The following is a 230,686-nucleotide window of genomic DNA, read 5'->3' on the forward strand; positions in this document are numbered from 1 at the left end:
ATGCCAAAGACTGTCGGGAACCCCCCAAAGAACGGTCAGGGGGGACCATGACCACCGAGCCGCACTGAGACGCCTGAGCGGGGGCCCTGCCCAGCGGAGACCGCCGCCCTCCGGGCGGAAACCCTCCTCGCCACCCCGCTTTCCAGCCTCGCCGGCGTTTGAGGCGCGGGGTCTGGGGCGGCGCCCCAGAGGGCCCCGAGCGCAGCGAAGGGAACCCACCGCGCATCAGATCGCTACCCGCCTGCCACTCGGCTCAGCGGCTGCGGACCGGCCGTGGCTGGACATAAGCCGCCCACGGCCCCGGCATGCTCCTCATCTCAAGCGGCTGCGGCTTGTTGGTGGCTTCTTGTAGCCAGAAGACGAAGAGATCAGCCTGGATTGCAGTCAGGGCGACCCGACAGCCCACACCCACCCACCAAACCGCCGCAATCCGGACAGGGTTGGGGTGGGATTGGGGTCTCTGGAGGTCCGATGGCCTCCAACCTGCATGAAATGACGCATCCGACCGCCTCAGGCCACACCATCCGACTACCTGCGGCCGCCAGCCGGTCCGCACCGGGGTTTCGGTCGTGGGCGGCTTATGTCCAGCCACAGACGGGCCGCAGCCGCCAAGCCGAGAGGCAGGCGGGTAGCGATCGTGGGCGGCTTATGTCCAGCCACGGCCGGGCCGCAGCCGCTAAGCCGAGAAGCAGGCGGGTAGCGATCTGGGGCGCCTGACCGCTGGCTTGGTCAATCTGGATGCCGTGTGGTGCAGGTCCGGGAGGGTTTCCGCCCGGAGGGCGGCGGTCTCCGCTGGGCAGGGCGCCCGCTCAGGCGTTTTGGTGCGGCTCGGTGGTCATGTTTCCCCCTGACCGTTTCTTTGGGGGGTTCCCGGCAGGCTTATTGGCGTTCCGGGGCGGGCCGGGCTGTCAAGGGTGGCCGGAGGCCATCGCGAAGCGACGCGACCGGAGGGAGCGCCCTTGACAGGGCGGACCGAACCGGAAGGACAGTGAGACTGGCGGGAAGTCCCCAGTACGGTTCCATCCCGTCCCGAGTGGATCCCGCACAGCCCTACCCCGACCCGCCCGCCCGCCCCGTGCCCCCTAGAACGCCCCGTTGAGGCGGTACCAGTCGCCGTCGACCTGGCGGTGGTCCTTCACGTAGCCGTTGCCCTGGCCCTCGTAGCTCAGGAGCCAGCCCCAGTGGCCCGGGCTCGACCAGCCGTCGGCCGTGTACTTGTCGTTGGTGATCGTCGCGAGGTCGTTGACGCCGTCGCCCGAGTAGTCGCCGACCGCGATGAAGGTCCCCATCACGCCCCAGCCGCTGCGGCCCGTCAGGATCCGGTCGGCCAGGCCGCCCGAGGCGGTGCCCGGGTAGAGCCAGAGCTTGCCGGTCGAGGCCTCGCGGGCGAGCAGGTCGGGGCGTCCGTCGCCGTTCATGTCGCCCGAGCCGATGAGGGCGTCCATGACGCCCCAGCCGCTGCGGCCGATCAGGATCCGGTCGGCCAGGCCGCCCGAGGCGGTGCCCGGGTAGAGCCAGAGCTTGCCGGTGGAGGTCTCGCGGGCGACCAGGTCGCTGCGGCCGTCGCGCGTGAGGTCGCCGAACGCGGTGATCAGCGACATCCCGTTCCAGCCGCTGGCGCCGATGAGCCGGCGGTCGTCGAACCCGCCGTCGCCCCGTCCGGGGTAGGCCCACAGCTTGCCGGTGGACGCCTCGCGCGCGAGGAGGTCCTCCTTGCCGTCCCCGGTGAAGTCGCCGTGCCGGGTCAGGGTGCTCATGGCGTTCCAGCCGGTGCCGACCTGCTTGCCGGTGCCGTCGCCGGGCAGGAACCAGAGCCGGCCGACCTCGTCGCGTACGAGGACGTCGGCGCGCCGGTCGTTGTTGAGGTCGCCGAAGCCGGCCTTGGCGGGCGAGACCTCGGAGTACCAGTTCGGGTAGGCGTTCAGGCCGCACTCGCGGTCGGTGAGCACGAACTTGATCGAGCTCTTGTCGCTCTCGGCGGGGCCGGACGAGCCGCCGCCGGGGCCGTTGGGCTGGTCCGCCCAGTAGGAGCCGTAACCGTAGTTCGGCTCCGAGTAGAGGCACGCGATCCTGTCGGTGCGATTGCTCGTGGCCCGGATCTTGTTGTCGAACGCGCCCAGAGTCGGCTGGTCCGTCTTGACCTTGAGCATGGGCCCGGTGGCGTTGTCGTTCGTCCAGGCGCAGAAGTAGCCGGTGGGGCAGTCTTCGTACTTGGCCGGTGCGGCCTGGGCGGGAGTCGCCGTGGTGGCGGCCAGACCGAGGCCGCTCATCGCGAGGCCGAGCCCTGCGGTCAGCCCGCGCAGAAGTGCAGTGCGCATCAAGCGCTTCCCCCCTGAGTGTGATGTGCGAGGCACATTAGCGGCGGGCCCGCGGGCGGAAGGAAGTGGGGCCCGGCCGGTCCGCCCCCTCCCCAAGTGACGCGGCATCAGATACACCGGTCCCATGGCGATAGAAGAGACAGCAGGGCGGGAAGGCAGCACCCGCGCCGACGCGTACGCCGAGCTCGCGGCCGTGGGGCCGTACGGGGTCAGGCCCGGCCACGCGCTGATCACCATGGTCGAGCCGCACCCGGGCCACGAGTACGCGTACAACCGCTGGTACGAGGACGACCACTACTACGCCGGGGCGATGGCCATGCCCTGGATGTACGCCGGGCGCCGCTGGGTGGCGACCCGGGAACTCCAGGAGCTGCGCTACCCCGAGAAGTCGGCGGTCGCGCAGCCGGTCGGCGCCGGGTGCTACCTCTCCACGTACTGGGTGACCGAGGGCCGCTACGACGAGCACATGAAGTGGACCGTCGGGATCAACAAGCGGCTGGGCCGCGACGGCCGCGTCTACCAGGGCCGTACGCACGTCTTCACGGCCTTCCAGGACCACGTGGCGACGGTCTACCGCGACGGCGCCGCCGGCCCCCGGGACTTCCACGCCCTCGACCACCCGTACGCCGGGCTCGTGCTCCAAGTCGTCGACGCCGACGGGCCCGAGCAGCGGGCGGAGCTGCTGGACTGGCTGCGCTCGCGGGCCCTGCCGAAGCGGCTGGCGGGCTCCGCGGCGGCGATGGTGACGGCGTTCCGGCCGACGCCGCTGCCGGGAGACCGGATGACCTACGTGAAGCAGGTCGAGGGGGTCGACACCCGGCTGACCCTGCTCTGGTTCCTGGAGGCCGACCCGCGCACCTGCTGGGACCGCTTCGAGGGGCTGGACGCGGAGGTCGCCGGGGCGGGGCTGGGGCGGGTGGAGCTGGTGGCCCCGTTCATCCCGACGGTGCCGGGGACGGACCGGTACGTGGACCAGCTGCGGAGGTAGCGGCGGGAGGTGACCTGCCTCCGGCCGCCCGGGCATGGCCGAGCCCCCTCGGCCAGGACGGCGGGCCGGACGAGAGGGCTCCAGTCAGTACTGCGGGTGCTGCGGGTGCTGCGGGTGCTGCGGATAGTGCGGGTACTGCGGGTGCTGCGTGGTGCGATGGCTGGGATGTTCGCCTCGACGTTCAGACGAGACGTCCCAGCCGGCCCTCGGTGACGTCGGTGACGAAGGAGGTCCAGGAGCCCGGCGCGAAGGTGAGGGACGGGCCGTCCTGCGCCTTCGAGTCGCGCACCGCGATGGCCTCCATGACGGGGGACTTGACCTCGACGCAGGCACCGTTCGCGGAGTAGGAGGACTTGGTCCAGATTTCCGTGGCGCCCTGACGAATAGCCATGTTTCTCTCCGGTTCAGCGAGTAGTTCCGGTGACGTGCCAGCCACTTCCCCGGCCGACGTGATCGACGCTACCCGCCGCACTCGGCAGGTGAAGGAGGCGTTCACCCGACCGAGTGGCATATTCCATTCAGGTCTTCTGTGGCCGGGGATCGACGGTGTACCGTACGGCCCTCCTCGCCCGCCTGGCCGGATTCCTCCGGTTTTACTGCTCCTTGCCCGCGTAGTGATCGATGATCCCCGAGATGAACTGCCGGGTCTGGTCGACGTTGAGGGCCTGAGCGCGCAGGTGCTCGTACATCACGCTGTACTTCTGGACGTCGTTGGCCTTCTCCAGGTACAGATCGCTCGTCACGCCCTCGATGTAGACCACCGTCGAGTCCGAGGCGTCCGGGAACTCCAGGATCGCGTACTGGCCGTTCACGCCGGGGTGCGCCCCCATCGCGAACGGCATCACCTGCACCGTGACGTGCGGCTGTTCCGACTGCTCTATCAGGTACTCCAGCTGCCGGATCATCAGTTGGGCGTCACCCACGTGCCGGCGCAGCGCCGCCTCGTCGATGACCGCCCACAGGCGCAGCGGCCCGAGTTCCGGGTTGTTGTTGTCGGTCTCCGAGAGCCGCTTCTGGCGGTGCATGCGGACCTGGACGCGCTTGTCCACATCGGCCGGGGCGGTTTCGGGCCACGCGCCGCGGACCAGGGCCTGGGCGTACTCCGGGGTCTGGAGCAGGCCTGGGATCACCAGGGGCTCGTACGTGCGCAGGCTGGCGGCGTCCGTCTCCAGGCCGATGTAGACGCTGTACGGGATGTCGCCGAAGGCGTGCCACCAGCCCTGCTGGCGGGAGTCCTTGGCCATCTGCATGAGGGAGTCGACCAGCCGGCGGTCCTCGACCTCGTACACGTCGCACAGGTCGCGGACGTCGCGCTGGCTGATGGAACGGCGGCCGTTCTCAAGTCGGCTGATCTTCGACTGGGAGACGAGGAGCCGCTCGGCGACCTGCTCGGCCGTCATGCCCTTGTCTTCGCGGAGCTTGCGCAGCTCCATGCCCAGTCGGCGGCGTCGGACGGTGGGATTGACATTGGACGCCACTTGAACGGCACCTCCGCCTTCTTGTCGTTCTCTCTGCGTGTCTGATGTTCAGCAGACTGCCACCGAAGGGCCAGGTGGCGCCGGAGAACGGCCGGGAAAAGCGGACGCGCGGGGTGGCGCGGCCGGCGAACCGGCCTCGTCACCCCGCGCGCTGGCGGTTCCGCGACCGGATCTTGGGGGACCTCGGTGCGGTACTGGCGGTACTGGCGGTACTGGCGGTGCGGTCGTGCATGGCGCCTGCCGACGGGTCAAGGGGTGTGGCAGGCGGTCGGGCGAGTGGTGCCGGCACTGCTGTTCGGGTGCTGCCGGCGGACCGGGGTGTTCCCCGGCGTGCGGATCAGTGCGCGGCCGCGCGGGCCATCGCACCCGTGCGGCGGGGTTGCAGCGGAACGCCGCTCGCCGTCGCCCGGGCGGCCGGCGGGGCCGCCGGTGCGCGGTCGCGGCGTGGCTGCGCCGCCACACCGTTCTGGACGTCCATGACGGCGTGCGCCACGAGACCGCCCATCGGGTCGTGCCGGATCAGGTCCCGCAGCCGGGACCTGGACGAGCGCCCCTCGTTGCCGGGGTACAGGTGCTTGCCGAGTCCGACCGCGTGGGCCAGTGCGGCGAGCGCCGCGGTCCGCGGGTCCGGCGGTACGCCGGTGCGGATCGCACTGTCGAGCCGGGCACGGATCTCCCGGCTGATCGCCGTGTCGGTCGCCTGGTAGCGAGTCGTCGGCAACACCCCGCACATCTGTCCCGCGACGGCATGCACCATGCCGCAGCGCTCAAGGTGAGCGAGGTAAATCTGGCGGAGCCCCAGCCGGGGTCCGCCGATCCAGTGGACGGCCCGAACCGGGCTGCCGCGTCTGCGCAGCAGTTCCAGTGCGGAGTCCAGAGTCGGATCTCCTGTCGGCCGTGGCATCACCACGGCGATACGATCCCCGTCAGGGGCTATCCGTCCTGCCAGAGCCAGCTCTACTAGCTGTGCCCCGGCCAGGCCGAGGTCGAGCGACTGCGGCTGCGCCGTGGTTCCCGTGGTCGGGTCCAAAGCGAGCAGCAGAAGCTCCTCCGGAATTGTTCTGCGGCTCCTGCCCATCCATGCCTCCCCGCGTGGATGAGTGACAGGGTGACGCCTCTCACATTCATCTGTCGAGAGCGCCTGGCCGCTTTGTGGGGGAACCTGCAGCTATGTCGTTCTCGTCTAGCGGGTGAGCGATGCCCCCTAGACGGGACACTGTTAGACGGTTCGGACAGCAGCCGGACGTCGATCGAGGAGGAACTGGTGGCGGGCGAGTCCCCCGACAAGTCGGTAGATGAAGGTGCGGTGGGGGAGGGGCGCGACCCGAGGGTGTCGGTGTTCCGGCCGCGGGATCCCGAACCGGAGCCGGAGGCCGTTGACCCGTTGCGGGAAGCGGTGGCGGCGTGGGTCGCCTCGGAGGCGGGGTCCGACTCCGACGCCGAGCCCGACTCCGACGCCGAATCAGGGGAAGCCGCCGGGGCCGTGTCCGGTTCCGGGTCGCCCGGTCGGGTGGAGTCGAAGCCGTCTGCCGATGACGCGGAGGAGCGCACGGCGGTGTTCCGCGCCGTGAAGCGGGATTCCGCTCCGGCGAAGCCGGCCGCGACCGAGGAGCCTGCGGAGAGCGAGCGCACGGCCGTGTTCCGCGCGCCGAAGCCGGCCGAGGCCAAGCCGGAGTCGAAGCCGGAGCCCAAGCCGGAGCCGAAGGAGGAGCCTTCCGCTTCTGCTTCCGCCAAGCCCGCGTCCGACGCCGGGAAGCGGGATTCCGCTTCGGTGAAGCCGGCGTCCGCCGATCAGCGGACGACCGCGTTCGGTGTCGTGAAGCCCCCCGCTACCGGGGAGCCTGCGGAGAGCGAGCGCACGGCCGTGTTCCGCGCGCCGAAGCCTGTCGAGTCCAAGCCGGAGTCCAAGCCGGAGCCCTCCGCTTCTGCTCCGGCCAAGCCCGCGTCCGACGCCGAGAAGAAGGATTCCGCTTCGGCGAAGCCGGCCGCCGCTGACCAGCGGACGACCGCGTTCGGTGTCGTGAAGCCGGCCGGCACCGGGGAGCCTTCGGACAGCGAGCGCACGGCCGTGTTCCGCGCGCCGAAGCCCGCTGACGCCAAGCCCGAGGCCAAGCCCGAGTCTTCCGCTTCTGCTCCGGCCAAGCCCGCTCCCGACGCCGGGAAGCGGGATTCCGATTCCGCCAAGCCGGCCGCCGGTGACGAGCCCGCGGACAGCGAGCGGACCGCGGTGTTCCGGGCCGTCAAGCCCGCGGACGCGGCCAAGGCGGCCGAAGCGGCCAAGGCGGCCGAAGCGGCCAAGGCGGCCAAGGCGCCCGCGCCCGCCAAGCCCGCGCCCGCCAAGCCCGCGCCCGCGAAGCCCGCGGCGGCCGGCGGCAGCACCTTCGTGCCGCTGCGCGGCGACGGCACCGCCGCGCCGAAGGCCCCCGCCGAGCCCCGCCCGCCGCAGGCGTCGGCGCCCCGGGTGTCCCTGGAGCCCGGTGAGCGGACCACGCAGCAGCCGCTGCCGCCGAAGCCGCCGCTCGACATGCTCGCGGACCTGACGAACAACCCGCCCCCGCCGCCGAGCCCCCTGCGGACCGCCGTCCGGCGTTTCAAGATCTACGCCCCGGTCGTCGTCCTCCTCGCCGTGATCCTCGCCGTAGTACAGCTGGTGCGCCCGCTGCCCGACCCGAAGCTCACGATGACCGCGAAGAAGACGTACACCTTCGACGGCGGCGCCCCGGCGATGCCGTGGCCGAAGGAGGGCCAGGCCTACATGGCGGCGGCCGGTCTCGGCACCGTCGGCAGCTTCGGCGAGCAGAAGCCCGTCGCGATCGGCAGTGTCGCCAAGGCGATGACCGCGTACGTGATCCTCAAGGGCCACCCCCTCAAGAAGGGGGAAAAGGGCGCGATGATCGACGTGGACAAGGCCGCGGTCGAAGACGGCAAGAAGGAGTCCGAGGGCGAGTCGACGGTCAACACGCTCAAGGAGGGCGGGCAGATCTCGGAGTACGACGCCCTCGCCGCGATCATGATCCCGTCCGCCAACAACGTCGCGCGGCTCCTCGCGCGCTGGGACGCGGGCGGGGACCAGGAGGCGTTCGTCAAGAAGATGAACGACGCCGCCAAGGAACTCGGCATGACCAACACCACGTACACGGACCCCTCGGGTCTGGACGCGACTACGGTCAGCACCGCCGAGGACCAGGTCAAGCTCGGTCTGAAGATCGTCGAGATGCCGGAGCTGATCGCGATCACCCGGCTGCCCAACTGGACCGACGCCTCCGGCAAGTCCTGGCGGAACTACAACGACCTGATTCCGTTCAACGGCTCGCTCGGCATCAAGACCGGCTCCACCACGAAGGCGGGCGGCAACCTGCTCTTCGCCGCGGAGAAGAAGGTTGGCAAGACGAACCAGCTGGTCGTCGGCGCGGTCCTCGGCCAGCACGGCGTGCCGATCCTCGGCACCGCCATCGACGCCAGCCGGCAGATCATGCTGGCCACGCAGAAGATGCTGGTGAACGCGCCCGTCGTGAAGAAGGGCGATGTCGTCGGGTACGTGGACAACGGCCTCGGCGGCCACACCCCGGTGATCGCGACCGCCGACGTGGAGGCGGTCGGCTGGCCGGCGCTCACCGTCAAGGTCAAGCTGGGCGACGACGGCGCGAAGCTCCCGCAGACCGCCAGGGCAGGCACCGAGGTCGGCGTGCTGACCGTCGGTGAGGGCGCGAGCCAGGTGAAGGTGCCGGTGGCGCTGAAGAGCGACCTGGTCGCACCGGGCGTCGGCAGCAAGCTGACCCGCGTCGGCTAAACCCGCGTCCGCTGGATCCCGCGTCGGCCGGCGCCCCGGGCAACCCCGGGGCGCCGGTGCGCGTCCAGGGGCTTGAACAGGGACTCGTTCGTTCTCGTAAGTCGTCAGGTGTTGGGGAGTGTGCGTCGGCAGTGACCACCGCTGAGCAGCAGAGGCAGGGGCGCGGCCCGGGGGAGGCCCCGTCGGCCGGGTCCGACGTGCCCGAGGACGGCGCCGGCATACGGGGCCGCGCGCGCGGCGCGCTCGGCTGGGCCCACCGGCATCCGGTGGCCGTCGCCTCCGCCGTCGCCGCGGTCCTGCACGTCGCCTGGTTCTTCAGCTTCGCCAACAGCGGCGGTGACCTGGCCGCGCAGGACGCCTGGGCCGAGTTCGTCGGCCGCCACCCCGACTCGGCGTACAACCTCGCCTGGTACGGGGGCATGCACCCGGTCTCGTACAGCGTGGTCTCGCCGTACGTGATGTACATGATCGGCGTCCGCACCACGATGATGATCGCGGGGACGCTCTCGGCGGGGCTGTTCGCGCTGATCCTGACGCGCTGCCGCGGGGTCGTGCGGCATCCGCTGTGGCCGGCCCTCGCCGGGGTGTACGGGCTGCTGTGCAACGCCCTGTCGGGCCGGGTCACCTTCGGGCTCGGGGTGGTGTTCGCGCTCGGCGCGGTCGCCGCCGTCTTCTGCTGGCCCCGCAAGTGGGCCGAGCGCCGCTGGGCGAAGGCCGCCGTGGCGGCCCCGCTGGCCGCCCTCGCCACCGCCGCCAGTCCGGTCGCCGGGCTGTTCCTCGGGGTGATCGCGGCCGCGCTGTTCCTGAGCGGGCGGCGCCCGGGCGCGTACGCGCTGGGGCTGGCGCCGGCGGCGGTGGTCGGGCTGTCGGCCTGGCTGTTCCCGTTCTCCGGCACGCAGCCGATGAAGCTGGGCTCGGCCGCGCCGCCGTTCGTGTTCGCGGTGGCGTTGCTGTTCCTGGTGCCGAAGGGGTGGAAGACGGTCCGGATCGCCTCGGGCGTGTACGCCTTCGGGGTGCTGCTGACCTGGCTGATCGATTCCCAGGTCGGCTCGAACGTCACCCGGATGATCATGCTGTTCGGGGCGGCCGTGGCCCTCGCGGCCCTCCCGTACGCGCGGCCGCGCTCGCGGCAGTGGTACGGGCTGCTGCTCGCCTTCGCCGGGCTGAACGTCTGGATCACCTCCAACAGCGTCACGGACATCGTCCGCACCACGCCGGTGGCGGCCTGGAACCGGGAGCTCGCCCCGCTCGTCGACCAGCTCCAGAAGGCGGGCGCCGACCGGGGCCGCGTCGAGGTGGTCCCGGCCAGCAGCCACCGCGAATCCTCGGCCTTCCCCTCGTACGTGAACCTCGCGCGCGGCTGGAACCGGCAGGCGGACCTGGAGCGGAACCCGCTCTTCTACGACGACACCCTCAGCGCGACGACGTACCGGGCCTGGCTGGACCGCTGGGCCGTGCACTACGTGGTGCTGCCCGCCGACAAACCCGACTCGGGCGGCGAGGAGGAGGCGAAGCTGGTGGCCGCGGGGCTCCCGTACCTCCAGCAGGTGTGGGGCGACAAGAACTGGCGGCTGTTCAAGGTCCACGAGCCGACGGACCTGGTCTCCGGGCCCGCGACGGTGGTGCGGGCGAGCGCGGACCAGCTGGTCATCGACGTGAAGCGGGCCGGGCGGGTGCTGGTGCGGGTCCCGCATTCGCCGTGGCTGGGGCTGGTGGACGGGGCGGGCAAGCCGGTGGCGCCGCCGCAGGCCAAGCAGCCGAACACGGCCGGGTGCCTGTTCAAGGCGGTTCCGGACGTGGACGGCGACGTGTGGACGGAGCTGCTGGCACCGGCGCCAGGGGAGTACCGGGTGGCGGCGAAGTACCAGCTCCCGCGGGGGACGCCCTGCCCGGAGGAACTGCTCACGCAGACGGTGGGCCCCTCGGGGCGCCCTTGATCCGGAATTCTTTACGTCCGGTCCGGGTGCATTGGTCCGCATATCTGCATACGATCCCAGTAGTCCGATTGGGTGCTTCCCGAGGGAGTTGACGGCGGGATGAGCAAAGAGCAGAAGCAGGATTTCCGGACGGCTGTCGCGAAGGGGCTGGAGTCGAACCAGGCGCGGCGCGCCCAGGGCCACGGCTTCGAGGGTCCGGTGCGGAGCAAGGTCAAGGGCGGTGCGCACACGAAGGCTGAGCTCAAGCGCTCGGGAACCCCGCAGGGTGACCGCATCGGCGAACGCACCAGGGGCCTGAGCTGACCCTCCCGCCCTCCCGGCCCGGCCCGGCAGCGACCGGCCCCCGATCCCCCCGCGCGCTCCGGCGGCCCGCCGCCCGGTCCCCCGGCGCGGCCCGTCCCTCGGCCCACGCCGGGCCCGGCCCCCGGCGCGGCCCGCCCCCGGCCCACGCCATCCCCGGGCCCCCGGCGCGGCCCACGCCTGGCGGCGGGCGGCGGGCGCGAGCCGCACGCCGAGGCCGCCGACCGGCTCCCGCCGGGTCAGGCGCCCGAGCCCGTCGCCCGGTAGCGACCGGCCCCGATCCCCGCGGGCGCGCCGGCGGGGACGGCCCCGGGCCACCGGAGCGGGAGGCCCCTCGGCCCGCGCCAGGCCCCGGGTAGCGGGCGTGAGCCGCACGCCGAGGCCGCCGACCGGCTCCCGCCGGGGCCGGGCGCCCGAGCCCGTACGACGAACGGGGCCCCGGCGGCGGCCCCCGGCGGCGGCCCGGCCTACGCCGCCAGCGCCCGCAGCACCGGCAGGAGCTCGGCCTCCTCGCGGTCCAGGTGCGCCAGCAGCTCCCGGCTCAGCGCCTCCAACTCCTCCCGGACGGCGGCCTGGTCACCGCCGCCACGGATGAGCCCGGCGATCCGCGTCTGCGTCCGCTCGATGTCCCGGTGCTCCTCCTCCAGCCTCCGGAAGAACCCGGCGAGCTGCGGGTGCCGCTCCGCCAGCCAGGGAAACAGCCCGGTGTCCTCCCCGGTGTGGTGGGCCTCCAGGGTCTGGCAGAAGGCCAGGCAGTGCTGGCGCAGCTGCATCCCGACCGGCGCGCTCTCCCCGGCGGGCAGCCGCAGCAGCTCGGCGATCTGTGCCCGCAGCCACCCGTGGACCCGCGTCAGCATGCCCGCGATCCCGTCCTCGGCGCCCTCGGCGCCCTCGGCGCCCTCGGCCTCATGGGTGCGCTGGAGCTCCACGACGGGTATCACGCGCCGGGTCTTCCTCTGGTATTCCCCGTACCCGGGCTCCTCCCGCACGATGTGCGCGAACAGCTCCTCCCACCGCGCCCCCTCGGCGGGCACCGCCACGGCCTCGTAAACCTCGGTCCCGGTCTCCACCCGTACGAGGGGCCGCGCGAGCAGGTTGCGGTACCAGTCCGGATGCCGGTCGGAGCCGCCGGCGGACCCGACGACGTACATCCCCTGCCCGCCCGGCCCGCGCGGACGCCCCAGCGGGGTGGTGTGCTCTCGCCCGGAGCGCGCCCCGGTGGTGGTGAGCAGGATGAGCCCGGCCCCTTCGAAGGGCCCGCCGACCCGGCCGGCGTTGGCCCGGAATTCCTCTATGACGGCTTGGTTGAACGACATGACGTGGTGACGGTCCTCTCGCGGTGTTTGCGCATGCATGACGGCAGCAGAACAACCGCGGAACTCACCCGTAGTCGGTGGCGACAACGCCCATGACCCGGTCCTTCACGTACAGGTACTCGCCCGGCGACCGCCCGGCCCACATCTCAGTGGACGGCCCCACGTGGTACCCGGCTATAAAACCACACCGCCTCAGGGCACTTGGCGCTGCGCGAGCACCTCCCCGGCGAGCGCGCGACAGCGGGTGACCTCTTCGTCGAACTCGGCGTTGTCCATGTCCAGGCCCGCGGCCGGGCCGGGCAGGCCCGCGAGCTCCCGCAGCGCCGGTTCGAAGTCCGGGTCCAGGCCCTTGTGGCACGTGCCGCAGAGCGTGACCAGGTTCTCCTCGGCTGTCGGCCCGGCCATCCGCCAGGGCACGAGGTGGTGGAGGTGCAGCTCGATGTCCGTGTGATCGCTCGCCCTGCGACCGCAGACCACACACCGAAAACCGTCCCGCTTGAGGACCTGCATGCGCAGCTTCCGGGTGGGCGCCCGGCGCTCGACGGCGTCGTCGGGAAGGTGCTGCGTGACGAGGTATCCGAATCCGCCGGACTCGGCCGAGCCGTCGTGCACGCACTCCTTGGGGGCGATCACGCTGGACAGCCGGTCTTCGGCGACCTGCCTGCCGACCAAGGCGTTCCGGCGGTCCAGGCCTTGCGGATGAATTCGGGGTCGACGAGGCACGCGGCGCGGATCTCCCAGCGCGGGTTCCGCTCGGAGAAGCCCACCCAGTGCGTCTGCGCTGACCAGGCCACCTCGCCGGTTGGCCCCGAGGGTCAGCGCGTAGTAGTCGCCCGCAGGGTCGTAGGCCTTCATGCTCCGAAGCGTCTGCAACAGCCGTTCCCCGGCCGCTTCCTGCGTGTCTCCCATGGCGCGACTGTCCCACCGCGGTCTGACGGCCAGAGACGTCAAAAGACCCCCAGCCAAGATCGGCTGAGGGTCTTCCACCACGTGCCCCCGGCAGGATTCGAACCTGCGACACCCGCTTTAGGAGAGCGGTGCTCTATCCCCTGAGCTACGAAGGCGAGGCATGGAGGCCTGGCGGTGAGGCCGGGCCACCGCGGTCAGTGTAGCGGGTGGTGCATGATCCGTAGGGGAGAGGTGATCGACAGCCGCGACATCCTGATCGCGCAGGTCGATCAGCGGGGTCGTCCACGGGCTGGCCTGATGAACCTTTCGGACGCATCGTCGAGAAAGCGCTGGCCATCTAGAAGGGGACGTATCCGTGACGTACAACCTCCTTACCGTCGACCCCGTCGGCCCCGAGATCGTGGCCCTCGCACTTGCGGGATGCCTCGGTATCGCGGTGGGTGACGTGGACGTGGCGGGTACTGACGGCGACCCCGACCTCCGCAACTGGGATGCGCCCGTCTCGTGCGAATACCGGGCTGTTCAAGGTGATGTGGCCTGGTCGCTGGACGTCTACGCCCAGGAACGCGTCGCTGATCAGCCGCCCGAGTCCGACCTCGCCGCAGGGTTCGCGAAGGCCGCCATGACGACAGTCCTGTTTCCCGCTGAGGAAGCACCGCCCAGTGCCTACTGGGCGGTGACGCCGGAAGGCGTTCTCACCCGGGCCCGGCTCGAACTCTCCGACGACGAGCCTCCCCTTTACGCGATCACCGCCGTCGAGGCGCCGGTGCCGCAGCTGCCCGGGGCGACCGTGACGAGATTCGCCGAGATCGTACGGGAACAGCGGCCGGACACGCCGGTCGCCTGGGCCTTCGCGGAATCGGTGGAGAAGGTGCGGCAGGCCGCCTCGGGCCTCGCGAGGCTTTCCCTCGACGACGGCACCGGCAGCCCCGTCTGGACCGCGAAGGGCAACCTGGTGGCGTGGGAGAGGGTCATCACGCAAATGGAATCCGGGTGGGCGCCGTCGGGCTGGTATCCGGCCGGCCTTTACCGGGAGCGGCTGGAATCGCGTGACGAGCTGGCCGGAATCGGTGCTCACCTGCCGCGTGATGTCACTGAGCTGCTCGACGAGGCCCTGGAGCAGCTGGACAGGCGGTTTGCCGCTGCGACGGAGGATGACCTGTCAGGGAGTCTCCGCAGAGAGCTGACCGGCGGCTCCGCAGAGCAGACGCCGCTCGGCTGGTGGTGGCACCGCCGCCCGAATCCCGCACCGTGGGAACAGGCCTGCCCGCTCCCGGGGTCCGTAGTGAAGAGTAAGGAAATCAACAGGTGACACCGTCGAACGACCGTTTTCGTGAGCTGCGTGAGCTCCTGTCCTCTTATGAAGAGACTGGTTATGTCTTCGATGACACAGAGAAGCGTAGGGGAGTTGCGCTCAGCGCCTACCTCAGGCAAGCCGCACGCGATCCCGCACGCGCCGCCGAGGCAGCGGCCGAAATCGACGACCTCATCGAGACAGGCCTGTTCAGCGATGAGATCGCGGATGACGTCGACCTCTTGCCCCACATCAACCCGCCCCGCGGGGAGACGGTGGAGAACTGCCTCGCCGTCATTGGCGGGCACCTGCGTCAGTTCCTCGCAGAGCCGGCGAATCCCTCCCAGTCGCCTCCTCACACCGCATGGGAATGGAGGGAACGCTTTCCCGGACTCCAGCACCTGCTGGCGGCGTATTTCCATCAGGACTCCTCGCTGGAGTACTCCTCTTATGGGGAGGCTCTCGACGACTACGTCTCAGGTGCCTCGGAAAGTGACCTTCGGCAGTTGGCGGATGAGATTCGCGAATTCCTGATCCTCAACGAATCGGATCAACTCCTCAAGAAGTCGGCGGTGACGCTGGGGCTTGCCATTCTTCCGCCACGAGGCGTGCGCCTGCGTCAGTGGCTGACGGACGTGCGGGGGATCGCGCTCCAGGGAACCGCGCCCCGGAGCGGGAGTGGTTGGGGGGTGCAGGCAACCCGAGGGGGGTTTGGGCCCTCCTGATGGAGGCGGGGGGAGGCGACTACAGGGGGCGGAATGACGGCAGGGGTGCGGTTCGAGCTGCTGGGGCCGATGCGGGCCTATCGGGGGGACGAGCGGCTCGGGACGGGGACGCCGCAGCAGCAGGCCATGCTGGCGGTGCTGTTGCTGCGGTCCGGGCACGGGGCCGGGCTCGGGGAGCTCATCGACGCGCTGTGGGGTGAGGAGCCGCCGCACGCGGCCGTGACCACCCTGCGGACGTACGCCTGGCGGTGGCGGAAGGTGCTGGCGGAGCCCGGGGTGCTCGTCTCCGTCGGGGACGGGTACCGGCTCGTGCTGGAGAAGCCGTGCCTCGACGTGCAGGAGGCCGAGGAGCTGGCCGCCCGGGCCGCCGTCGAGCGGGGCGCGGGGCGGCGCGAGGCAGCCGCGAAGCTGCTGCGGGAGGCGCTCGGGCTGTGGCAGGGGGAGCCGCTGGCCGCGCTGCCGGGGCCGTACGCGGAGCGCCAGCGGTCCCGTCTGGAGGAGCTGCGGCTGCGCCTGCTGGAGGACCGCCTGGAGCTGGACATCGAGGCGGGCGGCGAGGCCGCGGCCGTGCCCGACCTGCGGCTGCTGACCTCCGAACACCCGCTGCGGGAGCGGCCCGTGGCGCTCCTGATGCGGGCCCTGTGCCGGACGGGCCGTCAGGCCGACGCCCTGAACCTGTTCCGTACCGCCCGCCAGGGGCTGATCAGCGAGATCGGCCTGGAGCCCGGACCGGAGCTGCTGTCGCTGCACCAGCGCATCCTGAGCGGCGACCAGGAACTCGCCGGGGCCGAGGACGGCGGGCGCCGGGGCGGCCCCGTCGCCCTGTCCGGCGGGCCCGCGCCGGACACTGCCGCCGCCGTGGCGGACGGCGGGGGAGGGGGCGGGGGCGGGCCGGAGCCCGAGCCGGAGGCGCCGCCCGTGCCCGCGCAGACGCCCAGCGCGCCCGGTGACTTCACCGGCCGGGCCGCCCTCGTACGACGCCTTGCCGAGGCCCTGACCCCGGCCGGCGACAGCGGGCCGGCCCTCGCGCTGATCTCCGGCATGGGCGGAGTCGGCAAGACGGCCCTCGCCCTCCACACCGCCGACCGGGTACGGGACCTCTTCCCCGACGGCCAGCTGTACGCCGACCTGCGCGGCACCGACGCCCACGACCCCTGCGACCCCGGTCACGTCCTGGTCGGTTTCCTCGCCGCGCTCGGGGTCACCGCGGATGCCCTGCCCGCCGACGTCGAGGGGCGGGCGGCGCTGTTCCGGTCGATGACCGCCGGCCGCCGGATGCTCGTCGTGCTCGACAACGCGCGCGACGCCGCCCAGGTGCGCCCGCTGCTGCCCGGCCCCGGCCGGTGCGCCGTCCTCGTCACCAGCAGACCCAGGCTGGCGGGGCTGCCCGCCCGGCACCAGGCCGACCTGGACGTCTTCGAGCTCCCCGAGGCGCTGGAGCTGTTCGGCCGGGTGATCGGCCGCGACCGGCTGGACGCCGAACCCGAAACCGCCCGCGAGCTCGTCGCCACCTGCGGGTTCCTGCCCCTGGCCGTCCGGATCGTGGCCGCCCGGCTCGCCGCCCGCCCCAGCTGGACGGTCGCCCTGCTCACCGCCCGGCTGGCCGACGAGCGCCGCCGACTCAACGAGCTGCGCGTCGGCGATCTGGCCATCGCCCCCGTCTTCGAGCTCGGCTACCGCCAGCTCTCCGCCGAACAGGCGCGCGCCTTCCGGGTGCTGGCCTGCCTCGACGGCCCCGGCATCGGCCTGACCTCCGCCGCGGCGGCCCTGGGGGCCGATGAGTTCCACGTGGAGGAGGTACTGGAATCCCTGGTGGACGTGGCGATGCTGGAGTCCCCGACGCCCGGCCGGTACCGCTTCCACGACCTGCTGCGCACCTTCGGCCGCCAATGCGCGGGAGCGGGAGCGGGAGCCGGAGCAGGTGCCGGAGCCCGAGCCGGTGCCGGTGCCGGTGCCGGTGCCGACGCCGGCGTCGGCGTCGACCGGGCCGAGCTGGCGGGCGCCCTCGACGGGCTCCTCGACCACCTCCTCGCCACCGCCTGCGCCGCGTTCCGGCACGCCGTACCCGGCGACCCCGTCGCGGCGGCGCTCGGCCCGCTGCGCGCGCGACCGCTGTCCTTCGCCGGGCTGGAGCCCGCCCGGATCTGGGCGCTGACCGAATCGGAGACCGCCCTCGCGCTGGCCGCGCAGATCGCGGCCTGCGCCCGGCCCGGACACCCCGCCTGGCGCGGGCGGCTGCGCGCCGCCATCGACCTGCTGATCGCCCTGAGCCCCTTCCACCAGGACACCCGCTACGGCCAGCTCGCCCCCACCGGCCTGCTCCTCGCCGAGGCCGCCGCCCGGCACGGCGACCGCAAGGCCGAGGGGCGGGCCCGCTTCCTGTGCGGGACGATCGCGCTCAAGGACACCCGGCTCGCGGAGGCCGAGACCGAGGCGCGGCTCGCCGTACTGGCCTGCCGCGAGGCCGGCGACACCGTGGTGCTGCGCCAGGCCCTCAACGACCTCGGCCTGGTCGCACAGTTCCTGCGCCGCTTCGACGAGGCCATCGCGTGCTTCGACGAGGCCATCGCGCTCGCCCGGGAACTCGACCACCGCTCCGGCGAGTACGCCACCACCGTCAACGCGGCCCTCGCCCGGGTCCGCAGCGGCCGCGCCCACGAGGCCGTCCCGGCCTGCGAGGCCGTACTGCCGGGGCTGCGGGAGATGGACGACCGGCACGGCATCTGTTACGCCCTGTACGTCCTCGGGCTCGCGCTGCACGCCACGGGCCGGTACGAGGAGGCGATCGCGCGGTACGGGGACTGCCTGGCCGTCGCCGGGCCCGCCGGGATCCGCCAGCGGGTGGCGCACGCCCGCTACCGGATGGCCGACACGCTGCGCGCGGTGGGCCGGCACGCGGAGGCCCAGGAACAGGCGGAGGCGGCGCTGTCGCTGTGCCGCGACCTCGGCTCCGACCGGGACAGCGGGCACGCGCTGGTGGTGCTCGGCCGGACGCTGGCCGAGCGCGGCCGCGCCGAGGAGGCCCGGAGCCGGCTGCTCAGCGCGTCGGCGCTGTTCGCCAAGCTCGGCCTGCCGGACGTGGCGGACGTCGAGGAACTCCTGGCGGCGCTGCCCGCCTGAGCCGCCGCCCCGCGCTGCCCCGCGCTGCCCCGCGCCGCGGCCCGGCGCCCAGGAGCCCCGGTGCTCAGGAGCCGGTGCTGTTCCAGTTCCCCTCCACGAGGCCCTGCGGGGGTGCCAGGTCGCCGAGCTGGGTGCCGACGTACGGCGCGGGCGGCGGTGCCACGTCGGCGCTCGCCGCGGCGGCCCCGCCCAGTACGAGACCCAGGGCCAGGCCGCCCGTCACGAGGGCGGCGGCGGCCCGCCGGACGCGGGAGGGGGGCGCGGCGGTGGGCTTCTGCGTACCGGTCATGTGGATCAGTCCTTCGTCGGAAGAGCGTGGTCGGGACCAGTATCCGAAGCGCGGGTCAATCCCGGATCGACGCCGGATCAACGTCTCGGAGTCCAGGTCACGGGCGGTGGTCCAGCAGCTGGGTGCGCACCAGCCGCCCGTACAGCTCGTCCGAGGCGAGCAGCTCCCGGTGCGTCCCGGTCGCGCGCGCCCGCCCGTCCTCCAGGACCACGATCCGGCGGGCGCCGGTGACGGTGGACAGCCGGTGCGCGATCACCACGACCGTCGTCTCCCGGGCGATGTCCGCGACCGCGTCGCGCAGCGCCCGCTCGTTCTCGGCGTCCAGCTGCGAGGTCGCCTCGTCGAGCAGCAGCAGCCTGGGCCGGCGCAGCAGGGCGCGCGCGATGGCCACGCGCTGGCGCTGACCGCCCGACAGGGCCGTGCCGCGGTGCCCGAGCTCGGTGTCCAGGCCGGCGGGCAGCCGCTCCACGAGCCCGTCCAGCCGGGTCAGCGCGAGGACCGCCCGCAGCTCCTCGGGCGAGGCCCGGGGCGCGGACCGCAGCAGGTTGTCCCGCAGGGTGCCGGACAGCACCGGGGCGTCCTGCTCCACGTACCCGATGGTGGCGCGCAGGCCGGTCAGCGGCCAGTCCCGTACGTCGCGGCCGTCGAGCAGGATCCGGCCCGAAGTGGGCTCGTAGAACCGCTCCAGCAGCGCGAACACGGTGCTCTTGCCGGCGCCGGAGGGGCCGACGAGCGCGGTGAGCCCGCCCGCCGGGACGTCGAGCGACAGGCCGTCGAGGACGGTGGTGTCCCGCCCCGGGTACCCGAAACGGACGTCGCGCAGCTCCAGCGCGAGCGGCGCGGCCGGCACTGCGGCGGGGGCCGCGGCAGGCTCGGCAGAAGGCTCCGCGTCCGCGTCTGCGTCCGCTAGCGGCTCGATGGCCAGGCACTCGATCTCGTGGATGCGCAGGGCCGCGGCCGAGCCCCGCTGCACCAGCCCCGCGCTCCCGGCGAGCTGGGTGAGCAGCGGGCCGATGAACAGGACGTAGAAGAGGAAGGCGACCAGCGCCGACATGGTCATCTGCCCGGTCGCCACCCGGGTCCCGCCGAAGCCCAGCACCGTGAGGAACGCCAGCCGTACGGAGAGCCCGGAGGCGACCTCGACGGCGGCCTCCCAGCCGACGGCCCGCACCCCGCTGCGCCAGGCCCGGTGGGCGGCCTCGCGGGCGGCCTCGGTCTCCCGCCGCTCCAGGCCGTTCGCCTTGACGGTACGGAAGGCGCCGAGCGCGCGTTCCAGCGCGGCCCCGAGCTCACCGGTGACCTGCTGGGAGCGGCGGGCCGCCCGGCCGATCCGGGGCAGGGTGAGCGAACCGATCCCGCAGACGGTGCCGATCACGCCGACGGTGGCGCCCGCCAGCACCGGGTCCAGCAGGAACATCGCGGTGAGGCCCCCGAGCACCATCAGCGTGGAGGTGGCGCAGACCGCGAGGGCCTGCCCGGCCGCCGCCCGCAGCTGGCCGGTGTCGGAGGTCAGCCGGGCGACCAGGTCTCCGGGGCGCTGGCGGTCCATGTCGGCCACCGGCAGCCGCAGCACGCGGGCGGCGAGCCGCTCGCGGGTGGTGCGGACCACGCCCTCGGCGGTGCGCTCCAGCAGGTACGACCCGGCCGCCGTGATCAGTACGGAGGCCAGCACCAGGGCGCCGAGCCCGATCGCGGAGGCGGTGGGCGAGCCGCCCGCGACCAGCCGGTCGATGAGGGCCTTGGCGGCCATCGGCTCGGCGAGCCCGGCGAGCCCGCCGGCCAGCCCGAGCCCGGCCCCCGCCACGAGCCGCCCCCGGTGGGGCCGCAGATGCCGCGTCAGCAGCAGCCGCAGCCCGGAGGGCGCGGCGGGTGTGGGTTCGGGCTTGGGTACGAGGGCGGGCGCGGGTGTCGCGCGCCCTGCCTGCGGTGTGCCGAGCAGGGCCTCGGCGGCGCCGGTCACGCGGCGTTCGCCGCCCGGTCCCGGGGCGCGTCGAGCCGTGCGGCCAGCGCCGCGATCCCCGGGTCCGCGCCGAGCCCGGGCACCGCGCCCTCGGCGAGCTGCGCCCGGCGCGCGTGGTCCAGGAGGGCTTCGGCGGTCAGCTCCGGCAGCCGTGTCCGGAACCGCTCCAGCAGCAGCTCGGCGGCCGCGTGCAGGGCGTCGTCGTCCAGCGGGCGGGCCGGCAGCGGCAGGCCGTCCAGCAGCAGCCGCTGCAACGAGGCGAACAGCTGCTGCGTGCCCGCCTCCCGGATCGTGAGCGAGAGGTGCGAGGAGAGCCCCTCGCCGCCCACCGCCTCGTGGGCGAAGCCCCTCGGGATGTACAGCACCTCCCCGGGGCGCAGGGTGTCCGAGAGCAGGGCAGGGCCGGCGTCGGCGACCTCGCCGGGACTCCAGTCGGGGCCGGCGGGGCCGCCGCGCACCGTCCAGTGCTTGCTGCCGGTGCCCTGGAGCAGCAGTACGTCGGCGTCGTCGCGGTGCAGGTCCAGGCCCTGTGCCCCCGGCGGGGTGACGAAGAAGAACGCCTCGACGCGGCGGCCGAGTTCGCCCTCCAGGCGGCGGGTCAGCGCCCGCGTGGCCGGGTGCCAGTGCTCGACGTTGCGCAGCACCAGCGTGGCGCCCTCGGCGAGCAGCTCCCGTACCCGGTGCGGATCGGCGTAGCCGGGGGTGGTGACGCCGGCGACGGTGCGGGACCGGGTGTAGCGGGAGGAGTGCACCGGGTTGCCGGCCCGGGCGAGTTCGAGGTGCGGCACGCGCAGCAGGCCGCCCGCGACGGCGGCGTCGATCTCCTCCAGGGAGAGCGGGGCGGCGGGTCCGGCGGCGGTGCCGGTGCCGCTTCCGGTGCCGGGCCGGAAGACGGCGGGCGCGGACCGCCAGTGGCCGTCGAGGAAGGCGTCCGTGTCGCCCACCCAGCGGGTGAGTTCGTCCCGGTGCATGGGGTCTCTTCTCTGTGTCGAGTACGTCGGTCAGGTGGCCGGGGCCGGGCAGGTCAGGCCAGCAGCAGCGCGCGGTCCCAGCGCGTGGCCGGCTCGGCGTCGCGGGCGAAGGTGTCCAGGGCGAGCGCCGCCCCGGCCGCGCCGGTCAGGAAGCCGCCCGGATGTTCCTCTGGCGGACGTTCGCCGGGCGCGGCGGCGAAGCCGAACGGCGCTTCCTCGTCGAGGAGTTCCAGCAGCCGGGCCGCCAGCTGCGGGACCCGCTCGGCGAGTTCGGGGTCGCCGCTGTCGCGGGCGGTGCGCCAGGTGATCTGGAGCAGCCCCGCCAGCCCGTGGCAGAGCCCGGCCTCGGCCGTCCCGCCGGCCCGGGCCGGTCCGTCCAGATCGGCGCGGGCCAGCGCGGCCCGCAGCGCCTCGACGCCGGCCTCCTGCCACTGCGGCACCTCCAGGGCCAGGCCCGCCAGCTGGAGGGCCCGGGCGACGCCGGGGGTGCCGTAGCACCAGGAGGGGCGGCCGGGTTCGGGCTGCGCGGGCCCCAGCGACAGCTGGCCGGGCCACCAGGGGCCCGCGGCGTCCGCGCACCGCCGCGCGAGGAGCCACTGTGCGAGGTCGGTGACGGCGGCCCGCTGCCCCGGCACCCGCACCCCCTCCCGCCAGGCGATGGCCAGCAGCGCCAGCGGGCCGGGCATGCCGTGGGCCATGCCCAGGTTCGCGTGCCCGCGCGCCGGGGCCACCGGCTGGTACGAGGCGCCGTCCAGCGCCACCCACCAGCCGGGCAGTCCGCGATCGTGGGTACGGACCGGCCGGCTGAGCCCGACCAGCGCCCGCAGCACCCGCACGAGGGCGGCCTCGGCCGGACGCCCGAGCTCCAGCAGATGCGCACCGAGCCCGCTCTGCCCACTGATCACGTCGTACGCGGTGAAGGTCGTAAAGCCGGACCCGGAGCCCGGGGCGGAGCTCGCGTCGGGGTGTTCGGTGAGGCGGCGTTCTTCGCGGGCGGCGCGGGTGGAGGCGAGTTCCGCTACCTGTTCCCGCAGGTGGGAGCGGGCCGCGCTGTGCGCGGCCGGGCCGTCGGCCGTCCGGTGCAGGGCGAACGACAGCGCGGCCAGCGGCCCGTACAGCCCCTGCGGCCCGGGGGCCGGGGTCTTCCCGGCGAGCGCGGTGAGCGCGGCGGCCCGCCGCACCCACCGCAGCGCGGCGTCCCGGTGCGCCGGATCGCCCCCCACTGCAGCGCCGAGTTCCGCGTGGAGCAGGGCGATGCCCGGGGCGCCGTCGCTGAGGCTGGCCGCGCGGAACGGGGAGACCTCCGGCGTCGGGTGGTCCGCGGCGGCAGGGTCCGCGAGGCGCCGGGCGACGACCGTCACGGCGGCGGCGGCCCGCGCGCGCAGCGCCTCGTGCTCCCGCGCGCTCACGCTTCGGCCCTCGTACGGTCCAGGCGGCTGCGCAGCGCCACGGCGGCCAGGGCGAAGGAGCGCTCCTCCGCGGGGCGGTCGATGCCCGTGAGGCGGTTGTGGTGCATGTGCAGCAGCGCATCCAACGGCCCCGGACCGGCGCCGAGTTCCCGCAGCAGCGTCCCGTACGCGGCCAGCGCCGGCGCGCGCCGCTCCCAGCAGGCGAGCAGCTCCGGGCCGCCGGGCAGCGTGCGCAGGTGCCGCCAGCCGCCGGCCGGGTCGACCAGCTCCCGGGCCAGGTCCTTGGCGGCGCGGGCCGGCTCGGCGGCCCCCGGCGGCGCCGCGCGGTCGATCAGGTGCCGGACGCCCTCCGTGGTGCCGGCGACCCGGCAGGCCAGGTCGACGTACCCGAGGGCCGTCAGCACGGTGCGGTCCAGCGCCAGTTCGCGGCGCTCCAGCAGCGCGGCCTGCTCCAGGCAGGCGACGCTGTCGGCGTGGAAGGCGCGTTCGGCGGCGGTCGCCGCGGCGGCGCCCCCGTAGCGTTCGAGTTCGGGCTCGTAGGTGTCCAGGACCAGCCGGCCCCCGAGCCCGTCTTCGGCGAGCCGGTCCGACCAGGCGGCGAGGCGGGGCAGCAGGTCCCCGGTGAGTGCGGCCGGGTCGCCGTGGAAGCGCAGCCGCAGGTGGGAGTCGGGGTCGCGGTAGCGCAGGTAGAACCAGCGGTCGACCGCGCCGGGCAGCCCCTCCAGCAGGCTCGGCAGCCGGTGGGCGAGGAGCTCGTCCTGGCGCTCGGCCGAGCCGTACACCTTGGCGTACAGCCACCGCGAGCCGGGACCGTACGCGGTACGGACGCGCCGGGGCGCGGGCACGACGGCCACCGGCCGGACGGCGGAACCCCGTACCGGCGCGGCCGTCGGCCGCGCCCGCCGGACCAGCGGGAACGCGATCTCGTTGACCCGGCCCGCCCCCTGAGGGCCCTCGGCCAGCCAGCCCGTCCCGTACCCGCAGCTCGTCGGCAGCTCCTGGAGGACGCCGCCGGGCCGCCGCAGCCACTCGTCGCGCAGCAGCCCCCGGTGGAAGGGCCGGCGCAGGTCGAGGGCGATGCGGTTGTCGCCGCTGACGCTCTCCACCCGGTCGGGCACCCGCCAGCGGGAGCGCCAGGCGTCGAAGAGCCGCTCCCACGCGCCCGGGTCGGTGGCCCGGTCCTGGAGCGCCGGGTCCGTCGGGCGCCAGCGGGCCGGGGAGAGCACGGTACGGCCGCGCCGGACCCTCGGCAGGTACGGCAGGGTGTCGGCGGTGCCCCAGCGCCAGCGCGGCCAGGCCGGGAGCCCGTTCTCGGTCACCTCGTGCAGGAAGCGGGCGGCGTTCGGCGCGTGCCAGACCGTCGCGAGCATGCTGGGGACGACGGGGACGACCTCGCGGCCCAGCCGGGGCGCGACCACCGCGAGCCGGTGCACGTCGGCGACGACGGCCAGATCGGACACGCCGAGGTCGGTGCCGTCGCTGCCGTCGGCGCCCTCGGCCCCGCCGGAGCGGTCGGCGAACGCGCCCAGGGTGATGGTGTGTTCCAGGCGCCGCGGCACCAGCGCCACGTTGGCGGTCGCGCCGCGCGGCGGCGGGAACCTCAGCTGTGCGGTGACGGCGCCCGGCGCGGCCCCCGGCACCTGCCGGACCAGCTCGGTGACCCGGGCGTCATCGGCGCCGAGCACGAACCCGAACCGCCCGGCGTGCGCCCCCGCGGTGCGCGCCCCACCGGTGACGACCAGCCGGAAGTCCCCGTCGGCGAGCGCCTCGGGGGTGGCGGCGAGCAGCTGCGCGAGGATCTCGAACGACGGCGGCAGGGGCGGCGGGGGCGTTGAGCGCGCGTCCGCGGCGCTCCCGGCGCCCCCGGCCAGCCGCTCCAGCAGTACGTCGTCCAGCACGATCTCCCGCTCCCCGTTGAGGGAGGCCTCCTGCGCGAGCTCGGTCAGCAGCCGGTCCTGCTCCTGCGGCCCGCGCGGGTCCGCCGGTGTGCCGCGCAGGGTCCGCGCGGTGGCGGGCAGCCGGTACCCGGCGGGACCGCCGAGGCCGCCGTCCGGATCGAGGAGTTCCTTGAGCGGTACGGAGCGCCCGGCGCCATAGCGTTCGAGGAAGTCCTCGTGGTACTGGCGCAGATGGGCCGGGCCCGGCCGGGCGGAGGCCAGCCGCCACAGCGCCTCGGCGGCCGCTTCCACCTCGGCGCGCACGGCCTCCGGCAGCCGGATGTCCACGTCGAGCCCCAGATCCACCTGGAGCAGCTGGTCGCAGGGGTGCAGGGCGGTCATCCGGCGGCGCGCGGAGTCCCGGGCGTCGAGCCCGGAACCCAGCGGGGCCGCCGCGTACGCGATCAACTCGCGCTGGATCGCGGTCATTTCGGCGACGGTCCGGGTCACCCCCTCGGGCAGCTCCTCCGCCTCCGCGCCCCGCGCCAGCAGGGCCAGTACGTGGCCGAGCGGATCGGCACCGTCCAGCGGCGGCCGCAGCTCCGTCAGGAGCACCTCGGAGCCGATGAGGTCGACGAGGAGCCGCTCCACGGTCGCGGCGGCCACCCCGGGGTAGGCGGCGACGAGCTCGGGGACCAGGTCGGCGAACCGGACGGGGGTGGCGGCGCGCCGGATCAGGCGCAGCACCACCTCGCTCGCCCGCACCGAGACCTCCTGGGCGGCCGGCCGGGTGCCCGCTCCGGGCGCGGGCAGGTACGGGACGACCAGCCGGTCGCCCCGTACGAAGCACAGGTCGTTGGCGGTGACGCGCAGCGGCCGCAGGACTGCGGGCTCGCGCTCCAGGCGGGCCACCACCTCGGTCAGCCAGCCCATGTCGGGCCGGACGGCCTTGCGGTGCCGCTCGCCCCAGCCGGCCTTGGGCGCCTCGTCGAAGCCGATGGCGGCGACCCCGGCCATGGTGCCGAAGGGCGTGGCCCGGCCGGACATCCGCAGCCGGTAGCGGGCCAGCGCCCGTACCGCGCGGCGCAGTTGTTTGACGCGGACCGGCTCCCCGGCGAGCACCGCGTCGAGGGTGCGGCTCAGTGACGGGCTCGCCAGCGAGACCGCCTCCCGGAGCCGGGCGTCGGCCGCGGCGCGGCGGAGCCGGGCCCGCAGGTCCGCCTCCGTGACGCCACCGGCGCCCTGCCCGTCGGGCCCGTCGAGCACGTCGTCCTCGTCGGGCGCGGTGCCGGGCGGCTCCGGCGGCCGGGGCGCGGCCCGGAACAGCAGGGTGTCCGAGCAGCGGAACGCCGACGGAACGGGGGTGTCACCGCCCGAGTGGGGAGCGGGTGCCGCCACGGGGAGCCTCCAGGAAAGAGCGGGGGAACAAGAGAGGCGGCCCGGGGGAGGGCCGCCTCTACTAGTGCTTCTGCGTGACCGACCCTCAGATGGTGGTCTTGCAGAAGAACGGCCAGGAGCCGGTCGCGGCCTGGGCGTCGGCCTGCTCGTCCTCGACGGGGGCGGCGATCTCGATGATGTCCAGCTCGAACAGGTCGTTGACGTTGGTCATGACGTCTCCTTGATTGCGGTGCGCCCCCGTCTCCGGCGGCGTCCTCCGGGCTTGTCCCCGGCGGCATGTGAAGACCGTACGAAGCCCGGAGCAACGTGTGTTCGACGCGGGATCGACGCCCGATCAACGCCCCCGGAGCCCCCCGCCAGGGCCTCCCGTCAGGCCGTCAGCGGAACGTCGTACGCCGAGACCGGCGCGGGCAGTTCGGTCGAGCCGGTCAGGTAGCGGTCGACGGCGGCGGCCGCCGACCGGCCCTCGGCGATGGCCCACACCACCAGCGACTGCCCCCGCCCCGCGTCCCCCGCGACGAAGACCCCGGAGGCCCGCGGACCGCCGAGGGCGGCGAAGGCCGCGTCGCGGGCGAAGGTGCCGCGGGCGTCCCAGGTCAGGCCGAGCCCGTCGGGCAGGCCCCCGGTCCGCTCCGGGCCGTGGAACCCGAGCGCCAGCAGCACCAGCTCGGCCGGCAGGACGCGCTCGCTGTCGCCGACCGGCCGCCGGGCCACCGGTTCCACGGCGGTCAGGCGCAGGCCCCGGACGCGGCCCCCGGCGTCGCCCTCGAAGCGCAGGGTGGCGCTGGCGAAGAGCCGGGGGTCGCTGCCGGCCCGGCCGCGCGCCTCCTCGTGGGCGTGGGAGATCCGGTAGACCTTCGGGTACACCGGCCAGGGCTGGTGATCCGGCCGGGTCTCGCCGGGCAGCGGGTTGATGTCCAGCTGGACCACCGAGAGCGCGCCCTGCCGCAGCGCGGTGCCCAGGCAGTCGGAGCCGGTGTCCCCGCCGCCGACGATGATCACGTGCCGGCCCTCGGCGCTGACCGGGGACACCGGGTAGTCGCCCTCGCGGACCCGGTTGGCGCAGGTCAGGTACTCCATCGCCTGGTGGATGCCGGACAGCTCGCGGCCGGGGACGGGCAGCTCCCGGCCCTCCAGGGCGCCGACCGCGACGACGACGGCGTCGAACCGCCGCCGCAGGTGCGCCGCGTCGAGGGACACGGCTCCCGCGCCGCCCGCTCCTTCCGCTCCGCCCGCCGAGCCGCCTCCCGAGCCGCCTCCCGGGCCGCCGACGTGCACCCCCGTACGGAAGACCGTCCCCTCCTCCCGCATCTGGCCGAGCCGCAGCTCCACCTGCTCCTTCTCCAGCTTGAACTCCGGTATCCCGTAGCGCAGCAGCCCGCCGAGCCGGTCGGAGCGCTCGTACACGGCGACGGTGTGCCCGGCGCGCGTCAGCTGCTGGGCCGCGGCGAGTCCGGCCGGGCCGGAGCCGATCACGGCCACGGTCTTGCCGCTGAGCCGCTCCGGGGGGCGCGGCGCGAGGTAGCCGCGGCGCAGACCCTCGTCGGCGATGGCCTGCTCGACGTTCTTGATCGTCACCGGGTCGTCGTTGATCGCCAGCACGCAGGCGTCCTCGCAGGGGGCCGGGCAGAGCCGGCCGGTCACCTCGGGGAAGTTGTTGGTGGCGTGCAGCCGGTCGTACGCGGCGCGCCAGTTCCCGCGGGCCGCGTACGCGTTCCACTCGGGGATCAGGTTCCCCAGCGGGCAGCCGCTGTGGCAGAAGGGCAGACCGCAGTCCATGCACCGGTTGGCCTGCTCGGAGACCAGCGGCAGCAGCGCCTGACCCGCGTACACCTCGCGCCAGTCCCCCAGCCGCGCCTCGACGGGGCGGGCGGGCACCGGACGCCGCGGGATCTTCATGAACCCGAACGGATCGGTCATGCGCCGCCTCCCTCTTCGCGCCGCCACCTCAGGCTACGCCGACACCCCCGCCATCTCCCGTCGTCCCGGCGCGGGGCGTCCACAGGGCATGATCCGGAACGTGACGCGCGACCAGGGCCAGGGCCGTTTCACCGCCGCCGCGGGTCATGCCGCTGCCCGCGCCCTGCGCGCCACCGCCGAGACCCTGCGGGGCCCCGTCACGGTGTACGTGGCGCACCTGCCCTCCGTCCGCGTTCCCGGGATCCCGGGAGGGGCTCCGCGTCACGGCCGGGTGACCCGGATCTGGTAGCTCCCGTTGCGCAGCTCGCCGACGACCGAGACGCTGATGCCCGCCTTCTCGTCGGTGAAGGTCTCGCCCGGCCTGAACGGGGCGTCCGACAGTTCCGCGTGCACGTTGGGCCGCCGCGTACAGCCGCCGCTGGTGTTCGCGCTGTCCGACACGATCACCGGGCCGCGCCCGGTGTCCACGTCCGAGTCCACCTTGTAGATGAGTACGCCCGGCTCGCACACGGCCTCGTCGTTCCCGGCCTGGGTCCGCACCTCCACCGCGTACCCGGCGCTCTCCGACAGCGGTATGAAGGCCAGCTTCATGCCGCCCCCCACCGCCAGCGGCGACAGGGTGTGGTCGCTGACGCCCGACTTCGCGGCGCAGCTGATCTGCGTGCTGTCCAGCCAGCCCAGCTTCCACTTGTGCCAGCCCAGCAGGTCGTTGTTGGCGCCCCAGTCCTCGCTCATGATGTCCCAGTGCCCGACCGCGCCGCCGCCCTCGGCGGTGTACAGGTCCGGCAGTCCGAAGACGTGCCCGTTCTCGTGGGGGAGCACCCGGAAGCCGGTCTCCCGGTAGGAGCCCGAGCCGTCGTCCTGCCGGCTGTAGATGAAGGACGTGTTGGCGAGCGGCACCCCGTCGGCGACGGGCGCCTCGGCGTTCCCGGAGAAGGTCACCGACAGCACGGTGTCCAGTGCGGAGGGCCCGGCGTTCGGCGTGACGAGGATGTTGACCAGGTCGTACCGGCTGAAGTCCACCTCGGGGTCGGCGGCCTTCACGATGTGCTCGACGAGCTGCCGGTAGCCCGGCTCGTAGGCGGACCCGCGCTCGATCCCGTACGCCGCGAACGGCATCGGCATCCGCAGCCAGTCCCGTATGGGGGCCTCGGCCCGGTAGGTCAGCCGCCCGTAGGAGCTGGTCCTGAACCAGTCGGAGGTCTGGGGGAAGAACTCGGCCAGCCGGTCGGCCGCCGTGCCCTCGCCCTTGGCGTCCGGGAAGTCGATCATCAGGTTCAGCGCGCGGACCTCGCCGGTGGACCGGGAGTACCCGGGCGGGGTCGGCAGGCCCTCGGACATCTGGACGCCCATCGTGCCGGCGATCCGGCAGGGCGCGAGCGCCGATTCGGCGGTCGCCGCCACTGGTCCCGCGGCGGAGTGGCTCCGGGTGGATATTCCGGTGCTCGCGGTCGCGGTGACGCCGAGGACGAGCACGGTGAGGCCGATGCACGCGCGGGTGCGGCGTGGTCTGCGTATCCGGCGGCGGGTCTGCGGCATGGAGAGCGCCTTCGGGGTCCGCGGCAGCCGGCCGGGCCCGGTCTGCACTCCGTGGGCTCACCCTCCGTCGGCTGCGACGCGCCCGCCTGTCGAGTGGGGCCGAACGGGAAACGAGCTGTGAGCCGGCTCACACGGGAGGGTGAAATAACCGGGGAGGGAATCCCCGTTTGCATCAGAGTCCCGCGAACCGGGGACCGGCTCCCCGTTTGGGGCCGACCGCCCGGACGCGGACCGTACGCACATCAGCGCCAGAGCCCGACCCAGAGCCAGGAGGCCCGCGGAATGAAGAGCCCCACCACCACACCGGCGGCTCCTGCCCTCGCCGTTCCCAAGCCGCGCGCCGACGCCGTCCGCAACCGCGAGCGGATCCTGGTCGCGGCCCGCGAGATGCTCGTGGAGTCCGGTGTCGAGGCCCCGCTCGACGAGATCGCCCGCCGGGCCGGGGTCGGCAACGCCACCCTCTACCGGCACTTCCCCGACCGGGCGGCCCTCGTCCACCACGTCGTGCTCTTCGTGACGGACCGGGTCAGCGCCCACGCCGAGCGCGCCCTGGCCGAGGAGCCCGACGCCTTCGCCGCGCTGCGCCGCTTCACGCACGCCGCCGCGGACGAGCGGATCGGCGCCCTGTGCCCCATGCTCGCCGACGACTTCGACCGCGAGCACCCCGAACTCCTCGCGTCCCGCGACGCCTTGGAAGAGGCGGTCCAGGCGCTGCTGGCCGCCGGCCAGGACAGCGGGCTGGTCCGCGCCGACATCGGCGTCGGTGACCTGATGATGGCGCTGTCCCAGCTCAGCCGCCCGCTGCCCGGCACGGCGTGCCTGCAGGTGGACCGCTTCGTACACCGTCACCTCGGGCTGTTCCTCGACGGGTTGCGGGCCCCGGCCCGCTCGGAACTGCCCGGCGAGGCGGTCACGCTCGACGTCCTGAGACGGAAAACCATGTGACGCCCCGGGTCGCGCCCGCTAGCGTCGAAAACCTTCCCTAAACCTGATTTTTCAGTCATTCCGCACAGTGAGTGGGTATTCCCATGCCAAAAACAGCCGCGACCTCGCCGCTGGCTGCCGACCCCAGCCGCTGGAAGGCACTCGTCTTCATAGCCCTGGCCCAGCTGATGGTCGTGCTCGACGCGACCATCGTGAACATCGCCCTGCCCTCCGCCCAGAGTGATCTGGGCATCTCGGACGGCAACCGCCAGTGGGTCATCACCGCGTACGCGCTGGCCTTCGGCGGACTGCTCCTCTTCGGCGGCCGCATCGCCGACAAGTGGGGCCGCAAGAACGCCTTCATCGTCGGCCTCATCGGCTTCGCCCTGGCCTCCGCGCTCGGCGGCGCAGCCAACGGCGAGGCGATGATGCTCGGTGCCCGTGGCCTCCAGGGCGCCTTCGGTGCGCTGCTCGCCCCGGCCGCGCTCTCCCTGCTGGCCGTCATGTTCACCGACGCCACGGAGCGCGCCAAGGCCTTCGGCATCTACGGCGCGATCGCCGGTGGCGGTGGCGCGGTCGGCCTGATCCTCGGCGGTTTCCTCACCGAGTACCTGAACTGGCGCTGGACCTTCTTCGTCAACATCCCGTTCGCGATCGTCGCGGCCGTGGGTGCCTGGCTGGTCATCCGTGAGCCCGCCCACGGCCGCAACCGCGCGCCGCTGGACATCCCCGGCGTGGTCCTGTCCACGCTCGGCCTCGTCGCGCTGGTCTACGGCTTCACCCGCGCCGAGTCGGCCGGCTGGTCCGACGCGGTCACGGTGGGCATGTTCGTCGCCTCCGCCGTGCTGCTCGCGGCGTTCGTGTTCGTCGAGTCCCGCGTGAAGTCCCCGCTGCTGCCGCTGCGCGTCCTGCTGGAGCGCAACCGCGGCGGGGTCTACCTCTCGCTGGGTCTGGCCGTCATCGCGATGTTCGGCCTGTTCCTCTTCCTGACGTACTACCTCCAGGTCGTGAAGGGCTTCTCGCCCGTCAAGACCGGCTTCGCCTTCCTGCCGATGATCGCGGGCATGATCACGGGCTCCACCCAGATCGGCGCCCGGCTGATGACCCGGGTCGCGCCGCGGCTGCTGATGGGCCCGGGCTTCCTGCTCGCCGCCGTCGGCATGCTGCTGCTGACCCAGCTGGAGGTCGGATCCTCCTACCCGGCGCTGATCCTGCCGGCGCAGCTGCTGCTCGGCCTCGGCATGGGTACGGCCTTCATGCCGGCCATGTCCCTGGCCACGCACGGGGTGAACCCGGCCGACGCCGGTGTGGCCTCCGCGATGGTCAACACCTCGCAGCAGGTGGGCGGCGCGATCGGCACCGCCCTGCTGAACACGATCGCCGCCTCGGCGACGACCGCGTACCTGACCGACCACGCGGCCGAGGCCGCGGCGGGCGGCCCGGCAGCGAAGCTGGTCCAGGCGCAGGCCATGGTGGAGGGCTACTCCTCCGCCATCTGGTGGGCCGTCGGCATCCTGGCCGCCAGCTCGGCCATCGCCCTCACCCTGATCAACACGGGGCGTCCGGGCACGGGCGGCCCGGTGGCCTCCGGTGACGGCGAGGGCGCCGAGGCCGAGGCCGCGGTCAAGATCCCGGTGATCGCCCACTGACGGCGCCGCCGCGCGTGCGGGAATGACTGACGACCCCGCTTCGTTCAAATTTGAACGAAGCGGGGTCGGTCTTTTCCGTGACGCCGCCCCACCGCCGGAGGAGCCCCCGTGTCCGCCACCACCCGCATACCGGTCCTGTACCTGAGCCACGGCGCGCCCCCGCTGGCCGACGACCCGCTCTGGCCGGGCGAACTCGCCGCCTGGTCGGCGGACCTGCCGCGACCCCGGGCGATCCTGATGGTCTCCGCGCACTGGGAAGAGGCCCCGCTCGCCCTCGGCGCCACCGAGCGCGTCCCGCTCCTCCACGACTTCCGGGGCTTCCCCGAGCACTACTACCGGGTGCGCTACGACGCCCCGGGCGCCCCCGCGCTGGCCGCGTCGGTACGGGGACTGCTGCGGGCCCCCGGCACCCCGGTCCAGGACGTCCCGGACCGCGGCCTCGACCACGGGGCCTACGTCCCCCTGGTGGAGATGTACCCGCGGGCGGACGTCCCGGTGCTGCAGATCTCCCTGCCCACGCTGGACCCGGCCCGCCTGATGGCCATCGGCCGCAAGCTGGCCCCGCTGCGCGACGAGGGCGTCCTGATCGTCGGGAGCGGCTTCTTCACCCACAACCTGGCGGCGCTGCGCCACCGGGGCCCGGGCGTCCCCGCGTGGTCGGCGGAGTTCGACGCGTGGGGCCGCGAGGCGCTGGCCGCCTCGGACGTGGACGCCCTGCTGGACTTCGAGCGCAAGTCCCCGGCCGGCCGCCTGGCCCACCCCCGTACGGAACACTTCGCCCCGCTCTTCGTCACCCTCGGCGCGGCCGGCCCCGACCTCGCCGCCCCCCGTACCCCGGTGGACGGCTTCTGGCTGGGCCTGTCCAAGCGCTCCCTCCAGTTCGGCTGACCGCGCCTAGCCCTCCGCGGCTGCCCGGCCCCGGTGATGTCCTCGCCGATGACGAACCCCTTCGCGGGTCCCTCGGGCACGGTGACGGCGGCCCCGTACGCGGCCCGGACCTCGTCGCCGTAGATCGCCTTCTCCCGGTCCGGCCTGCTGAGGACGGTGACGGTGCCGCCGTCGTCGTAGTCGTCGATGAGCACGTAGACCGGAATCCCGGCGCGGGCGTACGCGCGGCGCTTGCGGGTCCGGTCGCGAGTGATGCTGTCGCTGCCGGGCGAGACGACCTCGACGACGAGCCGCACGGCCTCGGCCCTGATGCCGATCCCGTCCTCGGTGCCTTGCTCCGGTCCGTCGCCGGAGGTGACGACGACGTCGGGATGCCACGCCCGCCGCCCGTGGATCACGTAAACGCACTGGAGTGCGTGGGGCCTGCTCCCGGCCATGGCGCTGTCCAGGGCCTTCCGCAGTCGGTTGGCGATCCCCGTGTGCCGCAAGCGGCTCGTGGGTGAGACCTCGACGCATCCTTCGACGATCTCGGCGCGGAAGCCTTCGGGGAGTGCCGAAACGGCACCCCGCCAGGCCAGCCATAGGGCGTGGTCGGGAGTGGGGCGATCACGTCGTGTCATGCGGCGACGCTAGGAGTGCGCCCACCTATGCCCTCGGGGTATGCCGCCGGCTCACCCGGACGGGTGGTGCGGGGTCGGGCGAAAAGGGATGGATGCTGGTTTTCCGGGTACTCGATCGTCAGTCCAGGCAACCGGAGGGCGGCCGGGGTCGTCTTCCGGGGCGGAGTGCAGGCAGGGGCGGTGGGCCGCGCGTGTGATCGCGGTCTCAACGTTGTGGAAGTTGTAAAAGTCCACGAGGTGCGCCGCGCCCCCCGGGAAACCCGGCCTGACCTGCACCTCTTCGAGATTTCCGGGCTACGGTCCCCGTTACGGTCGGGGGTCGGCGGGGCAGGATACTGCAAGATCTCGAAAACGAGGGACCGGCGCGGGAATTCTGTCCCGATTCCAGTCGTTGTTTCCTTCGGAAGCGGGCACTCGGGAGAGTGTCCGAAGACACCAGCAGCAGACACCAGCCGCACGCACCGCGACCGAACACTTCGCAAGGGAGCACGCATGGCAACCCGCGCCGTCGCCCGTCGTCAGTCCAGCAGCAGCGCCCGCGCTGTGGGCGGGGAGATCGCCGACCGCGACCTGGTCGGCATGTACCTGGACGAGATCGCGCGCACCCCGCTGCTCGACGCCGCCAAGGAAGTAGAGCTCTCCCAGATCATCGAGGCGGGCGTGTACGCCCGGCAGATCCTCGACGGCGAGGCGGAGCGCGAGGGCGAGGCGCCCGCGCGCGAGGAGCTCGAAGCGCTCGCCGCCGAGGGGGAGCGGGCCAAGGAAGTCTTCATCCGCTCCAACCTGCGCCTGGTCGTCGCGGTCGCCCGCCGCTACCCGCGCAGCGGTCTGCCCCTGCTCGACCTGATCCAGGAGGGCAACGCGGGCCTGGTGCGGGCCGTCGAGAAGTTCGACTACGCCAAGGGCTTCAAGTTCTCCACGTACGCGACGTGGTGGATCCGCCAGGCCATCACCCGCTCCATCGCCGACCAGTCCCGGACGATCCGCCTCCCCGTCCACCTGGTCGAGGAGCTCGGCCGGATCCGCCGGGTGCAGCGCGAGTTCAACCGCGAGCACGGACGCGACCCGGAGCACGCGGAGATCGCCGCCGAGCTGGACACCACGGCGAAGCGCGTGGGCGACGTCCTGGACTGGGCGCGCGACCCGGTCAGCCTGAACATGTCCGTCGACGACGACGGCGACACGCAGTTCGGTGACCTCCTGGAGGACACCTCGGCGATCTCGCCGGAGCAGTCCGTCCTCTCGCTGCTGCGCAGCGAGGAGCTGGAGGACCTGCTGGGCAAGCTCGACCAGCGCACGGCCTCGATCATCAAGATGCGCTACGGCATCGACGACGGCCGCGAGCGGACCCTCACGGAGGTCGGCAAGCAGCACGGCCTGACCCGCGAGCGGATCCGCCAGATCGAGAAGCACGCCCTGCTGGAGCTGAAGAAGATGGCCCGCGACACCGGCTTCGACGCCGTGGCCTGACGCGCCCCCCCCCGTACGAGCCCCCGGTGCCTATCCCCCCCAGGCGCCGGGGGCTCTCTCCCTACCCAGGACCCGGCTCGGGATCGGGCCCCGGCCCCGCACCCGGGCCCGCCGCCGCCGTGAGGCGGGCGGCCAGCGCGGCGGCCGCGGCGACGAGGAAGTCCGGCCCGCGCACGGTGAACGGCAGGCCCGTCAGCGCCACCCGCGCGACCAGCCACTCCGGCGAGTCCCCGCTGGGGAACCGCACCCGGCAGCCGCCCTCCTCCGCCACCGCCGCCCCCCGCAGCCACGCCGGCAGCTCCTGCGCCGTCACCCCGGCGAACGCCAGGTCCACCTCGTACGCCTGTCCGCCCCGCAGGGCCCGCGCCACCATCGCCGCCGCGTCCATCGGCGGCTCCCGCGGCGTGAACCTCGCCCCCGTCGCGAACGCCTCGGCGACCCGGTCGACCCGGAAGGTCCGCCAGTCCTCCCGCTCCAGGTCGTAGGCCACCAGGTACCAGCGGCTGCGCGCGCTCACCAGCCGGTACGGCTCCACCAGCCGCCGCGAGGGCGCCCCGTCCCGCGCCCGGTACGCGAACCGCAGCCGCTCCGGCCCCGCCACCGCCGAGGCCATCGTCGTCAGCGTCCGCGGGTCCACGCTCGGCCCGTCGCCCCGGGTCAGCGCGACCGTCGCCGACTGCAGCGCGCCCACCCGGTGCCGCAGCCGCCCCGGAAGCACCTGCTCCAGCTTCGCGAGCGCCCGTACGGACGCCTCCTCCACGCCCTCGATCGCGTGCCCGGCGCCCGCCCGCAGGCCCACCGCGATCGCCACGGCCTCCTCGTCGTCCAGCACCAGCGGCGGCATCGCCGCCCCCGCGACCAGCCGGTATCCGCCGTCCGCGCCCAGCGTGGCCTCCACCGGGTACCCGAGCTCCCGCAGCCGGTCGATGTCCCGCCGGATCGTCCGCGCGCTCACCCGCAGCCGCGCCGCCAGCTCGCTCCCCGGCCATTCGCGCGGGGTCTGGAGCAAGGACAGCAGAGTCAGCAGCCGGGCCGGAGTGTCGGTCATGGACCCAGATTGGCAGGGAAGTAGGACATCATCTGACCTACATGCCGTCTAGGTTTCTCCTCATGACCACCGAGACGTCCAAGACATCGCCCGTAAGAGAGACCGGGCCCGTACCGGAAGAGCGGACCGAGGCACCCCCCTTCACCGACGGAGCGACACCGAACGCGGCGGCGAGTTCGCCCGCCGACCGCCGCCGCTGGCTGGCCCTCGCCATCGTGATGACCGCGGCCTTCATGGACCTGGTCGACGTCACGATCGTCAACATCGCGATACCCAGCATGCGCCAGGACCTCGGCGCCTCCACCAGCGCGATCCAGTGGATCACCGCCGGATACGCCCTCGCGTTCGCCGCCGGCCTGATCACCGGCGGCCGTCTCGGTGACATCTACGGCCGCAAGCGCCTCTTCCTCATCGGCATCGCCGGCTTCACCGCCGCCTCGCTGCTCTGCGGCGTCGCCGCGAACCCGGCCATGCTCGTCACCTCCCGCATCCTCCAGGGCGGCATGGCGGCCCTGATGGTCCCGCAGGTGCTGGCGATCGTCCACGTCACCTTCCCGCCCCACGAGCGCGGCAAGGTGTTCGGCATGTTCGGCGCGATCGTCGGCCTCGGCGCCGTCTCCGGCCCGATGCTCGGCGCGCTGCTCACCGAGTGGAACATCCTCGGCCTCGAATGGCGCCCGATCTTCCTGATCAACCTGCCCGTCGGCATCGCCGGCGTCCTCCTGGGCCGCAAGTTCATCACCGAGTCCAAGGCCCCCGACGCCCTGCGCCTCGACCTGGTGGGCGTGGTCCTCGCGACCCTCGCCCTGGTCATGCTGATCTTCCCGCTCACACAGGGCCGTGAGAACGACTGGCCGGCCTGGGGCTTCGCCCTGATGATCGCCTCGCCGTTCGTCTTCGCCGCCTTCATCGCGTACGAGAAGTACAAGATCCGCAAGGACGGCTCCCCGCTGGTCGAGCTCTCGCTCTTCAAGGTCAAGAGCTTCGCGGGCGGCATCGCCGTCCAGCTGACCTTCGGCATCGCGACCGGCATCTTCTTCCTGGTCTGGACGCTGTACATGCAGATGGGCCTCGGCTGGAGCGCCCTGCGCGCCGGCACCACCGGCATCCCGTTCTCCGTCGCCGTCTCGGCGGCCGCGGGCATGTCCGTCCAGAAGCTCGTGCCCCGCTTCGGCCGCAAGGTCCTCCAGGCCGGCGCGCTGACCATGGCCGCGGGCCTGCTCCTCTACATCTGGGAGTCCGACCACTACGGCATGGAGATCGCCTCCTGGCAGATGGCGCTCCCGCTGATCGTCATGGGCGTCGGCATGGGCCTGATCGTGGCCCCGCTCACCGACACGGTGCTGTCCGAAGTGCCGCCCCGGCACGCCGGTTCGGCCTCCGGCCTGATCAACACCACCGGTCAGATGGGCAACGCGCTCGGCCTCGGTCTGACCTCGGTGGTCTACTTCGGCTGGATCGACGACGGCGTGCCGTTCGGCCCGCAGTACGTCGACGCCTTCCGCGGCGCGCTGTGGTGGGTCGTGGCCGTCATGCTGGTGATCTTCGCGGTGATGTTCGCGCTGCCGCGCAAGGCGGTCCCGATGGACCAGCGCTCGGGCGGCCCCCAGGCCGCCGCGTAGCTCCCGGACCGTACGAACGGGCACGTCACGAACGGGCACGTCACGAACGGGCACGTCCGCCGCTTCCGGCGGGCGTGCCCGTTCGGCTCGTCCGCGCCCGGCCGGGGCTACCGCACGCGGGCACGCAGTTCCATCGCGCCGCGCGCGGCGGCCTCGCTGCCGTACACCTCGCACATGTGCCGGCCGTCGGGGGTCGCGGTGTGCTCGACCTCCCACAGGCTGAGCTCGCTGCCGTCCAGCAGCAGGAAGGCGTGCTCGTACAGGCTGAATCCGGTGTCGCGCCCGCCCGCCAGACCGGGCCGGCCGCCGAACGCCTGGGTGATCTGGTGCGCGTACGCCGTCCGCAGCCGCCGCGCCAGCTCCTCGCCCGGCCGGTCCGCGTTCTCCGCGCGCCGCAGCACCCGCCGGGCGTGGTCGGCGGAATCGTCCACCGCGTAGTCCCGTTGCCGCTCGGCCGGTCCCGGGGCCGTGAACAGGGCGCTCAGCGCGGCCGCGTCCTGCGCCGCGGAGGCTTCCTCGGCCGCCATCGACGCCAAGTCGTCCGGCACCTCGGCCGCCGACGCGGACACCGGCTCGCCGAACAGCCGCGCCACCGCCAGGTGGGCCTCCGCCTTCCCGGTGAACACCTCGTGCCGTACGGCACGGTCGCCTTCCAGCCGGTACACCAGCTCCCACAGGGACACGGCTCCGCCGTCCGCCAGCAGGTACGTGTGCCGGTGGGTCTCCCGCCACAGCCCCGCCGCCGGGCTGTGGTGCGTCGTGTACAGCGAGGAACTGTGGGCGAGCGCCGTCCCGAGGCGCTCGACCAACCGGTCCGGCAGGTCATAGGAGTTGAGGGCGCGGCCCAGGAGTCGATCGAGGTGCGCCCCGGTTGTCTCGTACGGATCGCTCAAGGTGGGTCTCCAGGCCGTCGCAGCTCGTGACTTAGCGGAAGCACAACGTAGCCCCTGGTGCGGACATCACGTCCGGGGTTCGGTAAAACGTCCGGGACTCATCAGGGGTTCCCGCCACACCTTCAGGTCAACTTGCGTACGGACAGGCAGGGTTGGTGCCGTTCTGCCCGCAAGCGCGGGAGTATGGGCCGCATGGCAACGAATACGGTGGGCGTTCCCCGCCAACAGAGACGGCCCGCCGGGCGAACCGGGGGCGAACCCGGGGCGGCCCCGCGGGTGCTGGCCTGGCTGCTGCTGCTCACCGGGGCGGCGGGGGTGCTGGCCTCCTGGGTGATCACCCTCGACAAGTTCCTCCTGCTGGAAGACCCGAACTTCAAGCCGGCGTGCAGCCTGAACCCCGTGGTCTCCTGCGGCAGCGTCATGAAGAGCGACCAGGCGGCGGTCTTCGGGTTCCCCAACCCGATGCTCGGGCTGGCCGCGTTCGGCGCGGTGGTGTGCGTCGGCGCCGGTCTGCTGGCCGGTGCCCGCTACCGCGGCTGGTTCTGGCTCGGCCTGAACGCGGGCACGGCCTTCGGCGTCGGCTTCTGCACCTGGCTGATGGTCCAGTCGCTCTACGAGATCAACGCGCTCTGCCTGTGGTGCTGTCTGACCTGGGCGGCGACGCTGCTGATGTTCTGGGCGGTGACCGCGCACAACGTCCGGACGGGCCACCTTCCCGCGCCCGGACCGGTGCGGGGCTTCTTCGCCGAGTTCGGCTGGGCGCCGCCCGCACTGCACCTCGGGGTGATCGGGATGCTGATCCTCACCCGGTGGTGGGAGTTCTGGACCTCCTGACCCGGGCGCGGCCGAGGGCCCCGGCAGCTGGAGGCTGCCGGGGCCCTCGTCACGTCGCTCCACGGGCGACAGGGGGCCCGTGCCGCAGGGGGAGCGGGGGTCAGCTGCCCACGGAGGCGTTGCCCGACAGGACCGGGATGTTGTCCAGGATGTGCGAGAGCGGCTCGTCGCCCTTGGCCTGGGTGGAGTTCTCGGTGCACTGCTGGTTCTGCGGGTTCGACAGGACGTTGATGTCCTGGACGCCGATGTTGAGGGCCGACAGGACCGACTGGACGTTGAGCTTCGCCGGCAGGCCGATGCAGGGCTTGTTCAGGGTGCCCTGGACGAGGCCGAGCTGCGGGCTCATGTCGCCGTTGGTCCGCTGGTTGCCGTAGATCTGCTGGGAACCGTTGCCGTTGACGGTGTTGACCCCGTGGTCGTTGCCGATGGCCATGGCCGGGGCCGCAACGGCAGCGCCCGCGCCGACCGCAACGGCGGTAACCGCGGCAGCGGTCATGATCTTCTTGAACATCATTGGTCCTTTTGTCGCACGAGTGCCCGCTAGTGGAGCGCCCTGATCAACTGGCCCTTCACGGGGTTGGTTCCGCTGCTTCACTCAAACGGCCCGTTCGCGGCGCGCTTTTCCCCGGGGCGGGTGAGGCCGTCCCGGACGCCTGCGCGAAGCCCGCACGCAGCCCTCAGTGAGCGGCGGCCCCGCGCGCTCCGGTTGCGCTCCGTGGAACGTGTTCGCACGGTGAGCAAGGAGGCGGAATCTATCCGTCCGCTTCCTTGCGCGTCCCGGCGACCACCAGAAGGAAGTTCCATGCAGCGCACGAAGTCGTTCCGTACCCGCGTCCTCGTCCCCTCGGCCCTCGCCGTCGCCGTACTGTCCGGCGCGGCGGCTCCCGCGAGCGCGGTGGACGGCGAGGGTGCCGCCGCGGCCGCAGACCGCGTGGCCTCGGCCCAGCAGCAGGTCAACGAGCGGGCGGCGGCCGCCGGTCCGATCGACGACCTCCTCGCGGGGGTCTCCAGGACCCTGGCGGACCTCCTCAAGTCCCTGCAGAGCCTGCTGCCCGGCATGACGCTCCCGGAGATCAAGCTCCCGACCCTGCCGAACCTGCCGACGATCCCGGACGTCCCGCCCGTCAACCTCCCCACGGTCCCGGACCTCCCTGACGTTCCGGACCTCCCCGGGGTCCCGGACGTGCCCGGTGTCCCGGATCTCCCCGGTGTCCCGGACGTCCCGATCCCGGACCTGCCCCTCCCGGACGTCTCCGTCCCCGATGTCCAGACGCCCAAGCTCCCGGTCGACCTCCCGGTCGATCTCCCGGTGGCCGATCCGGCGCTCGCGCCGGTGGGCACGGCGCCCGGCACTCCCTCAATTCCGGGCATCCCCGACGTACCGGCCGTTCCTGACCGGCCGTAACCGCGCACATGGTTACGACTATTGAGCTGATCAGGTCTGATCGCGCCTGAGGCCGTGTCGGTCTGACAAGGTGGACCGTTTCTCTCGGTGTGAGCCCCGGACGGGGCAGAACATCGAACAGAAGGTGCACTTCCCATGAACTCTGCCAAGAAGGCCGCTCTGGTCCTGGCCACCGCTGGTCTCGCCGCGGGCGCTGCCGCCGGCTCTGCCATCGCCGACGCCGGCGCCGAGGGCGCGGCCGTGGGTTCCCCCGGTGTCCTGTCGGGCAACCTGGTCCAGGTCCCGGTTCACGTCCCGGTCAACGTCTGTGGCAACACCGTGAACGTCATCGCGCTGCTGAACCCCACGTTCGGCAACGTCTGCGTCAACAACTGACGCCGTTCCTACGCGACTGTGGGCGCCCCGGCCTCGCCGGTGGCGCCCACAGTCATGTGTACGGGAGGGTGCGGCGGATCGTTCAGTGCGCGCCGCCGTTGAGCTTCACTCCGCCGAGCAGCGGGGACGCCTGGGTGGCGCCGTTGGCGAGGCCGAGCACCTCGCCCGGCACGTCGTTGCGGACCTTGTTGACCTGCTGCACGGTGCCCACGACCTTGCCGACGCTGTCGCCCTGTTCGGCGACGGCGTTGCCCACGGTCTGCGGGAGCGCCTCGGAGACCGGGTTGACGGCGTTCAGCACCTCCGTCGCCCCGCTCGTCATGCTCATGGGGGGCATCTGGGCCGGGGCGGTGGCCGCGAAGGCGGGGGCGGCGGCGCCGAGGGCGGCGACGGAGCCGGCGACGACAGCGGCGACCTTCGTGAGCTTCATTATCGAAATCCTCTTCTTTCGTGGACAGAGGCATCAGCGGCGACCGTCGCGCCGCTTTCGACCTGGGTAACGATTCCCCGCCGCTGCGGAAACGCGCGAGCGAACACGACGACGGCCGGAGAATCCGACAAAGGATTCTCCGGCCGATATTTTTTCTGATTACCGGTATTGCCGTCAGGCGCTGTGGGAGCGCCGGTACAAAATGGCGCCGCCCAGGATCAGGGCCGAGGCGAGGGCCGCCGCCGCGCCGGGCCGGCCCGCGCCGGTCGCGGCGAGCTCCTGCGCGACCGCGGGGGCCGGGGCGGGAGCGAGGACGGGGGCGGGAACGGGCGCGGGCGCGGGCGCGGGGAAGGCCGGGGCCTGCGGCGGGGCGACGGGAGCGGTGGCCGGAGCCGGGGCCGCCGGGGGCAGGTGGACCGGCGTGTCACCGGCGGGGGCGGCCGGCGGCTGGTCCGCGGGCGGCCGGACGGCCTCCGGAGCCGGGGCCGGCGCGGGGTGCCCGACGGGCTGGCTGCCGTGCGGCGGACGCGGTGCGGGCGGCTCCTGCGCCACGGGCGGCGCCGGCGCGGGGAGCGTCACGGGCGGCGCCTCCCCGGCGGGGGCCGGGGCGGGCAGCGGTGCGGGCGCCTCCTCGGCCGGGGTGGGGAAGGGCTCCGGCGCCGGCAGCGGCGCCGGGGCCTGCGCGACCGGTGCGGGCGCGGGCGTCTCGGGACCCGGTGCGGGCTTCGGGTGCGGCCGCGGGGCGGGGCGCTCGGGGGCGGGCCGGGGCGCGGCCCGCGGCGGCGCGGGGGGCGCCGGGTGCGGGTGCCCGGCCTCGTGGCGCGGGTGGTCGTCGCACTCCTGCGCCGAGTCGCCGTGGCCGCTCCCGGTGTGCCGCTCCTCGTGGTGCGGGGCCGCGTGCCGGGGCGCTTCGTGGTGCGGGGCTTCGTGGCGCGGGGCTGCGTGCCGGGGCGCCGGGTGGTGCTGTTCCCCGTACCCGCGCTCCTCGCGGGGGCCGCCGTCCTCCTGCGCGCGGCGGTCCGGCAGCGCGTGCCGTCCCCGGCGCTCCTCGTCGAGGTAGCGCTCGAAGGCCTCGGCCCGCTCGGGGCTGAGGTAGTGCTCGTAGGCGTCGCGGCTGACGTGCGAGCCGGTGGTGGTGGCGCAGGTGTTCCCCATCGCGGGGTTCAGTGCGGCGCCGCCGTCCACGCTGTTGCCGCAGACGTTCGGTGCGAAGGTGATGGGTACCGAGACGCTGTTGCCGGACAGCACGCCCGGCGAATGCGCGGCCTCGGCCGTCGCCCCGGGGTGCGCGTACGCCGCGCCGGTCGCGATCGACAGCAGGCTGGAGGCGGCCGCCGCCGTGAGCATCCCCTTGCCCAGTACCTGTCGGCTCAGTACCTGTCGCATGGGTCCTTCCCTGTCTACCGGCACTCCCGCCGGTGGTGAATCGAAGGTGGCCCCGGAGTGCACCGCCGTGCACTCCGAGGCCACCCCGAGGAGGTTCGCCCTTGCGGGCTCAGGCGCTGCGTCAGGCGTTGACGCAGGTGTTGCCGAACGCCGGGTTCAGAGCCGCGATGACGTTCACGGTGTTGCCGCAGACGTTGACCGGGACGTGGACCGGGACCTGGACCAGGTTGCCGGACAGGACACCGGGGGAGCCCACGGCCGCGCCCTCGGCGCCGGCGTCGGCCAGGGCGGGGGAGGCGGCACCGGCTGCCATCAGAACGCCGGCGGCCAGCACCACTGCCTTCTTGTACGTCATTTGTTTTCGATCCTTCCCGCAGAGGCGTATCCACTGCAGAATTGACAACGAGTGGTTCGGGAAAAAGAAACCGCATATTTCCGGCGGCTGCTCCGCAATTCACCCCGATGCTCCGGGTGTCCGAAATTCGGGGGCGAATGTGCGTAGCTCATTCAAAGGCCGCGCGCGGGGGCAGGGTCGGGGGCCCGGCCCCCGCACGCGGCGAGGCCGCCGCGACCGAAAGGGTGCGGCGGCCTCGGGCGGGCACCTGCGATCAGCTGCCGGCGGAGACGTTGCCGGAGAGGATCGGGATGTTGTCCAGGATGTGAGAGAGGGCCTCGTCGCCCTTGGCCTGGGTGGAGTTCTCGGTGCACTGCTGGTTCTGCGGGCTGGACAGGACGGGGATGTCCTGGACGCCGACGTTGACCAGGGCCAGCAGCGACTGGACGTTGGCCTTGGCGGGCAGGGCGATGCAGGGCTTGTTGAAGGAGCCCTGGATGAGCGCCATCTGCGGGCTCATGTTGCCGTAGGTGGCCTGGTTGCCGTAGATCTGCGAAGCGCCGTTGCCGTTCACGGTGTTGATGCCGTTGTCGTTGCCGATGGCCATCGCCTGCGGGGCCATGGCGGCACCGATTCCCACGACCGAGGCGGCAACCGCGGCCGAGGCCATCATCTTCTTGATCATTGTCGTCCCTTTTTTGCAGGATTGCCCGGTGGTGGAGAGCACCCGGATCAACGCCGCGGCCCCGGTCCGGGTTGCGTGTTTTCACTCGGATGCCGACGTTTCGGACGGCTCGGTTGACGAACGGGCTCACGGCCGCGCCCTGAGGTGGTGGGTGCCGGACCCCGGATCCACCAGGCCATCGCCGATTTCCTTTCGGTTCGGACAATGACCCCCCGCATAACGACCCGCCCACTGTGAGGGTGCGTGTCATCGCCCAAAAGGCCGTACGGGCGAGTCCGACGTGATTTCCTGCCCTGGTTCTGCCAAAGTTCACTCCTGTTTTCTCCCCTTGATCGGAAATGGAGACAGGGTCATGGCTTCCTCCGGCAGAATCCTCGCCGCGCTCGGTCTGCTGTCCTGCCTCGCCCTTTCCGTGAACGTCCCGGCCGCGGCGGCGGCGCCCGTGCCGGTGCCGGTGCCGGTGCCCGCGCCCAAGGAAGCCGTCCGCATTCCTTTCACCCAGCGTTACCAGGCCGTGCAGCACGGCGGGCTGGTGCGGGCCTCCAACTCGTCCATCAGCTGCCGCCGGGAGGTGGCCCCGCGGGCCGAGCCGTGCGCCGACGTCAAGAAGGGGGCGGCGGGGGTCAACAGCGACTTCGAGATGTTCTACAGCGAGGTCGACGACAACCCCGACACCTACAACTCCACCCGGGCCGAGCTCAAGGTCCCGCAGGGCGCGAAGGTCTCGTACGCCCGGCTGTACTGGGGCGGCAACCTGCGGGTGGGCGAGCAGAAGCCGCCGCGGGACAACGGCCGGGTGCTGGTCGCCGAGCCGGGCGGTGCGTACAAGGAAGTGCTGGCCGACACGGTCGTCGGGCACAAGAGCGACGCGGGCAGCGACGCCTACCAGGCCTCGGCCGACGTGACGCCGCTGGTCCGCACGGGCGGCGCCGGGATGTGGACGGTGGCCCAGCTGAACATCGCCATGGGCCACTCCGAGGCGGGTGCCTGGGGCGGCTGGACGCTGGTCGTCGCGTACGAGCACCCGCGGGAGCCGCTGCGCCGGGTCTCGCTGTGGGACGGCTTCGAGGGGCTGGCCGCCGGGGCCGGTCAGGCGGTCGAGACGGTCGAGGTCGCCGGCCTCCGGACGCGCCCCGGATCGAGGGGCAAGGCCGGGGTGGTCGGGTACGACGGGGACCGGGGCACCCTCGGGGACTCACTCTCGGTGACCATCGACGGTAGTCGCCGGGTGAGCCTGAGCGACGGAAAGAATCCTTTCAATGACGTCATGAATTCCACCATCACGGAATTCGGACATAACGCCTTCGTGCGACAGCCTGATCATATGAATAATCTTGGATATGACGCGGACGTGTTCGATCTGACTCCCGCTCTGTCCGACGGTGCCCGCAGCCTGAGTTTCAGGTTCACGGGCGAAAGCCAGGGTCATTTTCTCGGTGTGCTCTTCGTTCAGACAGACGCGCGCCGCTGAACGTAGGAGACCACTCCACGTGCCGACTAACCGTTCGAACGCTCCACTCACCGTCCTCCACCTCGTCCAGCCGGTGGAGGGTGGCGTCGCCCGTGTCGTCGTCGACCTTGTCCGCGCCCAGGCCGCCGCCGGACTGCGGGCCGTCGTCGGCTGCCCGCCCGGCGGACGGCTCGCCGACGCCGCCCGGGAGGCCGGGGCCGAGGTGCTCACCTGGCGGGCCGGACGCGCCCCCGGGCCCGGACTGGCCACCGAGGTGCCCGGCGCCCGCCGGCTGGTCCGCCGCGTGCGGCCCGACGTCCTGCACGCCCACAGCGCCAAGGCGGGCCTCGCCGGCCGGCTCGCCGTCCGCGGCCGCGTCCCCACCGTCTTCCAGCCGCACGCCTGGTCCTTCGACGCCGTCGGCGGCGCCACCGCGGCCCTCGCGCTGCGCTGGGAGCGGTACGCCGTCCGCTGGGCCGACCGGGTGCTGTGCGTCAGCGAGGCCGAACGCCGCGCCGGCGCGAGCGAGGGGATCCACGCCCGCTGGGCGGTGATCCGCAACGGCGTTGACCTCGGCCACTTCCGCCCCGGCGCCCCCGACCGCGACCACGACCGGGCACTGGCCCGCGCCGAACTCCCGCTGCCCGCCGCCTTCCGGGGCGACGGGCCGCTCGCCGTCTGCGTCGGCCGGCTCTGCCACCAGAAGGGCCAGGACGTCCTGCTCCAGGCCTGGCCGGAGCTGCTGGCCGCGGTCCCGGGCGCCCGCCTCGCCCTCGTCGGCGACGGCCCCGACACCGAGCGGCTGCGCCGCACCGCACCGCCCGGCGTGCTCTTCGCGGGAGCCGCCGCCGACATCCGACCGTGGCTTCGGGCCGCCGATCTCGTTGTACTGCCGTCGCGGTGGGAGGGCATGGCGCTCGCCCCGCTCGAAGCCATGGCCTGCGGTCGCCCGGTCCTGGTCTCCGACGTCAGCGGCGCCCGGGAGAGCCTGCCGCCCGGCCAGGCACGGCTGTGTCTGGTGCCACCACAGGACCCGACGGCGCTGGCCAAGGGCCTGACCCGGCTGCTCACCGAGCCGGGCCTGCTCGCCGAACTCGGCGAGCAGGCAAGGCAGCACGCCCGGACCGACTTCGACGTGCGGCGGACCACGGACGCGGTCACCGGCCTGTACCACGAACTGCTGGGCAGGCCCCGGCCCTTGAACCAGGAGCGCATCAGCCGATGACGATGGACAGCGCACCCGCCCGGCACACGGGCCAGGGCGGTACGGGGCCGGCCGGCGGCAGCGCCGGCATCAGCACCGCCCTCCGCCGCTCCGTGACCGCGATCCACCCCCCGCGCCGGCCCCGGGCCGACCCGGCCCGGCCCGCCCTGCGGTCGCAGCCGATCCGCCGCCGCGGCGGCCCCGCCCCGCTGCTGGCCGCCGACGCGCTGGCCGTCGTCCTCACCACGGCGGCCCTGCCCGGGCTCGGCCTGTCGGCCGAGGCGGCCGCGCCCGTCGCCGTACTGCTCACCGCCCTGCACGCGCGGGCCGGGCTGTACCGGCCGCGGCTCGCGCCCTCCGCGCTCCTGGAACTGCCCGCGCTGGCCGGGCGGTCCGCCGTGCTGTGGTGCGGGGCCGCAGCCGTCGTGGCCGCCGTCCGGCCCGGCCGGCCGCTCGGCTGGAGCGTCCTGCTCACCGCGGTCTGCCTCCAGCTCGTCCTCGCCTGCGCGGGACGCGGGTTCGTCAACGCCGCCCGCCGCCGCGCCGCCCTGCGGGGGCCCTCCTCCGTGCTCGTCGTCGGCCCCGGGGAGGGCGCGAGCGCCGTCGCCGCCGCCCTGCACGGGCGCCCCGAGTACGGGCTGCGGCCCGTCGGGATCGCCGACACCGGCCCCGCGGCCGACGGCGGGAACAGCCAGCTGCCGGTCCTCGTCACCCACGAGGACATCCGCCGCGCGGTCATCCAGAACGCGGTCCGGGAGGCGGTGTTCACCCGCCCGCCCGAGGCCGACGAGCGCACCGCCGCGCTGGTCCGGCTCTTCCACGACCACGGCTGCCGGCTCTGGCTCGCCGACCCGGCCGGCACCGCCAAGGTGACCGGCATGCGGGTGGCCCAGCCCGCCGACCAGCTGTGGGGGTACGCCGTACAGCCGCTGCTGCCGCGCTCCTCCCGGCCCGTCGAACGCTGGGCCAAGCGGGCCATCGACGGGGCGCTCGCCGCCCTCGCGCTGATCGCCGCGGCCCCCGTGATGGGCCTGTGCGCGCTGGCCGTACGGCTCTCCGACGGCCCCGGGGTGATCTTCCGGCAGGAGCGGGTCGGCCTGTACGGGCGGCCCTTCACCCTGCTGAAGTTCCGCACCCTGCGCGCCGACGCGCACGAGTCCGCCACCCGCTGGACGGTCGCCGGGGACCACCGGATGAGCCCGGTCGGCTCCTTCCTGCGCAAGTCCTCGCTGGACGAGCTGCCGCAGCTGTGGAACGTCGTGTGCGGGGACATGAGCCTGGTCGGGCCCCGCCCCGAACGGCCCTTCTTCGTCGCCAAGTTCGCCGCGGTCCACCCCGGCTACGAGGCCCGGCACCGGATGCCCGTCGGCATCACCGGGCTCGCCCAGATCAACGGGCTGCGCGGGGACACCTCGATCGAGGACCGGGCCCGCTTCGACAACCACTACATCGACACCTGGTCGCTCTGGCAGGACCTGTGGATCCTGGCCCGCACCGCGGCCTCGTTCTTCCGCTTCCGGCTCGGGGGGAGCTGACCATGAGCCTCGCACTGTCCGGGAACCCGGGGCGGCCCGCGCTCGCCGGGGCGCTGCGCCGGCACTGGCCGCTGCTGCCGCTGGCCGCCGCCGTGCTGCTCCTCCTCGCCCCGCTGCCGGCCGGTGACGCCACCGCCTCGGGGAAGGTCGGCCCGGCCGACGCCGCCTCGCTGCTGCTGGTGTTCGTCTGCGCCGTCCAGGCGCTGCGGGGCCGGGTGCGGACGCTGAGTCCGCCGGCCGCGCTGGTGCTGGGGCTGCCCGCCGTGGGGCTGGCGGTGGCGACGGCGGGCGCGGGGGATCCGTACGCGGCGCTGCCCGGGTTCGTGCGCTACCTCCAGGTGTTCGTGCTGGTCCCGGCGGCGGTGGTGCTGCTGGTCCGGGACGCGCGGGAGTTCCGTATCACCGCCGGGTGCCTCGTGGTCCTCGCGCTGTTCCAGGGCGCGGTGGGGGTGGTGCAGTACGCGACGCACACCGGCGCCTCGTACCAGGGCGAGGACGTCCGGGCCGTGGGGACCTTCGGGCCCGGTGACGTGATGGGCATGGCCACGGTCGTGGCGTACGGGCTGGTCGTGGCGACCGCGGTGGCGCTGGCGCCGGGCCTGCCGGCCCGGGTCCGGCGGATCGCCGGGGGCTGTGCGCTGGTGCTGGTGGTGCCGCTGGTGCTGTCGTTTAGCCGCGGCGCGTGGATCGCCACCCTCGGAGCGGCGGTGCTGGTGATGGCGCTGGCCGGGATCCGGCGGGCCCTGAAGGTGCTGGTGGCGCTGACCGCGGCGGGCGTGGTGCTGGTGGGCGGCTTCGGGATCGGCTCCGACATGGTGGCGGAGCGGCTGACCTCGATCACGCAGGTCTCCAGCGCCCCCGACCAGTCGGTGACCGACCGCTACACGATGTGGGCCGCCGCCGAGTCGATGTGGCGCGAGCGGCCGGCCGCCGGGGTGGGCCTCAAGGGCTTCCCCGCGCACCGCGACGGGCACTCCTCGCTGGCACTGTCCTCCGGCAGCGACACCGCCGGCGCGGGCCAGGCGTACCTGCGCCAGCCGCTGCTCTCCCCGCACAACATGTACCTGCTGGTCCTCAGCGAGCAGGGCCTGATCGGGCTGGCCGCGCTCGCGGGCGGCTGGGCGGCGCTGCTGGTGGCGGGGGTGCGGCGGTACGCGTCCGGCGGCTCCGCGCGCCGGATCCGGGACTGCGGGCTGATCGCGATCGGCCTGCTCGTGTGGCAGCTGACCGACTTCCTCTACGCGGACATCGGCGGCCCCTCCACCGTCCTGACCGGAGTGGTCATCGGTCTCGCCGCGTGGTGGGCGCTGCCCTCGCCGGACGACACGGGCCCCGCAGGTCCGGTCGCCGGCCCGGTCGCGGGCCCGGCCGCGCGGCGCGCCGCCGCGGGTGCGGACGGCCTGTGACGGATACGACGCCTTGGCGGCGGCCCGTGGGCGCGGCGACCGAAGTCGCCGCGGCCGCGGGCCGTTCGCCGCGCCCGCCGGAGCCCGGCCCCGCCCGGCCCCCGGCCCCTGCGGGCACCGCCGCCGCCCCGGTCCCGCCGGGCACCGCGACCGCCACTGCCACCGCCACGGCGCGGCCGGCCGCGCCGCCGGTCCGGCGCGGCGGCGGCTCCGGCCCCGGGAGCGGGGGAGGAAGCGGGACACCGGGCGGGAACGCGCCCGCGCCGCTCGGGCGGTTCCTCGCCAAGGCCGCCGCGGTCACCGCCGGACTCACCGCCGCCGGGGCGCTGTTCGGTCTGGTCCGGGACCAGACCATCGCCCACCTCTTCGGCGCCGGGCACGACAGCGACTCGTTCCTGATCGCCTGGACCGTGCCCGAGATGGCCTCGACGCTGCTGATCGAGGACGCCATGGCGCTGCTGATGGTGCCCGCCTTCAGCCACGCCCTGGCCCGGCGGGCCGCCGGCCGCGCCGGGCTCACCCGCAAAGAGGCCCGCACGCAGGACCCCGTACGCCTGCTCGTCGGCGCGACGCTGCCCCGGCTCGTGGTGCTCCTGGCGGCGGTGGCCTGCGTACTGGTCGTGGCCGCGCCGCTCGTCGTCGGGGTGCTCGCGCCCGGGCTGCCGGACCCGCGGCTGGCGGTCGAGTGCACCCGGATGACCGCGCTGACCGTACTGTCCTTCGGCATCGCCGGATACTTCAGCGCCGCGCTGCGGGCCCACCGGTCCTTCCTGCCGCCCGCCGCGATCTACGTCTCCTACAACATCGGCATCATCGCCGTCATGGTCGCCCTGCACACCGTGTGGGGGGTCCGGGCCGCCGCCGCCGGGGTCGCCGTCGGCGGGCTGCTGATGGTCCTCGTCCAACTGCCCGCGTTCATCCGCAACGTGGGCTTCGGACTGCGGCGGTCCAGAAACCGGGACACCGGCCCCGTGGACGCGCCGCGCGGCCGGCTCGACCGCGACCGGCCCACCCTGATCGCCTTCGGGCTGATCGCGCCCGTCATCTTCTTCGCCGTCTTCCGCCAGTCACAGGTCCTCGTCGAACGGTTCCTCGCCGCCTCGCTGCCGTCCGGGGCGATCTCGCACCTCAACTACGCGCAGAAGGTCGCGCAGATGCCGATGGTGCTGTCCCTGATGATCTGCACCGTCACCTTCCCGGTGGTGGCGCAGGCCATGGCCGGCGGAGAACGCGAGAAGGCCCGGCGGCGCGTCGAGCAGGACCTCGCCCTCGCCTCCCTCGCCGTGCTCATGGGCACCGCGCTCGTCGTCGGCTACGCCCCCCAGATCATCCAGGTGCTCTTCGAGCGGGGCGCGTTCACCCACCAGGACACCCTCGCCACCGCCTCCGTCATGCGGGTCTACAGCCTCGGGCTCCTCGGCCACTGCCTCGTCGGGGCGCTGTCCCGGCCCTTCTTCTCGACCGCCCGGCCCACCTGGTTCCCGGCGCTCGCGATGGGCGCCGGACTCCTCGTCAACGTCCTCGCCGGAGCCTTCGCCGTCCGCTGGTGGGGCACCTACGGCATCGCCGCCGCCAACGCCGCCGGCATCTCCGCCACCGCCGTCCTGCTGCTCACCGGACTCGGCTCCCGGATCGTCTCCATCGAGGTGCGCCGGGTCGCCCTCAGCATCGGCCGGCTCGCGGTCTCCGCCCTCGCCGCCTGCGTCACCGGCTGGATCGCCGGGCCGATGATCCCCGATCCGCTGCTCAGCGCCGGGCTCGGCTGCCTGCTGGTCCCGGCCATGTTCGGCGCCACCGGGACGGCCATACGGGCCATCGAGGTCATCGCCCTGCCCCGCCAGATCGCCCAGCTCACCTCCCAGCTCACCCAGAGGTTCCGCAATGTCCGCTGACACCGACACGGCGCCCGCCGCCGTGGGGGCACCCACCCGCAGGGCCGCGTCCCCGTGGGTCCTGATGTACCACTCGGTCGCCGAGTTCACCGATCCCGCCGAGGACCCGTACGGCATCACCGTCACCCCGGGCGTGCTGGAGGCGCAGCTGCTGTGGCTGCGCTCCCGGGGCCTGCGCGGGGTCTCCGTCGCCGAGCTGCTGCGGGCCCGCGCGGCCGGGCGCGGGGCCGGGCTCGTCGGGCTCACCTTCGACGACGGCTACACCGACTACCTGACCCGGGCGCTTCCGCTGCTGCGCCGCCACGGCTGCACCTCCACCCTGTTCGTCCTGCCCGGGCGGCTCGGCGTGGACAACGTGTGGGACCCGCTGGGGCCGCGCAAGTCCCTGCTCACCGCCGAGGGCATCCGCGAAGTCGCCGCCGCCGGACAGGAGATCGGCTCGCACGGGCTGCTCCACCAGGACCTCACCGCCACCCCCGACGACGTCCTCCAGCAGGAGCTGCGCGGCAGCCGGGAGCTGCTGCGCGAGCTGACCGGGACCCTCCCGGAGGGGTTCTGCTACCCGTACGGCCACCTCGACGCCCGGGTCGTCGCCGCGACGCGCGCCGCCGGGTACGGGTACGCCTGCGCGATCGACCCCGGGCGGCTCGCGGGCCCGCACGCCCTGCCGCGCACGCACGTCAGCCAGGCCGACGGGGGCGCCCGGCTGCGGATCAAGCGGGTGCGGCACCAGGTGCGGGAGCTGCGGCGCGGGGTGGGCGCCGCGTGAGTTCCCTGGAGAAGGTGCGGGTGCTGCACGTCATCACCGGGCTGGGCGTCGGCGGCGCCGAGCAGCAACTGCGGCTGCTGCTGCGGCACCTGCCGATGCGGTGCGACGTCCTGACGCTGACGAACCCCGGGCCGGTGGCCGAGGGGCTGCGGGCCGACGGGGTGCGCGTGGTGCACCTGGGGATGCGGGGGAACCGCGACCTGGGGGCGCTGCCGAAGCTGGTGAGGTTCATCCGGCGCGGCCGGTACGACCTCGTCCACACGCACCTGTACCGGGCCTGCCTGTACGGGCGCCTCGCGGCGCGGCTGGCGGGCGTGCGGGCGACGGTGGCCACCGAACACTCCCTGGGCGAGGCCGAGATCGAAGGGCGGCGCCTGTCCGCCGGGGTCCGGGCCCTGTACCTGGCGAGCGAGCGGATGGGCGCGGCGACGGTCGCGGTGTCGGACACGGTGGCGGCCCGCCTGGAGGGCTGGGGGGTTCCGGCGGCGCGGGTGCACGTCGTGCCGAACGGGATCGAGGCCGTCCGGTTCCGCTTCGACGAGGGGGTGCGGCGGGCCACCCGGGCCCGCACCGGGCTGCCGGAACGGGCCTTCGTGGTCGGCGGGGTGGGCCGGCTGGTACCGGGCAAGCGGTTCGACGTCCTCGTACGGGCGGTCGCGGCGCTGCCGGGCGCGCACCTGCTGATCGCGGGGGACGGGCCCGAGCGGGCCGCGCTGCGGCGGCTGGCCGCCGAGCTCGGGGCGCAGGGCCGGATCCACCTGCTGGGGGAGCGGGATCCGCTGGGCGACAGCGCGGACGGCCGCACGCCCGGGATCCCGGCGCTGCTCGCCGCGATGGACGTGTTCGTCTCCCCGTCGCGGGAGGAGGCGTTCGGCCTGGCCGTGGTGGAAGCCCTGGCCGCCGGACTGCCCGTCCTGCACGTCACCTGCCCCGCGATCGACGACCTGCCCGCGGACCAGGCGCCGGGCGCCCGCCGGATCGGCACGGGCACCGAGGAACTGACCGCCGCCCTGCGCGGCCACATGGAAGCGGGCGCCCGCCGGCTCCCCCCGCCCCCGGTCGTCCGCCACTACGACATCGCCCGCAGCGCCGAACGCCTCCTGTCCATCTACACCCTGGCCCTCACCCCACCCACCCCCACCGAGACCGCACCCGCACCCGCCGAGACCGCACCCGCACCCGCCGATGCCGCACCCGCACCCGCCGAGGCCGTACCTGCCGCGCCCGCCGGGGCTGCGCCTGGCGTGCCTGCGCCTGCCGAGGCGGCGCCTGCCGGGGCCGCACCTGACAAGGCCGCGCCTGCCGGGGCCGCGCCCGGGGTGCCTGCGCCTGCCGGAGCAGAGCCCGGCACGGCCGCGGCTGAAGAGGCCGCGGTTGCCGGGGGTGTCGTCGTGCCCGGTCCGGCGGGGCGCTCCGGGGCTGACGGGGCGGACGCCGACGGGCGGCCCGGCGGCGAACACCTGCCGGCCGCGCCCCGGACGACCGGCTGATCCGTCCCGCAGGGCACCGCACCCCGCGGGGCCCGAAGAACTCCCCCTCCCCACCCCACCCCAGGAAGCGAGCACGCTCATGGCCGACACCGCCGACCAGAAGAAGACCGACCACCGCCGCCGGGCCAGGTTCCTGCGGAACCCCGCCTGGTGGCCGCTGCCCGCCGCCGCCCTGCTCGGGCTCGCCGCGGGCGGGGCGTACGGGGTGCTCAAGGCACCCGAGTACGCCGCCACCAGCTACGTCGTCGCCGTCCCGGACGACACCACCGAGCCCGCCACCGCCCTCGGCTTCTCCCAGGCCTACGCCCGCATCGCGACCAGCAGCTCCACCCTCGCGTACGCCCAGCCCCGCGCGGGCATCAGCGCCCGCAGGCTCCGGACCCAGGTCCGCGCCGAGACCTCCCCCGAGTCCCCGATGATCGCCATCACGGGGACCTCCAAGAGCCCGGCCCAGGCCGCCGACATCGCCAACGCGGTCGCCGACGCGCTCTCGCTCAGCAGCAACCAGGCCGCCAAGAGCACCGGCGTACAGCTGCTGCTCTTCAGCCAGGCCGTCGCCCCCACCGAGCCGGCCTCGCCGTCCGCCCCCGTCAGCGGCGCCGTCGGGCTGTGCGCCGGTGGGCTGCTCGGCGGGCTGTGGCTGCTGGCACGGCCCCGCCGCCGCCCGGAAGCCGCCGCCGCACCGGCCGCCGCCCCCGCCGAGGAGTACGCCTCGCTGCCCGCGCAGGGTGAGCACTCCGAGACCAAGGAGAAGGAGTCCGCGCGATGACGACGGGCTCCGCCGGGGCCCTGTCGGTGACGCTGTGCCGCGACCCCCGGCAGTTCGCCGCGCTGGAAGAGCCGTGGAACCGGCTCGTCCGCGGCTGCCCCACCGCAACCCCCTTCCAGAGCCACGCCTGGCTGCACTCCTGGTGGCTGTCCTACGGCCGCGACGGCCGGCTCCGGATCCTGCTCGTGCGGCGCGGCGAGGAACTGGTCGGCGCCGCCGCGCTGATGCTCGTACACCGGCCGCTGCCGCGCCTGGTGCCGATCGGCGGCCCCATCACCGACTACTTCGACGTCCTGGTGGCCGCCGGGCACGCGGACCAGGTCGTCCCCGCGCTCGCCCGCGGCCTGCACCGGGCCGCGCGGAGCGCCCTCGTCGACCTGCGCGAGGTACGCCCCGGCGCGGCCGCCGAGGCCCTGTTCGAGGCCTGGCCCGGGGTGCGGACCAAGCTGGCCGACTCCACCTGCATGGAGCTGCCCACGCTGCCGTTCGACGAGCTGGTCAAACGGATGCCCGGCTCCGGCGCCCAGCGCGTCCGGGCCAAGCTGCGCAAGAACGACGCCGCCGGGATCGAGGAGCGCGAGGCCACCGAGCAGGAGGTGCCGCGCGCGGTACGGACCCTGCTGCGGCTCCACGAGCAGCAGTGGCGCGGCCGCGGGGTGACCCCCGAGCACCTCAGGCCGCGCTTCGCCGAGCACCTGACCCGGGCCACCCGGCGGATGGTGCGGGCGGGCGAGGCCCGGCTGACCGAGTTCCTGCTCGACGGGAAGGTGGTGGCGGCCAACGTCACCCTGCTGTCGGCCGCGCTGAGCGGCGGCTACCTGTACGGGGCCCACCCGGACCTGCGGAACCGGAAGGTGGACGTGGCCACGCTGCTGCTGCGCCACGAGGCCGGCAAGGCCCTCGCGGAGCACCGCCCGGTGGTGAGCTTCCTGCGCGGCGACGAGCCGTACAAGAACCACTGGCGGCCCGAGACGGTCGTCAACCAGCGGTTCCTGCTGGCCACGAGCGCGCTCGCGCCCCTGCTGCGGCTGCACGAGTCGCAGGTGACGGGGCGCGAGCGGGCGGTGGACGCACTGCGCGAAACGCTGCCGGCGGCCCGGGACTGGCGGGCCAGGCTGAACGAACTGCGCGTGCGATGACGCGGCTCGTATCAGAAGGGCCAGAAGCCGGAGTCCTTGCCCCAGTCGAACTTCACGCAGAGCGACTGCGAGCCGATCAGCTTGGAGAGCCACTCGCCGAAGTTGAGCGGCATGCACCACTGCTTGCTGTTGACCGGCGGGGGCAGGGGTGTGGTCGGCGCGGGATCCGGCTTCGGTGCGACCGGACTCGGCTTCGGAATCGGCTTCGTACTCGGGCTGGCACTCGGAGCCGGGCTCTGGGGCGAGGGCACGGGGACGGGGACGGCGGGCGAGGGCACGGGGACGGGCGTCTCGACCGGGGCGGGGCTGACCGGCGCCGGAACCTCGGGGCTCGGGACGGCCGGGCTCGGGACGGCCGGACCGGGCTCGACGGGGGCGGGGCTGACCGGTGCCGGGGCTTCGGGGCTCGGGACGGCCGGGCTCGGCGCGGCCGGGCTCGGGCTGACCGGGGCCGGGACCGCCGGGCTCGGGACCATCGGCGACGGGGCCGGGACCTCGGGCTTCGGGATCTGCGGCGTGGGGACCTGCGGCGTCGGCACCACGGGCGTCGGGACGACTGGCGTGGGGACCTGCGGCGTCGGCACCACGGGCGTCGGGACGACCGGTGTGGGCACGACCGGCGTGGGGACGACCGGCGTCGGGATCACCGGCGTGGGGATCACCGGCGTCGGGGTCACCGGGCCGGGCCGGTCCGGGGCCAGGGCGTCGCGGAACACCTTCGAGGACTGCGGGTTCGTCTTGCACTGCCACACGCCGTGCGGGCAGTAGTCGGTGATGGTGTGGTAGATCGGCCTGTGCTGCTCGATCCACTTCAGCATGCGCCGTACGTACTCCGGATTGTCCCCTCGCCTGAACAGCCCCCACTCCGGGTACGAGATGCCTTTGCCGTGCGCCTTCGCGAAATCGACGTGCTGCTGGAGCCCGTACGGCTGGGACACCTGGTCGTCGAAGCTCCGGCCCGGATCCTGGTCGTACGAGTCCATGCCGACGATGTCGACGACGTCGTCACCCGGATAGCACTCGGTCCAGCCGATCGCGTCCTTCCCCCGGTTGGGGGCGAAGTCGAACCTGAACTCCTGCCCGGGCACGGAGCGCATCGCCTTCACGACGCGCCTCCAGTACGCCTTCCAGTTCTCCGGGTCCGGCGCGCAGCGGTGGGTGTAGGTGGTGCCGTTCATCTCCCAGCCCAGCACGATCACCGTGTCCGGGACGCCGAGCTCGACGAGCCGCTCGGCGAGCTTCCTGAAGTGGTGGTCGTACGCGCCCTCCGCGCCCGCCCTGATCAGCCGGGCCACCTGGCGGTCGGGCACCCGTTCCTCGTTGCGTTCCTGCAGGGGCACGTTCAGGACGAACATCCGGTCGTCCTTGGCCTGGCGCCACTCGGCCCAGTCCTCCAGGAAGCCGACGTTGCCCTCGATGCCGGCCCAGCGGTCTCCGGGCAGATAGGTGTGCCCGACGCGGATCTCCTTGCCGCCCAGCCAGCGCGACAGGGAAGGGATCCGGGCGATCCCGGACGGCCCGTAGTCGAGGTAGGCGCCCATGGCGATGTCGGAGCCCTGGCCCCCCTTGTGCGCCTCCGGCGCGGCGAGGGCGGCGCCGGTGGCGAGCAGTCCGGCCGTGACCGTACCGATGCAGGTGCTCACGAGTCGGCGACCTGGTCTGGGCATGGCGTCTCCCGAGATTTCCCGAATCGGTGTGCTTCTCGAAGACGTTAGGCATCACATCTGACGAACGGCCTGTTCGGTGACCGCTGCATAGGCCATTCGCAGTTGCGCACCCTTCCCGCTTGGTCCGACTAGGTGAAAGACACCGCTCCCATGCACGCCTTCGGCAACCTCGTGCCCGCTGTTCTGCTCAGACTCGACCGCAATCCGTTCCACCACGGAACCCTTGGCGCCGTCAGATCCCTTGGCCGCAAGGGCGTGGAGGTCCATGCCGTCGTCGAGGCCGGGGGAGGACCCATGGCGCGCTCCCGGTATCTGCGCGCCGTGCACCGGGGTCCTGACGGGGGGTCGGGCGGGCTGGATCCCGATGCGCCCGAGGCGTTGCTCGAATGTCTGGCAGGTGTCTCGGAGCGGATCGGCCGGCCGGCGGTCCTCGTCGCGATGGACGACCTGAGCGCGATCGCGGTCGCCAGGATCGCGCCGAGGCTGGGCGAGCGGTTCCGGATTCCCCATCAGCCGGACGGCCTGCCCGCGCGGGTGGCCGACAAGGCGGAGCTGTCGCGGCTGTGCGCGCGGTGGGACATCCCGCACCCGGAGACGGTGATCCCGGCGAGCGGCGCGGAGGCGGCGGAGGCCGCGTGGGGGCTGGGGCTGCCGACGGTCGCCAAGTGGAGCCGGCCCTGGCTGCTGCCGGCGGGCTCGGGCCTGCGCAGCACCACCCTCGTCCACAGTGCGGCCGAGGCGCGGCGGTTGTACGAGCGCTCGGAGGAGGCGGGGTGCAGGCTGCTGCTCCAGCGTTTCCTGCCCGCGGGGCCGGACACGGACTGGTTCTTCCACGGTGCGTTCACGCGCGGCGGGCACCCGCTGCTGGCCGGGTCGGGGCGCAAGGAGCTGTCCTGGCCGGTGCGGACGGGCCTGACGGCGGTGGGCCGCTGGCTGCCGGACCCGGCGGTGGAGGAGGCGGGGCTGCGGATCGCCGAACGGCTCGGCTACCAGGGGATCCTGGACCTGGACTTCCGCCGGGACGAGCGGGGGTGCTTCCGGCTGGTGGACTTCAACCCGCGCCCGGGGGCGCAGTTCCGGCTGTTCACGGACGCGGCGGGGCTGGACGTCGTACAGGCGATGTACCTGGATCTGACGGGGCAGCGGGTGCCGGAGCCGGTGCCCTGGCCGGGGCGGGTGTTCGTCGCGGAGAACTACGCGCTGCTGGCGGCGGTGCGGGGGCGTCAACTGCCGTTCCGGCGGGAGCCGTCGGCGCGCCTCGCCGCGTCGCGCCGAGCCCCGGCGGCCCGCGCCGACGCGGGGCCGGGGCCGGGCCCGGGGCCGGGGGCCGCGCCGGGAGTTCCGGCGGGGCGGCGTCCGGGCCCGGACGAGTCGACGGCGGCTGCGGCTCCGGTTCCGGTTCCGGCGCCTCTGGCCATGGCTCCGGTCGGGGCCGACGGCCCGGCCGGGCCGGTGCGGGTGGTGCCGCAGCGGGAGCGGGGGCGGGTCGAGGCCGCGTGGTTCGCCACCGACGACCCGAGGCCGTTCCTGGCGATGCTGGCCGCGTTCCTGGGGCGCGGCGCGGACAAGGGCGCGCGGGTGCTGCGGCGGGTTCCGGCGCACGGCCGGCGCACGGCGCGCGCCGTGGTGCGCGCCCCGCGCCAGCGCGCCAGCGACCTGACCCCGCCGGCCCCGCCGCCGCCGCCCCCGGCCGCGGCGGCCGAACCGGACGAGCTGCTCACCCGGTGACCGGCAGCGACCCGGCGGAGCCGGTCCCCGCCGCGCAGGCCCGTGCGCTTGGGGGTGGTCGAGGCATCTGACCGGGGGCGACGGGCGATGGGCGACGGACTACGGACGACTGGCGACGGGCGGGGAAGCGGGAAGCGCGAAGGGATCCCGGCGGAGTGAGAGGGGCCCCCGTGGTCCCGTACCGCCGGGGTCGGGCACGGCACAGGACTCATACGACTGGAGGGACAGCGGTGACGCGGATGGACGATCTCGTGGTGGTCGGCGCGGGCCCGTACGGGCTGTCGATCGCCGCCCACGCGGCGGCCGCAGGGCTTCACGTACGGCTGCTCGGGAGACCCATGGCCTCCTGGCGGGACCACATGCCCGAGGGGATGTACCTCAAGTCCGAGCCCTGGTCGTCCAACCTGTCCGCGCCCGACGGGCGCCACACCCTCGCCTCCTACTGCGCCACCCTCGGAATCACCGCGGAACACGGCACTCCGCTGCCGATCGGCACGTTCAGCGCGTACGGGCTCTGGTTCGCCCGGCAGGCCGCGCCCGAGGTCGAGGAGGTCACCGTGACCGAGGTCACCCCGCAGGGGGACGGATTCCGGATCCGTACCGCCGAGGGGCCGCCGCTGCTCGCCCGTACGGTGGCCCTCGCCGTCGGGGTGATGCCGTTCGTCCACCACCCCGAGGCGCTCGGCGCGCTCCCGCCCGGCCATTACTCGCACAGCAGCGGCCACCGGGACCTGGCCCGGTTCGCCGGCCGGGACGTCGCCGTGCTCGGGGCCGGGCAGGCCGCGCTGGAGACCGCCGCCCTGCTCGCGGAGAACGGGGCGCGGCCCGCCCTGGTCGCCCGCCGGGCCCGGCTGAACTGGAACACCGTCCCGCAGCCCCTGGAGCGGCCGGTGCTGCGCGCCCTGCGCGAGCCGCACAGCGGGCTCGGCACCGGCTGGCGCAGCTGGGTCTGGTCGGAGCTGCCCTGGGCGGTGCGCAGGCTCCCCGCGGCCACCCGCGAGCGGATCGCGGCCTCCGCCCTGGGCCCCGCCGGGGCGTGGTGGCTGCGGGACCGGTTCGAGCGGCGGGTGCCGGCGCTGTTGGGGCATCGGCTGCACCGGGCGGTGGCGGTGGGCGAGCGGACGCGGCTGGAGCTGGAGTCGCCGGCCGGGGAGTCCGTCGTACTGGACACGGACCACGTGATCGCCGCGACGGGTTTCAGCCCGGCCCTCGCGCGCCTCGGCCTCCTCGACGCGGGGCTGCGGTCCGCGCTGCGGACGGTGGGCGGCGCCGGGACGCCCGAGCTCGACGCGGGATTCGAGTCCTCGTGGCCCGGGCTGTTCTTCGCGGGGCTGCTGACGGCTCCCTCATTCGGCCCTTCCATGCGATTCGTACACGGCGCGGGCTTCACGGCGGGGAGACTGGTGAAGGGAGTCCTGGGCCGCCTCGGCGCCCGGGGCCCGCTGCCGGGCTCCAGCGGTGGCGCCCGGTCCGACCGGGCGCCCGCCGGGCACCCGAGGCAGCCGATGACGTAGCCGCGGCAGCGGTAGAGGTTCCGGCGGTGAGAGGGGTCCGTGATGGGTGCGGAGAGAGCACAGGGCCACGGCTGGGTACGCATTCCCGCCAGCCGTACGGAACAACAGCCCGCCCGGGCCAGGTCCGCGGCGCACCCGCCGCCCGGCGCCGGGGCCTTCCACCCCGGCGACCAGCCCACGATCTATCTCTCCCTCGTCAAGCGCTGGCGGGAGGCCGGCCGCACCCTTCCGGGGCATCCTGACGAGGAGTGGGAGCGGCTGATCTCCCAGCCGTGCTGGCCCGGCCGTTAGGTGGTGTGTGTCTCGTGGCAGCGGCGGAGCGCGACAGACCGGACACGGGCCGGCAGGGGCCGGTATCCGGGCACGGCCCGCTGGCCGGGCAGGGTCCCCCGGCCTCCCCGGGGCCGCTGACCGGGCCCGGGGAGCGGCTCGCGCTGAACGGCATGGGCAGCTTCGAGTGGGACCTGGGCACCGGGACCCTGCTGCTCGACACGGCCGGACTGGCGGTGTTCGACCTGGAGCCGGAGGAGTTCGACAACACCCCGGACGGCCTGGGCCTGCGGATCCCGCCCGCCGACGGCGAGCGGCTCTCCCGGCACGTGCTGGAGGTCCTCGACGGCGACGAGGACTCGTACGGCTCGTACTTCACGGTCCACCGGCGCGACGGCCGCGACCAGTGGACGCACACCCAGGGCCGGGTGCTGCGGGACCCCGACGGGACCGCCCGGCGGATCGTGGGCATCGTCCGGGACGCGACGGCGGAGCTGGAGCACGCCACCCTGCTGCGGAAGCTGGAGAACGCGCGGGCCCAGCAGGCCACGATCGTGCAGCGCACCACGGAGGCCCTGTCCCGGGCGGTGACGGTGGACGACGTCACGGCCGCCCTGACGGGCGCGGGCGCGCTGGAGCGGCTCGGCGCGGACGGGCTGGCCCTGGGTCTGGTCGAGAACGGCACCATCAAGATGATCGCGCTGAGCGGGGAGTCCCTGGAGATCCTCGGCGAGCGCAGGTTCACCCGGCTGGACGGCACGCTGCCGCTCTCGCAGGCGGTCATCACCCGCAAGGCCCGCTTCGTCACCTCGCGGGCCGAACTGGTCGCCGAGTTCCCGCTGCTCACGGACTACCTGGAGCGGATCCGCTTCGACGCGGCCGCCTACCTCCCGCTGATCGCGCAGGCCAAGGCCATCGGCGGGCTGGTGCTCTTCTACCGGCGGCGCAGCGAGTTCAGCCCCGAGGAACGCAACCTGTGCCTGGGCCTCGCCGGCATCGTCGCCCAGTCGCTCCAGCGGGCGCTCCTCTTCGACCAGGAGCGGGAGTTCGCCACCGGCCTGCAGGCGGCCATGCTGCCGCGCCGGATCCCCGAGATCACCGGCGGGGAGATCGCGGTGCGCTACCACTCCGCGTGGAGCGGGCGGGAGGTCGGCGGGGACTGGTACGACGTGATCGCGCTGCCCCGCGACCGCGTCGGCATCGTGGTCGGCGACGTCCAGGGCCACGACACGCACGCGGCGGCCATCATGGGCCAGCTGCGGATCGCGCTGCGGGCGTACGCGGGGGAGGGCCATCCGCCGTCCACCGTGCTGGCCCGGGCCTCCCGCTTCCTCGCCGAGCTGGACACCGAACGCTTCGCGACCTGCATGTACGCGCAGGTGGACCTGGAGACCGGCGGGGTACGGGCGGTCCGCGCGGGCCACATGGGCCCGTTGATCCGGCACACGGACGGCCGCACCGGGTGGCCCAACGTGCGCGGCGGGCTGCCGCTCGGGCTGGCCTCCGTCTTCGAGCAGGAGGAGTTCCCCGAGACCCGGCTCGACCTGGTCCCCGGCGAGACGCTGGTGCTGTGCACGGACGGGCTCGTGGAGGAACCGGGCACCGCCATCACCCAGGGCATGGAAGCCCTCGCCCACGCGGTGCGCAGCGGCCCCCAGGAGGCCGGGGCGCTCGCCGACCACCTCTCCGACCGGCTCTGGGAGCGCTGGGGCTCCGGGGACGACGTGGCGCTGCTGGTGCTGCGCCGGGCCCCCGACCCGGGCACCCACCGGGCGCCGCGGATCCACCAGTACGTCCACCAGGCGGACCCGGAGGGGCTGTCGGAGGCCCGGTACGCGCTGCGCCAGGCCCTGCGCGACTGGGGCATGCCGGACCTCGCCGACGACGTGGAGCTTGCGGCCGGGGAACTGCTGGTCAACGCCCTGCTGCACACCGACGGCGGGGCCGTGCTGACGATGGAGGTGCTGCCGGAGCCGGTGCGGCGCATCCGGCTGTGGGTCAAGGACCGCTCCAGCGTGTGGCCGCGCCGGCGCACCCCGGGGGAGTCGGCCACCACGGGGCGCGGGCTGCTGCTGGTGGACGCGCTGGCCACGCACTGGGGCGTGGAGTCCCGGGGCGACGGCAAGGCGGTGTGGTGCGAGTTCGACGCCGCGGGGAGCGTCCGCGGCATCGGGTGACCGGCCGGTCACGCCGAGTTGTGGGCGGCGGGGGTCGGGGTGATGATGCGGCCATGAGACGCGAGATCGAGATCGAGGACGGGCACGGAAGGGCCGTGTCGTGCGCCGGCTGAACAGGGGCGCCGTGGCCGGGATCCTGGGGCTGCTCCTGCTGGGCGGGTCCGTGTTCGGGCTGCCGACGGTCGTGGACTGGACGACGGGCCGCCCGCACGCGGACCCCGGCTGCCAGACGGTCGCGTTCATGTCGATGACCGGCGTGGCGCCCGCCTGCCGGTAGCGGCGGCTACCGGACGGCCCGTGCCACGGCCTGCGGCTGCGACCAGCAGCTGCGGCTAGCGGTGGTCGAACAGCTCGACGGTCCGCTCGTCCTGGGCGACGGTGTCGATGGCCCTCGGCATCAGGCCGCTCCCCATGCGGACCACCTCCAGCCGGGCCTCGGCCCGCGCCTCGCCGGCGTGGATGCCCTTGGTGAAGCGCATCGAGGCGGTGCTCTGCCACTCGTGCTCCCGGCCGTCGCAGATCACCTCGCCCTTGGAGGTGGTGCCGAGGCGGGTGCCGTCCTGGGCGAGGGCGGTCGCGATCTGCACCCCCACGGGTGACGGGTCCTCGCACACGTAGGTGCCGGAAAGGGTGACCGTGTCGTCGTCACCGATGTGGGCGTCCTGCCGGACGGAAATGCGGTTCTCGAAAACGGTCGCGTCGGCGGGGGCGGTGAATACCGTCGTGGCCGCCAGGGCGGACAGTGCGGCGAATGCCATGCGGGGGCCGGTCGTGCCCATCGTTCCTCCGGTGGAAGCGGTGAATGCGGTGAATGCGGGTGGCGGGAATCCGCCGGAACGCATTGTGCTGGCAGTTGGGCGGCAACTCGCTCCGCGCGGTCGTGTCGTTGTGCGCAATTGCCCGCTCGGGCGCGTGAGACTGGCCGGAATACATCCCGAAGGTCCCCGAAGGGATCCCGCATGCGCCAGTACGTCTCCGCACCCGTCCTCGCCGTCGCCGCCCTCCTCCCGGCCCTGCTGTTGGGGGCCACCGCCTGCCAGAGCGCCCCCGACGGGGCGGCCCTCGCCCCTGCGGCGATCCCCGCCGTCCCGGTGGACGACGGGGTTCCGGGCGGCGGCGCGGAGCGCGACCCCGCCCGGGCCCCGGGGGCGGCGGGGGCGCGGGACGCCGCGAAGGATGCCCGTGTGGGTGACTCCGTACGGGTGGACGGCCGCCAGATGGGCCGTCATCTGGAGGCGGTTCTCAACGCGTACGTGGATCCCGCGATCAGCGTCGCGAAGGGCCTCGCCGCGCCCGCCGGGAAGCGCTGGGTGGCCGCCTCGATGTCGTTCGTCAACGTGGGCGGCGCCTCGTACGGGGCCCTCGGTCGCATGTGGGCGCTCGACGGCGCGGGCAAGCGCCATCCGGTGGTGCCCGCCGGTGAACTGACGACCGGCAAAACGCTCGTCTTCGATTCCCTGGAGGTCGGTGAGCGGGCCGAGGGATGGGTCGTGTTCGAAATCCCGGAAAACGCCCGCATCGTACGGCTCCAGTACCAGGACGCGAACATCAGGACGAATTCCGGATCGGGATACTGGGCGGTGTAGCCCGCCCGGGTGAAAGGCCGTGAAAGGGCCGGGCGGGAGAGCACTAGGGTGCGGCGCATGACTTCAACCCAAGCCGAAATCGACCGGTCCCAGCTCGGCACCCTTTCGGTGCTCGCGTGGATCGGCGACCCCTCCGACGGCCACGACATCCCGTACCTCCTCGCCTACACCCTCGGCGACGGCCCCAAGGGCCCGGAGGCCGGCGAGGCGGCCGCCCGGGGGCTGCTGGAGGAGATCGGCCTGCCCATCGGCGACGTGGTCATGGACGGCACCCTCAAGGCGTCCACCTTCCCGGTGCAGATCCTGCTCGCGGACAACCAGATCGCGCTGACCCTGCCCGGGCTGAACGCGACCTGCACCGCCCCGGACGAGTGGGTCGCGGCGGCGGTCGAGAGCGGACAGGCGTACTTCCTGTTCGCCACGCGCGCCTGGCCCGAGGCCGTGCCGGGCCGCCCGGTGACCGCGGAGCTCCTGCAGAAGTTCGCCGGTGACGAGGAGGTGCTCACCAGCAGCGCGCACTGCGTGCTCTCGGTGCAGCGCCTCCAGAAGTAGCCCCCCCGGGCGGGCTGCCGGCCGCCCGGGCGCCGGCCGCCGGGCCCCCAGCCCGCCCGGCGGCCGGTCCCGCCCGCCCTACGGCGCGGGGTGCTCGACGGGGCAGCCGGCGGGCTCCTGCGCCGCGGGCCGCTCGAAGGTGAAGCGCAGCGAGCGCACGCGGTTGTCGAAGCTGGAGCCCGCCAGATCCGGCAGCCCCACCGCCCGCAGGCCGACCGGCCGGGTCAGCAGCTCCCGGAACAGCGCCTTCATCTCCACCCGGGCCAGGTGCGCGCCCAGACAGAAGTGCGGTCCGCCGCCGCCGAACCCCAGGTGCGGGTTGGGCGAGCGGGTGATGTCGAAGGCGTCCGGGTCGGGGAAGACGGCCTCGTCTCGGTTGGCGGAGGCGTAGTACAGCACCACCTTGTCACCGGGGTGGAACAGGCGCCCACCCAGCATGTGTTCGGCCACGACCGTCCGGCGGAACTGGATGATCGGCGTCGAGTGCCGGATCATCTCCTCCACCGCGCCGTCGGCGTACGCCTCGAAGTCCCCGAGCAGCAGGTCCCGTTGCGCGGGGTGGTCGGTCAGCAGGGACAGCCCGTGGGTGATCGCGTTCCGGGTGGTCTCCACGCCCGCCACCATCAGCAGCGAGAAGAACGCCCCCAACTGGCGGGCGTTCAGGGCCTGCCCGTCCACATCGGCGGTGACCAGAGCCGAGATCAGGTCGTCTGCCGGGTTCTCGCGCCGCTCCCGCCCGATGCCCGCGACCATCCGCTGCATCCTCGCCAGCGCCCGCAGCCCCCGCCCGGGCATCCGCAGCCGGGAGGCGAGGCCCCGCTCCACACCGATGTTCTCGGAGGCGTGGTTGACCCGGTCGGCGATCTCCGCCCGGTGGCGCTCGGGGATGCCCATCATGTTGCAGATGACCTCCAGGGGCAGCCGGGAGGCCACGGCCGACACGAACTCGTCGGGTTCCCCCTCCAGTACGTCGTCCACGATCCGGGAGGCCACCGCGAGGATGTCCTCCTCGGCGGCCGCCAGCAGCCGGGGCGTGAACGCCCGCTGCACGATCTTGCGCAGCCGCGCGTGCTCGGGGCCGTCCAGGTTGACCATGGAGTCCCCGAACAGCGTCCGTACCCACCGGGCCGGCTCGGGCGTGGTCACCCCGGGCGCGCTCGCGAACACCTTGGGCAGCCGGCTCGCCTCCTGCACGTCGGCGTGGCGCACGAGCGCCCAGTGCCCGCGGCCCGACCCCTCGGGCACGTACAGGGGGGAGTCGAGGGCCCGCAGGGCGGCGAAGGCCGCGAGCCGGGCCCCGGGGGGCTGCTGCCAGAACGCCGGGTCCGCGAGCTGCCGGGCCGTGCCCGCGTCCGAGTACCGCTGTGCCGGGACCGCCATCGTGCCTTCTTCCGTTCGCCGGGTCAGGGCCCCCGTCCCTCACGCACCCAAACGCGTCCGGCCTGCCAAGGTCACGCCCACGGCGACGGTGGCGGCCGCCACCAGCCCGGCCCACAGCACGGCCTGCGGGCCGGTCCAGGCACAGGCGAGGGTGGCCAGCGCCGAGCAGGGCAGCACCAGCTGCTGGGCGAGTCCCCGCTTGAAGTGGCGGGAGTGCAGGAGCCAGACGAAGACGAGGAAGAGCGCGACCGGGATCATCACGGACAGGTTGGCGGCCACCAGCGAGAGGTGGGTCTTGCCGACGGCGTGCTCGATGGCCACCTCGATGCCCGCGCCGATGGCCGCGGCCGACGAGAGGATCACGAAGTGCCCGTACCCCCACGGGATCGCCTCGCGGTTGCCCCGCAGCCGGTCGTGCACGGGCACCGCGAAATAGATCCACCAGGCGGCGAAGACGATCAGCAGCCCGCCCCCCGCGATGGGCAGCAGCTCGCCCAGCGCCTCGTGCTCGTCGAGGGCGGACTGTACGGCGACCGTGCTCGCGGCGATGCTCTCGCCGAGGACGATGATGGTGAACAGGCCGTACCGCTCGGCGATGTGGTGCGGATGCCACTGGGTCTGGTAGCCGAGCTCCGCGACGACCGGGACCAGCAGCTCCGCCATCACCAGCACCAGGAACAGCCACCTGCGGCTGGACTCGGGGGCCGCGAGCAGGGCCACCCAGCCCAGCTGGCAGATCACCAGCCCGATCGCGTACGTGAGCGCGCAGCGGCGGGCCGCACCCCGCTCCCCGGCCGCCGCGCGCAGCCACTGCGCGGTGAGCGCGAGGCGCATCACCACGTAGCCGAGGACGGCGACGGTCCAGTCGTTGTCGTTGAAGGCGCGCGGGATACCGGCCGAGTAGACGAGGACGCCGGAGATCTGCACCAGGGTCGCGATCCGGTACGGGACGTCGTCGACGTCGTAGGCGGAGGCGAACCAGGTGAAGTTCATCCAGGCCCACCAGACGCCGAAGAAGACGAACAGGTAGCCGGTGATGCCGGCGGCCACATGGTCCTCGGCGAGGGCGTGGACCAGCTGCCGGCCGGCCTGCGCCACCGCGACGACGAAACAGAGGTCGAAGAACAGTTCCAGGGGAGTCGCGGCCCGGTGGCCTTCCCTCCGGCTGCGGGCGGTCATCGGTACGTAGGTCATACCGCACAGGACAGCAGCCGCACGGCGGTCGGCAGCCGAGGCGCGCGGGCTCCCCGGGAGCCGTGTGGCCCGGGTGCCGGACAGCGCCCGCGCGGACGCCGGGGCCCCCGGCTGAGCGGAGCGGCGGGAGGGGGCGGCCGTACCCTGGGGGTATGAGCACCGCCCCCACCCCCGCTTCCGGCCCGCAGGACCCCAGGGACTCCCAGGACCCCAAGGGCCCGAAGGCCGCGCAGGACCCGAAGCCCGGGGCCACGCCCCAGTCGAGGCCCAAGCCCAGGCTGGTCTTCGACGACCCGTTGGACCAGCAGTCCTCGGACGACACCGACCGCGGGTGGGGCGAGCGGTCCCCCGCCGGCGGGAGCGCCGCCGACCTGGCCCGCTTCCTCGACGAGAAGCCGCCGCACCACCTCTGAGTCAGAAGAGTCAGAACGCCCCGTCGCGGCCCTGCCCCTGGCCCTGGCCGTAACCGTGACCGTTCGCCGGGCCCCCGTGGACGCGCTGGGCGACCAGCGTGTCCCGGATCTCCTTGAGGACCTCCAGCTCGGTGATCTCCATGGTCTCCTGGACGCCTTCCCTGGCCTTGCGGCGCTGTTCCTGCCGGGCGAGGTACTTCGCCATGGGCAGCACCATCAGGAAGTAGACGACCGCCGCGGTGATCACGAAGGTAAGGGTCGCGTTCAGCACCGAACCCCACAGGATGTTCACGCCGGTCGGCTCCCCCTTCGCGGTGACGCCGCAAGGACCCTTCAGGCACGAGGAGTAGCCGTCCAGGCTCTTCGTGCCGACCGCGCCCACCAGCGGGCCGATGATTCCCTTGACCACGGAGTTCACGATGTTCGTGAACGCGGCGCCGATGACCACGGCCACCGCGAGGTCGATCACGTTGCCGCGCATCAGGAAGGCCTTGAAGCCCGCCAGAACGCTGTCCTTCTGCTTGCTCACAACTGAGCCTCTTTTCGTATCTGCCGAACACGGAGCCAATGGTTCCGAAAGCTACGGCAGGCAGGGCCCGGCGTGTCCAATCGAGCGCCCTCCCGAGGGGATGCGACTGGGCGTCAGTTCGACCCGGTGAGCGACGGCTCAGCACAGCGTCACCGCCAGCCGGGCCGCCGCGCCGGCCCCCACGAGGGCCCGGGCGGTCTCCCGGGGCACGGACAGCACCACCAGCGCCCCGCCGTCCCCCATGTCCCGCTCCGGAGCCGGCACTTCGGCCACCCGCGCCGCCACCGCCACCACCCGGGGCGGTCCGGCGCGCTCGGCCGCCACCACATCGACGCGGTCACCGGGCCGCAGCAGCCGCACCGTCGCCCCGTCGGCGATCCGCACCGGGGCCGACACCAGACGCACCGCGGCGGGCGGCGGCGGTTTCCCACCCGGCGGCGCCGCACCCCGGGAGGCCTGCGCCCGCGCCCCGCCGGCGGCCAGCGCGGCCGCCGCCGCGACGGCCAGAGCGGCCGACACGACCCGCCGCCGGCGCCTCAGGGCCCGCCGCAAGCGGTCTCCGCCCCGGCCCGCGCGGCCCACCCGAAGCGGTGGGAAGAGCGGAACGGCGCGCGCGGGAGGGCACGTGGAACCAGGGAAGGCAGGGAAGGCCGGGGAAGCAGGAGAACCCGGGAGAGCCGCGGGAGCCGCGGGAGCGGGGGAAGGGAAGGAAGCGGGCAGAGAAGAGGTCCTGGACATGAGGGCACCGCCAAGCCGGGTGGGTGGATGGGTTCCGGTGTCCGGACCCGCGTCCGGACACCCCTCACGATCCGCCGCCCCGCCGGATCCCGCTCCGGCCTGTGGACGATCCCCAGCCTGTGGACAACCCGCTCACCCGTGCGAGTTACCGGTGCGCCGCCCTACGGCAGCTCGAAGCCCAGGTCCCATCCGTCGAGCGCGTGGCCGCACGGGCAGGACCGGGACCCGGTCTCCGGCAGCGCCGACACCGCGTCGAAGAGCACCTCGCGCAGCCGGCCGATGTTCTCGCCGAACACCTTCAGGACCTCGGCGTGGGAGACGCCCTCGCCCACCTCGGCGCCCGCGTCCAGGTCGGTCACCAGCGCCATGGAGGTGTAGCAGAGCCCCAGCTCGCGGGTGAGGACCGCCTCCGGGTGACCCGTCATGCCGACCACCGACCAGCCCGCCGCCGCGTGCCACCGCGACTCGGCGCGCGTGGAGAACCGCGGCCCCTCGATGACGACCATGGTCCCGCCGTCCACCGGCTCCCACTCCCGCCCGCGCGCCGCGGCCAGCGCGACCTCGCGCCCCACGGGGCAGTACGGGTCGGCGAAGCCGGCGTGCACCACGTTCGGAACGCTGCCGTCGGGCAGCGGCTCGCCGTCGAAGTAGGTCTGCGCCCGGGACTTCGTACGGTCGACGAGCTGGTCGGGGACCAGCAGGGTGCCCGGGCCGTAATCGCTCCGCAGGCCGCCCACCGCGCACGGGCCCAGCACCTGGCGGACGCCGACGGAGCGCAGCGCCCACAGGTTCGCCCGGTAGTTGATCTTGTGCGGCGGCACGGTGTGGCCGCGCCCGTGCCGGGGCAGGAAGGCCACCGTCCGGCCGGCCAGCTCGCCCAGGTACAGGGAGTCGCTCGGAGGGCCGTAGGGGGTGTCCACCGTGACCTCGGTGACGTCCTCCAGGAAGGAGTAGAAGCCCGATCCGCCGATGACACCGATCTCTGCGTTCGCCATGGCGCCACCCTAACGGGGCACGCGCGAAGCCCCGCCGCCCGGTCGGGGCGGCGGGGCTTCGGCTAGAGACAGTCGGGTCAGGCGGCCGAGGTGGAGCTGGAGCTGCCACCGGATCCGGACGAGCCGGCCGTCGAGGACGCGGACGACGAAGCGGCGGCCGGGGCCGCGGTCGACGTCGAGGACGGCTTCGAGGCGGGCGTGCTGCTCGAAGAGGCGCCACGGCTGTCGTTCCGGTAGAAACCGGAGCCCTTGAAGACGATGCCGACCGCGGAGAACACCTTCTTCAGGCGTCCGTCGCAGTTCGGGCACACGGTCAGCGCGTCATCGGTGAACTTCTGCACGGCCTCAAGGCCCTCACCGCACTCGGTGCACTGGTACTGGTAGGTCGGCACGAATTTCCTCCTGGCACTCTGTCTCTATGAGTGCTAACGACGTTCCATGGTGACGTATTCCGGGCGTTCAGTCCACCGTCACCGGCACTCGGTGACCGAGAGCACGCTCGTCGGCCGCCTCCGGAGCGGTCGCCGCGACCTGCGCCGGGGACGCGTTCACGATCCGGCCCGGGGTCTGCGGCGCCAGCTTGGCGCGCAGTGCCAGCAGGGTCACGAGCGCGAGCGCGGTCGCCGCCATCGGCACCAGGAAGCCGTACGAGGCCCCGTGGGCGTCGGTCAGGCGGCCCGCCACGATCACCGCGACGGCCTGCCCGAAGGCGACCGAACCGGTGAGCCAGGTGAAGGCCTCGGTACGGGCGTTCGCCGGGATCAGGGACTCGACCATCGTGTAGCCGGTGATCAGGGCCGGGGCGATGCACAGGCCGACGATCAGGCCGAGCCCGCCCAGCATCGGCATCGAGCCGGCGGTCCACAGCAGGGACGCGGCGGCGGTGAGGCCGACGTAGCCCAGCAGCAGGCGGCGGCGCGGGCCGATCTTCCAGGCGATCGCGCCGCAGGCTATTCCCGCGATCATGTTGCCGGCGGCGAAGACGCCGTACAGCAGGCCGTTCGCGCCGGGGCTTCCGGCCTCGGCCGTGAAGGCGGCCAGCGAGACCTGCATGCCGCCGAAGACGGCGCCGATCCCGAGGAACGCGACGATCAGGACGCGCAGGCCGGGGAAGGACAGCGCCGAGGCGTGCGGCGCACCGCTCGCGGTCTCGGCGTGCGGCTTGGGCTGGCTGGCGCGCCGGGCGGCGAACACCAGGCCGCCGACCAGCGTCAGCGCGGCCTCGGTGACCAGGCCGGCGGCCGGGTGGATGCCGGTGCACAGGGCGGTGGCCAGCACGGGGCCGACGACGAAGGTGAACTCGTCGGTGACGGACTCGAACGCGGCGGCCGTCGGCAGTAGCGGTGAGCCTTCCAGCTTGGCGGCCCAGCGGGCCCGGACCATCGGCCCGACCTGGGGGACCGAGGCGCCGGCCGGGACGGCGGCCAGCGCCAGGGCCCAGACGGGGGCGCCGGCGAGTGCCAGCGCGGCGAGGCCGCTCACGGCGGCGGAGTGCAGCAGGACGCCCGGGACCAGCACGGCGCTCTGGCCGAAGCGGTCGGTGAGCATGCCCGTCACGGGGGCGCACAGCGCCATGGAGATGCCGGTGACGGCGGCGACGATGCCGGCGCTGCCGTAGGAGCCGGTGGTGTGCTGGACGAGCAGCAGGATGCTGATGGTCAGCATTCCGAAGGGGAGCCGGGCGGCGAAGCCGGGGAGCAGGAAGCCGGCGGCACCGGGGGTGCGCAGCAGCTGTCCGTAGCCGGGGCGGGCGGAGTTCTCGGTCGTGACCGCGGATGTCACGGCCTTGCCTTTCCGCTGCCTGGTAGAACTCCCCGTCTGCGGACGGTGTTCCGCCTTGTGAGCGGCCGCACCCGTACGTATGGGAGCCCCGAGAGCTGTCCTCTTGCGCAGAACCGAGTGATACCTGGGCACCCACTGTGGGAGGGAGCCACGGCCGCTTTGCGGTCGCGCCAGCTCTGCGTCAGGCAGAGTTGGTTCGATCTGTTGTGCCTTTATCGTACAGGGGAGGCGGCTGTCACACCCTGTGATTCCGACGACAATCCGTGTCTTCACCTGCGATTAACTGGAACTTCGCATTCCGCGACTTGCGAAACGAGGGCAAACCGCCCTGCACGCCAACGAAACTGCCAATTAGAACGTTGCTCTAATCAAAAATTGGCGCGATCTTGTCTGTTCGCAGGCCTGAACCGGTCAGTGCGCGGTCTCGCTGCCCGTCCCCAGCCAGCCGGCCAGCTTGCCGCCCCGGGCCACCGCCCGCAGCCGCGCCTCCGCCGCGTCCCGCACCGGATCCGTGGCCACCACCAGCAGCTCGTCCCCGCGCCGCAGCACGGTCGAGGGCGCCGGTACGAAGCTCTTCGCGTCCCGGACCACCAGCGTGACCGACGCCCCGGCCGGCAGCCGCAGCTCGCTCACCTCGACGCCGTGCATCCGCGAGGCCGGCGGGATGGCGAAGGACAGCAGGTGCCCGCGCAGCTTCTCCAGCGGCGCCGACTCGATCCCGAGGTCGGCGGCGGCCTCGTCGTTGTCGCGCAGGTTCAGCTTCCGCGCCAGCCACGGCAGGGTCGGCCCCTGCACCAGGGTGTAGACCACGACGAGCACGAAGACGATGTTGAAGACCCGCTCGCTGCCCTCGATCCCGGACACCATCGGGATCGTCGCCAGGATGATGGGCACCGCGCCGCGCAGGCCGGCCCACGACATCAGGGCCTGCTCCTGCCAGGGCAGCCGGAAGGGCAGCAGGCTGATGAAGACCGACAGCGGCCGCGCCACCATCGTCAGGGCCAGGCCGATCACCACCGCGGGCCAGAAGTCGTTCAGCAGTTCGTGCGGGGTGACCAGCAGGCCGAGCAGGACGAACATGCCGATCTGGGCGATCCAGCCGAGTCCGTCCGCGAACCCCCGCGTCGCCGGCCAGTGCGGCAGCTTGGCGTTCCCGAGCACCATCGCCGCCAGGTACACGGCGAGGAAGCCGGAGCCGTGCGCCATCGCGGTCACCGCGTACGCCGTGACCGCGATCGCCATCACCGCGATCGGGTACAGGCCGGAGGCGGGCAGGGCGACGTGCCGCAGCCCGTACGACCCCAGGAAGCCCACGGTGAGGCCGATCGCGACGCCGATCGCCAGCTCCAGCGCGATCTTGCCGATCAGGACGTACCACTCGTCCACCGGGCCGACGGTGGCGAAGGCGACCACCAGGATGACCACGGGGGCGTCGTTGAACCCGGACTCCGCCTCCAGTACGCCCGTCACCCGCGCGGGCAGCGGCACCTTGCGCAGGACCGAGAACACCGCCGCCGCGTCGGTCGAGGAGACGACCGCGCCGATCAGCAGGGCCTGCCGCCAGTCGAGCCCGACCAGGTAGTGGGCTCCCGCCGCGGTCACGCCCACGCTGACGGCGACGCCGACCAGCGACAGCGCGATCGCGGCCGGCAGGGCCGGCTTGATCTCTTTCCACTTGGTGCCCAGACCGCCCTCGGCGAGGATCACGACGAGCGCCGCGTACCCCATGACCTGGGTGAGCTCGGCATTGTCGAACACGACGTTGCCGATGCCGTCCTGGCCTATCGCGACACCTATGCCGAGGTAAATGAGCAGGCTGGGGAGGCCGCTGCGCGAGGAGACGCGCACCGCCGCGACGGCGACGAGCAGTACGAGCGAGCAGACCAGCAGGAGCTCATTGAGCGTGTGGACGGTCAGCGGGCGGCCCTCCTCAACGCGCCTGGCGGATCGGTCCTCCCGGCGACAAGTTCGGCAAGTACTTCGTTACCTTACCTAATATTTGACGCGCTCTTTACGCGATAACCACATTGTGAAACCCCTGATCCGCCCTGTCTCCAGCAGCTCCACCCCTGCCGGATCATCGGACCCGGTCCTGCGCCTATGGTTGCTCCCAGCACTCCCAGGACCACCCTGCCCCTCTAAGGACAGCGATGCCCGCCAACGAAACCGCCCCTTCCGTCAAGAAGAAGGGACGACGCGCCCGTCTGATCGTGCTCGTGCTGGTCCTGGCGCTCTTCGCGGGCCTCGGCTACGGCGCGTACTGGAGCGTGGACACCGTGCGCGCCTCGTACCCCCAGACGACCGGGTCCCTGAAGGTGCCCGGCCTGACAGGAACCGTCGAGGTCAAGCGCGACGCCAGCGGAATCCCGCAGCTCTACGCCGACAACGACGACGACCTCTTCCGCGCCCAGGGCTTCGTCCACGCCCAGGACCGCTTCTGGGAGATGGACGTACGCCGCCACATGACCTCCGGGCGCCTCTCCGAGATGTTCGGCTCCGGCCAGGTGGAGACCGACGCCTTCCTGCGCACGCTGGGCTGGCGCCAGGTCGCGCAGGCCGAGTACGACACCAAGCTCTCGCCCGAGACGAAGAAGTACCTCCAGTCCTACGCCGACGGGGTCAACGCGTACCTGAAGGGGAAGTCCGGCAAGGACCTCTCCGTCGAGCACGCGGCGCTCGGGATCAGCGGCGACTACAAGCCCGAGCAGTGGTCCCCGGTGGACTCGGTCGCCTGGCTCAAGGCGATGGCGTGGGACCTGCGCGGCAACATGCAGGACGAGATAGACCGCGCGCTGATGTCGGGCAAGCTCACACCGGCGCAGATCGACGAGCTCTACCCGCCGTACCCCTTCGACCGGAACAAGCCGATCGTCGAGGGCGGCAAGACCGACGGCGGCAAGTACACCCCGCAGGGCTCCGCCACGGGCTCCGGTTCGGGTTCCGGATCCGGTACGGGCAACGGCTCGGGCAAGGGCTCCGGCACCGGTAACGACTCCGGCAGTGGCTCCGGCTCCGGTACGGCCTCCGGTTCCGGTACGGCCACCGGCCTCGCCGGCAACGCCTCCGCCCAGGGCGCGACCGTCGGCCTGCGCAGCCAGATGAGCGCGCTCGCCAACACCCTGGACAAGATCCCCGCGATCCTCGGCCCCAACGGCAGCGGCATCGGCTCGAACTCCTGGGTCGTCTCCGGCAAGTACACGACCACCGGAAAGCCGCTCCTCGCGAACGACCCGCACCTCTCCCCGCAGCTGCCCTCCGTCTGGTACCAGATGGGCCTGCACTGCCGGGCGGTCTCCGAGAAGTGCCAGTACGACGTGGCCGGCTTCACCTTCTCCGGCATGCCCGGCGTGGTCATCGGCCACAACGCCGACATCGCCTGGGGCATGACCAACCTCGGCGCCGACGTCACCGACCTCTACCTGGAGCAGGTCAAGCCCGAGGGCTACGTCTACGACAACAAGGTCCTCCCCTTCACCGTCCGCGACGAGGTCATCAAGATCGCCGGCGGCGGCGAGAAGAAGATCACGGTCCGCAGCACCAACAACGGCCCGCTGGTCTCCGACCGCAGCGAGGAACTCGGTACGGTCGGCGACCGGGCGCCCGTCGCCAGCTCCGCACCCGACCGCGGCGAGGGCTACGCCGTCGCCCTGCGCTGGACCGCCCTGGACCCCGGCAAGTCGATGGACGCGGTCTTCAAGATCGACCGGGCCAAGGACTTCAACAGCTTCCGGGCCGCCGCGCGCGACTTCGAGGTGCCGTCCCAGAACCTGATCTACGCCGACAGCAAGGGCGCCACCGGCAACATCGGCTACCAGGCGCCCGGCCGCATCCCCGTCCGCGGCGCCGGCGACGGCCGGATGCCCGCCCCCGGCTGGGACTCCAAGTACGCCTGGAAGGGCGGCAAGGACGGCAACGCGGGTTACATCCCGCAGGACGAGATGCCGTACGACCTCAACCCGGCCCGCGGCTACATCGTCACCGCCAACCAGGCGGTCACCGAGAGCGGCACCGGCGCCGGCAAGTACCCGTACACGCTGACCACCGACTGGGGCTACGGCGCCCGCAGCCAGCGGATCAACGACCTCATCGAGGCGAAGATCAAGGACAGCGGCAAGATCTCGACCGACGACATGCGCACCATGCAGATGGACAACAGCAGCGAGATCGCCGCGCTGCTGACCCCGATGCTGGCCAAGATCCAGGTCAAGGACCCGGACGTGCGCTCCGCGCAGAAGCTGCTGGACGGCTGGAACTACACCCAGGAGCCCGACTCGGCGGCGGCCGCGTACTTCAACGCGGTCTGGCGCAACATCCTCAAGCTGTCCTTCGGCGACAAGATGCCGAAGGAACTGCGGGTCGAGGAGAGCTGCACCAACGTCAAGGAGTCAGGCTCCGGCCCGGTCGACGACCTCGCCAAGACGGTCCGCGAATGCGGTACCCGCGGTTCCGACTCGGCGCAGCCCGACGGCGGCGACCGCTGGTTCGAGGTGGTCCGCCGCCTGGTCAAGGACGAGAACTCGCCGTGGTGGCAGTCGCCCGCCCCGAACATCCACCAGAAGCCGACCGCCACCCGTGACGAGCTGTTCGCCCGGGCCATGGAGGACGCCCGCTGGGAGCTCACCGCCAAGCTCGGCAAGGACCAGTCCACCTGGACCTGGGGCCGCCTGCACCAGCTGACGCTGAAGAACCAGACCCTCGGCACCAAGGGCCCCGGCTTCATGCAGTGGCTCCTCAACCGCGGCCCGTGGAACCTGGGCGGCGGCGAGGCCACCGTCAACGCGACCGGCTGGAACGCCGCCAGCGGGTACGAGGTCACCTGGGTGCCCTCGATGCGGATGGTCGTGAACCTCAACGACCTGGACAAGTCCCGCTGGATCAACCTGACCGGCGCCTCGGGGCACGCCTACCACTCCCACTACACCGACCAGACGACGATGTGGGCCAAGGGCGAGCTGCTGGAGTGGCCCTTCGGCAAGGAAGCCGTGAACAAGGCGACGGTCGACACCCTGACCCTGAAGCCCTAGCGCTCAGAAACGGACCACCCCCGACGGGGTGGCCACCGCCTTGACGGGGTGGTCGTGCGGTTCCTCCGGGACCCGCGCGACCACCTCTTCGTCGTAGAGGAGCACCACCAGCGCCGGATGCGCCCCGGCCCGCTCCAGCCGCTCCAGCACCCGGTCGTACGAGCCGCCGCCGCGGCCGAGCCGCATCCCGCGCGCGTCCACCGCGAGCCCCGGCAGCAGCACGGCGTCGGCGCCCGTCACCGCGTCCGGCCCGAGCCGCGGCCCGGCCGGCTCCAGCAGCCGCATCTTCCCCGGGTGGGCGGCCTCGGCCAGGCTGCCCGGCCCCTCGTACGCCGCCCAGTCGAGGTCGTTGTCGGGCAGCAGCACCGGCAGCAGCACCCGCTTCCCGGCCGCGCGCAGGGCGTCGAGCAGCTCGCGCGTACCGGGTTCGGTGCCGACGGAGACGTACGCGGCGACCGTGCCCGCCCCGGCCAGCTCCGGCAGGGCGAGGGCGGACCGGGAGAGCGCGCGGGCCGCCGTGCGGCAGTCCTCGGCGCTCAAGGCGCGACGGGCGGCGAGCAGTTCCCGGCGCAGGAGCGCCTTCTCGGTCGGGTTTGGCGGGGTAGCTACCACAACGGCCTCAAATCTCCTGTGGAGTGGGTGTGTAAGTGGATCTATTCATCCGCATCTCACCTGGGCTTACGCAACGACCCACTATCGTGCTGCCATGACTCAGTCGCACCCCGTGATCAAAAAGGCCGTCATCCCGGCCGCGGGCCTCGGCACTCGCTTCCTCCCGGCGACCAAGGCGACGCCCAAGGAGATGCTGCCCGTCGTCGACAAGCCGGCGATCCAGTACGTGGTCGAGGAAGCCGTGTCCGCCGGGCTGGACGACGTACTCATGATCACAGGGCGTAACAAGCGGCCGCTTGAGGACCACTTCGACCGGAACTACGAGCTGGAATCGGCGCTCATCGCCAAGGGCGACGACGACCGGCTCAAGAAGGTCCAGGAATCCAGCGACCTGGCAACCATGCACTACGTCCGCCAGGGAGACCCGCGCGGCCTCGGTCACGCCGTGCTCTGCGCCGAGCCGCACGTCGGCCGCGAGCCCTTCGCCGTCCTCCTCGGCGACGACCTCATCGACCCGCGCGATCCGCTGCTGCGCGACATGGTCGACCTCCAGGCCCGCACCGGCGGCACCGTCGTCGCGCTGATGGAGGTGGACCCCTCCAGCATCCACCTCTACGGCTGCGCCGCCGTCGAGCCCACCGACGACCCGGCCGTCGTCCGCGTGACGGGTCTGGTCGAGAAGCCCGACGCCGCCGACGCCCCCAGCAACTACGCGGTGATCGGACGGTACGTCCTCAACCCGGCGATCTTCGGCATACTGCGGGAGACCGAGCCGGGCCGCGGTGGGGAGATCCAGCTCACCGACGCCCTGCAGAAGCTGGCCGCCGACGAGAGCGTGGGCGGCCCGGTGCACGGAGTGGTCTTCCGCGGCCGCCGCTACGACACCGGTGACCGCGGGGACTATCTGCGGGCCATCGTCCGACTCGCGTGCGAACGTGAGGACCTGGGCCCGGAGTTCCGCACCTGGCTTCGCCGTTACGTCACGGAGGAGATGTAGCACCTTGAGCAGTTCCGCACCGCAGGAGACCGGCCGGCAGCGTCTGTGGTCGGTGGACGAGCACCTCGCGGACGTCCTCGCCGCGATCCGGCCGCTGGAGCCCATCGAGCTCCAGCTGCTCGACGCCCAGGGCTGTGTCCTGGTCGAGGACGTCACCGTGCCCGTCGCCCTTCCGCCCTTCGACAACAGCTCGATGGACGGGTACGCCGTCCGCGTGGCCGACGTCCAGGGCGCGAGCGAGGAGTTCCCGGCGGTGCTGACGGTCATCGGGGACGTCGCGGCCGGCAGCGGCGAGCTGCCCACCGTCGGACCCGGCCAGAGTGCCCGGATCATGACCGGCGCCCCGCTGCCGCCCGGCGCGGAAGCCGTCGTACCGGTGGAGTGGACCGACGGCGGCACCGGGGGCGGCGCCGCCTCCGGGATGACCCCGGCCAGCGCCGCGCCCGAGGGCGCCGCCGGAGAGGTACGGGTGCACCGCGCGGCCGAGGCCCGGGCGCACGTCCGTGCGCGCGGGAGCGACGTACAGGCCGGGGACCTCGCCCTGGCGGCGGGCACGGTGCTCGGGCCGCCGCAGATCGCGCTGCTGGCCGCCATCGGGCGGGGCACCGTACGGGTGCGGCCGCGGCCGCGGGTGGTCGTGCTGTCCACCGGCAGCGAGCTGGTCCAGCCGGGCGAACCGCTGGCGGCCGGGACGATCTACGACTCCAACAGCTTCGCGCTCGCCGCGGCCGCCCGGGACGCCGGGGCCATCGCCTACCGGGTCGGCGCGGTCTCGGACGACGCGGACACGCTGCGCGCCACCATCGAGGACCAGCTGATCCGGGCGGACCTGCTGGTCACCACGGGCGGGGTCAGCGTCGGGGCGTACGACGTGGTCAAGGAGGCCCTGACCTCCGTCGGCGGGTCGGGCGGCTCAGGTGCTTCCGGTGGCTCCGGCGGCTCCGGCGGCTCCGGCGAGGAGGACGTCCAGGGCGGCGGGGTGGACTTCCGCAAGCTCGCCATGCAGCCCGGCAAGCCGCAGGGCTTCGGCTCCATCGGCCCCGACCACACGCCGCTGCTGGCGCTCCCCGGCAACCCGGTGTCCTCGTACGTCTCCTTCGAGCTGTTCGTGCGTCCCGCGATCCGGGCGCTGATGGGCCTGACCGACGTGAACCGGCCCAGCGTGCGCGCGGAGCTGAAGGCGGACAAGGCGCTGGGCTCCCCGGCGGGTCGGCGCCAGTTCCTGCGCGGGAAGTACGACGCGGGCAGCGGCACGGTCAGCCCGGTCGGCGGATCGGGCTCGCACCTGATCGCCGCGCTGGCGCACGCCGATTCGCTCATGGTCGTACCGGAGGACGTCACTTCGGTGGAACCGGGCGCCGAGCTGGAAGTCATCCTGCTCGGCTGAGACCCCGTCGGTGCGGGTAGCGTGTTGCACCACACAGGCCCTTGCGGGGCCCGGAGCGGGAGCGGCACCACTTATGAGCACGCACAGCAGGCTGACGCACATCGACGAGGCCGGGGCGGCCCGGATGGTCGACGTCTCGGCGAAGGACGTCACCACCCGTACGGCGCGGGCCAGCGGGCGCGTCCTCGTCTCCCCCCGGGTGATCGAGCTGCTGCGGGGCGAGGGCGTACCGAAGGGCGATGCCCTCGCCACCGCGCGGATCGCCGGGATCATGGGGGCGAAGAAGACCCCCGACCTGATCCCGCTCTGCCACCCGCTGGCGGTCTCCGGCGTGAAGGTGGACCTCTCGGTCGCCGACGACGCCGTGGAGATCCTGGCCACCGTCAAGACGACCGACCGCACGGGCGTCGAGATGGAGGCGCTGACGGCCGTCGCCGTCGCCGGACTGACGGTGATCGACATGGTCAAGGCCGTCGACAAGGGCGCCGTCATCACGGACGTCCGGGTGGAGGAGAAGACCGGCGGCAAGTCCGGCGACTGGAGCCGCGCGTGAACCCCCCGCGCGGCGGCGAGGCACACAGCCACAGCCACAGTCACGGCCACGCTCCCGCCCCTGTGACCGACGCCGCCGCCGGCCCGTCGCCGCGCGGGCTGGTGGTCACCGCCTCCAACCGGGCCTCGCAGGGCGTGTATGCCGACAAGGGCGGACCGCTGCTCGCCGCGGCCCTGGAGGAGCTCGGCTTCGCGGTGGACGGCCCGCGGGTCGTCCCCGACGGGGACCCCGTCGAGCAGGCGCTGCGCGAGGGCGTGGCCGCCGGGTACGACGTCATCCTCACCACCGGGGGCACCGGCATCTCGCCGACCGACCGGACCCCGGACGCCACCGCGCGGGTGCTGGACTACGAGGTCCCGGGCATCCCGCAGGCCATCCGGGCCGAGGGCCTGGCGAAGGTGCCGGCGGCGGCGCTCTCCCGGGGCCTCGCCGGAGTGGCCGGGCGCACCCTGATCGTGAACCTCCCGGGTTCGACGGGCGGCGTCCGCGACGGCCTCGCCGTCCTGGCCCGGATCCTGCCGCACGCCGTGGACCAGCTCCGGGGCGGAGACCATCCCAGACCGGCCGGAGCCACCGGGAGCGAGAGCTGAACGGTCCCTCCTGGCCGGTGGTGCTGGTGGACGGCGATGTCACGCTCCGGCCGATAAGACTGCGGGACCAGCGCGCCTGGCGCGAGGTCAACCGCCGCAACCGCGAATGGCTGCGGCCGTGGGAGGCCACGATCCCGCCGCCCGCGCCGTGGGGGCCGGTGGTCCAGCGGCCCACGTACCGTCAGATGGTGCGCCATCTGCGGGCGGAGGCGAACGCGGGCCGCATGCTGCCGTTCGTCATCGAGTACGAGGGCCGGCTGGTCGGGCAGCTGACGGTCGCCGGGATCACCTGGGGCTCTATGTGCGCGGGTCACGTCGGGTACTGGGTGGACCGCGAGGTCGCGGGGCGGGGCGTGATGCCGACGGCGGTCGCGATGGCCGTGGACCACTGCTTCGCGAAGGTCGGCCTGCACCGGATCGAGGTGTGCATCCGCCCGGAGAACGGGCCGAGCCGCCGGGTCGTGGAGAAGCTCGGCTTCCGCGAGGAGGGGATGCGCCCGCGCTACCTCCACATCGACGGCGCGTGGCGCGACCACCTCGTCTTCGCCCTCACGGCGGAGGAGGTCCCGGAGGGGCTGCTGCGCCGCTGGCGGCGGGCCAATCCGGGGCTGAATCGCTAATGCGTTCGAATTAGAACCGGAATCGTCCATAACCTGATCCGAAGAATCACAAAAAAAGTCCGTGATATCAGCCTGATCGTGCGACACACCGGCTCAATTGGCGGATCCGCTCGGCCGCGCCCCTCTACGGTGTGAGGGTGAGCAGCAGCGGCCTCATCTACGCAGTCATTGTCGGGGCCTGGGCCGCCTACTTGGTGCCCATGTGGCTCCGGAGGCAGGACGAGCTGAACGAAGCCCGTCCGACGGAACGCTTCTCCACCGCCATTCGGCTGCTTTCCGGCCGGGCGGGAATGGAGCGCCGTTACGCCAAGGGGCTGCGGGAGCGCGGTGACCAGGAGGCGGAGGCCCGGCCCGAAGCGGACCCGGACGCGACGACGGAAACGGTGAATTCCGTGGACGCCGACGCCCGGGTCCTCGGCGTGCCCCCGACCAGGGCGGAACCCCGCTCGGCCGCGGCCGAGCGGGTGGAACGGGCGGAGCGGGCCCGGCGCGAACAGCGCCTCCAGGTGCTGGCGCGACGCCGGCGCACCACGGCGCTCCTCTTCCTCGTCTTCACCCTCGGAGCCGTCGTCGCGGCCGTCGGCGGGCTCGGCTTCCTGTGGGCCCCGGCGGTGCCTGCGGTCCTGCTGAGCGCGTACATCGTCCACCTGCGGGTCCAGGAGCGGCGGCGCTACGAGTTCACGATGGACCGGCGCCGTGCCGAGGCGGCCGCCCGGCAGCTGCGGGAGAGCCGCGGCCCGCGCCGGCGCCACCCCGAGGACGCCCCCGCCGAGGGCGCCGAACCGGACCCCGCGCCACCGGTCTCCCCCCAGGAGGCCGGGCGGCGCGCGCTGGTCGAGCAGACCGACCACGCCGAGTGGGTGGACCAGCAGCGGGAACGCGAACGCGGCCCGGCCCGCGGTGACAGCTGGGAGCCGGTCCCGGTCCCGCTGCCCACGTACGTGACGGCCCCGGTCGCCCCCCGCGCCACCGGCCCGGCCGCCCCGGACGGGTGGAGCTCCGCCCGCTCCAGCACGGCGGAGCCCACGGAGCCCCGGCTGCGCGCCCAGCCCCACGTCCCGGCCCCCGCGAAGCCGGACTCCGCGGTGGACGCCAAGCAGTCCCCGCCGCGCCCGCGCGGCCGCGACCGGGGCCGTACGCCCCTGTTCGACCAGTACGAGGGCGAGGACCGCCCGCGCGCCGCGAACGAGTGATCGGTGACCTGCGCGGACGCTCCCCGATACCGGTTTTGGAGCACCAGCGCGGGGATGCTAATGTTTCACACGTCGCAAGGGCCTGTGGCGCAGTCTGGTAGCGCACCTCGTTCGCATCGAGGGGGTCTGGGGTTCAAATCCCCACAGGTCCACAAACGACAGTTCGCGAGTAGCTCTCGGGAACGTCATGAGATCCCGTCCGGTCGTAAGACCGGGCGGGATCTCGGCATTTGCGGAGGCGTTCGCGGCGGTCGGCCGGCCGGCCCGCCCGGAACGGGTCCGGCCCGCGCCCTGGGGGGGGGCAGGGGCGGGCCGGGGGTGGGGCGGGGTCAGGCGCGGAGGGCGGCCATCCAGGCCTCGATCTCGTCCGCCTGGCGGGGGAGGGACGCCGAGAGGTTCTCGTTGCCGTCCTCGGTGACGAGGATGTCGTCCTCGATGCGGACGCCGATGCCGCGGTACTCCTCGGGCACCGTCAGGTCGTCCTCCTGGAAGTACAGACCCGGCTCGACGGTCAGGCACATGCCCGCCTCCAGCGTGCCGTTGACGTACAGCTCGGTGCGGGCCGCCGCGCAGTCGTGGACGTCCATGCCGAGCATGTGGCCGGTGCCGTGCATGGTCCAGCGGCGGTGCAGGCCGAGCTCCCAGACCTTCTCCAGGTCCATGTCGCCGAACAGGCCCCAGGAGACCAGCTTCTCGGCCAGCACGCGCTGTGCGGCGATGTGGAAGTCCCGGTACTCGGCGCCCGGCTTCACGGCCGCGATACCGGCCGACTGGGCCTCGTACACGGCGTCGTAGATCTTGCGCTGGAGCGGGGTGAAGCGGCCGTCGATCGGCACCGTGCGGGTGACGTCGGCGGTGTAGAGGTTGCGGGTCTCCACGCCGGCGTCGAGCAGGAGCAGCTCCCCGGAGCGGACCGCGCCGTCGTTGCGGACCCAGTGGATGGTGGTGGCGTGCGGGCCGGCGGCGGCGATCGTGCTGTAGCCGACCGCGTTGCCCTCGACGCGGGCGCGCAGGAAGAACGTGCCCTCGATGTAGCGCTCGCTGGTCGCCTCGGCCTTGTCGAGGACCTTGACGACGTCCTCGAAGCCGCGGGCGGTGGACTCGCAGGCGTAGCGCAGCTCGGCGATCTCGAACTCGTCCTTGACGCGGCGCATCTCGGAGAGGAAGACGCGGAACTCCTCGTCGCTCTCCGCGGTCACCTTGTCGTTCAGGGCGGCCTCGATGCCGGCGTCGTAGCCGCGCAGCACGCGGACCCGGCCGGTGGCCTCCTTGAGGGCGGCGGCCAGCTCGCGGACGTCCGCGCAGGGCAGGCCGAGGAGCCGCTCGTTCTCGGTGAGGCTGTTGCGCCGGCCGTCCCACAGCTCGCCCTGGCCGGAGAGCCAGAACTCGCCGTTCTCGCGGTCGGACCGGGGCAGCAGGTACGCGGTGGCCAGGTGGCCGCCGTCCGCCGCGGGCTCCAGCACCAGGACGCCGTCCTGGGTCTGGTCACCCGTCAGGTACGCGTAGTCCGAGGACGGGCGGAAGGGGTAGTCCGTGTCGTTGGCCCGGATCTTCAGGTTGCCGGCGGGGATCACCAGGCGCTCGCCGGGGAAGCGGGCCGAGAGCTCGGAGCGGCGCCGGGCGGTGTGCGGGGCCTGCGCGATGGGCTCCAGGTCGTGGCGCTCGGTGTCGGCCCAGCCCTGCTTCATGTTCTCGGCCAGCGCGTCGCTCACGCCGCCCGTCAGACCGTTCTTCCGCTGCTCTATGGCCTCGGTTGCGTCGGTCTGTTCGTCCTCGGTGGTCTCCGGGGTCTGGAGTTCCTGGCCGGGGTCCTGGATCTCGGACGTCGCCTGGGTCACGACTGCCTCCTGAATCGAAATCGGTCACGACTGCCTCTGAACCGCGTGAGGCCGTTCGCCATCGTAGGGGCGGCCGGGGCGCCGGTTGATCTCTGCCCGTGAGATGGGCCGCCGCCGGTGGCCGGTGCTGCCGCGCGCGTTGTCCTGAACCGGGCGGGTGGGCGCGCCGCGGCGCCGCTCGAAGTGCCGCCCGCCTTATCGCGGCGGCGCGCGTTCCGTGTTCCCCGGTGTCCGGCGGGGCGCCCGCGCGCGCCGGGCGGGAGGAACGGTCGCGAACGCGAGCCTTGATCCCGTAAATAGACGTATGGGGGGCGGATGTAAGAATTCGTGAGGGGAAATCGGATACTGATCAAATCATTCCGATACGGGTTGGCCGTAAAAGTGCTTGACTGTCGCGGGGGTTCACGTATGTGACCTCGCCCCCGGGGGGTTCCGAGTGCCCGGGGGACCGCGATTGCCCTGTTCGGCCGCCCTTCGGGCCCGCATTCAGACTATTGACGCGGGTTGGCAACACCCCTAGGATCGAGCCGCTGTTGGGCAGCGGGGGCGCGGGCATCGGCACAGTCGGCAGAGGATCAATGGATTCCCGGCGTGTGGTGGGACTGGGTTTTCCGGCTCTGGTCGCCGGTATTTCCGGATAGCCATTTCGCACTGACGGGGGCATTGTGTCCGAGGGTACGTCTGAGCCGAAGTCGGGGCTCGGGACCTATTTTCGACTGCTCCGGGAACCGGGCGCCGCGGCGCTGGGATTCTGGGGGATGATCGGCCGATTCCCGATTGCCATGCGTTCCGTCGGCTGCCTCCTGCTGATCTCCGCTTCCACCGGATCCATGGCCGAGGCGGGAACCGTCGCGGCGGCCATGCTGATCGCCCAGGGCGTGGCCAGCCCGGTGCTCGGGCGCCTCGCCGACCGGCTCGGCCAGCGGCGGGTGCTCCTGACGGCCTGCCTGGCGCATGCGGTGGGCATGACGGCGCTGCTGGTGTCGATCGTGCTGGAGGCGCCGCTGTGGCTGATGACCGTCGCGGCGGTGGCCGCCGGGTGCACCTCGGTCTCCTTCACCTCGTTCATGCGGGCGCGGTGGGCGGCCATGGTGGACCAGGGGCTGCTGCGGGCGGCGTACGCCATGGAGTCCATGCTGGACGACACGATCTTCCTGGTCGGTCCGCTCCTGGTCACGGTGGCGGCATCCGCGGTGCACCCCGCCGCGGGCCTGGTCGCCTGCCTGGTCCTGACCACCGTCGGCTCGATCGCCGTCGCGCTGCACCGCAGGTCCGAGCCGGCTTCCGCGCCGGCGCCGGGCCGCGGCGCGGAGCGGGCGCTCGGGGTGCCCGGGGTCTGGATCCTGATGTTCGCCTACGCCGGGATGGGCTTCCAGTTCGGCGCGGTCGACGTCACGATGATCGCGTTCGCCCGGGAGGCCTCCGCGCCCGGGCTCGCGGGCGTGTTCATCTCGCTGATCGCGGTCGGCAGCCTGATCGCCGGCCTGGTCTACGGGTCGACGGACTGGCGCCTCTCACAAGCGCGGCTGCTCCCGGTCACCACCGGGCTGCTGACGCTCGGGGTGGTTCCGCTGGCCTTCGTGCGGTCCCCGCTGCTCATGTGCTTCCTCGCCGTCGTCGCGGGGATCGCGATCTCCCCGGCGCTGATCGCGGGCAGCACGCTGCTGGAGTCACTGGCTCCGAAGACCGCGCTGTCCGAGGCGTTCTCGTGGCTCACCAGCTGCGGCGCCCTCGGCATCGCCTCGGGTACGGCCGTGGGCGGCCAGCTGGCCGACCTGGGCAGTTCCGCGTGGGCGGCGTGGGCGGGGGTCGGCGGCGGGGCCGTCGCCCTGGTACTGAGCCTCGCGGGCCAGTCGGCCCTGCGCAGGAGCAGGCCGGTCTCCGAACCGGTCACCAAAAAAATGGCGGTACGAGAACAATGAACGATGAGGACAGAGTTGTGAATACAGCACATCCTGTGTCCGGGCGAGAGAGCCTCGGGGGCCTACCGGTTCCCCGCATCTCGTTCGACGAGTTCATGGCCTTCGGGCGGGAGGCCCTCATCCGGGCCGACGTCCCGGTGGTGATCACCCTCCCGCAGGGCGCCCAGGGCCTCGGCCGGGAAGGCGTGGCCAAGCGCCTCGGCGACCTGATGGTCACCCTGTTCACCGAACCCAGCAACAAGCAGAACTCCGAGCGGTGGACCACCAAGGAGATCAGGCTCCGCGAGTTCTTCGAGGACGAGCGCTACCTGACCGACCCGGGCACCTGGAACCGCATCGTCTCGAACTTCCGCAACAGCCCCGCCGACGTCAACGCGATCCTCGGCTTCGACGCGGCCAGGCTGTTCGACTACCGCCGGCCCATGAACGCGGCCAACCTGTGGATCAGCCACAAGGGCGTGTTCACCCAGAGCCACTTCGACGAGCTGGAGAACTTCAACATAGCCCTGGAGGGCCGCAAGCGGTTCGTCCTGGCGCCCCCCGGCTTCTGGGAGTACTACCCGCGCTCGCTCAAGGACGGCTTCGGCGACAAGTCCCAGGTCTTCGACTTCGACGACGTGGACTGGGCGCGCTACCCCAAGCTGGCGTCCAAGCTGGCCCAGCGCCGCGAACTCATCCTCGAACCGGGCCAGATGCTCTACCTGCCGCTCGGCTGGTGGCACCAGGCCGAGTCGCTGGACGAGATGAACATCAACGTGAACTTCTGGCTGCGCGACCCGAAGATCTTCCGCCGGCCCTACGTCCTCGGCGTGGCCCTCTACACCGCCGTGTTCCGCAAGCTCAAGGGCGTCTACAACTACCAGCCCGCCGAGGGGACCTCATGACCGAGCGCCTGAGCATCACCCCGACCCACGCGTACCGCAACAACGACAAGCTGATCGGCATCGGCAACGCGTTCTGGGACATGTCCGAGCGCAGCGGGCTCGCCGGGATCGTGGCCGCGTACGGCGAAGGCGTGCTGCGCACCGAGGCGGGCCACGAGTACATCGCCGAGGGCCACGAGTTCGTCAACTTCAGCTGCTGCTCGTACCTGGACCTCGACTCCCACCCGAAGGTCATCGAGGGCGGCATCGAGGCCCTGCGCCGCTACGGGGTCCTCGACCACTGCATCGCGCGCAGCCGCGTCCAGATCCCCGCGATGCTGGAGCTGGAGGCCTCCCTGGGCGAGCTGTTCGGCGCCCACGTCGTCTGCTCGATCGCCGCCAGCACCGCGACGTTCGGCCTGCTGCCGCTGATCGCCTCCGGCCACCTCGGCACCGGCAAGCGACCGCTGATGATTTTCGACAAGAACGCCCACGTGTCGATGGCCAACGTCAAGCCGGTCTGCGCCGACGAGACCGAGGTCGTCACCTCCGGGCACCACGACCTCAACTTCATCGAGGACGCCTGCAAGAAGTACGAGCAGGTCGCCTACGTCTGCGACGGCAGCGACAGCCTCGGCGGCTACGCGCCCGTCAAGGAACTCGCCGAACTCCAGGACCGGTACGGCCTGATCGTCTACTACGACGACTCCCACTCGATGTCCGCGTACGGCGAGCGCGGCGTCGGCTACGTCCGCACGCACAGCCCCGTCCTCGACGAGCGCACCATCGTCGTGATGACCCTGAACAAGGCGTTCGGCACCAGCGGCGCGGCGATCGTGCTCGACGGGTACGACAAGGAGACGCTCCGCGTCATCGAGCGCTTCGGCGGAGCCCTGAACTACTCCCAGCTCCTCAACACCCCCGCCGTCGGCGCGGGCCTCGCCTCGGCGGAGATCCACCGCACCGGCGAACTCGTCACCCTCCAGAACAAGCTGTACGAGAACATCGAGCTCTTCGACTCGCTGATCCACACCGACCAGACCGGCAGCACCTTCCCGATCCGCCTCGTCCCGATGGGCGACGACACCGTGATCGAGGCGGGCCGCCGCGTCTTCGAGGCCGGGTTCTACGTCTCGCCGGTGTTCTTCCCGATCGTCGCCCGCGGCACCGCCGGCCTGCGCGTCATGATGCGCGCCGGACAGAGCGCGGAGCAGGTCCGCGCGCTCTGCGCGGTCCTCGCCGAGGTCGGTGCCCGCCCGACGGCCCCGATACCGGGGGAGGCGGCCCGATGACGAGAGCGACGGACACCGCCCGGGCCATCCCGCGCAGCTTCCTCTACACGCCCGCGCTGTCGCTGGAGCGGGTCGTCAAGGCCTGGTCCTACGACGCGGACGTGCACCTGATCGACCTGGAGGACTCCGTCCCGCCGCAGGAGAAGGACGCGGCGCGGACCGTGTGCCGGGCGGCGCTGGAGAAGGCCCCGGACCCCCGCAACATCGCGGTGCGGGTCAACGAACTGGGCACCCTCGCCGCCGTCCACGACCTCGCGATGCTCGCCGGGGCGGCGGCCCGCCCCGGCTTCGTCGTGATGACGATGGTGGACTCCCCGGTCGAGGTGACGCTGGTGCGCGACACCCTCGCCTCGGCGGGCGCCCATCCGCAGATCTACGTCACGCTGGAGACCCCCGCGGCCGTCGCCGCGATCGACGCGATCGCCGAGGCCGCCGACGGGCTGATCCTCGGCTCGGCCGACCTGGCCGCCACCCTCGGCGTGGAGATCACCTGGGCCGGCATGCTCTCCGCCCGGCAGGCGATGGCCATGGCCTGCGCGCGCTACGGCACGGCCTGCATCGACACCGCCAACTACCGCCTCGCCGAGCCGGCCGTCCTGGCCGAGGAGATAGCCCGGGCGCGCGAACTGGGCTTCCACGGGAAGGCCACCGTGCACCCGAGCGAACTCGACGCGATCAACGCGGCCCTGCGCCCCGACCCGGAGGGCCTGCGGGCCGCCCGGCGGGTCACCGAGGCCGTCCGGTCGGCGGCCGGCGGGATCGCCGTCCTCGACGGGAACATGGTCGGCCCGCCCTTCGCCCGGATGGCCCGCGACACCGTCGCCCTCGGCGACGCCTGGGCGCGCCGGTTCGGCGACGCGGAGGGGGCCGGACATGACGATCGCTGAGGACGTCACCGCCGCCGCGCCGGCGACCGTACCGCCCGTCTCGGTCGCGGTCATCGGCACCGGGGCCATCGGCCAGGACCTGGTCAGCAAGATCCACCGGTCCGCCGTACTGGAATGCGCCCTGGTCGCCGGACGCAACCCGCACTCCGGCGGCCTGGAGCACGCCGCCCGGCTCGGATACCCGACCAGCACCGACGGGATCGACGCGGTCCTCGCCGCGCCCCGCCCCTTCGACGTCGTCTTCGACGCCACCAACGCCCAGTCGCACGCCGAGCACTGGCGGCTGCTGCGGCCGCTGGACACCCTGCTGATCGACCTCACCCCGAGCAAGGTCGGACAGATGGTCGTGCCGACGATCACCGGGACGCACACCCCGACCGAGCGCAACGTCAGCCTGATCAGCTGCGGCGGACAGGCCTCCACCCCGATCGCGCACGCCCTCGCCGCCGCGTTCCAGGTGGAGTACATCGAGGTCGTCTCCACCGTGGCCAGCAGCATCGCCGGCCGCGCGACCCGGCTCAACCTCGACGAGTACGTCGCCACCACCGGGCACGCCCTCACCACCTTCACCGGCGTGGCCGACACCAAGGCGATCCTCAACATCAGCCCGGCCGTGCCCCCGGCGACCTTCCGCACGGCCCTGCACGCCGTCATCCCCGGAGCCACCGCGGAGGCGGTGCGCGCCGTGGTCGCCGAGGCGGCCGAGCGGGTACGGGCCTTCGCGCCCGGCTACGAGGTCATCGCCTGCGGCGTGGACGGCGACCGGGTCGTCGTCTCCCTGGAGGTCATCGCGGACAGCGACGTGCTGCCCCGCTACGCGGGGAACCTCGACATCATCAACTCGGCCGCCATCCTGGTCGCCGAGCAGCACGCGGCCCGGCTCGCCCCGGCCGCCGGGACGGGGGCGGCCCGATGAACACCGTGGTGATCCACGACCCCACGCTGCGCGACGGCCAGCACGCGGTGCGGCACCAGCTCGGCGTGGCCGCCCTGCGCGGATACGCGGAGGCCGCCGACGCCGCCGGGATCCCGGTGGTGGAGGTGGGGCACGGCAACGGCCTCGGCGCCTCCTCCCTCCAGGTCGGGCGGGCCGCCGTCAGCGACGACCTGATGCTGTCGACCGTGCGCGAAGCCCTGCGCACCAGCAAGATGGGCGTCTTCATGCTGCCCGGCTGGGGCACCTGCGAGGACCTGCGCAAGGCCGTCGCGCACGGCGCCGACGTGATCCGCGTCGGCGTCCACTGCACCGAGACCTCGCTGGCCGAGCGGCACCTCGGCTTCCTGCGCGAGCAGGGCGCCGACGCGCACTGCGTGCTGATGATGAGCCACATGGCGACCCCCGCCGAACTGGCCGAGCACGCCGCCCGCGTCGTCGGGTACGGGGCGCGGGCCGTCGGCATCATGGACTCCGCCGGGCACTTCCTGCCCCAGGACGTCACCGAGCGGATCGGGGCGATCCGAGGGGCCGTCGGGGACGGCGTGCCCGTGATCTTCCACGGGCACAACAACCTCGGGATGGCCGTCGCGAACTCCGTCGCGGCCGCCGGGGCCGGAGCCGGGATCATCGACGGCTGCGCGCGCGGCTTCGGCGCCGGGGCGGGCAACACCCAGCTGGAGGTGCTGGTCCCGGTGCTGGAACGCACCGGCTTCCGGACCGGCATCGACCTGTACGCGCTGCTCGACGCGGCCGAGTTCGCCGAGCGCGAGCTGATGCCCGCGCCGCCGACGACCGGGTCGCTGAGCATCGTCAGCGGGCTGGCCGGGGTGTTCTCCGGGTTCAAGCACCAGGTGCTCGACCTGTCCGGTCGCGCCGGGGTCGATCCGCGCGACGTGTTCTTCGAGCTCGGCAGACGGCAGGCCATCGCCGGCCAGGAGGATCTGATCGTGGACGTCGTGGCCGAACTGAGCGCGAAGCGGGCCGCCGCGTGAGCGGGCTGCCGCCGGCCGGACCGGTGATGATCGAGGCGGCGGACATGGCGGGCCCGGAGCGGCTGGCGCGGGTGATGGACACCCTCGCCGACGTGTTCGCGGACCTGTCGGCGGGCCGTACGACCTCGCCGCCCCGGACGGTCGTCCAGCACGGCCCGCGGCGGGAGCTGCTGGCCGGGACGGCGGTCTGGGAGCGGCACGGGGTGGGCAGCGTCAAGATCACCACGCTCACCCCCGACAACGCGGGGCGCGGACTGCCCCTGATCCACGGGGTGGTCGTCCTGACCGACCTGGAGACCGGGCGGATCACCGCGCTGCTGGACGGGGCCGAGCTGACCGCCGTGCGTACCGGGGCGGTCGCGGGCCTCGCGACCCGGCTGTGCGCGCCGGCCGACGCCGAGGACCTCGCCGTGATCGGCGCCGGGGTGCAGGCGCGGGCGCTGGTACGGGCCGTGTCCGCGGTCCGGCCGATCCGGACGGTACGGATCTACTCCCGCACCCCGGACCGCACCGAGCGGTTCGCGGCGTGGGTCCGGGACACCGCCGGGCCGCGGGTCGCGGTCACGGTGTGCGACACGGCCAAGGAGGCCGTCGTCGACGCCGCGGTCATCTGTACGACGACCTCCACCGCGGAGTCCGTTCCGCTGGTGGAGGCCGGCTGGGTGGCCCGCGGGGCGCACGTCAACGCGATCGGCGGGACCCACGAGGACGCGATCGAGGTGGATCCGGCGCTCCTGGCGTCCGCGTTCGTCCTGGTCGAGGAGCGGGCCACCGCCATCGCGGAGGCGGGCGAGGTACGGGCCGCGCTGGCCGCCGCCCTGATCGGCCCGGACGATCTGCACGAGCTCGGCGCCCTGGTGACCGGGGCGAGCGCGGCGGGCGGCCGGACCTCGGTGTTCCGCAGCGTGGGCATGGCCATCGAGGACACCGCCGCCGCGGCGGCGCTCCACGAGGCCGCCGGGGCCGGCGGATGAGAGCGCCCGGCCGGGGGGAACCCCGGCCGGGCGGCGCCCTCGCCGGCGGGCCGGGATCAGCCCGCTTCGCGGCAGCGGACCATGAAGGAGCGCTCGAAGACGATGACGGCCTCGCCGGTCGACTTCGTCCCGGTGGTCTCCACCGTGACGATCCCGTTCCCCGGGCGGGACTTGGACAGCCGCTTGCCGAGGATCCGGCTCGTCGCGTACAGCGTGTCGCCGACGAACACCGGGTCCTTCAGCCGGACCTTGTCCCAGCCGAGGTTGGCCACCGCGCGCGCCGACAGCGCCTGCACGGTCATGCCGCCGATCAGGCACAGGGTGATGCCGCTGTTGACCAGCACCCGCCCGTACTCGGCGCCCTCGGCGTAGTGGCGGTCGAAGTGCAACGGGTGCTGGTTCATGGTGAGCAGGGTGAGCCAGGTGTTGTCGGTCTCGGTGAGGGTCCGGCCCGGCCAGTGCCTGATGGTCATGCCGGGCTCGAAGTCCTCGTAGTCCCCGCCGTGCTCCTCGACGTACTCGTTGTCCTGGACGCGGCGCAGCGTCATGAGTCGTACCCCCTGTGCGTGCGGTGTCGGGCCCACAGGTTAATCGGCGTTCGATGTGATGTTCGGAGAGTCCCCGAGGGGACAACACAGGTGGGAGAGAAGGCGGATGAGCGCGGTCGAGGACATCGGTACCCGGGCGGCCTCGGGCCACCCGTGGTTCGGCGGGCAGCGGGTGGCGCCGCCCGCGGCGGCCGCCCGGACGATCCGGGAGATGCTGCTCCACGAGATCCGCGACACCGGCCACCCGCACCAGGTCCTGCTGCCCGCCGCGCCGCTCGCGCTGCCGCGCGCCTCGTACGCGGAGCTGTTCCGGGTGAGCGCGGCCCTGCTGGAGCTCGTACGCCGGACCGCGCTGGAGGCGGCGCCGACGACGGAGGGCCGGCTGGCGGCGTTCGCCATGCCCGAGAGCGAGCACCAGCTGTTCCTCGACGACCAGTTCACCGAGGAGCGGTACGCGCACTGCGTGGCCCGGCCGGACGTGGTGATCGGCGCGGACGGGCCGCGGTTCCTGGAGTTCAACGTCAGCGGGGCGCTCGGCGGCCCGGTGGAGTCGCACTCCCGGATGGAGGTGTGGCGCAAGCTGTACGCCGACGCGCAGGGGCGGCTGCCGTTCTCCTACGAGGACCCCTTCGCCGTCCGGACCGCGATGTTCCGGGACCTCGCGGCGGAGCTGGGGGTGGCGCCCCGGGTGGCCCTGCTGGGTGACGCCCGGGACCAGGGGGACCTCACCCGGTACTTCGACGTCCAGGTCGACCACTTCAACAGCCACGGGCTGACCGCGCGCTTCTTCGACCCGGCGGACCTGCACGAGGCGTGGGACTGCCCGCCGGAGCTGCGCTACCCGCTGGGACTGAGGGACTTCACGATCCCGGACTGGCTGGAGCTGGGCATCGACACCGCCCCGGTGCGGGAGGCGCTGGACCACGGCGTGCTGCTGGTGGGGACCCAGACCTCGACGTTCCTGTCGAGCAAGCTGACGATGGGCATGCTCTCGGAGGGGCGGCCGTGGATGACGGCGGCCGAGCGGGCGCTGGTCGAGCGGTACCTGCCCTGGACGCGGGTGCTGGGCCACCGGTGGACGAACCGGGGGGACCGCAAGGTCGACCTGGTGCCCTTCGCCGTGGCCGGGCGGGAGCGGCTGGTGCTGAAGGAGAGCATCGGGATGAGCGGCAAGCAGGTCCTCATCGGACGGGAGGAGTCGCCGGAGCGGTGGGAGGCGGCGGTGGCGGCGGCCGCGGAGACGGGCACGAGCATCGTCCAGGAGTACGTGGAACCCCGCACGTGCCGGCTGGCGATGATCGCCGAGGGGGCGCAGGAGACCCACGACGCGGAGATCGCCCCGGTGTTCGGCCCGCTCCTGTTCAACGGCCGCCCGGCGGGTCTGTTCTCCCGCTTCTTCGGCGACGGCACGGCCGGCGTCGTCAGCCTGAAGGGCACCTACAGCTCGGACAACTGCGTGGTGGCCCTGTAGGGCCGCGGGTTCCCGGCCGGGGGCGGCGGTGGGCCTGCCCCCCCGGCCGGGGCGCGGTCAGGAAGGCCGGTGGAGGGGCTTGGACATGCAGCGGCTGGAGTCGTAGTGGCGGTAGTAGCCGAACTTCGGGCACATCGCGTAGCCCGAGGAGAGGTACAGGGCGATCGCCTCCGGCTGCTGGTCCCCCGTTTCGAGGACCATCCGGGTACGCCCCGCCGCGAGGGCGTCGGCTTCCAGTTCCGCGAGCATCCGGCGGGCCAGGCCCAGCCCCCGTGCCTCCGGTATGACGTACATGCGCTTCAGCTCGGCGTCGCCGTCCGAGTAGCCCTCGTCGTTCAGGTCCATGGCGCGCCAGCTGCCGCTGGCCACCGGGGCGCCCTGGGCGTCGTACGCCAGCAGGTAGAGGCCGCGCGGCGGGGTGAACATCGTCGGGTCGAGGTAGGTGTCGTCGCCCTCGCCCCCGTATCGCGCTTGGTATTCGAGCTGAACCTGGTCGTTGAGCTTCACCGCGTCCGGGTGGTCGTACGGCGCGGCGCGGAGCTGGATCCCGTGAGACATCAGAACATCGTACGGAACCGTCCCGCTATGGTGCTGTGATGCTCACCGTGACCTCCGTGAATGTGAATGGGATCCGCGCCGCCGCGAAGAAGGGCTTCGTACCGTGGCTCGCCGGGTCGGACGCCGACGTGGTGTGCCTGCAGGAGGTACGGGCCGAGGAGGCCCAGATCCCGGACGAGGCGCGGGTTCCCGAGGGCTGGCACACCGTGTTCGCGCCGGCCGCCGCCAAGGGGCGGGCCGGGGTCGCGGTCTACACGCGGCGCGAGCCGGAGCGGGTGCGGGTCGGGTTCGGGAGTGAGGAATTCGACACCTCGGGCCGGTACCTCGAAGTGGACCTTCCCGGGGTGACCGTGGCCAGCCTGTACCTGCCGTCCGGGGAGGCGGGGACCGAGAAGCAGGACGAGAAGTACCGGTTCATGGGGGAGTTCCTCACGTACCTGGAGGGGCTCAGGGAGCGGGCCGCCGCCGAGGGCCGTGAGGTCGTGGTGTGCGGGGACTGGAACATCTGCCACCGGGAAGCCGACCTCAAGAACTGGAAGACCAACCGCAAGAACGCCGGGTTCCTCCCGGAGGAGCGGGCGTGGCTCGGCGAGGTCTACGACCGGGCCGGGTACGTGGACGTGGTGCGCGCCCTGCACCCGGACACGGAGGGGCCGTACTCCTGGTGGTCCTACCGGGGCCGGGCCTTCGACAACGACGCCGGCTGGCGGATCGACCTCCAGGTCGCGACGCCGGGGCTGGCCGCGAGGGCCGTGAAGGCGTTCGTGGAGCGGGCCGAGACGCACCCCGAGCGGTGGTCCGACCACGCGCCCGTGACGGTCGTCTACGAGGCCGGCGTCTGACCTTCGCGCGTCGGGGGCTGGCGCGTCTGGCCTTCGGGCGTCTGACCCGCCAGCGTCGGGTCCTCGCGCTGCGGGGCCTCGGGCGTCGGGGGCTGGCGCAGGCGGTCCATCGCCATCGTGAGCTCCGCCTCGACGACGCTCTTGGCCAGCGGGCGCAGCCGCGCGACGGCCTCGTCCCCGATGTGGGCGGTGATCAGCTCCGTGAACAGCCCGGCCAGGGCATCCGCGTGCTCGCGGACCCGGCGGCCCGTCTCCAGGACGGCCGCGAGCGGGACGCCCTCGCGGACCAGCGCCGAGGAGACGTCCAGCAGGCGCCGGCTGACGTGCACGATCGTCTCGCCGTCGGTGGCGAGGTAGCCGAGGTCGAGGGAGGCCGCCAGGTTCTCCGGGGTGACCTCGCCCTCGAAGTGGTCGGCCAGGGCCTCGGGCGACAGCCGTACGGGGGTCTCCTCGGACCAGCCGATGCCGAGCAGCTCCCCGAGCTGGCTGACGTCGCGGCCGTTCTCGAACGCGGCGGTCAGCTCGGCGATGCCGCCGAGGGTGTGGCCGCGTTCCAGCAGCGCGGCGATGGTGCGCAGCCGGGCGAGGTGGTGGTCGTCGTACCAGGCGATCCGGCCCTCGCGGCGCGGCGGCGGCAGCAGCTTGCGCTCCCGGTAGAAGCGCAGGGTGCGGACGGGGATGCCGGCCGCCTCGGCCAGTTCCTCCGTGCGGTACTCGCGCACTGCCGTCCCCGCTTCGTCCGTGTCGTTCTCGGCCATCCCCGCAGCCTAGGGCGTACTCCCGGTAACTTTCCGGGCGCGACCCCTACCCATGGGTACGGGGCTGCTCTACTCTCCCGATTGTGCCAGTGATTGCTGGCAGTGTTGCGCTGGTGGTTGTGTGGGCTGGACTGCGGAAGCGGAAGGCGGCGGCATGAGCGGCAAGGGCGAGGGCGCACGGGAACACGTGCGAGTGGCGGTGATCGGCTCCGGATTCGGCGGGCTGGGCGCCGCCGTACGGCTGCGGCGCGAGGGGATCACGGACTTCGTCGTACTGGAACGGGCCGGCTCCGTCGGCGGGACCTGGCGGGACAACAGCTATCCCGGGTGTGCGTGCGACGTGCCGTCGCACCTGTACTCGTTCTCCTTCGCGCCCAACCCCGACTGGCCCCGGACCTTCTCCGGGCAGCCGGCCATCCGGGCGTACCTGGAGCACGTCGCCGACACCTTCGGGCTGCGCCCGCACATCCGGCTGGACTCCGAGGTCCGGCTGATGCGCTGGGACGCGGACGCGCTGCGCTGGGAGATCGAGACCTCCGGCGGGCGGCTCACCGCCGACGTGGTGGTCTCCGCGACCGGGCCGCTGTCCGACCCGAAGATGCCGGAGGTCCCCGGGCTCGCCGAGTTCCCCGGCAAGGTCTTCCACTCCGCGCGCTGGGACCACGACTACGACCTGCGCGGCAAGCGCGTCGCCATGATCGGGACCGGCGCCTCCGCCATCCAGATCGTGCCCGCCATCGCCCCCGACGTGGCGCGCCTGACGCTCTTCCAGCGCACCGCGCCGTGGGTGCTGCCCCGCACCGACCGGGCCATCTCCGCCACCGAGCGCTGGCTGCACCGCCAGCTGCCGTTCACCCGGGCGGCCCGCCGGGGGCTGCTCTGGGGGATCCGGGAGCTCCAGGTCAGCGCCTTCACCAAGCGGCCGAACCAGCTCGGGCTGATCGAATCGCTGGCCCGGGCGAACATGGCGCGCTCCATCAAGGACCCGGAGCTGCGGGCGAAGCTGACGCCCTCGTACCGGATCGGCTGCAAGCGCATCCTGCTCTCCAGCGAGTACTACCCGGCGCTGGCCCGCCCCCACGTGGACGTGGTCGCCTCCGGGCTGCGGGAGATCCGGGGCAGCACGCTGGTCGCCGCCGACGGCACGGAGACCGAGGTCGACGCGATCGTCTTCGGCACCGGCTTCCACGTCACGGACCTGCCGATCGCGGACCGGGTGGTGGGGGCCGAGGGCCGCACCCTCGCCGACCACTGGAAGGACGGGATGCAGTCGCTGCGCGGGGCGACCGCCGCCGGCTTCCCCAACTGGATGACGATCATCGGGCCGAACACCGGCCTCGGCAACAGCTCGATGATCCTGATGATCGAGTCGCAGCTGAACTACATGGCGGACTACCTGCGCCAGCTGTCCCTGCTCGACGGCGCCGGACCGGGCGGGCGGGTCGCGCTCGCCGCCCGGCCCTCGGCCGTGAACCGGTGGAACCGCCAGGTGCAGGCCCGGATGGAGCGCACCGTGTGGAGCACCGGCGGCTGCACCAGCTGGTACCTGGACGCGCAGGGGCGCAACACCACCGTCTGGCCCGGCACGACCGGCGAGTTCCGCAAGGAGACGCGCGCCGTCGACCTGTCGGAGTACGAGGTCGTACGGATCCGGGAGCGCGAACCGGTCCCGGCCGCCCGGCCGGCGGCGGCGGGGCCGGGACCGGCCGGGGAGGAGACGGCATGAGCCGGCTGACCCATGTGATCAGCGGGCCCTACGCGCCCCCGGCCGCCCGCCGGGAGCTGGTCGCGGCCTCCGCCGACGGGTCCCGGCTGCACGTGGAGGTGCACGGGGAGGAGGACGCCCCGGCCGTGGTGCTCGCGCACGGCTGGACCTGCTCCACCGCCTTCTGGGCCGCGCAGATCCGGGAGCTGGCCACGGACCACCGGGTCATCGCCTACGACCAGCGCGGCCACGGCCGCAGCCCCGCCGCCCGTACGCACAGCACCACCGCCCTGGCCGACGACCTGGTCGCGGTGCTGGGGGCCGCCCTCGCCCCCGGCGAGCGGGCGGTCCTCGCCGGGCACTCCATGGGCGGCATGACGATCATGGCCGCCGCCGGCCGGCCGGAGTTCGCCGAGCACACCGCGGCCGCGCTGCTGTGCAGCACCGGCAGCTCGGGGCTGGTCGCGCAGGCGCTGGTCGTGCCGTTGCGCGCCGGGCGCGCGAGGACCCGTATCACCGGAGCTGTCCTCGGCTCGCGCGCCCCGCTCGGCCCGGTCACCCCGATCGCGCGGACGGTGCTCAAGTACGCCACCATGGGCCCCGGATCGGCGCCCGACCGGGTCGAGGCCTGCGCCCGCATCGTGCACGCCTGCCCCAGCGCGGTCCGCCACGCCTGGTCCGAGGTGCTGGCCGGGCTGGACCTGGACGCGAACCTGGCCGCGCTCACCGTGCCCACCGCCGTCATCGGCGGGACGAGCGACCGGCTGACCCCGGTCGCGCACGCCCGCGCCCTGGCCGCGGCCCTCCCGCACTGCGTGGGGCTCACCGAGCTCACCGGCATGGGGCACATGACGCCGATCGAAGCCCCCGAGGCCGTCACCGGCGCCGTGCGCGAACTGACCGCGCGCTACCTCGACACCACCCAGAAGGAGAAGACGCCGTGAGCGCTCGCAGGAGTCTGGAAGGCCAGGTCGCCGTCGTCACCGGCGCCGCCCGCGGGGTCGGCGAGCTGCTGGCCCGCAAACTGTCCGCGCGCGGCGCGAAGGTGGCCCTCGTCGGCCTGGAGCCCGAGGCCCTCAAGGAGGTCTCCGAGCGGCTGCACACCGACAGCGACCACTGGTACGCCGACGTCACCGACCACGAGGCGATGGCCCGGGTCGCCGAGGAGGTCAAGCGGCGCTTCGGCAAGGTGGACGTCGTCGTCGCCAACGCGGGCGTCGCCGCGGGCGGGCCGTTCGCGGACTCCGACCCCGAGTCCTGGCGCCGGGTGATCGAGGTCAACCTGATCGGCGGCGCCGTGACCGCCCGCGCCTTCCTGCCCGTACTGACCGAGAGCCGCGGCTACTTCCTCCAGATCGCCTCCCTCGCCGCGATCACCCCGGCGCCGATGATGACGGCGTACTGCGCCTCCAAGTCCGGCGTCGAGGCCTTCGCGCACTGCCTGCGCGCCGAAGTCGGCCACAAGGGCGTCAAGGTGGGCGTCGGCTACCTCTCCTGGACCGACACCGACATGGTGCGCGGCGCCGACGAGAACGAGGTGATGCGGGAGCTGCGCCAGCGGCTGCCGTGGCCGTCGAACCGGACGTACCCGCTGGGCCCGGCCGTCGACCGGATCGTGGCCGGCATCGAGCGCCGCTCGCCGCACGTGTACGCGCAGTGGTGGCTGCGCGGGATGCAGGGCGTGCGCGGCTACCTGCCGGGGATGATCGCGACCGTCGGGCAGCGCGAGATGAAGCGGTTCGAGCCCCGGCTGGCCGGTGTCTCGCGGGGACTCGTGGGAGCCGGAGGGGCCGCCGACGAGAAGGCGCGGACCGGCGGCGACACCCAGCGTCACTGATCGAAATGCGAGCTTTGTCCCACCATGCAAGTCTGGTCGAGGTCAAGTCCCCCACACCTCACCAGGAGTGACAAGCATGGGCATCAAGGACCAGTTCCAGGAGAAGTCGCAGGAGCTCAAGGACAAGGCGCAGAAGGGGCAGCAGGGCGCGCGGGACGAGTCGTCCGAACGCGCCCGGCAGCTCGACGAGAAGAAGCCCGGTGCCAAGCAGAAGGCGCCCAAGGTGCACGACGAGCTCGACGACAACTGGGACATCTGATCCGGTGACCTGACGACGTGCGTACGAAGGGGCGCGACCCGCGCGATGCGGGCCGCGCCCCTTCTCGTGTCCCCGCGCCCTACCTCGGCGGCAGCTTCGGACGCCGCAGGTCCGGTACGTCCGTGTAGCCGGGCGGCACCGCCGCCGGATCCTGCTCCAGCAGCTCCAGCGCCAGGTGCACGGCGTCGTCCAGCTGGGCGTGCCTGCCCTCCGCCCAGTCGAGCGGGGTGCGCAGGATCGCCAGGTCGGGCTCCACGCCGTGGTTCTCCACCGACCAGCCGTACTCGGGGAACCAGGCGGCGTTCATCGGCACCGTGATCACCGTGCCGTCGCCCAGGGTGTGCCGGCCGGTCATGCCGACCACCCCGCCCCAGGTGCGCTGGCCCACCACCGGTCCCAGGCCCAGCAGTTTGAAGGCCGCGGTGATCATGTCCCCGTCGGAGGAGGTCGCCTCGTCGGCCAGCGCCACGATCGGACCGCGCGGCGCGTTCGAGGCGTACGAGACCGGCTGGGCCCCCCGCGTCAGGTCCCAGCCGAGGATGGAGCGGGTCAGCTTCTCCACCACCAGCTCGCTGATGTGCCCGCCCGCGTTGCCGCGCACGTCCACGATCAGCGCCGGGCGGGACATCTCCGCGCGCAGGTCCCGGTTGAACTGCGCCCAGCCGGAGCCGCCCATGTCGGGGATGTGCAGGTAGCCGCACTTGCCGCCGCTGACCTCGCGGACCACGGCGCGCCGCTTGGACACCCAGTCCTGGTAGCGCAGAGGCCGTTCGTCGATCAGCGGGACCACGGCGACCCGCCGGGAGCGGCCCTCGCCCTCGGCGGGGTTGAAGGTGAGCTCGACGGTGGTGCCGCCGGCCGCGGACAGCAGCGGGTAGGGCCCGGTGACCCGGTCCACGGGCCGCCCGTCCACGTGGGTGAGCACCGCGCCGTCGCGCATGCCGGTGCCGGCCAGCGGGGAGCGGGCCTTGGAGTCGGAGGACTCGCCGGGCAGGATCCGCTTGACCACCCATCCCTCCTCCCGGGGGACGAGGTTGGCACCGAGCAGCCCGATGGCCCGCTGGTAGTGCGGCGGGCCCTCGTTGCGGCGCGCGGGGGAGACGTAGGCGTGCGAGGTGCCGAGTTCGCCGAGGACCTCCCGCAGCAGGTCGGCGAACTCGTCGGGGGAGGCGACCCGTTCGACCAGGGGGCGGTACTGGCGCAGCACCCCGTCCCAGTCGATGCCGCACATCTTCGGCTCCCAGAAGTACGCGCGGATCAGCCGCCCGGCCTCCTCGTAGGCCTGGCGCCATTCCGCGGCCGGGTCCACCTCGTGCAGGATGCGCCGCAGGTCCAGGTAGACGGTGGAGTCGCCGTCGCCCGACTCGGTCGACGGGACGGCCCGCAGGTCCCCGTCGTCGTTGATCACGAGCCGGGTGCCGTCGCCGCTGACCGCGAACCAGTCCAGCCCGGAGGCCAGTTCGCTCTTGCGCGCCTTGGTGATGTCGAAGTGTTCCAGCGTCGGCTTGCCGCTGGTGTCGTTCGGGTTGGCGAAGGTCTCGCCGAGCGCGCCGGAGATCGGCCAGCGCAGCCACACCAGGCCGCCCCCGCTGACCGGGTACAGGGCCGAGTACTTGGAGGCCGTCACCGGGAACGGGGTGACCCGGCTCTCCAGCCCCTCCACCTCGACGGTGACCGTGCCCTCGCCCTCCCCGGACTCGCCCTCCACCGGGTCCAGCCCGCCCGCCGCGGGGCGGCCGTCGGGGGTGAACGCGAAGGGCGAGGGGGTCGCCGAGGACAGCGGCACCAGGTACGGGCGGCAGCCCAGCGGGAAGGACAGGTCGCCGGTGTGCACGTCGTAGACCGGGTCGAAGCCGCGCCAGGACAGGAACGCCAGATAGCGGCCGTCGCGGGTGAAGACCGGGTTCTCGTCGTCGAAGCGGCCGTTGGTGACGTCCACGATGACGCGCGCGCCGGGGCCGGAGATCTTGGCCATCTTGATCTGCCGCAGCGACCGCCCGATGCCCGGGTGCGACCAGGTCAGCCAGGACCCGTCGGGCGAGAACGCCAGGTCGGTGACGGGCCCGTTGATGGACTGGATGAGCTCGGTGACCTCCCCGTCGGACTCCTCCGTGGCGTCGATCAGCAGCAGCCGCCCGTCGTTGGAGGCGATCGCGAGCCGCTCGCCCTCCGGGTCGGCGAGCAGTTCCGTCACGCGTCCCAGCTCGCCGGAGGCCAGCCGGCGCGGCTCCCGGTCGCCGGAGGCCCGGGGCAGGTAGGCGATCTCGATCGCGTCCTCGCCCTCGGCATCGGTCACGTAGGCGACCTGCCCGCCGCTGCCGAGCATCTCGGGCAGCCGCACCCGCACGCCCGGGGTGTCGGCGATGGTCCGGGCGGGACCGTCGCGGTGGGTGAGCCAGTACAGGCTGCCGCGCACGACGACGGCGCTGGCCCGGCCGGTGGCGTCCACGGAGAGCGAGTCCACGTTGCTGGCGGCGGAGACCTGGTACGTACGGCGGCCCGCGCGGGGGCCGCCGAGGCGGACGTCGAGCCGGCGCGGGGCGGCCCCCGGGGCCAGCGAGTCCACGAGCCAGAGGTCCCCGGCGCACTGGTAGACGATCCGGGAGCCGTCGCTGGAGGCGTGCCGGGCGTAGAACTCCTCGTGGTCGGTGTGCCGGCGCAGGTCGCTCCCGTCGGGCAGGCAGGAGTAGACGTTGCCGATGCCCTCGTGGTCGGAGAGGAAGGCGATCCGGCCGCCCACGAACATCGGCGAGTCCAGGTGGCCCTCGATGTCCTCCAGCAGCCGCCTGCCGTGCAGCCAGAGCCGGCCGGTGGCGCCGCCCCGGTAGCGCTTCCAGGAGGCCGGCTCGTGCGGGGGCTTCCCGGTGAGCAGCAGGGTGCGCCGCTCGCCGCCGGGTTCCTCGCGGACGGCGATGTCGGAGACGGGGCCCCAGGGCAGCTTGCCGCCGGGGGACCCGTCGGTCGGCAGGCTGTAGGCCCAGGCGAAGTAGGAGAAGGGCTGGTGGTGCGAGGACACGGCCAGGATGTCGCTGCGGCCGTCCTTGTCGGGCGGGCTCCAGCCGCAGACCCGGGTGTCGGTGGCGCCCCAGTAGCTGAGCCGGCGGGCGGGGCCGCCGGCCACGGGGGCGAGGTGGATCTCGGGGTCGAGGCTGCGCCAGGTGGTGAAGGCGATGTGGCTGCCGTCGGGGGAGAACCGGGGGTGTCCGATCCGGGTCCGGTCGACGGTGAGCCGCCAGGCCCGGCCGGGGGGTTCGCCCTCGGCGACGAGCGGGGCGACCCAGAGGTCGTCTTCGGTGGCGAAACACAGCAGGTCGTCGTGCAGGTGCGGGAAGCGGAGGTACGCGACGTCGTGACTCACCCCCCAATGCTTTCCGCGCCGAGGGGGGCTGGCAACTCGTACAGGTGATCCATGCCACTCGACAAAGCGAAACGGAACGGTTTCGTTTCGCTAAGGGGCGGGGTATCGTCTGAGCGTACGAAACAGTTTCGTTCGGGCGGGCGATGCCGGAAGGGAGATGCGGAGATGACCGAAGAGGTCTCGTCGCGACGCAGCCGGATCACCCCCGAGCGGGAAGCCGAACTCCACGGGGCGGTCCTCGACCTGCTGCGCGAAGTCGGCTACGAGGCACTGACCATGGACGCCGTCGCCGCGCGCACCCGGTCCAGCAAGGCCACCCTCTACCGCCAGTGGGGGAGCAAGCCGGAGCTGGTCGCCAGGGCCCTGCGGTGCACCAAGCCGGTCTCCCTGCGGGAGATCGACACGGGCAGCCTGCGCGGGGACTTCGCCGTCATGGTCGAGCACTCCGATGACGACCAGATGGCGAAGGACACCGCGCTGATGCGGGGCCTGACCCACGCGGTCCACGAGAGCCCGGAGCTCCACAAGGCGCTGCGGGAACTGCTGGTCGACCCGGAGATCAACGGCCTGCAGGCCATGCTGCGGCGGTCGGTGGACCGGGGCGAGATCGCCCCGGACTGTCCGGCCCTGGACTTCGTACCCCACATGCTGATCGGGGCGTTCATCGCGCTCCCGCTGATCGAGGACCGCCCGGCCGACCGGGGCTTCCTCACCGATTTCATCGACGCCGTGGTCTTCCCCGCCCTCGGCGTCTGAGTACCGGACTCCCCGCACCACCGTCCCGGCACCACCGTCCCGCTGCTCCTGACACGCCGCTCTCGTCGTCGGGCCGGCTCTCCATGCCCTGATCCGAACCCGGATCCATCCCACGACACGAACGGGAGAACCACCGACGTGGCCACCTTCCTCTACCGGCTCGGCAGGGGCGCCTTCCGGCGCCGCCGCCTCGTCGCCCTCGCCTGGGTGGCGCTGCTGTTCGCCGCCATCTTCGGCGCGGCGACCGCGCCCACCCCGAGCTCCGGCTCGTTCTCCATACCCGGCACGGAGGCGCAGCGCGCCTTCGACCTGCTGGAACAGCGCTTCCCGGGGATGGCCGCCGACGGCGCCACCGCCCGTATCGTCATCAAGGCCCCGGCCGGCGCCAAGGTCACCGACCCCGCCGCCAAGACCGAGGTCGAGAAGATCGTCACCGGTCTGAAGGAAGGCGCGGGCGCCGGCCAGATCGCCACCGTCTCCGACCCGTACCAGGAGCAGGCGGTCAGCCAGGACGGCAGCACCGCCTACATCAGCACCAAGTACAAGGTCAGCGGCATGGAGCTGTCCGACAAGACCCGCGACGCGCTCAAGGAGTCCGGCAAGGACGCCCGGGCCGCGGGGCTGACCGTCGAGATCGGCGGTGACGCGCTGATGGCGGCGCCCGAATCCGGTCCCGGTGAGGTCGTCGGCATCCTCGTCGCCGCGATCGTCCTGGTCATCACCTTCGGTTCGCTGATGGCGGCCGGGCTGCCGCTGCTGACCGCGCTGATCGGCGTCGGTATCGGGGTCTCCTCGATCGCCGCCCTCGCCAACGCGCTGGACCTCGGCACGACCACCTCCACCCTGGCGATGATGATCGGCCTCGCGGTCGGCATCGACTACGGCCTGTTCATCGTCTCCCGCTACCGCGCGGAGCTCGCCGAGGGCCACGAGCGCGACGAGGCGGCCGGCCGGGCCGCCGGAACTGCCGGCTCCGCGGTCGTCTTCGCCGGCCTGACCGTGGTCATCGCCCTGGTGGGCCTGGCCGTCGTCAACATCCCGATGCTGTCCAAGATGGGCTTCGCGGCGGCCGGCACGGTGGTCATCGCGGTGCTCGTCGCGCTCACCCTGGTCCCGGCCATGCTGGGCTTCGCGGGCCGCCGGGTCCTGCCGGCGGGCAAGAAGAGCAAGCTCTTCGGCAAGGGCAAGACCCTCGCGGCGGGCGCCGAGCCCAAGCCCAACGGCGGCACCCGCTGGGCCCGGTTCGTCCTGCGCCGCCCGGTGCTGGTCCTGCTGACCGGTGTCATCGCCCTCGGCGCGATCGCGATCCCGGCGAGCAAGCTGGAGATGGGCCTGCCGGACGACGGCGCCCAGCCGGTCTCCACCTCCCAGCGCAAGGCGTACGACCTGCTCTCCGACGGCTTCGGCCCGGGCTTCAACGGCCCGCTGATGGTCGTCGTCGACGGGGACCAGAAGCTCGCCGACTCCACGGTCGAGCGGATCAAGGGCCTGGACGGCGTCGCCGCGGTCACCCCGCCGATCCCGAACGAGGCCAAGGACGCCTCGATCGTCAACGTCATCCCGAAGGACCGCCCGTCCTCCGTGGAGACCGAGGACCTGGTCCACGAGATCCGCGCGGGCAGCGACAAGCACGTGCTCGTCAGCGGCCAGACCGCGATGAACATCGACTTCTCGCAGAAGATGAACGACGCGCTGCTGCCCTACCTCTCCCTGGTGGTCGGCCTGGCCTTCCTGCTCCTGATGCTGGTCTTCCGCTCGATCCTGGTCCCGCTCAAGGCGGCCCTCGGCTTCCTGCTGTCGGTCGTCGCGGCCCTCGGCGCGGTCGTCGCGGTCTTCCAGTGGGGCTGGCTCGGTTCGGTCTTCGGCGTGGAACAGACCGGTCCGATCATGTCGATGATGCCGATCTTCATGGTGGGCGTGGTCTTCGGCCTCGCCATGGACTACGAGGTCTTCCTGGTCACCCGGATGCGCGAGGCGTACGTCCACGGCGAGCGCCCCGGCCAGGCCGTCGTGACCGGATTCCAGTACAGCGCCCGGGTGGTCGTGGCCGCCGCCGTCATCATGATCGCGGTCTTCTCGGGCTTCATCGGCTCCAGCGAGCAGATGGTCAAGATGATCGGTTTCGGTCTCGCGATCGCGGTGTTCTTCGACGCCTTCGTGGTCCGCATGGCCATCGTCCCGGCGGTGCTCGCACTGCTCGGGCACAAGGCCTGGTGGCTGCCGCGCTGGCTCGACCGGATCCTGCCGAACGTGGACGTGGAAGGCGAGAGCCTGCGCAAGCACCTCGCCGGCTCCTCCCCGGAGGGCCCGGACAAGGACCGCGAGCTGGTGAGCGCCTGACCCGGTGAGCGCCTGACCGGCGCACGGCACGACGAAGGCCCGGCCCCGTCCCACTGAACCAGTGGGACGGGGCCGGGCCCGCTTGCGTCTAACGGGTGGTGACGCCGTAGGTGAGGCGCAGGAACCGGCGCAGGGCCTTGATGTCGAACTGGATCACGGCGACGCCTTCGGGCGAGTGGAACTCGACGACCGCCTGGACGCGGCCGCAGGGCCAGACGCGTACGTCCCCGGTGCCGGTCGGGGCCTGGAGCCCGGCCTCCAGCAGGGCGCGGGGGAAGACCCACTCGTTCTCGGAGCCTTCGGGGGAGAGGTCCGCGGGGAAGACGACCCGCACGGCCAGCGGCTCCGCGGGAGTGAAGCGGAGGGCAACCGGAATGGCCCGGTAGAGCGGGTCGTCCGTGATCACGCGGCCGCGCACCCGTTCCTCGACGACGGCGGGGAGAGCGGGGGTGGCGGTGGTCGTGGTCGCGGTGGCCGTCGCGGTCGCGGTCGCATTCTCGGCGGTGGCTGACATCGACAACACTCCTCGATTCGGAACAAATGCGTCCGTATTCTCCCCAGCCTCGCACATTCCGACGAAGATGCGCGCCACCATTTGTGATGCGCCCGCTCTTGCCAACGGTTTGCAACTGGGCATTATTCTTGAACGGTTAAAGACGCTGTAAGTGCGCCCCGCGCTACGCAGTGTGAGTTCACCGCAGGAAGCGGAGCAGCCCATGCATGTACCCGACGGCTTCATCGACGCCCCCGTCTCCATAGCCGCAGGTGTCGCGGCCGCCGGTGCTGTGGCGATCAGCCTCCGGGGCGCCCGCCGGGAACTCGACGAGCGCACCGCGCCGCTCGCGGGTCTCGTCGCCGCCTTCATCTTCGCCGTACAGATGCTCAACTTCCCCGTCGCCGCCGGTACAAGCGGCCATCTGCTGGGCGGAGCGCTCGCGGCGATCCTCGTCGGCCCCTATACCGGCGTGCTCTGCGTGTCCGTCGTCCTGCTCATGCAGGGCATCCTCTTCGCCGACGGCGGCCTGACCGCCCTCGGCGTGAACGTCAGCGTCATGGGCGTCGTCACCGTGGTCGTCGCCTACGCGATCTTCCGCGGGCTGCTCAAGGTGCTGCCGCCCACCCGGCGCTCGGTCACCGCCGCCGCCTTCACCGGGGCGCTGCTCTCGGTGCCCGCCGCGGCCACCGCCTTCACCGCCATCTACGCCGTCGGCGGCACCACCGACGTCCCCGTCGGCAAGGTCTTCACCGCGATGGTCGGCGTGCACGTCCTCATCGGCATCGGCGAGGCCGCCATCACCGCCGCGACGGTCGGCGCCGTGCTCGCCGTACGGCCCGACCTGGTGCACGGCGCGCGCGGGCTGACCGTGCCGCTCAAGCTGCGCGTCGCCGGAGAGCTGGTCGACGCCCCGGCCGCGGCCCCGGCCGCCGTCCCCGCTCCCGCCGCCGCCCGCTCCAACCGCACGGTGTGGGCCACCGGCCTGGTCACCGCCCTCGTGCTGGCCGGCTTCGTCTCCTTCTACGCCTCCGCCAGCCCCGACGGCCTGGAGAAGGTCGCCGCCGACAAGGGCATCGACCAGAAGGTCGAGGAGCACGCGGCCGCCGGCTCCCCGCTGGCCGACTACAGCGTCAAGGACGTCACCGACGCCCGCCTCTCCGGCGGCCTCGCCGGGGTCATCGGCGTCGGCGTGACCGTCGTCGTCGGCACCGGGATCTTCTGGACCGTGCGCCGGCGCCGCGCGCAGGACCCGGCCGCGACGCCCACCGCGACCCCGGTGGCCTGAGGTGGGCGCGGGCCACGCCCACAAGCTCTTCCGGCACGGCCACTCGCCCGTCCACGCCCTGCCGGCGCACTGCAAGCTCGCCGCGACCTTCGCCTTCGTCCTGGTCGTCGTGTCCACACCGCGCGGGGCGGTGTGGGCCTTCGGCCTGTACGCCGTCCTCATCGCCACGGTCGCCGCCGCCGCCCGGATCCCCGCCGGGTTCCTGCTGCGCCGGCTGGTGATCGAGGTCCCGTTCGTCCTGTTCGCCTTCCTCATGCCCTTCGTGGCGGAGGGCGAACGGGTCGGGTTCCTCGGCATGTCGCTCAGCGTCCCGGGCCTCTGGGGCGCCTGGAACGTGCTGGCCAAGGGCACCCTCGGGGTCGCCGCCTCCGTCCTGCTCGCCTCGACGACCGAACTGCGCGCGCTGCTGCTCGGGCTCCAGCGGCTCAGGCTGCCGCCGCTGCTCGTCCAGATCGCCTCGTTCATGATCCGCTACGGCGACGTGATCACCGACGAGCTGCGCCGGATGTCGATCGCCCGCCGCTCGCGCGGGTTCGAGGCCCGCGGCGTCCGGCACTGGGGGGTGCTGGCCAAGACGGCCGGCGCGCTCTTCATCCGCTCCTACGAGCGCGGCGAGCGGGTCTACCTCGCGATGGTCAGCCGCGGCTACGCCGGCTCGATGCCGGTGATCGACGACGTCGCGGCCACGCGCGCCCAGTGGGCGTACGCGGCCGCGCTCCCGGTGACGGCCCTCGCCGTATGTCTGATGGGATGGACGCTGTGAACGACGACTCCCCCTCCCTCGAAGTGTCCGGCCTCGCCTTCGCCTACCCGGACGGACACCAGGCTCTCTTCGGCGTCGACCTGACCGTCGGGCGCGGCGAGCGGGTCGCGCTGCTCGGCCCCAACGGCGCGGGCAAGACCACCCTGGTCCTGCACCTCAACGGCATCCTCACCGGCGGGGTCGGCACGGTGTCCGTGGCCGGTCTGCCCGTGGCCAAGCGGAACCTCGCGGAGATCCGCCGCCGGGTCGGCATCGTCTTCCAGGACCCCGACGACCAGCTGTTCATGCCGACCGTGCGCGAGGACGTGGCCTTCGGCCCGGCGGCGGCCGGGATGCGGGGCGCGGAACTGGAGACCCGGGTCCGCGAGGCCCTGGAGCAGGTCGGGATGGCCGCCTTCGCCGACCGGCCGCCGCACCACCTGTCCTTCGGGCAGCGCCGCCGGGTCGCGGTGGCGACCGTCCTGGCGATGCGGCCGGAGATCCTGGTCCTGGACGAGCCCTCGTCCAATCTGGACCCGGCCTCGCGGCGGGAGCTCGCGGACATCCTGCGCTCCCTGGACGTGACGGTGCTGATGGTCACGCACGACCTGCCGTACGCGCTGGAGCTGTGCCCGCGGGCGGTGATCCTCAGTGAGGGGGTCATCGCCGCCGACGGCCCCACGCAGCGGCTGCTGTGTGACGAGAAGCTGATGCGGGCCCACCGGCTGGAGCTCCCCTTCGGCTTCGACCCCCGGTCCGTGACGGTCGGCGCGGCATAAGCGGAGGTCGCGGGTTGTTGCAGCGCTCGTGAACATCCAGGGTGAGGTGGCGGAGGGCTTCGAAGCCGTCCGCGAGGCTTTCGTACGCAACTTCGAGGTGCTCGGGGACCGGGGCGCGGCCGTGGCCGTCTACCGGGACGGCCGCAGGGTCGTGGACCTGTGGGCGGGCCCCAAGGACGTCGAAGGGGGCGGCGGCGAAGCCTGGGCGCCCGGCACGGCGCAGGTGGTGCGCTCGGCGACCAAGGGCGTGGCCGCCGTGGTCCCGCTGCTGCTGCACCAGCGGGGGCTGCTGGACCTGGACGCGCCCGTGGCGGAGTACTGGCCGGAGTTCAAGGCGGGCGGCAAGGAGCGGGCCCTGGTCCGGGACCTGCTCGCGCACCGGGCGGGGGTGCCGGCGCTGGACGTGCCGCTGACTCCCGCCGAGGCGGTGGACGGGGTCAGCGGAGCGCGCGCGGTCGCCGGGCAGCGCGCCTTCTGGGAGCCGGGGTCCGCGCACGGCTACCACGCGCAGACCTACAGCTGGCTGCTGTCGGAGCTGGTGCTGCGGGTGACCGGGGCCTCGTTGGGCAAGTGGCTGGCCCAGGAGGTCACGGGGCCGCGCGGGCTGGAGTTCTGGATCGGCCTGCCCGGAGCGGAGACGGCCCGGGTGGGACGGGTGGGGCCGGTGGAAGCGCCGGAGCTGCCGGGGGCGGTCCGTACCCGGCCCCGCAGAAACGTTTCCGAGGCGTACGCCGACCCGTCCTCGCTGACCCGCCGGGCCTTCGCGGCGATCACTCCGCTGGCGGACGAGAACGACCCCGGGTACCAGGCGGCCGAACTCCCCGCCTCGGCGGGCATCGGCACGGCCCGTGGCCTGGCCGGCCTGTACGCGGCCCTGCTGGGCGACACCGAGGACGGCGCCGGGCTGTTCACCCCGGACACGCTCCGGCTCGCCGGCACGGAACTCTCCTCCGGCCCGGACCAGGTGCTCGTGGTCAACACCCGCTTCGGCCCGGGCACCATGCTGCACAGCCCGGCCTCGCCGCTGCTGTCCCCGGCCTCCTTCGGCCACCCGGGCCGCGGCGGCTCGCTCGGCTTCGCGGACCCGGAGGCGGGCATCGGCTTCGGCTACGTCACGAACGCCCACGCCAAGTCGGTCACCGCCGACCCCCGCGCCCAGGCCCTGGTCCGCGCGGTCCGCGCCGCGCTGTGACCGCCCCCGCCGTGGAGGGCGGCCCGCGCCTTCTCCCGTAGGCCGGCCGGCACGGCCCGGGCGCGCCCGATGAGCTCCCGTCGGGAACACCGGGTGCGGTGGCCGTACGGCGCACGCCGGCGCCGCAGGCCGCGCCCTGGAACCCGTACGGGGCGCCAGGGCGTCAGGGCGTCAGGAGGAGGTCAGCACCGCCGCCACGATCGGGCCCGCCGCGTCGCCGCCGTGGCCGCCGCCCTCGACCATCGCGGCCGCCGCCACGTCACCGCTGAACCCGGTGAACCAGCTGTCAGGGCTGCCCGCGCCGTCGACCTCGGCCGAGCCGGTCTTCGCGCCCTTGTCGCCGCCGACCGGAGCCATCGCGGCCCTGCCCGTCCCGCTCGTCGCCGTCAGCCGCATCATCGAGACCAGCTGCTGCTGCACCCCCGGCTTCATCCGGCGGGCCGCCGTCGCGAGCTCGCGCCCGTCGAGCTCCGCCGGGACCAGCACCGGCTGGTGGAACAGGCCGCTGCGCGCCGTCGCCGTGATGGAGGCGACGTTCAGCGGGTTCATGGTGATCCGGCCCTGCCCGATGTACGCGGCGGCCGCGTCCGCGCCCGTCGCGTCCGGGACCTTGCCGTCGATGGACTTGATGCCCGTCTTCCAGTCCAGGCCTATGCCGAAGACCTCCCGGGCCTCCTTCGACAGCGCCCCGTCGTCGCCCACCGCCTTCATCTCGTTGATGAAGGCGGTGTTGCAGGACCTGGCGAAGCCGGTCGCGAAGTTGGCGCCGGGCGCCTCGAAGTTGTTCAGGTTGTGGAAGGAGCGCCCGCCCCAGGACGCGGTCTTGGTGCACTCGGCCGGCTTGTCGGCCGCCACCTTGCCCCGGTCCAGGAGCATCGCCGCCGTCACGATCTTCATCGTCGAGCCGGGGGCCCGCATGCCCAGCATCGCCGCGTTGTAGCCGTCCTTGCGGTTGTTGGCGACCGCCAGGATCTGCCCGTTGCTCGGCTTGACCGCGACCACCGAGGACTCGGGGAACTTGGCGACCGCCTTCTCCGCCGCCGCCTGGACCTTCGCGTCCAGGTACGTCTTGAGCGTGCTCGGCTCGCCCTCGACCAGCGTCAGCAGCGTCCGCTTCGCCCCGTCCCGCGCGGCCGGCTCGATCCACACCTCGGCGCCGGTCCTGCCGCCCGCCTTGTCGCCGTACGCCTCCCGCAGCTGGTCCAGGACCGGCCGCAGCGAGGGGTACTTCTCGGCGGTCAGCTCCTCGCCGCTGCGGTCCACCGCCTTGACCGGCGGGCTCGCGGGCGCGCCCGCGCGCAGCTTCTCGTCCTTCTGCAACTGCGGGTGGATGATCGAGGGCTGCCAGTCGACGAGCGGCTTCCCGCTGGTCAGACCGCGTACGACGGTCAGCTGCGAGTCGTACGCCAGCGGCTTGGTGACCCCCTCGTAGGTGATCTCCGCCGCGACCTTGTAGGGCACGGTGGCCCCGTTCTGCGTGCCCGGTGTGATCACCGCCTTGGACACGTACGCCTTGCCCCTGAAGTCGGCCACCGCCGGCTGCGCGGCCTGCGCGTTGTTGGTCAGCTCCGCGGCCGCGCGGTCGTCTCCGGCCGCCCACGCGGCGAGGAAGGCACTGGCGGTCCGGGCGGCCTCCTTCTCGGTGACGGGGCCGCTGCCCTTGTCCGCGTGCAGGACGGTCTCCTCGCCCTTGCCCCCGCCCGTCCCTTCCTTGCCGCCGGCATCGCCGACCAGCGCGTACACCCCGTACCCGGCTCCGCCGATCATCGCGAGGAACACCCCGCCGACGATGGCACCCTTTGCCGCCCCGTTCACTTGCGTCCCCTCCCCAGGAAACACGGTTCTCTGAACATGTTCAAGAACCCCTGGTGTGGACCTTACGTCGTACGGGGAACACTCTGTGTACTTGTTACCGGACCGGAATGTCGCGGACCACTGCCCGTCCCGACTTCGTCAGGTGCCCTTTCGGCCACCCCCGACCCCCCTCAGACCCAGGTGTCCAGCCACATCCGGCCCCGCCAGGAGTCCATGGGGAGGGTCTGGCCCGTGAAGACCGGCCAGAAGTAGATGAAGTTCCAGATGATCAGCAGCACCAGCACGCCCGCGCCGATCGCGCCGAGGGCCCGGCGGCGCTCCGAGGAGCCCGCGGGCCCCAGCAGGGCGCCGATCATCATCGCCACCGCCAGGCACAGGTACGGGACGAAGACCACCGCGTAGAAGAAGAAGATGGTCCGCTCCTGGTAGTTGAACCAGGGCAGCAGGCCCGCGCCCAGCGCGCAGGCGATCGCGCCCGCCCGCCAGTCGCGGCGGAAGAACCACCGCCACAGCACGTACAGCAGCGCGAAGCAGCCCGCCCACCACAGCACCGGAGTGCCGAGCGCTAGCACCTCGCGCGCGCACTTGCCGGCCTCCGTCGCCGGGCAGCCGTCGGTGCCGGGCGCGGGGGACTCGTAGAAGTAGGAGACCGGGCGCCCCAGGACGAGCCAGCTCCACGGGTTCGACTCGTAGGTGTGCCCGTCGTGCAGGTTGACGTGGAACTGGTAGACCTCGGTCTCGTAGTGCCACAGGCTGCGCAGCCACTCCGGCAGGAACCCCAGCGAACTGCCCTGGTCGTTCTTGGCGGCCCAGTCGCGGAAGTAGCCGCCCTTGCCGTCGTCCGAGCTCAGGATCCAGCCCGTCCACGAGGCCAGGTACACCGCGATCGCCACCGGGACCGTCGACACGAAGGCCGGCAGCGCGTCCCGGCGCAGCATCGTCGCGTACGGGGCGCCCGCGCCCGCCGTCCGGCGCGCGGCGGCGTCCCACAGCACGGTCAGGACGCCGAAGAAGGCGAGGACGACCAGACCGTTCCACTTCGTGCCGAAGGCCAGGCCCAGGCAGACGCCCGCCAGCACCCGGTACGGGCGCCAGCCCAGCCGCAGGGACTCCGCGATCTCCAGGTCCGGCCGGGTCCGCCCCTCCGCGTCCACGGGGAGCGCCGCCGCGAGCCGGGCCCGCGCCCGGTCCCGGTCGATCAGCAGGCACCCGAAGGCGGCCAGTACGAAGAACATCAGCACCAGGTCGAGCAGCGCGGTCCGGCTCATCACCAGGTGCAGGCCGTCCACCGCGAGCAGCGCGCCCGCCAGGCACCCCAGGAACGTCGAGCGGAACAGGCGGCGCCCGATCCGGCACAGCATCAGCACCGACAGGGTGCCGAGCACGGCGGTCATGAACCGCCAGCCGAAGGGGGTGAAGCCGAACATCCATTCACCGAGGCCGATCACCCATTTGCCGACCGGCGGGTGCACCACGTAGCCCGGATCCAGGGGCAGCGAGATCCCGTCCGGGTTGGCGAGGATCGACTTGTCGATGTCCTTGGGCCAGCTCGCCTCGTAGCCCTGCCGGATCGTGGCCCAGGCGTCCTTGGCGTAGTACGTCTCGTCGAATATCACCGCCTTCGGGCTGCCCAGGTGCGCGAACCGCAGCACGCCCGCGACCAGCGCCACCACCAGCGGCCCCGCCCACGCCAGGACGCGCTGCCAGACGTCCACCGCCGAGGGCGGCACCCCGAGCGCCGTCCACAGCTGCGCGGCCGGCTTCGCGTACGGGGGCACCAGCCGGGTGCGGACGTCCGGGGCCGGGGCCCCGCCGCCGGCCGGCGGCGCGTATCCGAAGGCGCGCAGGCGGCGCAGCCAGGGGGACGGCTCTACGTCGGATTCGCGCCCCGCCGAAGGGGCGGGCGGGGCCCCCGCGGGGCTGGGCGGCGGCGTCGCGGTACTGGTCACCGGGTCATCGTAGGGAACGCTCCCGTGGGAACCCCAGTGCCGGGGCGCGCGGGGTGGGACCACCGGGAGGGCTGAGAGGATGGGTGGGTGACGACTGACCAGCCCCTCGGCCCCGATTCCTCCGCCCCCACCGGCGTCCTCGTGCTCGCCGGCACCCCCATCGGCGACCTCGCCGACGCCCCGCCGCGGCTCGCGGCCGAGCTGGAGCGGGCGGACGTGATCGCCGCCGAGGACACCCGGCGGCTGCGCCGGCTGACCCAGGGGCTCGGCGTGCACACCACCGGGCGGGTGCTCTCCTACTTCGAGGGCAACGAGTCGGCGCGCACCCCCGAGCTGGTCGAGGCCCTGGAGGCGGGCAAGCGGGTGCTGCTCGTCACGGACGCGGGGATGCCCTCGGTCTCCGACCCCGGCTACCGGCTCGTGGCCGCCGCCGTGGAGAAGGACCTCAAGGTCACCGCCGTGCCCGGGCCCTCCGCCGTCCTCACCGCGCTCGCCCTGTCCGGGCTGCCCGTGGACCGGTTCTGCTTCGAGGGGTTCCTGCCGCGCAAGGCGGGCGAGCGGCTCGGCCGGCTCCGCGAGGTCGAGGGCGAGCGGCGGACCCTGGTCTACTTCGAGGCCCCGCACCGGCTGGACGACACCCTGGCCGCCATGGCCGAGGTCTTCGGCGCCGAGCGGCGGGCCGCCGTGTGCCGCGAGCTGACCAAGACGTACGAGGAGGTCAAGCGCGGCGGACTCGGCGAGCTGGCGGCCTGGGCGGCCGAGGGCGTGCGCGGGGAGATCACCGTGGTCGTCGAGGGCGCCCCGGAGGCCCGGCCCGGCGACGTGGACGCCGAGGAGCTGGTGCGCAGGGTGCGGGTGCGCGAGGAGGCGGGCGAGCGCCGCAAGGAGGCCATCGCGGCGGTCGCGGCCGAGGTCGGAGTACCCAAGCGCGAGGTGTTCGACGCGGTCGTCGCGGCAAAGAACGCGGCACAAAAGGTGCTGTGATCCGGTAAAGAGCTAACCTGAAAAGCAAAGCTCAGACCGGGTACCGGGCGCTTTGTGACATGACTCGCCCAAAGGCCGTCCAACAGTCGACAGGACCTGATGCGCTCCCGCCCGAAGAGGCGTCCACTGGCTAATGCACCAGTGGAACAAAAGGAGCTGGCATGAGTGAGATCGCTGACAGCCCGGTCACCCCGGTACCCGCACCCGCCGTCGTCTCCACACCTCCCGTGCACACCGTGCACGAGGCGTACTCCTTCGCCTGCATGAAGTGCGGCTACAGCTGGGAGCAGGGGTACGAGATCGAGCACCACGTCGACATCAACGGCCAGCCGTTCATCATGTACACGGTGGGCGGTGAGCGCGTCCCGTCCCCGCTGTCCAACCCGACCTGCATGAACTGCGGCGGGCACGTGGTGCGGATCATGCGCGAGGGTCAGGTCTCGGCGGTGCGCAGCACCCTCGACAGCATCTACCACCACCCCGTGGCGCCCGGGATAGCCGGGCCGGTCCCGGCGGGCGTGGACGTCCCCCGCACCCCCAAGCCGCGCAGGCGGCCCCGGCGCGAGGCGCCCGGCCCGGTGGCGGTCTCCGCCGACGCGGACGGGCGTGCCGGGCGGCGCGGGCTGCTGGCCCGGCTGAGGTCGATGTTCCGGTCATAAGATCGGCCGTATGAGCCGTACCTCGAACGACGCCCCGCCCCCGCTGCCCGAACCGCTCCGGGTGGCGGTGGCCGACTCCCACACCCACCTGGACCTCCAGGCCGGCACCGTCGAGGAGGGCCTCGCCAAGGCCGCCTCCGTCGGCGTGACGACCGTGGTCCAGGTGGGCTGCGACGTGAAGGGGTCCCGCTGGGCGGCCGAGACCGCCGCCCAGTACGACAATGTCCACGCCGCCGTGGCCCTTCACCCGAACGAAGCCCCCCGCATCGTGCTGGGGGATCCTGACGGCTGGTCACGGCAGGGCGCCCGGGCGGGCGGTGGCGAGGCGGCCCTCGACGAGGCCCTCGCCGAGATCGAGGCGCTGGCCGCCCTCGACCACGTCAAGGCCGTCGGCGAGACCGGGCTCGACTACTTCCGCACCGGACCCGAGGGCATGGCCGCCCAGGAACGCTCCTTCCGCGCCCACATCGAGATCGCCAAGCGGCAGGGCAAGGCCCTGGTCATCCACGACCGCGAGGCCCACGCCGATGTGCTGCGCGTGCTGCGCGAGGAGGGCGCGCCCGAGCGGACGGTGTTCCACTGCTACTCCGGGGACGCGGAGATGGCCCGCGAGTGCGCCGCCGCCGGGTACTACATGTCCTTCGCCGGGACCGTCACCTTCAAGAACGCCCAGCCGCTGCGCGACGCCCTTGCGGTGGCCCCGCTGGAACTGGTGCTGGTCGAGACCGACGCGCCGTACCTGACCCCGGCGCCGTACCGCGGCCGGCCGAACGCGCCGTACCTCATTCCGCTGACGGTGCGGGCGATGGCGGCGGTCCGCGGCCTGGACGAGGACGCCATGGCGACGGCGCTGGCGGCCAACACCGCGCGGGCCTTCGCGTACTGAGCGCACGCCCGGGGCCGGACGTGTTTTCGACACGCTGAGTAGCCGAACGGCTTTGGTGAGTGACGGCTCCGCCCGCTAGGGTGCCGTGCCCGTAGCAGCGGGGCCGGACCACTGGAGCGAGCGTCGTGAGCGATAGTCCTTTGCCGTGGGCCTGGCCGGCCCCGGAGCTCGGCGAGCCGGCCTGGCCGGGGCCGCCACCGGCGTACGACCCGGCGGCCGGCGCGGCGTACGCCCCGGCCGCCGCCGACCCCGACGCGGCGAACGCCCTCCCGACCCCCCGGCGCGGCTCCCGCCGCCGCGCGGCCCCCGAACCGGCCGAAGCCCCCGCCCGCCCCGGCCCGGGCACCGGCCGCCGGGGCCGCCCCGCGCCGCCCGACCCGGGCACGGGCCACTGGGAGCGCTACGGCGCCCCGGACGCGGGCCCCGAACCCCTCGCGGGCACCGGCCGCCGGGGCCGTCCCGCACCGGCGGACGCGGGCCCCGAGCCCGGCCCGGGCACGGGCTACCGGAGGCGCTCGGCCGCGCCGGACGCGGGGCCGGAGCCCGGCCCGGGTACGGGGCGGCGGGGGCGTCCCGCGCCGGTGGAGGGCGGGGGCGGGCGGCGACGGAGTCCGGGCGGCGGCGCCCCGAGGACCGGGCGGCGGCGGCGCGCGGTCGCGCCGGTGGCCGCGCGCGACAGCTGGCGGCGGCTCGTCCCGCAGGCGCTGGTCGTCGCCTTCCTCGCCGGCGGCACCACCGCCTTCGTGGCCGCCGACAAATCCGTCCGGCTCACCGTCGACGGAGTCCCCCGCACCGTCCGCACCTTCGCCGGTGACGTCGACGCGCTGCTGGCCGCCGAAGGCCTCGGCGTCGGCCCCCACGACCTCCTCGCCCCCGCACGGGAAGCCTCCCTCGACGACGGCGACGAGATCGTCGTCCGCTACGGCCGCCCCCTGCGGCTCACCCTCGACGGCAGCCGCCGCCAGGTGTGGACCACCGCCCGCACGATCGACGGAGCCCTGCGCCAGCTCGGCGTCCGCGCCGAGGGCGCCTACCTCTCCGCGCCGCGCACCGCCCCCGTCCCCCGCGACGGCCTCACCCTCAGCGTCCGCACCGAGCGCAGCGTCACCTTCATGGCCGACGGCCGCGAACGCACCATCCGTACCAACGCCGCCACCGTCCAGGAGGCCCTCGACCAGGCCGGCGTCACCCTCCACGACCAGGACACCACCTCCGTACCCCCGGGCTCCTTCCCGCGCGACGGCCAGACCGTCACCGTGCTCCGGATCAGCGGCACCCGCGAGGTCCGCGAGGAACGCATCCCGTACGAGACGCAGCGGATCGACGACGCCACCCTCTTCGCCGGGACCGAGGTCGTCGAACAGGCCGGCCGCCCCGGCGCCCGCCGCGTCACCTACAGCCTGCGCACCGTCAACGGGGTCCACGAGAAGGCCCGCCGGATCGCCGAGGAGACCGTCCGCGAGCCCGTCACCCAGCGGGTCCTCGTCGGGACCCGGACGCTGCCCGCCTCCGTGGCCGGCGCGGACGGCCTCGACTGGGCCGCCCTGGCCCAGTGTGAATCCGGCGGCCGCCCCGACGCCACCGACCCCTCGGGCACCTACGGCGGCCTCTACCAGTTCGACGTACGCACCTGGCAGGCCCTCGGCGGCTCCGGCCGCCCCCAGGACGCCCCGGGCCAGGAGCAGACGTACCGGGCCAAGAAGCTCTACGTGCAGCGGGGGGCGACTCCGTGGCCGCACTGCGGCCGTAGGCTTTACCGGTGAGCACCGCAGAGCAGCAGCCCGAAAGCACCGAAAGCACCACCTCCGATGCCCTCCTCGGCCCGGCCGACATCCGGGAGCTGGCCGCCGCCCTCGGCGTCCGGCCGACGAAGCAGAAGGGGCAGAACTTCGTCATCGACGCCAACACGGTGCGCCGCATCGTGCGGACCGCCGAGGTGCGCCCCGACGACGTGGTCGTCGAGGTCGGGCCGGGCCTGGGCTCGCTGACGCTCGCACTGCTGGAGGCCGCCGACCGGGTGACCGCCGTCGAGATCGACGACATCCTCGCCGCCGCGCTGCCCGCCACCATCGAGGCGCGGATGCCGCAGCGCAAGGACCGCTTCGCGCTGGTGCACTCCGACGCGATGCTGGTGACGGAACTGCCGGGTCCGGCGCCGACCGCCCTCGTCGCGAACCTGCCGTACAACGTGGCCGTACCGGTGCTGCTGACCATGCTCGACCGCTTCCCGAGCATCGAGCGGACGCTGGTCATGGTGCAGGCCGAGGTCGCCGACCGGCTCGCCGCCGAGCCGGGCAACAAGGTGTACGGAGTCCCCTCCGTCAAGGCCAACTGGTACGCGCACGTCAAGCGGGCCGGGTCCATCGGCCGCAAGGTGTTCTGGCCCGCGCCGAACGTGGACTCCGGGCTGGTCTCGCTGGTGCGGCGGGCCGAGCCGATCAAGACCTCGGCCTCGAAGGCGGAGGTGTTCGCGGTCGTGGACGCCGCGTTCGCGCAGCGCCGCAAGACGCTGCGGGCCGCGCTGGCCGGATGGGCGGGCTCCGCGGCGGGCGCCGAGGCGGCGCTGGTCGCGGCGGGCGTCTCCCCGCAGGCGCGCGGCGAGTCGCTGACGGTCGAGGAGTTCGCGGCGATCGCCGAGCACAAGCCGGCGGCGCAGAGGCCCGCGCTGTGAGCCGCGCCGATGCCGCCCGCTCCGTGACCGTACGGGTCCCCGCGAAGGTCAACGTCCAGCTGGCGGTGGGCGCCGCGCGGCCGGACGGTTTCCACGACCTGGCCAACGTCTTCCTCGCCGTGTCCCTGTACGACGAGGTGACGGTCACCCCCGCCGACGAACTGACGGTGACCTGCGCCGGGCCGGACGCGGACCAGGTCCCGCTGGACCGTACGAACCTGGTCGCGCGGGCCGCCGAGACGCTGGCCGCGCGCAGCGGTCTGCCGGCCCCGGCGGTCCACATCCACATCGCGAAGAACATCCCCGTCGCCGGCGGCATGGCCGGCGGCAGCGCGGACGGGGCGGGCACGCTGGTGGCGTGCGACGCGCTGTGGGGGCTGGACACCCCCGCGTCGGAACTGCTCGACATGTGCGCGGAACTGGGCAGCGACGTGCCGTTCAGCCTGGTCGGCGGGGCGGCGCTGGGCACGGGCCGGGGGGAGATCCTGACCCCGGTCGAAGCCGGGGCGTTCCACTGGGTGTTCGCGGTCGCCGACGGGGGCCTGTCGACCCCCGCGGTGTTCCGCGAGTTCGACCGGCTGGCGCAGGGGCGGGAGATCCCGGCCCCGGAGGCCTCGCCGGCGCTGCTCGCCGCGCTGGCCTCGGGCGACCCGGAGGCACTGGCCGCGACCCTGGTCAACGACCTCCAGCCGGCGGCCCTGTCGCTGCGGCCGGGGCTCGCCGAAACGCTGGCCGCGGGGACGGACGCCGGGGCGCTGGCCGCGCTGGTCTCCGGGTCCGGGCCGACGACGGCGTTCCTGGTGCGCGACGCCGCGTCCGCCGCGAAGGTAGCCGCCGCCCTGGAGGCCTCCGGCCTCTGCCGCGCCACCCGCACCGCCACCTCCCCGGCCCCGGGCGCCACCCTCCTGTAGCCCCGCCCCGCGGCGCCGCTGCCGGGGGCTCCGCCCCCGGACCCCCGCGCCTCAAACGCCGGCGGGGCTGAAAGATCCGGCGCCGCGGGGAGCGGTACCTAGGGGCGGGATGAGTATCCGCGCCCTGTTCGCGCGCCCGGCGGCGCGGCAGCGTAGGCGGCATGACAGCCAGCGCACGCGAAATGGCCGCGGCCACGCCCGCCGGCCGGGACCGGTACGTCGACCTGCTGCGCGTCGCCTCGCTCGCGACCGTCATCGCCGGACACTGGCTGATGGCCGCCGTCAGCGGCGACGGCATAGGCAACCTGCTCGCGCTCGTGCCGCCGCTCCAGGTCCTCACCTGGGGGCTCCAGGTCATGCCGGTGTTCTTCTTCGTCGGCGGGTTCTCGCACGCCCTCTCGTACCGCTCCGTCCGCCGCGGGCACCCCGGACCGGGCGGCTACGCGCTGTTCCTGCGGGCCCGGCTGCGCCGGCTGCTGCGGCCGACGCTCGTGTTCGTCGGCGTCTGGACCGCCGCCGCGCTCGTCGTGCAGCTCGCCGGCGCCGACCGCGGCCCGCTGGCCGGGGCCGCGCTGCGGATCGTCACCCAGCCGCTCTGGTTCATCGGCATCTACCTCGCCATGGTCGCCTTCACCCCGCCCCTCCTGCGGCTCCACGAGCGCCACGGCTGGGCCGCCTTCGCCGCCCTCGTCGCGGCCGCCGCGGCCGTGGACCTGCTGCGCTTCGCCGGCGGGGTCCCGTACGTGGAGTTCCTGAACTTCGCCTTCGTCTGGCTCGCCGTCCACCAGCTCGGCTTCCTGCGCGCCGACGGGCGCCTCACCCGCCCTGGTCTCCTCGCCGCCGCAGGGCTCGCCGGCGCCGCGCTGCTCGTCGCGTACGGGCCCTACCCGCTCTCCATGGTCGGGATGCCCGGCGAGAAGGTCTCCAACATGGCCCCGCCGACCTTCGCGCTCCTCGCGCACGGGATGTGGCTCGTCGGCGCCGTCCAGCTGCTCGCCCGCCCCGTCGGCGCCCGGCTGGCCCGGCCGCGGGTGTGGCGGGCGGTCGTCGCCGCGAACGGGATCGCCATGACCGCGTTCCTCTGGCACCTCACCGCGATGCTCGCCGTGTACGCCGCCCAGCTCGGCCTCGGCCTGTCGCTCCCCGCGCCCGCCACGGCCGCCTGGTGGGCCCAGGTGCCGCTCCGGCTGCTCGCCGCCGCCGCGCTGACCGGCGTACTCGTCGCCGTCTTCCGTCGTTTCGAGGCCCCCGCAGCCGGCGCCCCCGCCCCCGGATCCGGGCCCGGCGCCGCCCTCGGCGTCACCTGCTGCCTCCTCGGGATCCTCGGCCTGTCCATGACCGGCCTCGGCGGTCTGCTGGAGGGCCACAGCGCCACCCTGATCGCCCTCCCGCTCACCGCGCCCGCCGCCATCGGCATGGCTCTGGGCGGCTGGCTCCTGGTGGAACGTTCCGCGTCGGTCCGGAGGGTTAGGCTGAGGGGCTGATCCACACCCTTCCCTGGAGCGCGTCTGATGGCCGTCAATCTGGTCAATGTCGAGGCAGTCGGCAAGGTGTACGGAACCCGTGCCCTGCTCGACGGCATCTCCCTCGGCGTGTCCGAGGGGGACCGGATCGGTGTCGTGGGCCGCAACGGCGACGGCAAGACCACCCTGATCCGCATGCTCGCCAAGCTGGAGGAGCCCGACACCGGCCGGGTCACCCAGTCCGGCGGACTGCGCATGGGCGTCCTCACCCAGCACGATTCCCTGGACCCCTCGGCCACCATCCGGCACGAGATCATCCGGGACATGGCCGACCACGAGTGGGCCGGCAACGCCAAGATCCGCGACGTGCTCACGGGCCTCTTCGGCGGGCTCGACCTGCCCGGCTTCGGCCAGGGCCTCGACACCGTCATCGGCCCGCTCTCCGGCGGCGAGCGCCGCCGCATCGCGCTCGCCAAGCTGCTCATCGCCGACCAGGACCTCCTCGTCCTCGACGAGCCCACCAACCACCTCGACGTCGAGGGCATCTCCTGGCTGGCCAAGCACCTCCAGGAGCGCCGCTCCGCGCTCGTCTGCGTCACCCACGACCGCTGGTTCCTCGACCAGGTCTGCACCCGGATGTGGGACGTCCAGCGCGGCACCGTCTTCGAGTACGAGGGCGGCTACAGCGACTACGTCTTCGCCCGCGCCGAGCGCGACCGCATCGCCGCCACCGAGGAGTCCAAGCGGCAGAACCTGATGCGCAAGGAGCTGGCCTGGCTGCGCCGCGGCGCCCCCGCCCGTACCTCCAAGCCGCGCTACCGCATCGAGGCCGCCAACGAGCTCATCGCCGACGTGCCGCCGCCGCGCGACAAGTCCGAGCTGATGAAGTTCGCCAACGCGCGCCTCGGCAAGACCGTGTTCGACCTGGAGAACGTCACCGTCCAGGCCGGGCCGAAGACCCTGCTCAAGCACCTCACCTGGCACCTCGGCCCCGGTGACCGCGTCGGCCTCGTCGGCGTCAACGGCGCGGGCAAGACCTCGCTGCTGCGCGCCCTCGCGGAGGCCGCCCGCACCCAGGGCGAGAAGCAGCCCGCGGCCGGCTCCGTCACCGTCGGAAAGACCGTCAAGCTGGCCTACCTCTCCCAGGAGGTCGGCGAGCTCGACCCGTCGCTGCGCGTCCTGGAGGCCGTCCAGCGCGTCCGGGACCGCGTCGACCTCGGCAAGGGCCGCGAGATGACGGCGGGCCAGCTGTGCGAGCAGTTCGGCTTCACCAAGGAGAAGCAGTGGACGCCCGTCGGCGACCTCTCCGGCGGTGAGCGCCGCCGCCTGCAGATCCTGCGCCTGCTGATGGACGAGCCCAACGTCCTGTTCCTCGACGAGCCCACCAACGACCTCGACATCGAGACGCTGACGCAGCTGGAGGACCTCCTCGACGGCTGGCCCGGCTCGATGATCGTGATCTCCCACGACCGGTTCTTCATCGAGCGCACCACCGACACGGTGATGGCGCTGCTCGGCGACGCGAGCCTGCGGATGCTGCCGCGCGGTCTGGACGAGTACCTGGAGCGCCGGCAGCGGATGATCGAGGCGGCCGCCCCGGCGCCCGCCCCGGCCGCCGTCAAGTCCTCTGCCTCCGGTGACTCGCGGGCCGCGAAGAAGGAGCTGCAGAAGATCGAGCGGCAGCTCAACAAGATGTCGGACCGCGAGTCGAACCTGCACGCCCAGATCGCCGAGAACTCCACCGACTACGACAAGGTCGCCAAGCTCGACGCGGAGCTGCGCGAACTCATCTCCGAGCGGGACGAGTTGGAGATGCGCTGGCTGGAACTGGCCGAAGACGCGTGAGTTCGGCCTCCCCGGAGGCCAACTGAACGGATAACGGCGGTGTCACGGGCCGGTTCTCCCTTGGGTACAGGGGTCGGACCGGCCCGGTGCATGTCGGCCACGGGTGATAGAAAGGTGATCCTCCTCGACCCGCCCGACGCCGAAGGTATGCGCTGATGACCGAGCCGCCCCAGCCGCCGAACCAGCCGCCGACACCTTCCGGTTACGGACACCTGCCCGGCCCTCCGGCCGGGGGAGGCCAGCCGCAGGCGGGCACCAACCCGTACGCCCAGCAGCCGCCCGCCCAGCCCGGGCAGCCGCAGCAGCCCGGCTACGCCTACCCGCCCGCGCCGCCCGGCTTCCCGCCCGCTCCCCCCGGCTTCCCGCCGGCGGCGCAGGGCTTCCCGGCCGGCCCGCCGCTGCCCGGCGCCCCCGGCCCGGGGCCCAAGCGGAACATGACCGCACTGATCGCTGCGGCGGTCGCGGGCGTCCTCGTCCTCGGCGCCGGCTCGTACTTCGCCTTCGCGGGCGGCGGCTCCGACGACCCGAAGCCGCCCGTCGCGCAGAGCTCCGCCCCCGCCGGTCCGACGCCCTCCGCTTCCGCCTCCGTGGACACCGGTGACGGCAGCGGCAACGGCAGCGGCGACCAGGAGGATCTGAACGCGGGCCGCAAGCAGGGCGAGGACAAGGTCCTCTGGTTCAAGACCACCAAGATCGACGGGCCGGGCGCGGGCGTCGAGTCGGCGGGTCAGTGGGTCGTCGGCGACGCCGTCGTCAAGAGCGTCTGGAAGTCGCTCGTCGGCTACTCCGTGACCGACGGCAAGGAGAAGTGGAAGCTCGACTTCCAGACCGAGATCTGCGCCCGGGCGGGCCGGACCACGGCCGACGGCAAGACCGTCATCGCCGTCCGGGAAAACGATTCGGACACCTCCTCCTGCAACCGGATGAAGATGATCGACCTCAAGACGGGCAAGGAGGGGTGGACGAAGGAGGTCGCCAAGGAAGGCGCCTTCGACATCAGCAGCGACATCGACCTGAGCCTCGACGGGGACCTCGTCGCCGTCAACCGCCTCATCAAGAGCAGCGTCTACAAGGTCAGCACCGGTGACCGCCTCTTCGCGGACAACGGCGGCGACGGCTGCCAGCCCGGCGCCTACGCCCTCGGCAACGGCAAGGCCATCGGCGTCGCCACCTGCCAGGACGCGGACCGCACCGTCGAGGTCCAGGGCGCCGACCCGGCCACCGGCAAGAAGAGCTGGTCCTACCGGCTGCCCAAGGGCTTCAGGGTCAAGAGCGTCTACTCCGTCGACCCGATCGTCCTCGACCTCGGCGACGAAGCCGGCAAGGAGCGCTCCATCGTGGTCCTCGGACCCGACGGGAAGCCCCGCACCACCGTCAGCGGCGAAGGCAGCTTCCCGGTCAACTGCGGCAAGCGCGACCACACCCTCCAGGGCTGCTCCGGCTCCGTCGACTCCGGCAACCTCTACCTGGCCACCGCCGCCGCCGACAACGCCAAGGGCAACGAGATCGTCGCCTTCGACCTGGGCACCGGCAAGGTCAAGTGGCGCACCCCCGCCGGGGACAAGCGCACCCTCCTCCCGCTCCAGGCCGCCGACGGCAAGCTGATCGCCTACCGCGAGGCCGAGGAGGAGCAGGGCGGCGAGGTCCTGTCCATCCCGGCCGCCGGCGGTGAGCCCACCGTGCTCCTGCGCCACCCGTCGGGACCCGCCGCCCCGATCGAGAGCTCCTTCTACGCCCCCAGGGCCGACTACGCGGACGGCCGGTTCTTCATCTCCGCCTCCCGGCTGCTCGCCCGCGGCAAGGACGAGAAGCTCCTGATGGCCTTCGGCAAGTGAACGAGTCCACCGAGTCGCCCACGAGAGGCAGTAGCACCCGATGAGTATCCCGCCGCCCCCCAGCCAGCCGCCCGCCGGCGGGTTCGGCGCCCCGCAGGATCCGCCCCCCGGCGGATTCGGCGCGCAGGTGCCCCCCGTACCGCCCGCACCGCCCGCGCCCCCGCAGCAGCCGCCGGCCCAGCCGCCGGCCCCGCAGCAGCCGGCCGCCCAGCAGCCGGCCGACCCCCGCCTGCCCGCGTACGGGTACCCGCAGGCGGGCTACGGCTACCCGCAGCAGCCCGGCGCCCCCGGGCAGTTCAGCCCGCCGGGCGCCCCCGGCGCCCCCGGCATGCCCGTGACCGTCGCCACGCCCCTGGCCCCGGCCGGCCCCGGCGGTGGCGGCGGCGGTGGCGACAAGCGCACCCAGCTGATGATCGTCGGTGCGGCGCTGCTCGCCATCGTCCTCATCGTCGGCGGCGGCATCTGGTACGTCTCCGGCGACGAAGGCACCACGAGCACCACCGCCACCGACGGCCAGGGCGGCAAGGGCGACCCCAAGGGCAAGGAGCCGGCCGCGCCCGGCGGCACCGAGAAGGTGCCCGCCAGCACCAAGTCCAAGACGCTGATCAACGTTCCCCTCCCGGAGCCGGAGGAGCAGGTCACCGTGGACGGGTCCTGGCTCACCGACTCCGTCTACGCCAAGTCCGACGTGGGCAAGATCGTCGGCTACAACCTGGTCGACGGCGGCAAGAAGTGGGAGACCGCGCTCCCCGCCCACGTCTGCGGCGCCACGAAGTACATCACCGACGACAAGTCGGCCGTCCTCTTCGACGAGGCCATGCCCTCGGCCGAGAAGAAGTACCCGGCCTGCACCCAGGTCGGCGTCATCGACCTGAACACCGGCAAGCTGCTGTGGTCCGCCACCGCCAAGTCCCCCACCGGCGGCGACAAGCCCGTCACCTTCAGCGAGGTGACCATCAGCGGCCAGACCGTCGCGGCCGGCGGCCTCGGCGGCGGCGCCGCCTGGAACCTCGCCGACGGCAAGCCCCTGTGGACCCCGAAGGTCGACGGCCAGGGCTGCAAGGACGTCGGCTACGCGGGCGGCGACGCCCTCGGCGTGATCCGCTCCTGCGGCAGCGCCAGCGAGCCCACCCTGTACGCACAGCTCCTCGACCCGACCACGGGCGCGCCGAAGTACTCGTACAAGCTGTCCGCGGGCATCCCCTACGCCGGCATCATCTCCACCAAGCCGATGGTCATCGCGGCCAACGTCGGCAACACCGCCAAGAACGCCACCAACGTCAGCGACCTCTTCGTCCTCGACGACGCCGGCCAGCTGAAGGCGCGCATCGGCCTCGCCTCGGGAAACTTCGGCCCCGACTGCCCCGCCAACGACGTGGAGCGCTGCACCGGCATGGTGGTCGGCAACGGCAAGGTCTACCTGCCCTCGTACGAGCACCAGGGCACCTCGGCCTACGGCAAGACCAACGAGCTGCTCTCCTTCGACCTGGAGACCGGCAAGCAGACCACCGACCGCGCGGACGCCGGTGAGCGGTACACCCTGTACCCGCTGCGCATGGACGGGTCGAACGTCATCGTCTACAAGGTGCCCCCGTACGACAAGGGCGGCCAGATCGTCAGCATCGACGGCAAGACGATGAAGGAAACCGTCCTGATGGAGAACCCGGCCGAGAAGACCAGCCAGCGCGCCGAGACCTCCTTCCTGGTCGACCACGCGGAGTTCCGCTACCACAACGGCAAGCTGTTCCTGGCCTCGAAGTACGCCCGCAAGCCGTCCTCCCCCGGCGGCGACCCGCGCTACCTCTTCGTCTCGTTCACCGCGAGCTGACCGCACCGAAGCAAGCCGAAGCCCCCGGAAGATCAGTCCTTCCGGGGGCTTCTGCGCGGTATCCCCCGCGCGACGTCGAACAAGCGTGTAGCTTGCCGGGTCAGACGGGTGGGGGGTGGGGTGCCTCAATGGGCGTACGGGTCATGGTGGTCGACGAGCACCGGCTGCTGGCCGAGGCGCTCGCCTCGGCCCTGAAGCTGCGCGGGCACCGGGTGCTCGCGGCGGCGGCCCCGGCCGCGGGCGCCGCCGAACTGGTCATCAGCCGCGCCCCGGAGGTCTGTCTCTTCGGCACCGCGACCCCCGCCGACCCGGGCGTCTTCGAACCCGTCGTGCGGATCAAGCGGGAGCGCGCGCAGATCGCCGTCGTGGTCCTGGGCCCGGTGCCCAGCCCGCGCGGGATCGCGGCCGCCTTCGCCGCCGGCGCCTCGGGGTACGTCCGTCACGACGAGCGCATCGAGGGCGTCGAGCGGGCGCTGGCCAAGGCCCGGGCGGGGGAGGTCGCCATCGCCCCGCAGCTGCTCCAGGGGGCCTTCGCGGAGCTGCTGAACCCCGCCGCCCAGCCCGACGACGAGGGCAGCAGGCTGCTGCGGCTGCTCACCCCGCGCGAGGTGGAGGTACTGGTCCGGGTCGCGGAGGGCGAGGACACCCGGCTCATCGCCGCCGGGATGGCGATCGCGCCGAGCACCGCCCGGACGCACGTCCAGCGGGTGCTGATGAAGCTGGGCGTGGGATCGCGGCTGGAGGCGGCCGCGCTGGCGGCCCGGACGGGCCTGCTGGACCGGGCGGGTTCGGCCACTCCGACGCCCTGACGGTTCCCCCGCGGGGCGGCATCGGGTATGCCAGTGATCGGCACGCGCGTTCCCGCGTGCGGTTCCCCGCGAGAGGCAGCGAGCGCGTGAGCGAGACGGCGTCATCGAAGTACCTGGTCACCGGCGGCGCGGGATATGTGGGCGGCGTCGCCGCCGCCCACCTCCTGGAGGCCGGGCACGAGGTCGTCGTCCTCGACGACCTGACCACGGGCTTCCGGGAGGGCCTGCCGCGGGGCGCGTCCTTCGTCCACGGCCGGATCCAGGACGCCGCGCGCTACCTGGACCCCTCCTTCGACGCGGTGCTGCACTTCGCGGCCTCCTCACAGGTCGGCGAGTCCGTCGCCGACCCCGGCAAGTACTGGGACAACAACGTCGGCGGCACCCTGGCCCTGCTGACCGCGATGCGCGCGGCGGGGGTGGGCAAACTGGTGTTCTCCTCCACGGCCGCCACCTACGGGGATCCGGGGCAGGGCGCGCTGACCGAGACCTCGGCGACCGCGCCGACCAATCCGTACGGGGCCTCGAAGCTGGCCGTCGACCACATGATCGCGGGGGAGTGCGCGGCGCACGGCCTCGCGGCGGTGTCCCTGCGCTACTTCAACGTCGCCGGAGCGTACGGGGAGCTCGGCGAGCGGCACGACCCGGAGACCCACCTGATCCCGCTGGTCCTCCAGGTCGCCCTCGGACAGCGGGAGTCCGTCTCGGTGTTCGGCGAGGACTACCCGACCCCGGACGGCACCTGCGTGCGCGACTACATCCACGTCGCCGACCTGGCGCGGGCCCACCTGTGCGCCCTGCGGGTCGCGACGCCCGGGGAGCACCTGGTGTGCAACCTCGGCAACGGCGGCGGCTTCTCGGTCCGGGAGGTCATCGAGACCGTCCGCAAGGTCACCGGGCGGGAGATCCCGGAGATCGTCGCCCCGCGCCGCCCCGGCGACCCGGCGGTGCTGGTGGCCTCCACCCGTACGGCGCGCGAGCGGCTCGGCTGGACCCCGACCCGCTCGGACCTCACCGGCATGGTGACCGACGCCTGGAACTTCGCGCGGAACGCTTCCTCCTGAGCCGGGGCGCGGGGGCGCCCGGATTTCGGCGCACGCCCTCGGGGGGCGCTGTGCGCGGGCGCCCGGCGTGCGTACGCCGGGTGAATCGCCCCCCGTGCAACTGCCCGGGGCACGCGCCGGGCACCAAAGCGCCATCCCCGCCCCCGTGACGGGCCATTTCAAGCCACCATGAAGCATGTTCGGAGCGCCCGCTCCCGAAAATCGCTCGGAAAACTTCTGCTATTCGGCCAACCGCGACCCGTGCCCGGCCCTACGCTGATGCGTGACACCGGTGGGGGCCGGTGTTGATTCAGGGGTCGAGACAAGTCGGGTACGACGTCCGGTCCGGGGTAGTGCAGAGATGTCTCGGCGGCGGCCGCGACGCCTGCGGATCACCCGGTCCCGGGCGCCGTACCCGCCGTCGTCCGTTCCCCGACCCTTGGGGGTTTTGTGGTTCGTATCCGGGTTCTCGTCGTCGACGATCACCGCATCTTCGCCGAATCGCTCGCAGCCGCGCTCGCGGCCGAGCCGGACGTGGACGTGTCCGCGGCCGGCAGCGGCCCCGCCGCGCTGCGCTGCCTCGAACGCGCGGTGGCCGAGGGCCGCCGCTTCGACGTCCTCCTCGTGGACGCCGACCTCGGCGCCGCCGGGGGCGTGCCCGCCCAGCGGGAGCCGGGTTCGGGGGCACCGCCGGGCTCGGACGGGATCGCGCTGGTCGCAGGGGTGCGGGTCTCCCACCCCGGGGTGCGCACCGTGGTCCTCGCCGAGCGCGACGAGCCCCGCCGGGCGGCCCTGGCGCTCCAGGCCGGGGCCTGCGGCTGGGTCGCCAAGGACTCCTCGCTGTCGCGGCTGCTCGCCGTGATCCGGGGTGTCCTGCGGGAGGAGACGCACCTGCCGCCCGCCCTGCTGACCGGGGTGCTGCGCGAGCTGACGGCGGCGCGCAAGCACCGCACCGACAGCGAGCGGCTGGTGGAGTCGCTCACCCCGCGCGAGCACGAGGTGCTGCGCTGCATGGTGGCGGGCCTGGGCCGCAAGGACGTGGCGGCCCGGCTGTTCCTGTCCCCGCACACGGTCCGCACCCACATGCAGAACGTGCTGGGCAAGCTCGGCGTGCACTCGACGCTGGCCGCGGTGGCCCTGGCCCGGCGGGCCGGCGTGCGGCCCGCTGAACTAGCCGGGGATGTTGTCGAACGGAGCGGTCAACTGGCGTAGCAGCCCGGCGAGGTCACCGCGCTGGCCCCGGGAGAGCTGGGCGAGGATCGCCCGCTCCTGGGCCAGCAGCCCGGCCAGGGACTGGTCCGCGCGGTCGCGCCCCTCGGGGGTGAGCCGGACCAGGACCCCGCGCCGGTCGTTGGGGTCGGGCAGCCGCTCGACCAGGCCCTTCTTGGCGAGCCTGTCGATGCGGTTCGTCATGGTGCCCGAGGTGACCAGCGTCTGGGTCAGCAGCTGGCCGGGGGAGAGCTGGTACGGCGCGCCGGCGCGCCGCAGCGAGGTCAGGACGTCGAACTCCCAGGGCTCCAGGCCGTGCTCGGAGAAGGCCAGCCTGCGGGCGCGGTCGAGGTGGCGCGCGAGCCTGCTGACGCGGCTGAGCACCTCAAGCGGTTCCACGTCGAGGTCAGGGCGCTCCCGCCGCCATGCCGCGACCAGTCGGTCGACCTCGTCCTCCATGCCGATCAGTGTAAGGGGTCTGTCGATATGAAGTCTCTTCATGTCGATCTTCTCGATTTCAAGAATCTTGACGTCGAGATATATTGTGGGCGAGCATGGGGCATGGAGGGGCCGGAACCGCTTCCGCTTCCGATCGCCCCACCAGTAGGGAGGCTCGAACATGCATTCCGATATCGCGTCGGCCGGGACTGCCCGGCCCGCCACGCCCTCCGCACCGACCTGGGACCCCCAGCAGTACCTCCGGCACGCCGGGCACCGCACGCGCCCCTTCCTCGACCTGCTGACCCGGATACCCGAGCTCCCCACCGCCGCCCCGCGGATCGCCGACCTCGGCTGCGGCCCCGGCAACGTCACCGCGCTCCTCGCCGACCGCTGGCCCCGGGCCCGCATCACCGGCTACGACCTCTCCCGGGAGATGCTCCACCGCGCCACCGAGGAGTACGCGGGCCCCACCGCCGGCGGCGGCAGCCTCGACTTCCGCCGCGCGGACCTCGGCGGCTGGCTCCCCGAGGAGCCCTACGACCTGATCGTCTCCAACGCCGCCCTCCAGTGGGTGCCCAGCCACCCCGGCTCCTTCGCCCCCTGGATCAACGGCCTGCGCCCCGGCGGGACCTTCGCGTTCCAGATCCCCGCCAACTTCACCGCGCCCAGCCACGCGCTGCTCGCCGGACTCTGCGAGGCCCCGCGCTGGCGGTCCCGCCTCGCCGGCCACGGCGCGCGCTATGTCCACATCCTCGAACCCGCCGAGTACCTGGCCCGGTTCACCGAGCTGGGCTGCGCCGCCGACATCTGGGAGACCACGTACCACCAGCTGCTCTCCGGGCCCGACCCCGTGCTCGACTGGGTCAAGGGAACCGCGCTGCGGCCGGTGCTCACCGCGCTGGGGGACGACCGCGGGGCCGTGGACGAGTTCCTCGGCGAATACCGGGACCTGCTGCGCGAGGCGTACCCGCAGGGACCCCGCGGCACCGTGTTCCCGTTCCGCCGGGTCTTCGCCGTCGCCCGCAGGGAGGTCTGAGCGTGCTCGCCGCCGTCGACCACGTGCAGCTCTCCGCGCCGCCCGGATCGGAGGACCGGCTGCGCGCGTACTACCAGGACGTACTGGGCATGACGGAGGTCCCCAAGCCTCCCGTACTGGCGGCCCGCGGTGGCTGCTGGTTCGAAGCCGGGCCGGTGCGGTTGCACCTGGGCGTGGAGGAGGACTTCCGGCCCGCCCGCAAGGCGCACCCCGGGCTGCGGGTGACGGGCATCGCGGCGTACGCGCGCAGGCTGGAGGAGCGCGGCGCGAAGGTGGTGTGGGACGAAGATCTGCCCGGGCACCGCCGCTTCTACTCCGAGGACCCGGTGGGCAACCGGCTGGAGTTCCTGGAGCCGTTGGCCGGCCGAGGCCGCCGGGGGTGAACGACGGCGCCCCGCCACCGGAAATCCGGTGACGGGGCGCCGTCGTGCCGTGCGGTGCGGGAGCGCTTAGAAGAGCTCGCCGTAGGTGTTCCAGCCGCCGCCGACGGTGCCGCGGCCCGAGAACGTGCTCAGACCCTGCAGACCGGTGGAGGCGTAGCGGTACGCGGTGCCGGAAGAGTCGACGCCCAGCAGGTCGCCGCGGCCGTCACCGGTGATGTCGCCGACGGCGACCAGCTTGTTGAAGCTGTTGAAGCCGCCGGTGCCGATCTTCACGCGGTCGCCGAGCGGGGCCGAGCCGGAGCCGGTGCCCGGGTAGACCCACAGGGCGCCGCCGTCGGAGTCGCGGGCCACCAGGTCCGCGCGGCCGTCACCGGTGATGTCACCGGCGCCGAGGAGCTTGTTGTAGCCGCCCCAGCCGCCGCCGACGCGGACGCGGTCCGCGAAGTGCTGGCTGTCGCCGACGCTCTTGTAGAGCCACAGGACGTTCGACTTGTCCAGGGCGAGCAGGTCGCCGTAGCCGTCGTTGTTCAGGTCGCCCACGCCGAGCAGGGACTTGTAGATGCCCCAGCCGCCGCCGACCTCGCCCTTCGGGCCGTACAGCACGCCGTCGTAGGTCAGCAGCAGGTCACCGCGGTTCTCGACCGTCAGCGAGGACGTGAGGGCCAGACCGAACTCGGACGGGTAGTCGCCGGCCGCGCCGATCGTGAAGCGGTCGGCGAAGTTGCCGTTCTGCTTGCCGACGTACCCGTACAGGGAGCTGCCGCTGCGGCCGATGACCTCGGACTTGCCGTGGGCGGGGATGCCGCCCTGGCCGGCCATGAGGTTGGTGAACTCCCAGTTGGGACCGTACTGGTGGCGGTCGCTGAGCAGGCCGTTGCCCGTCGCCGCGTAGATGTACGCGGTGCCGGACAGCTCGCGGCCCAGCACCCAGGTGCCGCCGGTCTTGTCGACGATCAGGCTGACCTGGTTGTAGACCGTCCAGCCGGAGCCGTTCTTCACGCCGTCGGCGAAGGCGCCGTTGGCGCTGCCGGTGCCGGTGTAGAGGAACATCTCGCCGCTGGGGGTGGTGGCCAGCAGGTCCGCCTTGCCGTCGGCGTTGAAGTCGCCGCCGCCGAGGATCTGGTCGAACTTGCCCCAGCCGCCGCCGACCTGGATCCGGTCGCCGTAGGGGGTGTCCGACCCGGCCCGGCCGTTGCCCGGGTACAGGTAGAGCACGCCGGTGTAGCTGCGGGCCAGCAGGTCGGCGTTGCCGTCGCCGGTCAGGTCGCCGGCGTTGACGATCTTGTTGTACGCGTTCCAGCCCCCGCTGGACCACGTGACACCGCCGGTGCCGACCGTGGATCCGGCCTCGACCATGGACAGGCGCCCGGTGGTCGACAGCGTCAGCAGCTCCGGGTAGCCGTTGTGGTTGAGGTCGCCCGCCGGGATGAGGTCCTTGAAGTCCTCGTCGTAGTTGGCCTTCTGGATGTAGAACGGCTCGTCGGCCGCCGTCGGGTTGGTCGACTTCTTGAGGAAGTGCTCCCCGCTGAGCGTGCGGTACAGGAGGTCGTCCTCGCCGTCCTGGTCCACGTCGAACCGGGCCGCGAAGGCACTGCCGACCGTGGCCGTGGCCGGGGCGTCGGCGCCGCGCTGCAGCTTCTGCTTGCTGCTGGGCTTCGACGCGGCCGGCGGCGCGGTCTTCAGCTGCGCACCGTGGCCGCGCATGTCGACCTTCGGCAGCGGGCGCTCGGCCGGAGCCTTCGGCGAGCCGTCAGCCGAGGCGGGGCCGGCCAGGAGCATGCCGGCCGCGAGGGCGACGGCGGTGGAGGCCGCGAGACGGCCGGAGCGCTTGGGGCGCATGAAAGACAAGAGGTCTCCCTGTTGAAAAAAGCAGGCGAAACCGGGTTGAAGGCACTCGCGCAGGGCGCGCTGAAGCGCAGCACATTGCACAGAGGTTTGCCATTACCCCCCCGGGAAGTAACTGAAGAGTACCTCCGGGACGGGAGAGTCAGTAGTGATTTCCCGGGGAATTTTGATCACGTTCAGAATCTGTCTCCGGACGTGACGGTGCCCGGGTCGCAAGACCCGGGCACCGTAGGGATCCGGCCGCGCCCTCAGCTCTTGCGGCGGCCCACCAGCTGCGGCTTCGCCTCCAGGCCGTCCAGCCCGTGCCAGGCAAGATTCACCAGGTGCGCGGCCACCTCCGCCTTCTTCGGGCGGCGCGTTTCCAGCCACCACTGACCCGTCAGCGCCACCATCCCCACCAGCGCCTGCGCGTACAGCGGGGCGAGCTTCGGATCGAAGCCCCGGTTCTTGAACTCCATCCCGAGGATGTCCTCGACCTGCGTGGCGATGTCGCTGATCAGCGAGGCGAACGTGCCCGTCGACTGGGCCACCGGCGAGTCCCGGACCAGGATCCGGAATCCGTCCGTATAGCTCTCGATGTAATCCAGCAGCGCGAAAGCCGCCTGCTCCAGCAGCTCCCGCGGATGGCCCGCCGTCAGCGCGCCCGTCACCCCGTCGAGCAGCTGGCGCATCTCCCGGTCCACGACGACCGCGTACAGGCCCTCCTTGCCGCCGAAGTGCTCGTACACCACCGGCTTGGACACCCCGGCCTTCGCCGCGATCTCCTCCACCGAAGTGCCCTCGAAGCCCTTCTCCGCGAACAGGGCCCGGCCGATGTCCAACAGCTGCTGGCGCCGCTCGGCACCCGTCATCCGGACCCGGCGGCCGCGCCGGGGCTTGTCACTGCTGGAACTGCTGCCGTCGATCGCCACGTCCCCCATCATGCCGCGTTCGATGTCTTTTCCTTGCGCCGGGCGTCGATGCGGGACTCCGAAGGCCACCGCACGTCCGACGCCCACCCCAGCTGTTCGAACCAGCGGATCAGCCGAGCGCTGGAGTCCACCTGGCCGCGCAGCACGCCGTGCCGCGCCGACGTCGGATCCGCGTGGTGCAGGTTGTGCCAGGACTCCCCGCACGACAGCACCGCCAGCCACCACACGTTGCCACTGCGGTCACGCGACTTGAACGGCCGCTTGCCCACCGCGTGACAGATCGAGTTGATCGACCACGTCACGTGGTGCAGCAGCGCCACCCGCACCAGCGAGCCCCAGAAGAACGCCGTGAACGCCCCCCACCAGGACATCGTCACCAGACCGCCCACCAGCGGAGGGATCGCCAGCGAGAGCATCGTCCAGTAGACGAAGTCCCGCGAGATCCGCCGCAGCGCCGGGTCCTTGACCAGATCGGGCGCGTACTTCTGCTGGTCGGTCTGCTCCTCGTCGAACAGCCAGCCGATGTGCGCCCACCACAGGCCCTTCATCAGGGCCGGCACCGTCTCGCCGAACCGCCACGGCGAATGCGGGTCGCCCTCGTGGTCGGAGTACTTGTGGTGCTTGCGGTGGTCGGCCACCCAGCGCACCACCGGACCCTCCACCGCCAGCGACCCCATGACCGCCAGCGCGATCCGCAGCGGCCGCTTCGCCTTGAAGGAACCGTGGGTGAAGTAACGGTGGAAGCCGATCGTGATCCCGTGGCAGGCCAGGAAGTACATGAACGTCATCAGACCGACGTCCAGCCAGCTCACCCCCCAGCCCCAGGCCAGCGGGATCGCCGCCAGCAGCGCCACGAAGGGGACGGTGATGAACAGCAGCAGGGCGATCTGCTCGATGGAACGCTTCTTCTCGCCGCCGAGGGTCGCCGATGGCGCCCCGGTCGCATCGGAGGGCGCCGCTGCGTCCTCAATCAAGTCCGGGCTGACGGTCATGGGGCATCCCCTGGGGGGTGAGGAGTCGGCGGGTGCCCTGATCGCGGACCTACGGGTCCGTAACCTACGGCATCGTAAGTATGGCAAAGCCGGGCCCACGGGCAAGGGGAGCGCGGCCGACGATGACCACCCTTCGAGACGACCCCCCGGCAACCGGTCGCGATTGCGGGGTCACCGGGACGGTCCGCCTATCCTGTTCTCGTCGGACAGCGCGGTCCGCACGGGCAGCCCGAGCTGCGCATCAGGGTGGAGGTACCCCCAGGTACCGCCGCGCGCACCCCGGGACCCACCTCCCAGTAGCGCTCGAAACACTGCAAGGAGCCGCACCTGTGAGCAGTGCTGACCAGGCCCCCTCCACCTCCGCCACGGCATCCGGCGCCGAAGCCGCGAACGCCGAGCTGCGCGCGGACATCCGCCGCCTCGGCGACCTCCTCGGTGAGACCCTCGTACGCCAGGAGGGCCAGGACCTCCTCGACCTCGTCGAACGCGTCCGCGCCCTCACCCGCACCGACGGCATCGCGGCAGCCGAGCTGCTCGGCGACACCGATCTGGAGACCGCCGCCAAGCTGGTGCGCGCCTTCTCCACCTACTTCCACCTCGCCAACGTCACCGAGCAGGTGCACCGCGGCAAGGAGCTGCGCGCCCACCGCGCCGCCGAGGGCGGGCTCCTCGCCCGCACCGCCGACATGCTCAAGGACGCCGACCCCGAGCACCTGCGCCAGACGGTCAAGAACCTCAACGTCCGCCCCGTCTTCACCGCGCACCCCACCGAGGCGGCCCGCCGCAGCGTCCTCAACAAGCTGCGCCGCATCGCCGCCCTGCTGGAGGAGCCCGCCGCCGGCGCCGGCGAACGCCGCCGCCACGACCTGCGCCTCGCCGAGAACATCGACCTCGTCTGGCAGACCGACGAGCTCCGCGTCGTGCGCCCCGAGCCCGCCGACGAGGCCCGCAACGCCATCTACTACCTCGACGAGCTGCACGCCGGCGCCGTCGGGGACGTACTGGAGGACCTCGCCGCAGAGCTCCAGCGCGTCGGCGTCGAGCTGCCCCCCGGCACCCGGCCCCTCACCTTCGGCACCTGGATCGGCGGCGACCGGGACGGCAACCCCAACGTCACCCCCGACGTCACCCGCGACGTGCTGATCCTCCAGCACGAGCACGGCATCACCGACGCCCTCGAACTCGTCGACTTCCTGCGCGGGCTGCTGTCGAACTCGATCCGCTACACCGGCGCCACCGAGGAACTCCTCGCCTCCCTCCAGGCCGACCTGGAGCGCCTCCCCGAGATCAGCCCGCGCTACAAGCGGCTGAACGCCGAGGAGCCGTACCGCCTCAAGGCGACCTGCGTCCGCCAGAAGCTCGTCAACACCCGCGAACGCCTCGCCAAGGGCACCCCGCACGAGGAAGGCCGCGACTACCTCGGCACCGCCGAGCTCCTCACCGACCTCACCCTCATCCAGACCTCCCTGCGCGAACACCGCGGCGCCCTCTTCGCCGACGGCCGCATGGACCGCACCATCCGCACGCTGGCCGCCTTCGGCCTCCAGCTCGCCACCATGGACGTACGCGAACACGCCGACGCCCACCACCACGCCCTCGGCCAGCTCTTCGACCGGCTCGGCGAGGAGTCCTGGCGCTACGCGGACATGCCGCGCGACTACCGCGGCAAGCTCCTCGCCAAGGAACTGCGCTCCCGCCGCCCGCTGGCCCCCACCCCCGCGCCCCTCGACGCGGCCGGCCAGAAGACCCTCGGCGTCTTCTTCGCCATCAAGGACGCCTTCGAGAAGTTCGGCCCCGAGGTCATCGAGTCCTACATCATCTCGATGTGCCAGGGCGCCGACGACGTCTTCGCCGCCGCCGTCCTCGCCCGCGAGGCCGGCCTCCTCGACCTGCACGCCGGCTGGGCCAAGATCGGCATCGTCCCGCTCCTGGAGACCACCGACGAGCTGCGCGCCGCCGACGTCATCCTCGACGAGATGCTCGCCGACCCCTCCTACCGGCGCCTGGTCTCCCTGCGCGGCGACGTCCAGGAGGTCATGCTCGGCTACTCCGACTCCTCCAAGTTCGGCGGCATCACCACCAGCCAGTGGGAGATCCACCGCGCCCAGCGCCGGCTCCGCGACGTCGCCCACCGCTACGGCGTGCGGCTGCGCCTCTTCCACGGCCGCGGCGGCACCGTCGGCCGCGGCGGCGGCCCCTCGCACGACGCGATCCTCGCCCAGCCCTGGGGCACCCTCGAAGGCGAGATCAAGGTCACCGAACAGGGCGAGGTCATCTCCGACAAGTACCTCGTCCCCTCCCTCGCCCGCGAGAACCTCGAACTGACCGTCGCCGCCACCCTGCAGGCCTCCGCCCTGCACACCGCGCCGCGCCAGTCCGACGACGACCTCGCCCGCTGGGACGCGGCCATGGACACCGTCTCCGACGCGGCCCACGGGGCCTACCGCGCGCTCGTCGAGGACCCGGACCTGCCCGCGTACTTCTTCGCCGCCACCCCCGTGGACCAGCTCGCCGACCTGCACCTCGGCTCCCGGCCCTCCCGCCGGCCCGACTCCGGCGCCGGGCTCGACGGCCTGCGCGCCATCCCGTGGGTGTTCGGCTGGACCCAGTCCCGCCAGATCGTTCCGGGCTGGTACGGCGTCGGCTCCGGCCTCAAGGCCCTGCGCGAGGCGGGCGGCGAGCACGCCCTCACCGAGATGGGAGAGCGGTGGCACTTCTTCCGCAACTTCCTCTCCAACGTCGAGATGACGCTCGCCAAGACCGACCTGCGCATCGCCCGCCACTACGTGGACACCCTCGTCCCCGACGAGCTCAAGCACGTCTTCGACCGCATCCAGGCCGAACACGAGCTCACCGTCCGCGAGGTCCTGCGCATCACCGGCGGCCGGCAGCTGCTCGACTCCAACCCGGTCCTCCAGCAGACCTTCGCCGTCCGCGACGCCTACCTCGACCCCATCTCCTACCTCCAGGTCTCCCTGCTGGCCCGCCAGCGCGCCGCCGCCGAACGCGGCGAGGAGGCCGACCCGCTGCTCGCCCGGGCGCTCCTGCTCACCGTCAACGGAGTCGCCGCCGGCCTGCGCAACACCGGCTGACCGGCGCTCGGCGCCCCGTACGCGAAGAAGCCCCCGCCGGTCCGGCGGGGGCTTCTTCGCGTTGCGGGAACCGTCAGGAGTTGTAGGAGGACTGGGCGCGCTCCAGGCCCTCCGCGATCAGGCACTCCACGGCGTCGGCGGCGCGGTCCACGAACCAGTCCAGTTCCTTGCGCTCCGTGGACGAGAAGTCCTTCAGCACGAAGTCCGCGACCTGCATGCGGCCGGGCGGGCGGCCGATGCCGCACCGCACCCGGTGGTAGTCCGGGCCCATCGACTTCGTCATCGACTTCAGGCCGTTGTGCCCGTTGTCCCCGCCGCCCAGCTTCAGCCGCAGCGTCGGGTAGTCGATGTCGAGCTCGTCGTGGATCGCGACGATCCGCTCCAGCGGCACCTTGTAGAAGTCGCGCAGCGCCGTCACCGGCCCGCCCGACAGGTTCATGAACGACATGGGCTTGGCCAGCACCACCCGGCGGTTCGCCGGTCCCGGAGGACCCATCCGGCCCTCGACCACCTGCGCCCGTGCCTTGTGCGCCTTGAACTTCCCGCGCATCCGGTCCGCCAGCAGGTCCGCCACCATGAACCCGATGTTGTGGCGGTTGCCCGCGTACTCCGCGCCGGGATTGCCGAGGCCGACGATCAGCCAGGGCGCCGTGTCGTCCGACATCCGTGCTCCTTAACGAGGACGACCGCCGTCCCGCTCCAGTGGAGCCGGACGGCGGTCGGTCAGCAACTGCTGAGGGGGTGGAGGGGCGAGGCTCAGGCCTCGGTGCCCTCGGCGTCCTCGGCGGCCGGCTCCTCGGCCTGCGGGGCCACGACCTGGAGGACGGCGATGTCGCCGTCGACGGCCAGGGTGGTGCCCTTCGGGAGGACCAGGTCCGAGGCGTGGATGGTCGCGCCGGCCTCAAGGCCCGCGATGGAGACGGTGACCTCGGTCGGGATGTGCGTGGCCTCGGCCTCGACGGAGATGGTGTTCTGGAGGGTCTCCAGCATGTTGCCGCCGGCGGCCAGGTCGCCCTCGGTGACGATCGCGACGTCGACGGTGACCTTCTCGCCCTTCTTGACGATCAGGAAGTCGACGTGGGAGACGGAGCGCTTCAGCGGGTGCTTCTGCACGGCCTTCGGGATGACCAGCTCGGTGCCGGCGTCGCCGAGGTCCAGGGAGATCAGGACGTTCGGGGTGCGCAGCGCCAGCTGAAGGGCGTGGGCGTCGACGTTGACGTGCTTCGGGTCGGTGCCGTGGCCGTAGATGACGGCGGGGGTCAGGGCGTCGCGACGGGCCTGACGGGCGGAGCCCTTGCCGAAGGTGTCACGGATCTGGGCGGAAAGCTTGACCTCGGACATGCTCACTCCTCGTGGGGTGACGGAAATGGACGACAGTCACCCGGCCGGAACGGCCTGCTACGAAGAGCGCGTCGATAACGGAGCGTCCGTACCGGAAACAGGTACGGCCTCCCTCGCCGAGCAACTCGCAGAGTCTACCCGGCCGGGAGGCCGTACCTCAAAAGGATCTTCTGTGGTCCTTGTTACCCGTGCCCGCTGTTACTGCTGCTCTTCGAACAGGCTGGTGACCGAGCCGTCCTCGAAGACCTCGCGGACCGCGCGCGCCACCATCGGGGCGATCGACAGGACCGTGATCTTGTCGAGCTCCAGGTCCGACGGGTCCGGCAGGGTGTTCGTGAAGATGAACTCGCTGACCTTGGAGTTCTTCAGACGGTCGGCCGCCGGGCCGGACAGGATGCCGTGCGTGGCCGTCACGATGACGTCCTCGGCGCCGTGCGCGAACAGCGCGTCGGCCGCGGCGCAGATGGTGCCACCGGTGTCGATCATGTCGTCGACCAGGACGCAGACGCGGCCCTTGACCTCACCGACGACCTCGTGGACGGTCACCTGGTTGGCGACGTCCTTGTCGCGGCGCTTGTGCACGATGGCCAGCGGCGCGTCCAGACGGTCGCACCAGCGGTCGGCCACGCGCACGCGGCCGGCGTCCGGGGAGACGATCGTCAGCTTGGTGCGGTCCACCTTGGCGCCCACGTAGTCCGCGAGGACCGGCAGGGCCGAGAGGTGGTCGACCGGGCCGTCGAAGAAGCCCTGGATCTGGTCCGTGTGCAGGTCGACCGTCAGGATGCGGTCCGCGCCCGCGGTCTTCAGCAGGTCCGCCACCAGGCGGGCCGAGATCGGCTCGCGGCCCTTGTGCTTCTTGTCCTGACGGGCGTACCCGTAGGAGGGGATGATCACGGTGATGGAGCGTGCCGACGCGCGCTTCAGCGCGTCGATCATGATCAGCTGCTCCATGATCCACTTGTTGATCGGAGCCGTGTGGCTCTGGATCAGGAAGCAGTCCGCGCCGCGAGCCGACTCCTGGAAGCGGACGTAGATCTCACCGTTCGCGAAGTCGAAGGCCTTCGTCGGCACGAGGCCGACTCCCAGCTGGTGTGCGACCTCCTCGGCCAGCTCGGGGTGGGCGCGGCCGGAGAAGAGCATCAGCTTCTTCTCGCCGGTCGTCTTGATCCCGGTCACAGCACTGTCTCCTCAGACGTGTGGAAAGCTGCTCGCCCCCGTGTGCGTCCGTCCCGCACACGGTGAGCCAGCCGAATTGCGTTCAGCTATCACGGTACGCCGTCCCGGACGTACCTGTTTCCGGTCAGTTCACCTCGGCGGTGCCTCAGCGGGTGCCGGAGTCCTCCGGGGCCGCCGACTCGGCCGCCGTCGCCGCGGCGCTGCCCGGACGCTTGCGGGCCACCCAGCCCTCGATATTGCGCTGCTGGCCCCGTGCCACGGCCAGGGCGCCGGCCGGCACGTCCTTCGTGATCACGGATCCGGCGGCCGTGTAGGCGCCGTCCCCGATGGTGACGGGTGCCACAAACATGTTGTCCGAGCCCGTCTTGCAATGTGAGCCGATGGTGGTGTGGTGCTTGTGCTCGCCGTCGTAGTTCACGAACACGCTGGCGGCGCCGATGTTGCTGTACTCGCCGATCGTCGCGTCGCCCACGTACGACAGGTGCGGCACCTTGGTGCCCTCGCCGATCGTCGCGTTCTTCATCTCGACGTACGTGCCGGCCTTGGCCTTCAGGCCCAGGTTCGTGCCGGGGCGCAGGTAGGCGTACGGGCCGACGGTGGCGGACTCGCCGATGACGGCGGTGTCCGAGACCGTGTTGTCCACGCGCGCCCGCGGGCCCACCACGGTGTCCTTGAGCCGGGTGTTCGGGCCGACCTCGGCCCCCTCGGCGATGTGGGTGGCGCCCAGCAGCTGGGTGCCCGGGTGGACGATCGCGTCCTGCCCGAAGGTCACCGTCACGTCCACGAAGGTGCTGGCCGGGTCGACCACGGTGACGCCGGCGAGCATGGCCTGCTCCAGCAGGCGCGCGTTGAGCAGCGCGCGGGCCTCGGCGAGCTGGACGCGGTTGTTGATCCCGAGGATCTGGCGGTGGTCGGCGCCGACGGCCGCGCCGACGCGGTGGCCGGCCTCGCGCAGGATGCCGAGGACGTCCGTGAGGTACTCCTCGCCCTGGCTGTTGTCCGTACGGACCTTGCCGAGGGCGTCGGCGAGGAGGGCGCCGTCGAAGGCGAAGACGCCGGAGTTGATCTCGCGGATCGCGCGCTGGGCGTCGGTGGCGTCCTTGTGCTCGACGATGGCCGTGACGGCGCCGTCCTCGCCCCGGATGATCCGGCCGTAGCCGGTGGAGTCCGGGACCTCGGCGGTCAGCACGGTGACGGCGTTGCCGTCGGCCTCGTGCGTCGCCGTGAGCTGGGCCAGGGTGGCGCCGGTCAGCAGCGGGGTGTCGCCGCAGACGACGACCACGGTCCCGGCGATCGGGCCGCCGAGCTCTTCGAGGGCCATCCGGACGGCGTGGCCGGTGCCGTTCTGCTCGTACTGGACGGCGGTGCGGACGTCGGCGTCGACGGCGGAGAGGTGCGCGGTGACCTGCTCGCGGGCGTGGCCGACGACGACCACGAGGTGCGCGGGGTCGAGCTCGCGCGAGGCGGCCACGACGTGTCCGACGAGCGACCGCCCGCAGATCTCGTGCAGGACCTTGGGAGTGGCCGACTTCATGCGGGTGCCTTCACCCGCTGCGAGTACGACGACGGCTGCCGGGCGGTTGGCGCTCACGGGTGTGCCCTTCGGCTTTGGGTGGTGGACCCGTGAAGGATACCGGGGGGTCAGGGGGCGGAAATAAAGGCGGGTCCCGACCAGTGGTCAGGACCCGAAGGTGGTGGAGCTCCCCCGCCAGGACTCGAACCCGGACATAAGGCACCAAAAGCCTCAGTGCTGCCAATTACACCACAGGGGACTAAGTGCGACTTAACCGGACATTACTCCCTGTTGGTCGAGTCGACGGCACTACTATGCCGCACCGGGCGCCTTCCACGCGACGGTACAAAGGGGAGCCCTTCGGGACGTGTCCCGCCCCGGCTCCGCGCGAATCGCGTGGGTCCCCGCGCCGGGGCTCCTGCGTAGGCTGGACGGCATGACCTATACGGGGGACGAGCGGGGCGGGGCCGGGCGAGACGGGCCCTGGTGGTGGGAGCGGCGGCGGGAAGCCGTCCTGGACGTGGGACTCGGCGCGGTGTCCGCAGCCGAGTGCGCCCTGGAGGGCGTGCAGTTCGCCCGGGAGGCCGGGCTTCCGGGCGCCGTCGGAGTGCTGTTCGGGTTCGTGGTGGGGGCCACGCTCGTACTGCGGCGGCGCTGGCCGATCGCCGTGGTGCTCGTCGGGATCGCGGTGACACCGGCCGCCATGGGGTTCCTGCTGTCGGTGGTCGCGCTGTACACGCTGGCCTCCTCCGAGGTGCCCCGCCGGATCACCGCCACGCTCGCGTCGATGTCCATGTCCGCCACCTTCGTCGTGATGTACCTGCGGACCCGCGAGGGCGCCGCGGACGAGCCGACGCTCGTCATCTCGCTGTCCGTCTTCGTCGCGGTGGCCCTGACCGTGCCGCCCGTGCTGTTCGGGCTGTACATCGGAGCCCGGCGGCGGCTGATGGAGAGCCTGCAGGAACGGGCGGACTCGCTGGAGCGGGAGCTGTCGCTGCTGGCGGACCGGGCGGAGGAGCGGGCCGAGTGGGCGCGCACCGAGGAGCGCACGCGCATCGCGCGGGAGATGCACGACGTGGTGGCCCACCGGGTGTCGCTGATGGTGGTGCACGCGGCGGCGCTCCAGGCGGTGGCGGCCAAGGATCCGGTGAAGGCGGCGCGGAACGCGGCGCTGGTCGGGGACATGGGCCGGCAGGCGCTGACGGAGCTGCGGGAGATGCTCGGGGTGCTGCGGGCCGAGGCGCCGAAACCGGCGGCGGTCGCCGTCGCGGCGCCGGCGGGCGGTTTCGAGGACGGGCCCTCGCTGGCGGAGCTGGAAGCGCTGGTGGGGCAGTCCCGGGCGGCCGGGATGGTCGTGGAGCTGGACGTACGGGCCGCCGGCGCGGGGTCCGCGGACCCGGCGGGGGCCGGGGCCGGGGCCGGGTCCGGGTCCGGCTATCCGGCGGAGGTGGAGCAGACGGCGTACCGGGTGGTGCAGGAGGCGCTGACCAACTGCCACAAGCACGCCCCGGGCGCGCGGGTCGTCGTACGGCTGGCGCACCGCGACGGGGAGGTCGCGATGCAGGTGGAGAACGGGCCCTGTGACGGCAAGGCCGCCGAGCCCGGACTGCCGAGCGGCGGGAACGGGCTCGTCGGGATGCGGGAGCGGGTGCTCGGGCTCGGCGGCGTGTTCGTCTCCGGCCCCACCGACGACGGCGGGTTCAAGGTCTCGGCGGTCCTGCCCTGCGTGAGCCGGGCCTGAGCGTCGCCGGCGGGCCGTCCGCGCGGGCGGGGCGGCCGCTGTCGCCGCGCGCGGACGGCCCGCCCCGGGCGCGGGGGAGCCGGGCCGGGGGTCAGGCCGTGCTGAGGCGGGTGGGCTGGAGGCCGGTCAGGAGCAGGGTCAGGGCCTCGTCGAGGCCGCCGCCGAGGTACCAGTCGCCGGTGTGGTCGATGCCGTAGACGCGGCCCTCGCGGTCGATGGCCAGGTGGGAGCCGGCGTCGGCGTCGACACCGAGCGGGCACAGCTCGGTGGACAGGGCGCGGCCGAGGTCGGCGAAGGTACGGGCGAGGTGGAGGCCCGTGAGGGGGTCGACGCGCACCGGGACCGGCGCTATCTGGCGGCCCGGCCCGGGCGCGCTGATGCGCAGCCCGCCGAACTCGGCCCAGGCCTCCACGGCGGCGGGGAAGACGGTGTGCCGGTGCCCGGCGGGAGTGGTGTGGTCGCGCAGCGCGTCGGCCCAGTACTCGGCCTGCTTGATGTCCCAGCGGCCGGGTTCCCAGCCGGCGGTGCGCAGCGCGGAATCCACGGCGGCCGGGAAACGGGTGGCCGAGGAGCGGTCGTAGGACGCGGAGGAGGTGGCGCTCATATGGGTGCGGTCAGGCCTTCTGCGGGGCGGGCGTGAGGTCGATGGAGCGGACGCCGAAGTGGGAGAGCAGTGCGTCGCAGGAGCGGCAGGGAGGCGCGTAGCTGCCGTGCAGGGGGTCGCCGTCCTCGCGGATGCGACGGGCGGTGATCTTGGAGTTCTTGAGCGAGCGGCGCGCCTCGCTCGCGGTGAGGGGCTTGCGGGAGGCGCGCTTGCTGCGGGCCCCCTCGATCGCGGAGAGGTGGCGGGAGAGCAGTATCGCCTCGGGACAGCGGCCGGTGAAGCGTTCCCGCTGGCCGCTGGTGAGGGTGTCGAGGAAGTCCTGGACGAGCGGGTGCAGGGCGGGCGGCTGATCGCCCTTGCCGGCGGTGCTGGTGAGCGTCTCGCCGCGGACGGACAGCGCGGCGGCGACGGTGGGGAGGATGCCGTCGCGGCGGAAGCGGAGCACGGGGACGGCGGGGCCGTCGGTGCTGCTCCAGCGCAGCCGGGGATCACCGCCGGCGGCCGTGGCCGCGGCGTTCTGCCCGGTCTCCGCCGCGGCATTGCCGTCGTCGGCGGGTGTCGGGCCCGTACGTGACGCCGTGTTCTGCATGGTCGTGTTCCCTCCCGTGGCCGCGGTGGTGGCCGCTGTCGCGCACGCCCCCGTGCCGCGGGGACAGCCTGTCAAATGTCCTCTGCCGTGTGGAAGCGGGGTCGAATATTCGTATCAATTCGGATGTTCCTGGCCCCGCCGCGCGCGGGCGGGTCGCGGGCGGGTGAGCCTCTTGCCGGACCACATAGGCTGTGGTGAACCAGCCAGATCCAGCAGGGGGCTACCGCCATGACGACAGGTCGGCTCGGGCAGCATGCCGCGCCACCCAACGCCGCTTATTCGGGGCAGGTCGTGCATTTCCCGGACCCGGTCCGGGCCGCTCGGCATCCCCACGGCGTACGGATGGACGGCGAGGGACATCCTGATCTCGCGCCGTACGCGCGCGCCGCGGTGGAGATCGCCGAGCCGCCGGAGGGTTTCGGCGTGGACGAGCTGCGGCTGACGGACTACGTCTCCGCGAACGCGGCGATGCGGGCGTCCGGGCACGCGCTGTGGGACACCGTCGGTCCGGTGGCGACCCCGCACGGCTGGACGTGGCACCACGTGGCGGGTTCCCGCCGCATGGAACTCGTGCCCGTCGAGGTGAAGGCACTGCTCCGCCATCACGCGGGGCTGGTGACGGCGCCGGTGGACCACGAGAAGCGCGGCACGCGACCGCTGCAGGAGCTGCGCCCGGTGCACATGGGGCTGCCGAAGTCGGTGGTGTCGGTCTCCGAGCAGCAGGTGCAGGGCGTCGAGGAGGACCTCGGGTACCGGTTGCCTGAGGCGTACCGGGCGTTCCTGAAGGCCGCGGGAGGCTGCGCGCCGATGGGCGCCGGGCTGGACGTGGAGCTGGGCGTGCTGGTGGACCAGCCGTTCTTCACGGTGCGCGAGGAGGCGGCGGTCAACGACCTCGTCTACGTCAACAAGTGCCTGCGGGACCACCTGACGAAGGACTACCTGTGCGTGGCCTTCGTACAGGGCGGGCTGCTCGCGGTGAAGGTGAAGGGCGAGGGCCTCGGCTCGGTGTGGTTCTCCCCGTACGACGACGCGCGCGACCGGGACGGCTGGTCGGTGCAGGAGCGCGTGGAGCGGCTGTTGCTGCCGTGCGGCGTTGATTTCGACGCCTTTCTTGAGCGGCTGGCGGGGAACCCGCCGGAGCTGGAGACGGTGGCCGGTCTGATGGTGGACGGCGGATTCGCGCGCTCGGTTCCCGTGTCGCGTTCCGCCGCGGATGAGGGGTGACGGCGCGGTGGTGACCTTCGCGCAGGCGCAGGAGCGCGCCGAGGAATGGATCAACGCGGACGTGCCCGCGTACCAGCACCGTGAGGTGCGGGTACGGGAGTTCGGGCTCGGCTTCGTGCTGTGGGCCGAGGACCGCGCCGCCGGTCCGGTGTCCGGTGGTGGGCGGCAGAGGCTGGTCATCGCGCGGGACAGCGGGGAGGTGACGCTGTGGCCGGGGCTGCCGGTGGGTGAGGTGATCCGTCGGTACGAGGAGGAGTACGGGGTCGCGGCCGCGCCGGCGGCGGAGGCCTCGGTGCCGACGCCGCGGATCGACGCGGAGCAGACCTCGTTCATGCTGAGCCCGCCGGAGTGGTTGCAGGAGGCGGCGGACCGGGCGGGGATTCCGCGGGCGGTGCCGTCTTCTTCTTCGGGTGGGGCTTCTTCGGGCGGGGATTCGGCTGCGGCGCCGGCCGCCGCGGAGGCCGCTCCGGCTTCGGAGGCGCCGGCACCGGTGGCTCCGGCCGAGCCCGTGCCGCTGCGGCGCGGCGGCGAGGTGCCGTACGAGCCCACCGCCAACGACGGGGTGCCGGCCGGTGCCACGCCGTGGGCCGGGACCGATGTGAACTCCGGTGGGGACGACGCGTCCGTGCCGCTGCCCGCGACCGTGTTCGCGCCGCCGCTGTCCGGGTCGGACCTGGAGGACGCGCCGTCCTCCGGGGTCGCCGCGGAGGCGAAGACCACCCTGATGGCGGGTGGCAGCCGGCTGCCGGAGACCGCGATCGCGCCCGCCGTGGCGGTGGGCTCGGCGGACATCGCCGACGCGCCGACGGGCAAGGCCACCGTGAACCGGCCGGGTGCGCCGGCCGTTCCGCCGACGCCTCCCGGTCCGCCGACGCCGCCGCCCGGTCCTGCCGGGTCGCCGGGTGGCGGGCTCGACCACGCCGCGACGATGCTCGCGGGTCCGGGTGTGGTGCCGCAGCCGCCGGGGCCGCCCGGTGCGCCTGCGCCGCCGGGGCCTCCCGGGGCTCCCGGGTCGCTGGGGCGTGGGCTCGATCATGCCGCGACGATGCTCGCCGGTCCGGCCGTTGTGCAGCCGCCGGGGGCGCCGGGGGCGCCTACGCCGCCCGGGCCTCCCGGTGCGCCTGGTGCGCCTGGTGGGGCGCATCATGCCGCGACCATGCTGGCCGGTCCGGGTGTCGTGCCGCAGCCGCCGGGGCCGCCCGGTGCGCCTGCGCCGCCGGGGCCTCCTGGGGCTCCCGGGTCGCTGGGGCGTGGGCTCGATCATGCCGCGACGATGCTCGCCGGTCCGGCCGTTGTGCAGCCGCCCGGGCCGCCGGGGGCGCCTACGCCGCCCGGGCCTCCCGGTGCGCCCGGTGCGCCCGGTGCGCCTGGGGTGCCCGGTGGGGCGCATCATGCCGCCACGATGCTGGCCGGTCCGGGTGTCGTGCCGCAGCCGCCGGGGCCTCCCGGTGCGCCGCAGCCGCCGCAGCCGCCCGGTCCCGCCGCGCCGTCCGGGGTGCCCACCGTGGGTCCCGGGTACCAGGCCGTGCTGCGCTACCGCGCGCCCGACGGCTCCGAGCAGCAGCTCATCCGCCGCTCGGCGCCCGGCACTCCGCACCCGGAGTGGCAGATCCTGTACGAGCTGCGCGCCATGAACGTGCCGCCGCAGCAGGTGCTGGAGCTGCACACCGAGCTGGCCTCGTGCGAGCTGCCCGGCGGTTACTGCGCCCGGATGATCCGGGAGACCTGGCCGCAAGTGCGGATCACCAGCGTGGCCCCGTACGGGACCGACCACGCGGGCCGTCAGCAGGGCATGCGGCACCTGCTCACGCACCAGGGCGAGCTGCACCAGGTGGCGGACGGTCCGGCGCGCCCCGCGCCGGTACGGGCGCCGCTGCCGCAGGTGCCGCTCCAGCCGGCGATTCCGCTGGAGGCCATCGGCCAGGAACTGGCGGCGGCGTTCGGTCCGCAGGGCGTGTTCCGGTTCGAGCAGCGGGCGGTGTCCCGCCAGGGCGTGCCGGACATCGTCGCGCAGACGCTGGTGTGGGCGGGTCTGCCGGTGGACTTCGGCCCGTTCTTCTGGGCGCAGGCGGTACCGGGCGCGCCGGTGCCGACGCTGGCCGAGCTGGCCGCGCAGCGGCAGGTGCAGGCCGCGTCGGACGCGGGTTCGTACCTGGTCGTCGGCAGCGACTTCGGCAAGGCGCTGTGCGTGCAGTACGGGACGGCGCACATAGTGGCGGTCCCGGTGGAGGCCGGTCCGGGTGGTGCTCCGGTGCCGCCGCAGTTCGTGAATTCGAGCCTGCCGCAGTTCGCGCGTTCGCTGGCGATGCTGGGTCACATGTGGCGGCTGCGGCAGCATCTGACGCCGGAGCAGGCGGGCCGCTGGACCGTCGATTTCCAGGCGAATCTGGCGGGCCTGGACAGCGCGGCGCTGGCTTCGCCGGAGAACTGGTGGTCGGTGTTGCTGGAGCAGATGTGGGACGGGCTGCTCTGAGCGCCTGTTGACCGCGTGATCGGTCTGGTGGCCGGGCCGGGACCCCTTGACGGGGGTCTCGGCCCGGCCATTCCGGCTTCTGGGAGCAAATGACGCATCCTTGACAGGAATCCCCGCGAGAGAGGCGCTTCCAGGATGAGTGCACCCATGTCACCTCACGGCCAGGGCCTCGGGACCGTGCGCGGTCGCGGCTACCGGATGGAGCAGGTCGACCGGTATCTCGCGCGGCTGTCGGACAGCCGGGACGAGGCCTGGGAACGGGTGGCACGGCTGACGGTCCTGGCGAAGCGGATGGAGGCGGAGGCGGGGCGGCTGCGCGAGGCGGTGGCCGAGCTGGCCCCGCAGCGGTACGACGACCTGAGCGAGCGCGCCCGTCGGATCCTGCTGCTGGCGGAGGAGGAGGCCGAGGCGGTACGGGACGAGGCCGGGGCGGACGCCTTGGCCATCCAGGGCGCGGCCGAGGCGCATGCCGACCGGGTGACGGAGCTGGCGGGGCACGACGCGGAGGCGGTGCGGGAGCAGACCGAGGTCCGGGCGCGGCAGTTGCTGCTGCGGGCGCAGCGGGAGGCGGACGAGGAGCGGGGCGGGGCGAGGGACGAGGCGGCGGCGTGGCGGGCGGAGGCCTCGGCGGCGCTGGCGGAGATGGAGCGGCGGTCGCAGGCGTTGCTCGCGGAGCGGGAGCAGGAGCGGGCGGAGCGGCGGGACGCGGCGGAGCGGGAGCTGGCGGCGCGGGAGGGGGAGCTGGAGGCGCGGCTCCTGGAGCTGGACCGGCGCGCGGAGGCCGGTCTCGCGGAGGCGCGGCGGGCGTTGGCGGAGGCGGAGGAGGCGGCGCGGCACGGGCAGGAGGACGCGGAGGCGCGGGGCGCGGAGCTGGTGGCGGCGGCGCGGGTGCGGGAGGAGCGGGTGGGGCGGGAGACGGAGCGGATCCTGCGGGAGCACGAGGAGTCGCAGGAGGAGATGCGGGCGCACATGAACCACGTCCGCTCCAGCCTGGCGGCTCTTACGGGGCGGGCTCCTGCGGAGGGCTGAGGCGGGTGCCCGGGGGTGGGGTGGGGTGGGTGGGGTGGGGCGGGGCCGGTGGCGGGGGTGGGGTGGGGTGCTGTCCGGGACTGCATGATTTATGGCGGCCGGTCGGGCGCTGTCGTCTTGCGGCTCCCTGCGCGCCACAAATCACGTTTTACGTCCCGGACAGCACCCCACCCCACCCCCGCCACCGGCCCCTCCTGTGCGTCCGGCCCCGCCTCATTTCAGCCTCGCCGATGTACTTCAGCCTCGGCGGTGGAGGCGTTGGTGAGGTGGGGGAGGGCGTTTGCGATCAGGGGGGTGATGCGGTCCAGGTGGGTTTCCAGGGCGAAGTGGCCCGCGCCTTCGAAGAGGTGCAGCTCCGCGTCCGGCACGTCGCGGAGGTACGCCTTCGCGCCCGCCGTCGTGAAGAAGGGGTCGCCCGCGCCCCACAGCACCAGTACCGGGATCCCCGCCGAGCGGAGCCACGCCTGCCAGGCGGGGTAGTGCGTGAAGTTCGAGGCGTAGTCGAAGGTCAGGTCGGCCTGTGCCTCGGCGCGCCCCGGCAGGCCGAGGTAGTGGAGGTCCAGCGCCCGGCCGTCCGGTGAGACCAGGGTCTGGTCGGCGACGCCCGTCTCGTACTGGAAGCGGACGCCCTCCGCGCTGAAGAGGTCGCGCACCTTCTCCTCGTCGCCCGGCACCTCCCGCCGCAGTGCGGCGAAGGCCCGGGCCGCGTCCGAGAGGCCCTCCTCGTAGGCGTTGCCGTTCTGCACGATCAGGCCCGTCACCCGCTCCGGCCGCCGCGTGGCGACCCGCAGGCCGACCGGGGCGCCGTAGTCGAAGACGTACAGCGCGAAGCGGTCCAGGCCGAGCGCGTCGGTGAAGCCCTCCACGACGTCCGCGAGCCGGTCGAAGGTGTACGTGAACGCCGGCGGGGCCTCGGTGCGGCCGAAGCCGGGGTAGTCCGGGGCGATCAGGCGGTACGGGGTGTCGCCGAGCGCGTCCATCAGGCGGGCGAACTGGTGGGAGGAGGTCGGGAAGCCGTGCAGGAGCAGCAGTACCGGTGCGTCGGCGGGGCCGCTCTCGCGGTAGGCGACGCGTACGCCGGCGACCTCGATGGTCTGGTGCCGGACGGTCCGAGTGGTCATCACATGCCTCCAGTGGTGTTTGTGGCATTAGTTTGACCGGAGTTGGCTAATGGGTCAAGTGGGTGAGGTAGCGTTAGGAGGGTGACAGTGAACTTTCCGCTCATCGGTGAACCCCTGGCTCTGGACCTGCTCAACACCCGGCCCGCCGGCGCCGGGGACCTCATCGCCGGCCCGGTGGGGCTCGGGGAGTGGCTGGCCGCGCAGGCGGGCCGGGTGGCGCCGCTCGACGGGGTCGGCGCGGCCGAGGTGGCGGCCGTGCACGCCGTACGGGAGGCCGCCGGCCCCGCGCTCGCGGCGGTCCGGCGCGGGGAGCGGCCCCCGGCCGGGGCGCTGCGCGCGCTGAACGCGGCGATGGCCGCCGCGCCCGCGCACCGGGAGCTGGTGTGGGGCGAGGGGCTGGCCGCGCCGGAGCGCCGGGCGGCCGCCCCGGCCCTGCGGCTCGCGGCGGAGCTGGCCGAGGCGGTGGCGGAGCTGCTGACCGACCCCCGGGTGGGCGAGGTCCGGGAGTGCGAGGGGGCGGACTGCGTCCTGCTGTTCCTCCCGGCGAATCCCCGCCGCCGCTGGTGCGTGGCCTCGGCCTGCGGCAATCGCGCCCGGGTGGCCCGGTACTACGCCCGCCACGGGAAGCCCGGTCAAGCCGACGCGGGCACCGGGGCCGGGGTGTAGGTGTACGGGTCGCTGCGCAGCCCTCGGGCGGTGACCACCACCGTGAAGGCGGGGCCGGCGCCCGTGGGGAGGGGGCCCGTGAGGGCGCCCGTCAGGGGGTCGGGGGCGGTCGGTACGACCGTGTCGTCCACCGTGACCCGCGCCGGGGTGCCCGCCGGGTCCGGGGCGAAGCCGCCGCCTTCGACCGTGAGGATCCCGTCCGCCACGGTGACGTGGGTGATCACCGGGTTGGGGCGGACGGCCATCTTGTTCACCAGGTACGCGCCCGCCGGAGCCCCCGTCAGGGCCCATATCTCCCCGGGCAGGTCCGGCAGGCCCGCGCCGACGTCGGAGAGGAAGAACAGCACGACGTAGAGCATGGTGACGGCGCTGAGCGCGACGTACTGGAGGTCGACGAGGTCGGTCCGGCCGCTGTCGTTCGCGATCAGCTCCCGCAGCGGGCGCCGCCCGGTCGTGCTGGGCTTCGGCGCGGGCTTGGCCATCGTGCCGCTCTCGACGCGCATCCCGACGACCGCCTTGGCCGCGATCAGCGCCACGTACGGGCCGCCGAGCAGCGGCAGGTACACGGTGGTGAGCGAGGAGAGCGGGCCGTGCTCCCCCTGGAACCAGCCGGCGCCGCCGCCCGCCGTGAGCCCGTAGCCGAGGATCGTGAGCAGCAGCCAGAGCAGGATCACCGTCCAGGCCAGGGCCAGGGTGGTGGAGGTGGACAGCCGGCCGTCGCGGCCGGTGACGAAGCCCGGGGCGCGGCGCAGGCGCAGGGCGGTCGGTACGGCCAGGGCGGCCAGTAAAGCGAGTGCGAAGAGCGCGGACGTCATGTGGTTCCCCCGGATCGGTTGCCTGGGTCGGGTCTCCGGCAAGGAGACAATCTTCGCCCCGGCCATGACAACCCGGCTATTCCTCGCGCTGCTCCGGCAGGACGGGGAACCGCCGGGGCGCCAACAGCAGCAGCGCCAGTACGGCCAGTACGGCGGCTGCCGTCGCGCCCAGGAAGACGTGGTCCACGGCGGCGGTGATGGCGCCCCGCAGGTAGTCGGCGGCGGCCGCCGGGAGCTGCGCCGGCGCGTCCAGGGCCTTGGAGACGTCGTCCAGGTTGTCCGGGAGCCCGGGCATCGGGGCGTCCACCAGCCGGGCGGCGATGGTCGCGTTGGCGACGGCGCCCAGCAGGGCCGCCCCGACGCTCTGGCCGACCTGGCGGGAGAACAGGATGGAGGCCGTCGCGGTGCCGCGCTCCGCCCAGCCCACGGTTGACTGGACCCCGATGATCAGCGGCAGCTGGCACAGCCCCAGCGCCCCGCCCAGCAGCAGCATGATCAGCGCGGGCAGCCAGGGTTCGGCGTCCGCCGGCAGCAGGGTGAAGGAGAACAGGATCACGGCGGCGAGGGAGCTGCCCACCACGGCGGTGTTGCGGAAGCCGATGCGCCGGTAGACGTGCTGGCTCAGGGCGGCGGAGATGGGCCAGCTCAGGGTCATGGTGGACATGACGAACCCGGCGCCGGTCGGGCCGAGGCCGAGCACGGACTGGGCGTACGTCGGGACGAACAGCATCGGGGCCACCATCAGCAGCCCGAGCGCCCCCAGGGCCAGGTTGACGGCGGCGATGGTCCGCCTGCGCCACACCCAGCCGGGCAGGATCGGCTCCTCGGCCCGGCGCTCCACCCAGAACACCACGCCGCCCAGCACCGCGCTCGTGCCCAGCAGTCCCAGCGAGGGCGCGGACAGCCAGGGCCAGGCGACCCCGCCCTGCACCAGCGCGAACAGCAGCAGGCCGCCGCAGGCGAAGATGCCGAGGGCGCCGGCCCAGTCGATGCGGCCCCGGCGCGCGACGGACCGTACGGGCTCGACCAGGTGGCGGGCGATCATCCACAGGGCCATCCCGGCCAGCGGGATGTTCAGCAGGAAGATCCAGCGCCAGTTCGCGTAGGAGGCGAGCAGCCCGCCGATCCCGGGGCCCGCGACGGCGGCGCAGGCCCAGACGGCGGACATCCGGGCCTGGATCCTGGGCCGTTCCGCCAGCGGGTACAGATCGGCGGCCAGGGTCTGGACGGTGCCCTGGAGGGCGCCGCCGCCCAGCCCCTGGACGATCCGGAAGGCGATGAGGGCGGCCATGTTCCAGGCGGACGCGCACAGCAGCGAGCCGACGAGGAACAGGGCGATGCCGAAGAGGAGCACGGGCTTGCGGCCGAAGGTGTCGGACAGCTTCCCGTAGACGGGCAGCGTGACGGTGACGGCGAGCAGATAGCCGGAGAAGAGCCAGGAGAAGACGGAGAAACCGCCGAGGTCGCCGACGATCTGGGGCACGGCGGTGGACACGATGCTGGTGTCGAGGGCGACCAGGGCCATGCCGAGCATCAGCGACACGACCACGGGGGTGGGGGGCCGGCCGGGGGGCGCGCCGTCGGAGGTCTTGCCGGCGGCCGAAACCGCCGTCCCCGGTATGTGGTCGGCGCTCTCCTCTGTCCCCACCCGAAAGTCCTTTCAGCGTGCACGTATGTGGCGGGGAACACCCTCTCACCCCGGGAGGGCGGACGGTATCCCTTACACCGGATCCCCCAAAGGGCGGAGACCCCCTAGGGGTTGCTCCTCACTGAGGCCCAGAGAGCGTTCGTCCCGGCGGAGGAGGAAGAACGCCACTTCGCGTCTTTAACTGATTCACATGGGGCGGATAGCCCTGGGGTGGGGTTAACCCCCGGACGGATACGGACACGGGCACCAGCGCGCCCGCTCCCCGCCGGGCAGCAGACTGCATCCGCACCGGCGAAACACGCACATCAACGAGGGGAAGCACCGTGACAACGGCTATGACCGAAACCAGGCACGGGGGTACTGGAGGGCATGCAGCCGTCGCGGCCCGGGCGCGGAAGGTCGTCAAGGCCTACGGCTCCGGCGAGACGCGGGTCGTCGCCCTCGACGACGTGGACGTGGACATCCGCCGCGGCCAGTTCACCGCCATCATGGGCCCCTCGGGCTCCGGCAAGTCCACGCTGATGCACTGCCTCGCCGGTCTGGACACCGTCACCAGCGGCCAGATCCACCTGGACGACACCGAGATCACCGGGCTGAAGGACAAGAAGCTCACCCAGCTGCGGCGCGACCGGATCGGCTTCATCTTCCAGGCGTTCAACCTGCTGCCGACGCTGAACGCCCTGGAGAACATCACGCTCCCCATGGACATAGCGGGCCGCAAGCCCGACGCGGAGTGGCTGAACCGGGTCGTCGAGACGGTGGGCCTCGCGGGCCGCCTGAAGCACCGCCCGACCGAGCTCTCCGGCGGCCAGCAGCAGCGCGTGGCGGTCGCCCGCGCCCTCGCCGCCCGCCCGCAGATCATCTTCGGCGACGAGCCGACCGGAAACCTGGACTCCCGGGCCGGCGCCGAGGTCCTCGGCTTCCTGCGCCGCTCGGTGGACGAGCTCGGCCAGACCATCGTCATGGTCACGCACGACCCGGTGGCCGCCTCGTACGCGGACCGCGTCATCTTCCTGGCCGACGGCCGGATCGTGGACGAGATCTTCGCGCCCTCCGCGGAGCAAGTCCTCGACCGCATGAAGGACTTCGACGCGCGCGGACGGACCTCATGAGCAACACCGTCCTCAAGACCTCGCGGCGCAACTTCATCGCGCACAAGGGGCGCATGGCGCTCTCCGCCGTCGCCGTCATGCTCTCCGTCGCCTTCGTCTGCGGCACCCTGGTGTTCACCGACACCATGAACACCACCTTCGACAAGCTGTTCGCGGTCACCGGCTCCAACGTCACGGTCAGCCCCAAGGCGGCCGAGGGCGGCGAGGAGATCTCGGCCACCGGCAAGCCCGACTCGCTGCCCGCCTCGGCGGTCGAGCAGGTCAGGAAGGCGAACGGGGTCAAGTCCGCCGAGGGCGGCGTCGTCTCGATGGCCGTCACGGTCGTCAACTCCAAGAACGAGAACATGGGCTCGACCACCGGCGCCCCGACCATCGCGGGCAACTGGAGCGACAACGAGCTCAAGTCCATGAAGATCACCTCGGGTCAGGCCCCGCGCGGCCCCACCGAGGTCATGATCGACGCCGACACCGCGAAGAAGCACCACCTGAAGCTGGGCGACGAGCTGCGCACCATCGCCGTCACCGGCGACCTGCGCGCCAAGATCTCCGGCATCGCCTCCTTCACCGTGACCAACCCGGGCGCGGCGGTCGTCTACTTCGACACCGCCACCGCGCAGCGCGGTCTGCTCGGTTCCACGGACGCCTTCACGCACGTCAACGTGGTCGCCAAGGAGGGGGTGAGCGACGAGCAGCTGAAGCGGGACGTCGCCGCCGCCGTCGGCGCGGACACGTACAAGCTCCAGACCGCCAAGGAAGCCGCGGACTCCAACCGCAAGGACGTCGGCTCCTTCCTCGACATCATGAAGTACGTGATGCTCGGCTTCGCGGGCATCGCCTTCCTCGTCGGCATCTTCCTGATCTTCAACACGTTCTCGATGCTGGTCGCCCAGCGCACCCGCGAGATCGGCCTGATGCGCGCCATCGGCGCCGACAGCGGCCAGATCCTCAAGTCGGTGGTCTTCGAGGCCTTCCTGCTCGGTGTCGTCGGCTCGCTGCTGGGCGTCGGCGCGGGCGTGGGCCTGGCCGTCGGCCTGATGAAGATCATGGGCCAGCTGGGCATGCACCTGTCCACCGATGACCTGACCGTCGCCTGGACCACACCGGCCCTCGGCATCTTCCTCGGCGTCGTCGTCACCATCGTCTCCGCCTTCGTCCCGGCCCGCCGGGCCGGCAAGGTCTCCCCGATGGCGGCCCTGCGCGAGTCGGGCACCCCCGGCGACAAGAAGGCCGGCCGGATCCGCGCCGCCCTGGGCCTGGTCCTCACCGGGATCGGCGGAGCCGCCCTGTTCCTCTCGGCGTCGGCCGATGAGGCCGTACCCGGGTCGATGTGGCTGGGCATGGGCGTGGTCCTCACCCTCATCGGCTTCATCATCATCGGCCCGCTGCTCGCCGGCGTCGTCGTACGGGCCCTGTCCGGCGCGGTGCTGCGGCCCTTCGGGTCCGTCGGCCGGCTCGCCGAGCGCAACGCGCTGCGCAACCCGCGCCGTACCGGTGCCACCGCCGCCGCGCTGATGATCGGCCTGGCGCTGGTCGCCTGCCTGTCCGTGGTCGGCTCGTCCATGGTGGCCTCCGCCACCGAGGAGCTCGACAAGACGGTGGGCGCGGACTACATCGTCCAGTCCGAGACCGGGCAGCCGGTCGTGCCGCAGGCCGAGGAGGCGCTGCGCGCCGCCAAGGGCCTGGACCACGTCACCCCGTACCGGCAGGTGCCGGCCACGGTCACCGGCCCCGACGGGAGCTCCGAGAAGAGCGACCTGGCCGTCACCGAACCGACGTACGCCCAGGACCTGCGGCGCAAGATGGTCACCGGGGAGCAGGCGGCGGCGTTCGGCGAGGGCGCGCTCTCCGTCGGCTCGATCTACGCGGACAAGCACCACGTCAAGGTCGGCGACGAGCTGAAGGTCGCCTTCACCGGCGGCCGGACCGCCACGCTGAAGGTCGCCGCGATCACCCTCGACGAGGGCAACATCGACAGGGGATCGATCTACGTCAGCACCGCGACGGCCGCGAAGTTCCTGGCGGCCGACAAGATGCCCCGGCCGGTCATGCTGCTGGCCTCGGCGAAGGACGGGCAGTCCGACGCGGCCGCGTACACCGCGGTCAAGAAGGCGCTGGCCGACTACCCGCAGTACCAGGTGCGCAACCAGGCCGACTACAAGCAGGCCCTCAAGGACCAGGTCGGCTCCCTGCTGAACATGGTCTACGGACTGCTCGCCCTCGCGATCATCGTGGCGGTGCTGGGCGTGGTGAACACCCTGGCCCTCTCGGTGGTCGAGCGGACCCGTGAGATCGGCCTGATGCGCGCCATCGGCCTCTCCCGCCGCCAGCTGCGCCGCATGATCCGCCTGGAATCGGTGGTCATCGCCCTCTTCGGCGCCCTGCTGGGCCTCGGGCTGGGCATGGGCTGGGGCGTGACCGCGCAGAAGCTGCTGGAACTCCAGAACCTGAACGTCCTGGAGATCCCGTGGTCCACCATCATCGGGGTGTTCATCGGCTCGGCCTTCGTGGGCCTGTTCGCCGCCCTGGTCCCGGCCTTCCGGGCGGGCCGCATGAACGTCCTGAACGCGATCGCCAGCGAGTAGCTCCGCTGGTCGTACGGGGGAACGCCGGCCCCGGTCCGCCCACCCGGGCGGCCCGGGGCCGGCGGCGTTTCAGACGGCCAGCACGGGCACGTCGTAGAGCGGGATGAACTTGTCCCGCGTGACGAGGGTGAGCCCCTCGGTCTGTGCCTGCGCGACCAGCATCCGGTCGAACGGATCCCTGTGGTGCGGGGGCAGCTGCCCGGCCCTGACCCCGTGTTCCGAGACGATCGGCAGCGCCTGGAACTGCGTGTCCCGGGCGCGCACGGCCAGGTCCTCAGGGCTGTGGAGCTTCCCCGTCGCCTGCTTGACGGAGATCTCCCAGGGGGTGACGGCGCTCATGTAGACGCGCCGCTCGGTCGCCAGGAGGTCGCGAGCCAATTCGGGCAGGTCGCCGCTCAGCCACCACAGGACGACGTGCGTGTCGAGCAGAAGGCTCACGCGTCCGCTCCGAACGCCTCGGCGAAGCCGTCGGGGAGCTCGTCGAAGTCGTCCGAGATCTCGATCTGGCCCTTCAGCGCGCCGTAATCGGTGCGCTGGATCTTTCCGGCCAGCGGGATCACCTTGGCGACCGGTTCGCCGGATTTGCTGATGATCACCTCTTCGCCGGTGGCGACCAGTTCCAGGATCTTGGAGAACTGGGTCTTCGCCTCGTGCACGTTGTACTGCCGGGCTGCTTCCATCGCGGCCTCTCAGAGACGCAAGGGTGGACTAAGTGCTGGACTTAGTGTAGAGCCGGTCGGGGGGCCGGGGCCAGCTCCGTCACTCCTGCGGGGGACCGCAATCCCCCGCGCGAGTGACGGACCGGCGTCGTAGGGTGGGAACCCCCGGCCCGTGCGACGTGTCGGGCCCTTCGCGTTGCACCTTCACCGGACGGAAGCCTCCTTCATGAGCCTGCACGGACTGCTCGACGCCGTCACCCGGGACCCCGCCCTCGCCGAGGCGGTCACCGCGGCCGGGGACGGCAACCGGATGCACGTGGACCTCGTCGGCCCGCCCGCCGCGCGGCCCTTCGCGATCGCCGCGCTGGCCCGCCGCACCGAGCGGACCGTGCTCGCCGTGACCGCCACCGGGCGCGAGGCCGAGGACCTGGCCGCCGCGCTGCGGTCCCTGCTGCCGCCGGACGAGGTGGCGGAGTACCCGTCCTGGGAGACGCTGCCGCACGAGCGGCTCTCGCCGCGCAGCGACACCGTGGGCCGGCGGATCGCCGTCCTGCGCCGGCTCGCGCACCCCAGCAAGGACGACCCCGCCGCCGGGCCCGTCTCCGTCGTCGTCGCGCCGATCCGCTCCGTTCTCCAGCCGCAGGTCAAGGGGCTGGGGGACCTCGTACCGGTGAGCCTGCGCCAGGGCGAGAGCGCCGACCTCGGCGAGGTGACGCAGGCGCTGGCGGCGGCCGCGTACGCCCGCGTCGAGCTCGTCGAGAAGCGCGGCGAGTTCGCCGTGCGCGGCGGCATCCTCGACGTGTTCCCGCCCACCGAGGAGCACCCGCTGCGCGTGGAGTTCTGGGGCGACGACGTCGAGGAGATCCGCTACTTCAAGGTCGCCGACCAGCGGTCCCTGGAGGTCGCCGAGCACGGGCTGTGGGCCCCGCCCTGCCGCGAGCTGCTGCTGACCGACGAGGTGCGCGAGCGGGCCGCGGCCCTGGCCGTCGAGCATCCCGAGCTCGGCGAACTGCTGAACAAGATCGCCGAGGGGATCGCCGTCGAGGGCATGGAGTCCCTCGCCCCCGTCCTCGTCGACGACATGGAACTGCTGATCGACGTCCTGCCCGCCGGGGCCATGGCCGTGGTCTGCGACCCCGAGCGGGTCCGGACCCGGGCCGCCGACCTGGTGGCGACCTCGCAGGAGTTCCTGATGGCCTCCTGGGCGGCCACCGCGGGCGGCGGCGACGCCCCCATCGACGTCGGCGCGGCCTCCCTGCGCGGGATCGCGGACGTCCGCGACCACGCCCGCGAGCTCGGCATGATGTGGTGGTCGGTGTCCCCCTTCGCCGCCGACGACACCGACCTGAGCACCGACACCCTCAAGCTCGGCATGCACGCCCCCGAGGCCTACCGCGGCGACACCGCCCGCGCGCTCGCCGACACCAAGGGCTGGATCGCCGACGGCTGGCACACCGTCTACCTCACCGAGGGCCACGGCCCGGCCGCCCGCACCGTCGAGGTGCTCGGCGGGGAGGGCATCGCGGCCCGCCTGGAGGCGGACCTGCGGACCCTGGAGCCCTCCCTCGTCCACGTGGCGTGCGGCTCCCTCGACAACGGGTTCGTCGACCCGGCGCTGAAGCTGGCCGTCCTCACCGAGACCGACCTGACCGGCCAGCGCACCGCCAGCAAGGACCTGGGCCGGATGCCGACCCGGCGCCGCAAGGCCATCGACCCCCTCACTCTGGAGGTCGGCGACTACATCGTCCACGAGCAGCACGGCGTCGGCCGCTACATCGAGATGGTGCAGCGCACCGTCCAGGGCGCCACCCGCGAGTACCTCCTCGTCGAGTACGCCCCCGCCAAGCGCGGCCAGCCCGGCGACCGCCTCTACATCCCCACCGACCAGCTGGAGCAGGTCACCAAGTACGTCGGCGGCGAGGCCCCGACCCTGCACCGGCTCGGCGGCGCCGACTGGACCAAGACCAAGGCGCGCGCGAAGAAGGCGGTCAAGGAGATCGCCGCCGACCTCATCAAGCTCTACAGCGCCCGCATGGCCGCCCCCGGCCACACCTTCGGCCCCGACACCCCCTGGCAGCGCGAACTGGAGGACGCCTTCCCGTACGCGGAGACGCCCGACCAGCTCACCACCATCGCCGAGGTCAAGGAGGACATGGAGAAGTCCGTCCCCATGGACCGCCTGATCTGCGGCGACGTCGGCTACGGCAAGACCGAGATCGCCGTGCGGGCGGCCTTCAAGGCGGTCCAGGACGGCAAGCAGGTCGCCGTCCTCGTCCCCACCACCCTGCTGGTGCAACAGCACTTCGGCACCTTCTCCGAGCGCTACAGCCAGTTCCCCGTCAAGGTGAAGGCGCTGTCCCGCTTCCAGAGCGACACCGAGTCCAAGGCCACCCTGGAGGGCCTGAAGGAGGGCTCGGTCGACATCGTCATCGGTACGCACCGGCTGTTCTCGCAGGAGACCAGGTTCAAGGACCTGGGCCTGGTCATCGTCGACGAGGAGCAGCGCTTCGGCGTCGAGCACAAGGAGCAGCTGAAGAAGCTCCGCGCCAACGTCGACGTACTGACCATGTCCGCGACCCCGATCCCGCGCACCCTGGAGATGGCGGTGACCGGCATCCGCGAGATGTCGACCATCACCACCCCGCCGGAGGAGCGCCACCCGGTGCTCACCTTCGTCGGCCCCTACGAGGAGAAGCAGATCGGCGCGGCCGTCCGCCGCGAGCTGCTCCGCGAGGGCCAGTGCTTCTACATCCACAACCGGGTCGAGTCCATCGACCGGGCCGCCGCCAAGCTGCGCGAGATCGTGCCCGAGGCGCGGATCGCCACGGCGCACGGGCAGATGTCCGAACAGGCCCTGGAACAGGTCGTCGTGGACTTCTGGGAGAAGAAGTTCGACGTCCTCGTCTCCACGACGATCGTCGAGTCCGGCATCGACATCTCCAACGCCAACACCCTCATCGTGGAGCGCGGCGACAACTTCGGCCTCTCCCAGCTCCACCAGCTGCGCGGGCGGGTGGGCCGGGGCCGCGAGCGCGGGTACGCGTACTTCCTCTACCCGCCGGAGAAGCCGCTGACCGAGACGGCGCACGAGCGGCTCGCGACGATCGCCCAGCACACCGAGATGGGCGCCGGCATGTACGTGGCGATGAAGGACCTGGAGATCCGCGGCGCGGGCAACCTGCTCGGCGGCGAGCAGTCCGGGCACATCGCGGGCGTCGGCTTCGACCTCTACATCCGGATGGTCGGCGAGGCCGTGGCCGACTACCGGGCGGCGATCGACGGCGGGGCCGAGGAGGAGCCGCCGCTGGAGGTCAAGATCGAGCTGCCGGTCGACGCGCACGTCCCGCACGACTACGCGCCGGGCGAGCGGCTGCGCCTTCAGGCGTACCGCGCCATCGCCTCCGCGAACTCCGAGGCGGACGTCAAGGCCGTCCGGGAGGAGCTCACCGACCGCTACGGCAAGCTGCCGGAGCCGGTGGAGAACCTGCTGCTGGTGGCGGGGCTGCGGATGCTGGCGCGGGCCTGCGGGGTCGGGGACATCACCCTCCAGGGCCCCAACGTCCGCTTCGGGCCCGTGGAGTTGCGCGAGTCGCAGGAGCTGAGGCTCAAGCGGCTCTACCCGGGCGCGGTGCTCAAGCCGGCCACCTCGCAGGTGCTGATCCCGCGGCCGAAGACGGCCCGGGTCGGCGGCAAGCCGCTGGTCGGCCGGGAACTGCTCGCCTGGACCGGGGAGTTCCTCACCACGATCCTCGGATCCTGAGCCGCGCGCGGCCGGGGGCCTGACGGCCCCCGGCCGCGTCGCGGTCCGGCCGCGCCCGCGTCAGACCGATTCGCCCGGGCCGGAGCCGCCCGCCCTGCCCATGTCGAGCACGTCGGAGTCCTTCGGGGAGGTCACGTCGACCGGCTTGCCGAACTCCGAGAACGAGACCTCGCCGTCCTCCTTCCCGCTCAGCGTGGACCTGAGGATGTACGGAGTGCCCTCGGTGGCCACGTAGTCGGTCTCCGTCCCGTCCTTCGCCGGAGAGGTGACCGCCACCGCCGGCACCCCGTCGACCGTGGCCGCGGCGCCCTTGCGGGCGAGGATGCTGTCCCGGCCCGCTTCGAGCGTCAGCTTGTCCAGGTCGCACATGCCGGTCATCGCGGCGGACCGCGCGTCGGAGGCGGGCACCTTCACCCAGCGGCCGGCGAGCGCCGCCACCATCTGGTCCGTCTGCTTGCGCGGGGCGTTCTTGAGCTTGGCCGCACCCCGCCAGTAGGCCTCGTCGCCCTTGAAGTGGATGAGTTCGGCGGACTTGATGAGATCCATCCGGCCCATGCCGTCGAGGCGGATCACGCCGTTGCAGTTGCCCTTCTTGTCCAGCGAGAGGTCGATGGCCATCGGCTTGCCGTCCAGCCGGACCTTGGCGACGACGTGCGCGGACTCGGCCTCGCGGGTGGCCTTGTGGGCCCGCCTCAGGATCTCCCGCCCGGACAGGTCCGTGAGCCTGCCGGAACCGGCCCCGGAACCGGAGCCCTTGCTTTCGTCGGAGCCGGAACCCGAGGGCGCCGGGGCCGTGGCACCCGCCGAGGCCCGGGCCGCCTTACCGATGTCGGCGGCCTGGTGGCCACCGGCGGGCAGGCACCCGGTGGCCCCGAGCAGGGCGGTGGTGCCGATCGCCGTCGCGACGACCGTGCGGCTGCGCATGTGAAGTTCCCCCCTGGAAAGACCATGTATCGCCGGAGCCTAACCGCCACCCGCGCCGAGCCCGTACGCCACCACCGCGGACGGCTCGGTCACGCCCGGGCAACCGACCGTGCAACGGTTGCGCGCATCCCCTCACTGACGGCCGGAAAGCCTGTATACGCTCAGACCCGAAATCCTTTCCGCACGGCCCGTCAGGAGCAGCGATGCACGGCCCCGGCCTCCAGCCGCAGCATGGTCCCCAGGCCCCCCGGCCCCAGTCCGGGAGCGTGGTGGCACTGCGCGTGCTGTTCGCGGCGCTGCCCATCCTGAGCTGCGGGTTCTTCGCCTGGGGGTCGCTGCTGCGGCTCGCGCTCGTCACCCGCAAGAACCGGGACTGGACCCTGCTGGTGCTCGGGTTCGTGGCCTCCGTCGTCTGCATCGTGCTGATCGGGCTGGACAAGACGCCCGACACCAGCGGCTGGCAGAGCGACCTCGGGGCCGGCGGCTCGATCCTGTCGGGCTTCGCGATCTGCGTGTACTTCCTCGTCGCCGACATCCGCCACCACGAGGCCAAGGCCGCCGCCGGGCAGGCGCACTGGGGCCCGGCGCCCGCCGCCTACCAGACGCCCGCCCCGTACGCGCCGCCGCACCAGACCACCCCCGGCTACGGGTACCCGCCCGCGCACACCCCGACGTCCACGCCGGCCCCGGTCCCCGCCCCGAACCTGCCGCCGGCGACCACCCCGCCGCCGCGGATCGGGCAGGTCCGCGCCGAACTCGACGAGCTCAGCGAGCTCCTGCGGCGGCAGACGCCGGGCCCGAACCCGGCGCCGAACCAGAACCAGAACCCGGCCCACCCGTACCAGGACCCGAACCAGACCGCGATCCAGGACCCCAACCAGTGACCGAGCGGATCATCGGCGAGCGCTACCAGCTCGCCACCATCCTGGGCCAGGGAGGCATGGGCCAGGTCTGGACGGCGTACGACCGGCGCCTGGACCGGCGCGTGGCCGTCAAGCTGCTGCGCCCCGACAAGGTCGCGGGCCCCGGCACCGTCGCCGAGGAGCTGCGCCGCCGCTTCGTCCGCGAATGCCGGGTCACCGCGCAGGTGGACCACCCCGGGCTGGTCACCGTCCACGACGCGGGCAGCGACGGGGACGAGCTCTTCCTCGTCATGGGCTACGTCGAGGGCTCCGACCTCGCCGACCACCTCGCCGAGCACGGCCCGTACCCCTGGCAGTGGGCGGTCTCCGTCGTCGCGCAGCTGTGCGGCGTGCTGTCCGCGGTGCACGCGGTGCCGATCGTCCACCGCGACCTGAAGCCCCGCAACGTGATGATCCGCCCCGACGGCACCGTGCTCGTCCTGGACCTCGGTGTCGCCTCCGTGATGGACACCGACACCACCCGTCTCACCAGCACCGGCTCACCCATCGGCAGCCCCGCCTACATGGCGCCCGAGCAGGCCATGGGCGGCGCGGTCGGCCCGTACACCGACCTGTACGCGCTCGGTGTCCTGCTGTACGAACTCCTCAGCGGCAACGTCCCGTTCGCCGGATCCACCGCGCTCGGCGTACTGCACCGCCACCTGTACGAGCCGCCGGTGCCGGTGCGCCGGCTGCGCCCGGAGGTCCCGCACCAGCTGGAGGTGATCCTGCTGCACCTGCTGGCCAAGGACCCACAGGACCGGCCCGGCTCCGCCCAGGAGGTCTACCAGGCGCTCGTCCCGCTGCTCCCCCAGCAGGGCGCGCCGTCCGGGCCGCTCGATCCCACCCGCCCCTTCCTGCGCCCGCAGGCCCCCTGGCCGGACCGCGCGACGGTGATCCCGCCGCAGCCCACGCAGCCGCCGGACCCGCAGCGCCCGGACATCCCGGCCGCCGTGGACGAGGCCCGCCAGCTGCTGGACCAGGGCCTCCTCACCCAGGCCGTGGACATCCTCGGCGGCATCCTCCCGGCGGCGGCCGCGCAGCACGGGGAGCACTCGCCCGTGGTCCGCTCGCTGCGCAAGCAGTACGCCGCGACGCTGATGGACGACGGCCAGTACCGCCGGGCGCTGCCCGAACTGCGCCGCCTCACCGACGAGTTCCCGCCCGGGGACCCCCAGTCGCACCGCTTCCGCTACGACGCGGCCCAGTGCCTGGAGCAGCTCGGCGAACCGGCGGCCGCCCTCGCGGAGTACCGCTCGCTGCTGCCGCTGTTCGAGAACCACTACGCCAACCCGGACCCGGGCCTGCCGCTGGAGGTCCGCCGCCGGATCGCCCACCTGCTGCTGTCCCTGGGGGACCGGCCGGCGGCCCACGACACCCTGGCCCGGCTGCTGTTCGACGCCGAGCGGCTGCACGGCCCGAACCACCCGTTCCCGGCGGAGGTCCGCCGCACCCTGCACTGGCTGGGGCAGGTCAGGGGCTGATCACCCCCGGCCCGCTGACACCGCGCCCCGCCTCAGGCCGGTACGGAGGCATCCGCCACGGCGGCGCCCGCCCCGGCACCGGCCGCCACCACCGGGAGGCCGTCGCCCCCGCGCGGCCGCCGTCGCCGCCGTAGCGCGCCCCAGGCGGTGAGCCCGGCGGGCACCAGCAGGGCCGCCCCCGCGATCGCCGCGCCCGGGAGCAGGCCCGGCGGCCGGAACGAGCAGTCGACGGTGGTGGTGCGGCCGTCCAGGGGGACGGCCACCAGGCCCAGGTGGGCGGAGGCCGGGCGGCCGTTGCAGGTCCAGCCGGCGATCGCGGGGGAGGAGAGCACCGCGGTGCCCTTCGTGCCCGGCGCCACCGTGGCCCGGATGCCCGAGGAGCCGACCTCGATGCCGGTCGCCGCCGTGGCGCGCAGCCGGGCCGTCGCCTCCGCCAGCCTCGCCCGGTCCAGGCAGGCCAGGGTCCAGCGCGGCGGCGGGGCCGAGTCGAACCGCAGCGCCGAGGCCGCCCCCCGGGACACGCCGAGCCGCTGGACGGCGGCCCGGTTGCGCGGCGCGTTGCCGTCCAGGCGGAAGCCGGGGCCGCCGGTGAGGCGGGCGTACGCGTTGTACTCCGGGGCCCACAGGTAGGCCTCGGTGCCCTCGCGGCAGACCCCGGGCGCGACCGGGTCCTCGTACACCCTCGCGCCCAGCAGGAGTTCCTGGTTGTGGAACGGCGCGTCCTCGGCGTAGGAGGGTTCCGGGCCCGGCGGCCGCGTCGTGATCAGCGGCGGGACCTCGGCCCGCGCGACCGTGCCGTCGGGCGTCAGCCGGGCGCCGACCGCGAAGACGGCGTCCGTGACCGGGTTGTCGATGCTCTGGACGTTGCGCCCGCGCGAGGTCCAGCCCGCGCCGAGCGCCACCATCGTGCGCGTGAACACCTCCGGGGTGTGGCTGCTGTAGTAGGCGCCGCCCTCGCCGCCCAGCAGCATCGGGTCGTTGCCGGTCAGCGCCGGCCGGCTCGGGTCGGTCCGGTACGCGGGCCAGCCCTCGGCCCCCGCGAGGGCCCCGGCGCGCGCGCTGTGCTCCGCGCCCCAGGAGGGGTAGTCGTCCAGGCCGCCCAGCTTGCCCCGCATGCCCCACGCCGTGGTCGCCGCGCCCTGACCGATCAGCACCAGGGCCAGCAGCCCCGCCGCCGGGAGCACCAGCCGGCGGTGCCCCAGTGCCCACCAGGCCCCGGCCGCGATCAGCAGACCGCCGCCGAACAGCCCGTAGGCCCAGCCGCCCACCAGCTCGCTGCCGCTCGCCCACAGCGCCACCGCCACCAGCACGCCGGCGCCCGCCGCCAGCGCCCGCGGCCCCGGCAGCCCCGCCGCCAGCCCGGTCCACGCGGCGATCACCACGATCCCGGCGAGGACGAAGGTCTGCCGGTACGGGCTCCCGTTCGGGGTCGCGAACACGTGCCAGGCCAGGTGCGTCGGCGTCCACTGGAACGAGACCAGCACGGCCGCCGCCAGCCCCGCCCACCACAGCCGCACCCGCCGGGGCACCGCCCGGTGGAACGGCAGCGCCGCGAGCAGCAGCAGCGTCCCCGTCCCCACGAAGACCGCCGGGGAGGAGAAGGAGTACGTCGCCGGCAGCAGCCGGGCGAAGGTGTCCGCCCACGACACCGGCTGGAACTCCCGCACCAGCCCCGGATACGCCTGCCCGGAGCTGATGAAGAGGGGGACGAGGACGGGCGAGGCCAGCGCGATGCCCAGCAGCGTGGTCCCCGCCGCCCGGCCGACCACCCGCAGCCGCTCCCGCACGCCCTCCCGGGTCAGCACCACCCGTACCACCAGCACCAGCGCCGCACCCAGCGTCGCCATGTACGCCGTATAGAAGTTGGCCGTCCAGCAGAGGCAGACGAGCAGCGCCCCCACCACGGGCCGGCGGCCCCGCAGCGCCCATTCCCCCGTCAGGCACAGCACCGGGAAGGCGATCAGCCCGTCCAGCCACATCGGGTTGTACGAGGCCTCGATCACCGACCAGCCGCACAGCGCGTACGAGGCCGCCAGCAGCCCCGCCGCCCACCACGGCCCGCGCCGCACCGTCCGCAGCAGCCAGGCCATCGCCGCCGCCGCGGCCGCCATCTTCAGCACCGTGACGACGTACACCGCGAGGTCGATGTCCTCGCGCGGGAAGAGCCCCACGAGCGGTGCGAAGGGGCTCGTCAGGTACGTCCCGAAATCGGGCAGGAAGCTGGTGCCGTAGCCGGACTGCCAGTTGAACAGCAGGCCGCCCCGGGCGCGCCCGTGGAGCAGGTCCCACAGGTGCGCGTGGAACGGTACGAACTGATTGCCGAGGTCGTTGATGCTGCGATGGCGCGGCCCGTACGGGAAGACGCCCGCGACGGCGTCTCCGGTACACACGGCCGCGGCCGTGAGCAGGGCGGCGAGCGCCGAGCCGAACAGGCTGTGGCGCCGCGGGGAGGGATGCGGAGTCGACATGGTGGCCCGACCCTGACAGCGCCGGGCGGACGAAGGGTGGCCGGAGGGTGGCAGGGACACAAACAGCGGCGTACCCCAACACCCCGGGAATCGTTGGTCGAAGCGGTGGCTCGGATCCCCCACACTGCATACCATCGATCACCGCACGGCCCTTGTGCACCGACGCACAATCTCCCGGCCCTGGAGGCTCCTTTGCACCGTCGCACTGCGCTCTCCGTCTCCGCCGTCCTGCTCGCGGCGGCCCCTCTGCTGTCCGCCTGCTCCAGTGACCCCCGGCCCGGCACCGCGGCCGTCGTCGGCGGGCAGCGGATCACCACCTCCGCGCTCCAGGCCCAGGTGAACGACGTCCGCGGCGCGCAGGACCGGTCCGAGCAGAGCGCCCCCGCCGCGGGCACCGCCCGGCTGGAGCGGATGAAGCTCAACAAGATGATCCAGCTGCGGATCCTGGAGGAGACCGCGAAGGACGCCGGCATCACGGTCAGCACCCGGGAGATCGAGGACGTCCGCAAGGAGACCACCCAGCAGAGCGGCGGCGCCGCGAAGATGGAACAGCTGGCGCTCGCGCAGCGGCTCCCGGTCGCGCCGGACCAGATCGACGAGGACATCCGCTTCCAGCTGCTCCTCGGCAAGATCAAGGAGAAGTTCGGGGACGACGCCTTCGTGCCGGCCCTGACCAAGGCCGCCGGCGCCCTGCACATCGAGGTGAGCCCGCGCTACGGCGGCTGGGACGCCAAGCAGATCGCACTCGGCGAGGCGCAGACCCCCTGGATCACCCAGCGGACCCGGCCGGAGCAGGCCCCCGCCGGAGCCTGAGCCGGCGGCGCGGGGGTAGGTTCGGAGGGTGACCGACCACGTACCCGCCGAGCCCACCGGCCGCATCGTCCTGCTCACCGCCAGCCACCGGGTGGCGCCCGGACTGCTGTCCTGGCCGGCCTGGCAGACCCTGCGCGCGGCGGACCGGGTGCTGTGCGCCGACCCGGAGCACCCGCAGCTGCCCTACCTGCGGGAGGCCGGAGTCGAGGTCGCGCAGGAGGTCCCCGACGCGCAGGGCCTGGTCGAGGCCTGCGCGGGCGGCCGCACCGTCGTGGTCATCCCGGGCGGCGAGGGCGACCAGCGGCTCACCGACGGGCTGGCCCGGCTGGCCGGCTCCGGCCGGGTCGCGATGCCCGGCCTGGAGCTGCTGCCCGGCTCGTACGACCTGCCGGGCGCCCGGCTGCTCGACCTCGTGCAGGTGATGGACCGGGTCCGCCGGGAGTGCCCCTGGACCTCCCGCCAGACCCACGAGGGGCTGGTGAAGTACGCCATCGAGGAGGCGTACGAGCTGGTCGAGGCGATCGAGGACGGCGACCGGGAGGAACTGCGCGAGGAACTCGGCGACGTACTGCTCCAGGTGGTCTTCCACGCGCGCATCGCCGAGGAACACGCCGAGGAGCCCTTCTCCGTCGACGACGTGGCCGGCAGCCTGGTCGAGAAGCTGATCCACCGCCACCCGCACGTCTTCGGGGACGCCGAGGCCCTGACCCCGGAGGACGTCAGCGCGCACTGGCAGCGCACCAAGGCCGTCGAGAAGCAGCGGGAGTCGGTCACCGACGGCATCCCGCTGGGCCAGCCCGGCCTCGCGCTCGCGGCCAAGCTCGCCGGCCGGGCGCGCGCGGGCGCGCTGGCGGTGGAGCTGCCCCGCGGCGAGGGCATCGGGTACGAACTGCTGGAGCTGGCGGCGCGCGCCGAGGAGGCGGGCGTCGACCCCGAGGCGGCGCTGCGCGCGGCGGCCCGCGCCTACCGGGACGCGATCCGCGCCGCCGAGGGCGTCGCGACCCCTTAGGGCCTGTCCTCCTCGCGGGCGCGCGGCGCGCGGGCCGAGGGGTTGTGCCAGTGCGGGGCCGGCCGGTTCAGGAACCATTCGCCGAACCCCAGCGGGCGGCCGCCCGGGCCGTGGCCCCGGCCGCCGAGGGGCAGGGAGTCGTGGAAGACGCGGCCGGGCCGCGCCCCGAGTTCCGCGAGGACGTACGCGGTCTCCTCGACGAACTGCGGCGGACCGCTGAGGTAGACGTCCCGCTCGGGCCACAGCGCCCGGTTGCCGAGCGCGGTCGTCAGCCGGTCGGTGGCCTGGTTGCGGTGCTGCCCGGGCGCGGGCGTGATGTAGGTGACGCCGAGCCAGCGGAACGCGGCGGCGTACCGGTCGATGAGCGGCCGGTCGTAGAGGTGCGCGGCGTCCCGGGCGACCACGAAGAGCCGGACGTCCTGATCGGGGGGATGCCCGGCCAGTTCCTCCAGGATGGCCCGGATCGGCGCCCAGCCCGTCCCGGCGGCGATGAGGCTGACGGGGCGGTCGGTGCGGCGGAACGTGAGCTGCCCGCCGGCCGCGCCGAGCCGCAGCATCTCGCCGGGGCGCACGTCGCGGACCAGGGCGGTGCTGAGCAGGCCCCCCTCGATCCGGCTGACGTGCAGGTCGAGGGTGTGGTCGGGGCGGGGCGCGTTGCCGAGGGAGTACGTCCGCCAGACACCGGGGACGCGCTCGCTGCTCACGCTCACGTACTGCCCCGGCAGGTGGGGGAGCGGGAGGTGCGGCCGCAGGGTGAGGACGCCGATGTCCCGCCCGTACTGGAGGTGGCGCACGACCTCCGCGTCCCACCAGGGCGGGTCCTCGCTCGATCCGGCGCCCTCGGTCATGGTGTCGGCGATCACCTGGTAGGCCTCTGACCAGGCCTTCTCCACCTCCGGGGTCCACGCCTCGCCGGAGGTCCGGGCGAGGGCGGCCAGCAGGCTGGCGCCGACGGCCGCGTAGTGCTCGGGCCCGGCGAGGAACTTGCGGTGGTCGCGGCCGAGCTCGCGGAGATAGGGGAGGAGGGTCTCGTCGTCGAGGTGGGCGATGACGTGGGTGAGCGCGGCGAACAGCCGGTCCCGCTGGCGTTCCATCTCCTGCGCGGAGGCCGGGAAGAGTTCGCGGATCCCGGGGTTGTGCCAGAAGAGGTGGGAGTAGAAGAACTTGACCGCGTGCTCGGCCCGTCTCTCCACCACCGCGAAGCTGCTTTTCAAGATCCTCACATCCACAAATCCGAAAGTAGGAAGGCCGGACTCCGCGAGGTCAAGTGATGGCGGATCTACGGACAGCCGCGACGATCCACCTATATGGGATGGCGGGCGGCGCCCGGGATACCGTCTGCGGGTGGACGAGCAGACCCCCGGAACCCCTTCAGACGCCCCGGCCCCCCAGGGCCCGACCCTCTTCGACTGGGAGTTCGCGACCGACCCCTACCCGGCCTACGCCTGGCTGCGCGAGCACTCCCCTGTGCACCGCACCAGGCTCCCCAGCGGGGTCGAGGCCTGGCTCGTGACCCGGTACGCCGATGCCCGCCAGGCCCTCGCCGACCAGCGGCTGAGCAAGAACCCGGCGCACCACGCGGAGCCGGCGCACGCCAAGGGCAAGACCGGGATCCCGGGGGAGCGCAAGGCGGAGCTGATGACGCACCTGCTCAACATCGACCCGCCGGACCACACCCGGCTGCGGCGGCTGGTGTCGAAGGCGTTCACCCCGCGCCGGGTGGCCGAGTTCACCCCGCGGGTGCAGGAGCTGACCGACCACCTCATCGACGGGTTCGCGGCGAAGGGCGAGGCGGACCTCATCCACGAGTTCGCCTTCCCGCTCCCCATCTACGCCATCTGCGAGATGCTCGGCGTACCGCGCGAGGACCAGGACGACTTCCGTGACTGGGCCGGGATGATGATCCGGCACGGCGGCGGTCCGCGCGGCGGAGTCGCCCGCTCCGTGAAGCAGATGCGGACCTACCTCGGGGAACTCATCCACCGCAAACGGGATGATCTGGGCAATGACCTCATCTCCGATCTGATCCGGGCAAGTGACCACGGAGACCATCTGACGGAGGCCGAGGCCACGGCCATGGCCTTCATCCTGCTGTTCGCCGGGTTCGAGACGACGGTCAACCTCATCGGCAACGGCGTCCACTCCCTCTTCATGAACCCGGGCCAGCGCGCGCTCCTCCAGGACTCCCTCGCCGCCGGCGAGAGCGCCCTGCTGGCCACCGGGATCGAGGAACTCCTGCGCTACGACGGGCCGGTGGAGCTGGCGACGTGGCGGTTCGCCACCGAGCCGCTGACCCTCGGCGGGCAGGAGGTCGCGGCGGGCGACCCGGTCCTCGTGGTCCTCGCGGCCGCCGACCGCGACCCCGACCGCTTCGCCGACCCGGACACCCTCGACCTCTCCCGCACCGACAACCAGCACCTCGGATACGGGCACGGGATCCACTACTGCCTGGGCGCTCCGCTCGCGCGACTCGAAGGACAGACCGCGCTTGCGACTTTGCTGACGCGTCTGCCCGACCTGGAACTCGCCATTCCGCCTCAGGAGCTGCGCTGGCGCGGGGGGTTGATCATGCGTGGCCTGCGCACGCTTCCCGTCCGGTTCACACCCCGAAACACCTGAACGTCCCCTGACCGGAAGTCAGTCTCAGGCCGGAGTTGTCACGAGCGTGCTAACGCAGCTAGGTTCTGCCGTTACCCCGCCGTTATGCGAAAGGTGCAGCTCATGCGTTCCGGGAACGGCCGCCACAGACGCCCCCGCCAGGTGCCCGCCATAGTCGTCACCGCCGGAGTCACAGGCTCCGCGCTGGCACTGCCGCTGCTCGCGGCGACCAATGCGAGCGCCGCGGACGCCTCCACTTGGGACCAGGTCGCCGAGTGCGAGAGCGGCGGGAGCTGGAGCGCGAACGCCGGCACCGGCGCCTACGGCGGACTCCAGTTCAGCCAGGAGGAGTGGAAGAACGCGGGCGGCCTGTCCTACGCCGAGCGCGCCGACCTCGCGAGCCGCTCGCAGCAGATCGCCGTCGCCGAGCGGGTGCTGGCCTCCCAGGGCCCCGAGGCGTGGCCGCTGTGCGCGAGCCCGGCCGGGCTCACCAAGGACGGCCCGTCGGCGGACGTGAACCCGGGCAACGCCGGCTCGGTCGCCCCGAGCCCGTCCCGCCCGGACAGCTCGGTGCCCGTCCAGGGCTCCACGCAGTCCAAGGACTACGGCGCGCCGACGCCGGTCCCCGCCCCGGCCGGTTCGCCCACCTTCGGGCTCCCCGACATCCCGCAGGGCCCCTCGCTCGGACTGCCCGTCATGCCCGACCCGGACCTGCCGTCGACGACTCCGTCGGCCCCCACGACTCCCACCACTCCGGGCGGCTCGACGACCGACCCCGCCTCGCCCACGACCCCGGGCACCCCGACCACACCGGGGACGCCGACGACCCCGGCCGACCCGAGCACGTCGCCGAGCGCCCCGTCCGGCTCGACGAACCCGGGCAACCCCACGATCCCGGCGGCCCCGGGTACCCCGGGCGCCACCACCGGCCCCGGCGCCTCCCCGAGCCCCTCCGCCACGGCGGACGACGCGGCCGGTGCGGCGGGCGAGGGTGCCGGAAAGCACCGCGGCCCGGCCGCGGTCGAGAACGCGAGCGCTCCTGACGCCGCGTCGGACCCCACGTACACCGTCAAGGCGGGCGACAGTCTGGCCACGATCGCGACCGCCAAGGGCGTCAAGGGCGGATGGAACGCGTTGTACCAGGCCAACGAGCAGGTCATCGGCGGAGACGCGGACCTGATCAAGCCTGGCCAGAATCTGGATCTATCGAAGAAATAGCGGCACTTCGGACACCCGTAAAGACCTGAATGTCCGTTATCTGTAAGTGAGACATGCGTCTCTTCGGGTCAACTGGCGTGTCGAGTCCGCAGCGTTCCGTGAACCCCGCCCTCACCTGCGCAAACACCCCTGCGAAGGGCGCAAGTAGGGCCCGTTTCTCCCCGATGTTGCTCGTTGAACATCGGGGAGAGACCTGTCTACCTTCTGAATCGCTCGCCACCGCGGGCCTCTTCGACCGCATCGCCGAATCCTGCCGGCGGCCGGGGGGAACAGTCGTCGCGTAAAGCGCCGAAGGCAGGAGCGGGGGAACCAAGGTAGGCGCCGGGAACGGCCGTTGAGAGACGGTCACGTACCGGCTAGGGGTTAAGTCACACACCACGTGTGGCCGGGCACTCACTCGCCCGAACCCGACAGCTCACCTCGTAGGCGTCGGTGAGGAGAACTCCATGCTGCTTTCGGGCAAGAGCAAGGGCAAGCACCGTCGCGGTTCCAAGGCCGTCCGCATCGTCACGCTCGCCGGCGTCGCCGGTGTGGCCGTCGCGGCGCCCCTGATGGCCGTGGGATCCGCCTCCGCCGCGACCGCCTCCGAGTGGGACCGCGTCGCCTCCTGCGAATCCGGCGGCAACTGGTCCATCAACACGGGCAACGGCTACTACGGCGGTCTGCAGTTCTCGTCCTCCACCTGGGCCTCCTACGGCGGCACGGCGTACGCCTCCACCGCCAACAAGGCCTCCAAGTCGCAGCAGATCGCGATCGCCGAGAAGGTCCTCAAGGGCCAGGGCAAGGGCGCCTGGCCGGTCTGCGGCAAGGGCCTGTCCGGCTCCTCGTACAACGGCGGCACCGAGGCGGCCAAGCCGAAGCCGAAGCCCGAGGCGAAGCAGCAGCAGAAGGCCGCGCCGAAGAAGGAGACCAAGCGCGCCGAGGCCCCGGTCACCCGCTCCGAGCGCGCCCAGGCCCCGGCCCCGGTCAAGACCGCGCCGAAGACCGAGCAGAAGGCCGCCCCGGCGGCGCCCAAGGCCCCGAAGACCGGCAACGGCTCCTACGAGGTCAAGCAGGGCGACACCCTGGGCACCATCGCCGAGGCGAACGGCGTCCAGGGCGGCTGGGAGAAGCTCTTCGAGCTGAACAACGACGTCGTCTCGGACGCCGACCTGATCTTCCCGGGCCAGAAGCTGGACCTCAGCTGAACCTCCCGGTGATCGCCTAGAGGGCGTCAGCACCACGCACGATCCACACCGCCCGGCGCGTATCCCCCCACGCGCCGGGCGGTGTCGTGCGTACCGGTCACACCGATCGATCAAGCGCCGTATGTCCGGGAAGGCGGGTATTCGGGCCCTTTTTCGTCCCAGGACCCGGGCAGTCGGGCGGCCGAGTGTCCGGAGCCGGTTAGGCTCTAGGCGGCAAGGCCATCCCACGGCCTGACACGCCACCGCACACCCAGCGTCACATCCCAGAAGGAGATGCTCGTGCCGTCCATCGACGTCGTCGTAGCCCGGGAAATCCTGGACTCCCGAGGCAACCCCACGGTCGAGGTCGAGGTGGGCCTCGACGATGGCAGCACCGGCCGTGCTGCAGTTCCGTCCGGTGCCTCCACCGGTGCCTTCGAGGCCATCGAGCTCCGTGACGGTGACCCCAACCGTTACTTCGGCAAGGGCGTCGAGAAGGCCGTCCTGGCCGTCATCGAGCAGATCGGCCCGGAGCTCGTCGGCTACGACGCGACCGAGCAGCGCCTGATCGACCAGGCCATGTTCGACCTCGACGCCACCGACAACAAGGGCTCGCTCGGCGCCAACGCCATCCTCGGCGTCTCCCTGGCCGTCGCGCACGCCGCGTCCGAGGCCTCGGACCTGCCGCTGTTCCGCTACCTCGGCGGCCCGAACGCGCACCTGCTGCCCGTTCCGATGATGAACATCCTCAACGGTGGGTCGCACGCCGACTCCAACGTGGACATCCAGGAATTCATGATCGCCCCCATCGGCGCGGAGTCCTTCTCCGAGGCGCTGCGCTGGGGTGCCGAGGTCTACCACACCCTCAAGAAGGTCCTGCACACCAAGGGCCTGTCCACCGGTCTCGGTGACGAGGGCGGCTTCGCCCCGAACCTGGAGTCCAACCGCGCCGCGCTCGACCTCATCGTCGAGGCCATCAAGCAGGCCGGCTACGTCCCGGGCAAGGACATCGCGCTCGCGCTCGACGTCGCCGCGTCCGAGTTCTACAAGGACGGCAAGTACGAGTTCGAGGGCCAGTCCCGCTCGGCCGCCGAGATGACCGAGTACTACGAGGAGCTCGTCTCCGCCTACCCGATGGTCTCCATCGAGGACCCGCTGTACGAGGACGACTGGGCCGGCTGGAAGACCCTCACCGACAAGCTCGGCACCAAGGTCCAGATCGTCGGTGACGACCTGTTCGTCACCAACCCGGAGCGCCTGGCCCGCGGCATCGAGGAGGGCTCCGCGAACGCCCTGCTCGTGAAGGTGAACCAGATCGGTTCGCTGACCGAGACCCTCGACGCCGTCGAGATGGCCCAGCGCAACGGCTTCAAGTGCATGATGTCCCACCGCTCCGGCGAGACCGAGGACGTCACCATCGCCGACCTCGCCGTCGCCGTGAACTGCGGTCAGATCAAGACCGGCGCCCCGGCCCGCTCGGACCGCGTCGCCAAGTACAACCAGCTGCTGCGCATCGAGGAGATCCTCGACGACGCCGCGGTGTACGCCGGCCGCAGCGCCTTCCCGCGGTTCAAGGGCTAACCACGCCCCGGCTTCCGTACGTCCCCGCACTCGGTCCCGTACCGTGTGCGGGGACGTATTGCGTAGCGGACACAGGGGAGGCGGGACCAATGGCCGGGACCCGGGACCGGTTCTCCACCTTCTCGACCGCGACGAGGCTGAGGCAGCTCGGCGAGCGGACCGCCGCCCACGTCTACCGGTCGCAGTCGCGCCGTCAGGTCCGCCGCAGCCGGCTCACCGGCCGGGCCGCCCTGCTGGTGCTCGTCCTCTGTACCCTGGTCGTCGCCCTCGCGTATCCGATGCGTCAGTACGTGTCCCAGCGCTCGGAGATCGCGGAGCAGCAGCGGGCCGCCGACGACGCGCGCAGGCGCCTTGAGGAACTCCGCGACGAGAAGGCCCGCTGGCAGGACCCGGCCTACGCGGAACAGCAGGCGCGCAAGCACCTGCACTTCCTGCGGCCGGGGGAGATCGGCTACATCATGAAGGACCCCGGGGCCGAGGCCGCGGAGCGGCACCGTACCGGACAGGCCGCTTCCGACCGCCCCTGGTACTCGAACGTCTGGGACGGGGTCGACAAGGCCGACCGCCCCGGCGAATGACGAGCACCCGCACCCATCCACGAGAACGAAGAGACTTCCTCCAGGCATGCAGACGCCCCCGCCCCAGACCGACCGGACCGAGCCGACCGACGCGGACATCGAGGCGTTCGAGCAGCAGCTCGGCCGCCCGCCGCGCGGGCTCCGCGCCATCGCGCACCGCTGCCCCTGCGGCCAGCCGGACGTGGTCGAGACCGCCCCGCGGCTGCCCGACGGCACGCCCTTCCCGACGACGTACTACCTGACGTGCCCGCGCGCGGCCTCCGCCATCGGCACGCTTGAGGCCAACGGCGTGATGAAGGAGATGCAGGCGCGGCTCGCCGAGGACCCGGAGCTCGCCGCCGCCTACCAGGCCGCGCACGAGGACTACATCCGGCGCCGGGACGCCATCGAGGTCCTCCAGGGCTTCCCGAGCGCCGGCGGCATGCCGGACCGGGTGAAGTGCCTGCACGTGCTGGTCGGCCACTCGCTGGCCGCCGGCCCGGGGGTGAACCCCTTCGGCGACGAGGCCCTCGCGATGCTGCCGCAGTGGTGGGCCAAGGGCCCCTGCGTCACGCCGTGCGGGCAGAAGGAGGAGACCGAGTGACCCGGGTCGCGGCCATCGACTGCGGTACGAACTCCATCCGGCTCCTCGTCGCCGACTGCGACCCGGGTACGGGCGAGCTGGTCGAGCTCGACCGGCGGATGCTCGTCGTCCGGCTCGGCCAGGGCGTGGACCAGACCGGCCGGCTGGCCCCGGAGGCGCTGGAGCGCACCTTCGCCGCCTGCCGTGAGTACGCGGCCGTCATCAAGGAACTGGGCGCGCAGAAGGTGCGCTTCGTGGCCACCTCGGCCTCGCGCGACGCCGAGAACCGGGACGACTTCGTCCGGGGCGTGCTGGAGATCCTGGGCGTCGAGCCCGAGGTGATCAGCGGCGACCTGGAGGCGGAGTTCTCCTTCACGGGAGCCACGCGCGAGCTCACCGGGGCGACGCACCTCGAACGGCCGTTCCTGGTCGTGGACATCGGCGGCGGCTCGACCGAGTTCGTCGTCGGCGAGGAGCACGTCCGGGCCGCCCGCTCCGTCGACGTGGGCTGCGTCCGGATGACGGAGCGCCACCTGGTGACCGACGGCGTCGTCACCGACCCGCCGACGCGGGAGCAGATCGCCGCGATACGGGCCGATGTCGAGGCGGCGCTGGACCTGGCCGCCGAGGCGGTCCCGCTGGCCGAGGCCCGCACCCTGGTCGGCCTGGCCGGCTCGGTCACCACGGTCGCCGCCATCGCCCTCGGGCTGTCGGAGTACGACTCGTCGGCGATCCACCACGCGCGGATCCCGTACGAGAAGGTGCGCGAGGTCAGCGAGCGCATGCTGACGGCGACGCACGCCGAGCGCGCCGCGATCCCCGTGATGCACCCGGGCCGGGTCGACGTGATCGGCGCGGGCGCGCTGGTCCTGCTGGCCGTCATGGAGCGCGTAGGCGCCTCGGAGGTCGTGGTCTCGGAGCACGACATCCTGGACGGCATCGCGATCAAGACCGCCGAAGACGTCGAGGCCGCCCAGCGGCGCCCCTGACCCGCGGAACGTGTGAACGGCGGCGCCCCGGTGACCTCACCGGGGCGCCGCCGTCGTGTGTGCCCTTCGGCTTCGAGTGCGCTGCTGTTCTGCGGTGTCCCGGTGCGGGCGGGGCGGGGCCTGGGAATCGATGGGGGAGGCGGGTGGAATCCCGCATTCCGCTGCTGGAGGGGGTCCTGGAGGGTCCTTACGGGGGCCTTAGGTGCCATCGTGCACAGAAGGTTCGTGAAGTTCTTCACAAGGAAAAGACGCCCCACGGGTTACCGGAAGGGTCTTTCGGGCTCCTTCAAGGGCCATCCGGCCCCGTTTGTAGGAGCGTTCGCGCGAATCGGGGGCATCGCCGGGGCCTCGCGGCAGGGATCCGCGAACCCGGTGGTCTACTCCGGTTTCGGGCCGTGTGGCCAGTTCAGGACGGGTGCACAACGACTCCCGCGACACGTTGGTTCCCGTTTCGCGCCATGACCTGGGTCACGTGGGCGGCGGAGTGTAGCAGAGGTGGTTCGACTCCTTGTGAAGGGGCTCACGAGCATCACCCCTGAGGGTGCTGGATACTCGTTCACATGAGCACCACGGAGCGTCCCAGGATCCTCGTTGTAGGAGGTGGGTACGTAGGCCTGTACGCAGCCAAGCGCATCATGAAGAAGATGCGCTACGGCGAGGCGACCGTCACGGTCGTCGACCCGCGCTCGTACATGACCTACCAGCCCTTCCTCCCCGAAGTGGCCGCAGGCAGCATCTCGCCGCGGCACGTCGTCGTCCCGCTGCGACGCGTGCTGCCCAAGGCTGAGGTCCTCACCGGGCGGGTCACGACCATCGACCAGGACCGCAAGGTCGCCGTCGTCACGCCGCTGGTCGGCGAGGCGTACGAGCTGCCCTTCGACTACCTGGTGATCGCGCTCGGCGCCGTCTCCCGCACCTTCCCGATCCCCGGCCTCGCCGAACAGGGCATCGGCATGAAGGGTGTCGAAGAGGGCATCGGCCTGCGCAACCACGTCCTCGAACAGCTCGACAAGGCCGAGTCCACGACGGACGAGAACGTCCGCCGCAAGGCGCTCACCTTCGTCTTCGTCGGCGGCGGCTTCGCCGGCGCCGAGACGATCGGCGAGGTCGAGGACATGGCCCGCGACGCCGCGAAGTACTACTCCACGATCAAGCGCGAGGACATGCGCTTCATCCTGGTGGACGCGGCCGACAAGATCCTTCCCGAGGTCGGCCCCAAGCTGGGCACCTGGGGCAAGGAGCACCTGGAGTCCCGCGGCATCGAGATCTACCTCTCGACCTCCATGGACTCCTGCGTCGAGGGCCACGTCGTGCTGAAGAACGGCCTTGAGGTCGACTCCAACACCATCGTGTGGACCGCCGGCGTCAAGCCGAACCCGGCCCTGGCCCGCTACGGCCTGCCGCTCGGCCCCCGCGGCCACGTCGACACCGCCCCGACCCTCCAGGTCCAGGGCACCGACTACATCTGGGCCGCGGGCGACAACGCCCAGGTCCCGGACGTGGCGTCCCGCAAGGCCGGCATCGAGAACGCCTGGTGCCCGCCGAACGCCCAGCACGCGCTGCGCCAGGCCAAGGTCCTCGGCGACAACGTGGTCTCCGGCATGCGGGGCTTCCCGCAGAAGGAGTACAGCCACTCCAACAAGGGTGCTGTGGCGGGCCTCGGCCTGCACAAGGGCGTGGCGATGATCGTCATGGGCAAGATGAAGATCAAGCTCAAGGGCCGTCTCGCCTGGTACATGCACCGTGGCTACCACGGCATGGCCATGCCGACCTGGAACCGCAAGATCCGCGTCTTCGCCGACTGGACCCTCGGCATGTTCCTCAAGCGCGAGGTCGTCTCGCTCGGTGCTCTGGAGAGCCCGCGCGAGGAGTTCTACGAGGCCGCCAAGCCGGCGCCGGCCCCGGCCGCCGCCACCCCGGCCCAGAAGGCCAAGGCGTCCTGACCCGGTTCCTCCGGCAGGACCCGCGCAGGACCGGTTAGACCTGTACGACCCGAAGGGGCCGCCCGCCATCCGTGGTGCGGGCGGCCCCTTCGGCGTACCCGGGCACCACTTCTGCGCCGCACCGCGCCACTCCTGCGCCGCACCTGTGCCACTCCTGCGCCGCACCGGCGGATTGTCCGGGCCCCCGGCGGGGTAGGGCCATGGGTCGGAGCTTTCTGGAGGTGTGCCCCATGACCGACGCCGCGCCGCGGCTGGCCGCTGTCGCCGAGACCCTGCTGGGTGCCCCCCTGCCCGTGCGCGTCCGGGCCTGGGACGGCAGCGAGGCCGGGCCGCCCGGCGGACCCGTCCTCGTGGTCCGCCGCCGCCGCGCGCTGCGCCGCGTGCTGTGGAAGCCGGGCGAGATGGGCCTCGCCCGCGCCTGGGTCGCGGGAGACCTGACCGTCGAGGGCGATCTGTTCGCCCTGCTGGACCGGGTGGCGGGCCTGCTGTGGGAACGCCGCCCCGGCCCGGACGGCGAATCGGCCCCGGCCGCCGCCACCGGCCCCGCGGCGAGCCTCGCCCTGCTGCGCGACCCGGAGCGCCGCGCCGCCCTACGGGAACTGGTCACGCTCGCCGGACCGTGGCCGGCGCCCGCGCCGCCCCCGGAGGAGGCCGCGCGGCGCGGCGGCAGCCGCCACAGCAAGGGCCGCGACCGGCAGGCGATCAGTCACCACTACGACGTGGGCAACGAGTTCTACGAGCGGGTGCTCGGCCCCTCCATGGTGTACTCCTGCGCCTACTGGAGACCCGACGCCACCCTGGAGGACGCCCAGCACGACAAACTCGACCTGGTCTGCCGCAAACTCGCCCTGGAACCCGGCCTGCGGCTCCTGGACGTCGGCTGCGGCTGGGGCTCCATGGCGCTGCACGCCGCCCGCGAGTACGGCGTCCGGGTCACCGGCATCACCCTCTCGCGCGAACAGGCCGTCTACGCCCGCAAGAGGGTCGCCGAAGAGGGCCTGGCCGACCTCGTCGACATCCGGATCCAGGACTACCGGGACGTCAAGGACGGCCCGTACGACGCCATTTCCTCCATCGGCATGGCCGAACACGTCGGCGCCGCCCGCTACCGGGAGTACGCCCGCACCCTGTACGGCCTGCTGCGCCCCGGCGGGCGGCTGCTGAACCACCAGATCGCCCGGCCCCCCGAGGCCGACGAATCCGCCTACCGCGTCGACGAGTTCATCGACGCCTACGTCTTCCCCGACGGGGAGCTCTCCCCGCTCGCCGGTACCGTCGGCGAGCTGGAGCGGGCCGGTTTCGAGGTCCGTGACGTGGAGGCGCTGCGCGAGCACTACGCCCTCACCCTGCGGGCCTGGGTGGCCCGGCTGGAGCTGCACCGGGAGGAAGCCGTACGGCTCACCTCGCCCGGGCGGGTCCGGGTGTGGCTGCTGTACATGGCGGCCTGCGCGCTCGGCTTCGAGCACAACCGGCTCGGCGTCAACCAGGTCCTCGCGGTCCGGTCCGACGGGGCCGGGCGGTCGGGGCTGCCGCTGCGGCTGCGCACCTGGGGCGCGTAGCCGCCCCCGTACGGCAACGGGAAGGGCCCCGGGGCGTGTTGCCCCGGGGCCCTTCCGTGTCCCTGCCCGTGTCTCCTGCCGGCCCGCTACTCGGTCTTGATGGCCGTCAGCATGTTCAGGCGGGCGGCGCTGCGGGCGGGCCACATGGCCGCCAGGACGCCGACCACACCGGCGAGCAGGAGGAACAGCCCGATCCGGTCCCACGGGAGGATCAGCTCGTAGTTCGGCATGGACTTCGCCATGGTGGTGCCGACCGCCCAGGCGAGGAAGACGCCGATGGCGACGCCCAGGGCCGCTCCGAAGAGCGAGATCACCACGGCCTCCAGGCGGATCATGTTCTTGACCCGGCTCCGGTCGAGACCGATCGCCCGCAGCATGCCGATCTCCTGGGTCCGCTCGAAGACGGACATCGCCAGGGTGTTGACCACGCCGAGCACCGAGATGATCAGCGCCATGCCGAGCAGGCCGTACATGACGTTCAGCATGGTGTTGATCATGCCGCCCATCTCGTTGCGCATGTCCTCCTGGGTGGCGACGTTGATGGCCGGGTTCTTGCCCAGCGCGTCGACGACCTTCTGCTGGCCTGCCTTGGACGCCCCGCCCTCGACGTTGACGTAGACCTCGGAGACGGCGCTCTCGTCCGTGTGCCGGTCGAGGATCTTGTCGTCGAGGACGTAGGGGGAGAGCAGGCCCTCCATGTCCTTGTAGACCGCGCCGACCTTGAGGGTCTCCTGCTTCCCGTCCTCGTACTTCACCTTGAGCGTGGAGCCGACGGCCAGTTTCTTGCTCTTCGCGGTCTTCTCGGCGACCAGGACCTCGCCCTTGCCGAGGGAGTCCAGCGAACCGCTGACGGTCTCGATGTTCAGCAGCTGGCCGATGGCGTCCGGGTTGACGCCGGACGCGGCCCGGAAGTCGTCGCCGACCATGAAGGAGCCGGCCGTCTGCGGGGAGACCGCCTTGATGCCGGGGGCCTTGGTCAGGGCCTCGGCCACCGACTTGTCGAGGTAGCCCGTGCCGCCGGCCATGGAGACCTTGTAGTCGGCCTTGAGCTTCTCGGTGCTCATCCGGTCGACGACCTTGCCGACGGTGATGCCGAGCACCGACAGGGTGGTGACCAGGGTCAGGCCGATCGCCAGGGAGGCGGCGGTGACGGCGGTGCGGCGCGGGTTGCGTACGGCGTTCTGGGCGGCCAGCTTGCCGGGGACCCCGAACACCTTCTGCAGCAGCGGGCGGACGGCCCCGATGACCGGCTTGGAGAGCAGCGGCAGCAGCACGATCATGCCGATGAGCATGAAGAAGGCGCCCGCGCCGATGGTCATGCGGCCGGCGTCGCCGCCCTCGGACACGCCGAGCACGACCAGGCCGATGCCGAGGACGCTGATGATCGAGCCGATGACGTTGCGCACGACCAGCGACTTCGCGGTGGACGGCAGGTGGGCGCTGCCCATGGCGGCGACCGGGGCGATCCGGCCGGTGCGCCAGGCGGGCAGCACCGCGGCGATCGTGGTGACCAGGATGCCGATGACCAGGGCCGCGACGACCGTGGTCGGGGCGATCACGATGTCACCGCCCGGGAGCTTGGCGCCGAGGGAGCCGATCACGGAGCGCATGCCGACCGCCAGGCCGATGCCGCTGATCAGGCCGATGACGGCGGACACGGCACCGACGACCAGGGCCTCGGCGAGCACCGAGCGCATGACCTGGCCGCGGTTGGCGCCGACGGCGCGCAGCAGGGCCAGCTCCTTGGTGCGCTGGGTGACCAGCATGGTGAAGGTGTTGTAGATCAGGAAGATGCCGACGAAGAGCGAGATGCCGGCGAAGACGAGCAGCATGGTGCCCATCTGGCCGAGGCCCTTCTCGATGTCCTTGGCCTGCTTCGCGGCGAGGGCCGCGCCCGTCTGCGCCTCGGTGTGCTTGGCGTCGACCAGCGGCTTGATGTCGGAGAGCAGCTTGTCGGCGGAGGTGCCGTCCTTGGCGCCGACCGACATCTCCTGGAAGTAGCCGGGCTTGAGGTAGAGCTCCTGGGCGACCTTGGTCTCGAAGAGCACCAGGCTGCCGCCGGCCTGGACGGCGCCGTCCTCGGTGGTGAAGACACCGGCGAGGGAGTACTCCTTGACCGGGCCGTTGGTCGCGACGCGGACCTTGTCGCCGACCTTGTACTTGCCCGCGGACGCGGTCGCCTCGTCGAGCGCGATCTCGTCGGCCTTGGCCGGCCCGGCGCCCTGCACGAAGGTGTAGCGCGGGTCCTTGCCGTCCTTGACGGGCGTGTAGTTGGCGCCCTGGTTGGACCAGCCGGAGCCGATCAGCTTGCCGTTCTCGTCACCGACGCCGGCGAAGCCCGTGACGCGTCCGGAGACCGATGCGACGCCCGGGAGCGTCTTGACCTTGTCGAGGGTGGCCTGGCTCAGGCCCGGCTCGCCCTCCTTCTCGCCCTGGTCGTTGCGGCTCTGGCCGTAGGAGGTGACGGAGACGGCCACGCCCGCGTAGTCCTTGGCGGACTGGCCGGAGAGGGACTTCTTGAGGGTGTCGGTGAAGACGAGGGTGCCTGAGACGAAGGCGACGCCGAGGGTGACGGCGAGCACCGTCATCAGCAGCCGGGCCTTGTGCGCGAGGACGTTGCGCAGGGCTGTACGGAACATGGGTTTCGAGTCCTGGGGCTGGAAGTCTGGAGGAGGGCTGCGGAGGTGTTCCGGGTCAGCTGGTGCGGCCCTTGGCGTCGAAGGCCTTCATGCGGTCGAGCACGCCGTCGGCGGAGGGGCTGATCATCTCGTCGACGATGCGGCCGTCGGCGAGGAAGATGACGCGGTCCGCGTAGGAGGCGGCGACCGGGTCGTGGGTGACCATCACGACGGTCTGGCCGAGCTCGCGGACGGAGTTGCGCAGGAAGCCGAGGACCTCGGCGCCGGAGCGGGAGTCGAGGTTTCCGGTCGGCTCGTCACCGAAGATGATCTCGGGGCGGGAGGCCAGGGCGCGGGCCACGGCCACGCGCTGCTGCTGGCCGCCGGAGAGCTGGGTCGGGCGGTGGCTCAGGCGGTCGGAGAGGCCGACCATGCGGATCACGTTGTCCAGCCACTGCCGGTCGGGCTTGCGGCCGGCGATGTCCATGGGCAGCGTGATGTTCTCCAGGGCCGTCAGGGTCGGCAGCAGGTTGAAGGCCTGGAAGATGAAGCCGATCTTGTCCCGGCGCAGCTGGGTCAGCTGCTTGTCCTTCAGGGTGCTCAGCTCGGTCTCGCCGATGCGGACGGAGCCGCCGGAGAAGGTGTCCAGGCCGGCGACGCAGTGCATCAGCGTGGACTTGCCGGAGCCGGAGGGGCCCATGATCGCGGTGAACTGCCCCTGCGCGAAGTCGACGGAGACGTTGTCCAGGGCGACCACCTGGGTCTCGCCCTGGCCGTACACCTTGGAGAGCTGGGTCGCGCGGGCGGCCACGGCCTGGGCGGTGTGGGGGGCGTAGTTGGTGGTGGTCACAGGGGGGACTCCTGTCGAGCGGGGCGGCCGCGGACTGCGGACGTGCGGGACGTATCCATCCTCACGGCGCCCACAGCGCTCCGGATCAGCCGCGGTGCCCGTTCTCCGGCCCACTGGAGGCTGACCGGGAGCCGGTCCGCCTCCTCCTTTGGTATGACATGAACCCCGAGAGGGGGACCGCGCCGGCGGGGGTGGCGCGCGGGGTGGCGACGGCGGTGGCGGCAGCGGTGGCGCGGAGCCTGTGCGGGCCATCGAAATTACGTCATTCCCAGGGCGGCGGTGATCGTCGGGCGCGGGCGCCCAGACCGGGCCGACCCCGCGTTCTTGTGCCTGACGATCCCTCAGGCGCCAATAAAATCAGACAACATCGGAATGACGGCCGAACGGCCGACTAGGTGTTCCCGATAGGCTCAACGCAGCGTTCATGGCTTTTACGCGGGGGCTGCTGGGCCTTGCCCGGATGGTGGAATGCAGACACGGCGAGCTTAAACCTCGCTGGCCTTAGGGTCGTGCCGGTTCGAGTCCGGCTTCGGGCACTCCCGCAGCGTCCCCCCGAATCCCCTGCGGCTTTGCCGCGCCTTCTCCTAAGATCCTCCTCCAGCAGTAGGGTGCTTTCTTTGCGAGCACATTACTCTTGTTGCAAGGCCGCGCAGGGTGGCCATGGAGGAGTGAGATGAGGAGCAGTAACCCGGTCTTCTCGCGACGGGGGTTCAGCCGCGACGCCGGCGGCCACGCGGGCTTCGGCGCGCCGCAGCAGGCGCAGGCCGGGACCGCGACCAACCCGTACGCGACGAACCCTTACGCGACCGACCCGGCCACCGGCATGCCGCAGGCTCCGGCCCGCGGCAGCGTGATGACGATCGACGACGTCGTGAGCCGTACGGCCATGACGCTCGGCGTCCTCGCCATCACGGCGACGCTCTCGTGGCTGACGCTGCCGGTCGACCCGGCCAACGTCGGCAAGTCGTACGCCATCGCCATCGGCGCCGCGCTCGTCGCCTTCGTGCTGGTCATCGTCCAGGCCTTCAAGCGCAAGCCCGTCCCCGCGCTGATCCTGGGCTACGCGGCCTTCGAGGGCGTGTTCCTCGGCGTCTTCAGCGCCATCATGAGCACCTACGTCGGCGACGGCGGAGGCGTGATCGTCCAGGCCGTGCTCGGCACGATCTGCGTGTTCGCAGGCGTGCTGATCGCGTACAAGATGGGCTGGATCCGCGTCACCCGCCGGTTCTACGGCTTCGTGATGGCCGCCGCCATGGGCTTCATGCTGCTCATGCTGGCGAACCTGCTGTTCTCGGTCTTCGCGGGCGGTGACGGCCTCGGCTTCCGCAGCGGCGGCCTCGGCATCCTGTTCGGCGTCATCGGCGTCATCCTCGGCGCCTGCTTCCTCGCCCTCGACTTCAAGCAGGTCGAGGACGGCGTGACGTACGGCGCCCCGCGCGAGGAGGCCTGGCTGGCGGCCCTCGGCCTCACCACCACCCTGGTGTGGATCTACATGGAGATGCTGCGGCTCTTCTCGATCCTCTCCGGAAACGACTAGCCGTACCGGCGCACACCGCCCACCCGGCAGCAGGGAAGGCCCCGCGAGCACACCGCTCGCGGGGCCTTTCCGCGTCGTGGAAGGGAGTACGGATCGGGGGCAGGGAATCGGGGGTCGGTCAGGATGCGGGGCTCAGCCGAACTTTCTCGCCGCCCTGCGCAGGTCGTACTCGTGGATGATCGCCTTGGCCTGGCCGTACGACAGGTCGTGCGCGCCGCGCAGCCAGCTGACCTTCTCCTCGAACCGGACGAGGGAGGGGCCGTCGTCCACGGCGCGGAGCCAGTCGGACACGTCACGACCGGTGGTCAGGGGGATTCTGTCGATCATGTTGCGGTGGGTCTGCTCGGAGAACTCTACGGACATGGGCGCCTCCGGAAATATCGCCGTGCTGTTCTCTTCACGCCACCGTGCCGGAGAGTTCGCCCGTTGGCAATGGCGCCCGGGCGCCGCGTAAGGTCGGCCGGGTGCTCGATACCTCGCCCCTGACCGCCGTCGTGGAACGTTTCGCCGACCGGCTGCGGGCCGCGCCGCAGAGCCGGCTCCAGCGCGGAGCCGCAGCCGAGGCGCTGGAAGCCGCCCGGGAGCTCTCCGTACGGGCGCAGCGGCTGGAGGACCCGGACGCGGCGGCCGCACCGCGGCTGATGCCGGAGGCGGGGATCTTCGTCGTCGGGGACCAACTGGCGGTGGCCGGGCAGGACCTCGCGCAGGCGCTGCGCGCCGCGGCGGCCGGCCCCGGCGTGGGCCCGGACGGCGCGAAGGCCCCGTCCGAGGAACTGGACGAGGCCGTGCGGCTGGTGGAGCGGGCGGAAGTCAGAGCGATGCGATGACGCGGTCCGCGAGGATGTAGACGTTGTTCTCGGGGTCCTCGGAGTCACCGCAGGAGAAGGTCAGCGCGTAGGCGCCGGAAATGCCGGAGCCGCCCAGCAGCACCGGTGCGGTGCCCGAGCGGAGGGCCTCGGCGAGGCGCTCGGCGGTCTCCCGGTGCCCCGGGGTCATGCAGAGCGTGGTGCCGTCGGTGAAGACGTACACGTCCAGGGTGCCGAGCGGGCCCGGACGGACGTCCGCGAGGGCCGTACGGGCCTCCGCGAGCTCCTCCAGGCGGCTGACGGTGCGCTCGTGCTCGGCGCCCGGGTGCGAGGCCTGTACGGGGACGAAATCGGGGTGCGAGGGGTGGCGCCGGCGAGCGGCGGCCAGCTCGGCCGAATCCTCCGGGTACGCCGGGTAGTCGTCGAGCTCCTCGCCGAGCACGGCCTCCAGGCCGACCATGTCCGCCTGCCGGGGGAGGAAGAGCGGGCTGTCCTCGCCCAGGCCCGTCAGACCGCCCAGCAGGGACGTGGGGGCCTCGCCGGCGAAGAGGGGCGAGGCGTCGGCGCCGTCACGGGCCTCCTGCGCGGCCCAGAAGGCGCGCGCCTCGGCGAGCTCGCGCTCGCGCTCCTCGGCCAGCGCCTCGGCCACGGCGGCCCGTATCTCGGCGGCGGGGGACTCCACGGCGCTGCGGGCGTGCGGCACGGCGGCACCGCGGGGGTGGGCCGACACCGTCAGCTCACCGCGCAGGGCCGTGACCTGCTTGCGCAGGGCGTGGACGGCGTGCAGAGCAGCAGCGCCCACGGCCGTGGCAGCGGCCGTGGTCAGCAGCAGGGCAAGAGACATGGCGCTCACTGACTAACTCCTGGTTGATTCGATCCCCCGACTTCCTACATCAGCTTGACCCGACCTGGGAATGGCATGCAGTGCATTACGTCATCAAATGGACAGGTCTTTGTGCCCGCGATGCCTGAGCGCATGCCGCTTGACCTGGCTAAATACCGATCCCCCAGGACAAAGGTCACATCCTGGGGGAGATTCGGTCACAGGTAGGCCGCGACGGGATTGGAATCGGTGTCAGTACGCCGCAAGGGATCCGGCGGATTCCTTGCGGCGCCTGGCCACCTTCTTGATCAGCTCAGGTTCAGCTCAGCCGCTCGATCACCATGGCCATGCCCTGGCCGCCCCCGACGCACATCGTCTCCAGACCGAACTGCTTGTCGTGGAACTGGAGGCTGTTGATCAGGGTGCCGGTGATGCGGGCACCGGTCATGCCGAACGGGTGGCCGACGGCGATGGCGCCGCCGTTGACGTTCAGCTTCTCCAGCGGGATCTCCAGGTCCCGGTAGGAGGGGATGACCTGGGCCGCGAAGGCCTCGTTGATCTCGAACAGGTCGATGTCGCCGACGGTCAGGCCCGCCCGCTTCAGCGCCTGCTTCGACGCCTCGACCGGGCCCAGGCCCATGATCTCCGGGGACAGGGCGGTCACGCCGGTGGAGACGATCCGCGCCAGCGGGGTCAGGCCCAGCTCCCGCGCCTTGGTGTCGCTCATGATGACCAGCGCGGCGGCGCCGTCGTTGAGCGGGCAGCAGTTGGCGGCCGTGACCAGGCCGTCGGGGCGGAAGACCGGCTTCAGGCCCTGGACGCCCTCCAGCGTGACACCGGCGCGGGGGCCGTCGTCGGTGGAGACGACCGTGCCGTCCGGGGTGGTGACCGGGGTGATCTCGCGGGCCCAGAAGCCGTTCTTGATGGCCTCTTCGGCGAGGTTCTGCGAACGGACGCCGAACTCGTCCATGTCCTGGCGGGTCACGCCCTTGAGGCGGGCCAGGTTCTCGGCGGTCTGCCCCATCGCGATGTACGCGTCGGGGACCAGGCCGTCCTCGCGCGGGTCGTGCCAGGACGCGCCCTCGCTCTGCGCCACGGCGGCCGTACGGGCCTCCGCGTCGGTGAAGAACGGGTTGTGGGTGTCCGGCAGGCCGTCCGAGGAGCCCTTCACGGAGCGGGAGACGGCCTCGACGCCCGCGGAGATGAAGACGTCGCCCTCGCCCGCCTTGATGGCGTGCAGGGCCATCCGGGAGGTCTGGAGCGAGGAGGAGCAGTACCGGGTGATCGTGCTGGCGGGCAGGTAGTCCATGCCCATCTGCACGGCCACGATGCGGCCCAGGTTGTGGCCCTGCTCGCCGCCGGGGAGACCGCAGCCGAGCATCAGGTCGTCGATGTCGCGCGGGTCCAGCTCGGGGACCTTGGCGAGGGCGGCCTGGATGATCGTGGCCGTCAGGTCGTCCGGCCGGACGTCCTTGAGGGACCCCTTGAAGGCGCGCCCGATCGGAGAACGGGCGGTCGAGACGATGACGGCTTCGGGCATCGGGGCTCCAAGGGGTTTGAGTTGCGGCTCATATCGGGACCGCATGCGAAGTTACCGGCCCGTACCGTCGAGGTCACCGGCCTTGGCATGTGATGAGGGTCGCTTCGGTCCCCCGCCGTCCGGCGCGGACCCCCCGGCGGGGCCCTCCTCGTGCTCCTCGTGCTCCGCGGGCTGGCCGATCTCCGGCCGGCTGGGCACCCGCCGGCGGCGCCGGTGCTTGAGCAGGGCCCAGGGGGCGCGGGCGGCCGTGACCTCCGTACCCGCCTCCCCGGCCGCCGCGGACGCCGCCTTGGCCACGGGGAGGATGTCCTCGTCGCGGGTGTGGTCCAGCCGGTCCGACTCGGGCCACACGCCCAGCGCGGCGCACACCGTGGGCAGCACGGCCATCGCCGCGGTCGCGTACCCCTCGGCGGAGGGGTGGTAGGAGTCCGGGCCGAACATCTCGCGCGGGTTCGCGGCGAACTCCGGCCCGAGCAGGTCACCCATGGAGACCGTACGGCCGCCCAGCGCGATCACCCCGATCGTCTGGGCGGCGGCCAGCTGGCGCGAGACGCGGCGGGCCACCCAGCGCAGCGGCTGGTAGACCGGCTCGATCGTGCCCAGGTCGGGGCAGGTGCCGACCACGACCTCGGCGCCGGCGAGCCGGAGCCTGCGGACGGCGGCCGTGAGCAGGCGCACCGACTGGGTCGGGGGCATCCGGCGGGTCACGTCGTTCGCGCCGATCATGATCACCGCCACATCCGGGGGCGGGATGTCATCCTGGAGGAGCAGGCCCGTCTGGCGGTCGAGGTCGTCCGACATCGCCCCCGACAGGGCCACGTTCCGCAGCTCCACGGGCCGCTCGGCCACCGCCGCGAGGCCCGAGGCCAGCAGGGCGCCCGGGGTCTGCCTCGCCCGCCGCACACCCAGCCCGGCGGCCGTGGAATCGCCCAGCATGGCCAGCCGCAGCGGGCCGGGGCTCCGCTCCGGCCCGCCGAACTCGCTCCCGTACAGGCCGTCGGCGCGCGGCGGATCCGGCAGCCCGGTCCCCACCGTCCGCTTCGCGAACTGCAACTCGGCCACCACCACACCGACCGCGGCGACCCCGATGAGCCCGATCCCGCCACCGCCGTAAGCCGCTCCCGCCGCGATCCGGCGGGCCGTCCTCGCTCTGGACACCCTGCGGGCCACCTCGCTTCCCTGCCTGGCCTCGATGAGCTACCTGCCCCGTAGTGCCGGTCGGCCAATCCCTTTCCGCATACTCTGGCCGGACCTCCCGGAGAACCCGTGGAGTCCCCTCCTTGGAGAACATGGTGCAATTCCACGACTCGATGATCAGCCTCGTCGGCAACACCCCGCTGGTGAAGCTCAACCGTGTGACCGAAGGCCTCCAGGCCACCGTGCTCGCAAAGGTCGAGTACTTCAATCCCGGCGGATCCGTGAAGGACCGGATCGCCGTTCGGATGATCGAGGCGGCCGAGCAGAGCGGAGCCCTCAAGCCCGGCGGCACCATCGTGGAGCCGACCAGCGGCAACACGGGTGTAGGACTCGCCATCGTGGCCCAGCAGAAGGGCTACAAGTGCATCTTCGTCTGCCCTGACAAGGTGTCCATGGACAAGATCAACGTGATGCGCGCGTACGGTGCCGAGGTCGTGGTCTGCCCGACCGCCGTCGACCCCGAGCACCCGGACTCGTACTACAACGTGTCCGACCGCCTCGCGCGCGAGCCCGGCGCCTGGAAGCCCGACCAGTACAGCAACCCGAACAACCCCCGTTCGCACTACGAGACCACCGGTCCCGAGCTGTGGGAGCAGACGGACGGGAAGATCACGCACTTCGTCGCCGGCGTCGGCACGGGCGGCACGATCTCCGGCACCGGCAACTACCTCAAGGAGGTGTCCGGCGGCCGGGTCAAGGTCATCGGCGCCGACCCCGAGGGCTCGGTCTACTCCGGCGGCTCCGGCCGCCCGTACCTCGTCGAGGGCGTCGGCGAGGACTTCTGGCCCACCGCCTACGACCCGAACGTCACGGACGAGATCATCGCGGTGTCCGACAAGGACTCCTTCCAGATGACCCGCCGCCTGGCGAAGGAAGAGGGCCTGCTGGTCGGCGGCTCCTGCGGCATGGCCGTGGTGGCCGCGCTGCGCGCCGCCGAGGGTCTCGGCCCGGACGACGTGGTCGTCGTCCTGCTGCCGGACAGCGGCCGCGGCTACCTGAGCAAGATCTTCAGCGACGAGTGGATGGCCGGTCACGGCTTCCTGGAGGAGGCGGGCCCCGCGGCCCGCATCGGCGCCGTGCTCGCGGACAAGGAGGGCGGCATCCCGTCCCTCGTCCACATGCACCCCGAGGAGACCGTGGGCGAGGCCATCGAGGTCCTGCGCGAGTACGGCGTCTCGCAGATGCCGATCGTCAAGCCGGGCGCGGGCCACCCGGACGTGATGGCGGCCGAGGTCATCGGCTCCGTCGTCGAGAAGGAACTGCTGGCGGCGCTGTTCGCGCAGCGGGCCTCGCTGACCGACCCGCTGGAGAAGCACATGAGCTCCCCGCTGCCGCAGGTCGGCTCCGGCGAGCCGGTGTCGGAGCTGATGGCGGTCCTGGGCGAGGCCGATGCGGCGATCGTCCTGGTCGAGGGCAAGCCGACCGGTGTGGTGAGCCGTCAGGACCTGCTGGCGTTCCTGGCGAAGGCACCGAAGTAGCCGCACAAACGGTACGGGGCCGACACGTGACGGCAGCACCGGCTTAACACGGCTCCGGCACAGTGGTGGTTGTCGGCGGGGGAGACCCGGCCGGCAACCACCGACTGGCGTCGGCGCGGTTCCGGAGCGGCTCCCGGACCGCGGGGCGCCGTGGGACGCGGCCGGCCCTGACCCGGCCCGTGTCCTTCGCGGGGACCGCCGTCGTCCCGCCCCCGGGCAACCGGGGTGCGGCGGTCCCCGCCGACTTCTCTCCCCCGCCCCGGCGCCTCAGACGCCGGCGCGGCTGGATGTTCCGCCCCCAGCGGCGCCGCTGCCGGGGCGCCGCCCCAGAACCCGCGCCTCAGACGCCGGCGGGGCTGGCTGCGCGACCCCCTGCGGCGCCGTTGCCGGGGGCCAGCCCCCAGACCCCCGCGCCTCAACCGCCGGCGCGGCTGAAGTGGCGCCGGCCCCGGTCAGGCGGCGTCCACGCCCTTGGCGCGGCCGCGCGGCGACCTGGCGTGGATGAGGTTCACCGCCACGATCCCCGCCCACACCACCACCAGCCCGCTCAGGCGGGCCTGGGCCGCGCCGATCGCGGACAGCGGGACCGCCAGGACCAGCGTCACGATCGCGAATCCGAAACGCTCCCCGAACGTGCCCGAACCCGGCACGGCGCCGACACCGGCGCCCGTGGCGGCGGATACCCTGTCGGCGCCCCCGCCGCCCCGCGCCGCGCCCAGGCGTTCCTCCGCCAGCCGCCGCCGGACCTGCGTGTCGACCTTCTCGACGAAGGACTCCACCAGCGCGGACTCGTACTCGGAACCCAGCTCCCGCCGCGCTTCCAACGTGGCATCGAGTTCCCGCTTCAGCTCTTGGCGCTCCATCCCCCCACCGTAGGAAGCGGTCCGAGCCCCCGCACTGGGGCTACCCCCCGTCTCGCGGAGCGACCGCCGCTTGCCGTCCTGCATAACCGCATGCAGAGTGCTCCGTAAGTGAATATTCACCGGCACGGGGACGGAGGGGACGGGATGAGCGACAGCCCGGCCGCGCGGCTGCAGAAGCTGTTCGAGGGGCACCGGCTGACACCCACCCAGCGACGGATCGCGCACTGCATGGTGCGCGGAGCGGCCGATGTGCCGTTCCTGTCGAGCGTGGAGCTCGCGGAGCTGGCGGGGGTGAGCCAGCCGTCGGTGACCCGGTTCGCGGTGGCGCTCGGCTTCGACGGCTATCCGGCGCTGCGCCGGCACCTGCGCGAGGTGGCACCCGCCGAGCGCCCGGAGGCCGTGGGCGAGGACGCGTACAACGAGTACCAGCAGGCCGTCCAGGGCGAGATCGAGAACCTGCGCCGGCTGTCGGCGATGCTCGCCGACCCCGCGCCCGTCCAGGAGGCCGGCCGGCTGCTCGCCGGGTCGAGCCCGCTGCCGGTGCTCGGGCTGCGCGCCGCGTCCTCGCAGGCGCGGGGGTTCGCGTACTTCGCCGCCAAGGTGCATCCCGACGTACGGCTCCTCGACGAGGGCGGCTCGATGCTCGCCGACCGGATCGACGCCTGCGTCACCGCCGGCGCCTCCGCGCTGCTGTGCTTCGCGCTGCCGCGGCATCCCCGGGAGGTCGTGGAGGCCCTGGAGCACGCAAGGGCGGCCGGGCTGACGGTCGTCACCGTCGCGGACTCCGCGTTCGCCCCCGTGGCCCGCGACTCGGACCTGCTGATCCCGGCGCCGGTCGGGACCGGCCTCGCCTTCGACACGGCCTGCGCGCCGATGCTGCTGGGCCGGGTGCTGCTGGAGGCCATGGCGGACGCCCTCCCGGACGCGCAGGCCCGCCTGGAAGCCTTCGACGCGGGGGCCGCGGCCCGCGGCCTGTTCGTGGAGTAGACGGCGCGGCGGCGCGGGCGCGCTGGGGCCGGGTCAGAGGAGGGCGGTGGCGTGGGCGCCGCCCGCTTCGGCGACGATCTCGGCCAGGCTCTGCGCGGGCCGCGCCAGGTCGAAGCGGACCTCGCCCCGGGGGCCGACGCGGAAGCCGTACACGGCGGGCCTCGGCAGGCTGTTGTAGCCGTAGTGGGCGGTGAAGAAGTACGCGCCGGTGTCCGGTACGCCGATCAGGTCACCCGGGGACAGCTGCGGCAGCTCCCGGGCCGTGGCCAGCAGGTCCCCCGCGAAGCAGGCCGGCCCCGCGATGTCCTGCGCGACGACGGGGACGGCCGGGGCTCCCGGCTTCGGGGCGCCCCCGGCGTCGTACGGCAGGATCCGCAGCGGCCAGGCCGCCGGGGCGTACACCGTACGGGTGGCCAGCTGCACTCCCGCGTGGGTGAGGGCGATGGGGCGGCCGCCGGTGGACTTGGTGTACTCCACCCGCGCCAGCACCAGGCCGTGCTTGGCCAGCAGGGACCGGCCGAACTCCGTCACCAGCCCGTACGAGCCGTCGAACAGGGCCGGCGCGGCCGCCCGCAGCTCCGCCACGTACCGGGCGTAGCCCGGGGTCCGCTCGTCGGAGGCGAAGTTCACCGGCAGGCCCCCGCCGATGTCGAGGGTGTCGATCTGCCGGCGCCCGGCGGCCGCGTTGATCTCCTCGGCCAGCGCGTGCAGCTCCCGTACGCCCTCCGCGATCAGGGCCAGCGGGACGCCCTGCGAGCCCGAGTGGGTGTGCAGTCGGGTGATCCAGGGGCGCTCCGCGCAGGCCCGTACCAGCCAGGCCCGGGCGCCCCCGTCGCGCAGCGGCACGCCGAACTTGGAGGTGGCGGTCGCCGTGGACAGGGCGTCGATGGTGCCCGCCCCCGTCTGCGGGTTGACGCGGATCCCGATCGGCGAGGCCGGCGGCCCGGCGCCGGCCAGCGCGTCGATCCGCTCCAGTTCCTGCCGGTTGTCGGCGTTGACCGCGATCCCCAGCGCCAGCGCCTCGCGCAGCTCCCGCGAGGTCTTGGCGGGGGAGTCCAGCACCATCCGCTCCGGTGCGACCCCGGCCGCCCGGGCCAGCGCCAGCTCCCCGGGGCTGGCCACCTCGCAGCCGAGGCCGGCCTCCGCGAGCAGCCGCAGTACGGGGACCAGCGGGGCGGCCTTCACCGCGAAGGCGTGCAGCACCGGGGTGCCCGGCGGCAGCGCGGCCGCGAACGCGGCGGTGAGCTCGGCGGCCGAGGCCCGGATTCCGGCCACGTCCAGCAGGCAGACCAGCGGCTCCGCGTCCGGCGCCCCGCCCACCAGGCCCTGCTCGACGGCGGCCCGTACGGCCAGGTCGCGGCGGGCGGCGGCGTCCGCCGCGTCCGCCGTCGTGTGCGTCTCGACAGCCATGGTGAAGAGCCAATCATCCGACGCGTCCGCCCGCAGCTGTTGACTGGATCTATTCAGGGAGCGAGGATGTGAATAGATTGACCAACATCGGAGGAGGCACCGCCATGTCAGGACCCCGCCCCGTACGGGCAGCGCGAGGCACGCAGCTCAGCACCCTGGGATGGCAGCAGGAGGCGGCCCTGCGGATGCTCCAGAACAACCTGGACCCCGAGGTCGCCGAGCACCCCGACAAGCTGGTCGTCTACGGCGGCACCGGCAAGGCCGCGCGCGACTGGCGCTCCTTCGACGCGATGGTGCGCACGCTGCGGACGCTGAAGCAGGACGAGACGATGCTCGTCCAGTCCGGCCGCCCCGTCGGCGTGATGCAGACCCACGAGTGGGCCCCGCGCGTCCTGCTCGCCAACTCCAACCTCGTCGGCGACTGGGCCAACTGGGAGGAGTTCCGCCGCCTGGAGTCCCTCGGCCTCACCATGTACGGGCAGATGACCGCCGGTTCGTGGATCTACATCGGCACCCAGGGCATCCTCCAGGGCACGTACGAGACCTTCGCCGCCGTCGCCGCGAAGCTGCATTCAATTGGTAAGGGAGGGGTCAACGGCACCCTCGCGGGCACCATCACCCTCACCGCCGGCCTCGGCGGCATGGGCGGCGCCCAGCCGCTGGCCGTCACGATGAACGACGGCGTCGCGATCTGCATCGACGTCGACCCGCGCGCCATCGAGCGCCGCATCGAGCACCGCTACCTCGACGTCAAGGCCGACGACCTGGCGCACGCGCTCCGGCTCGCCGTCGAGGCCCGCGACGCCCGCAAGCCGCTCTCCATCGGCCTCCTCGGCAACGCGGCCGAGCTGCTCCCGCAGATGCTCGCCGAGGGCGCCCCGATCGACATCGTCACGGACCAGACCTCCGCGCACGACCCGCTGGCCTACTGCCCGGTCGGCGTCGCCTTCGAGGACATGGCCTCCTACGCCGCCGAGAAGCCCGCCGACTTCACCCAGCGGGCCCGCGAGTCGATGGCCCGGCACGTCGAGGCCATGGTCGGCTTCATGGACGCGGGCGCCGAGGTCTTCGACTACGGCAACTCCATCCGCGGCGAGGCCCAGCTGGCCGGCTACGACCGCGCCTTCGACTTCCCCGGCTTCGTCCCCGCCTACATCCGGCCGCTGTTCTGCGAGGGCAAGGGCCCCTTCCGCTGGGCGGCGCTGTCCGGCGAGGCCTCGGACATCCACAAGACCGACAAGGCGATGCTCGAACTCTTCCCGGAGAACGAGTCCCTGCACCGCTGGATCAAGATGGCGGGCGAGCGCGTCCACTTCCAGGGCCTGCCGGCGCGCATCTGCTGGCTCGGCTACGGCGAGCGCGACAAGGCGGGCGAGCGCTTCAACGAGATGGTCGCCGACGGCACCCTCGCGGCCCCGCTGGCCATCGGCCGCGACCACCTGGACTGCGGCTCCGTCGCCTCCCCGTACCGCGAGACGGAGGCCATGCTCGACGGCTCCGACGCGATCGCCGACTGGCCGCTGCTGAACGCCATGGTCAACGTCGCCTCCGGCGCCTCCTGGGTCTCCATCCACCACGGCGGCGGCGTCGGCATGGGCCGCTCGATCCACGCCGGGCAGGTCACGGTCGCCGACGGCACCAAGCTCGCCGGCGAGAAGATCCGCCGCGTCCTCACCAACGACCCCGGCATGGGCGTCATCCGCCACGTCGACGCCGGCTACGACATCGCCGAGACGGTGGCCGACGAGCGCGGCGTCCGCGTCCCCATGCGCGAGGGCGACGACGCGTGAGCGACAACCCCGCAGGGGCGGTCTCGTTCCACACCATGTGGGACGAGCTCGCCCCCATCGGCCGCCACCCGGACAGCGGCGGATACCGCCGCTACGCCTGGACCGGAGCCGACGCCGACTGCCGGACCTGGTTCCAGGCCCAGGCCGAGGCCCGCGGCCTCACCTACGAGACCGATCGCAACGGCAACCAGTGGGCCTGGCTCGGCGACCCCCTCGCGGGCGACGCCGTCGTCACCGGCTCCCACCTGGACTCCGTCCCCGACGGCGGCGCCTTCGACGGCCCGCTCGGCGTGGTGTCCTCCTTCGCGGCCCTGGACGAACTCCGCAGGAGGGGCGCGGCGTTCTCCAGGCCGCTGGCCATCACCAACTTCGGAGACGAGGAAGGGGCCCGGTTCGGCCTCGCCTGCGTCGGCTCCCGGCTCGCCGCCGGCCAGCTGACCAAGGAGAAGGCGTACGAACTCCGCGACGCGGACGGCATCCGGCTGCCCGAGGCCATGGAGGCCGCCGGATACGACCCCCAGGCCATCGGGGCCGACCCCGAACGGCTCGCCCGGATCGGCGCCTTCGTCGAACTCCACGTGGAACAGGGCCGGGCCCTGGACCTGTCCGGCGACCGCGTCGGCATCGCGTCCGCGATCTGGCCGCACGGCCGCTGGCGGTTCGACTTCCACGGCGAGGCCAACCACGCCGGCACCACCCGCCTGGTGGACCGCCGCGACCCGATGCTCACGTACGCGTCGACCGTCCTCGCGGCCCGCGCCGAGGCGGCCCTCGCCGGGGCCGTCGCCACCTTCGGGAAGATCTCGGTCGAGCCCAACGGGGTCAACGCCATCCCCTCGCTGGTGCGCGGCTGGCTCGACTCCCGCGCCGCCGACCAGGCCACCCTCGACACCGTGGTCACCGCGATCGAGAAGGCCGCCCGCGAGCGCGCCGACCAGGACGGCATCGACCTCGCCGTCGTCCGGGAGTCCTTCACCCCGGTCGTCGAGTTCGAGCACGCCCTGCGCGACGAGATGAACCGGATCCTGGGCGGGGCCGTCCCCGTCCTCGGCACGGGGGCGGGACACGACGCCGGAATCCTCTCCGCCGCCGTTCCGACCGCCATGCTGTTCGTACGGAACCCGACCGGCGTCTCCCACTCCCCGCGGGAGTTCGCCGCCGAGGACGACTGCGTGGCCGGTGTCCTCGCCCTCGCCGACGTACTGGAAGGCCTGGCATGCCGCTGACGACGTACTGGCTGGAGCACGCCTGGCTCGGCACCCACGTCGAGCCGGGCGTCGCCCTGGAGGCGGGCGCGGACGGCCGGATCACCGCCCTGCGCACCGGCGTCGAGACCCCGCCGCCGGGAGCCGAGGTACTGCGGGGGCTCACGGTCCCGGGTCTGGCGAACGCCCACTCGCACGCCTTCCACCGGGCACTGCGCTCGCTGGTCCAGGTCGGCTCGGGCACCTTCTGGACCTGGCGCGACTTCATGTACAAGGTCGCCCAGAACCTCACCCCCGACAGCTACTTCGCGCTGGCCCGCGCCGTGTACGCGGAAATGGCGCTGGCCGGCATCACCAACGTCGGCGAGTTCCACTACGTCCACCACGCGCCCGGCGGCGCCCCCTACGCCGACCCGAACGCGATGGGCGAGGCCCTGATCGAGGCGGCCGCGGCCGCGGGCATCCGGATCACCCTGCTCGACACGGCGTACCTGTCGGCCGGCTTCGGCCAGGCACCGAGCCCGCACCAGCTGCGGTTCTCCGACGGGACGGCCGACGCCTGGGCCGAGCGCGTCGGCGCCCTCAAGCCCCGCGCGCACGCCCTGATCGGCGCCGCGATCCACTCGGTGCGCGCCGTACCGGCGGGGCAGCTGGCGACGGTCGCCGGATGGGCCGAGGAGCGGCGGGCCCCGCTGCACGTACACCTCTCCGAGCAGACCGCCGAGAACGACGCCTGCCAGGAAGCCCACGGGTGCACCCCGACCCAGCTGCTCGCCGACCACGGCGTGCTCGGGCCGCGGACCACCGGCGTCCACAACACCCACCTCACCGACATCGACATCGCGCTCCTCGGCGGCACCGCCACCGGCACCTGTATGTGCCCCACCACCGAACGCGACCTCGCGGACGGCATCGGCCCGGCCGGCCGGCTCCAGCACGCGGGCAGCCCGCTCTCCCTCGGCAGCGACAGCCACGCGGTGATCGACCTGCTGGAGGAGGCCCGGGCGATGGAGCTCAACGAGCGGCTGCGCAGCCGCACCCGGGGCCACTGGACGGCGAACGCGCTGCTGACCGCCGCCACCGCCGACGGCCATGCGGCGCTGGGCCTGGCGGACGCGGGCCGGCTGGAGGCGGGGGCGCTCGCGGACTTCACCACGATCGCCCTCGACTCCGTCCGTACGGCGGGTGCGGTGCCGCGGCTCGGCGCCGAGACGGCGGTGTTCGCGGCGACCGCCGCCGACGTCCGCCACACCGTCGTCGGCGGCCGCCACATCGTCCGCGACGGCCACCACACCCTGGTCGGGGACGTTCCGACGGCCCTGTCCGAGTCCATCGCAGCCCTGCGCGCCTGACCGCGGCGCCCGGACCCGGTCCTCCATCGCCGGACGGCTGAAACACCCAGCCCCGCCGGCGCTTGAGGCGCGGGTCAGGGCAGAGCCCGGGAAACGGAGAAAGGGCGGGGCGGGGAGAGCAACCTGGAGAGGAACCATGACCACCACCGCAATCACCAACATCGCCGGCCTCGTCACCAACGACCCGGCCCTCGGCGACGGCTCGCCGCTCGGCCTGATCGAGAACGCGGCCGTCGTCATCGACGGCGAGACCGTCGCCTGGGTCGGCCCCGCCGCCAAGGCCCCGGCGGCGGACACCGTCTTCGACGCGGCCGGCCGCGCCGTCATCCCCGGCTTCGTCGACAGCCACAGCCACCTCGTCTTCGCCGGCGACCGCACCGCCGAGTTCAACGCCCGGATGTCCGGCCGCAGCTACTCCGCCGGTGGCATCCGCACCACCGTCGCCGCCACCCGCGCCGCCACCGACGCGGAGCTGGAAGCGAATCTGCTGCGCCACCTCGACGAGGCCCGCCGCCAGGGCACCACCACCTTCGAGACCAAGTCCGGCTACGGCCTCACCGTCGCCGACGAGGCCCGCGCCCTGCGCATCGCCGCCGCGCACACCGAGGAGGTCACCTACCTCGGCGCGCACATCGTGTCCCCGGACTACGCCGAGGACCCGGCCGGCTACGTCGACCTCGTCACCGGCGAGATGCTGACCGCCTGCGCCCCGTACGCCCGCTGGGTCGACGTGTTCTGCGAGAAGGGCGCCTTCGACGGCGACCAGGCCCGCGCGATCCTCACCGCCGGCGCCGCCGCCGGGCTGATCCCGCGAGTCCACGCCAACCAGCTCTCGTACGGCCCCGGCGTGCAGCTCGCCGTGGAGCTCGAAGCGGCCTCCGCCGACCACTGCACCCACCTCACCGACGCCGATGTCGACGCCCTCGCGCAGGCCGCCGACACCACCGTCGCGACCCTGCTGCCCGGCGCCGAGTTCTCCACCCGCGCCCAGTGGCCCGATGCCCGCCGCCTCATCGACGCGGGTGCCACCGTCGCGCTGTCGACCGACTGCAACCCCGGCTCCTCCTACACGAGTTCGATGCCGTTCTGCATCGCGCTCGCCGTCCGGGACATGCGGATGACCCCCGACGAGGCCCTCTGGTCCGCGACCGCCGGCGGCGCCCGCGCCCTGCGCCGCTCCGACGTGGGCACCGTGACCCCCGGCGCCCGCGCCGACCTGGCGCTCCTGGACGCCCCGAGCCACGTCCACCTCGCCTACCGGCCCGGTGTCCCGCTGGTCTCCGCCGTCTGGCAGCGGGGTGTCCGCGCCGTCTGAACCGCCCCCGCCCCGCACGGACATGGCCTGAATCCAGGCGGCCGACAGGCCGTGGATCCAGGCCTGTCCCGTGTCTTCCCTCCGTAAGGCCCCCGGCGTACCTTGAGCCACCATCTGATGTGTCGTCAGTAACTTGTGGCCTGAGGGGAAGACGAAGGTGTCCCACCGGAAACGCTCCACCGCGCTCGCGCCCGCGCTCGCCCTGGCCTCGGCGCTGGCCGGACCGGCGGTCCTGCTGGCCGCCACCGCGGCCCGCGCGGCCGTCGTCGACGTCGCCTACGCCTGCGTGACCCCGATCGGGGACAAGTCGGCCGTCTCGCCCATCGACATCAAGGCCGTCAAGGAAGGCGCCGGCTACAAGCTGACGATGTCCTTCCAGAAGGGAGTCTCGTCCAGCCCCGTCGAACTCGGCAAGGGCGCGATGAGCCCCAGCGCCGTCATCCAGGTGGGCGGCGCCGAGAAGGCCACGGTGGCGGTGACCGGGCCGCCCAACCCCGAGGCGGTGCCCGCCAACACCCCCATCAAGATCACCGACCTGTCCGGCACCTACACCCCGAAGAAGAGCGGCAAGGTCACCTTCACCGCGGGCGTGCTCACCATCAAGGCGCTGGGCACCACCACCACCTGCACCCCCGGCAACGGCCCGGGGCCCTCCCTGGAGCTGGACGTCACCGGATCCGGTGGAGCCCCCGAGGCGCCCGGAGCCCCCGAGGCCCCCGAAGCCCTCCCGCAGACCGGCCCCACCGACTCCGCCCTCGCCCTCGGCACCCTCGGCGCCACCGTGCTGCTCACCGGCGCGGCCGGGGTGCTCTGGCTGACCCGGCGCGGCGGGCGGGCCCGGTCCTGAACGGAGCACCCCCGGCCATGCCCGTGCTCCACACGCTCCTCCGGCTCGGCGTGCCGCTCCTGGCGGCCGCCGCTCTCCCCACCGTCCCCGCGCCCCCGGCTGTCGCCGCGTCCCCGGCTGCCGCCGGGGCCGTCGCCGTCTCCGCTTCCGCCGCCCCCGCGGCCGCCGCCGAGGAGCCCGGCTGGCGCGCCGAACCCGTCTCCGGGAGCGGGGATTCCGCCGTCCGCCCGTACTTCTACCTGGCCGGCCCGCCCGGCACCGTCCTGGAGGACCGGCTCGCCCTGGTCAACACCACCGGCCAGGAGCACACCGTCACCCTGCGCGGGGCCGACGCCCACAACACGGCGGACGGCGCCCTCGCGGTGCGCCCCGCCCGGGAGTCCACCGACGCCGGCTCCTGGATCAGCTTCGGATCCGGGAGCACCGTGAAGCTCCCCCCGCGCACCCGCGCCGTGGTCCCCTTCACCGTCACCGTGCCGCCCGCGTCCCCGCCCGGGGACCATCCGGCCGCCGTGGTGGCCACCGAGGCCGGCCGCGAGGTGGGCGTACGGGTCCACCTGCGCGTCGGCGGCCCCGCGCTGGCCGCCCTCACCGTCGAGTACGTGGCCGTACGGGGCCGGGGCGCGGGCCGCGTCGTCTCGTACACCTTGGTCAACCGGGGCAACGTGACCCTCGCCCCGCGGCTCGCGATCCGCGCCGAGGGCCGGTTCGGCGAGGTCGCCGGGCGCGCCCCGCGCGCCGTGCCCGTGGAGCTCCTGCCGGGCAGGCGGGTGACGCTGACCGAACCCTGGCCCGGCGCGCCGGTGCTCGACCGGGTCGAACTCACCCTCACCGTCACCGCCCCCGGCGGCGCCCGGGCCACGGCCGCCGCCTCGGTGTGGTGCCTGCCCTGGGGGATCAGCGGCCGCACGGGCGCCGGGCTGCTCGCCCTCGGCGGGGCGATCCCGGCCGCGCTGGTCCTCGTACGGATCCGGCGCTCCCGGCGCGCGCGGCGCGAGCCGGCCGACGCGAGCGCACCCGCACCCGTACGGACCCCAGCACCGGACCACGAGTTGACGGGAGCATCCAGGTGAGCGCCAAGGCCGACGGGAAAGCCCGGGGGAGCGCGGCGGGCGCCGCCTCCCGGCTCGGGGCCCTCCTCGCGGCGGGGCTGGCGGTGTGCGCCCTGGCCCTGCTCCCGGCGGCCCCGGCGTCAGCGGCCCAGGCCACCGCCGCCGACGCCGACAAGCCCGCCGTGGCGCTCTCGCTCCAGGAGGCCGCCAAGGGCGCGGAGCTCGGCGTCACCGGCACCGGCTGGCCCGCCAAGACGCTGGTGATGCTGCTGGTCTGCGGGCAGAACATGATCGGCGGCACCAACAGCTGCGCCAACTCCGACGGCGTCGCGGTCGCCGTCGCCGCCGACGGGCGCTTCACCGCCCGGCTGCCGGTGGTGGCGCCGCCCAAGCCCTGCCCCTGCGTCGTGAACGTCACCTCCGTGAACGGGGACCAGTCCACGGTCGCCGCCCCCTTCAAGATCACCGGGCATCCGGTGGCCGCGCTGCCCGAGGAGAGCGGCACGGCCCGCCTCGCCCTGCTCACCGGCGTCCGGCTCCAGGGCGAGGACGGGGTGCTGACCTGGTTCGGCGCCCCGCCCGCCCGGACGTTCACGGTCACCGTCGGCAACCTCGGCTCGGCCCCCGTCAAGGACCCGGTCTTCCAGCTCGGCACCGCCCACGGCGTCTTCGCCCCGGGGTGGGAGGAGGTCCGCTGGAAGGGCACGATCCCGCCGGGCGGCAAGGCGGAGGTCAAGCTGAACGTCACCCTGTCCGCCGGCGCCCACGGCGACTACACGGTCTCCCTCAAGTACGGGGACAAGGTCATGGCCGCCCAGCCCTGGGGCGTGGACCGCCCGTACGGGGTGGTGCTGTTCTGGGGCCTGCTCCTGCTGGTGATCCCGGCCGCGGTGTTCCGCGTCGGCATGGCCGTGGTGGACCGGGTCCGGCCGCGCCCGGCGCCGCCCGCCCACCGCCGCCGGGGCGCCAAGTCCCCCGGGGCGGCGGCCGAGGTGACGGCCCGGCTGCCGGGGCTCCCGGGCGTACGGGGCTCCGCGCCGCCCCGTACCGGGCCGCCGGCCGGACCCCCCGAGACCCCCACGGCGGTCCTGCCGTGGTTCACCCCGGACAGCGCGCCGGAGACAGCACCACAGACGTCCGCACCGTCTGAGAACCGATCGACGACGAAGGGACATTCGTGAAGACCCAACGGAGGGTGAGCGCGGCCGTGGTCGCGCTGCTGCTCGGCGGCTCCGGCATCGCCATGGGGGCCGCCCCTGCCCGGGCTGCCGAGACCGCGTTCACGGTCAAGTGCGTGCCGCCGGCCGGCGGCGGCAGCCCGGTGGAGGGCGAGACCACCGCCAAGATCGAAGCCCCGGCCTCGGCCAAGGTCGGCGACGAGGTCGACGTGTCCTGGGAGACGGTGAAGCCCGCCTCGAACAACACCGACCTCATGGACATCCCGCAGGACTCGGTCCAGCCCACCGGCTGGATCACGGTGGGCGGCGGGGGAGGTGAGCTGAAGGTCGTCGGGGAGAAGAAGAACCCGCCGATCCCGAAGAAGGCGCCCATGCGGATGTCGACGATGAAGGGGAAGCTGAAGCTCACCAAGGCCGGCAAGATCACCCTGACCCCCGGCAAGTACGAGGTGGCCGTCACCTTCTCCTTCGGCACCTTCGTCACCAAGTGCGCGCCGACGGGCAGCGTGGGCGCCGGGGCCACCATCGACGTGACGGCGGGGTCCGGCAGCACCAGCGGCGGCTCGACCAGCGGCGGCAGCACCAGCGGGGGCGGTTCGACGAGCGGAGGCTCCACCAGCGGCAGTACGGGCGGCTCCACCAGTGGCTCCACCGGCTCCACCGGCTCCACCGGCGGTTCCGCCAGCGGTGGTACGAGCGGTGGCGGCGGCGGTCAGACCGACTTCCCGGGCAAGCCCGTGGAGGTCTCCTTCGACTGCGGCCCGGTCGTCCCCGGCGGCATCAAGACCCCGGTCACCATCAGCGCCAAGAAGAACGGCGGCGCCTACGACCTGACCGTCAAGACGGCGAAGGGTGCGATGGCCAGCCCGATGGCCCTTCCGGCGGGGGCCCTCAAGCCCTCGATGAACGTCAAGCTCGGCGGCGCCGACTCCGGCACGGTCAAGGTGGCCGGCCCGGCCAACGCGGAGCCCATCCCGGACAAGGCCCCGGTCAGCCTCAGCGACATGACGGGCACCTACAAGCCCGGCAAGAGCGGCAAGGTCACGCTGAGCCCGGACCAGCTGACGATCGACGTCACGATGGCCCCGGGCGCCACGCCCATCAACGTGCCCTGCAAGGCGGCCAGCAGCGGCGTCTCGCTGGAGCTGGACACCACCGCCCAGCCGGGCGGCTCCGGCTCGCCGTCCACCACCGGGAGCACCACCGGCAGCACCGACAACACCACCGGCAACCTCGCCGAGACCGGCGCGCGGGACGCGGGCGGCATCCGGGCCCTCGCCCTGGTCGCCTGCACGGTGGTCCTGCTGGGCGCGGCCGTGTTCACCTTCACCCCCTGGCGCCGTCTGCGCGGCACCAGGTAACCCCGTAAGCCCGTACGGCCCGTACAAGAGAGCGGCCCGGCACACCTCACGGTGTGCCGGGCCGCTCCTCGCGTGCGGGGTGCGTCAGTGGACGCTGCCCATCAGGGACTGGACCTTCTTGCGGTACATGTACACCGCGAGGCCGGCGGCGGCGGCGAGGGCCGCCTGCATGCCGATGATCCAGGTTCCGTTCAGGTCGACGCCGGCCAGCGACAGCAGACCCGTGGTGCAGTCACCGGCGGTGACCGCGAGGAACCAGACGCCCATCATCTGGGAGGCGTACTTCTGCGGGGCCATCTTCGTGGTGACGGAGAGGCCGACCGGGGAGAGGCACAGCTCGGCGATGGTCTGGATCATGTAGATCGAGACCAGCCACATCGGCGAGACCTTGGTGCCGTCGCCCGCCATGCCCATCGGGACGACGAAGACGAAGAAGGACGCGCCGACCAGGACCAGGCCCATCGCGAACTTCACGATGGTGTTCGGCTCCTGGTTCTTGCGGGCCAGCCACAGCCACATCCAGGCGAAGACCGGGGCCAGCGCCATCACGAACAGCGGGTTCAGCGACTGGTACCAGGTGGTCGAGGGGGTCCAGCCGAGGATGCCGCCGGTCTTGGAGTCGGCGAACAGCGACAGGGTCGAACCACCCTGGTCGTAGATCATCCAGAAGACGGCGGCGGCGACGAAGAACCAGATGTACGCGGTCATCTTCGACTGCTCGGGAACCGAGAGGTCCTTGTCGCGCTTGATGCGGACCAGGACGACGACCGGGATGATCAGACCGGCGATGGTGATCGGGTACAGCGCCCAGTTGATCGTGAACATGCCCATGGCGGTCACGGCGCCGTAGAAGGCCGCGACGATCGCGAAGGAGGCGACGGCCTTGACGATGATGCCGTTGCGCTCGGTGGCCGACAGCGGGTTCGGGACGATGCTGCTCCGCGGGCTCAGCGTGCGGCCGAAGACCAGGAACACCGTGAGGCCGAGGCCCATGCCGATGGCGGCGAGCAGGAAGCCGAGGTGCCAGTTGACGACCTCACCGACGGTGCCGATCAGGAACGGCGCACCGAAGGCACCCAGGTTGATGCCGATGTAGAACAGCGTGAAGCCGCCGTCACGACGCGGGTCGTCCGCACCCTTGTACAGGTGACCGACCATCGTGGAGATGTTGGCCTTCAGCAGACCGGAGCCCACGGCGACCAGCAGCAGACCACCGAAGAAGGCGAGCTGGCCGGGCAGCGCGAGCGCCACGTGACCGGCCATGATCACGAAGCCGGCGATGGCGACGGTCTTGCGGGCGCCCCAGACGCGGTCACCGAACCAGCCGCCGGGCATGGCCATCAGGTAGACCATGGCCACGTAGACGGAGTAGATCGCCGTGGCCACACCCATCTTGAAGCCGAGGCCGCCGCCCTGGCTCCCGGTCGCGGCGTCCACGCCGCCGGAGACCAGGTACAGGACGAGAAGCGCACGCATGCCGTAGTAGGAGAAGCGCTCCCACATCTCGGTCATGAACAGCGTGGCCAGGCCGATCGGGTGGCCGAGGAAGGTCTTCTCGTGAGCGGGGCTCTGAGAAGCCGTCGTCAGGCTGGAAGCCATGGTCGATCCTTGCTTGATCGGGACGCTGTGCTTCGTGAGCTCATCAGCGCCCGGTGGGGGGTGGCCGGCACCGGCGACGCACCTCCTGCCCCACGCCCGGGGGCTCGCCCCACAGGGGTGCGGGAGCGAAGGAAGGTCCGCGACCGGGATCCACGCCCTGTCGCACAGCTTCGCGCGCAGAGCCCGGCCCACAGGTCATTCACCGAACACAAGTAGAGGCCTCGTGCTCGCTTTTCGGCACAAAGGTCCCCTGGGTAGTGCATCAGGCGTCTCGCCACCATACGACACGACACTGCGGCATATGGAAGGACTTGAGATATGGATCACAGGCTTGGCGGGAACCGTTCGACCACATTCGAAGGCCGTTAGTAGTTCAGCACGCTCGATGCCCAGGGGTGCGAAAGCGCGCCTCTGCTTTCAGTCCGTGCGGACTACCATCACCCACATGACGCGTGTACTGCTCGCCGAGGACGACGCATCCATCTCGGAACCCCTGGCCCGCGCCCTGCGCCGGGAGGGGTACGAGGTCGAGGTCCGGGAGGACGGCCCCACCGCCCTGGACGCGGGACTCCAGGGCGGCGTCGACCTCGTCGTCCTCGACCTGGGCCTCCCGGGCATGGACGGCCTGGAGGTGGCCCGCCGGCTGCGTGCCGAAGGTCACGGCTTCCCGATCCTGGTCCTCACCGCCCGCGCGGACGAGGTCGACACGGTCGTCGGCCTGGACGCCGGCGCCGACGACTACGTGACCAAACCGTTCCGGCTCGCCGAACTGCTCGCCCGGGTCCGGGCCCTGCTGCGGCGCGGCGCCACCGAGGCCGCCCAGTCCCCGGCCACCCACGGCGTACGGATCGACGTCGAGTCGCACCGCGCCTGGATGGGGGAGGAGGAGCTCCAGCTCACCGCCAAGGAGTTCGACCTGCTGCGGGTCCTCGTCCGGGACGCCGGCCGGGTCGTCACCCGCGACCAGCTGATGCGCGAGGTCTGGGACACCACCTGGTGGTCCTCCACCAAGACCCTCGACATGCACATCTCCTGGCTGCGCAAGAAGCTCGGCGACGACGCCGCCAACCCCCGCTACATCGCCACCGTCCGGGGCGTCGGCTTCCGTTTCGAGAAGAGCTAGTGCCCACTGAGCCATGCGCCGCCGCCTGATCAACTCCACGCTCGCCGTGGTGCTCGTCGTGATCGCCGTCTTCGGGGTCTCCCTGGTGATCGTCGAGACCCGCACCATCACCAGCAGCGCCCAGGACCGCATCGAGTCCGAGGCGCTGCGGCTCGTCGGCATCGTCGAGGCGAACATCCTGGAGAGGAAACCGATCGACGCCCAGGCCCTCGCCGAGCAGCTGGACGCGGGCCGGTACGCCCGCGTCCAGGTCCCCGGGCGGGTCTCCGTCGAGGTCGGGGAGCGGATCCCCGACAGCGTCATCCGGGGCAGCGCCCGGGGTGAACAGGGCGAGCTCGTGGTCGTCGAGGAGTCCCGTTCCACCGTGACCCGCGAGGTCGGGCGGACCCTGGCCGTGGTCGGCGCGGTGGCCCTGCTCGCCGTCGTGGCGGCCGTCCTGCTCGCCGTACGCCAGGCCAACCGGCTGGCCTCCCCGCTCACCGACCTCGCCGAGACCGCCGAGCGGCTGGGCTCCGGCGACCCCAGGCCGCGCCACAAGAGGTACGGGGTGCCCGAGCTGGACCGGGTCGCGGACGTACTGGACTCCAGTGCCGAGCGGATCGCCCGCATGCTCACCGCCGAGCGGCGCCTGGCCGCGGACGCCTCCCACCAGCTGCGGACCCCTCTGACGGCCCTGTCGATGCGGCTGGAGGAGATCACGGTCACCGAGGACCTGGAGACCGTACGGGAGGAGGCGACCATCGCCCTCACCCAGGTGGAGCGGCTCACGGACGTGGTGGAGCGGCTCCTGACGAACTCGCGCGACCCCCGGACCGGCTCGGCCGTCCCCTTCGACCTCGACGAGGTCGTCAAACAGCAGGTCGAGGAGTGGCGGCCGGCCTACCGCAGCGCCGGGCGGGCCATCGTGCGCTCCGGGAAGACCGGCATGCGGGCCGTCGGCACGCCCGGCGCGGTCTCGCAGGTGCTGGCGACGCTGGTGGAGAACGCCCTGATGCACGGCGGCGGCACGGTCGCGCTGCGCACGCGGGTGATCGGCAACCAGGCGGTCCTGGAGGTCACCGACGAGGGTCCCGGCGTTCCGCCGGACCTCGGCAACCGGATCTTCGAGCGGGCCATCAGCGGCCGCAACTCCACCGGGATCGGCCTGGCCGTGGCCCGGGACCTCGCGGAGGCGGACGGGGGACGGCTGGAGCTGCTCCAGACGCAGCCGCCGGTGTTCGCCCTGTTCCTGAGCATGACCACCCCGGAGCCGCCGGTGGAGGCGGAGCAGACGGTCCGCTAGCGGAAGCGGCGGGCGCAGCGGGCGCGGCGAGGGCCGGTCACTTGCCGGCGGGCTCGGGCGTACGGGGGGCGGCGGGCGCGCCGGGCGCCCCGCCGCCCTGGGTGCCGCTCTGGCCCCCGGTCTGTCCGTCCCGCTGCCCGACGACCAGCGACACCGGGGCCGGGGCGGGCAGGGCCTTGAAGACCCAGGTCCGGTAGGACCAGAACCGGAAGACGGTGGCGACACCGATCCCGATGAACTTGAACGCGTTGGTCTCCAGCTTGCCGTCCCAGCCGAACCCGTAGGTCGCCGTGTACAGCACGCCGTTCTCGATGACCAGGCCGATCACGCTGAACGCGACGAACAGGGCCAGCTCGCGGGTGCGACCCGACTGGGCGCGGTCCCGGTAGGCGAAGTAGCGGAAGCCGAGGTAGTTCGTGGCGATCGCGACGACGGTGGCTATGACGCTCGCCCGCACCACCTGGAGGTCGGTCGTGCTCCGGATCAGGTTGAAGACACCCAGGTTGACCAGCACGCCCAGACCGCCGACGGCCCCGAACTTGGCGACTTCCCTGACGAGCGCGCGCACGCGGTCGAGGGCGGGTCCGTGCTTCGGGGTGCTCATGAGTCGGTTCGGTCCCTGTCCGGTAGGGGATGCTTCGGTGCTGCGCTGCCGGGCGTCGCTCGTGTACCTCAGCCCACCCATGCTAAGTGTCGCCCCGCGACCGCGTCTGTGCCTTCGGACCACCTGCGACACACGGCACACGCCGCCCGGGGGCGGGTCCGCGCCAGGGTCATGTCCGGATGGCGCAATACCGCCGGATACCCTGGAGGAGTGACGTTCCCGGTAGTCGGCATGGTCGGCGGCGGTCAGCTCGCCCGCATGACCCACGAGGCGGGTATCCCCCTCGGCATCAGATTCAAGCTCCTCAGTGACACACCACAGGACTCGGCGGCCCAGGTCGTGAGCGATGTCGTCATCGGCGACTATCGCGATCTGGAGACGTTGCGCGCCTTCGCGCGCGGCTGCGATGTGATCACCTTCGACCACGAGCACGTGCCCATCGGACACCTGCGGGCCCTGGAAGCGGACGGCATCCCCGTCCGTCCGGGGCCCGACGCGTTGGTGCACGCCGCGGACAAGGGGGTGATGCGCGCCAAGCTCGACGAGATCGGCGTGCCCAGCCCCCGCCACCGGATCGTGAGCGATCCGGCGGACGCGGCGGCCTTCGCGGAGGAGGTCGGCGGCTTCCCCGTCATCCTCAAGACCGTCCGCGGCGGGTACGACGGCAAGGGCGTGTGGTTCGTCCGCACCCCCGAGGACGCCGAGGCGCCCTTCAAGGCGGGCGTCCCGGTCCTCGCCGAGGAGAAGGTGGACTACGTCCGCGAGCTCGCGGCCAACATCGTCCGCTCCCCGCACGGCCAGGCGGTGGCCTACCCCGTGGTGGAGTCCGTCCAGGTGGACGGGGTCTGCGACACGGTGATCGCCCCCGCCCCGAACCTCTCCGAGGCCCTCGCGGGCGAGGCCCAGGCCCTCGCCCTGCGCATCGCCCAGGAGCTCGGCGTGACCGGCCACCTGGCCGTCGAGCTGTTCGAGACCACCGACGGCCGCATCCTCGTCAACGAACTGGCCATGCGCCCGCACAACAGCGGCCACTGGACCCAGGACGGCGCCATCACCTCCCAGTTCGCCAACCACGTCCGCGCGGTCCTGGACCTCCCCCTCGGCGACCCGCGCCCCCGGGCCCGCTGGACGGTCATGGCCAACGTGCTCGGCGGGGACTACCCCGACATGTACGCGGCGTACCTGCACTGCATGGCGCACGACCCGCAGCTCAAGATCCACATGTACGGCAAGGACGTGAAGCACGGCCGCAAGGTCGGCCACGTCAACACCTACGGCGACGACCTGGACGACGTGCTGGAGCGCGCACGTCACGCTGCCGGCTACCTCAGAGGAACGATCACCGCATGAGCACCTCCAGCACCACGGGCTCCCCGCGGCCGCCCGTCATCGGCATCGTCATGGGTTCGGACTCGGACTGGCCGGTCATGGAGGCCGCCGCCCAGGCCCTGGACGAGTTCGAGATCCCCTACGAGGTCGACGTGGTCTCCGCGCACCGGATGCCGCGCGAGATGGTCGAGTACGGGGAGCGGGCCGCCGACCGCGGCCTGAAGGCGATCATCGCCGGCGCGGGCGGGGCGGCCCACCTGCCCGGCATGCTCGCCTCCGTCACCCCGCTGCCGGTCATCGGCGTCCCGGTCCCGCTGAAGTACCTCGACGGCATGGACTCGCTGCTGTCGATCGTCCAGATGCCCGCCGGGGTTCCCGTCGCCACCGTCTCGGTCGCCGGCGCGCGCAACGCGGGCCTGCTCGCCGTACGGATGCTGGCGGCGCACGACGGCGAGCTGCTCGGCCGGATGCGGGAGTTCCAGCAGGAGCTGAACGACCAGGCCACCGAGAAGGGCAAGCGGCTGCGCGCGAAGGTGGCGGGCGCGGAGTCCTTCGGATTCGGCAAGTGAGCGCGGCGCGGCGCCTGGGCGAGGCGCGTGAGCTGCTGGCCGAGCACCCGGTCGTGGACGGCCACAACGACCTCCCCTGGGCGCTGCGCAAGCAGGTCCGCTACGACCTCGACCGGCGCGACATCGCCGGCGACCAGTCGGCGTACCTGCACACCGACATCCCCCGGCTGCGGGCCGGCGGGGTCGGCGCCCAGTTCTGGTCGGTGTACGTCGCCGCCGAGCTGACGGGCGACGAGGCGGTCAGCGCCACGCTGGAGCAGATGGACGCCGTCGACCAGCTGATCGCCCGCTACCCCGGCGACCTGGTGCGGGCGCTGACGGCGGACGACATGGAGGCGGCCCGGGCGGACGGCCGGATCGCCTCGCTGATGGGCGCCGAGGGCGGCCACTCCATCAACAACTCGCTCGCCACCCTGCGCGCCCTGCACCGCCTCGGCGTGCGGTACATGACGCTCACGCACAACTACACGATCGACTGGGCGGACTCCGCGACCGACGAGCCCCGGCACGGCGGTCTGACGGAGTTCGGCCGCGAGGTCGTGCGCGAGATGAACCGCGTCGGCATGCTCGTCGACCTCTCGCACGTGGCGGCGACGACGATGCGCGACGCCCTCGCGGTCTCGGCCGCGCCGGTGATCTTCTCGCACTCGTCCTCGCTGGCGATCTGCGACCACCCGCGCAACATCCCGGACGACGTGCTGGAGCTGCTGCCGGTCAACGGCGGTGTGGCGATGGCCACCTTCGTACCGAAGTTCATCCTCCCCGCGGCGGTCGCCTGGACCCAGGCCGCGGACGAGAACCTGCGCGCGCACGGCCTGCACCACCTCGACACCGGACCCGAGGCGATGGCCCTGCACCGGGCCTTCGAGGCGGAGCACCCGCGCCCGGTGGCGACGGCCGCGACGGTCGCCGACCACCTGGACCACATGCGCGAGGTCGCCGGCGTCGACCACATCGGCATCGGCGGGGACTACGACGGCACCGCCTTCACCCCGGCCGGGCTGGACGACGTCTCCGGCTACCCGAACCTGATCGCGGAACTGCTGGAGCGCGGCTGGTCGAAGCCGGACCTGGCCAAGCTGACCTGGTCGAACGCGGTACGGGCGCTGCGCGACGCGGAAGCGGTGGCCCGCGAGCAGGCGGCGTCCCGCGGACCGTCGAACGCGGTCCCGGCCGACACCGCCTGAGGGCCCCGGCGCGCCGGGCCTCGGCGCGCCGGGCCTCGGCGCGGCGGGCCGGGGCGACGTACGGCCGCCCGGGCGGTGCCCGCCGGGGCGACCGGCCGGGGCGGGCCGGGGTGACCGGCGGGGGTGACGGCCGGGGTGACCGGCGGGTGACCCGCCTGGGCGACCGGCCGGGAGGCCGTGTGGGGGACCCGCGGGCTTCACCCGGACGCCGCATCCGCCGGGCGGGCCCCGCGGCCCCCGTGTCACGGTGGCAGCATCTCTCCCTGCTGCCGCCGAGACCGGAGCGAACGCCATGGCCGACCTGCAGGATGACCCCCACACGGCCACCGCCGCCGTGGGACCGGGCTCCCTCGGAGTCGAAGACGTCCCCGCGCCCGCCACGGCGCGCGGCTCCCTCGAACGCGCCGCCACGCTGCTGTCCGTCCACCCCGTCGCGGACGGGTGCAACACCCTCGTCTGGACCCTTCGCCAGAGCCCGTACCACGACATCGACACCCCGGACGCGGGCGTCGACACCGACATCCCGCGGCTGCGCGCCGGGGGAGTGGGCGCCCAGTTCTGGTCGCTGCTGACGCCGCGCGAGGCCGCGGCTCCCGACCAGGTGGTGTCCGACACCCTGGAACAGATCGACGTGGCGCTGACCCTGATGCGCCGTTACCCCGACAGCCTGGGCCTGGCGCTGACCGCCGACGACCTCGCGGACGCCCGCAACCGGGGCCGCATCGCCTCGTTCCTCGGCCCCGTCCCCGGCCGTACGCTGACCGACTCGCTCGGCGCGCTGCGCGCCTTCCACGCGCTGGGCGTACGGATCGTCGCGCCCGCCGGGGCGCCCTGGGCCGAGGACGGCCTGACGGCCTTCGGCCACGAGGTCATCAAGGAGATGAACCGGCTCTCGATGCTGGTGGACCTGACCGGCTGCCCGACCGTGGCGGCCTGCCAGCTCGCCGGCGCCTCCAAGGCCCCGGTGATCATCTCCAACACGGCGGCGGCCGCGCTCAACCCGCACCCGGGGAACGTGACCGACGAGGTGCTGCTCGCGCTGCGGGCGGCGGGCGGGCTGGCGATGGTCACCTTCGACACCGCCCGGACCGGGGACTCCCTGCACGCGGTCGCGGACCACGTCGACCACGTACGGGCCGTCGCGGGCCCGGCCGGCGTCGGACTCGGAGCGGCCTTCGGCAGCGAACCGGGCCGCCCCCGCCCGGCCGGGCTGACCGACCCCTCGGGCTACCCGAGGCTGATCGCCGAGCTGCTCGACCGGGGCTGGTCAGAAGCCGACCTGTCACTGCTGACCTGGGGCAACGCGCAGCGGGTGCTCCGGGACGCGGAGTTCACGGCGCGCGCGGCCCAGCGCCGGCGGACGGCCTAGAGCGCCGCGGCGTCCGCCGGGACGGTGGCCTTCCAGAGCCGGATCCCGGACCACACCGTCGCGTAGAGCAGGATGCCGTTGCGGGCGCAGAGCAGGAAGGTGCCCAGCGGAGTGCTCGCCAGGATGTCCGTCCCGTACATCACCGGGAAGATCAGGTTGGTGAGCGCGGTGGCGACCACGACCAGCCAGGCGATCGGGCGCTGCGTGGTGTGCCGGCAGGTCAGGCAGACCGCCGCGAGGCCGAGCAGCCAGATCAGGTACTGCGGGCTGAGCACGCGGCTGGTGACGGTGAACACCATGATCGCGCAGAACGCGGCGTCCAGCGGGGTCGCGGTCGTCCAGCGCCGCGCCTTGACGCGCCACAGCAGGAGCAGCAGGAAGCCGGCCACCGTCAGCGCCAGCGAGGCCCGGGCGATGGCGCTGACGTACGGGCCGGTGTACTCGAAGGCCCCGTACTGGAAGGTGATCTCACCGGGCCAGAGGTCGACGACCCGCAGGAACATCAGCACCGAACCGCCGAGCGACTCGATCTGGATGCCGCGGTCGCCCTGGTTGCCGAGGAAGCCGAGGGTGTCGCGGAAGAGCAGCGAGAACACGACGAGCAGCGCGACGCAGGACACGGCGGCCGCGACGAACGCGTCCCGCGTGGACTTGCCGCGCGGGGTGCCGAGCAGGGTGAGCAGGGGCCACACCTTGACCATGGCGCCGATGCCCGCGATCACGCCGCCGAGGCGGGGCCGGAACCGCAGGCAGAGCAGCGCGGCGACGGCGAGCAGGGTGACCTGTACGTCGTACCGGGCGAACGGGGTCGCCATCAGCAGCGGCAGCGCGCCGAGCCACAGCAGGGCGCCGGCGATGCTGCCGTCGGAGCGGCGGGCGGCCCGGCACAGGCCGAGGAGGATCAGGCCGTCGCAGAGCACGGTGAGCGCGACGAAGGCCTGGAAGTAGGTGAGGAAGGGCAGCAGGTCGGGCGAGAGGAAGATCGCCGCGGCCGCCGGGGGGTACTGCCACATGATGTCGTTGTGCGGCATCGTGCCGGTGACCAGCACGTTGTACCAGTTGTGGTAGGTCACGGAGACCTCGACGCGGACTATGTCCGAGCCGTGGAAGCCGTGGACGAGCATCAGCGCCATCACGACCCGGGTGACCACCCAGACGCCGGCGACGGCGACGAGGGTGCCGGGGCGGGGCGCTCTCGATGCCGGGCGTGCGGCGGCGCGGGGGGTGGGCCGGAGGCCGCTGGTCGTGGTCACCGGCCGGAGTCTACCCATGGCTTTTCAGCCGGCGCAGAGACAGACGGGGTGGCCCGCGGGGTCGGCGTACACCCGCCAGGTGCGGGACTTGTCGCCGGTGTCGAGGGGGGTGGCGCCGAGGGCCAGGATCCGCTCCTCGGCGGCGTCGAGGTCCTCGACGGTGAGGTCGAGGTGGAACTGCTGGGACCCCTCCGGGGAGGGCCAGCGGGGCGGGACGTGGCCGGGAGCCAGCTGGAACGCGAGGGGAGTCCCCTCGTACCCGGCGAGGTCCACCCAGGTCTCGTCGTCGACGACGGGTGTTGCGCCGAGGAGTTCGCCGTAGAAGGTGGCGAGGGCGAGCGGATCGGGACAGTCGACGACGACGGCCCCGAGCTTGGCAACAACCATGCCCCCACCCTACGCACCCCACCCCCGTTCCCCGGGCCACCCCCGCCCCCCGGCCCCGCCGTTCAGCCCCGCCGCCGTTCGAGCCGCGGGTCCGGGCGGAGCCCGGGGCAGAGGGTCAGGCTCGGGGGCGGCCCATCGCGCGGTAGGTCCAGCCGGCGGCGCGCCACGCGGCGGGGTCCAGCGCGTTGCGCCCGTCCAGCATCAGGCGGTCGGTGACGACCTCGCCCAGCGCGGCCGGGTCGAGGTCATCGCGGAACTCCCGCCACTCGGTCAGGTGCAGCACGACCTCCGCGCCCCGCGCCGCCGCCAGCGCGGAGTCCGCGTACCCGAGCGTCGGGAAGACGCGGCGCGCGTTGTCCATGCCCTTGGGGTCGTAGACGGTGACCTGGCCGCCCTGGAGGTGGATCTGCCCGGCCACGTTCAGGGCGGGGGAGTCCCGCACGTCGTCCGAGTCCGGCTTGAACGTGGCGCCGAGGACCGCCACCCGCTTCCCCAGGAAGGAGCCGCCGACCGCCTCGCGCGCCAGCTCGACCATGTGCCCGCGGCGCCGCATGTTGATGGAGTCGACCTCCCGCAGGAACGTCAGCGCCTGGTCCGCGCCGAGCTCGCCGGCGCGCGCCATGAAGGCGCGGATGTCTTTCGGCAGGCAGCCGCCGCCGAACCCGATCCCGGCGCGCAGGAACTTCGCCCCGATGCGCTCGTCGTACCCGATGGCCTCCGCGAGCTTGACCACGTCACCACCGGCGGCCTCGCACACCTCCGCCATCGCGTTGATGAAGGAGATCTTCGTCGCGAGGAAGGAGTTCGCCGCGGTCTTCACCAGCTCCGCGGTCGGGAAGTCCGTCACCACCAGCGGGGTGCCCTCGCCCATCGGCGTCGCGTAGACCTCCCGCAGCAGCTTCTCGCCGCGTTCGCCCTGGACGCCGATCACGAGCCGGTCCGGGTGCAGGGTGTCCTGCACCGCGAAGCCCTCCCGCAGGAACTCCGGGTTCCACGCGAGCTCGATCTCGTCGCCCGCCGGGGCCAGCGAGGCCAGCTTCGCCGCGAGGCGCTCCGCGGAGCCGACCGGCACGGTGGACTTGCCCACGACCAGGGCCGGCCGCGTCAGGTGCGGGGCCAGCGACTCCATCGCGGAGTCCACGTACGACATGTCACACGCGTACTCGCCGTGCTTCTGCGGCGTGTTCACGCACACGAAGTGGACGTCACCGAAGGCGCCGACCTCCTCCCAGGACGTCGTGAACCGCAGCCGCCCCGTCGAGCCCGGCAGTCCGGCCACGTGCGCGGCCAGCAGCTCCTCCAGCCCGGGTTCGTACATCGGGACCCGGCCGGAGGCCAGCATCTCGATCTTCTCCGGCACCACGTCCAGGCCCAGCACCTCGAAGCCCAGCTCCGCCATCGCCGCGGCGTGCGTCGCACCGAGGTAGCCGGTGCCGATCACGGTGATCTTGAGGGCCATGCGTGCTCCAGAGGTGGCGGGGCGATTGCGGCAACCGAGCATAGTCGGCCCCGCGCGGGGGGACGCTGCCGGGGAATCCCCTCGTCAGCACGGCCGCGCGCGGCGCTGTCACGCAGCTCACGTAGGCGTTGGATATCGCTGCCGGGACCCCGGACACTAAGATTTGGGTTACTTAACGGTAGTTAGCATCAGTCACCACCTGGGGAGTGAGAGATCTTGGCGGGTTCTGCCGACTTCGACCTGTACCGTCCGGCCGAAGAGCACGACATGCTCCGCGAGTCCGTCCGCGCTCTCGCCGAGGCGAAGATCCTGCCGTTCGCGGCCGCGGTCGACGAAGAGGCCCGCTTCCCGCAGGAGGCCCTCGACGCGCTCGTCGCCAACGACCTGCACGCCGTCCACGTCCCTGAGACCTACGGCGGCGCCGGCGCCGACGCCCTCGCCACCGTGATCGTGATCGAGGAAGTGGCCCGCGTCTGCGCCTCCTCCTCCCTCATCCCGGCCGTGAACAAGCTCGGCTCCCTCCCGGTGATCCTCTCCGGCTCCGAGGAGCTCAAGGCCAAGTACCTCGGCCCGCTGGCCAAGGGCGACGCGATGTTCTCGTACGCCCTCTCCGAGCCCGACGCGGGCTCGGACGCGGCCGGCATGAAGACCCGCGCCGTGCGCGACGGGGACTTCTGGGTGCTCAACGGCGTCAAGCGCTGGATCACCAACGCGGGCGTCTCCGAGTACTACACGGTGATGGCCGTCACCGACCCCGAGAAGCGCTCCAAGGGCATCAGCGCCTTCGTCGTGGAGAAGAGCGACGAGGGCGTCTCCTTCGGCGCCCCGGAGAAGAAGCTCGGCATCAAGGGCTCCCCGACGTGCGAGGTCTACCTCGACAACGTCCGCATCCCCGCCGACCGCATGATCGGCGCCGAGGGCACCGGCTTCGCCACCGCCATGAAGACCCTGGACCACACCCGCATCACCATCGCGGCCCAGGCGCTCGGCATCGCCCAGGGCGCCCTGGACTACGCCAAGGGCTACGTCCAGGAGCGCAAGCAGTTCGGCAAGCCGATCGGCGACTTCCAGGGCGTCCAGTTCATGCTCGCGGACATGGCCATGAAGATCGAGGCCGCCCGCCAGCTGACGTACTCGGCCGCCGCCAAGTCGGAGCGCGTCTCCGCCGGGGGCGACAAGGAAGACCTCACCTTCTTCGGCGCCGCGGCCAAGTGCTTCGCCTCCGACGTCGCCATGGAGGTCACCACGGACGCCGTCCAGCTGCTCGGCGGCTACGGCTACACCCGTGACTACCCCGTGGAGCGCATGATGCGCGACGCGAAGATCACGCAGATCTATGAAGGCACCAACCAGGTGCAGCGCATCGTCATGGCCCGTAACCTGCCCTGACCTGCTTCAACCCGTTCCGGACGGGTCCATCGGTACGACGTGAGGCCGGGAGTGGCTCCAGCAGCCGCCTCCGGCCTCGCGCCGTCCTGGGGATGGGCTAAGTTTGGGGCTCCTTACGACCGATCCGCTTGGGGGGAATACCTATGACGGAAGCGATCCTGCTGGTCGGCGGGCAGGGGACGCGCCTGCGTCCCGTCACGGTGAACACCCCCAAGCCGATGGTTCCGGCGGCCGGTGTCCCGTTCCTCGCCCACCAGATAGCCAGGGCCGCTGCCGCCGGTGTCACGCACATCGTGATGGCCACCTGCTACCTCGCCGAGGTCTTCGAGCCCTACTTCGGTGACGGCTCCGCCTTCGGCGTCAGCCTCGAGTACGTCGTCGAGGACGAGCCCCTCGGCACCGGCGGCGCCATCCGCAACGCGGCGCGCCGCCTGACCGGCGGACCGGACGAGCCCGTCCTGGTCTTCAACGGCGACATCCTCACCGGCCTGGACATCGCCGGCCTGGTCGACGCCCACCGGGCGGTCGACGCGGACGTCACCCTGCACCTGGTGCGGGTCGAGGACCCGCGCGCGTTCGGCCTGGTCCCCACCGACCCCGAGGGGCGGGTGCTGGCCTTCACCGAGAAGCCGCAGACCCCCGAGGAGATCGTCACCGACCAGATCAACGCCGGCTGCTACGTCTTCCGGCGCGGCGTCATCGACTCGATCCCGGACGGGCGCCCCGTGTCCGTCGAGCGCGAGACCTTCCCCGGCCTGCTCGCCTCCGGCGCCCGGCTGCACGGGGTGACCGAGGACACGTACTGGCTGGACCTCGGCAAGCCCGAGTCCTTCGTCCAGGCCTCCGCCGACCTGGTACGCGGCGTCGTGTCCTCCCCGGCCGTCCCCGGCCCGCGCGGCGAGGCCCTGGTGCTCCCGGGCGCGAAGGTGGCCGACGGGGCGCTGCTCTCGGGCGGCACCGTGGTCGGCGTCGGCGCCCGCGTCGAGGCGGGCGCGGTGGTGGCGGGTTCGATCGTGCTGGACGGCGCGGTCGTCGGCGAAGACACCCGGGTGACGGCGAGCCTGATCGGCGCCGGTGCCTCGGTCGGCTCCCGTACGGTCCTGGACGGCGCGGTCATCGGCGACGGCGCGGTCGTCGGCTCCGACAACGAACTCCGGGCCGGCGTGCGCGTGTGGTGCGAGAGCGAGCTGCCGGCGGGATCGGTCCGCTTCTCCTCGGACCGCTGACCCGCGTACGCCGCGTACGCGGGCCGGCGCCGGGCCGCACGGCGCCGGCCCGCGTACGCCGCGTACGCGGGCCGGCGCCGGGCCGCACGGCGCGGCGCCGGCTCCCTCGCGGAGAGCCGGCCCCGCCCGGCGGCCGGCGGCCGGTGCTCAGCGGGTCGCCGTGACCGTGACCTTCTGGTCGTTCTGGATCTGCTTCACCAGCTCCTGGACCTTCGTCTTGTCCCAGATCAGGTTGCCGCCGCGCTCTCCGCTGATCGGCATGTTCATCGAGACGCCGTCGCCGCCGCTGATGCCCTTCATCGCGAAGAACATCTCGCCCAGGTCGAACAGGCCCATGTCCTTGTCGACGATCAGCGTGTCCAGGCCCGCGCCCAGCGTCGGGTAGAGCGCGAACGGGTTGAGGATCGTGCCCGGGGTGGCCGCCTGGCTCGCGAGGGCCGACAGGAACTTCTGCTGGTTCTTCGTCCGCTGGAGGTCCGATTCGGCGAACGCGTACCGGGTGCGGACGTACGCCAGGGACTGCTCGCCGTTCAGCGTCTGCTTGCCGGACTTGAAGTCGGCGCCCGACTTCTCGTCCTTGAAGCCCTTGTCGATGTCCAGCTCCACCCCGCCCAGCGCGTCCACGATGTTCGCGAAGCCGGCGAAGCCGATCTCCGCGTAGTGGTCGATGCGCAGGCCGGTGTTGAACTCCACCGTCCGCACCAGCAGCTCGGGGCCGTCGTCCGCGTACGCCGCGTTCAGCTTGGTGTGCTTGCCCTTGGCCGCGAACTTCTTCCCGGACTCGGAGCCGACGAAGGAGGGGATCTCCACGTCCGAGTCGCGCGGCAGCGAGACCATGGTGTTCCCGCTGGAGCAGGCCGCCAGGATCATCATCGAGTCGGTGCGCTTGCCCTCGGCCGAGCCGGTGTGGAGCTTCTTCTTGTCCTCGTCGGACAGCCCCTCGCGGCTGTCGGAGCCGACGATCAGGTACGTGGTGCAGTCGCCCTCCTTGGGGCGCTCGATGACCTTGGCGAGGTCTACCTCGCGGCGCACCTTGGAGTCGGCCCAGAAGTAGGTGCCGATGCTGGTGACCAGCAGGGCGGAGACCAGCACGATGGAGCCGATCTTGATCCGCCGGCCCCAGTCGGGGGCCGCGCCGGGCCTGCCGCCGCCGGGCCGCGGCCGCTGCGGGCCGCCGGGGCCGCCGGGGTCCGACGGACCGCCCGGGCCGCCCGGGGCGCCGGCGGGGCTCCCGTAGACCTGGCCGGTGTTGTAGCCGCTGTCGTAGCCGCCGTACGTGTCGGGGCTCTGCGCCTGCTGCGGCGGCACGCCGGGGCGCCGGACCGGCGGCGGTCCCACCGGCTGCGCGCCGCGCTGCTGCGGAGGCTGCGGCGCCTGCGGCGGCTGCTGCCGCTGGACGTGCCGCATCCGCTGCGGGCCCTCCGGCTCCGCCTGGGCGCTGCCGCGTCCGTACCCGTCATCGCGGCGGCCGCGGTCGTCGGCCCACCCTTCTGGCCAGTCATTCATGCGCCCAAGGATGCCTGGCCGGGACGGCCGGCCGACAGCCCGGGGGGAAGTTCGTACCGGGGCTGTTGCAGAGCTGATGCACGCGGGACACCCCCTAGGGTGGAGCCATGACAGAAATACCGGGCGAAGTCCCCGGCAAGCCGACCTCGGCCGCGCGGACCACGCTCAGCCACATCATGACCGCGGGCGACACCAACCTCCTGGGCACCGTGCACGGCGGCGTGATCATGAAGCTGGTGGACGACGCGGCCGGTGCCGTCGCCGGGCGCCACTCCGGCGGGCCCGCGGTCACCGCCTCCATGGACGAGATGGCCTTCCTCGCCCCCGTCCGGGTCGGGGACCTGGTCCACGTCCGCGCGCAGTGCAACTGGACCGGCCGCTCCTCGATGGAGATCGGCGTGCGCGTCCTCGCGGAGCGCTGGAACGAGTCCACCCCGCCCACCCAGGTCGGCAGCGCCTACCTCGTGTTCACCGCGGTCGACTCCGACGGCAAGCCGCGCACCGTCCCGCCGGTCCTGCCCGAGACCGAGCAGGACAAGCGCCGCTACCAGGAGGCCCAGATCCGCCGTACGCACCGGCTCGCCCGGCGCCAGGCGATCAAGGAGCTGCGCGAGCGCCGGTCCGCGGAGGGGCTCGACGACTGACGGCCCCCGCCGTCGGCGCGGAACGGGCGCCCTAGCCCCCGCAGACGACCTGGTCGCCCGTGACCACGCCGACCTCGCCCTGGTACGGGTTCTCCGCGCGCACCGGGACCACCTTCTTGTAGTCCGCGCCCGCGATCACCAGGACCGTCCGGCCCTGCCCCGTCACCGCCCGCAGCTCGCTGCCCGGCAGCGCGGTGGACACCGTACGGGCCGAGCGGTCCCAGCGCGGGTCGTACGAGATCACCGTGCGCTTGACGTCCCGGCCGGCCCCGTTGCCCGGGGTCCGGGTGGTGTCGAAGCCGGTGGTGCGCAGGGCCTCGTCCACCCGGCCGCCCAGCCCGTCGATCCGGGTGCCGTTCTCCACCTGCACCCGGATCGCTTGCGGTGCGACGTCCACGGGGACCGCCACGGGCCGGCCGGCGGCCGCGGTGGCGGTGGTGGCCCGCCCCGGCCGGACGGGGGCGAGCGGCCGGTCGCCCCGCAGCGACTCGAAGAGCTTCGCGGCCTTCGGCTCGTCCCACTTCACCGTCGAGCCGATGCCCTTGACCTTGTACGAGGGGTCACCGACCGGTACCGAGGCGAACTCCGACGAGGAGGGCGTGAAGTCCCGCATCGCCTGCCCGAGCGCCAGCATCTGTTCCGATCCGAAGTCCCGGTCGGCCCGCACCGAGCCCAGCAGCGTGGAGCTGACCTGCTTGAACTTCACCGGGTTCAGCAGCATGCCGCCGTTCGTCGCCTCCTTGATCAGGGCGGCGAGGAACCGCTGCTGGCGCTGCATCCGGCCGAGGTCCGAGGCGCCGTCCACATGGCGCGAGCGCACGTACTGCAGGGCCTGGCCGCCGCTCAGCCGGTGGGTGCCGGGCAGCAGGTCCAGGCCGGTGTTGGGGTCGCGCATGGTCTTGACGGTGCAGATGTCCACGCCGCCCATCGCGTCCACCGTCTTCATGAAGCTGGTGAAGTCGACCTCCAGGTAGTGGTCGATCTTCACCCGGGTCATGTTCTCGACCGTGCGCACCGTCAGCCCGGGCCCGCCCTCCGCGTACGCCGCGTTGAGCCGGACCGGGTGCGCGCCATGGTCCTTCCCGGTCACCAGGTCCCGGTGCGCGGGCACCTCCGCGTAGCTGTCGCGGGGCAGGCTGACCACGCTGGCCCGTTCCTTGTCCGCCGAGATGTGCACCAGCATGATCGTGTCGGTGCAGTGGCAGGGCGCCCCGCCGAGGCGGTACTCGCGCTTCTCCTCCGGGGTGATCTTCTCGCGGCCGTCGGTGCCGACGAGCAGGAAGTTCACCCCGTGCCCGGCCTGCGGGCGGTTCTTCATGTCCTTGAACGGGTCCACCCGCTCGATCCCGGTGTCCAGGCCGGTCATCACGGCGTGCCCGACGGCGCCGGAGACCAGCACCACCAGCGACAGCCCGGCCGCGATCCGCACTCCCCACCGGGGCCGGTCACCCCGGCGCCGGTCCCGGCCACCGCCGCGCCGCGCACGCTGCGGCTGAGGTGGCCTGGCGGGACGGGTGGGACGGTGCGGCTGGGGCACGGGGGACACCTCCGCGGGAGCAGCAGGGGCAGGAACGGCAGTGGTCAGGCTCGCCGGATGGGATTTTTCAGAACAGTAGGCCCATACGATCAGCGTCTGTCCGTACCGCTCGTCCGGCGCGCACCCGGTTCCCCCGTACGCGGTAACGTGACACCGATACCCGACCTTGAAGGACGACATGCCCGCCCAGCAGCCCGCAGTCTCGGTGATCATGCCGGTGCTCAATGAGGAGCGCCACCTGCGCGACTCCGTCCGGCACATCCTCGGACAGGAGTACGCAGGCGAGATGGAGGTGGTGATCGCGCTCGGGCCGTCCACGGACCGCACCGACGAGATCGCCGCCGAGCTCGTACGCGAAGACCCCCGGGTCCACACCGTGCCGAACCCCACCGGACGCACCCCCGCCGCCCTCAACGCGGCCATCAAGGCCTCGCGCCACCCCATCGTGGTGCGCGTCGACGGCCACGGCATGCTCTCGCCGAACTACATCGCCACCGCCGTCCGCCTCCTGGAGGAGACCGGCGCGCAGAACGTCGGCGGCATCATGCACGCCGAGGGCGAGAACGCCTGGGAAGACGCCGTCGCCGCCGCGATGACCTCGAAGATCGGCGTCGGCAACGCGGCCTTCCACACCGGCGGCCAGGCCGGTCCGGCCGAGACGGTCTACCTCGGCGTGTTCCGCCGCGAGGCGCTGGAGCAGCAGGACGGCTACAACGTCGAGTTCATCCGCGCCCAGGACTGGGAGCTGAACTTCCGCATCCGCGAGGCCGGCGGGCTGATCTGGTTCTCGCCCGAGCTGAAGGTCCAGTACCGTCCGCGGCCCTCCGTACGGGCGCTCGCCAAGCAGTACAAGGACTACGGGCGCTGGCGGCACGTGGTGGCCCGCTACCACTCCGGCTCGATCAACCTGCGCTACCTGGCCCCGCCGACCGCGGTCTGCGCGATCGCGGCCGGTCTGGTCGCCGGCGCGGTGCTCACCCCGTGGGCCCTCGTGATCCCGGCGGGCTACCTCGCGGCGATAACCGCCGGCTCCGTTCCGGCCGGCAAGGGGCTCTCGCTGAAGGCCCGGGCGCAGATCCCGGTGGCCCTCGCCACCATGCACATGTGCTGGGGCTTCGGCTTCCTGACCAGCCCGCGCTCGCTCGCGAACAAGGTCATCGCGAGCCGGCGCCCCGCGGTCCAGGCGGACACCGCCCCGGCCGCCCAGGGCGGCTAGCCGGCGCGGCACCGCGTACGTGAAGGGGCCCGGCGGAGATCCACTCCGCCGGGCCCCTTCACGTACGCGGCCGTTGCGCCGTTACCAGGTGAAGCCTTCCTGGATCTTCATGCAGGCCTTGTCGTCGTCGCCGTTGAGCGGGCGCGCCGAGTCCGGGGCCTTGGTCGGCGCGGGCGGCGCCGCGGGCGGCGCGGCGCCCGTCCGCCAGTCCTTGCCGACGAACAGGGTGATCCCGGGGACCTCGGCCGACTGCTGGACCGCGTCGGCCGGCAGCCCGAAGGCGGTGGCCACGGCGGCCGCGTCGGCGGCCTGCTCCGGCTTGGCGTAGCGGATCAGCGTGGTGTCCTCGGCCCCGGTCAGCTGGTCGGCGGTGGCCTTGGTGAAGCCCTTGCCGACGAGCAGCGCCACGACGTCGGAGGCCCGGCCCTTCACCTTCACCTGGGACTCGTCCTTGCCGCCGGTGGCGTTGCGCACCGCGACCGGGATCTTCGCGGGCGGCGTGGCGGTGGGGGCGGCCGACGGCGTGGCGGAGGCGGAGGCGGCCGGAGCCGAGGCGGACCCACCGGGCTGCTTGGCGTCCTGGCCGTCGAGCGCGATGTCCTCGCGGACCATCCGGAACACGTCCTCGGCCTCACCCGGCTTGGGCTCGACCCGGTCCCTGTCGTTGGGGCTCTGGATCCACGGCATGGTGGTCATGGTGATCCGGCCCGGGGGGACCTTCTTGAGCTCCATGCTGAGGTCGTACAGCCGGTCGATCTTGTTCAGGCCCGGGTCGACGACCATCGCGTCGATCGCCGCCTTCGCCAGGCTGTTGAGCTTCACCGGGTTGGTGAGCTTGGCGTTCTTGCGGAACTCGCGGGCCATGGAGTTCATGTACATGTGCTGGGCGTGGGTGCGGCCGAGGTCGGTGCCGTCCTCGAACCCGTAGCGGGTGCGCAGCCACTGCAGGGCCTGCTCGCCCTGGATGACGCTCTCGCCCTTGGGGAGCTTGAGGCCGGAGCCCTTGCCGGCCTTGGTGCGCGAGTGGACGTTCTCCTGGACGCAGACCGGGACGCCTCCGATGGCGTCCGCCATCGACACCACGCCCTTGAAGTCGATCATCATGAAGTGGCTGATCGGTATCTTCGTCAGCTCCTGCCAGGCGGCGACGGTGCAGCCGGGGCCGCCGCGGCTGAGCGACTCGTTGACCTGCACGAGGCCCTTGCTGGCCGGGTGCACCTTGCCGTCCGGGCCGGGCTCGGTGCACTTGGGCATCTTGATCATCGTGTCGCGCGGCATGGAGACGACCGACATGTTGCTCCGGTCCGCGGACAGGTGCAGCAGCATCTGGACGTCGGCGAGCGGCTGTCCGTCGAAGGTGTCCCGGCCCCCGCCGAGGGCCTGGTTCTCCTTGTCGTTGCGCGCGTCGGAGCCGATGAGGAGGATGTTCAGCGGGGTCTGCCCGAACGCGTTCGGCTTGGGACCACCGAGCTTGTTGTCGCCGAGGTTCAGCGCGTCCGTCTGGATGCTGCCGTTGAGATGGCGGTAGTACAGGTATCCGGCGCCGGCCGTCCCGAGTATCAGGAACGCCATGGTCGATGACGTCCAGAGCAGGACGCGCCGCTTGCCCCGCCGCCGGCGGCGGACCCCGGAGGTACCGTCGCCCTCCCCCTGCGGTTCAGGCACCGCACCGGACGCGCCCGGGCCACCGCCGCCGGATATGCCCCCGGCGGCCTGCTCGGGCGCCCCCTCCCCGCGCACGCTGCTGTGCCTCACGTGTCCCCCTCAAAATCCTGATGCCTCGGTGGTTGGGCCGGTCCCGCCGGCCGCGGTCCGTCGTCAGCCGACGGTCACTTCGCGCAGATCGCCTTGTCCGCCTCGACCCGCTGGACGCCCTCGGGGGCCTCCGTCGGTGCGTTCAGGGCGATCCCCGCCCCCTTGAAGTCGGCGCCGAGCGTGAGCTTCATCGGCGTCTTCGGTCCGGCGTCCGCCGCGGCGACCTTCAGCGCCGTGGCCGGCAGGCCCATCATGTCCGCCAGCGCACGGGCCTGGGCGGCCTGATTGGGGGCGAACTCCAGCTGGGTCGCGGGAATCTTGGCCGGCGCGTTGCCGAGATTGCTGGCCTTGTTGACGCCCTTGCTGTTCTGCAGCCAGTTCAGCGTGGTCGACGCTGAACCGGCGGGGCCGCCGCCGTTGCGGATGTCCACCCGGACGTCGCCGGCCGGAGCCTTCTCGCCCTGGAGCAGCGCGTCCTGCTTGGCCTTGTCCTGCGCCTCGGCGGACTCCTTGGCGGCCTTCTCCTTCTTCTCGACCTCCGTGAGCGAGACGTCCCCCCGGATCATCTGCAGCAGCGGATCGGCCTGGGCCTGGTTGACGACGACGGTGGCCTTCACCTTCTCGGCCGGGTTGTCGACCACCGGAAGGGTGGTGAAGGAGATGTTCTTGAGGTTCATGTCCTTCAACTCGCCCGCGAGATCGGTG

Annotated in this window: 192 protein-coding genes, 4 tRNA genes, 2 pseudogenes and 1 riboswitch (1 of these 199 cut by a window edge); of the genes and pseudogenes, 120 read left to right on the forward strand and 78 right to left on the reverse strand. The window is 72.9% G+C overall.

All coding sequences use genetic code 11. From position 1 onward, the window contains the following. Positions 1-1,082 precede the first annotated feature (1,082 nt). On the reverse strand, positions 1,083-2,318 hold the full coding sequence (locus IE248_RS29065) for an FG-GAP-like repeat-containing protein (protein ID WP_190032151.1): 1,236 nt from the start codon (positions 2,316-2,318) through the stop codon (positions 1,083-1,085). Between the two features lie 124 nt (positions 2,319-2,442). Here IE248_RS29065 and IE248_RS29070 point away from each other — a divergent pair, with 124 nt between their 5' ends. Beyond that, positions 2,443-3,306, forward strand: a complete 864-nt coding sequence (locus IE248_RS29070; RefSeq protein WP_100582918.1) for a hypothetical protein — start codon at positions 2,443-2,445, stop codon at positions 3,304-3,306. A gap of 181 nt (positions 3,307-3,487) precedes the next feature. Here IE248_RS29070 and IE248_RS29075 read toward each other — a convergent pair whose 3' ends face one another. From IE248_RS29075 to IE248_RS29085, 3 genes are all read right to left on the reverse strand, one after another. Beyond that, a complete protein-coding gene (locus IE248_RS29075; RefSeq protein WP_008740680.1) occupies positions 3,488-3,697 on the reverse strand; it encodes a DUF397 domain-containing protein in 210 nt (69 codons plus the stop codon). Positions 3,698-3,899: 202 nt separating this feature from the next. Continuing rightward, positions 3,900-4,784 (reverse strand): helix-turn-helix domain-containing protein, encoded by an 885-nt coding sequence (locus IE248_RS29080; RefSeq protein ID WP_008740679.1) that lies wholly within the window; start codon positions 4,782-4,784, stop codon positions 3,900-3,902. 337 nt (positions 4,785-5,121) lie between these two features. After that, the gene (locus tag IE248_RS29085) at positions 5,122-5,862 is read right to left on the reverse strand and encodes a GOLPH3/VPS74 family protein (protein ID WP_073774551.1); all 741 of its coding nucleotides are present in this window, start codon (positions 5,860-5,862) and stop codon (positions 5,122-5,124) included. 186 nt (positions 5,863-6,048) lie between these two features. Between IE248_RS29085 and IE248_RS29090 the strand changes: the two genes are divergently transcribed. The 3 genes from IE248_RS29090 (at position 6,049) to IE248_RS29100 (ending at position 10,814) form a co-directional block, all read left to right on the forward strand. After that, positions 6,049-8,574, forward strand: coding sequence for a hypothetical protein (locus IE248_RS29090; protein ID WP_190032152.1), 2,526 nt, complete (start codon positions 6,049-6,051; stop codon positions 8,572-8,574). A 131-nt stretch (positions 8,575-8,705) separates the two neighbouring features. Beyond that, a complete protein-coding gene (locus IE248_RS29095; RefSeq protein ID WP_373301652.1) occupies positions 8,706-10,511 on the forward strand; it encodes a DUF8823 domain-containing protein in 1,806 nt (601 codons plus the stop codon). A gap of 99 nt (positions 10,512-10,610) precedes the next feature. Continuing rightward, a complete protein-coding gene (locus tag IE248_RS29100; protein ID WP_229895597.1) occupies positions 10,611-10,814 on the forward strand; it encodes a hypothetical protein in 204 nt (67 codons plus the stop codon). 464 nt (positions 10,815-11,278) lie between these two features. Here the strand turns inward: IE248_RS29100 and IE248_RS29105 are convergent, their stop codons facing one another. The 3 genes from IE248_RS29105 to IE248_RS29115 all read right to left on the reverse strand — a co-directional run bounded on the left by IE248_RS29105 (position 11,279) and on the right by IE248_RS29115 (position 13,191). After that, complete coding sequence (locus IE248_RS29105) at positions 11,279-12,127, reverse strand: nitroreductase/quinone reductase family protein (RefSeq protein WP_229895598.1); 849 nt, start codon at positions 12,125-12,127, stop codon at positions 11,279-11,281. A gap of 192 nt (positions 12,128-12,319) precedes the next feature. Next, positions 12,320-13,036, reverse strand: a complete 717-nt coding sequence (locus IE248_RS37710) for an HNH endonuclease (protein ID WP_229895599.1) — start codon at positions 13,034-13,036, stop codon at positions 12,320-12,322. An 82-nt stretch (positions 13,037-13,118) separates the two neighbouring features. Beyond that, positions 13,119-13,191: transfer RNA gene (locus tag IE248_RS29115), tRNA-Arg, on the reverse strand. A gap of 200 nt (positions 13,192-13,391) precedes the next feature. Here IE248_RS29115 and IE248_RS29120 point away from each other — a divergent pair. The 3 genes from IE248_RS29120 to IE248_RS29130 are packed head-to-tail and all read left to right on the forward strand — an operon-like array spanning position 13,392 to position 18,175. After that, on the forward strand, positions 13,392-14,348 hold the full coding sequence (locus tag IE248_RS29120) for a hypothetical protein (protein WP_190032154.1): 957 nt from the start codon (positions 13,392-13,394) through the stop codon (positions 14,346-14,348). After that, positions 14,345-15,055, forward strand: a complete 711-nt coding sequence (locus IE248_RS29125) for a contact-dependent growth inhibition system immunity protein (RefSeq protein ID WP_190032155.1) — start codon at positions 14,345-14,347, stop codon at positions 15,053-15,055. Before IE248_RS29120 ends, IE248_RS29125 begins: the two co-directional genes overlap by 4 nt. 33 nt (positions 15,056-15,088) lie before the next feature. Beyond that, complete coding sequence (locus IE248_RS29130; RefSeq protein ID WP_229895600.1) at positions 15,089-18,175, forward strand: AfsR/SARP family transcriptional regulator; 3,087 nt, start codon at positions 15,089-15,091, stop codon at positions 18,173-18,175. A gap of 64 nt (positions 18,176-18,239) precedes the next feature. Here IE248_RS29130 and IE248_RS29135 read toward each other — a convergent pair whose 3' ends face one another. The 7 genes from IE248_RS29135 to IE248_RS29160 all read right to left on the reverse strand — a co-directional run bounded on the left by IE248_RS29135 (position 18,240) and on the right by IE248_RS29160 (position 27,999). Further along, a complete protein-coding gene (locus IE248_RS29135) occupies positions 18,240-18,464 on the reverse strand; it encodes a hypothetical protein (protein WP_073799535.1) in 225 nt (74 codons plus the stop codon). Positions 18,465-18,561: 97 nt separating this feature from the next. Further along, the gene (locus IE248_RS29140; protein WP_229895601.1) at positions 18,562-20,424 is read right to left on the reverse strand and encodes an ABC transporter ATP-binding protein; all 1,863 of its coding nucleotides are present in this window, start codon (positions 20,422-20,424) and stop codon (positions 18,562-18,564) included. Beyond that, positions 20,421-21,395: a JmjC domain-containing protein gene (locus IE248_RS29145; RefSeq protein WP_190032156.1), complete on the reverse strand. Its 975-nt coding sequence runs from the start codon at positions 21,393-21,395 to the stop codon at positions 20,421-20,423. The genes IE248_RS29140 and IE248_RS29145 overlap by 4 nt, the downstream gene beginning before the upstream one ends. 53 nt (positions 21,396-21,448) lie before the next feature. Then, on the reverse strand, positions 21,449-22,804 hold the full coding sequence (locus IE248_RS29150; RefSeq protein WP_190032157.1) for a lanthionine synthetase C family protein: 1,356 nt from the start codon (positions 22,802-22,804) through the stop codon (positions 21,449-21,451). Beyond that, the gene (locus IE248_RS29155; RefSeq protein WP_190032158.1) at positions 22,801-26,079 is read right to left on the reverse strand and encodes a lantibiotic dehydratase; all 3,279 of its coding nucleotides are present in this window, start codon (positions 26,077-26,079) and stop codon (positions 22,801-22,803) included. Before IE248_RS29155 ends, IE248_RS29150 begins: the two co-directional genes overlap by 4 nt. A gap of 85 nt (positions 26,080-26,164) precedes the next feature. Next, on the reverse strand, positions 26,165-26,290 hold the full coding sequence (locus IE248_RS38290; protein ID WP_008743001.1) for a hypothetical protein: 126 nt from the start codon (positions 26,288-26,290) through the stop codon (positions 26,165-26,167). Positions 26,291-26,448: 158 nt separating this feature from the next. Further along, positions 26,449-27,999 (reverse strand): glutamate synthase subunit beta, encoded by a 1,551-nt coding sequence (locus IE248_RS29160; protein WP_190032159.1) that lies wholly within the window; start codon positions 27,997-27,999, stop codon positions 26,449-26,451. 100 nt (positions 28,000-28,099) lie between these two features. Here IE248_RS29160 and IE248_RS29165 point away from each other — a divergent pair, with 100 nt between their 5' ends. After that, positions 28,100-28,288, forward strand: coding sequence for a hypothetical protein (locus IE248_RS29165; protein ID WP_190032232.1), 189 nt, complete (start codon positions 28,100-28,102; stop codon positions 28,286-28,288). Here the strand turns inward: IE248_RS29165 and IE248_RS29170 are convergent. Continuing rightward, on the reverse strand, positions 28,261-29,538 hold the full coding sequence (locus IE248_RS29170) for a M6 family metalloprotease domain-containing protein (protein ID WP_190032160.1): 1,278 nt from the start codon (positions 29,536-29,538) through the stop codon (positions 28,261-28,263). The two genes, IE248_RS29165 and IE248_RS29170, sit on opposite strands and share 28 nt — an antisense overlap. A 282-nt stretch (positions 29,539-29,820) precedes the next feature. Here IE248_RS29170 and IE248_RS29175 point away from each other — a divergent pair, with 282 nt between their 5' ends. From IE248_RS29175 to IE248_RS29185, 3 genes are all read left to right on the forward strand, one after another. Further along, positions 29,821-30,483 carry a TetR/AcrR family transcriptional regulator gene (locus IE248_RS29175; protein ID WP_100583106.1) on the forward strand — a complete coding sequence of 221 codons (663 nt, stop codon included), beginning with the start codon at positions 29,821-29,823 and terminating at the stop codon, positions 30,481-30,483. 83 nt (positions 30,484-30,566) lie between these two features. Next, positions 30,567-32,111 carry an MFS transporter gene (locus IE248_RS29180; RefSeq protein ID WP_008743006.1) on the forward strand — a complete coding sequence of 515 codons (1,545 nt, stop codon included), beginning with the start codon at positions 30,567-30,569 and terminating at the stop codon, positions 32,109-32,111. Between the two features lie 108 nt (positions 32,112-32,219). Then, a complete protein-coding gene (locus IE248_RS29185) occupies positions 32,220-32,999 on the forward strand; it encodes a dioxygenase family protein (protein WP_190032161.1) in 780 nt (259 codons plus the stop codon). A 146-nt stretch (positions 33,000-33,145) separates the two neighbouring features. On the opposite strand, the pseudogene IE248_RS29190 reads toward IE248_RS29185, so the two are convergent. Beyond that, positions 33,146-33,619, reverse strand: a pseudogene (locus IE248_RS29190) (Uma2 family endonuclease); the annotation flags it as partial. 492 nt (positions 33,620-34,111) lie between these two features. Here IE248_RS29190 and IE248_RS29195 point away from each other — a divergent pair. Next, a complete protein-coding gene (locus IE248_RS29195) occupies positions 34,112-35,089 on the forward strand; it encodes a sigma-70 family RNA polymerase sigma factor (protein WP_073799528.1) in 978 nt (325 codons plus the stop codon). A 61-nt stretch (positions 35,090-35,150) separates the two neighbouring features. Here the strand turns inward: IE248_RS29195 and IE248_RS29200 are convergent, their stop codons facing one another. Next, positions 35,151-36,137 carry a helix-turn-helix transcriptional regulator gene (locus tag IE248_RS29200; protein WP_073799527.1) on the reverse strand — a complete coding sequence of 329 codons (987 nt, stop codon included), beginning with the start codon at positions 36,135-36,137 and terminating at the stop codon, positions 35,151-35,153. 62 nt (positions 36,138-36,199) lie between these two features. On the opposite strand from IE248_RS29200, the gene IE248_RS29205 reads away from it, so the two are divergent. Next, the gene (locus IE248_RS29205; RefSeq protein ID WP_190032162.1) at positions 36,200-37,759 is read left to right on the forward strand and encodes an MFS transporter; all 1,560 of its coding nucleotides are present in this window, start codon (positions 36,200-36,202) and stop codon (positions 37,757-37,759) included. Between the two features lie 107 nt (positions 37,760-37,866). On the opposite strand, the gene IE248_RS29210 is transcribed toward IE248_RS29205, so the two are convergent. Then, positions 37,867-38,652 (reverse strand): DUF6227 family protein, encoded by a 786-nt coding sequence (locus tag IE248_RS29210; protein WP_190032163.1) that lies wholly within the window; start codon positions 38,650-38,652, stop codon positions 37,867-37,869. 192 nt (positions 38,653-38,844) lie between these two features. On the opposite strand from IE248_RS29210, the gene IE248_RS29215 reads away from it, so the two are divergent. Beyond that, entirely contained in the window at positions 38,845-39,486 is a 642-nt protein-coding gene (locus tag IE248_RS29215) for a vitamin K epoxide reductase family protein (protein WP_190032164.1), read from the forward strand. Between the two features lie 100 nt (positions 39,487-39,586). Here IE248_RS29215 and IE248_RS29220 read toward each other — a convergent pair whose 3' ends face one another. Next, positions 39,587-39,997, reverse strand: coding sequence for a rodlin (locus IE248_RS29220; protein ID WP_037794628.1), 411 nt, complete (start codon positions 39,995-39,997; stop codon positions 39,587-39,589). Between the two features lie 291 nt (positions 39,998-40,288). Between IE248_RS29220 and IE248_RS29225 the strand changes: the two genes are divergently transcribed. Together IE248_RS29225 and IE248_RS29230 are read left to right on the forward strand one after the other, a co-directional pair. Next, entirely contained in the window at positions 40,289-40,891 is a 603-nt protein-coding gene (locus IE248_RS29225; RefSeq protein ID WP_190032165.1) for a hypothetical protein, read from the forward strand. A gap of 135 nt (positions 40,892-41,026) precedes the next feature. After that, entirely contained in the window at positions 41,027-41,266 is a 240-nt protein-coding gene (locus IE248_RS29230) for a chaplin (RefSeq protein ID WP_008743016.1), read from the forward strand. A gap of 82 nt (positions 41,267-41,348) precedes the next feature. Here IE248_RS29230 and IE248_RS29235 read toward each other — a convergent pair whose 3' ends face one another. From IE248_RS29235 to IE248_RS29250, 4 genes are all read right to left on the reverse strand, one after another. Continuing rightward, positions 41,349-41,696 carry a hypothetical protein gene (locus IE248_RS29235; protein WP_008743017.1) on the reverse strand — a complete coding sequence of 116 codons (348 nt, stop codon included), beginning with the start codon at positions 41,694-41,696 and terminating at the stop codon, positions 41,349-41,351. A 174-nt stretch (positions 41,697-41,870) separates the two neighbouring features. Continuing rightward, complete coding sequence (locus IE248_RS29240) at positions 41,871-43,082, reverse strand: chaplin (RefSeq protein WP_190032166.1); 1,212 nt, start codon at positions 43,080-43,082, stop codon at positions 41,871-41,873. Positions 43,083-43,203: 121 nt separating this feature from the next. Next, entirely contained in the window at positions 43,204-43,437 is a 234-nt protein-coding gene (locus IE248_RS29245; RefSeq protein WP_079196187.1) for a chaplin, read from the reverse strand. A 253-nt stretch (positions 43,438-43,690) separates the two neighbouring features. Beyond that, positions 43,691-44,101 carry a rodlin gene (locus IE248_RS29250; RefSeq protein WP_008743019.1) on the reverse strand — a complete coding sequence of 137 codons (411 nt, stop codon included), beginning with the start codon at positions 44,099-44,101 and terminating at the stop codon, positions 43,691-43,693. 280 nt (positions 44,102-44,381) lie between these two features. Here IE248_RS29250 and IE248_RS29255 point away from each other — a divergent pair, with 280 nt between their 5' ends. From IE248_RS29255 to IE248_RS29295, 9 genes and pseudogenes are all read left to right on the forward strand, one after another. Then, the gene (locus tag IE248_RS29255) at positions 44,382-45,572 is read left to right on the forward strand and encodes a DUF3344 domain-containing protein (RefSeq protein ID WP_190032167.1); all 1,191 of its coding nucleotides are present in this window, start codon (positions 44,382-44,384) and stop codon (positions 45,570-45,572) included. A gap of 19 nt (positions 45,573-45,591) precedes the next feature. Then, a complete protein-coding gene (locus tag IE248_RS29260) occupies positions 45,592-46,776 on the forward strand; it encodes a glycosyltransferase (RefSeq protein WP_073774526.1) in 1,185 nt (394 codons plus the stop codon). Beyond that, positions 46,773-48,290, forward strand: coding sequence for a sugar transferase (locus IE248_RS29265; RefSeq protein WP_373301655.1), 1,518 nt, complete (start codon positions 46,773-46,775; stop codon positions 48,288-48,290). Before IE248_RS29260 ends, IE248_RS29265 begins: the two co-directional genes overlap by 4 nt. Positions 48,291-48,292: 2 nt before the next feature. Then, positions 48,293-49,696: an O-antigen ligase family protein gene (locus tag IE248_RS29270; RefSeq protein WP_190032169.1), complete on the forward strand. Its 1,404-nt coding sequence runs from the start codon at positions 48,293-48,295 to the stop codon at positions 49,694-49,696. Next, a complete protein-coding gene (murJ, locus tag IE248_RS29275) occupies positions 49,693-51,588 on the forward strand; it encodes a murein biosynthesis integral membrane protein MurJ (protein ID WP_229895602.1) in 1,896 nt (631 codons plus the stop codon). The genes IE248_RS29270 and murJ overlap by 4 nt, the downstream gene beginning before the upstream one ends. Continuing rightward, positions 51,578-52,357 carry a polysaccharide deacetylase family protein gene (locus IE248_RS29280; RefSeq protein ID WP_073797588.1) on the forward strand — a complete coding sequence of 260 codons (780 nt, stop codon included), beginning with the start codon at positions 51,578-51,580 and terminating at the stop codon, positions 52,355-52,357. Before murJ ends, IE248_RS29280 begins: the two co-directional genes overlap by 11 nt. A gap of 14 nt (positions 52,358-52,371) precedes the next feature. Beyond that, positions 52,372-53,508, forward strand: a pseudogene (locus tag IE248_RS29285) (glycosyltransferase); the annotation flags it as partial. 418 nt (positions 53,509-53,926) lie between these two features. Beyond that, a complete protein-coding gene (locus IE248_RS29290) occupies positions 53,927-54,616 on the forward strand; it encodes a YveK family protein (RefSeq protein ID WP_073797589.1) in 690 nt (229 codons plus the stop codon). Further along, complete coding sequence (locus IE248_RS29295; protein ID WP_073797590.1) at positions 54,613-55,755, forward strand: GNAT family N-acetyltransferase; 1,143 nt, start codon at positions 54,613-54,615, stop codon at positions 55,753-55,755. The genes IE248_RS29290 and IE248_RS29295 overlap by 4 nt, the downstream gene beginning before the upstream one ends. Before the next feature lie 11 nt (positions 55,756-55,766). Here IE248_RS29295 and IE248_RS38440 read toward each other — a convergent pair whose 3' ends face one another. After that, positions 55,767-57,398, reverse strand: a complete 1,632-nt coding sequence (locus IE248_RS38440) for a glycoside hydrolase family 26 protein (protein WP_308438189.1) — start codon at positions 57,396-57,398, stop codon at positions 55,767-55,769. A gap of 318 nt (positions 57,399-57,716) precedes the next feature. Between IE248_RS38440 and IE248_RS29305 the strand changes: the two genes are divergently transcribed. The 5 genes from IE248_RS29305 (at position 57,717) to IE248_RS29325 (ending at position 63,388) form a co-directional block, all read left to right on the forward strand. Continuing rightward, on the forward strand, positions 57,717-59,150 hold the full coding sequence (locus IE248_RS29305) for a carboxylate--amine ligase (RefSeq protein ID WP_190032171.1): 1,434 nt from the start codon (positions 57,717-57,719) through the stop codon (positions 59,148-59,150). A 239-nt stretch (positions 59,151-59,389) separates the two neighbouring features. After that, entirely contained in the window at positions 59,390-60,664 is a 1,275-nt protein-coding gene (locus tag IE248_RS29310) for an NAD(P)-binding domain-containing protein (protein ID WP_073797592.1), read from the forward strand. Positions 60,665-60,706: 42 nt separating this feature from the next. Beyond that, positions 60,707-60,955 (forward strand): hypothetical protein, encoded by a 249-nt coding sequence (locus tag IE248_RS29315; RefSeq protein ID WP_190032172.1) that lies wholly within the window; start codon positions 60,707-60,709, stop codon positions 60,953-60,955. Positions 60,956-61,035: 80 nt separating this feature from the next. Then, on the forward strand, positions 61,036-63,111 hold the full coding sequence (locus IE248_RS29320) for a SpoIIE family protein phosphatase (protein WP_073797620.1): 2,076 nt from the start codon (positions 61,036-61,038) through the stop codon (positions 63,109-63,111). A gap of 100 nt (positions 63,112-63,211) precedes the next feature. Beyond that, positions 63,212-63,388, forward strand: coding sequence for a hypothetical protein (locus IE248_RS29325; RefSeq protein ID WP_008741792.1), 177 nt, complete (start codon positions 63,212-63,214; stop codon positions 63,386-63,388). A gap of 55 nt (positions 63,389-63,443) precedes the next feature. Here the strand turns inward: IE248_RS29325 and IE248_RS29330 are convergent, their stop codons facing one another. Next, positions 63,444-63,869, reverse strand: a complete 426-nt coding sequence (locus tag IE248_RS29330; RefSeq protein WP_124288914.1) for a DUF6299 family protein — start codon at positions 63,867-63,869, stop codon at positions 63,444-63,446. A 201-nt stretch (positions 63,870-64,070) separates the two neighbouring features. Between IE248_RS29330 and IE248_RS29335 the strand changes: the two genes are divergently transcribed. Then, a complete protein-coding gene (locus tag IE248_RS29335; protein WP_073797594.1) occupies positions 64,071-64,697 on the forward strand; it encodes a DUF4352 domain-containing protein in 627 nt (208 codons plus the stop codon). Between the two features lie 57 nt (positions 64,698-64,754). Beyond that, positions 64,755-65,249 carry a DUF5949 family protein gene (locus IE248_RS29340; protein WP_037797743.1) on the forward strand — a complete coding sequence of 165 codons (495 nt, stop codon included), beginning with the start codon at positions 64,755-64,757 and terminating at the stop codon, positions 65,247-65,249. A gap of 78 nt (positions 65,250-65,327) precedes the next feature. Here the strand turns inward: IE248_RS29340 and IE248_RS29345 are convergent, their stop codons facing one another. After that, complete coding sequence (locus IE248_RS29345) at positions 65,328-66,629, reverse strand: cytochrome P450 (protein WP_190032173.1); 1,302 nt, start codon at positions 66,627-66,629, stop codon at positions 65,328-65,330. Positions 66,630-66,668: 39 nt separating this feature from the next. After that, positions 66,669-67,823, reverse strand: a complete 1,155-nt coding sequence (locus IE248_RS29350) for a low temperature requirement protein A (protein ID WP_073797596.1) — start codon at positions 67,821-67,823, stop codon at positions 66,669-66,671. Between the two features lie 152 nt (positions 67,824-67,975). Between IE248_RS29350 and IE248_RS29355 the strand changes: the two genes are divergently transcribed. After that, the gene (locus tag IE248_RS29355; RefSeq protein WP_190032174.1) at positions 67,976-68,236 is read left to right on the forward strand and encodes a hypothetical protein; all 261 of its coding nucleotides are present in this window, start codon (positions 67,976-67,978) and stop codon (positions 68,234-68,236) included. Positions 68,237-68,246: 10 nt separating this feature from the next. Here IE248_RS29355 and mscL read toward each other — a convergent pair whose 3' ends face one another. From mscL to IE248_RS29385, 6 genes are all read right to left on the reverse strand, one after another. Next, on the reverse strand, positions 68,247-68,765 hold the full coding sequence (mscL, locus tag IE248_RS29360) for a large conductance mechanosensitive channel protein MscL (protein ID WP_008741797.1): 519 nt from the start codon (positions 68,763-68,765) through the stop codon (positions 68,247-68,249). A 138-nt stretch (positions 68,766-68,903) separates the two neighbouring features. After that, a complete protein-coding gene (locus IE248_RS29365) occupies positions 68,904-69,503 on the reverse strand; it encodes a hypothetical protein (protein WP_100583090.1) in 600 nt (199 codons plus the stop codon). Between the two features lie 161 nt (positions 69,504-69,664). Next, entirely contained in the window at positions 69,665-70,498 is an 834-nt protein-coding gene (locus IE248_RS29370) for an S-methyl-5'-thioadenosine phosphorylase (protein WP_190032175.1), read from the reverse strand. 77 nt (positions 70,499-70,575) lie between these two features. Further along, positions 70,576-70,890 carry an FmdB family zinc ribbon protein gene (locus IE248_RS29375; RefSeq protein ID WP_190032176.1) on the reverse strand — a complete coding sequence of 105 codons (315 nt, stop codon included), beginning with the start codon at positions 70,888-70,890 and terminating at the stop codon, positions 70,576-70,578. Between the two features lie 67 nt (positions 70,891-70,957). Further along, positions 70,958-72,280, reverse strand: a complete 1,323-nt coding sequence (locus IE248_RS29380) for an MFS transporter (protein ID WP_008741801.1) — start codon at positions 72,278-72,280, stop codon at positions 70,958-70,960. A gap of 411 nt (positions 72,281-72,691) precedes the next feature. Next, positions 72,692-74,170 (reverse strand): potassium/proton antiporter, encoded by a 1,479-nt coding sequence (locus IE248_RS29385; RefSeq protein ID WP_234377670.1) that lies wholly within the window; start codon positions 74,168-74,170, stop codon positions 72,692-72,694. A 260-nt stretch (positions 74,171-74,430) separates the two neighbouring features. Between IE248_RS29385 and IE248_RS29390 the strand changes: the two genes are divergently transcribed. Continuing rightward, a complete protein-coding gene (locus IE248_RS29390; RefSeq protein ID WP_073797601.1) occupies positions 74,431-77,304 on the forward strand; it encodes a penicillin acylase family protein in 2,874 nt (957 codons plus the stop codon). A gap of 3 nt (positions 77,305-77,307) precedes the next feature. Here IE248_RS29390 and IE248_RS29395 read toward each other — a convergent pair whose 3' ends face one another. Continuing rightward, positions 77,308-77,916, reverse strand: a complete 609-nt coding sequence (locus IE248_RS29395) for a 5-formyltetrahydrofolate cyclo-ligase (protein WP_073797602.1) — start codon at positions 77,914-77,916, stop codon at positions 77,308-77,310. 94 nt (positions 77,917-78,010) lie between these two features. On the opposite strand from IE248_RS29395, the gene galU reads away from it, so the two are divergent. From galU to IE248_RS29430, 7 genes are all read left to right on the forward strand, one after another. After that, positions 78,011-78,913 carry a UTP--glucose-1-phosphate uridylyltransferase GalU gene (galU, locus tag IE248_RS29400; protein WP_008741805.1) on the forward strand — a complete coding sequence of 301 codons (903 nt, stop codon included), beginning with the start codon at positions 78,011-78,013 and terminating at the stop codon, positions 78,911-78,913. A 4-nt stretch (positions 78,914-78,917) separates the two neighbouring features. Beyond that, positions 78,918-80,300: a molybdotransferase-like divisome protein Glp gene (gene glp / locus IE248_RS29405; RefSeq protein ID WP_190032177.1), complete on the forward strand. Its 1,383-nt coding sequence runs from the start codon at positions 78,918-78,920 to the stop codon at positions 80,298-80,300. A gap of 73 nt (positions 80,301-80,373) precedes the next feature. Then, entirely contained in the window at positions 80,374-80,853 is a 480-nt protein-coding gene (gene moaC / locus IE248_RS29410) for a cyclic pyranopterin monophosphate synthase MoaC (protein ID WP_008741807.1), read from the forward strand. A gap of 62 nt (positions 80,854-80,915) precedes the next feature. Next, entirely contained in the window at positions 80,916-81,443 is a 528-nt protein-coding gene (locus IE248_RS29415) for a MogA/MoaB family molybdenum cofactor biosynthesis protein (RefSeq protein WP_190032178.1), read from the forward strand. A gap of 17 nt (positions 81,444-81,460) precedes the next feature. Continuing rightward, the gene (locus tag IE248_RS29420) at positions 81,461-82,063 is read left to right on the forward strand and encodes a GNAT family N-acetyltransferase (protein WP_073797605.1); all 603 of its coding nucleotides are present in this window, start codon (positions 81,461-81,463) and stop codon (positions 82,061-82,063) included. 137 nt (positions 82,064-82,200) lie between these two features. Further along, entirely contained in the window at positions 82,201-83,256 is a 1,056-nt protein-coding gene (sepX, locus tag IE248_RS29425; RefSeq protein ID WP_037797740.1) for a divisome protein SepX/GlpR, read from the forward strand. Between the two features lie 78 nt (positions 83,257-83,334). Continuing rightward, positions 83,335-83,408: transfer RNA gene (locus tag IE248_RS29430), tRNA-Ala, on the forward strand. Between the two features lie 177 nt (positions 83,409-83,585). Here the strand turns inward: IE248_RS29430 and IE248_RS29435 are convergent. Next, positions 83,586-85,001 carry an aminopeptidase P family protein gene (locus tag IE248_RS29435; protein WP_229895613.1) on the reverse strand — a complete coding sequence of 472 codons (1,416 nt, stop codon included), beginning with the start codon at positions 84,999-85,001 and terminating at the stop codon, positions 83,586-83,588. Positions 85,002-85,876: 875 nt separating this feature from the next. Between IE248_RS29435 and IE248_RS29440 the strand changes: the two genes are divergently transcribed. Genes IE248_RS29440 through IE248_RS29470 form a run of 7 tightly spaced genes read left to right on the forward strand, consistent with a single transcriptional unit; the run spans position 85,877 to position 92,961 of the window. Beyond that, positions 85,877-87,016, forward strand: coding sequence for an MFS transporter (locus IE248_RS29440; RefSeq protein ID WP_229895604.1), 1,140 nt, complete (start codon positions 85,877-85,879; stop codon positions 87,014-87,016). Then, complete coding sequence (locus IE248_RS29445; RefSeq protein WP_008741814.1) at positions 87,013-87,900, forward strand: cupin-like domain-containing protein; 888 nt, start codon at positions 87,013-87,015, stop codon at positions 87,898-87,900. The genes IE248_RS29440 and IE248_RS29445 overlap by 4 nt, the downstream gene beginning before the upstream one ends. Further along, on the forward strand, positions 87,897-89,171 hold the full coding sequence (locus IE248_RS29450) for an 8-amino-7-oxononanoate synthase family protein (RefSeq protein WP_008741815.1): 1,275 nt from the start codon (positions 87,897-87,899) through the stop codon (positions 89,169-89,171). The genes IE248_RS29445 and IE248_RS29450 overlap by 4 nt, the downstream gene beginning before the upstream one ends. Beyond that, the gene (locus IE248_RS29455; RefSeq protein WP_190032179.1) at positions 89,168-90,058 is read left to right on the forward strand and encodes an HpcH/HpaI aldolase/citrate lyase family protein; all 891 of its coding nucleotides are present in this window, start codon (positions 89,168-89,170) and stop codon (positions 90,056-90,058) included. The genes IE248_RS29450 and IE248_RS29455 overlap by 4 nt, the downstream gene beginning before the upstream one ends. Beyond that, positions 90,045-90,974 (forward strand): acetaldehyde dehydrogenase (acetylating), encoded by a 930-nt coding sequence (locus IE248_RS29460; protein ID WP_190032180.1) that lies wholly within the window; start codon positions 90,045-90,047, stop codon positions 90,972-90,974. Before IE248_RS29455 ends, IE248_RS29460 begins: the two co-directional genes overlap by 14 nt. Further along, positions 90,971-91,987 (forward strand): 4-hydroxy-2-oxovalerate aldolase, encoded by a 1,017-nt coding sequence (dmpG, locus tag IE248_RS29465; protein WP_073797608.1) that lies wholly within the window; start codon positions 90,971-90,973, stop codon positions 91,985-91,987. The genes IE248_RS29460 and dmpG overlap by 4 nt, the downstream gene beginning before the upstream one ends. Positions 91,988-92,013: 26 nt before the next feature. Then, on the forward strand, positions 92,014-92,961 hold the full coding sequence (locus IE248_RS29470) for an ornithine cyclodeaminase family protein (protein ID WP_037793524.1): 948 nt from the start codon (positions 92,014-92,016) through the stop codon (positions 92,959-92,961). 56 nt (positions 92,962-93,017) lie between these two features. Here IE248_RS29470 and IE248_RS29475 read toward each other — a convergent pair whose 3' ends face one another. Then, positions 93,018-93,509, reverse strand: coding sequence for a MaoC family dehydratase (locus tag IE248_RS29475; RefSeq protein WP_008741820.1), 492 nt, complete (start codon positions 93,507-93,509; stop codon positions 93,018-93,020). Between the two features lie 106 nt (positions 93,510-93,615). Between IE248_RS29475 and IE248_RS29480 the strand changes: the two genes are divergently transcribed. Then, a complete protein-coding gene (locus IE248_RS29480) occupies positions 93,616-94,980 on the forward strand; it encodes a hypothetical protein (RefSeq protein WP_073797609.1) in 1,365 nt (454 codons plus the stop codon). Between the two features lie 57 nt (positions 94,981-95,037). On the opposite strand, the gene IE248_RS29485 is transcribed toward IE248_RS29480, so the two are convergent. Continuing rightward, complete coding sequence (locus tag IE248_RS29485; RefSeq protein WP_100583081.1) at positions 95,038-95,538, reverse strand: GNAT family N-acetyltransferase; 501 nt, start codon at positions 95,536-95,538, stop codon at positions 95,038-95,040. A 38-nt stretch (positions 95,539-95,576) separates the two neighbouring features. Here IE248_RS29485 and IE248_RS29490 point away from each other — a divergent pair, with 38 nt between their 5' ends. Beyond that, a complete protein-coding gene (locus IE248_RS29490; protein ID WP_037793526.1) occupies positions 95,577-96,380 on the forward strand; it encodes an exodeoxyribonuclease III in 804 nt (267 codons plus the stop codon). On the opposite strand, the gene IE248_RS29495 is transcribed toward IE248_RS29490, so the two are convergent. After that, positions 96,362-97,138 carry a MerR family transcriptional regulator gene (locus tag IE248_RS29495; RefSeq protein ID WP_190032181.1) on the reverse strand — a complete coding sequence of 259 codons (777 nt, stop codon included), beginning with the start codon at positions 97,136-97,138 and terminating at the stop codon, positions 96,362-96,364. The two genes, IE248_RS29490 and IE248_RS29495, sit on opposite strands and share 19 nt — an antisense overlap. Positions 97,139-97,292: 154 nt before the next feature. Here IE248_RS29495 and IE248_RS29500 point away from each other — a divergent pair, with 154 nt between their 5' ends. From IE248_RS29500 to IE248_RS29515, 4 genes are all read left to right on the forward strand, one after another. After that, a complete protein-coding gene (locus IE248_RS29500; RefSeq protein WP_073797612.1) occupies positions 97,293-98,864 on the forward strand; it encodes a flavin-containing monooxygenase in 1,572 nt (523 codons plus the stop codon). After that, the gene (locus IE248_RS29505; RefSeq protein WP_008741826.1) at positions 98,861-99,787 is read left to right on the forward strand and encodes an alpha/beta fold hydrolase; all 927 of its coding nucleotides are present in this window, start codon (positions 98,861-98,863) and stop codon (positions 99,785-99,787) included. The genes IE248_RS29500 and IE248_RS29505 overlap by 4 nt, the downstream gene beginning before the upstream one ends. Then, entirely contained in the window at positions 99,784-100,680 is an 897-nt protein-coding gene (locus tag IE248_RS29510; protein ID WP_100583079.1) for an SDR family oxidoreductase, read from the forward strand. Before IE248_RS29505 ends, IE248_RS29510 begins: the two co-directional genes overlap by 4 nt. A 76-nt stretch (positions 100,681-100,756) precedes the next feature. Beyond that, complete coding sequence (locus IE248_RS29515) at positions 100,757-100,939, forward strand: hypothetical protein (protein ID WP_037793528.1); 183 nt, start codon at positions 100,757-100,759, stop codon at positions 100,937-100,939. Between the two features lie 79 nt (positions 100,940-101,018). Here the strand turns inward: IE248_RS29515 and IE248_RS29520 are convergent, their stop codons facing one another. Continuing rightward, complete coding sequence (locus IE248_RS29520; protein ID WP_037793529.1) at positions 101,019-104,297, reverse strand: S41 family peptidase; 3,279 nt, start codon at positions 104,295-104,297, stop codon at positions 101,019-101,021. A 165-nt stretch (positions 104,298-104,462) separates the two neighbouring features. Between IE248_RS29520 and IE248_RS29525 the strand changes: the two genes are divergently transcribed. Further along, complete coding sequence (locus IE248_RS29525; protein WP_073797615.1) at positions 104,463-105,053, forward strand: TetR/AcrR family transcriptional regulator; 591 nt, start codon at positions 104,463-104,465, stop codon at positions 105,051-105,053. Between the two features lie 138 nt (positions 105,054-105,191). Further along, on the forward strand, positions 105,192-107,393 hold the full coding sequence (locus tag IE248_RS29530) for an MMPL family transporter (protein WP_190032182.1): 2,202 nt from the start codon (positions 105,192-105,194) through the stop codon (positions 107,391-107,393). An 88-nt stretch (positions 107,394-107,481) separates the two neighbouring features. Here IE248_RS29530 and IE248_RS29535 read toward each other — a convergent pair whose 3' ends face one another. Further along, positions 107,482-107,907, reverse strand: coding sequence for an SsgA family sporulation/cell division regulator (locus IE248_RS29535; RefSeq protein WP_008741833.1), 426 nt, complete (start codon positions 107,905-107,907; stop codon positions 107,482-107,484). A 202-nt stretch (positions 107,908-108,109) separates the two neighbouring features. Here IE248_RS29535 and IE248_RS29540 point away from each other — a divergent pair, with 202 nt between their 5' ends. Genes IE248_RS29540 through IE248_RS29555 form a run of 4 tightly spaced genes read left to right on the forward strand, consistent with a single transcriptional unit; the run spans position 108,110 to position 111,887 of the window. Continuing rightward, on the forward strand, positions 108,110-109,174 hold the full coding sequence (locus IE248_RS29540; RefSeq protein ID WP_008741834.1) for an energy-coupling factor ABC transporter permease: 1,065 nt from the start codon (positions 108,110-108,112) through the stop codon (positions 109,172-109,174). A 1-nt stretch (position 109,175) separates the two neighbouring features. After that, positions 109,176-109,937 (forward strand): cobalt ECF transporter T component CbiQ, encoded by a 762-nt coding sequence (gene cbiQ / locus IE248_RS29545; RefSeq protein WP_008741835.1) that lies wholly within the window; start codon positions 109,176-109,178, stop codon positions 109,935-109,937. Beyond that, the gene (locus IE248_RS29550) at positions 109,913-110,695 is read left to right on the forward strand and encodes an energy-coupling factor ABC transporter ATP-binding protein (protein ID WP_073797616.1); all 783 of its coding nucleotides are present in this window, start codon (positions 109,913-109,915) and stop codon (positions 110,693-110,695) included. Before cbiQ ends, IE248_RS29550 begins: the two co-directional genes overlap by 25 nt. Positions 110,696-110,723: 28 nt before the next feature. Then, on the forward strand, positions 110,724-111,887 hold the full coding sequence (locus tag IE248_RS29555; protein WP_008741837.1) for a serine hydrolase domain-containing protein: 1,164 nt from the start codon (positions 110,724-110,726) through the stop codon (positions 111,885-111,887). A gap of 171 nt (positions 111,888-112,058) precedes the next feature. On the opposite strand, the gene IE248_RS29560 is transcribed toward IE248_RS29555, so the two are convergent. Both IE248_RS29560 and IE248_RS29565 read right to left on the reverse strand, forming a co-directional pair. After that, on the reverse strand, positions 112,059-113,702 hold the full coding sequence (locus tag IE248_RS29560; protein WP_100583075.1) for a penicillin-binding transpeptidase domain-containing protein: 1,644 nt from the start codon (positions 113,700-113,702) through the stop codon (positions 112,059-112,061). A gap of 170 nt (positions 113,703-113,872) precedes the next feature. Next, positions 113,873-115,651 (reverse strand): dolichyl-phosphate-mannose--protein mannosyltransferase, encoded by a 1,779-nt coding sequence (locus IE248_RS29565; RefSeq protein ID WP_008741839.1) that lies wholly within the window; start codon positions 115,649-115,651, stop codon positions 113,873-113,875. Between the two features lie 87 nt (positions 115,652-115,738). Here IE248_RS29565 and rsmI point away from each other — a divergent pair, with 87 nt between their 5' ends. The 13 genes from rsmI (at position 115,739) to IE248_RS29630 (ending at position 131,794) form a co-directional block, all read left to right on the forward strand. Then, entirely contained in the window at positions 115,739-116,635 is an 897-nt protein-coding gene (gene rsmI, locus IE248_RS29570; protein WP_008741840.1) for a 16S rRNA (cytidine(1402)-2'-O)-methyltransferase, read from the forward strand. A gap of 263 nt (positions 116,636-116,898) precedes the next feature. Then, positions 116,899-117,294, forward strand: coding sequence for a hypothetical protein (locus IE248_RS29575; protein WP_050779366.1), 396 nt, complete (start codon positions 116,899-116,901; stop codon positions 117,292-117,294). A 10-nt stretch (positions 117,295-117,304) separates the two neighbouring features. After that, positions 117,305-118,180, forward strand: coding sequence for a TatD family hydrolase (locus IE248_RS29580; protein ID WP_073797617.1), 876 nt, complete (start codon positions 117,305-117,307; stop codon positions 118,178-118,180). 125 nt (positions 118,181-118,305) lie between these two features. Beyond that, positions 118,306-119,943: a resuscitation-promoting factor gene (locus tag IE248_RS29585; protein WP_229895605.1), complete on the forward strand. Its 1,638-nt coding sequence runs from the start codon at positions 118,306-118,308 to the stop codon at positions 119,941-119,943. Further along, a complete protein-coding gene (rsmA, locus tag IE248_RS29590; RefSeq protein ID WP_008741845.1) occupies positions 119,940-120,851 on the forward strand; it encodes a 16S rRNA (adenine(1518)-N(6)/adenine(1519)-N(6))-dimethyltransferase RsmA in 912 nt (303 codons plus the stop codon). Before IE248_RS29585 ends, rsmA begins: the two co-directional genes overlap by 4 nt. Beyond that, complete coding sequence (locus tag IE248_RS29595) at positions 120,848-121,762, forward strand: 4-(cytidine 5'-diphospho)-2-C-methyl-D-erythritol kinase (RefSeq protein WP_190032183.1); 915 nt, start codon at positions 120,848-120,850, stop codon at positions 121,760-121,762. Before rsmA ends, IE248_RS29595 begins: the two co-directional genes overlap by 4 nt. A gap of 161 nt (positions 121,763-121,923) precedes the next feature. Then, positions 121,924-123,246, forward strand: coding sequence for an acyltransferase family protein (locus tag IE248_RS29600; RefSeq protein ID WP_037797736.1), 1,323 nt, complete (start codon positions 121,924-121,926; stop codon positions 123,244-123,246). 27 nt (positions 123,247-123,273) lie between these two features. After that, positions 123,274-125,070 carry an ABC-F family ATP-binding cassette domain-containing protein gene (locus IE248_RS29605; RefSeq protein WP_037793542.1) on the forward strand — a complete coding sequence of 599 codons (1,797 nt, stop codon included), beginning with the start codon at positions 123,274-123,276 and terminating at the stop codon, positions 125,068-125,070. 155 nt (positions 125,071-125,225) lie between these two features. Further along, on the forward strand, positions 125,226-126,905 hold the full coding sequence (locus IE248_RS29610) for a PQQ-binding-like beta-propeller repeat protein (RefSeq protein ID WP_190032184.1): 1,680 nt from the start codon (positions 125,226-125,228) through the stop codon (positions 126,903-126,905). Positions 126,906-126,945: 40 nt separating this feature from the next. Further along, complete coding sequence (locus IE248_RS29615; RefSeq protein WP_190032185.1) at positions 126,946-128,733, forward strand: outer membrane protein assembly factor BamB family protein; 1,788 nt, start codon at positions 126,946-126,948, stop codon at positions 128,731-128,733. Positions 128,734-128,861: 128 nt separating this feature from the next. Further along, positions 128,862-129,542 carry a response regulator transcription factor gene (locus tag IE248_RS29620; protein ID WP_008741853.1) on the forward strand — a complete coding sequence of 227 codons (681 nt, stop codon included), beginning with the start codon at positions 128,862-128,864 and terminating at the stop codon, positions 129,540-129,542. An 86-nt stretch (positions 129,543-129,628) separates the two neighbouring features. Continuing rightward, positions 129,629-130,603 carry a UDP-glucose 4-epimerase GalE gene (galE, locus tag IE248_RS29625; protein WP_190032186.1) on the forward strand — a complete coding sequence of 325 codons (975 nt, stop codon included), beginning with the start codon at positions 129,629-129,631 and terminating at the stop codon, positions 130,601-130,603. 429 nt (positions 130,604-131,032) lie between these two features. Next, on the forward strand, positions 131,033-131,794 hold the full coding sequence (locus IE248_RS29630) for a LuxR C-terminal-related transcriptional regulator (protein ID WP_073778509.1): 762 nt from the start codon (positions 131,033-131,035) through the stop codon (positions 131,792-131,794). On the opposite strand, the gene IE248_RS29635 is transcribed toward IE248_RS29630, so the two are convergent. Further along, on the reverse strand, positions 131,753-132,250 hold the full coding sequence (locus IE248_RS29635; RefSeq protein WP_073778511.1) for a MarR family winged helix-turn-helix transcriptional regulator: 498 nt from the start codon (positions 132,248-132,250) through the stop codon (positions 131,753-131,755). The genes IE248_RS29630 and IE248_RS29635 overlap by 42 nt on opposite strands. A gap of 160 nt (positions 132,251-132,410) precedes the next feature. Here IE248_RS29635 and IE248_RS29640 point away from each other — a divergent pair, with 160 nt between their 5' ends. Beyond that, positions 132,411-133,268: a trans-aconitate 2-methyltransferase gene (locus IE248_RS29640; protein ID WP_073795032.1), complete on the forward strand. Its 858-nt coding sequence runs from the start codon at positions 132,411-132,413 to the stop codon at positions 133,266-133,268. A gap of 2 nt (positions 133,269-133,270) precedes the next feature. Beyond that, entirely contained in the window at positions 133,271-133,651 is a 381-nt protein-coding gene (locus tag IE248_RS29645) for a VOC family protein (protein WP_190032187.1), read from the forward strand. 66 nt (positions 133,652-133,717) lie between these two features. Here the strand turns inward: IE248_RS29645 and IE248_RS29650 are convergent, their stop codons facing one another. The 3 genes from IE248_RS29650 to IE248_RS29660 form a co-directional block, all read right to left on the reverse strand. Next, on the reverse strand, positions 133,718-135,490 hold the full coding sequence (locus IE248_RS29650; RefSeq protein ID WP_229895616.1) for an FG-GAP repeat domain-containing protein: 1,773 nt from the start codon (positions 135,488-135,490) through the stop codon (positions 133,718-133,720). Between the two features lie 254 nt (positions 135,491-135,744). Next, positions 135,745-136,416, reverse strand: coding sequence for a TetR/AcrR family transcriptional regulator (locus IE248_RS29655; protein WP_008741859.1), 672 nt, complete (start codon positions 136,414-136,416; stop codon positions 135,745-135,747). Beyond that, a complete protein-coding gene (locus tag IE248_RS29660) occupies positions 136,416-137,399 on the reverse strand; it encodes an acyl-CoA desaturase (protein WP_073795037.1) in 984 nt (327 codons plus the stop codon). The genes IE248_RS29655 and IE248_RS29660 overlap by 1 nt, the downstream gene beginning before the upstream one ends. A gap of 329 nt (positions 137,400-137,728) precedes the next feature. Here IE248_RS29660 and ppc point away from each other — a divergent pair, with 329 nt between their 5' ends. Beyond that, on the forward strand, positions 137,729-140,491 hold the full coding sequence (gene ppc, locus IE248_RS29665) for a phosphoenolpyruvate carboxylase (protein ID WP_008741861.1): 2,763 nt from the start codon (positions 137,729-137,731) through the stop codon (positions 140,489-140,491). Positions 140,492-140,564: 73 nt separating this feature from the next. Here ppc and pth read toward each other — a convergent pair whose 3' ends face one another. From pth to IE248_RS29690, 5 genes are all read right to left on the reverse strand, one after another. Beyond that, the gene (gene pth, locus IE248_RS29670) at positions 140,565-141,155 is read right to left on the reverse strand and encodes an aminoacyl-tRNA hydrolase (protein WP_008741862.1); all 591 of its coding nucleotides are present in this window, start codon (positions 141,153-141,155) and stop codon (positions 140,565-140,567) included. A gap of 92 nt (positions 141,156-141,247) precedes the next feature. Next, entirely contained in the window at positions 141,248-141,832 is a 585-nt protein-coding gene (locus IE248_RS29675; protein WP_190032190.1) for a 50S ribosomal protein L25/general stress protein Ctc, read from the reverse strand. 198 nt (positions 141,833-142,030) lie between these two features. Next, complete coding sequence (locus tag IE248_RS29680; RefSeq protein WP_008741864.1) at positions 142,031-143,008, reverse strand: ribose-phosphate diphosphokinase; 978 nt, start codon at positions 143,006-143,008, stop codon at positions 142,031-142,033. Positions 143,009-143,153: 145 nt separating this feature from the next. Then, a complete protein-coding gene (glmU, locus tag IE248_RS29685) occupies positions 143,154-144,599 on the reverse strand; it encodes a bifunctional UDP-N-acetylglucosamine diphosphorylase/glucosamine-1-phosphate N-acetyltransferase GlmU (RefSeq protein ID WP_190032191.1) in 1,446 nt (481 codons plus the stop codon). A 109-nt stretch (positions 144,600-144,708) separates the two neighbouring features. After that, positions 144,709-144,780 (reverse strand) — tRNA-Gln (locus IE248_RS29690). Positions 144,781-144,957: 177 nt separating this feature from the next. Between IE248_RS29690 and IE248_RS29695 the strand changes: the two genes are divergently transcribed. Continuing rightward, the gene (locus IE248_RS29695) at positions 144,958-146,262 is read left to right on the forward strand and encodes a sensor histidine kinase (RefSeq protein WP_190032192.1); all 1,305 of its coding nucleotides are present in this window, start codon (positions 144,958-144,960) and stop codon (positions 146,260-146,262) included. A gap of 91 nt (positions 146,263-146,353) precedes the next feature. Here IE248_RS29695 and IE248_RS29700 read toward each other — a convergent pair whose 3' ends face one another. Beyond that, positions 146,354-146,866 carry an SUKH-3 domain-containing protein gene (locus tag IE248_RS29700; protein WP_008741867.1) on the reverse strand — a complete coding sequence of 171 codons (513 nt, stop codon included), beginning with the start codon at positions 146,864-146,866 and terminating at the stop codon, positions 146,354-146,356. A 10-nt stretch (positions 146,867-146,876) separates the two neighbouring features. Beyond that, a complete protein-coding gene (locus IE248_RS29705) occupies positions 146,877-147,455 on the reverse strand; it encodes a YwqJ-related putative deaminase (protein ID WP_008741868.1) in 579 nt (192 codons plus the stop codon). Positions 147,456-147,683: 228 nt separating this feature from the next. On the opposite strand from IE248_RS29705, the gene IE248_RS29710 reads away from it, so the two are divergent. The 3 genes from IE248_RS29710 to IE248_RS29720 all read left to right on the forward strand — a co-directional run bounded on the left by IE248_RS29710 (position 147,684) and on the right by IE248_RS29720 (position 152,181). Then, positions 147,684-148,679, forward strand: a complete 996-nt coding sequence (locus IE248_RS29710) for an SMI1/KNR4 family protein (protein WP_008741869.1) — start codon at positions 147,684-147,686, stop codon at positions 148,677-148,679. A 7-nt stretch (positions 148,680-148,686) separates the two neighbouring features. Beyond that, complete coding sequence (locus tag IE248_RS29715; RefSeq protein ID WP_190032193.1) at positions 148,687-151,152, forward strand: SUKH-4 family immunity protein; 2,466 nt, start codon at positions 148,687-148,689, stop codon at positions 151,150-151,152. 147 nt (positions 151,153-151,299) lie between these two features. Then, on the forward strand, positions 151,300-152,181 hold the full coding sequence (locus IE248_RS29720; RefSeq protein WP_100583066.1) for a DivIVA domain-containing protein: 882 nt from the start codon (positions 151,300-151,302) through the stop codon (positions 152,179-152,181). A gap of 218 nt (positions 152,182-152,399) precedes the next feature. On the opposite strand, the gene IE248_RS29725 is transcribed toward IE248_RS29720, so the two are convergent. Continuing rightward, positions 152,400-153,302 (reverse strand): alpha/beta fold hydrolase, encoded by a 903-nt coding sequence (locus IE248_RS29725; RefSeq protein ID WP_190032194.1) that lies wholly within the window; start codon positions 153,300-153,302, stop codon positions 152,400-152,402. Positions 153,303-153,383: 81 nt separating this feature from the next. Between IE248_RS29725 and IE248_RS29730 the strand changes: the two genes are divergently transcribed. Then, complete coding sequence (locus tag IE248_RS29730) at positions 153,384-153,968, forward strand: CGNR zinc finger domain-containing protein (protein WP_100583064.1); 585 nt, start codon at positions 153,384-153,386, stop codon at positions 153,966-153,968. On the opposite strand, the gene IE248_RS29735 is transcribed toward IE248_RS29730, so the two are convergent. Continuing rightward, entirely contained in the window at positions 153,935-154,783 is an 849-nt protein-coding gene (locus IE248_RS29735; RefSeq protein WP_229895606.1) for a hypothetical protein, read from the reverse strand. The genes IE248_RS29730 and IE248_RS29735 overlap by 34 nt on opposite strands. 76 nt (positions 154,784-154,859) lie before the next feature. Further along, a complete protein-coding gene (locus IE248_RS29740; protein ID WP_190032196.1) occupies positions 154,860-156,431 on the reverse strand; it encodes an MFS transporter in 1,572 nt (523 codons plus the stop codon). A gap of 335 nt (positions 156,432-156,766) precedes the next feature. On the opposite strand from IE248_RS29740, the gene IE248_RS29745 reads away from it, so the two are divergent. Then, the gene (locus IE248_RS29745) at positions 156,767-157,543 is read left to right on the forward strand and encodes an ABC transporter ATP-binding protein (RefSeq protein ID WP_008741727.1); all 777 of its coding nucleotides are present in this window, start codon (positions 156,767-156,769) and stop codon (positions 157,541-157,543) included. After that, on the forward strand, positions 157,540-160,125 hold the full coding sequence (locus IE248_RS29750) for an ABC transporter permease (protein WP_190032197.1): 2,586 nt from the start codon (positions 157,540-157,542) through the stop codon (positions 160,123-160,125). Before IE248_RS29745 ends, IE248_RS29750 begins: the two co-directional genes overlap by 4 nt. 69 nt (positions 160,126-160,194) lie before the next feature. Here IE248_RS29750 and IE248_RS29755 read toward each other — a convergent pair whose 3' ends face one another. Both IE248_RS29755 and IE248_RS29760 read right to left on the reverse strand, forming a co-directional pair. Beyond that, positions 160,195-160,563 carry a type II toxin-antitoxin system VapC family toxin gene (locus tag IE248_RS29755; RefSeq protein WP_008741729.1) on the reverse strand — a complete coding sequence of 123 codons (369 nt, stop codon included), beginning with the start codon at positions 160,561-160,563 and terminating at the stop codon, positions 160,195-160,197. Beyond that, positions 160,560-160,805, reverse strand: coding sequence for a type II toxin-antitoxin system Phd/YefM family antitoxin (locus IE248_RS29760; protein ID WP_008741730.1), 246 nt, complete (start codon positions 160,803-160,805; stop codon positions 160,560-160,562). The genes IE248_RS29755 and IE248_RS29760 overlap by 4 nt, the downstream gene beginning before the upstream one ends. Positions 160,806-161,010: 205 nt before the next feature. Here IE248_RS29760 and mfd point away from each other — a divergent pair, with 205 nt between their 5' ends. Beyond that, positions 161,011-164,544, forward strand: a complete 3,534-nt coding sequence (mfd, locus tag IE248_RS29765) for a transcription-repair coupling factor (RefSeq protein ID WP_037793426.1) — start codon at positions 161,011-161,013, stop codon at positions 164,542-164,544. 60 nt (positions 164,545-164,604) lie between these two features. On the opposite strand, the gene IE248_RS29770 is transcribed toward mfd, so the two are convergent. Next, positions 164,605-165,468 carry a hypothetical protein gene (locus tag IE248_RS29770; protein ID WP_073797657.1) on the reverse strand — a complete coding sequence of 288 codons (864 nt, stop codon included), beginning with the start codon at positions 165,466-165,468 and terminating at the stop codon, positions 164,605-164,607. Between the two features lie 266 nt (positions 165,469-165,734). Between IE248_RS29770 and IE248_RS29775 the strand changes: the two genes are divergently transcribed. Next, positions 165,735-166,352, forward strand: coding sequence for a hypothetical protein (locus IE248_RS29775; protein WP_143196325.1), 618 nt, complete (start codon positions 165,735-165,737; stop codon positions 166,350-166,352). Next, entirely contained in the window at positions 166,349-167,854 is a 1,506-nt protein-coding gene (locus IE248_RS29780; RefSeq protein ID WP_261340370.1) for a serine/threonine-protein kinase, read from the forward strand. The genes IE248_RS29775 and IE248_RS29780 overlap by 4 nt, the downstream gene beginning before the upstream one ends. Before the next feature lie 32 nt (positions 167,855-167,886). Here the strand turns inward: IE248_RS29780 and IE248_RS29785 are convergent, their stop codons facing one another. Next, positions 167,887-170,322, reverse strand: a complete 2,436-nt coding sequence (locus tag IE248_RS29785) for a YfhO family protein (protein WP_190032198.1) — start codon at positions 170,320-170,322, stop codon at positions 167,887-167,889. Between the two features lie 192 nt (positions 170,323-170,514). On the opposite strand from IE248_RS29785, the gene IE248_RS29790 reads away from it, so the two are divergent. After that, positions 170,515-171,135 carry a SurA N-terminal domain-containing protein gene (locus IE248_RS29790; RefSeq protein ID WP_073797658.1) on the forward strand — a complete coding sequence of 207 codons (621 nt, stop codon included), beginning with the start codon at positions 170,515-170,517 and terminating at the stop codon, positions 171,133-171,135. 28 nt (positions 171,136-171,163) lie between these two features. Beyond that, positions 171,164-172,144 carry a nucleoside triphosphate pyrophosphohydrolase gene (locus tag IE248_RS29795; protein WP_008741736.1) on the forward strand — a complete coding sequence of 327 codons (981 nt, stop codon included), beginning with the start codon at positions 171,164-171,166 and terminating at the stop codon, positions 172,142-172,144. Here the strand turns inward: IE248_RS29795 and IE248_RS29800 are convergent. Beyond that, positions 172,141-173,340, reverse strand: a complete 1,200-nt coding sequence (locus IE248_RS29800; RefSeq protein WP_229895607.1) for a globin domain-containing protein — start codon at positions 173,338-173,340, stop codon at positions 172,141-172,143. The genes IE248_RS29795 and IE248_RS29800 overlap by 4 nt on opposite strands. A gap of 148 nt (positions 173,341-173,488) precedes the next feature. On the opposite strand from IE248_RS29800, the gene IE248_RS29805 reads away from it, so the two are divergent. From IE248_RS29805 to IE248_RS29845, 9 genes are all read left to right on the forward strand, one after another. After that, positions 173,489-174,763 carry a cytochrome P450 family protein gene (locus IE248_RS29805; protein ID WP_190032200.1) on the forward strand — a complete coding sequence of 425 codons (1,275 nt, stop codon included), beginning with the start codon at positions 173,489-173,491 and terminating at the stop codon, positions 174,761-174,763. Positions 174,764-174,865: 102 nt separating this feature from the next. Beyond that, positions 174,866-175,960: a LysM peptidoglycan-binding domain-containing protein gene (locus tag IE248_RS29810; protein ID WP_100583057.1), complete on the forward strand. Its 1,095-nt coding sequence runs from the start codon at positions 174,866-174,868 to the stop codon at positions 175,958-175,960. Between the two features lie 276 nt (positions 175,961-176,236). Next, a riboswitch (cyclic di-AMP (ydaO/yuaA leader) is annotated at positions 176,237-176,404 on the forward strand. Between the two features lie 2 nt (positions 176,405-176,406). After that, on the forward strand, positions 176,407-177,147 hold the full coding sequence (locus IE248_RS29815) for a transglycosylase family protein (protein WP_037793433.1): 741 nt from the start codon (positions 176,407-176,409) through the stop codon (positions 177,145-177,147). A gap of 273 nt (positions 177,148-177,420) precedes the next feature. Next, positions 177,421-178,707 carry a phosphopyruvate hydratase gene (eno, locus tag IE248_RS29820; protein ID WP_037793436.1) on the forward strand — a complete coding sequence of 429 codons (1,287 nt, stop codon included), beginning with the start codon at positions 177,421-177,423 and terminating at the stop codon, positions 178,705-178,707. An 89-nt stretch (positions 178,708-178,796) separates the two neighbouring features. Next, positions 178,797-179,285: an FtsB family cell division protein gene (locus tag IE248_RS29825; protein WP_190032201.1), complete on the forward strand. Its 489-nt coding sequence runs from the start codon at positions 178,797-178,799 to the stop codon at positions 179,283-179,285. A gap of 46 nt (positions 179,286-179,331) precedes the next feature. Further along, the gene (locus IE248_RS29830; protein ID WP_008741743.1) at positions 179,332-179,868 is read left to right on the forward strand and encodes a DUF501 domain-containing protein; all 537 of its coding nucleotides are present in this window, start codon (positions 179,332-179,334) and stop codon (positions 179,866-179,868) included. Then, entirely contained in the window at positions 179,865-180,836 is a 972-nt protein-coding gene (locus IE248_RS29835; protein WP_008741744.1) for a Ppx/GppA phosphatase family protein, read from the forward strand. The genes IE248_RS29830 and IE248_RS29835 overlap by 4 nt, the downstream gene beginning before the upstream one ends. Positions 180,837-181,396: 560 nt before the next feature. Beyond that, complete coding sequence (locus IE248_RS29840; protein ID WP_190032202.1) at positions 181,397-182,779, forward strand: NAD(P)/FAD-dependent oxidoreductase; 1,383 nt, start codon at positions 181,397-181,399, stop codon at positions 182,777-182,779. Between the two features lie 230 nt (positions 182,780-183,009). Next, positions 183,010-184,338: an SAM-dependent methyltransferase gene (locus tag IE248_RS29845; protein ID WP_190032203.1), complete on the forward strand. Its 1,329-nt coding sequence runs from the start codon at positions 183,010-183,012 to the stop codon at positions 184,336-184,338. A gap of 86 nt (positions 184,339-184,424) precedes the next feature. Here the strand turns inward: IE248_RS29845 and IE248_RS29850 are convergent, their stop codons facing one another. Both IE248_RS29850 and IE248_RS29855 read right to left on the reverse strand, forming a co-directional pair. Next, a complete protein-coding gene (locus tag IE248_RS29850) occupies positions 184,425-186,977 on the reverse strand; it encodes an ABC transporter permease (RefSeq protein ID WP_190032204.1) in 2,553 nt (850 codons plus the stop codon). 55 nt (positions 186,978-187,032) lie between these two features. After that, a complete protein-coding gene (locus IE248_RS29855; RefSeq protein ID WP_008741748.1) occupies positions 187,033-187,806 on the reverse strand; it encodes an ABC transporter ATP-binding protein in 774 nt (257 codons plus the stop codon). 454 nt (positions 187,807-188,260) lie between these two features. On the opposite strand from IE248_RS29855, the gene IE248_RS29860 reads away from it, so the two are divergent. After that, positions 188,261-188,342 (forward strand) — tRNA-Leu (locus IE248_RS29860). A gap of 137 nt (positions 188,343-188,479) precedes the next feature. Then, positions 188,480-189,343 carry a Bax inhibitor-1/YccA family protein gene (locus tag IE248_RS29865; protein ID WP_037793440.1) on the forward strand — a complete coding sequence of 288 codons (864 nt, stop codon included), beginning with the start codon at positions 188,480-188,482 and terminating at the stop codon, positions 189,341-189,343. Positions 189,344-189,475: 132 nt separating this feature from the next. Here IE248_RS29865 and IE248_RS29870 read toward each other — a convergent pair whose 3' ends face one another. Next, a complete protein-coding gene (locus IE248_RS29870) occupies positions 189,476-189,706 on the reverse strand; it encodes a DUF4287 domain-containing protein (protein WP_008741750.1) in 231 nt (76 codons plus the stop codon). 101 nt (positions 189,707-189,807) lie between these two features. Between IE248_RS29870 and IE248_RS29875 the strand changes: the two genes are divergently transcribed. Next, the gene (locus tag IE248_RS29875) at positions 189,808-190,170 is read left to right on the forward strand and encodes a hypothetical protein (RefSeq protein WP_190032205.1); all 363 of its coding nucleotides are present in this window, start codon (positions 189,808-189,810) and stop codon (positions 190,168-190,170) included. Here the strand turns inward: IE248_RS29875 and IE248_RS29880 are convergent. The 3 genes from IE248_RS29880 to IE248_RS29890 form a co-directional block, all read right to left on the reverse strand. After that, complete coding sequence (locus IE248_RS29880; protein WP_174261813.1) at positions 190,154-190,993, reverse strand: hypothetical protein; 840 nt, start codon at positions 190,991-190,993, stop codon at positions 190,154-190,156. The genes IE248_RS29875 and IE248_RS29880 overlap by 17 nt on opposite strands. 298 nt (positions 190,994-191,291) lie before the next feature. Next, positions 191,292-192,512 (reverse strand): acetyl-CoA C-acetyltransferase, encoded by a 1,221-nt coding sequence (locus IE248_RS29885; RefSeq protein ID WP_008741753.1) that lies wholly within the window; start codon positions 192,510-192,512, stop codon positions 191,292-191,294. A gap of 51 nt (positions 192,513-192,563) precedes the next feature. After that, positions 192,564-193,670, reverse strand: a complete 1,107-nt coding sequence (locus IE248_RS29890) for an SGNH/GDSL hydrolase family protein (protein WP_073797667.1) — start codon at positions 193,668-193,670, stop codon at positions 192,564-192,566. Positions 193,671-193,804: 134 nt separating this feature from the next. On the opposite strand from IE248_RS29890, the gene IE248_RS29895 reads away from it, so the two are divergent. Then, the gene (locus IE248_RS29895) at positions 193,805-195,187 is read left to right on the forward strand and encodes a cystathionine beta-synthase (RefSeq protein WP_073797684.1); all 1,383 of its coding nucleotides are present in this window, start codon (positions 193,805-193,807) and stop codon (positions 195,185-195,187) included. A gap of 452 nt (positions 195,188-195,639) precedes the next feature. On the opposite strand, the gene IE248_RS29900 is transcribed toward IE248_RS29895, so the two are convergent. Next, positions 195,640-196,050 (reverse strand): hypothetical protein, encoded by a 411-nt coding sequence (locus tag IE248_RS29900; RefSeq protein WP_190032206.1) that lies wholly within the window; start codon positions 196,048-196,050, stop codon positions 195,640-195,642. Positions 196,051-196,194: 144 nt separating this feature from the next. Between IE248_RS29900 and IE248_RS29905 the strand changes: the two genes are divergently transcribed. Further along, positions 196,195-197,037, forward strand: coding sequence for a MurR/RpiR family transcriptional regulator (locus IE248_RS29905; protein ID WP_190032207.1), 843 nt, complete (start codon positions 196,195-196,197; stop codon positions 197,035-197,037). Positions 197,038-197,070: 33 nt separating this feature from the next. Here the strand turns inward: IE248_RS29905 and IE248_RS29910 are convergent, their stop codons facing one another. Then, positions 197,071-198,447, reverse strand: a complete 1,377-nt coding sequence (locus tag IE248_RS29910; RefSeq protein ID WP_190032208.1) for a type III PLP-dependent enzyme domain-containing protein — start codon at positions 198,445-198,447, stop codon at positions 197,071-197,073. 104 nt (positions 198,448-198,551) lie between these two features. Here IE248_RS29910 and hutU point away from each other — a divergent pair, with 104 nt between their 5' ends. The 8 genes from hutU to IE248_RS29950 all read left to right on the forward strand — a co-directional run bounded on the left by hutU (position 198,552) and on the right by IE248_RS29950 (position 208,547). Next, on the forward strand, positions 198,552-200,237 hold the full coding sequence (gene hutU / locus IE248_RS29915) for a urocanate hydratase (protein ID WP_008741759.1): 1,686 nt from the start codon (positions 198,552-198,554) through the stop codon (positions 200,235-200,237). A 35-nt stretch (positions 200,238-200,272) separates the two neighbouring features. Next, positions 200,273-201,463 (forward strand): allantoate amidohydrolase, encoded by a 1,191-nt coding sequence (locus IE248_RS29920; RefSeq protein WP_073797685.1) that lies wholly within the window; start codon positions 200,273-200,275, stop codon positions 201,461-201,463. Next, on the forward strand, positions 201,454-202,794 hold the full coding sequence (locus tag IE248_RS29925; RefSeq protein ID WP_073797672.1) for a formimidoylglutamate deiminase: 1,341 nt from the start codon (positions 201,454-201,456) through the stop codon (positions 202,792-202,794). The genes IE248_RS29920 and IE248_RS29925 overlap by 10 nt, the downstream gene beginning before the upstream one ends. 136 nt (positions 202,795-202,930) lie before the next feature. Continuing rightward, positions 202,931-204,109 (forward strand): imidazolonepropionase, encoded by a 1,179-nt coding sequence (hutI, locus tag IE248_RS29930; protein ID WP_190032209.1) that lies wholly within the window; start codon positions 202,931-202,933, stop codon positions 204,107-204,109. 157 nt (positions 204,110-204,266) lie between these two features. Next, entirely contained in the window at positions 204,267-204,956 is a 690-nt protein-coding gene (locus IE248_RS29935; RefSeq protein ID WP_190032210.1) for an LPXTG cell wall anchor domain-containing protein, read from the forward strand. Between the two features lie 17 nt (positions 204,957-204,973). Further along, positions 204,974-206,029, forward strand: coding sequence for a COG1470 family protein (locus IE248_RS29940; protein WP_190032211.1), 1,056 nt, complete (start codon positions 204,974-204,976; stop codon positions 206,027-206,029). A 77-nt stretch (positions 206,030-206,106) separates the two neighbouring features. After that, positions 206,107-207,189, forward strand: coding sequence for a hypothetical protein (locus IE248_RS29945; RefSeq protein WP_190032230.1), 1,083 nt, complete (start codon positions 206,107-206,109; stop codon positions 207,187-207,189). Beyond that, positions 207,186-208,547 carry a hypothetical protein gene (locus IE248_RS29950; RefSeq protein WP_229895608.1) on the forward strand — a complete coding sequence of 454 codons (1,362 nt, stop codon included), beginning with the start codon at positions 207,186-207,188 and terminating at the stop codon, positions 208,545-208,547. Before IE248_RS29945 ends, IE248_RS29950 begins: the two co-directional genes overlap by 4 nt. An 84-nt stretch (positions 208,548-208,631) precedes the next feature. Here the strand turns inward: IE248_RS29950 and IE248_RS29955 are convergent, their stop codons facing one another. Further along, entirely contained in the window at positions 208,632-210,146 is a 1,515-nt protein-coding gene (locus tag IE248_RS29955; RefSeq protein WP_073797676.1) for a peptide MFS transporter, read from the reverse strand. A gap of 445 nt (positions 210,147-210,591) precedes the next feature. On the opposite strand from IE248_RS29955, the gene IE248_RS29960 reads away from it, so the two are divergent. After that, positions 210,592-211,269: a response regulator transcription factor gene (locus IE248_RS29960; RefSeq protein ID WP_008741769.1), complete on the forward strand. Its 678-nt coding sequence runs from the start codon at positions 210,592-210,594 to the stop codon at positions 211,267-211,269. A 13-nt stretch (positions 211,270-211,282) separates the two neighbouring features. Next, on the forward strand, positions 211,283-212,551 hold the full coding sequence (locus tag IE248_RS29965; protein ID WP_008741770.1) for a sensor histidine kinase: 1,269 nt from the start codon (positions 211,283-211,285) through the stop codon (positions 212,549-212,551). A gap of 37 nt (positions 212,552-212,588) precedes the next feature. Here IE248_RS29965 and IE248_RS29970 read toward each other — a convergent pair whose 3' ends face one another. Beyond that, positions 212,589-213,155 (reverse strand): GtrA family protein, encoded by a 567-nt coding sequence (locus IE248_RS29970; RefSeq protein ID WP_008741771.1) that lies wholly within the window; start codon positions 213,153-213,155, stop codon positions 212,589-212,591. A gap of 210 nt (positions 213,156-213,365) precedes the next feature. On the opposite strand from IE248_RS29970, the gene IE248_RS29975 reads away from it, so the two are divergent. The 4 genes from IE248_RS29975 to IE248_RS29990 all read left to right on the forward strand — a co-directional run bounded on the left by IE248_RS29975 (position 213,366) and on the right by IE248_RS29990 (position 217,609). Next, positions 213,366-214,505: a 5-(carboxyamino)imidazole ribonucleotide synthase gene (locus IE248_RS29975; RefSeq protein ID WP_073778593.1), complete on the forward strand. Its 1,140-nt coding sequence runs from the start codon at positions 213,366-213,368 to the stop codon at positions 214,503-214,505. Beyond that, complete coding sequence (gene purE / locus IE248_RS29980; RefSeq protein ID WP_008741773.1) at positions 214,502-215,053, forward strand: 5-(carboxyamino)imidazole ribonucleotide mutase; 552 nt, start codon at positions 214,502-214,504, stop codon at positions 215,051-215,053. The genes IE248_RS29975 and purE overlap by 4 nt, the downstream gene beginning before the upstream one ends. Further along, the gene (locus IE248_RS29985; RefSeq protein ID WP_190032212.1) at positions 215,050-216,240 is read left to right on the forward strand and encodes a dipeptidase; all 1,191 of its coding nucleotides are present in this window, start codon (positions 215,050-215,052) and stop codon (positions 216,238-216,240) included. The genes purE and IE248_RS29985 overlap by 4 nt, the downstream gene beginning before the upstream one ends. 292 nt (positions 216,241-216,532) lie before the next feature. Continuing rightward, on the forward strand, positions 216,533-217,609 hold the full coding sequence (locus IE248_RS29990) for a membrane dipeptidase (RefSeq protein ID WP_037793451.1): 1,077 nt from the start codon (positions 216,533-216,535) through the stop codon (positions 217,607-217,609). On the opposite strand, the gene IE248_RS29995 is transcribed toward IE248_RS29990, so the two are convergent. The 3 genes from IE248_RS29995 to IE248_RS30005 all read right to left on the reverse strand — a co-directional run bounded on the left by IE248_RS29995 (position 217,606) and on the right by IE248_RS30005 (position 220,708). Continuing rightward, positions 217,606-218,862 (reverse strand): glycosyltransferase family 87 protein, encoded by a 1,257-nt coding sequence (locus IE248_RS29995; RefSeq protein WP_073797678.1) that lies wholly within the window; start codon positions 218,860-218,862, stop codon positions 217,606-217,608. The two genes, IE248_RS29990 and IE248_RS29995, sit on opposite strands and share 4 nt — an antisense overlap. Before the next feature lie 24 nt (positions 218,863-218,886). Further along, positions 218,887-219,249 (reverse strand): VOC family protein, encoded by a 363-nt coding sequence (locus IE248_RS30000; protein WP_073797679.1) that lies wholly within the window; start codon positions 219,247-219,249, stop codon positions 218,887-218,889. A 115-nt stretch (positions 219,250-219,364) separates the two neighbouring features. Beyond that, complete coding sequence (locus tag IE248_RS30005) at positions 219,365-220,708, reverse strand: UDP-glucose dehydrogenase family protein (RefSeq protein WP_008741778.1); 1,344 nt, start codon at positions 220,706-220,708, stop codon at positions 219,365-219,367. A 216-nt stretch (positions 220,709-220,924) separates the two neighbouring features. On the opposite strand from IE248_RS30005, the gene IE248_RS30010 reads away from it, so the two are divergent. Together IE248_RS30010 and manB are read left to right on the forward strand one after the other, a co-directional pair. Next, positions 220,925-222,097 (forward strand): acyl-CoA dehydrogenase, encoded by a 1,173-nt coding sequence (locus IE248_RS30010; protein ID WP_008741779.1) that lies wholly within the window; start codon positions 220,925-220,927, stop codon positions 222,095-222,097. A 143-nt stretch (positions 222,098-222,240) separates the two neighbouring features. Beyond that, complete coding sequence (manB, locus tag IE248_RS30015) at positions 222,241-223,323, forward strand: mannose-1-phosphate guanylyltransferase (protein ID WP_073797680.1); 1,083 nt, start codon at positions 222,241-222,243, stop codon at positions 223,321-223,323. Positions 223,324-223,470: 147 nt separating this feature from the next. Here manB and IE248_RS30020 read toward each other — a convergent pair whose 3' ends face one another. Continuing rightward, positions 223,471-224,829, reverse strand: coding sequence for an LCP family protein (locus tag IE248_RS30020; protein ID WP_190032213.1), 1,359 nt, complete (start codon positions 224,827-224,829; stop codon positions 223,471-223,473). A 107-nt stretch (positions 224,830-224,936) separates the two neighbouring features. On the opposite strand from IE248_RS30020, the gene IE248_RS30025 reads away from it, so the two are divergent. Then, the gene (locus IE248_RS30025; protein WP_008741782.1) at positions 224,937-225,473 is read left to right on the forward strand and encodes an acyl-CoA thioesterase; all 537 of its coding nucleotides are present in this window, start codon (positions 224,937-224,939) and stop codon (positions 225,471-225,473) included. Between the two features lie 31 nt (positions 225,474-225,504). Here IE248_RS30025 and IE248_RS30030 read toward each other — a convergent pair whose 3' ends face one another. Next, positions 225,505-227,058 carry an LCP family protein gene (locus IE248_RS30030; RefSeq protein ID WP_435844170.1) on the reverse strand — a complete coding sequence of 518 codons (1,554 nt, stop codon included), beginning with the start codon at positions 227,056-227,058 and terminating at the stop codon, positions 225,505-225,507. 130 nt (positions 227,059-227,188) lie between these two features. Between IE248_RS30030 and IE248_RS30035 the strand changes: the two genes are divergently transcribed. Then, entirely contained in the window at positions 227,189-228,226 is a 1,038-nt protein-coding gene (locus IE248_RS30035) for a glycosyltransferase family 2 protein (protein ID WP_073798125.1), read from the forward strand. A gap of 81 nt (positions 228,227-228,307) precedes the next feature. Here the strand turns inward: IE248_RS30035 and IE248_RS30040 are convergent, their stop codons facing one another. Further along, entirely contained in the window at positions 228,308-229,981 is a 1,674-nt protein-coding gene (locus IE248_RS30040) for an LCP family protein (protein WP_229895610.1), read from the reverse strand. Between the two features lie 74 nt (positions 229,982-230,055). Further along, positions 230,056-230,686 carry the end of an LCP family protein gene (locus IE248_RS30045; RefSeq protein WP_190032214.1) on the reverse strand. Its footprint extends 1,097 nt past the window's final position, so the window shows 631 of its 1,728 coding nt (coding positions 1,098-1,728); its start codon lies beyond the right edge, outside the window; its stop codon occupies positions 230,056-230,058.

The sequence above is a fragment of the Streptomyces goshikiensis genome (assembly GCF_014650555.1).
Classification (GTDB): domain Bacteria; phylum Actinomycetota; class Actinomycetes; order Streptomycetales; family Streptomycetaceae; genus Streptomyces; species Streptomyces goshikiensis.

Coding starts and splice junctions, on each gene's coding strand:
- IE248_RS29065 (WP_190032151.1), bottom strand. CDS start 2,318: ATGCGCACTGCACTTCTGCGCGGGCTGACCGCAGGGCTCGGCCTCGCG.
- IE248_RS29070 (WP_100582918.1), top strand. CDS start 2,443: ATGGCGATAGAAGAGACAGCAGGGCGGGAAGGCAGCACCCGCGCCGAC.
- IE248_RS29075 (WP_008740680.1), bottom strand. CDS start 3,697: ATGGCTATTCGTCAGGGCGCCACGGAAATCTGGACCAAGTCCTCCTAC.
- IE248_RS29085 (WP_073774551.1), bottom strand. CDS start 5,862: ATGGGCAGGAGCCGCAGAACAATTCCGGAGGAGCTTCTGCTGCTCGCT.
- IE248_RS29100 (WP_229895597.1), top strand. CDS start 10,611: ATGAGCAAAGAGCAGAAGCAGGATTTCCGGACGGCTGTCGCGAAGGGG.
- IE248_RS29105 (WP_229895598.1), bottom strand. CDS start 12,127: ATGTCGTTCAACCAAGCCGTCATAGAGGAATTCCGGGCCAACGCCGGC.
- IE248_RS37710 (WP_229895599.1), bottom strand. CDS start 13,036: ATGGGAGACACGCAGGAAGCGGCCGGGGAACGGCTGTTGCAGACGCTT.
- IE248_RS29130 (WP_229895600.1), top strand. CDS start 15,089: ATGACGGCAGGGGTGCGGTTCGAGCTGCTGGGGCCGATGCGGGCCTAT.
- IE248_RS29135 (WP_073799535.1), bottom strand. CDS start 18,464: ATGACCGGTACGCAGAAGCCCACCGCCGCGCCCCCCTCCCGCGTCCGG.
- IE248_RS29145 (WP_190032156.1), bottom strand. CDS start 21,395: ATGCACCGGGACGAACTCACCCGCTGGGTGGGCGACACGGACGCCTTC.
- IE248_RS38290 (WP_008743001.1), bottom strand. CDS start 26,290: ATGACCAACGTCAACGACCTGTTCGAGCTGGACATCATCGAGATCGCC.
- IE248_RS29160 (WP_190032159.1), bottom strand. CDS start 27,999: ATGACCGATCCGTTCGGGTTCATGAAGATCCCGCGGCGTCCGGTGCCC.
- IE248_RS29170 (WP_190032160.1), bottom strand. CDS start 29,538: ATGCCGCAGACCCGCCGCCGGATACGCAGACCACGCCGCACCCGCGCG.
- IE248_RS29175 (WP_100583106.1), top strand. CDS start 29,821: ATGAAGAGCCCCACCACCACACCGGCGGCTCCTGCCCTCGCCGTTCCC.
- IE248_RS29180 (WP_008743006.1), top strand. CDS start 30,567: ATGCCAAAAACAGCCGCGACCTCGCCGCTGGCTGCCGACCCCAGCCGC.
- IE248_RS29195 (WP_073799528.1), top strand. CDS start 34,112: ATGGCAACCCGCGCCGTCGCCCGTCGTCAGTCCAGCAGCAGCGCCCGC.
- IE248_RS29200 (WP_073799527.1), bottom strand. CDS start 36,137: ATGACCGACACTCCGGCCCGGCTGCTGACTCTGCTGTCCTTGCTCCAG.
- IE248_RS29205 (WP_190032162.1), top strand. CDS start 36,200: ATGACCACCGAGACGTCCAAGACATCGCCCGTAAGAGAGACCGGGCCC.
- IE248_RS29215 (WP_190032164.1), top strand. CDS start 38,845: ATGGCAACGAATACGGTGGGCGTTCCCCGCCAACAGAGACGGCCCGCC.
- IE248_RS29220 (WP_037794628.1), bottom strand. CDS start 39,997: ATGTTCAAGAAGATCATGACCGCTGCCGCGGTTACCGCCGTTGCGGTC.
- IE248_RS29225 (WP_190032165.1), top strand. CDS start 40,289: ATGCAGCGCACGAAGTCGTTCCGTACCCGCGTCCTCGTCCCCTCGGCC.
- IE248_RS29230 (WP_008743016.1), top strand. CDS start 41,027: ATGAACTCTGCCAAGAAGGCCGCTCTGGTCCTGGCCACCGCTGGTCTC.
- IE248_RS29235 (WP_008743017.1), bottom strand. CDS start 41,696: ATGAAGCTCACGAAGGTCGCCGCTGTCGTCGCCGGCTCCGTCGCCGCC.
- IE248_RS29240 (WP_190032166.1), bottom strand. CDS start 43,082: ATGCGACAGGTACTGAGCCGACAGGTACTGGGCAAGGGGATGCTCACG.
- IE248_RS29245 (WP_079196187.1), bottom strand. CDS start 43,437: ATGACGTACAAGAAGGCAGTGGTGCTGGCCGCCGGCGTTCTGATGGCA.
- IE248_RS29250 (WP_008743019.1), bottom strand. CDS start 44,101: ATGATCAAGAAGATGATGGCCTCGGCCGCGGTTGCCGCCTCGGTCGTG.
- IE248_RS29265 (WP_373301655.1), top strand. CDS start 46,773: ATGACGATGGACAGCGCACCCGCCCGGCACACGGGCCAGGGCGGTACG.
- IE248_RS29270 (WP_190032169.1), top strand. CDS start 48,293: ATGAGCCTCGCACTGTCCGGGAACCCGGGGCGGCCCGCGCTCGCCGGG.
- IE248_RS29280 (WP_073797588.1), top strand. CDS start 51,578: ATGTCCGCTGACACCGACACGGCGCCCGCCGCCGTGGGGGCACCCACC.
- IE248_RS29290 (WP_073797589.1), top strand. CDS start 53,927: ATGGCCGACACCGCCGACCAGAAGAAGACCGACCACCGCCGCCGGGCC.
- IE248_RS29295 (WP_073797590.1), top strand. CDS start 54,613: ATGACGACGGGCTCCGCCGGGGCCCTGTCGGTGACGCTGTGCCGCGAC.
- IE248_RS29305 (WP_190032171.1), top strand. CDS start 57,717: ATGGCGCGCTCCCGGTATCTGCGCGCCGTGCACCGGGGTCCTGACGGG.
- IE248_RS29310 (WP_073797592.1), top strand. CDS start 59,390: ATGGACGATCTCGTGGTGGTCGGCGCGGGCCCGTACGGGCTGTCGATC.
- IE248_RS29315 (WP_190032172.1), top strand. CDS start 60,707: ATGGGTGCGGAGAGAGCACAGGGCCACGGCTGGGTACGCATTCCCGCC.
- IE248_RS29330 (WP_124288914.1), bottom strand. CDS start 63,869: ATGGCATTCGCCGCACTGTCCGCCCTGGCGGCCACGACGGTATTCACC.
- IE248_RS29335 (WP_073797594.1), top strand. CDS start 64,071: ATGCGCCAGTACGTCTCCGCACCCGTCCTCGCCGTCGCCGCCCTCCTC.
- IE248_RS29340 (WP_037797743.1), top strand. CDS start 64,755: ATGACTTCAACCCAAGCCGAAATCGACCGGTCCCAGCTCGGCACCCTT.
- IE248_RS29345 (WP_190032173.1), bottom strand. CDS start 66,629: ATGGCGGTCCCGGCACAGCGGTACTCGGACGCGGGCACGGCCCGGCAG.
- IE248_RS29350 (WP_073797596.1), bottom strand. CDS start 67,823: ATGACCTACGTACCGATGACCGCCCGCAGCCGGAGGGAAGGCCACCGG.
- IE248_RS29355 (WP_190032174.1), top strand. CDS start 67,976: ATGAGCACCGCCCCCACCCCCGCTTCCGGCCCGCAGGACCCCAGGGAC.
- IE248_RS29365 (WP_100583090.1), bottom strand. CDS start 69,503: ATGTCCAGGACCTCTTCTCTGCCCGCTTCCTTCCCTTCCCCCGCTCCC.
- IE248_RS29370 (WP_190032175.1), bottom strand. CDS start 70,498: ATGGCGAACGCAGAGATCGGTGTCATCGGCGGATCGGGCTTCTACTCC.
- IE248_RS29390 (WP_073797601.1), top strand. CDS start 74,431: ATGCCCGCCAACGAAACCGCCCCTTCCGTCAAGAAGAAGGGACGACGC.
- galU (WP_008741805.1), top strand. CDS start 78,011: ATGACTCAGTCGCACCCCGTGATCAAAAAGGCCGTCATCCCGGCCGCG.
- moaC (WP_008741807.1), top strand. CDS start 80,374: ATGAGCACGCACAGCAGGCTGACGCACATCGACGAGGCCGGGGCGGCC.
- IE248_RS29440 (WP_229895604.1), top strand. CDS start 85,877: ATGCGTTCCGTCGGCTGCCTCCTGCTGATCTCCGCTTCCACCGGATCC.
- IE248_RS29445 (WP_008741814.1), top strand. CDS start 87,013: ATGAACGATGAGGACAGAGTTGTGAATACAGCACATCCTGTGTCCGGG.
- IE248_RS29450 (WP_008741815.1), top strand. CDS start 87,897: ATGACCGAGCGCCTGAGCATCACCCCGACCCACGCGTACCGCAACAAC.
- IE248_RS29455 (WP_190032179.1), top strand. CDS start 89,168: ATGACGAGAGCGACGGACACCGCCCGGGCCATCCCGCGCAGCTTCCTC.
- IE248_RS29460 (WP_190032180.1), top strand. CDS start 90,045: ATGACGATCGCTGAGGACGTCACCGCCGCCGCGCCGGCGACCGTACCG.
- dmpG (WP_073797608.1), top strand. CDS start 90,971: ATGAACACCGTGGTGATCCACGACCCCACGCTGCGCGACGGCCAGCAC.
- IE248_RS29470 (WP_037793524.1), top strand. CDS start 92,014: ATGATCGAGGCGGCGGACATGGCGGGCCCGGAGCGGCTGGCGCGGGTG.
- IE248_RS29475 (WP_008741820.1), bottom strand. CDS start 93,509: ATGACGCTGCGCCGCGTCCAGGACAACGAGTACGTCGAGGAGCACGGC.
- IE248_RS29480 (WP_073797609.1), top strand. CDS start 93,616: ATGAGCGCGGTCGAGGACATCGGTACCCGGGCGGCCTCGGGCCACCCG.
- IE248_RS29485 (WP_100583081.1), bottom strand. CDS start 95,538: ATGTCTCACGGGATCCAGCTCCGCGCCGCGCCGTACGACCACCCGGAC.
- IE248_RS29490 (WP_037793526.1), top strand. CDS start 95,577: ATGCTCACCGTGACCTCCGTGAATGTGAATGGGATCCGCGCCGCCGCG.
- IE248_RS29495 (WP_190032181.1), bottom strand. CDS start 97,138: ATGGCCGAGAACGACACGGACGAAGCGGGGACGGCAGTGCGCGAGTAC.
- IE248_RS29500 (WP_073797612.1), top strand. CDS start 97,293: ATGAGCGGCAAGGGCGAGGGCGCACGGGAACACGTGCGAGTGGCGGTG.
- IE248_RS29505 (WP_008741826.1), top strand. CDS start 98,861: ATGAGCCGGCTGACCCATGTGATCAGCGGGCCCTACGCGCCCCCGGCC.
- IE248_RS29515 (WP_037793528.1), top strand. CDS start 100,757: ATGGGCATCAAGGACCAGTTCCAGGAGAAGTCGCAGGAGCTCAAGGAC.
- IE248_RS29525 (WP_073797615.1), top strand. CDS start 104,463: ATGACCGAAGAGGTCTCGTCGCGACGCAGCCGGATCACCCCCGAGCGG.
- IE248_RS29535 (WP_008741833.1), bottom strand. CDS start 107,907: ATGTCAGCCACCGCCGAGAATGCGACCGCGACCGCGACGGCCACCGCG.
- IE248_RS29540 (WP_008741834.1), top strand. CDS start 108,110: ATGCATGTACCCGACGGCTTCATCGACGCCCCCGTCTCCATAGCCGCA.
- IE248_RS29550 (WP_073797616.1), top strand. CDS start 109,913: ATGTCTGATGGGATGGACGCTGTGAACGACGACTCCCCCTCCCTCGAA.
- IE248_RS29575 (WP_050779366.1), top strand. CDS start 116,899: ATGAAGTGCGGCTACAGCTGGGAGCAGGGGTACGAGATCGAGCACCAC.
- IE248_RS29580 (WP_073797617.1), top strand. CDS start 117,305: ATGAGCCGTACCTCGAACGACGCCCCGCCCCCGCTGCCCGAACCGCTC.
- IE248_RS29600 (WP_037797736.1), top strand. CDS start 121,924: ATGACAGCCAGCGCACGCGAAATGGCCGCGGCCACGCCCGCCGGCCGG.
- IE248_RS29605 (WP_037793542.1), top strand. CDS start 123,274: ATGGCCGTCAATCTGGTCAATGTCGAGGCAGTCGGCAAGGTGTACGGA.
- IE248_RS29610 (WP_190032184.1), top strand. CDS start 125,226: ATGACCGAGCCGCCCCAGCCGCCGAACCAGCCGCCGACACCTTCCGGT.
- IE248_RS29615 (WP_190032185.1), top strand. CDS start 126,946: ATGAGTATCCCGCCGCCCCCCAGCCAGCCGCCCGCCGGCGGGTTCGGC.
- IE248_RS29620 (WP_008741853.1), top strand. CDS start 128,862: ATGGGCGTACGGGTCATGGTGGTCGACGAGCACCGGCTGCTGGCCGAG.
- IE248_RS29635 (WP_073778511.1), bottom strand. CDS start 132,250: ATGGAGGACGAGGTCGACCGACTGGTCGCGGCATGGCGGCGGGAGCGC.
- IE248_RS29640 (WP_073795032.1), top strand. CDS start 132,411: ATGCATTCCGATATCGCGTCGGCCGGGACTGCCCGGCCCGCCACGCCC.
- IE248_RS29650 (WP_229895616.1), bottom strand. CDS start 135,490: ATGCGCCCCAAGCGCTCCGGCCGTCTCGCGGCCTCCACCGCCGTCGCC.
- IE248_RS29655 (WP_008741859.1), bottom strand. CDS start 136,416: ATGGGGGACGTGGCGATCGACGGCAGCAGTTCCAGCAGTGACAAGCCC.
- IE248_RS29660 (WP_073795037.1), bottom strand. CDS start 137,399: ATGACCGTCAGCCCGGACTTGATTGAGGACGCAGCGGCGCCCTCCGAT.
- pth (WP_008741862.1), bottom strand. CDS start 141,155: ATGTCGGACGACACGGCGCCCTGGCTGATCGTCGGCCTCGGCAATCCC.
- IE248_RS29675 (WP_190032190.1), bottom strand. CDS start 141,832: ATGTCCGAGGTCAAGCTTTCCGCCCAGATCCGTGACACCTTCGGCAAG.
- IE248_RS29695 (WP_190032192.1), top strand. CDS start 144,958: ATGACCTATACGGGGGACGAGCGGGGCGGGGCCGGGCGAGACGGGCCC.
- IE248_RS29700 (WP_008741867.1), bottom strand. CDS start 146,866: ATGAGCGCCACCTCCTCCGCGTCCTACGACCGCTCCTCGGCCACCCGT.
- IE248_RS29705 (WP_008741868.1), bottom strand. CDS start 147,455: ATGCAGAACACGGCGTCACGTACGGGCCCGACACCCGCCGACGACGGC.
- IE248_RS29710 (WP_008741869.1), top strand. CDS start 147,684: ATGACGACAGGTCGGCTCGGGCAGCATGCCGCGCCACCCAACGCCGCT.
- IE248_RS29720 (WP_100583066.1), top strand. CDS start 151,300: ATGTCACCTCACGGCCAGGGCCTCGGGACCGTGCGCGGTCGCGGCTAC.
- IE248_RS29725 (WP_190032194.1), bottom strand. CDS start 153,302: ATGACCACTCGGACCGTCCGGCACCAGACCATCGAGGTCGCCGGCGTA.
- IE248_RS29735 (WP_229895606.1), bottom strand. CDS start 154,783: ATGACGTCCGCGCTCTTCGCACTCGCTTTACTGGCCGCCCTGGCCGTA.
- IE248_RS29745 (WP_008741727.1), top strand. CDS start 156,767: ATGACCGAAACCAGGCACGGGGGTACTGGAGGGCATGCAGCCGTCGCG.
- IE248_RS29750 (WP_190032197.1), top strand. CDS start 157,540: ATGAGCAACACCGTCCTCAAGACCTCGCGGCGCAACTTCATCGCGCAC.
- IE248_RS29760 (WP_008741730.1), bottom strand. CDS start 160,805: ATGGAAGCAGCCCGGCAGTACAACGTGCACGAGGCGAAGACCCAGTTC.
- mfd (WP_037793426.1), top strand. CDS start 161,011: ATGAGCCTGCACGGACTGCTCGACGCCGTCACCCGGGACCCCGCCCTC.
- IE248_RS29770 (WP_073797657.1), bottom strand. CDS start 165,468: ATGCGCAGCCGCACGGTCGTCGCGACGGCGATCGGCACCACCGCCCTG.
- IE248_RS29785 (WP_190032198.1), bottom strand. CDS start 170,322: ATGTCGACTCCGCATCCCTCCCCGCGGCGCCACAGCCTGTTCGGCTCG.
- IE248_RS29810 (WP_100583057.1), top strand. CDS start 174,866: ATGCGTTCCGGGAACGGCCGCCACAGACGCCCCCGCCAGGTGCCCGCC.
- IE248_RS29815 (WP_037793433.1), top strand. CDS start 176,407: ATGCTGCTTTCGGGCAAGAGCAAGGGCAAGCACCGTCGCGGTTCCAAG.
- eno (WP_037793436.1), top strand. CDS start 177,421: ATGCTCGTGCCGTCCATCGACGTCGTCGTAGCCCGGGAAATCCTGGAC.
- IE248_RS29825 (WP_190032201.1), top strand. CDS start 178,797: ATGGCCGGGACCCGGGACCGGTTCTCCACCTTCTCGACCGCGACGAGG.
- IE248_RS29830 (WP_008741743.1), top strand. CDS start 179,332: ATGCAGACGCCCCCGCCCCAGACCGACCGGACCGAGCCGACCGACGCG.
- IE248_RS29840 (WP_190032202.1), top strand. CDS start 181,397: ATGAGCACCACGGAGCGTCCCAGGATCCTCGTTGTAGGAGGTGGGTAC.
- IE248_RS29845 (WP_190032203.1), top strand. CDS start 183,010: ATGACCGACGCCGCGCCGCGGCTGGCCGCTGTCGCCGAGACCCTGCTG.
- IE248_RS29850 (WP_190032204.1), bottom strand. CDS start 186,977: ATGTTCCGTACAGCCCTGCGCAACGTCCTCGCGCACAAGGCCCGGCTG.
- IE248_RS29865 (WP_037793440.1), top strand. CDS start 188,480: ATGAGGAGCAGTAACCCGGTCTTCTCGCGACGGGGGTTCAGCCGCGAC.
- IE248_RS29870 (WP_008741750.1), bottom strand. CDS start 189,706: ATGTCCGTAGAGTTCTCCGAGCAGACCCACCGCAACATGATCGACAGA.
- IE248_RS29880 (WP_174261813.1), bottom strand. CDS start 190,993: ATGTCTCTTGCCCTGCTGCTGACCACGGCCGCTGCCACGGCCGTGGGC.
- IE248_RS29885 (WP_008741753.1), bottom strand. CDS start 192,512: ATGCCCGAAGCCGTCATCGTCTCGACCGCCCGTTCTCCGATCGGGCGC.
- IE248_RS29900 (WP_190032206.1), bottom strand. CDS start 196,050: ATGGAGCGCCAAGAGCTGAAGCGGGAACTCGATGCCACGTTGGAAGCG.
- IE248_RS29905 (WP_190032207.1), top strand. CDS start 196,195: ATGAGCGACAGCCCGGCCGCGCGGCTGCAGAAGCTGTTCGAGGGGCAC.
- IE248_RS29910 (WP_190032208.1), bottom strand. CDS start 198,447: ATGGCTGTCGAGACGCACACGACGGCGGACGCGGCGGACGCCGCCGCC.
- hutU (WP_008741759.1), top strand. CDS start 198,552: ATGTCAGGACCCCGCCCCGTACGGGCAGCGCGAGGCACGCAGCTCAGC.
- IE248_RS29920 (WP_073797685.1), top strand. CDS start 200,273: ATGTGGGACGAGCTCGCCCCCATCGGCCGCCACCCGGACAGCGGCGGA.
- IE248_RS29925 (WP_073797672.1), top strand. CDS start 201,454: ATGCCGCTGACGACGTACTGGCTGGAGCACGCCTGGCTCGGCACCCAC.
- hutI (WP_190032209.1), top strand. CDS start 202,931: ATGACCACCACCGCAATCACCAACATCGCCGGCCTCGTCACCAACGAC.
- IE248_RS29940 (WP_190032211.1), top strand. CDS start 204,974: ATGCCCGTGCTCCACACGCTCCTCCGGCTCGGCGTGCCGCTCCTGGCG.
- IE248_RS29955 (WP_073797676.1), bottom strand. CDS start 210,146: ATGGCTTCCAGCCTGACGACGGCTTCTCAGAGCCCCGCTCACGAGAAG.
- IE248_RS29960 (WP_008741769.1), top strand. CDS start 210,592: ATGACGCGTGTACTGCTCGCCGAGGACGACGCATCCATCTCGGAACCC.
- IE248_RS29965 (WP_008741770.1), top strand. CDS start 211,283: ATGCGCCGCCGCCTGATCAACTCCACGCTCGCCGTGGTGCTCGTCGTG.
- IE248_RS29970 (WP_008741771.1), bottom strand. CDS start 213,155: ATGAGCACCCCGAAGCACGGACCCGCCCTCGACCGCGTGCGCGCGCTC.
- purE (WP_008741773.1), top strand. CDS start 214,502: ATGAGCACCTCCAGCACCACGGGCTCCCCGCGGCCGCCCGTCATCGGC.
- IE248_RS29990 (WP_037793451.1), top strand. CDS start 216,533: ATGGCCGACCTGCAGGATGACCCCCACACGGCCACCGCCGCCGTGGGA.
- IE248_RS30000 (WP_073797679.1), bottom strand. CDS start 219,249: ATGGTTGTTGCCAAGCTCGGGGCCGTCGTCGTCGACTGTCCCGATCCG.
- IE248_RS30005 (WP_008741778.1), bottom strand. CDS start 220,708: ATGGCCCTCAAGATCACCGTGATCGGCACCGGCTACCTCGGTGCGACG.
- manB (WP_073797680.1), top strand. CDS start 222,241: ATGACGGAAGCGATCCTGCTGGTCGGCGGGCAGGGGACGCGCCTGCGT.
- IE248_RS30020 (WP_190032213.1), bottom strand. CDS start 224,829: ATGAATGACTGGCCAGAAGGGTGGGCCGACGACCGCGGCCGCCGCGAT.
- IE248_RS30025 (WP_008741782.1), top strand. CDS start 224,937: ATGACAGAAATACCGGGCGAAGTCCCCGGCAAGCCGACCTCGGCCGCG.
- IE248_RS30035 (WP_073798125.1), top strand. CDS start 227,189: ATGCCCGCCCAGCAGCCCGCAGTCTCGGTGATCATGCCGGTGCTCAAT.